General features: G+C 67.8%; 199 protein-coding genes, 4 tRNA genes and 6 pseudogenes (2 of these 209 cut by a window edge). 97 read left to right on the top strand and 112 right to left on the bottom strand.

Features of this window, described 5'->3' with window-relative positions; translation table 11 throughout:
- Positions 1-41: the beginning of a hypothetical protein gene (locus CSEG_RS16290; RefSeq protein WP_013080329.1), read on the bottom strand. The gene continues 526 nt to the left of window position 1, outside the view; the window shows 41 of its 567 coding nt (coding positions 1-41); its start codon is at positions 39-41; the stop codon falls past the left edge of the window.
- Between the two features lie 63 nt (positions 42-104).
- Here CSEG_RS16290 and CSEG_RS16295 point away from each other — a divergent pair, with 63 nt between their 5' ends.
- Both CSEG_RS16295 and CSEG_RS16300 read left to right on the top strand, forming a co-directional pair.
- Positions 105-284 (top strand): hypothetical protein, encoded by a 180-nt coding sequence (locus CSEG_RS16295; RefSeq protein ID WP_013080330.1) that lies wholly within the window; start codon positions 105-107, stop codon positions 282-284.
- Positions 281-901, top strand: a complete 621-nt coding sequence (locus tag CSEG_RS16300) for a glutathione S-transferase family protein (RefSeq protein ID WP_013080331.1) — start codon at positions 281-283, stop codon at positions 899-901. The genes CSEG_RS16295 and CSEG_RS16300 overlap by 4 nt, the downstream gene beginning before the upstream one ends.
- On the opposite strand, the gene CSEG_RS16305 is transcribed toward CSEG_RS16300, so the two are convergent.
- Positions 831-1,886: a M15 family metallopeptidase gene (locus tag CSEG_RS16305; protein WP_013080332.1), complete on the bottom strand. Its 1,056-nt coding sequence runs from the start codon at positions 1,884-1,886 to the stop codon at positions 831-833. The two genes, CSEG_RS16300 and CSEG_RS16305, sit on opposite strands and share 71 nt — an antisense overlap.
- A gap of 77 nt (positions 1,887-1,963) precedes the next feature.
- Here CSEG_RS16305 and CSEG_RS16310 point away from each other — a divergent pair, with 77 nt between their 5' ends.
- The 7 genes and pseudogenes from CSEG_RS16310 (at position 1,964) to CSEG_RS16340 (ending at position 7,358) form a co-directional block, all read left to right on the top strand.
- Positions 1,964-3,043 carry a L,D-transpeptidase family protein gene (locus CSEG_RS16310; RefSeq protein WP_013080333.1) on the top strand — a complete coding sequence of 360 codons (1,080 nt, stop codon included), beginning with the start codon at positions 1,964-1,966 and terminating at the stop codon, positions 3,041-3,043.
- Positions 3,044-3,130: 87 nt separating this feature from the next.
- Positions 3,131-3,718, top strand: coding sequence for a beta/gamma crystallin-related protein (locus CSEG_RS16315; protein WP_013080334.1), 588 nt, complete (start codon positions 3,131-3,133; stop codon positions 3,716-3,718).
- A gap of 90 nt (positions 3,719-3,808) precedes the next feature.
- A pseudogene (locus tag CSEG_RS16320) lies at positions 3,809-3,948 on the top strand (entericidin A/B family lipoprotein).
- 286 nt (positions 3,949-4,234) lie between these two features.
- Positions 4,235-4,627, top strand: coding sequence for a DUF983 domain-containing protein (locus CSEG_RS16325; RefSeq protein ID WP_013080336.1), 393 nt, complete (start codon positions 4,235-4,237; stop codon positions 4,625-4,627).
- A gap of 94 nt (positions 4,628-4,721) precedes the next feature.
- Positions 4,722-4,877, top strand: coding sequence for a DUF3309 family protein (locus tag CSEG_RS16330; protein ID WP_013080337.1), 156 nt, complete (start codon positions 4,722-4,724; stop codon positions 4,875-4,877).
- A gap of 170 nt (positions 4,878-5,047) precedes the next feature.
- A complete protein-coding gene (locus CSEG_RS16335; RefSeq protein ID WP_041538704.1) occupies positions 5,048-6,487 on the top strand; it encodes an MFS transporter in 1,440 nt (479 codons plus the stop codon).
- 115 nt (positions 6,488-6,602) lie between these two features.
- Complete coding sequence (locus CSEG_RS16340) at positions 6,603-7,358, top strand: DUF599 domain-containing protein (RefSeq protein WP_013080339.1); 756 nt, start codon at positions 6,603-6,605, stop codon at positions 7,356-7,358.
- Positions 7,359-7,887: 529 nt separating this feature from the next.
- On the opposite strand, the gene CSEG_RS16345 is transcribed toward CSEG_RS16340, so the two are convergent.
- A complete protein-coding gene (locus CSEG_RS16345; protein WP_013080340.1) occupies positions 7,888-9,423 on the bottom strand; it encodes a class I SAM-dependent methyltransferase in 1,536 nt (511 codons plus the stop codon).
- A 164-nt stretch (positions 9,424-9,587) separates the two neighbouring features.
- Here CSEG_RS16345 and CSEG_RS16350 point away from each other — a divergent pair, with 164 nt between their 5' ends.
- Positions 9,588-10,877: a glycosyltransferase gene (locus CSEG_RS16350; protein WP_013080341.1), complete on the top strand. Its 1,290-nt coding sequence runs from the start codon at positions 9,588-9,590 to the stop codon at positions 10,875-10,877.
- A 62-nt stretch (positions 10,878-10,939) separates the two neighbouring features.
- On the opposite strand, the gene CSEG_RS16355 is transcribed toward CSEG_RS16350, so the two are convergent.
- From CSEG_RS16355 to CSEG_RS16390, 8 genes are all read right to left on the bottom strand, one after another.
- Positions 10,940-12,547 (bottom strand): TolC family outer membrane protein, encoded by a 1,608-nt coding sequence (locus CSEG_RS16355; RefSeq protein ID WP_013080342.1) that lies wholly within the window; start codon positions 12,545-12,547, stop codon positions 10,940-10,942.
- A 57-nt stretch (positions 12,548-12,604) separates the two neighbouring features.
- Positions 12,605-13,642 carry a glycosyltransferase family 4 protein gene (locus tag CSEG_RS16360; RefSeq protein ID WP_013080343.1) on the bottom strand — a complete coding sequence of 346 codons (1,038 nt, stop codon included), beginning with the start codon at positions 13,640-13,642 and terminating at the stop codon, positions 12,605-12,607.
- A gap of 10 nt (positions 13,643-13,652) precedes the next feature.
- Positions 13,653-14,690, bottom strand: a complete 1,038-nt coding sequence (locus CSEG_RS16365) for a glycosyltransferase family 4 protein (protein ID WP_013080344.1) — start codon at positions 14,688-14,690, stop codon at positions 13,653-13,655.
- A 3-nt stretch (positions 14,691-14,693) separates the two neighbouring features.
- Positions 14,694-15,821, bottom strand: coding sequence for a DegT/DnrJ/EryC1/StrS family aminotransferase (locus tag CSEG_RS16370; RefSeq protein ID WP_013080345.1), 1,128 nt, complete (start codon positions 15,819-15,821; stop codon positions 14,694-14,696).
- Positions 15,818-16,450 (bottom strand): acetyltransferase, encoded by a 633-nt coding sequence (locus CSEG_RS16375; RefSeq protein ID WP_013080346.1) that lies wholly within the window; start codon positions 16,448-16,450, stop codon positions 15,818-15,820. The genes CSEG_RS16370 and CSEG_RS16375 overlap by 4 nt, the downstream gene beginning before the upstream one ends.
- A 222-nt stretch (positions 16,451-16,672) precedes the next feature.
- Entirely contained in the window at positions 16,673-17,980 is a 1,308-nt protein-coding gene (locus CSEG_RS16380) for an HlyD family type I secretion periplasmic adaptor subunit (protein ID WP_013080347.1), read from the bottom strand.
- 74 nt (positions 17,981-18,054) lie between these two features.
- A complete protein-coding gene (locus CSEG_RS16385; protein WP_041538705.1) occupies positions 18,055-19,782 on the bottom strand; it encodes a type I secretion system permease/ATPase in 1,728 nt (575 codons plus the stop codon).
- A gap of 309 nt (positions 19,783-20,091) precedes the next feature.
- Complete coding sequence (locus CSEG_RS16390) at positions 20,092-23,802, bottom strand: beta strand repeat-containing protein (protein WP_013080349.1); 3,711 nt, start codon at positions 23,800-23,802, stop codon at positions 20,092-20,094.
- Positions 23,803-24,062: 260 nt separating this feature from the next.
- Here CSEG_RS16390 and CSEG_RS16395 point away from each other — a divergent pair, with 260 nt between their 5' ends.
- The 4 genes from CSEG_RS16395 to CSEG_RS16410 all read left to right on the top strand — a co-directional run bounded on the left by CSEG_RS16395 (position 24,063) and on the right by CSEG_RS16410 (position 28,536).
- Positions 24,063-24,362: a helix-turn-helix domain-containing protein gene (locus CSEG_RS16395; RefSeq protein ID WP_013080350.1), complete on the top strand. Its 300-nt coding sequence runs from the start codon at positions 24,063-24,065 to the stop codon at positions 24,360-24,362.
- Between the two features lie 65 nt (positions 24,363-24,427).
- Positions 24,428-25,939 (top strand): hypothetical protein, encoded by a 1,512-nt coding sequence (locus CSEG_RS16400; RefSeq protein ID WP_013080351.1) that lies wholly within the window; start codon positions 24,428-24,430, stop codon positions 25,937-25,939.
- A gap of 83 nt (positions 25,940-26,022) precedes the next feature.
- Entirely contained in the window at positions 26,023-27,222 is a 1,200-nt protein-coding gene (locus tag CSEG_RS16405) for an FkbM family methyltransferase (protein WP_167535140.1), read from the top strand.
- A gap of 9 nt (positions 27,223-27,231) precedes the next feature.
- Positions 27,232-28,536, top strand: a complete 1,305-nt coding sequence (locus CSEG_RS16410; protein ID WP_013080353.1) for a glycosyltransferase family 4 protein — start codon at positions 27,232-27,234, stop codon at positions 28,534-28,536.
- A 3-nt stretch (positions 28,537-28,539) separates the two neighbouring features.
- Here CSEG_RS16410 and CSEG_RS16415 read toward each other — a convergent pair whose 3' ends face one another.
- The 7 genes from CSEG_RS16415 to CSEG_RS16445 all read right to left on the bottom strand — a co-directional run bounded on the left by CSEG_RS16415 (position 28,540) and on the right by CSEG_RS16445 (position 42,292).
- Complete coding sequence (locus CSEG_RS16415) at positions 28,540-30,039, bottom strand: tryptophan halogenase family protein (protein WP_013080354.1); 1,500 nt, start codon at positions 30,037-30,039, stop codon at positions 28,540-28,542.
- A 19-nt stretch (positions 30,040-30,058) separates the two neighbouring features.
- Entirely contained in the window at positions 30,059-31,165 is a 1,107-nt protein-coding gene (locus tag CSEG_RS16420) for a cupin-like domain-containing protein (protein ID WP_167535162.1), read from the bottom strand.
- Positions 31,090-31,812, bottom strand: coding sequence for a SapC family protein (locus CSEG_RS16425; protein ID WP_013080356.1), 723 nt, complete (start codon positions 31,810-31,812; stop codon positions 31,090-31,092). Before CSEG_RS16425 ends, CSEG_RS16420 begins: the two co-directional genes overlap by 76 nt.
- Positions 31,813-31,911: 99 nt before the next feature.
- Complete coding sequence (locus tag CSEG_RS16430) at positions 31,912-35,016, bottom strand: TonB-dependent receptor (protein WP_013080357.1); 3,105 nt, start codon at positions 35,014-35,016, stop codon at positions 31,912-31,914.
- Between the two features lie 390 nt (positions 35,017-35,406).
- Entirely contained in the window at positions 35,407-37,899 is a 2,493-nt protein-coding gene (gene galA, locus CSEG_RS16435) for a beta-galactosidase GalA (protein WP_013080358.1), read from the bottom strand.
- A gap of 198 nt (positions 37,900-38,097) precedes the next feature.
- Positions 38,098-40,746 carry a TonB-dependent receptor gene (locus CSEG_RS16440; RefSeq protein ID WP_013080359.1) on the bottom strand — a complete coding sequence of 883 codons (2,649 nt, stop codon included), beginning with the start codon at positions 40,744-40,746 and terminating at the stop codon, positions 38,098-38,100.
- A 184-nt stretch (positions 40,747-40,930) separates the two neighbouring features.
- Positions 40,931-42,292 (bottom strand): glycoside hydrolase family 53 protein, encoded by a 1,362-nt coding sequence (locus CSEG_RS16445; protein WP_013080360.1) that lies wholly within the window; start codon positions 42,290-42,292, stop codon positions 40,931-40,933.
- Between the two features lie 342 nt (positions 42,293-42,634).
- Here CSEG_RS16445 and CSEG_RS16450 point away from each other — a divergent pair, with 342 nt between their 5' ends.
- Both CSEG_RS16450 and CSEG_RS16455 read left to right on the top strand, forming a co-directional pair.
- On the top strand, positions 42,635-43,567 hold the full coding sequence (locus CSEG_RS16450) for an iron-containing redox enzyme family protein (RefSeq protein WP_013080361.1): 933 nt from the start codon (positions 42,635-42,637) through the stop codon (positions 43,565-43,567).
- Between the two features lie 38 nt (positions 43,568-43,605).
- A complete protein-coding gene (locus tag CSEG_RS16455; protein WP_013080362.1) occupies positions 43,606-43,815 on the top strand; it encodes a hypothetical protein in 210 nt (69 codons plus the stop codon).
- Between the two features lie 52 nt (positions 43,816-43,867).
- On the opposite strand, the gene CSEG_RS16460 is transcribed toward CSEG_RS16455, so the two are convergent.
- Positions 43,868-44,602 (bottom strand): Crp/Fnr family transcriptional regulator, encoded by a 735-nt coding sequence (locus tag CSEG_RS16460; RefSeq protein ID WP_013080363.1) that lies wholly within the window; start codon positions 44,600-44,602, stop codon positions 43,868-43,870.
- Positions 44,603-44,830: 228 nt separating this feature from the next.
- Between CSEG_RS16460 and CSEG_RS16465 the strand changes: the two genes are divergently transcribed.
- From CSEG_RS16465 to chrR, 5 genes are all read left to right on the top strand, one after another.
- Entirely contained in the window at positions 44,831-45,559 is a 729-nt protein-coding gene (locus tag CSEG_RS16465) for a Crp/Fnr family transcriptional regulator (RefSeq protein WP_013080364.1), read from the top strand.
- Positions 45,560-45,690: 131 nt separating this feature from the next.
- Positions 45,691-47,067: an NAD(P)/FAD-dependent oxidoreductase gene (locus CSEG_RS16470; protein ID WP_013080365.1), complete on the top strand. Its 1,377-nt coding sequence runs from the start codon at positions 45,691-45,693 to the stop codon at positions 47,065-47,067.
- Positions 47,068-47,069: 2 nt separating this feature from the next.
- Entirely contained in the window at positions 47,070-47,858 is a 789-nt protein-coding gene (locus CSEG_RS16475) for a DUF1365 domain-containing protein (protein WP_013080366.1), read from the top strand.
- Between the two features lie 30 nt (positions 47,859-47,888).
- Positions 47,889-48,503 carry a sigma-70 family RNA polymerase sigma factor gene (locus tag CSEG_RS16480; RefSeq protein WP_013080367.1) on the top strand — a complete coding sequence of 205 codons (615 nt, stop codon included), beginning with the start codon at positions 47,889-47,891 and terminating at the stop codon, positions 48,501-48,503.
- Positions 48,500-49,138, top strand: a complete 639-nt coding sequence (gene chrR / locus CSEG_RS16485) for a cadmium/peroxide/UV radiation responsive anti-sigma factor ChrR (protein ID WP_013080368.1) — start codon at positions 48,500-48,502, stop codon at positions 49,136-49,138. The genes CSEG_RS16480 and chrR overlap by 4 nt, the downstream gene beginning before the upstream one ends.
- Positions 49,139-49,156: 18 nt before the next feature.
- Here chrR and CSEG_RS16490 read toward each other — a convergent pair whose 3' ends face one another.
- Complete coding sequence (locus CSEG_RS16490) at positions 49,157-49,927, bottom strand: DeoR/GlpR family DNA-binding transcription regulator (RefSeq protein WP_013080369.1); 771 nt, start codon at positions 49,925-49,927, stop codon at positions 49,157-49,159.
- A 172-nt stretch (positions 49,928-50,099) separates the two neighbouring features.
- On the opposite strand from CSEG_RS16490, the gene CSEG_RS16495 reads away from it, so the two are divergent.
- The 3 genes from CSEG_RS16495 (at position 50,100) to CSEG_RS16505 (ending at position 55,048) form a co-directional block, all read left to right on the top strand.
- Positions 50,100-51,647 carry a glycerol-3-phosphate dehydrogenase gene (locus tag CSEG_RS16495; RefSeq protein WP_013080370.1) on the top strand — a complete coding sequence of 516 codons (1,548 nt, stop codon included), beginning with the start codon at positions 50,100-50,102 and terminating at the stop codon, positions 51,645-51,647.
- 44 nt (positions 51,648-51,691) lie between these two features.
- A complete protein-coding gene (locus CSEG_RS16500; protein ID WP_013080371.1) occupies positions 51,692-54,037 on the top strand; it encodes a TonB-dependent receptor in 2,346 nt (781 codons plus the stop codon).
- Between the two features lie 81 nt (positions 54,038-54,118).
- Positions 54,119-55,048, top strand: a complete 930-nt coding sequence (locus CSEG_RS16505) for an alpha/beta hydrolase (protein ID WP_013080372.1) — start codon at positions 54,119-54,121, stop codon at positions 55,046-55,048.
- A 63-nt stretch (positions 55,049-55,111) separates the two neighbouring features.
- Here the strand turns inward: CSEG_RS16505 and CSEG_RS16510 are convergent, their stop codons facing one another.
- Both CSEG_RS16510 and CSEG_RS16515 read right to left on the bottom strand, forming a co-directional pair.
- Entirely contained in the window at positions 55,112-57,526 is a 2,415-nt protein-coding gene (locus tag CSEG_RS16510; RefSeq protein ID WP_013080373.1) for a glycoside hydrolase family 31 protein, read from the bottom strand.
- A gap of 2 nt (positions 57,527-57,528) precedes the next feature.
- A complete protein-coding gene (locus CSEG_RS16515; protein WP_013080374.1) occupies positions 57,529-58,776 on the bottom strand; it encodes an MFS transporter in 1,248 nt (415 codons plus the stop codon).
- Positions 58,777-59,039: 263 nt separating this feature from the next.
- On the opposite strand from CSEG_RS16515, the gene CSEG_RS16520 reads away from it, so the two are divergent.
- Positions 59,040-60,533 (top strand): putative 2OG-Fe(II) oxygenase, encoded by a 1,494-nt coding sequence (locus tag CSEG_RS16520; protein WP_013080375.1) that lies wholly within the window; start codon positions 59,040-59,042, stop codon positions 60,531-60,533.
- A 126-nt stretch (positions 60,534-60,659) separates the two neighbouring features.
- On the opposite strand, the gene CSEG_RS16525 is transcribed toward CSEG_RS16520, so the two are convergent.
- A complete protein-coding gene (locus CSEG_RS16525; protein WP_083778490.1) occupies positions 60,660-63,587 on the bottom strand; it encodes a TonB-dependent receptor domain-containing protein in 2,928 nt (975 codons plus the stop codon).
- Between the two features lie 83 nt (positions 63,588-63,670).
- Between CSEG_RS16525 and CSEG_RS22675 the strand changes: the two genes are divergently transcribed.
- The 4 genes from CSEG_RS22675 (at position 63,671) to CSEG_RS21685 (ending at position 66,212) form a co-directional block, all read left to right on the top strand.
- The gene (locus CSEG_RS22675) at positions 63,671-63,976 is read left to right on the top strand and encodes a hypothetical protein (protein ID WP_157039002.1); all 306 of its coding nucleotides are present in this window, start codon (positions 63,671-63,673) and stop codon (positions 63,974-63,976) included.
- A 197-nt stretch (positions 63,977-64,173) separates the two neighbouring features.
- Entirely contained in the window at positions 64,174-64,905 is a 732-nt protein-coding gene (locus CSEG_RS16530; RefSeq protein WP_013080377.1) for a 2OG-Fe(II) oxygenase family protein, read from the top strand.
- Complete coding sequence (locus CSEG_RS16535) at positions 64,905-65,450, top strand: hypothetical protein (RefSeq protein WP_013080378.1); 546 nt, start codon at positions 64,905-64,907, stop codon at positions 65,448-65,450. Before CSEG_RS16530 ends, CSEG_RS16535 begins: the two co-directional genes overlap by 1 nt.
- Positions 65,451-65,558: 108 nt before the next feature.
- Positions 65,559-66,212: a Crp/Fnr family transcriptional regulator gene (locus CSEG_RS21685; RefSeq protein ID WP_013080379.1), complete on the top strand. Its 654-nt coding sequence runs from the start codon at positions 65,559-65,561 to the stop codon at positions 66,210-66,212.
- On the opposite strand, the gene CSEG_RS21690 is transcribed toward CSEG_RS21685, so the two are convergent.
- From CSEG_RS21690 to CSEG_RS16555, 3 genes are read right to left on the bottom strand one after another with little or no spacing between them, the layout of a single operon-like run.
- Entirely contained in the window at positions 66,209-67,744 is a 1,536-nt protein-coding gene (locus CSEG_RS21690) for a tetratricopeptide repeat-containing protein (RefSeq protein WP_013080380.1), read from the bottom strand. The two genes, CSEG_RS21685 and CSEG_RS21690, sit on opposite strands and share 4 nt — an antisense overlap.
- Positions 67,745-67,789: 45 nt before the next feature.
- Complete coding sequence (locus CSEG_RS16550; RefSeq protein ID WP_013080381.1) at positions 67,790-68,437, bottom strand: nucleotide synthetase; 648 nt, start codon at positions 68,435-68,437, stop codon at positions 67,790-67,792.
- Positions 68,434-69,873: a hypothetical protein gene (locus tag CSEG_RS16555; RefSeq protein WP_409359795.1), complete on the bottom strand. Its 1,440-nt coding sequence runs from the start codon at positions 69,871-69,873 to the stop codon at positions 68,434-68,436. Before CSEG_RS16555 ends, CSEG_RS16550 begins: the two co-directional genes overlap by 4 nt.
- A 500-nt stretch (positions 69,874-70,373) precedes the next feature.
- Here CSEG_RS16555 and CSEG_RS16560 point away from each other — a divergent pair, with 500 nt between their 5' ends.
- From CSEG_RS16560 to CSEG_RS16575, 4 genes are read left to right on the top strand one after another with little or no spacing between them, the layout of a single operon-like run.
- The gene (locus CSEG_RS16560) at positions 70,374-70,880 is read left to right on the top strand and encodes a hypothetical protein (RefSeq protein WP_013080382.1); all 507 of its coding nucleotides are present in this window, start codon (positions 70,374-70,376) and stop codon (positions 70,878-70,880) included.
- A gap of 46 nt (positions 70,881-70,926) precedes the next feature.
- Positions 70,927-72,669, top strand: a complete 1,743-nt coding sequence (locus CSEG_RS16565; protein WP_013080383.1) for a peroxidase family protein — start codon at positions 70,927-70,929, stop codon at positions 72,667-72,669.
- 29 nt (positions 72,670-72,698) lie between these two features.
- On the top strand, positions 72,699-74,123 hold the full coding sequence (locus CSEG_RS16570) for a hypothetical protein (RefSeq protein WP_013080384.1): 1,425 nt from the start codon (positions 72,699-72,701) through the stop codon (positions 74,121-74,123).
- Between the two features lie 39 nt (positions 74,124-74,162).
- Complete coding sequence (locus tag CSEG_RS16575) at positions 74,163-74,951, top strand: matrixin family metalloprotease (RefSeq protein WP_013080385.1); 789 nt, start codon at positions 74,163-74,165, stop codon at positions 74,949-74,951.
- A 158-nt stretch (positions 74,952-75,109) separates the two neighbouring features.
- Here the strand turns inward: CSEG_RS16575 and CSEG_RS16580 are convergent.
- Positions 75,110-75,199: transfer RNA gene (locus tag CSEG_RS16580), tRNA-Ser, on the bottom strand.
- A gap of 172 nt (positions 75,200-75,371) precedes the next feature.
- On the opposite strand from CSEG_RS16580, the gene msrA reads away from it, so the two are divergent.
- Together msrA and CSEG_RS16590 are read left to right on the top strand one after the other, a co-directional pair.
- Positions 75,372-76,049 carry a peptide-methionine (S)-S-oxide reductase MsrA gene (gene msrA / locus CSEG_RS16585; RefSeq protein WP_013080386.1) on the top strand — a complete coding sequence of 226 codons (678 nt, stop codon included), beginning with the start codon at positions 75,372-75,374 and terminating at the stop codon, positions 76,047-76,049.
- Positions 76,049-76,402, top strand: coding sequence for an MmcQ/YjbR family DNA-binding protein (locus CSEG_RS16590; RefSeq protein ID WP_013080387.1), 354 nt, complete (start codon positions 76,049-76,051; stop codon positions 76,400-76,402). Before msrA ends, CSEG_RS16590 begins: the two co-directional genes overlap by 1 nt.
- Here the strand turns inward: CSEG_RS16590 and CSEG_RS16595 are convergent.
- The gene (locus CSEG_RS16595) at positions 76,399-77,028 is read right to left on the bottom strand and encodes a TetR/AcrR family transcriptional regulator (protein WP_013080388.1); all 630 of its coding nucleotides are present in this window, start codon (positions 77,026-77,028) and stop codon (positions 76,399-76,401) included. The two genes, CSEG_RS16590 and CSEG_RS16595, sit on opposite strands and share 4 nt — an antisense overlap.
- Before the next feature lie 366 nt (positions 77,029-77,394).
- Here CSEG_RS16595 and CSEG_RS16600 point away from each other — a divergent pair, with 366 nt between their 5' ends.
- The 4 genes and pseudogenes from CSEG_RS16600 to CSEG_RS16610 all read left to right on the top strand — a co-directional run bounded on the left by CSEG_RS16600 (position 77,395) and on the right by CSEG_RS16610 (position 83,405).
- Positions 77,395-79,899 carry a TonB-dependent receptor gene (locus tag CSEG_RS16600; RefSeq protein ID WP_013080389.1) on the top strand — a complete coding sequence of 835 codons (2,505 nt, stop codon included), beginning with the start codon at positions 77,395-77,397 and terminating at the stop codon, positions 79,897-79,899.
- 491 nt (positions 79,900-80,390) lie between these two features.
- A pseudogene (locus CSEG_RS23580) lies at positions 80,391-81,161 on the top strand (glycoside hydrolase family 2 protein); the annotation flags it as partial.
- A 113-nt stretch (positions 81,162-81,274) separates the two neighbouring features.
- Complete coding sequence (locus CSEG_RS23585; protein ID WP_279625229.1) at positions 81,275-81,901, top strand: glycoside hydrolase family 2 TIM barrel-domain containing protein; 627 nt, start codon at positions 81,275-81,277, stop codon at positions 81,899-81,901.
- A 193-nt stretch (positions 81,902-82,094) separates the two neighbouring features.
- Complete coding sequence (locus tag CSEG_RS16610) at positions 82,095-83,405, top strand: MFS transporter (protein ID WP_013080390.1); 1,311 nt, start codon at positions 82,095-82,097, stop codon at positions 83,403-83,405.
- 176 nt (positions 83,406-83,581) lie between these two features.
- Here CSEG_RS16610 and CSEG_RS16615 read toward each other — a convergent pair whose 3' ends face one another.
- The 5 genes from CSEG_RS16615 to CSEG_RS16635 form a co-directional block, all read right to left on the bottom strand.
- On the bottom strand, positions 83,582-84,469 hold the full coding sequence (locus CSEG_RS16615) for a TauD/TfdA dioxygenase family protein (protein WP_013080391.1): 888 nt from the start codon (positions 84,467-84,469) through the stop codon (positions 83,582-83,584).
- Positions 84,470-84,546: 77 nt separating this feature from the next.
- Complete coding sequence (locus CSEG_RS16620; protein ID WP_041538348.1) at positions 84,547-86,175, bottom strand: glycoside hydrolase family 43 protein; 1,629 nt, start codon at positions 86,173-86,175, stop codon at positions 84,547-84,549.
- Positions 86,172-87,407: an MFS transporter gene (locus CSEG_RS16625; protein ID WP_085954011.1), complete on the bottom strand. Its 1,236-nt coding sequence runs from the start codon at positions 87,405-87,407 to the stop codon at positions 86,172-86,174. Before CSEG_RS16625 ends, CSEG_RS16620 begins: the two co-directional genes overlap by 4 nt.
- A gap of 167 nt (positions 87,408-87,574) precedes the next feature.
- Positions 87,575-88,072, bottom strand: a complete 498-nt coding sequence (locus CSEG_RS16630) for a low affinity iron permease family protein (RefSeq protein ID WP_013080394.1) — start codon at positions 88,070-88,072, stop codon at positions 87,575-87,577.
- Positions 88,073-88,103: 31 nt separating this feature from the next.
- On the bottom strand, positions 88,104-88,361 hold the full coding sequence (locus tag CSEG_RS16635) for a hypothetical protein (RefSeq protein WP_013080395.1): 258 nt from the start codon (positions 88,359-88,361) through the stop codon (positions 88,104-88,106).
- A gap of 362 nt (positions 88,362-88,723) precedes the next feature.
- On the opposite strand from CSEG_RS16635, the gene CSEG_RS16640 reads away from it, so the two are divergent.
- Positions 88,724-89,113: a VOC family protein gene (locus tag CSEG_RS16640; protein ID WP_013080396.1), complete on the top strand. Its 390-nt coding sequence runs from the start codon at positions 88,724-88,726 to the stop codon at positions 89,111-89,113.
- Between the two features lie 78 nt (positions 89,114-89,191).
- On the opposite strand, the gene manD is transcribed toward CSEG_RS16640, so the two are convergent.
- Positions 89,192-90,403 carry a D-mannonate dehydratase ManD gene (gene manD, locus CSEG_RS16645; RefSeq protein WP_013080397.1) on the bottom strand — a complete coding sequence of 404 codons (1,212 nt, stop codon included), beginning with the start codon at positions 90,401-90,403 and terminating at the stop codon, positions 89,192-89,194.
- A gap of 155 nt (positions 90,404-90,558) precedes the next feature.
- Here manD and CSEG_RS16650 point away from each other — a divergent pair, with 155 nt between their 5' ends.
- Positions 90,559-91,320 (top strand): FadR/GntR family transcriptional regulator, encoded by a 762-nt coding sequence (locus CSEG_RS16650; protein WP_013080398.1) that lies wholly within the window; start codon positions 90,559-90,561, stop codon positions 91,318-91,320.
- A gap of 211 nt (positions 91,321-91,531) precedes the next feature.
- Positions 91,532-94,285 (top strand): M14 family metallopeptidase, encoded by a 2,754-nt coding sequence (locus CSEG_RS16655; protein ID WP_013080399.1) that lies wholly within the window; start codon positions 91,532-91,534, stop codon positions 94,283-94,285.
- Between the two features lie 694 nt (positions 94,286-94,979).
- Here the strand turns inward: CSEG_RS16655 and CSEG_RS16660 are convergent.
- The 4 genes from CSEG_RS16660 to CSEG_RS16675 form a co-directional block, all read right to left on the bottom strand.
- The gene (locus CSEG_RS16660; protein ID WP_013080400.1) at positions 94,980-98,261 is read right to left on the bottom strand and encodes a TonB-dependent receptor; all 3,282 of its coding nucleotides are present in this window, start codon (positions 98,259-98,261) and stop codon (positions 94,980-94,982) included.
- 128 nt (positions 98,262-98,389) lie between these two features.
- The gene (locus CSEG_RS16665) at positions 98,390-99,364 is read right to left on the bottom strand and encodes a FecR family protein (RefSeq protein ID WP_227878856.1); all 975 of its coding nucleotides are present in this window, start codon (positions 99,362-99,364) and stop codon (positions 98,390-98,392) included.
- The gene (locus CSEG_RS16670) at positions 99,361-99,954 is read right to left on the bottom strand and encodes an RNA polymerase sigma factor (protein WP_167535141.1); all 594 of its coding nucleotides are present in this window, start codon (positions 99,952-99,954) and stop codon (positions 99,361-99,363) included. Before CSEG_RS16670 ends, CSEG_RS16665 begins: the two co-directional genes overlap by 4 nt.
- Before the next feature lie 87 nt (positions 99,955-100,041).
- A complete protein-coding gene (locus CSEG_RS16675; protein WP_013080403.1) occupies positions 100,042-101,709 on the bottom strand; it encodes an MFS transporter in 1,668 nt (555 codons plus the stop codon).
- Between the two features lie 199 nt (positions 101,710-101,908).
- Here CSEG_RS16675 and CSEG_RS16680 point away from each other — a divergent pair, with 199 nt between their 5' ends.
- Together CSEG_RS16680 and CSEG_RS16685 are read left to right on the top strand one after the other, a co-directional pair.
- Positions 101,909-102,511, top strand: coding sequence for a peptidylprolyl isomerase (locus CSEG_RS16680; protein WP_013080404.1), 603 nt, complete (start codon positions 101,909-101,911; stop codon positions 102,509-102,511).
- A 95-nt stretch (positions 102,512-102,606) separates the two neighbouring features.
- Entirely contained in the window at positions 102,607-103,530 is a 924-nt protein-coding gene (locus CSEG_RS16685) for a Gfo/Idh/MocA family protein (protein WP_013080405.1), read from the top strand.
- A 141-nt stretch (positions 103,531-103,671) separates the two neighbouring features.
- Here CSEG_RS16685 and CSEG_RS16690 read toward each other — a convergent pair whose 3' ends face one another.
- The 3 genes and pseudogenes from CSEG_RS16690 to CSEG_RS16700 form a co-directional block, all read right to left on the bottom strand.
- Complete coding sequence (locus CSEG_RS16690; protein ID WP_013080406.1) at positions 103,672-105,264, bottom strand: fatty acid--CoA ligase; 1,593 nt, start codon at positions 105,262-105,264, stop codon at positions 103,672-103,674.
- 106 nt (positions 105,265-105,370) lie between these two features.
- Positions 105,371-106,212, bottom strand: a pseudogene (locus CSEG_RS16695) (copper resistance protein B).
- Positions 106,212-107,897, bottom strand: coding sequence for a copper resistance system multicopper oxidase (locus CSEG_RS16700; RefSeq protein ID WP_106907227.1), 1,686 nt, complete (start codon positions 107,895-107,897; stop codon positions 106,212-106,214). The pseudogene CSEG_RS16695 and the gene CSEG_RS16700 overlap by 1 nt, the downstream one beginning before the upstream one ends.
- Positions 107,898-107,942: 45 nt before the next feature.
- Here CSEG_RS16700 and ybaK point away from each other — a divergent pair, with 45 nt between their 5' ends.
- Positions 107,943-108,419 (top strand): Cys-tRNA(Pro) deacylase, encoded by a 477-nt coding sequence (gene ybaK / locus CSEG_RS16705; protein WP_013080408.1) that lies wholly within the window; start codon positions 107,943-107,945, stop codon positions 108,417-108,419.
- 65 nt (positions 108,420-108,484) lie between these two features.
- Positions 108,485-108,561: transfer RNA gene (locus tag CSEG_RS16710), tRNA-Met, on the top strand.
- A gap of 654 nt (positions 108,562-109,215) precedes the next feature.
- Here CSEG_RS16710 and CSEG_RS16715 read toward each other — a convergent pair.
- Positions 109,216-109,488 (bottom strand): hypothetical protein, encoded by a 273-nt coding sequence (locus CSEG_RS16715; RefSeq protein ID WP_013080409.1) that lies wholly within the window; start codon positions 109,486-109,488, stop codon positions 109,216-109,218.
- Positions 109,489-109,730: 242 nt separating this feature from the next.
- On the opposite strand from CSEG_RS16715, the gene CSEG_RS16720 reads away from it, so the two are divergent.
- Positions 109,731-110,144 (top strand): GFA family protein, encoded by a 414-nt coding sequence (locus CSEG_RS16720; RefSeq protein ID WP_013080410.1) that lies wholly within the window; start codon positions 109,731-109,733, stop codon positions 110,142-110,144.
- 10 nt (positions 110,145-110,154) lie between these two features.
- Here the strand turns inward: CSEG_RS16720 and CSEG_RS16725 are convergent, their stop codons facing one another.
- Together CSEG_RS16725 and hutC are read right to left on the bottom strand one after the other, a co-directional pair.
- Positions 110,155-110,706, bottom strand: coding sequence for a DUF1993 domain-containing protein (locus CSEG_RS16725; protein ID WP_227878857.1), 552 nt, complete (start codon positions 110,704-110,706; stop codon positions 110,155-110,157).
- 29 nt (positions 110,707-110,735) lie between these two features.
- Entirely contained in the window at positions 110,736-111,479 is a 744-nt protein-coding gene (gene hutC / locus CSEG_RS16730) for a histidine utilization repressor (protein WP_013080412.1), read from the bottom strand.
- An 80-nt stretch (positions 111,480-111,559) separates the two neighbouring features.
- On the opposite strand from hutC, the gene hutH reads away from it, so the two are divergent.
- Positions 111,560-113,098: a histidine ammonia-lyase gene (gene hutH / locus CSEG_RS16735; protein WP_083778415.1), complete on the top strand. Its 1,539-nt coding sequence runs from the start codon at positions 111,560-111,562 to the stop codon at positions 113,096-113,098.
- A gap of 130 nt (positions 113,099-113,228) precedes the next feature.
- Here hutH and CSEG_RS16740 read toward each other — a convergent pair whose 3' ends face one another.
- A complete protein-coding gene (locus CSEG_RS16740; RefSeq protein ID WP_013080414.1) occupies positions 113,229-114,776 on the bottom strand; it encodes a glycine betaine ABC transporter substrate-binding protein in 1,548 nt (515 codons plus the stop codon).
- Positions 114,769-115,533, bottom strand: a complete 765-nt coding sequence (locus tag CSEG_RS16745) for an ATP-binding cassette domain-containing protein (RefSeq protein ID WP_013080415.1) — start codon at positions 115,531-115,533, stop codon at positions 114,769-114,771. The genes CSEG_RS16740 and CSEG_RS16745 overlap by 8 nt, the downstream gene beginning before the upstream one ends.
- 148 nt (positions 115,534-115,681) lie before the next feature.
- Between CSEG_RS16745 and CSEG_RS23000 the strand changes: the two genes are divergently transcribed.
- On the top strand, positions 115,682-115,834 hold the full coding sequence (locus CSEG_RS23000; RefSeq protein WP_193852707.1) for a hypothetical protein: 153 nt from the start codon (positions 115,682-115,684) through the stop codon (positions 115,832-115,834).
- 77 nt (positions 115,835-115,911) lie between these two features.
- On the opposite strand, the gene CSEG_RS16750 is transcribed toward CSEG_RS23000, so the two are convergent.
- On the bottom strand, positions 115,912-116,784 hold the full coding sequence (locus CSEG_RS16750) for a LysR substrate-binding domain-containing protein (RefSeq protein WP_013080417.1): 873 nt from the start codon (positions 116,782-116,784) through the stop codon (positions 115,912-115,914).
- 118 nt (positions 116,785-116,902) lie between these two features.
- Here CSEG_RS16750 and CSEG_RS16755 point away from each other — a divergent pair, with 118 nt between their 5' ends.
- Positions 116,903-117,886: a sodium-dependent bicarbonate transport family permease gene (locus CSEG_RS16755; RefSeq protein WP_013080418.1), complete on the top strand. Its 984-nt coding sequence runs from the start codon at positions 116,903-116,905 to the stop codon at positions 117,884-117,886.
- Positions 117,887-117,899: 13 nt separating this feature from the next.
- Here CSEG_RS16755 and fliE read toward each other — a convergent pair whose 3' ends face one another.
- The 3 genes from fliE to flgB are packed head-to-tail and all read right to left on the bottom strand — an operon-like array spanning position 117,900 to position 119,096.
- Positions 117,900-118,211, bottom strand: coding sequence for a flagellar hook-basal body complex protein FliE (gene fliE / locus CSEG_RS16760; RefSeq protein WP_013080419.1), 312 nt, complete (start codon positions 118,209-118,211; stop codon positions 117,900-117,902).
- Positions 118,212-118,221: 10 nt separating this feature from the next.
- Positions 118,222-118,641 (bottom strand): flagellar basal body rod protein FlgC, encoded by a 420-nt coding sequence (gene flgC, locus CSEG_RS16765; RefSeq protein WP_013080420.1) that lies wholly within the window; start codon positions 118,639-118,641, stop codon positions 118,222-118,224.
- 11 nt (positions 118,642-118,652) lie between these two features.
- Positions 118,653-119,096: a flagellar basal body rod protein FlgB gene (gene flgB, locus CSEG_RS16770; RefSeq protein WP_041538715.1), complete on the bottom strand. Its 444-nt coding sequence runs from the start codon at positions 119,094-119,096 to the stop codon at positions 118,653-118,655.
- Between the two features lie 105 nt (positions 119,097-119,201).
- On the opposite strand from flgB, the gene CSEG_RS16775 reads away from it, so the two are divergent.
- From CSEG_RS16775 to CSEG_RS16785, 3 genes are read left to right on the top strand one after another with little or no spacing between them, the layout of a single operon-like run.
- Positions 119,202-119,510, top strand: a complete 309-nt coding sequence (locus CSEG_RS16775; RefSeq protein ID WP_013080422.1) for a flagellar biosynthetic protein FliO — start codon at positions 119,202-119,204, stop codon at positions 119,508-119,510.
- Positions 119,507-120,307, top strand: coding sequence for a flagellar type III secretion system pore protein FliP (gene fliP / locus CSEG_RS16780; RefSeq protein WP_041538350.1), 801 nt, complete (start codon positions 119,507-119,509; stop codon positions 120,305-120,307). Before CSEG_RS16775 ends, fliP begins: the two co-directional genes overlap by 4 nt.
- Before the next feature lie 41 nt (positions 120,308-120,348).
- Positions 120,349-121,260 carry a ribokinase gene (locus CSEG_RS16785; RefSeq protein WP_013080424.1) on the top strand — a complete coding sequence of 304 codons (912 nt, stop codon included), beginning with the start codon at positions 120,349-120,351 and terminating at the stop codon, positions 121,258-121,260.
- Between the two features lie 48 nt (positions 121,261-121,308).
- Here CSEG_RS16785 and mopJ read toward each other — a convergent pair whose 3' ends face one another.
- From mopJ to CSEG_RS16810, 5 genes are all read right to left on the bottom strand, one after another.
- Entirely contained in the window at positions 121,309-121,803 is a 495-nt protein-coding gene (mopJ, locus tag CSEG_RS16790) for a motility/cell cycle regulatory protein MopJ (protein ID WP_083778416.1), read from the bottom strand.
- 195 nt (positions 121,804-121,998) lie between these two features.
- Positions 121,999-122,418: a Ros/MucR family transcriptional regulator gene (locus tag CSEG_RS16795; RefSeq protein WP_013080426.1), complete on the bottom strand. Its 420-nt coding sequence runs from the start codon at positions 122,416-122,418 to the stop codon at positions 121,999-122,001.
- Positions 122,419-122,645: 227 nt separating this feature from the next.
- Complete coding sequence (locus tag CSEG_RS16800; RefSeq protein WP_013080427.1) at positions 122,646-123,866, bottom strand: DUF2336 domain-containing protein; 1,221 nt, start codon at positions 123,864-123,866, stop codon at positions 122,646-122,648.
- Between the two features lie 58 nt (positions 123,867-123,924).
- Positions 123,925-124,809 carry a crotonase/enoyl-CoA hydratase family protein gene (locus CSEG_RS16805; protein WP_013080428.1) on the bottom strand — a complete coding sequence of 295 codons (885 nt, stop codon included), beginning with the start codon at positions 124,807-124,809 and terminating at the stop codon, positions 123,925-123,927.
- 235 nt (positions 124,810-125,044) lie between these two features.
- On the bottom strand, positions 125,045-126,379 hold the full coding sequence (locus CSEG_RS16810) for a cytochrome P450 (protein WP_013080429.1): 1,335 nt from the start codon (positions 126,377-126,379) through the stop codon (positions 125,045-125,047).
- Positions 126,380-126,543: 164 nt separating this feature from the next.
- Between CSEG_RS16810 and CSEG_RS16815 the strand changes: the two genes are divergently transcribed.
- From CSEG_RS16815 to CSEG_RS16840, 6 genes are all read left to right on the top strand, one after another.
- Positions 126,544-128,211, top strand: a complete 1,668-nt coding sequence (locus CSEG_RS16815; protein WP_013080430.1) for a GMC family oxidoreductase — start codon at positions 126,544-126,546, stop codon at positions 128,209-128,211.
- A 13-nt stretch (positions 128,212-128,224) separates the two neighbouring features.
- Entirely contained in the window at positions 128,225-129,763 is a 1,539-nt protein-coding gene (locus CSEG_RS16820) for an acyl-CoA synthetase (RefSeq protein WP_013080431.1), read from the top strand.
- A gap of 274 nt (positions 129,764-130,037) precedes the next feature.
- Positions 130,038-131,372 (top strand): Nramp family divalent metal transporter, encoded by a 1,335-nt coding sequence (locus CSEG_RS16825; RefSeq protein WP_013080432.1) that lies wholly within the window; start codon positions 130,038-130,040, stop codon positions 131,370-131,372.
- Positions 131,373-131,427: 55 nt separating this feature from the next.
- Entirely contained in the window at positions 131,428-131,877 is a 450-nt protein-coding gene (locus CSEG_RS16830) for a MaoC family dehydratase (RefSeq protein WP_013080433.1), read from the top strand.
- Between the two features lie 82 nt (positions 131,878-131,959).
- Positions 131,960-132,277: a DUF1272 domain-containing protein gene (locus CSEG_RS16835; RefSeq protein ID WP_013080434.1), complete on the top strand. Its 318-nt coding sequence runs from the start codon at positions 131,960-131,962 to the stop codon at positions 132,275-132,277.
- A 2-nt stretch (positions 132,278-132,279) separates the two neighbouring features.
- Positions 132,280-132,750, top strand: a complete 471-nt coding sequence (locus tag CSEG_RS16840) for an OsmC family protein (protein ID WP_013080435.1) — start codon at positions 132,280-132,282, stop codon at positions 132,748-132,750.
- Positions 132,751-132,812: 62 nt separating this feature from the next.
- Here the strand turns inward: CSEG_RS16840 and CSEG_RS23400 are convergent.
- Positions 132,813-132,997, bottom strand: a pseudogene (locus tag CSEG_RS23400) (CsbD family protein).
- A gap of 64 nt (positions 132,998-133,061) precedes the next feature.
- On the bottom strand, positions 133,062-133,910 hold the full coding sequence (locus CSEG_RS16850; protein WP_013080437.1) for a trypsin-like serine peptidase: 849 nt from the start codon (positions 133,908-133,910) through the stop codon (positions 133,062-133,064).
- 134 nt (positions 133,911-134,044) lie between these two features.
- Between CSEG_RS16850 and CSEG_RS16855 the strand changes: the two genes are divergently transcribed.
- The 3 genes from CSEG_RS16855 to CSEG_RS16865 all read left to right on the top strand — a co-directional run bounded on the left by CSEG_RS16855 (position 134,045) and on the right by CSEG_RS16865 (position 138,666).
- Entirely contained in the window at positions 134,045-136,234 is a 2,190-nt protein-coding gene (locus CSEG_RS16855) for a S9 family peptidase (RefSeq protein ID WP_041538351.1), read from the top strand.
- Positions 136,231-136,788, top strand: coding sequence for a GNAT family N-acetyltransferase (locus tag CSEG_RS16860; RefSeq protein ID WP_013080439.1), 558 nt, complete (start codon positions 136,231-136,233; stop codon positions 136,786-136,788). Before CSEG_RS16855 ends, CSEG_RS16860 begins: the two co-directional genes overlap by 4 nt.
- Positions 136,789-136,857: 69 nt before the next feature.
- Positions 136,858-138,666, top strand: a complete 1,809-nt coding sequence (locus CSEG_RS16865; protein ID WP_013080440.1) for an ATP-binding protein — start codon at positions 136,858-136,860, stop codon at positions 138,664-138,666.
- A gap of 188 nt (positions 138,667-138,854) precedes the next feature.
- Here the strand turns inward: CSEG_RS16865 and CSEG_RS16870 are convergent, their stop codons facing one another.
- Both CSEG_RS16870 and CSEG_RS16875 read right to left on the bottom strand, forming a co-directional pair.
- Positions 138,855-139,283 carry a Ros/MucR family transcriptional regulator gene (locus tag CSEG_RS16870; protein ID WP_013080441.1) on the bottom strand — a complete coding sequence of 143 codons (429 nt, stop codon included), beginning with the start codon at positions 139,281-139,283 and terminating at the stop codon, positions 138,855-138,857.
- Positions 139,284-139,853: 570 nt separating this feature from the next.
- Positions 139,854-139,927, bottom strand: a tRNA-Gln gene (locus tag CSEG_RS16875).
- 165 nt (positions 139,928-140,092) lie between these two features.
- On the opposite strand from CSEG_RS16875, the gene CSEG_RS16880 reads away from it, so the two are divergent.
- The 3 genes from CSEG_RS16880 (at position 140,093) to CSEG_RS16890 (ending at position 143,632) form a co-directional block, all read left to right on the top strand.
- Positions 140,093-140,169: transfer RNA gene (locus CSEG_RS16880), tRNA-Pro, on the top strand.
- 175 nt (positions 140,170-140,344) lie between these two features.
- Positions 140,345-142,129, top strand: a complete 1,785-nt coding sequence (gene sppA / locus CSEG_RS16885) for a signal peptide peptidase SppA (RefSeq protein ID WP_013080442.1) — start codon at positions 140,345-140,347, stop codon at positions 142,127-142,129.
- 192 nt (positions 142,130-142,321) lie between these two features.
- The gene (locus tag CSEG_RS16890) at positions 142,322-143,632 is read left to right on the top strand and encodes a tetratricopeptide repeat-containing sulfotransferase family protein (protein ID WP_013080443.1); all 1,311 of its coding nucleotides are present in this window, start codon (positions 142,322-142,324) and stop codon (positions 143,630-143,632) included.
- 100 nt (positions 143,633-143,732) lie between these two features.
- Here the strand turns inward: CSEG_RS16890 and CSEG_RS16895 are convergent, their stop codons facing one another.
- Complete coding sequence (locus CSEG_RS16895; protein WP_013080444.1) at positions 143,733-146,780, bottom strand: TonB-dependent receptor; 3,048 nt, start codon at positions 146,778-146,780, stop codon at positions 143,733-143,735.
- A 640-nt stretch (positions 146,781-147,420) separates the two neighbouring features.
- Here CSEG_RS16895 and CSEG_RS16900 point away from each other — a divergent pair.
- Complete coding sequence (locus tag CSEG_RS16900; RefSeq protein ID WP_013080445.1) at positions 147,421-147,828, top strand: TIGR01244 family sulfur transferase; 408 nt, start codon at positions 147,421-147,423, stop codon at positions 147,826-147,828.
- Position 147,829: 1 nt separating this feature from the next.
- Here CSEG_RS16900 and CSEG_RS22680 read toward each other — a convergent pair whose 3' ends face one another.
- Entirely contained in the window at positions 147,830-147,976 is a 147-nt protein-coding gene (locus CSEG_RS22680) for a hypothetical protein (RefSeq protein WP_013080446.1), read from the bottom strand.
- Positions 147,977-148,054: 78 nt separating this feature from the next.
- Between CSEG_RS22680 and CSEG_RS16910 the strand changes: the two genes are divergently transcribed.
- Positions 148,055-148,945 (top strand): MBL fold metallo-hydrolase, encoded by an 891-nt coding sequence (locus CSEG_RS16910; protein WP_013080447.1) that lies wholly within the window; start codon positions 148,055-148,057, stop codon positions 148,943-148,945.
- Here CSEG_RS16910 and pdxH read toward each other — a convergent pair.
- Positions 148,942-149,610 carry a pyridoxamine 5'-phosphate oxidase gene (pdxH, locus tag CSEG_RS16915; protein WP_041538717.1) on the bottom strand — a complete coding sequence of 223 codons (669 nt, stop codon included), beginning with the start codon at positions 149,608-149,610 and terminating at the stop codon, positions 148,942-148,944. The genes CSEG_RS16910 and pdxH overlap by 4 nt on opposite strands.
- A gap of 106 nt (positions 149,611-149,716) precedes the next feature.
- On the opposite strand from pdxH, the gene CSEG_RS16920 reads away from it, so the two are divergent.
- The 3 genes from CSEG_RS16920 to CSEG_RS16930 all read left to right on the top strand — a co-directional run bounded on the left by CSEG_RS16920 (position 149,717) and on the right by CSEG_RS16930 (position 151,522).
- Positions 149,717-150,415 carry a DnaJ domain-containing protein gene (locus CSEG_RS16920; RefSeq protein ID WP_013080449.1) on the top strand — a complete coding sequence of 233 codons (699 nt, stop codon included), beginning with the start codon at positions 149,717-149,719 and terminating at the stop codon, positions 150,413-150,415.
- A gap of 233 nt (positions 150,416-150,648) precedes the next feature.
- The gene (locus CSEG_RS16925; RefSeq protein WP_013080450.1) at positions 150,649-151,065 is read left to right on the top strand and encodes an organic hydroperoxide resistance protein; all 417 of its coding nucleotides are present in this window, start codon (positions 150,649-150,651) and stop codon (positions 151,063-151,065) included.
- Between the two features lie 10 nt (positions 151,066-151,075).
- Entirely contained in the window at positions 151,076-151,522 is a 447-nt protein-coding gene (locus CSEG_RS16930) for a MarR family winged helix-turn-helix transcriptional regulator (RefSeq protein ID WP_013080451.1), read from the top strand.
- Between the two features lie 4 nt (positions 151,523-151,526).
- Here CSEG_RS16930 and CSEG_RS16935 read toward each other — a convergent pair whose 3' ends face one another.
- From CSEG_RS16935 to CSEG_RS16945, 3 genes are all read right to left on the bottom strand, one after another.
- Positions 151,527-151,973 carry a DUF4282 domain-containing protein gene (locus CSEG_RS16935; RefSeq protein ID WP_407642775.1) on the bottom strand — a complete coding sequence of 149 codons (447 nt, stop codon included), beginning with the start codon at positions 151,971-151,973 and terminating at the stop codon, positions 151,527-151,529.
- 71 nt (positions 151,974-152,044) lie between these two features.
- Positions 152,045-152,560, bottom strand: coding sequence for a hypothetical protein (locus CSEG_RS16940; protein ID WP_013080453.1), 516 nt, complete (start codon positions 152,558-152,560; stop codon positions 152,045-152,047).
- 81 nt (positions 152,561-152,641) lie between these two features.
- Positions 152,642-153,256: a TetR/AcrR family transcriptional regulator gene (locus CSEG_RS16945; protein WP_013080454.1), complete on the bottom strand. Its 615-nt coding sequence runs from the start codon at positions 153,254-153,256 to the stop codon at positions 152,642-152,644.
- A gap of 117 nt (positions 153,257-153,373) precedes the next feature.
- Here CSEG_RS16945 and CSEG_RS16950 point away from each other — a divergent pair, with 117 nt between their 5' ends.
- Positions 153,374-154,702 (top strand): oxygenase MpaB family protein, encoded by a 1,329-nt coding sequence (locus tag CSEG_RS16950; protein WP_013080455.1) that lies wholly within the window; start codon positions 153,374-153,376, stop codon positions 154,700-154,702.
- 39 nt (positions 154,703-154,741) lie between these two features.
- Here the strand turns inward: CSEG_RS16950 and CSEG_RS16955 are convergent, their stop codons facing one another.
- The 11 genes from CSEG_RS16955 to CSEG_RS23005 form a co-directional block, all read right to left on the bottom strand.
- Positions 154,742-155,785, bottom strand: a complete 1,044-nt coding sequence (locus CSEG_RS16955; RefSeq protein WP_013080456.1) for an NAD(P)-dependent alcohol dehydrogenase — start codon at positions 155,783-155,785, stop codon at positions 154,742-154,744.
- A 138-nt stretch (positions 155,786-155,923) separates the two neighbouring features.
- Positions 155,924-158,026, bottom strand: coding sequence for a flagellar biosynthesis protein FlhA (gene flhA, locus CSEG_RS16960; RefSeq protein WP_013080457.1), 2,103 nt, complete (start codon positions 158,024-158,026; stop codon positions 155,924-155,926).
- A 138-nt stretch (positions 158,027-158,164) separates the two neighbouring features.
- A complete protein-coding gene (gene flbD, locus CSEG_RS16965; RefSeq protein ID WP_013080458.1) occupies positions 158,165-159,532 on the bottom strand; it encodes a sigma-54-dependent transcriptional regulator FlbD in 1,368 nt (455 codons plus the stop codon).
- Positions 159,533-159,599: 67 nt separating this feature from the next.
- A complete protein-coding gene (fliN, locus tag CSEG_RS16970) occupies positions 159,600-159,932 on the bottom strand; it encodes a flagellar motor switch protein FliN (protein WP_013080459.1) in 333 nt (110 codons plus the stop codon).
- Positions 159,933-159,947: 15 nt separating this feature from the next.
- Positions 159,948-160,586 (bottom strand): FliH/SctL family protein, encoded by a 639-nt coding sequence (locus CSEG_RS16975; RefSeq protein ID WP_013080460.1) that lies wholly within the window; start codon positions 160,584-160,586, stop codon positions 159,948-159,950.
- 10 nt (positions 160,587-160,596) lie between these two features.
- Complete coding sequence (gene fliG / locus CSEG_RS16980; RefSeq protein ID WP_013080461.1) at positions 160,597-161,613, bottom strand: flagellar motor switch protein FliG; 1,017 nt, start codon at positions 161,611-161,613, stop codon at positions 160,597-160,599.
- A 5-nt stretch (positions 161,614-161,618) separates the two neighbouring features.
- Positions 161,619-163,271, bottom strand: coding sequence for a flagellar basal-body MS-ring/collar protein FliF (gene fliF, locus CSEG_RS16985; RefSeq protein ID WP_041538353.1), 1,653 nt, complete (start codon positions 163,269-163,271; stop codon positions 161,619-161,621).
- A gap of 265 nt (positions 163,272-163,536) precedes the next feature.
- Positions 163,537-163,818, bottom strand: a complete 282-nt coding sequence (gene sciP, locus CSEG_RS16990) for a CtrA inhibitor SciP (protein ID WP_013080463.1) — start codon at positions 163,816-163,818, stop codon at positions 163,537-163,539.
- 167 nt (positions 163,819-163,985) lie between these two features.
- Positions 163,986-165,749, bottom strand: coding sequence for a flagellar hook protein FlgE (flgE, locus tag CSEG_RS16995; protein WP_013080464.1), 1,764 nt, complete (start codon positions 165,747-165,749; stop codon positions 163,986-163,988).
- Positions 165,750-165,868: 119 nt separating this feature from the next.
- Complete coding sequence (locus CSEG_RS17000; protein ID WP_013080465.1) at positions 165,869-166,597, bottom strand: flagellar hook assembly protein FlgD; 729 nt, start codon at positions 166,595-166,597, stop codon at positions 165,869-165,871.
- A gap of 9 nt (positions 166,598-166,606) precedes the next feature.
- Positions 166,607-168,466, bottom strand: a complete 1,860-nt coding sequence (locus CSEG_RS23005; RefSeq protein ID WP_013080466.1) for a flagellar hook-length control protein FliK — start codon at positions 168,464-168,466, stop codon at positions 166,607-166,609.
- 401 nt (positions 168,467-168,867) lie between these two features.
- On the opposite strand from CSEG_RS23005, the gene flgK reads away from it, so the two are divergent.
- Genes flgK through CSEG_RS22915 form a run of 5 tightly spaced genes read left to right on the top strand, consistent with a single transcriptional unit; the run spans position 168,868 to position 173,816 of the window.
- Positions 168,868-170,979, top strand: coding sequence for a flagellar hook-associated protein FlgK (gene flgK, locus CSEG_RS17010; RefSeq protein ID WP_013080467.1), 2,112 nt, complete (start codon positions 168,868-168,870; stop codon positions 170,977-170,979).
- Between the two features lie 3 nt (positions 170,980-170,982).
- On the top strand, positions 170,983-171,906 hold the full coding sequence (locus CSEG_RS17015; protein ID WP_013080468.1) for a flagellin: 924 nt from the start codon (positions 170,983-170,985) through the stop codon (positions 171,904-171,906).
- 44 nt (positions 171,907-171,950) lie between these two features.
- Entirely contained in the window at positions 171,951-173,171 is a 1,221-nt protein-coding gene (gene mnmA, locus CSEG_RS17020; RefSeq protein ID WP_083778492.1) for a tRNA 2-thiouridine(34) synthase MnmA, read from the top strand.
- Positions 173,172-173,226: 55 nt separating this feature from the next.
- Positions 173,227-173,676, top strand: coding sequence for a membrane protein (locus CSEG_RS17025; protein WP_013080470.1), 450 nt, complete (start codon positions 173,227-173,229; stop codon positions 173,674-173,676).
- Positions 173,673-173,816, top strand: coding sequence for a hypothetical protein (locus CSEG_RS22915; RefSeq protein WP_013080471.1), 144 nt, complete (start codon positions 173,673-173,675; stop codon positions 173,814-173,816). Before CSEG_RS17025 ends, CSEG_RS22915 begins: the two co-directional genes overlap by 4 nt.
- Positions 173,817-173,824: 8 nt before the next feature.
- On the opposite strand, the gene CSEG_RS17030 is transcribed toward CSEG_RS22915, so the two are convergent.
- Positions 173,825-174,325, bottom strand: coding sequence for a winged helix-turn-helix transcriptional regulator (locus tag CSEG_RS17030; RefSeq protein WP_013080472.1), 501 nt, complete (start codon positions 174,323-174,325; stop codon positions 173,825-173,827).
- A gap of 230 nt (positions 174,326-174,555) precedes the next feature.
- On the opposite strand from CSEG_RS17030, the gene CSEG_RS17035 reads away from it, so the two are divergent.
- Both CSEG_RS17035 and CSEG_RS17040 read left to right on the top strand, forming a co-directional pair.
- A complete protein-coding gene (locus tag CSEG_RS17035) occupies positions 174,556-175,743 on the top strand; it encodes an acetyl-CoA C-acyltransferase (protein WP_013080473.1) in 1,188 nt (395 codons plus the stop codon).
- A gap of 53 nt (positions 175,744-175,796) precedes the next feature.
- Complete coding sequence (locus CSEG_RS17040; RefSeq protein WP_013080474.1) at positions 175,797-176,066, top strand: GNAT family N-acetyltransferase; 270 nt, start codon at positions 175,797-175,799, stop codon at positions 176,064-176,066.
- Here the strand turns inward: CSEG_RS17040 and CSEG_RS17045 are convergent.
- Positions 176,063-177,442: a M20/M25/M40 family metallo-hydrolase gene (locus CSEG_RS17045; RefSeq protein WP_013080475.1), complete on the bottom strand. Its 1,380-nt coding sequence runs from the start codon at positions 177,440-177,442 to the stop codon at positions 176,063-176,065. The genes CSEG_RS17040 and CSEG_RS17045 overlap by 4 nt on opposite strands.
- Before the next feature lie 75 nt (positions 177,443-177,517).
- A complete protein-coding gene (locus CSEG_RS17050; protein WP_013080476.1) occupies positions 177,518-178,018 on the bottom strand; it encodes a winged helix-turn-helix transcriptional regulator in 501 nt (166 codons plus the stop codon).
- A gap of 99 nt (positions 178,019-178,117) precedes the next feature.
- Between CSEG_RS17050 and CSEG_RS17055 the strand changes: the two genes are divergently transcribed.
- Positions 178,118-178,927 carry an SDR family NAD(P)-dependent oxidoreductase gene (locus CSEG_RS17055; protein ID WP_013080477.1) on the top strand — a complete coding sequence of 270 codons (810 nt, stop codon included), beginning with the start codon at positions 178,118-178,120 and terminating at the stop codon, positions 178,925-178,927.
- A gap of 108 nt (positions 178,928-179,035) precedes the next feature.
- On the opposite strand, the gene CSEG_RS17060 is transcribed toward CSEG_RS17055, so the two are convergent.
- Positions 179,036-179,605 (bottom strand): OmpA family protein, encoded by a 570-nt coding sequence (locus tag CSEG_RS17060; RefSeq protein WP_013080478.1) that lies wholly within the window; start codon positions 179,603-179,605, stop codon positions 179,036-179,038.
- Between the two features lie 179 nt (positions 179,606-179,784).
- The gene (locus tag CSEG_RS17065; protein WP_013080479.1) at positions 179,785-180,654 is read right to left on the bottom strand and encodes a LysR family transcriptional regulator; all 870 of its coding nucleotides are present in this window, start codon (positions 180,652-180,654) and stop codon (positions 179,785-179,787) included.
- A gap of 96 nt (positions 180,655-180,750) precedes the next feature.
- Here CSEG_RS17065 and bla point away from each other — a divergent pair, with 96 nt between their 5' ends.
- Positions 180,751-181,653 (top strand): class A beta-lactamase, encoded by a 903-nt coding sequence (gene bla / locus CSEG_RS17070; RefSeq protein WP_013080480.1) that lies wholly within the window; start codon positions 180,751-180,753, stop codon positions 181,651-181,653.
- A gap of 45 nt (positions 181,654-181,698) precedes the next feature.
- Here bla and CSEG_RS17075 read toward each other — a convergent pair whose 3' ends face one another.
- Positions 181,699-182,667, bottom strand: coding sequence for an SDR family NAD(P)-dependent oxidoreductase (locus CSEG_RS17075; protein ID WP_013080481.1), 969 nt, complete (start codon positions 182,665-182,667; stop codon positions 181,699-181,701).
- A 105-nt stretch (positions 182,668-182,772) separates the two neighbouring features.
- Here CSEG_RS17075 and CSEG_RS17080 point away from each other — a divergent pair, with 105 nt between their 5' ends.
- On the top strand, positions 182,773-183,351 hold the full coding sequence (locus CSEG_RS17080; protein ID WP_013080482.1) for a TetR/AcrR family transcriptional regulator: 579 nt from the start codon (positions 182,773-182,775) through the stop codon (positions 183,349-183,351).
- Positions 183,352-183,357: 6 nt separating this feature from the next.
- On the opposite strand, the gene CSEG_RS17085 is transcribed toward CSEG_RS17080, so the two are convergent.
- The gene (locus CSEG_RS17085) at positions 183,358-183,690 is read right to left on the bottom strand and encodes a hypothetical protein (RefSeq protein ID WP_013080483.1); all 333 of its coding nucleotides are present in this window, start codon (positions 183,688-183,690) and stop codon (positions 183,358-183,360) included.
- Between the two features lie 45 nt (positions 183,691-183,735).
- Positions 183,736-184,398 (bottom strand): TetR/AcrR family transcriptional regulator, encoded by a 663-nt coding sequence (locus tag CSEG_RS17090; RefSeq protein ID WP_013080484.1) that lies wholly within the window; start codon positions 184,396-184,398, stop codon positions 183,736-183,738.
- Positions 184,399-184,539: 141 nt separating this feature from the next.
- Here CSEG_RS17090 and CSEG_RS17095 point away from each other — a divergent pair, with 141 nt between their 5' ends.
- Positions 184,540-185,820 (top strand): tetratricopeptide repeat protein, encoded by a 1,281-nt coding sequence (locus CSEG_RS17095; RefSeq protein ID WP_013080485.1) that lies wholly within the window; start codon positions 184,540-184,542, stop codon positions 185,818-185,820.
- A gap of 6 nt (positions 185,821-185,826) precedes the next feature.
- On the opposite strand, the gene clpB is transcribed toward CSEG_RS17095, so the two are convergent.
- The 8 genes and pseudogenes from clpB to prmC form a co-directional block, all read right to left on the bottom strand.
- Positions 185,827-188,406: an ATP-dependent chaperone ClpB gene (gene clpB / locus CSEG_RS17100; protein WP_013080486.1), complete on the bottom strand. Its 2,580-nt coding sequence runs from the start codon at positions 188,404-188,406 to the stop codon at positions 185,827-185,829.
- Positions 188,407-188,503: 97 nt separating this feature from the next.
- The gene (locus CSEG_RS17105; protein ID WP_013080487.1) at positions 188,504-189,259 is read right to left on the bottom strand and encodes a M48 family metallopeptidase; all 756 of its coding nucleotides are present in this window, start codon (positions 189,257-189,259) and stop codon (positions 188,504-188,506) included.
- 118 nt (positions 189,260-189,377) lie between these two features.
- On the bottom strand, positions 189,378-189,980 hold the full coding sequence (locus tag CSEG_RS17110) for a DUF4893 domain-containing protein (protein ID WP_013080488.1): 603 nt from the start codon (positions 189,978-189,980) through the stop codon (positions 189,378-189,380).
- A gap of 76 nt (positions 189,981-190,056) precedes the next feature.
- On the bottom strand, positions 190,057-190,392 hold the full coding sequence (locus tag CSEG_RS17115; RefSeq protein WP_083778494.1) for a response regulator: 336 nt from the start codon (positions 190,390-190,392) through the stop codon (positions 190,057-190,059).
- 10 nt (positions 190,393-190,402) lie between these two features.
- Positions 190,403-191,455, bottom strand: a complete 1,053-nt coding sequence (locus tag CSEG_RS17120) for a sensor histidine kinase (protein WP_041538355.1) — start codon at positions 191,453-191,455, stop codon at positions 190,403-190,405.
- 171 nt (positions 191,456-191,626) lie between these two features.
- A complete protein-coding gene (locus tag CSEG_RS17125; protein WP_013080489.1) occupies positions 191,627-192,745 on the bottom strand; it encodes a DUF4167 domain-containing protein in 1,119 nt (372 codons plus the stop codon).
- A pseudogene (locus CSEG_RS23805) lies at positions 192,742-192,953 on the bottom strand (hypothetical protein). Before CSEG_RS23805 ends, CSEG_RS17125 begins: the two are co-directional and overlap by 4 nt.
- A gap of 37 nt (positions 192,954-192,990) precedes the next feature.
- Complete coding sequence (gene prmC, locus CSEG_RS17130) at positions 192,991-193,860, bottom strand: peptide chain release factor N(5)-glutamine methyltransferase (protein ID WP_013080490.1); 870 nt, start codon at positions 193,858-193,860, stop codon at positions 192,991-192,993.
- 88 nt (positions 193,861-193,948) lie between these two features.
- Between prmC and CSEG_RS17135 the strand changes: the two genes are divergently transcribed.
- Positions 193,949-194,200 carry a type II toxin-antitoxin system ParD family antitoxin gene (locus tag CSEG_RS17135; protein WP_013080491.1) on the top strand — a complete coding sequence of 84 codons (252 nt, stop codon included), beginning with the start codon at positions 193,949-193,951 and terminating at the stop codon, positions 194,198-194,200.
- Positions 194,197-194,490 carry a type II toxin-antitoxin system RelE/ParE family toxin gene (locus CSEG_RS17140; protein ID WP_013080492.1) on the top strand — a complete coding sequence of 98 codons (294 nt, stop codon included), beginning with the start codon at positions 194,197-194,199 and terminating at the stop codon, positions 194,488-194,490. Before CSEG_RS17135 ends, CSEG_RS17140 begins: the two co-directional genes overlap by 4 nt.
- Here CSEG_RS17140 and CSEG_RS17145 read toward each other — a convergent pair.
- Positions 194,482-195,243 (bottom strand): MOSC domain-containing protein, encoded by a 762-nt coding sequence (locus CSEG_RS17145; protein WP_013080493.1) that lies wholly within the window; start codon positions 195,241-195,243, stop codon positions 194,482-194,484. The two genes, CSEG_RS17140 and CSEG_RS17145, sit on opposite strands and share 9 nt — an antisense overlap.
- A gap of 103 nt (positions 195,244-195,346) precedes the next feature.
- On the opposite strand from CSEG_RS17145, the gene CSEG_RS17150 reads away from it, so the two are divergent.
- Entirely contained in the window at positions 195,347-196,558 is a 1,212-nt protein-coding gene (locus tag CSEG_RS17150) for a YihY/virulence factor BrkB family protein (RefSeq protein ID WP_013080494.1), read from the top strand.
- Here CSEG_RS17150 and CSEG_RS17155 read toward each other — a convergent pair.
- Positions 196,555-197,085 (bottom strand): methyltransferase domain-containing protein, encoded by a 531-nt coding sequence (locus CSEG_RS17155; RefSeq protein ID WP_013080495.1) that lies wholly within the window; start codon positions 197,083-197,085, stop codon positions 196,555-196,557. The two genes, CSEG_RS17150 and CSEG_RS17155, sit on opposite strands and share 4 nt — an antisense overlap.
- A gap of 83 nt (positions 197,086-197,168) precedes the next feature.
- On the opposite strand from CSEG_RS17155, the gene CSEG_RS17160 reads away from it, so the two are divergent.
- The 3 genes and pseudogenes from CSEG_RS17160 to CSEG_RS22690 all read left to right on the top strand — a co-directional run bounded on the left by CSEG_RS17160 (position 197,169) and on the right by CSEG_RS22690 (position 198,739).
- Positions 197,169-197,696: a GNAT family N-acetyltransferase gene (locus tag CSEG_RS17160; RefSeq protein WP_013080496.1), complete on the top strand. Its 528-nt coding sequence runs from the start codon at positions 197,169-197,171 to the stop codon at positions 197,694-197,696.
- 136 nt (positions 197,697-197,832) lie between these two features.
- Positions 197,833-198,609 (top strand): DUF3108 domain-containing protein, encoded by a 777-nt coding sequence (locus tag CSEG_RS17165; RefSeq protein ID WP_013080497.1) that lies wholly within the window; start codon positions 197,833-197,835, stop codon positions 198,607-198,609.
- 9 nt (positions 198,610-198,618) lie between these two features.
- A pseudogene (locus CSEG_RS22690) lies at positions 198,619-198,739 on the top strand (hypothetical protein).
- Positions 198,740-198,768: 29 nt separating this feature from the next.
- Here CSEG_RS22690 and CSEG_RS17170 read toward each other — a convergent pair.
- Positions 198,769-200,151: an aminotransferase-like domain-containing protein gene (locus tag CSEG_RS17170; RefSeq protein ID WP_013080498.1), complete on the bottom strand. Its 1,383-nt coding sequence runs from the start codon at positions 200,149-200,151 to the stop codon at positions 198,769-198,771.
- Between the two features lie 106 nt (positions 200,152-200,257).
- On the opposite strand from CSEG_RS17170, the gene CSEG_RS17175 reads away from it, so the two are divergent.
- The gene (locus CSEG_RS17175) at positions 200,258-200,932 is read left to right on the top strand and encodes a LysE family translocator (RefSeq protein WP_013080499.1); all 675 of its coding nucleotides are present in this window, start codon (positions 200,258-200,260) and stop codon (positions 200,930-200,932) included.
- Between the two features lie 73 nt (positions 200,933-201,005).
- Here CSEG_RS17175 and CSEG_RS17180 read toward each other — a convergent pair whose 3' ends face one another.
- Entirely contained in the window at positions 201,006-204,011 is a 3,006-nt protein-coding gene (locus tag CSEG_RS17180) for a TonB-dependent receptor plug domain-containing protein (protein ID WP_013080500.1), read from the bottom strand.
- 628 nt (positions 204,012-204,639) lie between these two features.
- On the opposite strand from CSEG_RS17180, the gene nadA reads away from it, so the two are divergent.
- The 3 genes from nadA to nadC all read left to right on the top strand — a co-directional run bounded on the left by nadA (position 204,640) and on the right by nadC (position 208,259).
- The gene (gene nadA / locus CSEG_RS17185; protein ID WP_013080501.1) at positions 204,640-205,743 is read left to right on the top strand and encodes a quinolinate synthase NadA; all 1,104 of its coding nucleotides are present in this window, start codon (positions 204,640-204,642) and stop codon (positions 205,741-205,743) included.
- A 156-nt stretch (positions 205,744-205,899) separates the two neighbouring features.
- Complete coding sequence (locus tag CSEG_RS17190; protein ID WP_013080502.1) at positions 205,900-207,414, top strand: L-aspartate oxidase; 1,515 nt, start codon at positions 205,900-205,902, stop codon at positions 207,412-207,414.
- On the top strand, positions 207,411-208,259 hold the full coding sequence (gene nadC / locus CSEG_RS17195) for a carboxylating nicotinate-nucleotide diphosphorylase (protein WP_013080503.1): 849 nt from the start codon (positions 207,411-207,413) through the stop codon (positions 208,257-208,259). The genes CSEG_RS17190 and nadC overlap by 4 nt, the downstream gene beginning before the upstream one ends.
- 4 nt (positions 208,260-208,263) lie before the next feature.
- Here nadC and CSEG_RS17200 read toward each other — a convergent pair whose 3' ends face one another.
- The 3 genes from CSEG_RS17200 to CSEG_RS17210 all read right to left on the bottom strand — a co-directional run bounded on the left by CSEG_RS17200 (position 208,264) and on the right by CSEG_RS17210 (position 210,354).
- Positions 208,264-208,680 (bottom strand): MAPEG family protein, encoded by a 417-nt coding sequence (locus tag CSEG_RS17200; protein WP_013080504.1) that lies wholly within the window; start codon positions 208,678-208,680, stop codon positions 208,264-208,266.
- Positions 208,681-208,767: 87 nt separating this feature from the next.
- A complete protein-coding gene (locus tag CSEG_RS17205; RefSeq protein ID WP_013080505.1) occupies positions 208,768-209,619 on the bottom strand; it encodes a prephenate dehydratase in 852 nt (283 codons plus the stop codon).
- A gap of 3 nt (positions 209,620-209,622) precedes the next feature.
- On the bottom strand, positions 209,623-210,354 hold the full coding sequence (locus CSEG_RS17210; protein WP_013080506.1) for a 3-deoxy-manno-octulosonate cytidylyltransferase: 732 nt from the start codon (positions 210,352-210,354) through the stop codon (positions 209,623-209,625).
- A 157-nt stretch (positions 210,355-210,511) separates the two neighbouring features.
- On the opposite strand from CSEG_RS17210, the gene CSEG_RS17215 reads away from it, so the two are divergent.
- The 3 genes from CSEG_RS17215 (at position 210,512) to CSEG_RS17225 (ending at position 212,981) form a co-directional block, all read left to right on the top strand.
- Complete coding sequence (locus CSEG_RS17215) at positions 210,512-211,213, top strand: c-type cytochrome (protein WP_013080507.1); 702 nt, start codon at positions 210,512-210,514, stop codon at positions 211,211-211,213.
- Positions 211,214-211,328: 115 nt separating this feature from the next.
- Positions 211,329-211,844, top strand: coding sequence for a thioredoxin family protein (locus CSEG_RS17220; protein ID WP_013080508.1), 516 nt, complete (start codon positions 211,329-211,331; stop codon positions 211,842-211,844).
- 75 nt (positions 211,845-211,919) lie between these two features.
- Complete coding sequence (locus CSEG_RS17225; RefSeq protein WP_013080509.1) at positions 211,920-212,981, top strand: alpha/beta fold hydrolase; 1,062 nt, start codon at positions 211,920-211,922, stop codon at positions 212,979-212,981.
- On the opposite strand, the gene CSEG_RS17230 is transcribed toward CSEG_RS17225, so the two are convergent.
- The 3 genes from CSEG_RS17230 to CSEG_RS17240 are packed head-to-tail and all read right to left on the bottom strand — an operon-like array spanning position 212,978 to position 216,002.
- The gene (locus tag CSEG_RS17230; protein WP_013080510.1) at positions 212,978-213,763 is read right to left on the bottom strand and encodes an alpha/beta hydrolase; all 786 of its coding nucleotides are present in this window, start codon (positions 213,761-213,763) and stop codon (positions 212,978-212,980) included. The genes CSEG_RS17225 and CSEG_RS17230 overlap by 4 nt on opposite strands.
- Complete coding sequence (locus CSEG_RS17235; RefSeq protein WP_013080511.1) at positions 213,760-214,599, bottom strand: C40 family peptidase; 840 nt, start codon at positions 214,597-214,599, stop codon at positions 213,760-213,762. The genes CSEG_RS17230 and CSEG_RS17235 overlap by 4 nt, the downstream gene beginning before the upstream one ends.
- Positions 214,596-216,002 (bottom strand): aminopeptidase, encoded by a 1,407-nt coding sequence (locus CSEG_RS17240; RefSeq protein ID WP_013080512.1) that lies wholly within the window; start codon positions 216,000-216,002, stop codon positions 214,596-214,598. The genes CSEG_RS17235 and CSEG_RS17240 overlap by 4 nt, the downstream gene beginning before the upstream one ends.
- A gap of 87 nt (positions 216,003-216,089) precedes the next feature.
- Between CSEG_RS17240 and CSEG_RS17245 the strand changes: the two genes are divergently transcribed.
- Both CSEG_RS17245 and CSEG_RS17250 read left to right on the top strand, forming a co-directional pair.
- On the top strand, positions 216,090-216,887 hold the full coding sequence (locus tag CSEG_RS17245; RefSeq protein ID WP_013080513.1) for a tetratricopeptide repeat protein: 798 nt from the start codon (positions 216,090-216,092) through the stop codon (positions 216,885-216,887).
- An 87-nt stretch (positions 216,888-216,974) separates the two neighbouring features.
- On the top strand, positions 216,975-217,241 hold the full coding sequence (locus CSEG_RS17250; protein ID WP_013080514.1) for a hypothetical protein: 267 nt from the start codon (positions 216,975-216,977) through the stop codon (positions 217,239-217,241).
- A 9-nt stretch (positions 217,242-217,250) separates the two neighbouring features.
- Here CSEG_RS17250 and CSEG_RS17255 read toward each other — a convergent pair whose 3' ends face one another.
- The 10 genes from CSEG_RS17255 to CSEG_RS17295 form a co-directional block, all read right to left on the bottom strand.
- Positions 217,251-218,234 (bottom strand): type II secretion system F family protein, encoded by a 984-nt coding sequence (locus CSEG_RS17255; RefSeq protein ID WP_013080515.1) that lies wholly within the window; start codon positions 218,232-218,234, stop codon positions 217,251-217,253.
- Between the two features lie 13 nt (positions 218,235-218,247).
- Positions 218,248-219,225: a type II secretion system F family protein gene (locus CSEG_RS17260; RefSeq protein ID WP_013080516.1), complete on the bottom strand. Its 978-nt coding sequence runs from the start codon at positions 219,223-219,225 to the stop codon at positions 218,248-218,250.
- 3 nt (positions 219,226-219,228) lie between these two features.
- Positions 219,229-220,704, bottom strand: coding sequence for a CpaF family protein (locus tag CSEG_RS17265; protein WP_013080517.1), 1,476 nt, complete (start codon positions 220,702-220,704; stop codon positions 219,229-219,231).
- Between the two features lies 1 nt (position 220,705).
- Positions 220,706-222,100 carry an AAA family ATPase gene (locus CSEG_RS17270; protein WP_013080518.1) on the bottom strand — a complete coding sequence of 465 codons (1,395 nt, stop codon included), beginning with the start codon at positions 222,098-222,100 and terminating at the stop codon, positions 220,706-220,708.
- On the bottom strand, positions 222,100-222,789 hold the full coding sequence (locus tag CSEG_RS17275) for a CpaD family pilus assembly lipoprotein (protein ID WP_013080519.1): 690 nt from the start codon (positions 222,787-222,789) through the stop codon (positions 222,100-222,102). The genes CSEG_RS17270 and CSEG_RS17275 overlap by 1 nt, the downstream gene beginning before the upstream one ends.
- Positions 222,790-222,796: 7 nt before the next feature.
- A complete protein-coding gene (locus CSEG_RS17280; protein ID WP_013080520.1) occupies positions 222,797-224,491 on the bottom strand; it encodes a type II and III secretion system protein family protein in 1,695 nt (564 codons plus the stop codon).
- A complete protein-coding gene (cpaB, locus tag CSEG_RS17285; RefSeq protein WP_013080521.1) occupies positions 224,488-225,369 on the bottom strand; it encodes a Flp pilus assembly protein CpaB in 882 nt (293 codons plus the stop codon). The genes CSEG_RS17280 and cpaB overlap by 4 nt, the downstream gene beginning before the upstream one ends.
- A 174-nt stretch (positions 225,370-225,543) precedes the next feature.
- Complete coding sequence (locus tag CSEG_RS17290) at positions 225,544-226,056, bottom strand: A24 family peptidase (RefSeq protein WP_013080522.1); 513 nt, start codon at positions 226,054-226,056, stop codon at positions 225,544-225,546.
- Between the two features lie 130 nt (positions 226,057-226,186).
- A complete protein-coding gene (locus tag CSEG_RS22335) occupies positions 226,187-226,357 on the bottom strand; it encodes a Flp family type IVb pilin (protein WP_013080523.1) in 171 nt (56 codons plus the stop codon).
- Positions 226,358-226,533: 176 nt separating this feature from the next.
- On the bottom strand, position 226,534 holds a 1-nt sliver of the coding sequence (locus CSEG_RS17295) for a Flp family type IVb pilin (RefSeq protein WP_013080524.1). Its footprint extends 179 nt past the window's final position; only 1 of the gene's 180 nt is visible here; the start codon falls outside the window, past its right edge — the gene reads right to left on this strand; the stop codon is cut by the window's right edge — 1 of its three bases falls inside, at position 226,534.

The following is a 226,534-nucleotide window of genomic DNA, read 5'->3' on the forward strand; positions in this document are numbered from 1 at the left end:
GCGCAGAGGACGAGGACGGGGACCAGGCGGCGGCGCGACATCTTTCCAGATTGGCTGGCGAGCGCGGCCTTCTCAAGGCGCCAATCGAGGCCTAAACCGCCTGCATGACCGACAAGACCGACGCTCCCCCGCCCGAGGGCGAAACGCCGATGCAGCGCGCCCTGCGCCTGAAGAAGGCCGCCCAGGGCCGCCATGGCCACGGCCCCAAGGCCTCCAGCGGCAAGGTGGAGCGCGCCAGCGCCGCCGCGCCGACCGGCAAGTCCAAGCCCTGGATGACCCGGTGACGATCCCCAAGGTCCTCGGCCGCACCTCGTCCGTCAACGTCCGCAAGGTCCTCTGGACCCTGGACGAGCTGGACCTGGCCTATGAGCGCGAGGACTGGGGCGCGGGGTTCGCCTCGACGAAGGACCCGAAGTTCCTGGCGATGAACCCCAACGCCCTCGTCCCCGTGCTGATCGACGAGCACGGGACGCTGTGGGAGAGCAACACGATCTGCCGCTATCTCGCGGCCGGGACGCCGCTGCTGCCGGAGGGGCGGCGGGCGCGCGCCGTCGTCGAGCAGTGGATGGACTGGCAGGCCACCGAGCTGAACACCGCCTGGCGCCACGCCTTCGCGGGCCTGGTGCGCAAGACCCCCGGCTTCGACGACCCGGCCCAGATCGCCGCCAGCGTCGAGGCCTGGAACATCGCCATGGGCCTGCTGGACGCGCGCCTGGTCGACACGGGCGCCTATGTGGCGGGGGACGCCTTCACCCTGGCCGACATCGTGCTGGGCCTGTCCGTCCACCGCTGGCTGCACAGCCCGATCCAGCGTGTCGAGTGGCCCGCCCTCACCGCCTACTACGCGCGCCTGAAGCAGCGGCCGGCGTTTGCGGCGTGGAGCCTTCCGCAGGTTCCGTGACCGACCCGGCGCCCGCCTGCGGCAGGCTGGCGATCGGCGTCCCGGGCAGGAGCGGCTCGCCGGTCCACTCCCAGTGCCAGGGTTCGTAGACGTAGTTGACGAAGCCGAAGCGCCCGGCGTTCCAAACCATCCAGCGATAGAGCGGCGAGCGCGCCATCGCCAAGCGGTTGGCGTCGGCGGAGGAGTCCGGGCCAAAACCCGGCGCGGCGTCGATGAAGAGATCGACGGCCAGACCCGTGCGGTGGGCCGAGCAGATGGTGCGGGTCAGGCCCTGGCAGTTCTGGTCGCGCGCGCAGCGCTGGGCGTCGACGTCCGGAGCGCGGAACCCGGAATAGATCTTCAGCGCCTCGGGCCGGCGCAGCACGCCGGCGGCGCGCGCCTCGGCGGTCATCCGGCGATAGGCCTCCAGCGCCGCGGGCCGCAACTGGATCGTCTTGCCGCCGTAGCTTTCGTCCGCGCGCGCGGTCGCCAGGTCCGGACCCGACGGCGCGCCGGGACAGGTCCCCTCGCGGTTCACGCGCACGAAAGGCCGGGCCAGATGCCAGCGCGGCAGCATCACGGCGAAGGCCGCCGCGTCCATCACCCCCGTGGGCGCTAGACGGTTGGCCGCCTGCCAGCGGGCCAGGGCGGCGGCGAAACCGTCCGAGCCCGCCGCGCAGCTCGTGCCGATCTCGGCGGCGATGCGAGGGGCGTAGATCTCCCACCCGATCTCGGCCTTGCCGAAAGGCGACCAGGCCAGGGTCGAGAGCGACGCGGCGTTGGCGGCCGCCGCGCCAGGCGGGCCCGGCTGGCTGCCGACGCAGAGCGCGGGCGCGGCGACCAGGGGCGGCGCCATCTCGGCGGCGGTCGGAAGCTCCGCCCCGCCCCTGGGCCCACGGGGTTCAGCCCGTTGCCCTCCCAGGGGCCAGAAGACCCATAGCCAGAAGGCGCCGATCGCCAGGGCCAGGACGCCCAATCCCCACAGCAGACGACGCAGCGGCCTCAACTCAAGCCTCGCAATTGGTGGAACTTCGCCATGGCTCAAGCCTTGAGACGGTGAAGTCGTTCCCATCTGGAGCCCGCATGACCGGTCTGGTTTCTCGTTTCGCCCTCGTCGCCGTCCTCGCCCTCGCCGCTTGCGACGACAAGCCAACGGCCAAGCCCGCCCCCGCCAGTACGGTCCAGAAGGCCCAGACGCCGATCGTCGCCGCGCCGCCCGTCTCGGCCGCGTCGTCGCCGGTGGGACAAGCGATCAACGCCGCCGCGTTCGATCCCGCCGCCACCGATCCGCGGGCTCGGCGCGACGTCCTGATCCGCGTCCAGACACTGCTGGATCGCGCCCACTTTTCGCCTGGCGTGATCGACGGGCGCGACGGCGGCAACCTGACGCTGGCGATCCGGGCCTTCCAGAAGGCGCATGACATGACCGTGGACGGCGAAGTCAGCCAGGCGCTGCTCGACGCCCTGCTCGCGACCGACGGCGGTCCGGTGCTGGTCGACTACACCATCAGCCAGAGCGACGTGGCGGGCCCCTTCATGCCACCCATCCCCAAGGAAGACTACGAGGCGATGGCCCGCGAACCGGCCATGAACTACCACGACGTCGTCGAGATGCTGGCCGAGCGCTTCCACATGGGCGAGGACCTGCTGCGCGACTTGAACCCGGGCGTGAACTTCAACCAGGTCGGGGCCACGATCATGGTCACGGCCGCCGGCGCCGACCGCCTCGACGCCAAGGTCGACCGCATCGAAATCGACAAGGCCCTGGGCCAGGTCCGCGCCTTCGATGAGAGCGGCGCGCAGCTGGCGGTCTACCCGGCTACGGTGGGCAGCACCGAGCGCCCCGCGCCGTCCGGCGAGTGGGCGGTGCGGACCCTCGCGCCACGTCCGACCTACACCTACGATCCCTCGCGCCTGACCTTCGGCGAGCCCAAGGCCAAGCTGACCATCCAGGCCGGACCGAACAATCCGGTGGGCTCGACCTGGATCGACCTGACCAAGGACACCTACGGCATCCACGGCACGCCGGACCCCAAGCTGGTCAACAAGCGCGCCTCGCACGGCTGCGTGCGCCTGACCAACTGGGACGCCTCCGAGCTGGGTTCGGCGGTCAAGAAGGGCGCCAAGGTGATCTTCATCGGCGTCGAGGCGCGCCCGGCCTAAACACCGCAAGCTTCAGCGTTCAGGCTGCGTTCAGCCACGGATCGGCCTAGTGATCTCACAAGCTTCCACTGCTTGGGGGAAACAACGATGTCCAAGACGCTCAGCCTGACCGCCCTTTCCGCCGCCGCCCTGATGGCCGGCTGGACCAGCGCCGCCAGCGCCCAGGCGCCCGGCTGGGACGGCCGCTACGAAGAACCGCCGCGCGGGTCCTACACGCGCTCGTGCCGCGAGATCACCGCCTTCGACGGCCGCGTCTGGGCGCGTTGCCAGAACGATCGCGGCGGCTGGGAGTGGAGCAGCGCTCGCGCCCGCGACTGTGGCGGGCAGGGCCTGGAAAACCGCAATGGACGCCTGCAATGCGCCGGCTTCGTCGGCCCGGGCCCCCTCCCCGGTCCTGGCCCTGGTCGTCCGCCGGGCGGCGGCTGGCGCGCCGACGCGGTGCTGTTCGAGCACGCCGGCTATGACGGTCGCGCCTACGAAGTGCGCGGCGACATGCCCGACCTGGATCAGGCCGGATTCAACGACAGGGCCTCGTCGATCAAGATCCAGCGCGGCGCCTGGGAGGTCTGCGAGGACGCCTACTACCGCGGCCGCTGCACCGTGATCGATCGCGACCAAGGCGTGCTGCCGCGCGACTGGAACGACCGCATCAGCTCGATCCGCCGCGTCCGCTAGCCCCCGATCACCCGGATGGGTCGCGCCCTCTTGAAGGCTGGCGCGGCCCACGGTTAAGGTCCCGCGCCTCGAGAACAGTGGAGCTCCAATATGCGTAAGATCGTCGTCCTGGCCGCCGCCGCGGCCGCCCTCCTGGTCTCGGCCTGCAACACCATCGAAGGCGCCGGCCGCGACATTTCCGCCGCCGGCCGCGCGCCGTGAGCAACACCGCCAAGGACGCCAAGAACTGACAAGCCTAGGCCGACTCTCCCGCGCGCCTCGCTCAGGGCAGTCGACAGGAAAGACGAAAGCTTCGCCAAATCGAGCACTAGATCTGGGACTTACGGCGAAAAATAAACGACGCGAATATTCCCCGCGTTAACTTCACCGTAAAATTCCGCGCAAACCCGTTGCAAAAGCCGGACCTGTTCTCGAGCTTCGTGGCGAAAATGCGCGGAATACTCTCATTTTTGATCGAGACAAATCGTCGCCGTGCGACCCCCGGTCGCCCTTTTCTTGCCAGGCCAGGAAGCGCATATGGACGCCATGTCCGAGACCCGCACCGCTCCCCCGCTGCTCACCGGCCTGAAGCGCGGCCTGCTGCACCGCTGCCCGAACTGTGGCGACGGTCGGCTGTACATGCGCTATCTGAAGGTCGACCCCGAGTGCGAAGCCTGCGGGCATGAGCTGGCCCGTTACCCGGCCGATGATGGCCCGGCCTATTTCACGATCCTGCTGATCGGGCACCTGTTCGTGGCCCCGCTGCTGTTCTTCCCGTGGATCTGGGAAGCCCCGCCCATGCTGGTCGCGCCTTTGACCCTGATCCCGCTGGCGGTCCTGACCCTGCTGCTTCTGCCCCGCGTGAAAGGGGGCGTCATCGGCGCTCTCTGGGCGATCCGTCTGCGCAAGGCCGAAGACACCCCAAGCTGATCTCCGGAACCGACCTGGGCCGTCAGGTATTCCCAAGACCTGATCCCAGCGTCGCCGTGGTGGCGGACGCGGGAACGGAGGGAAACCACGGACCATGCTCGGCACGATCCTTATCATCATCCTCATCCTGGCCCTGATCGGCGCGCTGCCCACCTGGGGCCACAGCCGTTCCTGGGGCTACTTCCCGTCGGGCGGCCTGGGCCTGATCCTCGTGATCATCATCATCCTGGTGCTGATGGGCCGCATATAGGAGCGTGGCAGCCGAAAGTGTGAGCGGTTTCGGCGCCTGCCACGCTCCAATATTCGAGATAGAGCCTGCTTGTTCGTTTCTGATGTTCCCATCAGAAACGGGCAGGCTCTAGCGCTTGCTCTAGAACAGCGTTCGCCTAATCTCCCCCTCGACAAGAGGGGGAGATGACCATGACGGCGAACGCTGAAGCGCCGGGCGCGCGGCTTACGCCGACCGCCCGCGCCCGGGCCATCCTGGGCGGCTCGGCCGGCAACCTGGTCGAGTGGTACGACTGGTTCGCCTACGCCGCCTTCACCCTCTATTTCGCGCCCGCCTTCTTCCCGAAAGGCGACCAGACCGTCCAGCTGCTCCAGGCGGCGGCGGTCTTTTTCCTGGGCTTCGTCGCGCGCCCGATCGGCGCCTGGCTGATGGGGCTCTACGCGGACCATTCCGGCCGGCGGGCGGCGCTCTCCGTATCCGTGGCCTTGATGTGCGCCGGGGCGCTGATCATCGCCATCACGCCGGGCTACGCCACCATCGGCCTGTGGGCGCCGGCGATCCTGCTGTTCGCCCGCGTGTTGCAGGGCCTCTCGGTCGGCGGCGAGTACGGGGCCAGCGCCACCTATATGAGCGAGATGGCCGGCAAGCAGCGTCGCGGCTTCTGGTCCAGCTTCCACTACGTGACCCTGATCGCCGGCCAGTTGCTGGCGCTGGGCGTGCTGATCGTCCTGCAAAGGGTCTTGCCCGAGGAGGCCTTGAAGGCCTGGGGCTGGCGCGTCCCCTTCGTGATCGGCGCGCTTCTGGCCGTGGTCGTGTTCTGGATCCGCCGGGGTCTCGACGAAAGCATCTCGTTCAAGAGCGCGGGCCCGCGCGAGAACCTGTCGCGTCGCCAGGTCGCCGCCGCCGGGACGCTGCTAGCCCTGACGGTGATCGCCGGCGTCGTGGGCGTGACCAGCGGTCCGCTCGCGCGCCCCGCCCAGATCCTGGGCGCGGTGTTCCTCGTGCTGTTCTTCGTGTCGCTGATCGTGCCGCTGGTGCGCCTGCATCCGCGCGAGAGCCTGCTGATCATGGGCCTGACGGCGGGCGGCTCGCTGACCTTCTATGTCTACACGACCTACATGCAGAAGTTCCTGGTCAACACGGCGGGCTTCACCAAGGGCCAGGCCTCCGAGATCAGCGCCATCAGCCTGATCGGCTTCCTGCTGGCTCAGCCCCTCGCCGGCTGGATGTCGGACAAGGTGGGGCGCAAGCCGATGCTGATCGCGGCGTTTGGCGGCGGGGCCTTGTCGATCTGGCCCATCATGACCGGGATTTCCCAGTCGACCACCGTGATGGGGGCCCTGTCGCTGATCCTGATCGGGGTGGCGATCCAGTCCTGCTACACCTCGATCAGCGCGGTGGTGAAGGCCGAGCTGTTCCCGGCCCACCTGCGGGCGCTGGGGGTGGCCCTGCCCTACGCCCTGGCCAACGTGCTGTTCGGCGGCACAGCCGAGATGGTCGCCCTGGCCTTCAAGCACGAGGGGGTCGAGAGCGCCTTCTACGTCTATGTCGCCGGCGTCATGACCCTGGGCCTGGTCTGCGCGATCATCCTGAAGGACACCGGCCGCCACAGCCTTATCCACGAGGATTGATCCGACACTTTTTGGGCGCGTGGCGGGCGCCCAAACCGCTCGCGCTTTCGGCCGCCACGCTTAGACTCCTCGCCCCCCGTTTTCCGACTCTCCGCGTCCGTCTAGATTGCCGCCCATGCCGTTGCTCGACATCATCGTCCTCGTCGCCTTCTCGCTCTGCTGGCTGCTGTACGAGCCCGCGCTTCGACGCCTGGGCGAGGCGGGCGGCGTGCTCAACACCGACATGACGGTGATCCGCCGCCGGTGGATGCAGGAGATGGCGGTGCGCGAGATCGCGTTGCTGGACGGCCAGTTGCTGGGCCATGCGATCAACTCCGCCAGCTTCTTCGCCTCGTCGAACCTGATCTTGATCGCCGCGGCGGCCGGTGTCCTGTTCGGCGGCGATAGCGCCCTGCGGAGCGTCGAGGGCCTGGCGGTGCTGGCCAAGACCACGCCGATGATGTTCCAGATCAAGCTCGGGCTGGTGTTGGTCGCCCTGGCGCGCGGCCTCCTGGACTTTATCTGGTCGATCCGCCAGATGAACTACTGCCTGGCCGCGATCGGCGCCGCGCCGATGTGGGCGCCGCCCAAGGTGCTGGAGGAATACGCCGAGGCGGCCGGCGGCATCCTCAACCCGGCCCTGTCGGCCTTCAACGCCGGCGTCCGCGCCTACTACTTCGCCCTGGCGGCGGCGTGCTGGCTGCTGGGGCCCCTGCCCTTCATGACGGCGACGCTGGGGGCCATGACCCTGCTGCTCTGGCGCCAGCGCCGCAGCCGCGCCTCGATCGCCGTGCACAAGGTCCGTGAGATCCTGGAGCGCCAGCCGGTCGTGCATGGGCCGCACCTGACCAAGCTGAAAAAGCCGCCGCCGCCGTCCAAGGACCGGGCCTAGCGCCGCCGTAGGAACGCGCCTTTCGACGGCGCGTTCGACATCCCAACAGGACGCCACATACAACAAGCCCCGCCGGCGACATCGGTCTCCGGCGGGGCTGATGGGAAGTCTTGTGGGTAGACCCGATCTTCATACCTTAACCGGTGTCGCTTCGCAACCACTGAGGGGCGGGATTCCGACATTTCGTCGTGATTTCGTATTGCAACTTCCGCTATTACGGCGGCGGCTCCAGATTCTTGCCCGCCGCGTCAAAATATCGACCTTCACCCGAGCGTCTTGAGGCAATAGCGCGAAAGATCATCGCCTGTTCCGGATCTTTGGAAGGTATCTTCACGCTAAAACTGAACCGCAATAGCCTATTTCCGAACGTTCGTTTTCGTTGTTCAGTTCACTGTAAGCAGGAATTTCACTTTCGATGGCCTTATGGGCGGCGCTAGACACCCGGAAATTCGATCATTACTGGCGACGAGCCCGGCGCGGGACGCCCTCGCGACGCCCCAGCGCCTTTTGACTCTCGCTAAGCGCGCGATCAGACGCCCAGGGCGGTCCAGATCGGCAGGATTTTATCGCCCCACTCCTGGGCCTGCCGCTTCAGCTCGATGGGATTGTCTTCCCCCGTCAGCGTGACGCCGTCCTTGATCAGGGACTGGCCCTGCGCCTGAAGAACCGTCCAGGCGTATTGGGCCCAGTCGTCCGACGTCTTCCCCCCGTTCTGCTTGGCCAGCCAGAACATCTGCTGAAAGCGGCTCGCGCCGACCCCGCCGCCGAGCATCGGCGAAGCCAGATGGCCGATATCCGCGGTGGAAAGCGAGCGCTGGGCGATGACCTTGTTCAAGGCCTGCGTGCGGGTCTTGGCCTTGCTCATGTCCTGGCCGGGCGCGGCCGGCTGGATGACGCTCGAGCCCAAGAGGATCGTGATCGCCGAGGCCAGTTGGGCGAAGGTGACATTCTTGCCGGCGACCGCGGCCTCGATGTCCCCGATCGCATGGGGCTTGTAGTCCAGCAGGACCTCGTAGATCGGGTCGTAGATGGCGTCGATCAGCCCCGCCTCGCCCAGCACGCCGCGAACCTTCTTGGGAAGATCCGGTTTCGCCATGGTCAGGATCACCCGCTCCTGCCGAAGCGCCGCGACCTGCTCTTGGCCGGCCAGCGCACGGACGCCACGGATCCAGTAGTCGCGCCGGAACTGCTGGTTGACGCAGTAGTCCCGGAGCGTTTCACGCAGCGAGATGTCGGAGATCGCGGTCAGGAACGCCGCCTGCTGCGGCGTCATGTTCAGTTCGTTGAGATTGTCGGTGGCGTGGGCGGAACCGGAGAATCCGACCTTCGCGTCGCCAAGCCAACGCTCCATGTCGGCGAAGTACATCGGGCTCCAGTCCCGGTTCATGTACTCGTGCGCGAGGTAGCGGCGGTCCTGCGCCTTCACCTGCTTCAGCCGCTCGGCGGCGCCCGGATTGGCCTTGGCGTACAGCGGCTCCAGCGCCAGGAACTGGTCGATGAAGGTCAGGGCGGCGTCGGTCTGCCCCACGACGCCCTGCCCCGGCGCGCCCATGACGTCGGCGTGGCGCTTCATCAGATGCCGGATCGGCGCGGACGCCGACCATCCGGGCAGGGTGTTGTACGAGATGTAGAGCACGCCGCCCGGCCGCAGCTTGCGGCGAATGAAGTCGACCAGAACGCTACGGTTGGCGTCCGAAATCCAGGTCCAGATCCCGTGCAATCCGATGAAGTCGAAATCCGGCAAGTCAGGGCGATGGCAGAATTCGGCGAACGCCTCGTCGTAGAGCTTGGCGTCCGCGCCGGAGAGACGGACCATCTCCGAGGCGAAGGCCGCCTGGGAGGGGTTGAAGTCGGTCCCGTACCAAGCCACGCCCGGCTGGGCGGCGGCATGGATGGACACCGACAGGCCCTGGCCAAATCCCAGCTCGCAGGCGTTTTCGATCCTCGGCGCATGGCGGCCCGCCAGCATCAGCGGCAAGCGCGAGCGAAGCGGGTTCAGCTCGGCGTAGTAGCCGAAGGTGTAGTTCACGTCGGTGACGTAACCGGCAGTCCATTCTGTCGACACGCGCGCTCCAGCCTTCTTAATCCAACCCCGGCGCCGATACCGGCATGATTGAGTGCGCCTGACAAGTTGACGCCGTCGCGGCCGCGAACTTTTGGCGTGGCGCGGGCGCGACCCAAGTCGCTATAGCTCTTGCTCATTTCGCGAGACCGGCTCGGCCAAGACTGATGACCTCACCGCTTCTGGCGCTCTGGCGCCGCCTGCCCGCGCCGATCCGCCAGAGCGCCCACCTGGCCAAGGGCGCGCCGAAAGCGGCGTTTCTGGCGGGACAGGCATGGCTCGACGACTTCGCCAGGACCCAGGCCGCGCGCGCGGCCGAAGCCCGGACGCTCCGCCGCGTGCGTCGGCGGAATCGTCGCCCTAGCCTGCCGATCACGGTCGTGGGCTTCCACGGCGCCGTCCACGGCCTTGGCGAAGGGGCCCGGATGCTGGCGCGAGGCTTCGCCGACGCCGGGCTCCCTGTCCGCGCCGTGGACCTGTCGGCCTTTGTCGGCATGCCGGTCGACCTCCCGACCGCCTATCCTCCGCCGGGACCAAGAGAGCGGGGCGTCGTGATCTCGCACATCAACCCGCCCGAGCTGCTCCGCTGGGCGCGGGAGACGGAAGGCCAGCTTCTCGGTGGGCGGCGCCACATCGGCTACTGGGCCTGGGAGTTGGAGGACGCCCCCGCCGCCTGGGCCCCGGCCTTCGACCTCGTGGACGAAGTCTGGACCCCTTCGGCCTTCGCCGCCGACGCGCTGCGCAAGATCGCGCCGCCCCGGGTCAAGGTCACGCCCCTGCCCTATCCTCTGTACCTCAACCCCCGGCCAGCGCCGGACCGCGCGCGGTTCGGCCTGCCCGCCGAGACGGTCGTCGTGCTGATGGCCTTCGATCTTCGCTCGACCGCCCAGCGCAAGAACCCGTACGGGGCGCTGCGCGCGTTCCGGATGGCGACGCGCGACACCGCGCGCCCCGCCCTTCTGGTCTGCAAGGTCGTCGGCGCCGATCTCTATCCGGACACCTTCGCGGCCCTCGCCGCCGACGTCGCGAGCGACCCGACCATCCGCCTCATGCGTGAGAGCCTGTCGGCGGAGGACATGGCGGCGCTGACCGCCAGCAGCGACATCATCCTGTCGCTGCACCGCTCCGAGGGCTACGGGCTGCTGCTGGCCGAAGCGATCTGGCTGGGCAAGCCGACCCTGGCGACCGGCTGGTCCTCGAACGTGGAGTTCATGGATCCCGCATCCAGCCAGCTGGTCGACTATGACCTGATCCCCGTCGAAGGCGACGGCGCGATCTATCAGTCCGGGCGCTGGGCGGCCGCCGACGAGGACGACGCGGCGCGCAAGCTGGCGCGGATGATCGACGACGACGCCTGGCTCAAGACCCTGGCCGCCGCGACCGCTGCAAACGGGCACGTGTCCTTCGACCGCCCGGCGTGGCTGAACGCCCTGCGACGCCTGCTGCCGCTACGCTGATCGGCCTTTAAAGCCTGTGTGGTTTAGAGCGTTCGAGCGGTTCAACCGCTCACACTTAAAACCTAACGGGCTCTCGGCGCGGTCGCCAGCGGCGCGTCGCTGTCCCTCAGCGTCGGAATGTCGTTGATCGAGGGCGGCGGAGCGACCTTGTCGGCGGCTTCGGGCTTGGCCGGCAGCTCGGAAGACGGCGGTCGGATCGGCGTGGTGTCGCCGGCCTTGGGCTTCTTCGGCTCCATCGGCAGGGCGATCTTGTCCATCGTCTGGATGATCAGGTCCGTCGGCAGCATGCCCTTGTAGCGAACCTTCTTGAAGTTGCGGGTCGGATCGTAAGCCGCCACGCCCGGCGCCAGATTGCCGACTTCCAGGGTGCCGACCTGCGCGAGCAGTTGGACCCGGCCGACATATTCGCTGGCGCGTCCGCGGACGAAGCCGATCTGGGCGTTTTGCAGTTCCTGCTGGGCGTTCAGCACCTCGATCGTGCTGCGAAGCGCGAAGCGTTCCTCCTCGCGGACGCCGTAGAAGGCGATGGTGTTCGCCTTCATTTCCTCTTCCTGGCTGACCAGCGACTTACGCGCGGCGACCAGCTGGTCCCAGTACTGCGAGACGCCCAGCACCATGTTTCGGCGCGCATCGTCGATCAGCAGCTTGTCGCGATTGTTCTCCTCGATCGACTGGCGGACCTGGGAGTTCAGCTGCCCCCCCGCGAACAGGGGCTGGGTGAGCGTGATCGAAGCGTTCACGGTGTTGGAGCGGTTCGACTGCTTGTCGCTGTAGGGCAGATAGGGCGCGTTGCGATAATCCGCCCGCGCCGAAACCGAGAACAGGCGCTGCGCGCGCGCTTCCGCCACGCCCAGGCGCGAGGCCTTTTCGGTGAACAGGGCCGCGTTCAGGGTCGGGTTCGACTCTTCGGCCTGATTGAACGCCTCGTCCAAGGTCGCGGGCAGGCCGTCGATGTCGGGTTCGGGCTCGAGAGTGTCCGGCAGGTGGCCGACCAAGGCGGCGTAGTTGGCGACGGTGACGTTGAGCTGCGCCTCGGCGTTGGCCAACTGGGTGCTGGCCGCCGCGAGACGGGCCTTGGCCTGCTGGACGTCCGTCAGGGTGATCTGGCGAACGCTATACCGGTCCTCGGTGTCCTGCAGTTGCTTGCGCAGGAAGGCCTCGCCCCCCTTGGCGATGCGCAGCACCTCGCGATCCCGGCGAACGGAGACGTAGGCGTTCGTCACGCGGACCAGCAGATCCATTTCGATGCGGCGCAGGTTTTCCCGCGCGGCCTTGATCTGAGCTTCGACACCGCCGAGACGCGCGGCGTAGCGGCCATTGGTGTAGAGCGCCTGACTGACGGACAGCTCGTTCGACTGGCTGGCGGCTTCCTCGGTCTGCCGTCTTCCCAGGATATCCCGCGTCTGGGGTCCTCGGGCGTAGCCGTAGACTTCCGAGACCTGGGCGTTGGCTTGCAGGCCGTAGGCCGCCCGCGCCTGGGTGTAGTTCTCGTCCAGCGCCCGCATCGCGGCGCGTTGGGCCTGGATGTTCGGGTTGCTCTGGTAGGCGGCGGTGATCGCGTCGGCCAGGGTCTCGGCGTGCGCGAGTTCGGCGCGGCCGGACACAGCCATGGCGACCGCCACGGCGATCACCGACGTTCGAACGGACAGGAGTTTCGACAGCACTCGCATTTTCCAGACTTTCACGGCCCCCGCCGAATTGCGGCGGTTCAAGCCAATATTTGTGGCTTAATCAAGAAGGCGACGCACTGTCGCCTCCCATGTAACATTCTTGTTGCGCCAGAGGTCACGCGCCGTAGCGCCCCGCGACATGGCGCGCGCCCTGTCCGACGTTAAAAGGGCCAGCGCCTCGGATAGGGCGGCGGGGGTGGGTTCAGCCACCGCGCCAGTGTCCTCGCTGACGATCTCGAGCAGACCGCCCGAGTCCGTGACCGTCAAAACCGCCTTGCCCGCCGCGAACGCTTCCATGGTCACATAGCCCACGCTGTCCTCGTCGAAGGGCAGATAGGCGCAGGCCAGGGCGTCGTTGGCCCAGCGGGCGATGTCCTCGCGCGGGTGGAAGCCGAACCGCAGATCGACGCGATCCTTCAGGTCCAGATCCTCGACCAGCTTGCGCAGCCGATCGGCGTAGGCTTCGTTCTCCGGCGGGCCGGCGATAACCAGACGCGGCCCGTTCGGCAGCAGCGCCAGGGCCTCGATCAGCAGGTGCTGGCGCTTGCCCGCCGCCACCCGGCCGCCGGCGAAGACATAGTCGCCGTAGTCGCCGCCGGTGAACAGCTCGCCATCGTTCAGTGGCGGATACAGCACTTCCGACGAGACGCCATTGAACTTCATCAGCCGGTTCTGGGTGACCGGCGAGTTGCAGTAGATCCTGCGGCACTCGGCGAAGCAGGCGTTGTCCGCCGCGCGGATGGCGGCCTTCACCGTCCGCCCCGTTTCGTCGAAGTCGAGATGGCTCTGGCCGGCCTCGGAGAGGTCATAGGCCTGCCGGAACTGGTGCAGCAGCCACAGCACCTTGTCGTGGTGCGGGATCAGGTAGGCCGGGAACTTCAGGCCGATGACCCGGTCGACATTGGGCAGGCGCAAGCCCCGGGCGATCAGCATCTCTTCGATCAGCCGCTCGGCCGGCTCCCAGGTGAAGGGCACGCGGATCAATTCGGACTGGACGCCCGGCGTGGCGTTCAGCCGGCGGACCAGGTGGTCGGCCAGTTCCTCGGCGCCGCCGCGCTGGAACGGCGCGGCGTTGTTGACGACAAGCACCTTCATGCGGGCTTCCTCATGAGGTCAGGCGCTCCACGACGGTGCTCCAGTCGATCTTCATCTCCGTGAGGCGGTCCAGCGAAGCCTGTCCCATCGCCGCCACGGCCTGACGATCGGCGTGCAGGCGGTCGAACTGCTGGGCCAGGTCGCGCGGATCAGGCTCGCTGATCAGGCCGTTGCGGCCGTGCTCGACCAGCTCGAGAACCCCGCCGGAGTCGGTGGTGGTCACGATGGCCTTGCGCGCGTGGGCGCCTTCCAGCGACGGATAGCCGTAGCTGTCCTCGTCCTTGGGCAGATAGGCGACGGCCAGGGCCGTCTTCAGCATCTCGGCCTTCTCGTCCTCGCTGATCCAGCGGTCTTCGAGGATGACGCGGTCCTGGACGCCCAGATCGCGGGTCATCTTGACCAGGTGACGACCGTAGTCGGGGCTGGACGCCGTGCCGGCCAGGCGCAGCTTCACGGGCGTCTTTACGTGCTGCATGGCCTCGATCATCAGGGCCTGGCGCTTGTGCGGCTCCAGGCGCGAGATCGCGACGATCTCGTCGCCATAGCCTTCATGGGTGAAGCGCTCGGGCTGATAAATCGGCGGATACAGCGGCGTCGCGTCGAGGCCGTTGAACGCCTTGAGGCGATCGGCCACGACCTGGGAATTGGTGAACACCGCGCGGCTTTCGGCGATCGACCGCGTGTCGAGGGCCCGCAGGTTGTCGCGGATGGCCCGATGATGCGCGTCGTCGGGCATCCCCCGATAGGGCGTGTCCCAGAGGTCGTAGAAGGTGCGGATGTGGTGGATGAACCACAGCACCTTGTTCGGGTGATCGACCACATAGGCCGGCGGCCGGAAGCAGATCACCCGGTCGCACCACTGGGTCAGGTCCATCAGGCGCCAAGCCGCGATCTGGTGCAGGATCTCGTTCGGGTCGTCGGTGAACGGCAGATAGAAGCGTTCGACCTGATGCCCCGCCTCGACGAGCTTCTCCTCCAGCCACTCGACGATGAAGCGCGCGCCGCCGTTGATGAACGGCACGATCGAGGACAGGAGAACAATGCGCATCGGCTAGACCAGCACCCGGTCGAGCGCGGCCACGACGCGGTCGATGTCGGCCTCGGTGAGGCCGGCGTGGGTGGGCAGGTTCAGGCCGTCCGCGCCGCACAGCTCGGCTTGCTTCAGGTCGCCCGTGGCCAGATGTGCGTACGGCGGCATCACGTGCATCGGATAGAACACCGGCCGGCTCTCGATACCGGCGGCGTCCAGGTCCTTGATCACCTGGTCGCGCGAGGTCGACAGGCCCTCGCCCAAACGCACGGTGTACATCCAGAACACATGGCGGCCGGTCGGGGCGACATAGGGCTTTATGACCCGATTGCCGAGCCGCGAGAGCTTCTCGTCATACCAGGCCACCACCTGGGCGCGGGCCGCGAGGTGCTCGTTGACGCGCTCGAGCTGCGCCAAACCGATCGCGGCCTCGATATTGGTCATGCGGTAGTTGAAGCCGACGACCGGGAACCAATAGCGGCGGGAAAGGTCCATGCCCTGCCCGCGCAGCAACCGCATGCGGGCGGCCAGCTCGTCGTCGTCCGTGGTGATCATCCCGCCTTCGCCGGTGGTGATGATCTTGTTGCCGAAGAAGCTGAAGGTCGCGCAGTCGCCCAGCGCGCCCGACATCTTGCCCTTGTAGGTCGCGCCCACGGCCTCGGCGGCGTCCTCGACGACCTTCAGGCCGTGCCTGCGGGCGACGTCGAGAATCGGGTCCATGTCGCAGATCTGGCCGTACAGGTGCACCGGCATGATCGCCTTGGTGCGCGGCGTCACCAGCGCCTCCAGCTTCGCCGGGTCGAGGTTGAAGGTGCGCGGGTCGTTGTCGATCAGGATCGGCGTCGCGCCGCAATAGGTCACCGCGTTGGCCGAGGCGATATAGGTCAGGCTGGGAACGATCACCTCGTCGCCCGGACCGATGCCCAGGGCCACCAAGGCCAGGTGCAGGGCGGTCGTGCCGTTGTTGCAGGCGATGGCGTGCTTGACCCCGCAATAGGCCGCGAAACCCTGCTCGAACTCGGAGATGAAGCGTCCGACCGACGAGATCCACGTCGTGTCCATGCACTCCAGGACGTACTCGCGCTCTCGCCCGTCGAGACGGGGGGCGGCGACGGAAATGCGGGGTAGGCTGTTGGCCGGACTGGTCATGACCGGTCTCCTTTGATTTTAGCGGGCGCGCCGATCGCCAGCACAGCGTCCGGCAGATCCCGAACGACGACGCCGCCGGCGCCCACGATCGTATCGGCGCCGATGGTCACGCCAGGGATAACGCGCACGCCCACGCCGAGGAACGCGCGATCGCCAATGCTCACGCCGCCGGCGAGCGCCGAGGCGGGGCCTACATGGCACGCCACGCCGAGCCGGGCGTCATGGTCGACGACCGCGCCCGTGTTGATGATAGCCAGATCGCCGACGTGGCTGTCGGCGTTGATGACCGCGCCGGCCATCACGGCCACGCCCTCGCCCACCCGCGCGCTGGCCGAGAGGATCGCCGAGGGGTGGATGGCGTTGACCAGGCCAAAGCCCAGCTCGCGCGCCTTGCGGCCTAGCGTCTCCCGCAGGCGGTTGTCGCCCACGGCCACGAAGAGCTTGGAAAGGCCCTGCTCCCGGAGTCCCTGGAGGGCCAGGTCATCGCCCACCACCGGAACGCCCAGGACGTCGCGCGGCGTCGGGTCGGCGTCGACGATCGCCACGACGGTCTCGCCCGCCGCGCGCAGGCTCTCGATGACCACCTTCGCGTGGCCACCGCCGCCGATGATGACGACGCCCGCGGCCATCAGGCCTGGGCCCACCGCGCCGGGCCGGCCGGAGCCGTCGCGGCGCCGCGATCGATACCGGTGATCAGGGTCCTGCTGGTCATGCGCCGCACCGACTCCAGTAACAACGAAAGTGCCTGACTACACTATTGGAGGCGGTTGGAAAGCGGCGCCGTCGAGATTTGGCCTCGCCGCGCCGCCTTGCCGAAAAGCTTGAGAATTCAGCTAATTGAACTCCCGCCCCTACTCCTCGCGCATGGTGGTGCGCAGCGTGTCGCGCAGCGGCGAGATCAGGTAGTCGAGCACGGTCCGCGCGCGGGTCGGGACGATCACCTGGGCCGGCATGCCGGCGCTGACCTTGGCGCGCATCGGCTTCGGCAGCTGCTTGATGTCCACGGTCACGATGCCCAGGAAGTAGGAGGTCTTGCCCTCCGGATCCGTGAGCCGGTCGCGGGAGATCGACTCGATCTTGCCGTTCAGGATCGGGATTTCGCGCGAATGGAACGCCGGCAGGCGCACCTCCGTCGTCATGCCCGCATAGATATTGTCGACATCGGTCGGCGCGAAGTGGGCCTGGATGATGAACGCCTCATCATCGGGCGCGATGTCCACGAGCGGCTCGGCCGGACGCACCACGGCGCCTTCGGTGAAGAAGCGCAGGTTCTGGGCGGTGCCGCTGACGGGCGAGACGACCTTGATCCGGCGCAGGGCGTCCGAGGCGACGAGTTCCTTCTCGGTCACTTCGGCCAGCTTCACGCGGGTCTCGGTGATGCTCTGGCTGACCTGCTCGAAGAACTCCTGGCGGATCTGGCGCGTCTTCAGCTGGGTGTCGGAGATGCCCTGCACGGCCTTGGCGCGGTCGGCGGTCAGACGACCGATCGAGCCCGACAGCGAAGCCTGCTCGCGCTCCAGGGCCAGCAGGCGCGGCCGCGGCACCAGGCCCTTGTCGTAGATCTTGCGCAGGTCGCCCAGTTCGTCCTGGATGAAGCCCAGCTGGTCCTTGAGGCCCTGGGTCTGGCGATCGATGCCCTCGATCTCGCGCTGATACTGCTCGCGCTGGCCGTTCACCAGATCGACCTGCCCCTGGATGGTCTGGCGACGCTCCTGGAACTGGACTTCTTCGTCGGCGATGGCGCGCGCGACCATCGGGTCGGAGCGTTGGCTGAGCAGATCGGCCGGGAAGCTGATCGAGGCGCGCTGGTCGCGCTCGGCCACCAGGCGGGCCTCGAGCGCCTTCAGGGCGACATACTGGTTCTTGGTGATGCCAGCGGCGGCGTTGGCCTGGGTGGGGTCGAGCTCGAACAGCACCTGCCCGGCCTTCACCCGTTCGCCCTCGCGCACCAGGATCTTGCGGAGCATGCCGCCTTCCAGGTGCTGGATCGTCTTGCGATTGCCCTCGGCCGAGACCACGCCGTTGGCGATCACCGAGGCGCTCAAGGGCATGAACGCCGCGACGACCAGGCCCAGCAGCATCACGCCGATGATGGCATAGCCCACGCGGGCCACGCCTTTGTAGTTGTCCGTCGGACGTTGGATCTTCGGGGGCTTCATGCGTCTTTAAGCCTGATAGGCGCGCCCGTGGGCGGCCGTGGAAACGGGGTGCGGAGTCGAGAACCGGGCGCGGATCAATGCGCGCTCTGGATCGGCGCGGGCTTTGGCGGCTGCGGCGGCGGCGCGGCGCCGGTCAGCTTGGCCAGCATGACGTCGCGCTCGCCGAAGTCGGCGATGACTCCCTGGTTGATCACCATGATGTAGTCGGCCTGGGCCAGCAGGTTCACCTTGTGCGTGGCGAACACGACCGTGCGCTTGGCGGCCTTGAGGCGGTTCATCGCCTCCATCAGCGCCAGTTCGCCGACCTGGTCGAGGCTGGCGTTCGGCTCGTCCAGCACCAGCAGCGCCGGCATGCGGAACACCGCCCGGGCGAGCGCGAGGCGTTGACGCTGGCCGCCCGAGAGCGAGGCGCCGCCCTCGCCGATCGCCGTGTCATAGCCCATGGGCAGGCCCTGGATCATGTCATGCACGCCGGCCAGGGTCGCCGCGTCGATGACTTCCTGCGACTCGTATTCGGTAAAGCGCGCGATGTTCTGCGCGACCGTTCCGGAAAACAGCTCGATGTCCTGCGGCAGATAGCCGATGTGGCGGCCCAGACGCTCGGGATCCCATTGCTTGATGTCGTAGCCGTCGAGACGGATCACGCCCGCCGCGCACGGCCAGACGCCGACGATGCCCCGCAGCAGCGAGGACTTGCCCGCCGCGCTGGGCCCCACCAGCGCCACCGAGGTGCCCGCGTCGATGCGGAAGCTGGCTTGGCGCATGGTCGGCTGCTGAGCGCCGGGCGGCAGGATCGAAGCCGCCTCGGCCGACAGCACGCCGCGCGGATCGGGCAGCGGCATGTGATCGTCGGTGTCCTTGCTGTCGCGCAGCATGCCTTGCAGGCGATCCCAGGCGCCGCGGGCGCCGAGGAAGACCTTCCACTGGCCCACCGCGCCTTCGATCGGGGCCAGGGCGCGCCCCACCAGGATCGAGCCGGCGATCATCGCGCCGGGCGAGATCTTGCCCTCGATCGCCAGATAGGCGCCGCCGCCCAGGATCAGGGTCTGGACGATCTGGCGGAACACCTTGATGCCCGACATCACCGCGCCGCCGGAGTCGCTGGCCGCCGCCTGCCAGGCGATCTGCTCGTCGCGGCGTCCGCGCCAGCGCTCCTGCAAGCCGCCCCACATGCCCATGGCCTTCATGACCTCGGCGTTGCGCAGGGTCGAGCCCGCGTCGTTCTGCGCGGCGATCGAGGCCATGGTCGCCATCTGCAGCGGGTTCTTGGTCGCGCGGTCGTTCATCACCGCCAGGCCGAAGATCACGAAGCAGCTGATGATCGCCAGGATCCCAAAATAGGGGTGCAGCATCCAGGAGACGATGATGAACACCGGGGTCCAGGGCGCGTCGCAGAAAGCGATCAGGCCGCCGGTCGCGAACTCCCGCACCTGGTCCATGTCGCGAAACGCTTGGCCCCCGGGGCCGCGCCGCGTGAGGGTCGAGTCGAGCACCGCCTTGAAGATCGGGTCGCGCGCCACGCCGTCGAATTTCAGACCGCCCCGCACCAGCACCTGGGTGCGCAGCGCCTCGAGCATCCCGTAGATCAGGAACAGGAAAACGCAGAGCACCGTCAGCACCACGAGGGTGGACACGCTGCGGCTGGACAGCACGCGATCATAGACCTGCAGCATGTACAGCGGGCTGACCAGGGCCAGGATGTTGATGAAGAAACTGAAGACCATGGCGGTGATCACCGCCGGCTTCATAACCTCGACCGCTTTATCGAGGATGGTGGGCTTCGCGCCGGAGCGGTTGAAGATCATCTGGAGCCTTCGAAACGTCTCGCTGCGAAGCGAGCCGTATACAGTAACAACTTAGGTGGCGTCTCGACCACGAAATTGTGGCGAAAACGAGCAGACCGCCACGTCGCTAGACCATAGAGCCGCGCCGACCGCAAGAATTCTCGGAGGCCTGCGACCGCTCGCCGAACGGCTCATCGTCGCCGAGACCTGCGAACGAGCCGCGCCATCATTCCCCAAAAAAGAACCCCACCCTTCTCGCGAAGGATGGGGTCCGATTTAGGTCAACCTCAGGTCCTCGCCGAAGCGAGGACCTGCTCCCGAAGGAGATTACAGGCTGATCGTGCCGCCCGTCGAGTTGAACGAAGCGGTCGACAGGTCGACGTTCGTACCGACGATCTTCACGATCGAGTCTTGGCCGGCGGTGAAGACGGTCGTGTTCGCGCCCAGGTCGGTGACGATGTAGGTGTCGCCGGCGTAGGTGAACCAACCCGTACCGCCAGCAGCCAGCTGGTTGATGGCTTCGTTGGCGTAGTCTTGGAACACAGCCGTGCCGCCCAGGACGACCTTCGCTTGTTGGAAGGTGGTCGCGCCCGTGATCTTGATCACGTCACCGGCGGTGAAGTCGGTGATGGTGGCGTAGCTGTTGGCGTTCGACGAGGCGCCGATGACGAAGGTGTCGGCGCCCGTGCCACCCGTCAGGGTGTTCAGGCCCGAGTTCGCCGTCAGGGTGTCGTTGCCGGCGCCGCCGATCAGGACGTCAGCCGTCGTGCCGGTGGCAGCCGTCAGGCTGTCGTTGCCAGCGCCGCCGGTGATCGTGGTCGCAGCGGTGGTGTTCAGCGACGTCACCGTGATGTTGCCGGTCGCCGCCGAAGCGTCGATCGCCGTGACCTTCGTGCTGCCCGTCAGGGTCAGCGTCAGGTCTTGAGCGCCAGCCACCGTCACCTTGGTCGCGTCAGCGGCCGTCAGGGTCAGGGTGTCGACGTTCTTGGTCTGCGGAGCCGATTGCGTGTCGACCGTCGAGATGTTGACGGTCTCGACGTTGGCGGCCGTGATCGTGCCGACAGCCAGGTTGCCCGAGCTGCTGAGGACCAGGTTCACCGAGTCGGCGGTGTTGGTCGCCGCGTCGGTGACGTTCAGGGTGATCGAACCAGCGGCGGTCAGGACGACGGTGCCGCCCGTAGCCAGCTTGTCGAGCGTGAACGTGTCGGTGTTCGCGCCGTCGGCGCTAACGCCGGCGGTGGTCACGTAGCTGGTCAGACCCAGGTTATCCAGGTTCAGCGTAACGGCGTCAGCCGTACCGTCGACGTCACCGGCAGCCGAGGTCAGCGTCAGGCGTTCGAAGCCCGAGTAGAACGTCTGCTTGGTGTTATCCAGGGTCTCGGCGTGCGCGACGCTCATCGCCAGCGTGTCGGTGCCGTCGCCGCCCGACAGGGCAGCGGTCGAACCGGTCACGAGAGCGCCGAAGGTCAGGGTGTCGTTGCCGGCGCCCAGATCGATCGCCTTGGTCAGGGCGGTGCCCGTCACCAGGGTCACGCTGTCGGTGCCAGCGCCGCCGGCGTAGGTCGCCTTGGTGCCGTCGATCGACACGGTGGTCGAACCGGTGGTGCCCGTGGTGGTGACCGAGGTCAGCGTGCCCGAAGCGGTGTTGCCCAGGTTCAGGCCAGCCGAACCGGTGACCGTGACGGTCTTCAGAGCGGTGAAGGTGCCGGTCGAGACGTTCGCCGACTTGTCGCCGGAGACAGCCAGGGTTTCCACCGCGGCGGCCGTCAGAGCGAACGTGGAGCTCGCGCCCGTGGCCGTCAGGTTCAGGGTCTTCAGCGCGCTGTCGGCGGCGCCGTCCAGCGACACAGCGCCCTTCACGTTGTTGACCGTCAGGTTCAGCGAGGACACGCCAGCGGCGTCAACCGTCATCGAACCGTTGGTCGCACCGGCGGTGGCGCCGCCGCTGTTGGCCAGCGTCAGGTTGGCCAGCTTCGACAGCGTGGTGGTGCCGCCGATGCTGCTGGTGTCGCCGTAGCCGTCGACCGACACGGTGGTGATGGCGGCCGTGGCGTTGTCGTTGATCGTGACGACGCCGGTGATCACGCCCAGAACGCCAGCCTCGGCGTCAACGGCGGTGACGCCGTTGGTCGTGGTGACGGTCGGAGCGGTGCCGCCGCCAGCGGCCGAGACGGCGATGTCGGCGACCGGACCAGCGGTCGTGCTGCTGAACACAACGGTGTCGCCCGAAGCAACGCCGCTGGTGAAGCCCGTCAGCGCGTTCGTGTAGGTGCCCTTCGTCGCGCCGCCTTGGGTGTCGGCGGCGGTCAGGTTGGCGAAGGCCGCAGCGACTTCAGCGGCGGTCATCGTGGCGCTGGCCGTGAAGGTCAGGCCGCCAACGGTCACCGACTGACCATTGGTCAGGCCGGTGAACTTCAGCGAGCTGGTTTCGGTGACGCCGGTAACGGCGGCAACGGCCACTTCTTCGGTCGTCGAAGCCGCTTGCTTCACGGTGACGCTGGTGGTCGAGGCGCCAGCGGTGATGTTCACCGCGCCCTGGGTCACGGTCGCACCGGTCGTGTCCGAACCAGCAGCCGACGAGTCGGCGGTCTGGGTGACGGAGACGGTCGTGCCGCCCTTCACGGTGATGGCGTTCAGGGTGACGTCGGTAGCGGCGACGCCCTTGTGAGCCGAGGTGACCGAGACAGCGCCGGTCGGCAGGTCAGCGGCGGCGCCGCCATTGCCGACTTCGATGGTGTCAGCGCCACCCGAGGTGCCCGAGATGCTCAGCGTGACGTTCTTGCCGCCATCAACGAAGACCGAGCTGGTCGTGGCGTTGGTCGCCGTGACCGAGATATCGCCGGTGGCGCGCGTGGTGGCGCCAATGGTGATGTCCGAAGCGGCCGACGCGTCGTTGACGGTGACGCTCTTGCCGCCGTCGACCGTGATGGCGCCCGAGACGTTCGAGACGCCGATCGAGGCGCTCGAGCTGGCTTGAACGGTGGCGGTCGTGGCTTGCGTCACGTTCAGGGCGGTGACGTCCGTCCAGCCCGAAACGTTGGCGACCACGGCGGCGGCGCCGCGCAGGGTGACGTTTTCAACGCCCGTGACGGTCACGGCGTCGAGGTTCGTCTGGGCCAGAGCCGTGATCGAGTTGATCACGAGGGTGTCGTTACCCGCGCCGCCAGCGATCGTGTCGAGCGAGGTGAAGGTCGGCGTCGCGCCGGCGGTGGAGTCCACCAGACCGGTGATGGTGTCGTCGCCCGAGGTGCCCGTGATCGAGTCCACGCCGCCCGTCAGGACCAGCGACGTGCCGCCACCATTGGTGGTGCCGTACTTGCCGAGCAGGTCGATGCCGGTGGTGCTGTCGTTCGTCAGCACGTTGTCGAGCGCCAGGTCCTTGACCAGGTTGGTGCTGGCCTGAGCGTACGAACCAATGCCCGCGCCTTGATTGAAGGACGTGGCTTGGAACAGGATTTCGCCGACGACGGCGGCCTTGACGGCCAGAGCCTGGTCAGCAGCCGAGGCGTTCGGGTAGTTCGCCTTCACCAGGGCGGTGTAGTAGGCGACCGACGTAGCGTTCGTCAGGTAGGCGACGGCGGCGTCGACATTGATGTTGTTCGCGGTGGCGGCGGCTTGACCAATGATGATCAGGTAGGCGGCCTTGGCGGCTTCGGTCAGCGACAGCGAGCCGTACGAAGCGGAGAAGCTGGACTTGGCCGCGGCGTTGTCCATCGACAGCGAGATCGACTGCGCGATGAAGCGGTTTTCAGCGTTCATGCCGGACTGGTTGCCGGTGCCGACGTAAGCGCTGTTCAGCGCGGTCAGGCCGGCTTGGCTCGGCGCGTAGCCCAGGAAGAAGTTGTAGGTGCCAACGCTGACAGCGACGGTGCTGTCCGAGGCCAGGTCGACGACCTTAGAGAAGGTCGCGTCGTTGCTGACGCCCGATTGGTTGTCGTTCAGCAGCCCTTGCAGGGCGAGCTTTTGCGCTTCCGTCGGCGCGGTACCAGCGTTGGCGTTCGTGAAGAACTCCGTCAGCTGAGCTAGCGTGTAAGCCATCTGGCTTGTCTCCCAAAGAAAATCCCACACCCCCTGCGACCGAACGGCGCGCATGGGAGCAGCGATGGCTATAGAGCAAACGTCATACGTCGACAATACCCGAAATCACGCGGTACAGCATTTTTCTAACCGGTACAGCATTTTCATATGTCGCGTTCCTTGTACCTTGGCCGCGAAACGGCTATATGTGTAAGGAATTCGACGCCCCAGGGCCGAGCGACAGCGCTCTCCGCCCGCCGGCGATGGCCTGAGAGTCTATAATGTATGGCAACCCTCAACGTCGCAGCGCCCCGGAGGTCCAGGACCTCCGCCGCGAAGGTGGGCGCTGGCTGAAAGAAGCGCGCGAGGCCGCCGGCCTGTCGCAGCGCCAGCTCGCGGCCAAGGTCGGCGCCGACTACTACACGTTCATTTCCCAGCTCGAGACGGGCCGCGGGCGCATCCCGCCGGACCGCTATCGCGAGTGGGCCCGGGCGCTTAACGTTCCTGAAAGGACGTTCGTGCGGGAACTGATGCGGTTCTACGACCCTATTACGTACGACATCCTGTTCAACGAAGAGTAGATCGTCTAGCTTGACCTGCCGGCGGGGAGCCGGCGACTCTTCACGCGTGGGAACACACCGCCAGCATGGCCGCGCAAGTCCTCTCGTTCTTCCAGCGCTCGCCGCGCTACGCGCCTGCTCCGGCGGCGGACTGGACCCAGCAAGAGCTGGCCGAGTTCTACCGCGTCGAGGCCGCCTTGATTCGCGCCGGCATCCGCGTCGGCACCGATCGCGGCCTCAGCGACGAGAAAGAGCCCTGGTTCGTCTTCTACCGCACCGATGACGGCGAGGTGGTGATCCACTTCGCGCGGATCGACGGCGAGTACATGATCGCTGGCCCGGCCTACGAAGAGATCGCCCGCGGCTTCGACTTCTCCTCGATGGTGCGCAATATGGTCGCGCGCCACCCGCTGATCCGTCGCTCGGATCGCGGCGACAACATCTCCATCCACCCGGCCGCCTTGCTGGTGGCCGTGGTCGGCACCGCGTTCTTCAAGAGCGGCGAAGCCCGCGCGGCCGAGAGCGGCGCGTCCAACCCGCCGTCGCACGCGCGTCCGGCGCTGCTGTCGTCCACCTCGAACACCAGCCTGAACGGCGGCGCGGCCGCTCTTCCGCCGGTGGCTGCGGCGAACGCGCAGTCGGCGACCTACGACACCGTTCAGCTGCCGGCCAATCAGGCGATCCTGGTCCTGGCCGCCGCGCTGCTGGCCGCCGACTTCAACATTGGTCAAGCAGGCCTTGCTTCGGACGCCCTCGCGGCGCTGGAGACGGCGCCCGCCGCGCCCGACTTCACGGCCGCGGCCGCGCCGGAACTGTCGCCGGCCGGCGGTGACGCCTCGATCCTGCCCGGTCACGCCGCCGCTGTAGCGAGCACCCCGGCTCAGACCGCTTCGTCGGTGCTGTCGCTGGTGGCGTTGCTGTCCACCATGCCCCAGTCGCCCGCGACGACCGCCTTGCCTGAGGCGTCGCAGACCCTGGCGGTCGAGGAGGCTCCGGCTCGCCACGACGCCGCCGGCTCGCCGCTGCCCGCCCCTGCGCTCCACGAAGGCGCCGACTGGGTCCTGGAAATCCGCCTGGGCGTTGGCGCCCTGCCCAATGTCGAGGCCGTGCAGCTCGTACGCGCTCTGGTCGGGGAAACGGCGCTGGCCCAGAAGATCGCCGTGATCGAGGTCTCCAAGCTGCCCGACGTGCTGGCCGAGATTATCTCGCGCGGTGAGCACGTGCAGGTGGCCCCGATCAGCGTCCAGCCCGAAGGGCATCCGGACGCGGACCTCATCACGCCGGACACGCCCGCCCCCGCTGCTGGCGGCGAGGTCGTTACGCCTTCGACGCCCGCTGAGCCTCTGAAGACCAACGCCCACGTCGACTTCGTCTCGATGGATCTCGTTCGGCAGGTCATCGACTCCTTCATGGCGCACACCGCGAGCGTCGGCTTTGCGATGGATGGGTCTCAGGTGGTCATGTACGACACCCGCGTAACCACCGACCCGGGCGCGATCAGCCACATCACCAGCCTGACGTTCGAATTGCCCGATCACAGCTCGATCAACCTGGTCGGTGATCACAGCGCTTTCCTAGGCTACGGATTTTTGTTCTAGACCGCGCTGGGCCGCCTTCGGCGGTCCTTTTGGCTAGGTTTGGACGAGCGGTCGCTGATCGGCGCCGCTCGGGAAGGATTGACTTGAGGCCCGCACGCCTGGATTTGGCGATCCGTTCCGCCATGCGCGCTCCATCTTCCCAGCCCGCCGGCGCGGCCGAGCCTCCGCCAGGCCCCACGCCGCGCCGACGGTTCGGTTTCGCGCGGCGCTTGCTGGGTCCCGTGCTTTCGCCGATGGCCCACTATGTCCGGCGTTATCTGCAAGCCAGCGTCGAGCATGAGCTGCGCGAGACGCGCGGCCATCTCCACGCCTTGTCGGCCGACCTGCAGGCCGTGCAGCATCGGCTCGACCTGAGCCTGCGCCAGAACGACCGCCTCGCCGCCGCCCTGGCGCGGCTGGAGGCGCGCGCGGAGCGCAGCGGCGAGGCGCTGGACGTCCTGCCCGGCCTGTTCGGCCCGCGCTTCGACGAGCTCGAGATCAAGCTGCGGCCGCTGATCCACTACGACGAGGAGTCGGTGGCCATCCGCATGCGCGAAGGCTACGTGCTGGCGCCGCGCGCCTTGCCGACCTTCGTCACCATGCTGGCCAACGCCACCAGCAAGGGGCTGGAGCCGGGCACGAGCGACGTGCTGCGGCGCCTGGTGCGTCCCGGCATGGCGGTGGCCGACGTCGGCGCCAATATCGGCCTGCTGACCCTGGTCATGGCCTGCGCCGTCGGGTCCGAGGGCAAGGTCATCGCGTTCGAGCCTGAGGCCACGCCTCGGGCGAACCTTGAAAAGATGAAGCATCTCAACGGCCTGGCTTGGGTCGAGGTGCGCGACCAGGCCGTCGGCGCGAAGGCGGGACGCCTGACCTTCCACGTCAGCGAAATCATCGGCCACAGCTCGCTCTACGCCCTGCCCGAGGCGGAGGAAGCCCGCACGATCGAGGTCGAAGTGGTCCGGCTAGACGACGTCGCGCCTGGCAAACGCCTGGACGTGGTCAAGATCGACGTCGAGGGCGCCGAGCTGGACGTCCTAGCCGGGATGAAGGGCGTGATCGCCAAGAACCCGGACCTGGCCATCCTGGCCGAGTTCGGCCCCGAGCACCTGAAGCGCGTGGGCCAGACGCCGGCGCAGTGGTTCAAGGCCTTCGCCGACGCCGGCTTCAAGCCCTACCTGATCGACGAAGCCACCAGCGCCTGCGCGGCGACCGACGCCAAGGCCGCGGCCAAGCTCGTGTCCGCCAACATCGCCTTCGTGCGGCCGGGCGGCGACGCCGAACGCCGCCTGCTGCAGCGCTAGGACGTCACCATGCGGATCTGCTGGGTCACGCCCTTCGTATTGCGCTCGTCGATCGGCCGGGTCAGCGCCGCGGTGACCGCCGCCCTGGCCAGCCAAGGACATCAGGTCGAAATCCTGCGCTGCGAGGATCGCGACGATCCGGCGGAGCCCCTGCATCCGACCGCCCTGCCCGTCCGCCACTGGCGAGAGGTCGACCTGGGGAGCCTGGGCGCCGCGTTCGACGTCGTCATCGTCAATATCGGCGACAACTATCCCTTCCACGCCGGCGCCCTGGCCATCCTGGACGCCGCGCCGTGCCTGGGGATTTTCCACGACTTCTATATCTACAACCTGTTCTCGGGCTGGCTGCACCACAACGGCCTCGACTACCGACGGCACGACGCCGAGATCGTGGCGACCTATGGCCTGGAGGCCGAGCCGGACGCGGTCGCCGTCCGCTCGGGCCAGATGCTGGACATGGGCGAGATCGCGGACAAGCTGCCGATGACCGAGTGGCTGGCGCGCCGTTGCGAAGCCGCCCTCGCCCACGCCGGCTTCTACGCACCGCGTCTGGAGGCGGCCTGCGCGGGACCCGTGGCGGTGACGCCGCTCTGCTGTCCCGACCGGGCGACGCCCCCTGGGGCGCCGACGACCAAGGCTCGGCTGACGATCACCACGGTCGGCGTGATGAACCCCAACAAGCGCGTCGCCGACGTCATCCGCGCGATCGGCGGATCCGACGCCCTGAAGACCTGCGCCTACCGCCTGGTCGGCCCGATCTCGGACGAGGAGCGCGCCCGGCTGGAGGCCGTCGCGGCGGAGGTCGGCTTTGCGAACCTCGTCATCGACGGCGCCGTCGACGACGAGACCCTGGACCAGCGCCTCGCCGAGGCCGACATCATCTGCGCCCTGCGCAAGCCGGTGCTGGAAGGCGCCTCGGGCTCGGCCTGCGAGGGCATGCTCAGCGGCCGCCCGACCGTCGTCGCCCGCGCCGGCTTCTACGGCGAGCTGCCCGACGACCTGGTCTTCAAGGTGGACGGCGAGATCGTGGTCGATGAGATCCGTTCGGTCCTGGAGCGCCTGGCAGGCGACGCGGCGCTACGGCGGAAGACCGGCGCGGCGGCTCGCGCCTGGGCGCTGGAGACGTTGAACGCCGAACGCTACGCCCAGGCCGTGGAGGCGCTCGCCAAGGCCCAGCTCACGAGCCGACCGCTGCTCGCCATCGGCGAGCGGATCGGCCATGAGCTGCGCGGCTTTGGCCTGGCGGAAAGCGATCCTTCAGCCACGCGGATCGGCGCGACGCTGCAGAAGCTGTTCGCGCCGATCGACGGCTAGAGCCTAGGCGCTCTTGCTGACGGGCGGCGCGCAATAGGCGTCTAGGAACGCCTGGTGCTGCGGCAGGCGGCTGACCGTCGCGGCGATGTTCCGCTTCAGATCGTCCAGGGCCTGCTTCAGCTGCTGCGGCGGCATCAAGCGGCCCATGGCGTGGAAGCTCTCGGGCTGGACGCGTTGGCCCAGCAGCACCTGCAGCCACGAGTCGACCTGGAACAGCTCGCCGGGAGCCTGGTAGACCTGGGCGCTTTCCCGGAACAACTCGATCCGTTGGGCCAGGCTGTCGGGGATCTGCATCTCGCGCACGCGATCCCAGAACGGGCTGTCGGTCCGTTCGGTCGCCTTGTAGTGCAGGATGATGAAGTCGCGGATCTTCTCCAGTTCGTCGTCGGCCAGACGGTTGTAGCGATCGACCGCGGCCTGGCTGATCCCGCCGAACGGGAACAGCTGCATCAGCCGCGTGACCCCGACCATAATCAAATGGATCGAGGTCGACTCCAGAGGCTCGACGAAACCGCTGGATAGCCCCAGGGCCACGACGTTCTTGTCCCACGTCTTGCGACGACGACCGGTGCGGTAGCGGATCAGGCGCGGCGGGATCAGGGTCTCGCCCTCGATCTCGCTCTGCAGCAGCGCCAGCGCCTCGTCGTCGGACATGAATTCGTTGCAGTAGACGAGGCCGTTGCCGACGCGGTGCTGCAGCGGGATCTTCCAGCGCCAGCCGGCGTGATGGGCGATGGCGCGGGTGTAGGGCTTGGCCGGTTCGGTCGAGCGGGTCTGGACCGCCAGCGCGCTGTTGGTCGGCAGCCAGTGGTCCCAGTCCTCGTAGCCCGCCTTCAGGGTCTGTTCGATCAGCAGACCGCGGAAACCGGTGCAGTCGATGAAGAGGTCGCCCTCGACGGCCTGCCCCGACTCCATCACCAGCGCCTCGATCGCGCCGTCGGCCGCGCTCTGGCGCACGCTGGCGATCTTGCCTTCGACGCGCTTGGCGCCGTCCGCTTCGGCCATGCGTCGCAGGAACTGGCCATAGAGACCGGCGTCGAGGTGATAGGCGTAGTTCAGGGGGCCGTTCTCGCCGGTGAAGAACCGGTCGCCCTCGGCCGCCTTCAGCTCCAGACAGTAGTCGCCAAGGTCTCCGCCGAACCCCTGCGCCTGGGCTTGCATCCAGAAGTGATGGAAGCCGCCCATCCACGTCGACTTACCGACCTGGCCGAACGAGTGGATATAGCGGTCGCCGATCTCGCCCCAGTTCTCGAACGAAATGCCCAGCTTGAAGGTCGCCTGGGTCGCCCGCATGAACGCGGCTTCGTCGATCCCGAGCAGGGCGTTGAAGGTGCGGGCCGTGGGGATGGTCGACTCCCCCACCCCCACGGTGCCGATGTCCTCGGACTCGACCAGGGTGATGTCCAGCAGCGGGCCAAGCTGGCGGGCCAAGGCCGCCGCGGCGGTCCAGCCAGCGGTGCCGCCTCCCGCGATCACCACCTTGCGGATCGTCTGCTGGGTCATGGCGTCCCTCCCTTGAGTCTTATCGGTTGAGCCGGTCGAGCAGCAGCGCGCGCAGCCGTCGGGCGGTCATCGCGTCCATGGCTCCCAGCGGTCCGCGCGCGCCCTCGGGCAGGTGCGCGCCGGCGCGCTCGGCGGGGCCAAAGACGTAGTAGTCGAACAGGGCCTTCCAGGCCTGCTTCTCGAAGTCCGGCCGATCGCGCAGGCTGAGCAGGCCATGCAGCAAGGTGTTCATCGGCGTGTCGGCATGGGCCGGACCCGCGTTCCACCAGTAGTTCATCAGGACGTTGAAGGGCTCCAGCGCCTCGACCTGGTGCCACCACAACGCCGGATAGACGAGCACGTCCCCAGGCTCCATCTCGGCCACCTGGGCCGTCGCGAGCGCCTCCCGGAAGCCGGGATGGGCGTCGAAGTCGGGGTTCTCGAAGTCCACCATGCTGACCACCTGGCCGCCGGGCGTCGGCTCCAGCGGACCGGGATAGAGGTTGGCGACCTGATCGGGCGGGAACAGGGTGAACCGCCGACGGCCCGCCGCGCAGACCGCGATGTTGTTGGACATGTCCCAGTGGGCCGCGGCCACCGTGCGGTTGCCGATCCAGATGCCGGCCATCGGCGGCTGATCACCGTAGACCTCGGGGCCGAGGCCCAGATCGTTCTCGGCCTTGAGGCTGGGGAAATAGGCGTCGAGATCGGCCGAGCCGACATAGACGGCCGGCGCGTCGTTGAGGTCTTCGACCTCTTCCAGCCGGCTCAGAAAGGTCTCCAGCGGCGCGCGCTCGGCCTTGAAGTTCACGGCCGCGCAGGTCTCGTCGTAGAAGAACCGCCCCCGGATCTCCGGCCCTGCCGAATAGCCGACGACGCGACCGCCCTGGTCGTGGCCGCGGATATAGTCCCGGGCGGCCTGGCTGGATTCGAGGCCTTTCCGAACAATCGGCCAGTCTCGGACCAGACCCTTGAAGAGCATCGGGGTCTGGCCGGCCAGGATGGCGTCGAACGGAATGTCCGCCGGCGTGGCGACGGCGGCCTCGAGCGTGCGGCGGGCCGTCAGAGCGTTCATGCCAGGCTGGCCCGGCGGCGCGCCTTGCGCGCGATCAGGTCCTCGATATTGCCCATCGAGGCGATGATCCAGTGGGCGGCGCGCAGCAGGCCCGACTGGTGCAGCTTCTCAAGCGGCTCGCCCGTGACCGCGGCGAGCCGGTCGGGCGCCAGGGTGAAGACGTCGGGCAGCGCGTAGCTGGTCCCGTCGTCCAGCTTGATCTCGACATCGATCGGCTCGATCAGGCCCAGCTCGTCGAAGAAGGCGAACATCGGCCCGGCGATCTCCAGGCCGTCGTGGATCTGGCCCAGGGCGATGCTGACGCCCTGAAGGTAGGGCGCGTTGCCCCCGGCCGGCAGGAACAGGGGCTCGCCCTCTTCTCGGCTGATGCGCGGGTGGTCGAGATCGACGTGGATCATCGGGCGGGGCTCGGCGCCCAGGGCGTCGCGCTGCAGGGCGATCGAGAAGGGGCCGCGCCGTTGCACCGCAGGAACGTAGCGAGCGTTCCAACCCGTCTCGTCCAGGAAGAGGTTTTCGTCCCGATCCAGGCCCAGCAGCACCACCGCCTGGTAGGCGCCCGCGGCGTCCTTGCGGATCAGGATCGGATATTCGCGCTGCGCCGCCTCGAACTCGGTGGGCAGGATCAGGGTCTGATTGATCGCGTCCCCAAAGGCCGCGCCGTGGCCGGCGATCACCCGCAGGTCGGCGTGATCGACATTGTTCAGAAGCACTCGGTTCATAGCGGGCCGCACTCACGCTGTTAGGCGTACTTCAAAGGAAGAAAGGGGCCGCCGCAAGCGCGGTGGCCCCTCCCTTAGGCTTCCAGGAGACTTCCGGTCCTAGAAGCGGTAGCGAGCGCCGAGCAGGAAGCGACGATCCAGCTCTTGAGCGAACCACAGTTGGTTCGGATCGCGAGCGTAGGTGCGCACGTGCTCCTTGGTCAGGTTGATGCCTTCGAACGAGACCGCCAGCTTCGGCGTGACGTCGTAGCTGATGTTGAAGTCGATCTGCGTGAAGGGCGCGACATAGACCGGGTTCCGCGAACCACCGCGGTTGGTGGCTTGCAGGAACTTGTCACGCCAGTTGTAGGTCAGGCGCGCCGAGATGCCGTTCTTGTCGTAGATCAGCGTGGCGTTGGCCGTGTCCGACAGACCCAGCAGAGCGAACTGGTCTTGCGACGGGCTCGCGCCGTTGTCGAATTCGACGTCGCCGCGCACCATGGTGTAGGCGCCCGAGATGCCGATGCCGGTGTCGCCGAAGAAGTGCTGAGCCGCGATTTCGAAACCGTGGATCTTGCCGGTCCGGTTGTTGATCGGCTTGGACACTTGGAAGTTCATCAGCGGATCGCTGCTGTTCGGCGCGATGTCCACCGCGGCCAGGATCTGGTCGACGAAGGCTTGGTTCAGGTCGCCGCCAGCGATGCGGTTGGCTTGGAACTGAGCCTGAGCCGCCGCCGAGGAGCCGGTGGTCTGCAGCAGGGCGGCCATCGTGAACAGGTTGACGTCGGTCTGGTCGGCGCCGATGGCCGTCAGCAGCGCCTTGGCCGTGCCCGAACGCGTGCCGTCCGCGCCGGAGCTGACGTCACGCAGACCGAACAGGTTCTGCGTGAAGGTGCCGGTGCCGACGAAGTTGTTCACGCGCTTCTCGAAGAAGCCGGCCGAAACGAAGCTGCTGGGCTTGTAGTACCACTCCAGCGAGACGTCGAAGTTGTCCGAGATCAGCGGCTCCAGGTCCGGGTTGCCGCTGGTGCCCAGCGGGATGGCCCCGTTGGCGACCGGACGGTTCGGCGTGCCGACCGTCTGGGCGGCGAACAGGTTGCCGTAGTCCGGGCGGGCGATCGTGCGGCTGAACGAGAAGCGGCCGATCAGGTCGTCCCGGATGTCGACGCTGAAGTCCAGGGCCGGCAGCAGGTTGTTGTACTTGCCCTTGCCCGACAGCGGCGAATAGGTGCTGGCGGTGTCGAGGCGGAAGTCGTTGTCGGCGGTCCAGACGATGGCGCTGGGAGTCCGGATGAGCGAGGTCGACGTCACGTCGGTGCGCTCATAGCGGACGCCGGTGACCAGGGTCGCGGGACGACCGGCCAGTTCCGACTTCCAGGTGACCTGGGCGTAGCCGGCCAGGATGTCTTCGTCGACCTGGTTGCGGGCTTGGCCCGTGATGCCGACCGCGTTGCCGCGAGCGACATACGGCGCCGACATGGCGTTGTAGAGGTCGATCGCGTTGGCGCGGAACGAGACGAGGCCCGCGCCGCTCTGCTGCAGGTCGAACTCGTTGAACTGGCAGGCCATGCAGAAGGCCTTGACCAGGTTGCCGGCGTACTGCTGCACGTCGCGCGGGTTCGAGATACCCCAGCTGCCCAGGTCCTGCTGCGTCGAGCTGGACGCCTGGACCATCTTCGTGGTGCGGTAGTCGAAACCGGCGTCGAAGCGGCTGCCGTTGTCGTCCAGATCCCAGGTCAGGTCGCCCCGGATTTCCTTGACTTCGTGCTTCTGGCTGTTGGTCCAGGTGCGCGCCACCTGGCTGCCCAGGTCGCCCACGTCCATCACGCCATTGCCGTTGCCGCGCGGGGCCGCGTCGTTGATCGTGATCTTCTGGACCGGAACCTTGCCGCTGTAGTCGACCGAGTGCGACGAGACGATCGGCGCGCCGATCGACACGGTGGTCGAGCTGGTGCCGTTCGGCGAGTCCGGACCGGAGTCGGCCTTCGAGATGTGGCCGTCCAGGCGGACGCGGACGCGATCGGACAGGTCCCATTCGGCGTTCAGGCCGTAGGACTTCAGGGTGTCTTCGTTGCTGCGATACTGCTGCTCGAAGCCCATGTCCTTGGTGCCGCTGAGCGTTTCCGACAGCAGAACGGCGGTGGCGACGACCGGATTGTTGTCGAAGGTGACCTTGTCGAACGGACGATTGAACCAGTTGGTGCTGTCGTTGCGGCGCTCGAACGACTTGTTCTGCGCGTACAGCACGTCGGCCGTGATGGTCAGGCTGTCGGTCGGGCGGTACTGCGCCGTCAGCTGGCCGTTGATCCGCTCACGCTCGCCTTGCGAGAAGTGGTAGCGGCTGTCGTTGGGGATCGCCACCAGCGTCGAACCGCTGGCCGGCGCGTTGGTGATCTGGGTCGCGCCGCCGTTACGGACGAAGCCGTTGGCCGGATTGATGAAATCCGAATAGGTGCGGATGTTCCAGTCGTTCGACGTGACGCTGCGGCTGGTGAAGTCGCGCTTCTGGTAGGCGCCGAACAGGGCGACGCCGAACTTCTTGTCGTCGTCGGTCCAGTTCAGCAGGCCCGAGACTTCCGGCGTGATCTTGTGGCCGAAGTCGTCGACCTTCTTGTCCATGCTCTGGTCGTAGACGCCCTTGACGCCGATGCTGCCGCTCAGGCCGCTCTCGCGCGCGTCCAGCGGGTGACGGGTCTTGACGTTGATCGTGGCGCCGATGCCGCCCGACGGAATGGCCGCGCGGCCGGTCTTGTAGACCTCCAGCGTGGTCACGCCTTCCGAGGCGAGGTTCGAGAAGTCGAACGAACGGCTGGTGCCGCCCGCGGTGTCCGACGACTGGTCGCCGCCGACCGTGGCGACGTTGGCCGTCGGCATGGTGCGGCCGTTCAGGGTCACCAGGTTGAAGCCGCCGCCGAAGCCGCGGACCGTGACCTGCGAGCCTTCGCCGTTGGTGCGGTCGATGGACACGCCGGTGATCCGCTGCAGCGATTCAGCCAGGTTGGTGTCCGGGAACTTGCCGATGTCTTCGGCCGAGATGGCGTCGACCACGCCGCTGTTGGTGCGCTTGATCTCGATCGAGCGCTCGAGCGAGGCGCGAATGCCCGTGATGACGATCTCATCGACGGTGGTGGTTGTGGTCTGCTGAGCCAGCGCCGGGCTGGCGAACATGGCCGCCGTGATGGCGACGCAAGAGGCAGACGCGTTCAAGCGACGAAGCCGCTTCATAGCCGTTCCCCCTAATAAATGCCCTCTATGGGGCGATGTTATTGTTACGATCCGGAAGCATTTCCCGGCCGCTCTTCCCGTTCTTGGCGCCCGATAGACAACCAGGGCACGAGAGACGAGTTAGCGGTAACATCGGTCCACGACTGCCGCAACGCCAAAATGACAGCGCTAGCAATCTTTTTTCAAGCAGTTTTTCGGGCCATTCTTATGACAAATGGACAGCCTGGCGGGCGGTCTTCGGCGGCGCCACACAAAGCCGCGCCGCCGGGTTCGCGAGAAGGTTGATTATTTCAGCGTGGTAACCGGTTTCCATGCATACAAACGCATCGAGACGAGCGCCGCTTCCAGCGCTCGTCTCGCAAAGGCTCACAGAATTTTCGCGGTGCGGCGTCAGCCGGCCGTCAGGTCGAGGGCAGCACTCTTCAGGCCAGGCGCGCTGACGACCACCCTGCCCCGCCCCGACTGATTCTGCCGGGTGCGGACGATACCCTGGGCCAGGCCGTTGAACGCCTTGCGCTGAAGCGCGACGTCCGCTTCGTGGCTCGTTGGGTTTCCATTACCGACGCCAATCAGGTCGATCGGGCCCGAAAGCTCGAAGCGGACCAGGTCTTCGGCGCGCGGAACAGGGCGGCCCTTGGCGTCCAGCACCTCGACCTTCAGCACCGCCACGTCCTGGCCGTCGGCGGCGAGGCGGACGCGGTCGGCCGTCAGGCGCAGAGCGGCGGCGGGGCCGGCGGTCTCGCGGCGCTCGCGCAGGATCACCTTGCCGTTCTTGTAGCCATGAGCCTCCAGCACGCCCGGCGCGTAAGGCACGGACCACTCGACGTGATGGTTGGCCTTCACATCGCGGACGCCCTGGCTCTTGCCGTTGAGGAACAGCTCGACCTTGTCGCAGTTGCTGTGCGCCCAGACCGCGATCGGCTGACCCTCGCGGCCTTCCCAGTTCCAGTGCGGCAGCAGGTGCAGCAGCGGCTCGGACCGCCACCAGGCGCGGTAGTAATAGTAGTTGTCCTTCGGGAAGCCGCAGGTGTCGAACGCCCCGAAGTGCGAGCTGATGCTGGGCCAGCGGTTGAACGGCGTCGGCTCGCCGCGATAGTCGAAGCCGGTCCAGATGAAGCCGCCCGCCATCCACGGCCGGTCGGCCGCGTGGCTCCACCACTTCTCGGCGGTCGTCGCCCACCAGGGGTGGTCGGTGTCGTAGGCCGGGACATAGGACTTGGCCTCGTCTCGGACATACTCGCCCCGCGTCGTCACCACGCTGGCGCTCTCGCTGCCGATGATCGGCACGTTCGGGAAGCGGGCGTGGAAGTCGTCCATCTTCTCGTGACGGTAATTGAAGCCCTGCACGTCGATGACGGCGCTGATGCCCTCGCCGAAGCCGTTGTCCATGGCGGCGGTGACCAGGCGGGTCGGGTCGAGCCGATTGACCAGGCGCTTCATCGTCGTGGCGACCTTGACGCCGCGCGCGGTGGCCTGCTGCGGCTCCTCGTTGCCGATCGACCACAGGATCACCGAAGGGTGGTTGCGGTCTCGGCGCACCAGCCGCTCCAGCTCGTCCATCGAGGTCGGATCGCTGGACATCCGGCGGGTCTCGTCGATCACGAGGATCCCCAGGCGGTCGCAGGCCTCCAGCAGCTCCGGCGTCGGCGGATTGTGGGCGGCGCGATAGGCGTTGCTGCCCATCGACTTCAGCTGTTCCAGGCGCCAGACCTGCAGGGCGTCCGGGATCGCCGCGCCGACGCCGGCGTGATCCTGGTGGTTGCAGCTGCCCTTCAGCTTCACCGGCTTGTCGTTCAGGAAGAAGCCCCGCTGGCCGTCGAAGCGGATCGAGCGGACCCCGAAGCGCGTGACGAAGCGGTCCACGACGGCGCCGCCGACCTTGGTCTCGGTGACCAGGGTATAGAGGTGCGGGTTCTCGAGGCTCCACAGCACCGGATCGGCCAGGGTGACGGTCTGGGACAGGCTCTGGCGCTCCCAGGCCGGCAGGCGGCCGGCGGCGGGGGCGACGGCCAGGACGGGCTTGCCGGCGGCGTCCAACACCGCGTGCGAAACCTCGAAGGCCTGGGCCGCGTCGGACTCGTTGATCAGGTCGGTGTCGATCTGGACCGTGCCGTCGACCTTGGCGCGGACGAAGACGCCCCACTGCGGCACGTGCACCGGCGCGGTCTTGACCAGCCAGACGTGGCGGTAGAGCCCCGCCCCTTCATAGAACCAGCCCTCGCCCAGGCTGGCGTCGACGCGGACCGTGACCAGGTTGTCGCCGCCGATGTTGGCGATGTCGGTGATGTCGACGCGGAACGGCGAGTAACCGCTGTCCTCGCGCTCGAGGATGTAGCCGTTGACCATCACCAGGGCGTCGCGGAAGGCGCCGTCGAACTCGATCGACAGGCGCTTGCCGGCGTCGCCTGCCGGCAGGGCGAAGCTCTTGCGGTACCAGCCGACGCTGTTCTCGGGGAACTCGCGGCCCAGCGCCTTGTAGCCGTGGGCGGCGCGCAGGTCCTCGTCGTCCGGCTTGCCCGAGGGCTTGTAGTCGAGGTTGTTGGCGAACGGCAGCTCGACGGCCCAGTCGTGCGGCAGCGTCACCGGCTTCCAGGCGCTGTCGTCGAAGTCGGCCTGCGCGGCGGCCGCCACCCACCAGTTGGGCGCGCTGGCGCCGGCCTTGGCGTAGGTGCGCTGGTTGGCGCCGAAGCCGAAATCCTTGGCCGGGTCAGAGGCGTGCCCCAACGCGAAGCGCCAGCCGAAATCGAGCGACGAACGCTCCCGCGGGCCAAGGTCGACAGCGGGCACGGGCGATGCGACCGCCGCGGCGGCGCGCGAAGCATTGGCCAGAAGGGCGGCGCCCCCGGCGGCGGCCAGAGCCTGGCGTCGGTTGATCTGAGCCATGGGGCGAACCTCTCGATAAGTCAAAAAAATGGGGAGGAGGCATGTGGCCTCCTCCCCAGCGCAGGGAACGTCGGGGAGGATCGACGTTCTCGAGCCTGTCCGTTTCCGATGGAACATCGGAAACGGATAAGCAGCTCGATTTCAAACATTTAGAACGTGGCGGGCGGCGAAACCGCCCTCGCCTTCGGCTGCAACGTTCTAGAACTTCAGCGTCACGTCCATCAGGTAGCGACGGCCATAGGAGTCGTAGCGACCGATGCGGTTCGGGTCGTTGTCGCGGTACATGCGCAGCGTCTCGTTGGTCAGGTTGTTGACCTGCAGGCGGACGCTGACGTTCTCGCTGATCTTGTAGGACGAGCTGAAGTCGAGGGTCTTCTCGCTTTCCAGCGTCTGCAGATCCGAACCGTTCCAGCCATAGATGACCGTCATCGGCGAGTGGTACTTCCAACCCAGGCGCGCCTCGATCGGACCGTCGGCGTACCACAGGTCGACCGTGGCGGTGTTCTTGGCCAGGCCCGTCATCCGCAGCGGATTGTTGGCCGGCGAGAACTCCTTCAGGTTCGATTCCACATAGGCGTAGTTCGAGTAGATCCCGAACTTGCTGAGCGGACCCGGCAGGAAGAAGAACGGCGTCTGGAAGGTCAGCTCGACGCCCTGGATGTGGCCGCTGCCGCCGTTCGCCGGGCTGGCGACCGTGTAGGTCTGGCCGCCGAACACGACCGGGGTCTGCTTCCAGCCGATGTAGGAGTCGACGTCCTTGTAGTAGTAGGACACCGCCACCAGGGCTTCGGGACGGAAGTAGTATTCGGCCGAGGCGTCGAACTGGGTCGCTTCGAACGGCTTCAGGTTCGGGTTGCCGGCGCTGCCGGTCCACGGCGACCAGTTCGACAAGCTGCGGCTGGCGCGCAGTTCGTCCAGCGGCGGACGCGCGATGACCTTGGCCAGGCCCAGGCGCACGATCTTGCCGCCGCCGAAGTCCAGCTTGGCGTTCGCCGAGGGCAGGAAGTCGGTGTAGTCGTTGCCCACCATGGCGGGCACGAAGGCGCTGGCGGTGTCTTGCCGCAGACCTTCGCTATCGGTCTGGGTGTGGACGATACGGGCGCCGATATTGCCGGTGACCCACGCGCCGGCCGGACCGTCGGCGGCGAAGTTCAGCTTGCCGTAGCCTTCGTAGACCTTCTCCTGGACGGTCCAGCGCTCGGCCAGTTCCTCGGTCGCCTTGGAGACGTCGAAGGCGTTCGCGCCGTAGGCGACGGCCGCGATCTTGTCGATGTCCCCGGTCAGCATGGCCGGCACGTTGGCGCCGTCGCCGAGCGTGTAGGCGGTCAGCAGGCTGGTCGGGATCGTCGCGCCGGTGGCGGTCGGGGCGAAGCTGAAGCTGCTGTGGCTCTTGATGCGGTCCGAGGCGCGAACCCCGAACTGCACGCTCTTGAGCGCGCCGCCGCCGAAGTCGCGGGTGAAGTCCAGCGCGGCGGCCTTCAGTTCGTCGTTCAGGTGCTCGGGACCGTCATACGAACCGGCGAGATCGGCCGTCTGGCTGAGCTTGATGCTCTCTTCGCTGGTGCTGATGGTCGGGGTCTTGCCCGCGCGCCAGTCGAAGGTCGTCCAAGCCGGCCAGGCCTCGAAACGGACGGCCTTCCAGCTGTTGGTGCGCTTGGCCTTGGAGTAGGACACGTCGCCGGCGACGGTCCATTGATCACCCGTCCACTTGCCGTTCAGGCCGCCAGCGAACAGATCCTTGTCCTCGCTGTACTTGGCCAGCACGGTCTGGACCGAGCTGAACGGCAGACGACCGGCGACCACGGTGTTGTTGATCAGCGTGTAGGAGGCGCCCGGAGCGTTATACACCCCGTCGTTCCAGCCGATGTTGTCCGTGCCGGTGTTCCAGTTGCCCCAGTTGTTGGCGCCCCAGACGGTCTGGTCCTGGACCTCGGTGATCTTGATCTTCGAATAGAGGGCGTCGGCCTTCAGTTCGAAATTGTCGGTCGGCTTGTACTGCAGGCCGCCCGAGACCCCGGTGCGCTTCTGGTCGATGCGGCTGGCCGACATCTGAGCGCCCCACGGCGTGGCGTCGAGCTTGCCGTCGCGGTTCAGGTCGCTCGAGTAGTCGCTGGCGCCGGCCGGCGGACGAGCGTTGGAGTCGTTGTAGCCCCAGCCCGTGAACGAGCCGTAGCCGTTCTTCTGGCGCTGGGCGGTGACGCCCAGCACGACGGCGAGGTCGTCGTTGATCTTGCGGACCCACGAACCCGAACCGCGATAGCCGGTGGTGCCGTAGTTCGGGATGTCCTTGCCGCCGTCGTAGAAGACGGGGCCGCCGCGCACGACGAACTCCGGACCGCGATAGTCCAGCGGCGCGATCGTGTTGATGTTGATCGTCGCGGCGACGCCGCCGGCGATCAGGTCGGCCGATTGCGACTTGTAGACCTCAACGCCCGAGACGACTTCGGAAGGATAGATTTCCCAGCGAACGTTGCGGTCGGGCTCGGACGAGGCGACTTCGCGGCCGTTGATGGTGCCCAGCACCAGGCGCGCGCCCAGGCCGCGGACGACGGCCTGGCTGTCGTTGCCGCGGTCGCGCGTGGCGTTGACGCCCGGCAGGCGCGCGATGGACTCGGCGATGGTCACGTCGGGCAGGACGCCGATGTCCTTGGCCGAGATGGCTTCGACGACCTTGTCGGAGCCCTGCTTCACGGCCAGGGCGTCGCGCAGGCTCTTGCGAACGCCGGTGACGACGACCTCCTCAACCTGAGCGGCGTCGGTCGACGGAGCGGTTTGGGCGTGGGCGCCGGTGGCCATCAGCATGGCGAAGCCGCTGGCGGCGGCGAAGAGCGTGGAATGACGAGTCATAGTCTCCCCTCGAAGGAATGGCGCCGCGCTTCGTTTCGGCGAGGCTGCCTCGTGGATCCGGTTGGATCCGGCGCTATTTATCATATCAATCGCACAGCACAAGATGACTTGGCTTAACGACAATCAACTCGCGCGGAACTACTGAAAACCAGCGTTCCGCGGTTACAATTCATTAAGTAAATGCCTAGTCGATCGCGATCACGGAGGCGCCCGTTCCGACCTTCGCCGCCTTGGCCGCGGCGTCGCCGACGGCCGTGGCGTCGCTCGCGCTGGCGACCGTCACCGAGGCGCCCGGCATCAGCCGCGTACGGTAGGTCCACGTCCCGCCTTCCAGAGTCATGGGGCGCGGCCCGGCGCCGCCCAGGAAGTCGCCGTCGATGAAGCGCGTCGCCTCGCCGCGCGCCGTCGCGCGGAAGATCACGTCCACGGGCATGACATAGGGCGTCTTCAGCCAGTCGACGCTTTCGAGGGCCTGGCCCTTGAAGTCGAACAGTGCCGCGTTCTCCCAGTTGGAGCCGACGCCCCAGCGGGTCTTGCACTTGGTCGAGAGCCACGCCGGCTCCCAGTAGACGACCCCGACGCCACCGTTGGTGAAGACCAGCTGGGTCAGGTCGGTCAGGTACTTCTTCTGGCCGGCGGGCGTGGCCGGATAGCCGGCGATCAGCGAGTCTTCGCCCAGCAGATTGGGCGAGGCGTCCGCCCCGTCGTTCGTGAACGGATAGGCGGTCTCGACCACCACGACGTCGGCCGAATAGAGATGGCGCAGGCGATTGATGGTCTGGCCCAGCTGGGCCATCGAGCGCTTGGACCACTTGCTGTAGTAGCTGATCCCGATCAGGTCGAAGTCGGTCACGCCCGCCTTGGCGGCCGCCGCGAACCACGGCTCGACGTTCTCGGGCTGGGCGATGTGCAGCATGATCCGGGGCTTCACCGCGGAGGCCGCGCCGGCGTCACGCACGGCCTTGATCCCGGCGTTGAACAGCAGGGCGTTGCGCTCCCAGTTGATCGGGTCCTTGGCCTTTTCCAGGCTGGAGACGATCTCGCCATTGGTCTCGTTGCCGACCTGGACCATGTCCGGCATCAGGCCTTCGCGATCGAGCTCGGCGAGGGTGTCGCGCGTGAAGGCGTAGAGCGCCTTGGCCTGATCCGGCGTCGAGAGCTTGACCCAGGCCTTGGGGGCCAGTTGCTTGTCGCCGTCGGCCCAGTCGTCGGAATAGTGGAAGTCGAGAAGCACCTCGAGCCCGGCCTTCTTGGCCTTGGCGATGCTGCGCTTGACGTCCTTCAGGTTCGAATAGGGCGTCCAGTCCGGATCGTTCCAGATGCGGATGCGGGCGATGTTCGCGCCGGACGCCTTGAAGAACGCATAGGGCTCGACCGTCTTGCCGCCCGCGCGATAGACCGCGCCGCAGTCCTCCATCTCGTTGGCGTAGGAGATGTCGACGCCCAGATAGGTCTTCGGGGCCGCGAAGGCCGCGCCGAACGGCGAAGCCAAGGACAGGGCCAGGGCGGAAGCAAGGGCGGCGCGGCGCAGGTTCGAGACAGACATGTTTCCTCCGTCGCGGCCTCTCGCCGGCCGCTGAAGAGTGGATATTATTTATCGTATAATTTGGATGCAAGACGCATCCTGGGCGAACACGCCCGTCCCGCCATCAAATGAGCAAGGCGCGAGGCCGAGACGGCGCGACCGTCACGCCCGGCCACGCGGGACTTTTTCTCCGGTTCTCCGCGTGCGTTTCGTCGCTTCGCGGACGCCGGTGGAACATTGGCGCGCGCGCCCTCGTTTGTGCTGCTCACCGCCGCGCCGCGGCCCATCCCCTTTCAGGGAGAGGTGATCGTGATCCCGTAGCGATCCGCTCGCCCCTCCCCGCAGATGCTCGGAGCAGTACCCATGTTTGGTGGCGAACGTCTTTCGCGCCTCGGCCATTTCAGCCCTCAATTCCCGGACGCCGAGGCCCTGCACAAGGGCTTGGCGCACTGGAACCATGAGCGCCTGTCGCCGCGCGCGCCCTTCGACGACTGGCGCGAGGACCTTGATCGTGAGCGCCTCATGAAGCGTCTCGAGGGCGAGTTCGTGGAAGCCTTCCGCGCTCACGTCTCGTCCCTGGTCGCCGAAGTCCCCACCGATGCTGAAGGCTTCGTGGCCTGGTTCGAGGCGCTGAAGGATGACGGTCCCGGCCAGTGGGATCCGCTGTTCGACTGGCTCGAGGGCGAGGCCAGCCTCGAGGACCTGAAGTGGTTCCTGACCCAGGAAGCCGCCGGCGAGGCGGGCTTCGACGACCTGGTCGCCATGACCCAGGTGAAGATCCCCGATCGCGCCAAGCTGGAGCTGGCCCGCAACTATTGGGACGAGATGGGCCGCGGCTCCGCGCGCGGCATGCACGGCCCGATGCTGACCCGGACCACCGCCACGCTGGGCCTGACCCCGACGATCGACACCACGCTGTGGCAGTCGCTGTGCCTGGCCAACACCATGACCGCCTTCGCCACCACGCGCCGTTACGTGTGGCACTCGATCGGCGCGCTGGGCGTCGTGGAGCTGACCGCCCCGACCCGCGTGTCGTGCGTCGACGCCGGCCTCAAGCGCGTCGGCGTCTCGCCGGAGACGCGGAAGTACTTCGCACTCCATGCCCAGATCGACATCGAGCACTCCAAGGCCTGGAACGCCGAGGCGTTGATCCCGCTGGTCGCCGAGGATCCCTCGCGGGCCCGCTTCATCGCCGAGGGGGCGGTCATGCGCCTGCTCTGCGGCGAGCAGTGCTTCGACACCTACCGCGCGCACCTGTGGGCCCACACCCACCCGCTGGTCTACGCGGCCGAATGAGACCTGCGCCTTTCGCTATCCAGCCTCGAGGTGGCGTCATGCCTGAAGAGACTTTGCTGCGGTTCTCGATCGCGCCCAGGGGCGAGGGGGCGTGGCTCTGGCGGACGATCGACCGGGACGGTCGCGTCCGCGCCCACGGGATCGCCCCGAGCAAGAAGATCGCGGCGGCGCTGGTCGTGCGGGAGATCGTCGCCGCACGCCTAGGCCGAGCGCGGTTCGCCGCCCTCCCCTCCGCGAAAGCGGCATAGGGCGCGTTCAAGCGTACGCGGTCAAACCGCCCGAACGCGCTCCAAGCGTCTGTCAGACCGCGTCGCTCTGCAGCCGCAGATAGTTCGGGTCGAACTCGGCGAACGTCGCCAGGCGATCCCAATCGGGAATGGTCACCTGCGTCCCCTTCCATTCGATCAGACCTTCGCGACGCAGCTCCATCAGCACCCGGTTCACGTGGATCGGCGTGAGACCCAGCACGTCGCCGAGATCGGTCTGGGTCATCGGGATCTTCAGCTGGCCATCGCTGGCGAGGCCGGCTGCTTCGAGCCGCCGGTACAGTTCGCAGACCAGGTGCGCCAGCCGGCTGGCCGCGCTCTGCTGGCCCATGGTGACCAGCCATTGCCGGTGGATGGCCCCGTCGATCACCGTCTCCAGCCATAGAAGCCGGCCCAGGTGGGGATGCTGCTCGGTCAGCCGCCGCAGGTCCGCGTGCGGCGCGAACGCCACGACACAATCCGCCAGCGCCACCACCCCATGGTCCATCTGCCGCATCAGCAAGCTGTGCAGATCGATGAAGTCCCCCGCGACGTTGATCTCGGTGAGTTGCCGACCGCCGGCCGCCGTCACGCTGAACCGCGCGCAGAACCCGCTGACCAGAAAGGTGCTGAAGCTGGGTCGATCGCCAGGCGCGATCAGCACCGTTCCCGCCGCGACGGCCCGTTCCGGGCCAAGGAGGCCGCTCAGAACCTCGCGTTCGAGGGCCGAGAGCGTGTCACGGCGCGCCATCTTGCGCACCAGCGGAGCGATCTTTTGCAACGACGGCATGGCGGGCGAGGTCCATCCTTTCTGGTCACGCTGGATCGCCGCACGCCATCAAAAGATGGCTGCGGCTAATCTAGGTTAGGGCGCGGTCCCGCGAGGCCGCTTAACCAGAGCGACCTCGCGGAGTATCGGGTTGCTGAGTTCCACCGCTTTCGCCTTCAACGAACGAGACCAGCGTTTCGTTGTCCTGGATGTCATGGCGCGTCATCGCCGCTCGCCGGGAGTCCCGGCGTGAACCGCCTGTTGATCGCTAGCCTCGACCGCTTCGGTCCCCTGCGCGACAGCGTGCGGGACGACCTGATGGCCTGCTCGCAGGAGGCCGAGCGCTTCGAGCCCGGCCAGGTCATCGCTCCTGCCGGGGCCCGATCCCAGCTCCGGCTGCTGGCGCGGGGCCTGGCGGTCAAGCAGGAGATGCTGCCCAGCGGCGGCCGTCAGATCTTCGGGATCGCCACGCCCGGCGACATTGTCGATCTGGGCGGCCTCTATGTCGGCTTGGACTACGAGGTTCGCGCTCTGGGCGTCTGCGAGGTCCGCAAGACCACGACGCACGAGTTACGGACCATGGCGCGCGCTCATCCGAACCTGTTGGCCGCCCTGTGTCGCGCCGCGCTCACCGAGGCTCAGCAGCAGCGCGGCTGGATGGTCGGCCTTGGTCGTCGCACCGCCCTGGGCCGGGCCGCCAATCTATTCTGCGAGATCTATTGGCGGCAGACCGCCTTGCGCCTCGCGGGCGACGGCAAATGCGACTTCCCCGCCGTCCAGGCTGATATCGCCGACGCCCTGGGGCTCTCGGTCGTCCACGTGCATCGCGTGCTCCGGGCGCTGCGCGACGAAGGTCTGGCGACCTTGCGCCATGGCGTTTTGAAGATCGAGGACTGGGACCGGCTGGCCAATCTTGGCGGCTTCGACGCGGAACGCCTGCGGCCCCAGCAGGAAAGCGCTCAGGCCGCCGCGCCTTAGCCTTCGCCGCCGCCTCCTTGGACGCGGGAAGCTCCGCCGAAAAACTTGACGGGACGCATTCGTCCGCTCGCAGGCCTGGATCGTAGCTACGGACGAAGCGCTTGTGCGCCCAGACCTCCAGGAGACGATCGATGAGGCCCATGCACGGAGAATTTCCGGCAAGCCCCGCTCTAGGCGCCCCGATGCGGATCGCCGTGATCGGCGCCGGGGTCTCGGGCCTCTCCAACGCCTGGCTGCTGAGCCAGCGCCACGACGTCACGCTGTTCGAGGCCGCCGACCGGCTGGGTGGCCACGCGCACACGGTCGACGTCGCCACGCCGAAAGGCCCCGTCGCCGTCGACATGGGCTTCATCGTCTACAACGAATTCAACTACCCGAACCTCACGGCCTTGTTCCGACACCTGGGGACGCCGACCAAGCACGCCGACATGTCGCTGGCCATCTCGCTGGACGACGGCGACCTGGAGTATGGCAGCAAAAGCCTGGCGTCGCTGTTCGCCCAGCCCAGCGCGCTGCTCCGGCCCCGCTTCTGGTCGATGCTGCGCGACCTCAACCGCTTCTACCGCACCGCGCCGGGTCACTTGGCGACCCTCGATCCGGTGGTGTCGCTGAGCCAGTATCTGCGCGAGAACGGCTATGGCGCGGCGCTGAGCCAGGACCACCTGCTGCCGATGGCGGCGGCCATCTGGTCGGCCACCATCGAGGGAGCCGGCGAACACCCCGCCGCGGCCTTCATCCGCTTCTTCGAGAACCATGACCTTTTGCGGTTCGTCGGCCGCCGCACCTGGCGGACAGTCGACGGCGGCAGCCGCGCCTATGTCGACGGCTTGGCCGCGGCGTTCAACGGACGCGTCCGCCTGTCGGCCCGCATCAAGGCCGTGACGCGCCTCGACGACGGCGTGAAGATCATCGAGGCCGATGGCCGCGAGACGATCTTCGACCAGGTCGTGTTCGCCACCCACGCCCCCACCGCCCTCTCCCTTCTGGCTGACGCCGACGCGCGCGAGCGGTCGGTGCTGGGCGCGTTCCGCTACACGACCAATGAGGTCGTGCTGCACCAGGATCGCCGCCTGATGCCGCGCCGCCGTCTGGCCTGGGCCAGCTGGAACCACCTGGGCCGGCGCGATGATCCGGCCAGCGGCTGCGTCAGCTATTGGATGAACCATCTGCAGAGCCTGAAGGGCGCTCCGCCCCTGTTTGTCACCCTCAACCCGCACATCGCCCCGCGCGAGGACCTGGTCCACGAGGTGCGCAGCTTCGAACACCCTCACTTCGACGCCGGCGCCTTGACCGCGCAAAGCGATCTGTGGAGCCTGCAAGGCGCACGCCGGACCTGGTTCTGCGGCGCCTATTTCGGCGCGGGGTTCCACGAGGACGGCCTGCAAGCCGGCCTCGCCGTGGCCGAGCAATTGGGCGGCGTGCGTCGTCCCTGGAGCGTGGCCGACGAGAACGGCCGCATTCCCCTGCGAGCGCCTCAGGTCGCCTCGCCGCTTGAACAGGCCGCGTGACGATGGGCGCTTCGGCGATCTACGAGGGGGTGGTGACGCACCGGCGGTTCTCGCCCGCTTCCCATCGCCTGCGCTATCGCATCTTCATGCTGCTGCTCGACCTGGACGAGCTGCCGGCCTTGGCGTCGAGACTGAAGCTGCTGAGGTTTGGCGCCTTCGGCCTGATGTCGTTCCGCGCCGCCGATCACGGCGACCGTTCGGGCGGAGATCTCAAGGCCTATGCCCGCGAGCGCCTGGGCGAAGCTGGCATCGTCGCCGACGGGCCCATCCGCCTGCTCTGCATGCCGCGCATCCTGGGCTACGGCTTTAATCCGCTGAGCCTCTATTTCTGCCACCGCGCCGACGGCGAGCTGGCGGCGATCCTTTACGAGGTCCGCAACACCTTCGGCCAGAGCCACAGCTATCTGGCCGCCGCGCCCGAACCCAGCTTTGGGCCCGGCGTCGCGCCGGTGCGGCAGAGCGCGCCCAAGCGGTTCTTCGTCTCGCCGTTCATGGACATGGATCTCACCTACGACTTCGAGATCCTGCCGCCGGGCGAGGCCGTCGGGGTCAATGTCTCGGCGCGGCGCGGCGACGAGGCCATCCTGACCGCGCGGTTCGGCGGCCAGCACAGGGCGCTCACCGACGCCAACCTGCTGAAGGCCTGGCTGAAGCATCCCCTGCTCAGCTTCAAGGTCATCCTGGGGATCCACTGGGAAGCCGTCCGGATCGTGGCGCGTGGCGTCTGGCTGCGTCCCCGCCCGCCCCTTCCGCCCGAGCCGGTCACCCTGGGCGCCAGCGTTCGGAGCTAGAGTCATCCAAACAGAGCCATTCGGCGTATCATGGACATGCATGCGACTCAGGCCGCCCATCCCAGCTCTCGAAACCGCGCCGTGACGACAACGTCGCGCGACTTCGACGACTGCGTACTGCGGATCGCGGCCGATCGTGACCGTCAGGCCTTCGCGACGCTGTTCGATCACTACGCGCCGCGCGTGAAGGCGCTCCTGATGCGCAGCGGTTCTCCTCCCGCCGCCGCCGAGGAGCTGGCGCAGGAAACCCTGCTGAGCGTCTGGCGCAAGGCGCACCTCTTCAACCCCGAGCGCGCCTCCTCCGCAGCGTGGATCTTCACGATCGCGCGGAACCTGCGCATCGACAGCCTCAGGCGCGGCGACGCCAGCGTCTATGCCGCCGATCTGGCGCTGGCGGCCGATGAGCCCGAACAGCCCGACGCAATCCTCAGCGGCGCCCAAGACGCCGAACTCGTCAGGGCCGCGATGCGGACCCTGAACCCCGACCAAGCCCGAGCTATCGAGATGGCCTTCTTCCACGAGCAAACCCACACCCAGATCTCCCAGGCCCTGGGCGTGCCCCTCGGCACGGTCAAGGCGCGGATCCGCTTTGGCATGATGAAGCTCCGCGCTTTCATCGAACGCGACGGCGGAGGCGCGGCATGAGCCTGCGTCGCCAACCCAGCGAGGAGCGGCTGCTGGCCTATGCGGCCGGCACGCTCAGCGCGCCCGAGGCCGTGGTCGTCGCCACGCATCTGGCGCTGAAACCGCAGACCCGCCCGTGGGCCGATCTCGGCCGCGCCGTCGGCGGCGTGCTGCTGGACGACGCCGAGCCGGTCGCCCTGGACGCCGGCGCGCGCGAGGCCGCCCTGGCGCGCCTCGACGTCCCGGTCGCGTTCGAGGAGCCCGTCCCGGCGAAATCCGCCGACCCGTCCCTGCCAGAACCGCTTCGCGGCCTGCCGCTGGGGCCCTGGCGCTGGGCCGGCCCCGGCGTGCATGTGCGGAATGTGATCGGACCGCGCGACGGCGACTGCCGCGTGATCCTGCTGCGCATCGCCCCGGGACAGTGCGCGCCGCGCCACACCCATGGCGGGGTGGAGCTGACCTGCGTGATCAGCGGCGCCTACGCCACCGAAGACGGCGTCTTCGCCCAGGGCGACTTCGAGGAGGCCGATCCGAAGGTGACGCACCAGCCGCGCGTCGTCTCCGAGGAAGCCTGCCTCTGCGTGGCCGCGCTAGATGGCCAGATCGTGCTGCCCGGCCGCCTGGGCCGCCTGCTGGCGCCGTTCGTTAAACTCTGAGACCAGCCCCGGCCTTGCCTATGCGGGCGAGGTCTCGATCACGCGGACGCCTTCGGCCTCGCACTTGGCCGCCAGCTCCGGGCTGTCCAGCCGGTCGGTGACGAAGACGTGGACGTCGCCGATATGGCCGATGCGCACCGGCGCGGGCCGGCCCAGCTTCTGGCTGTCGGCGACCAGGATCACCCGGCGCGAGCTCTGGATGATGGTCTGCGAGACCTGGACCTCGTTGATGTCGAAGTCCAGCAGCGAGCCATCCTCGTCCATGGCCGAAGCGCCGATGATGGCGAAGTCGACCTTGAAGTTGCGGATGAAGTCGACCGCGAAAGCGCCCACCGAGGCGCGATCGGCGCTGCGCACCCGCCCCCCGACCACGATGACCTCGACTCCGGGCGATGACGCCAGGATGTCGACGACGTTGAGGTTGTTGGTGATCACCAGAAGTCCGGTGCGCCCCTGCAGGGCCTTGGCCACCTCTTCGGTGGTGGTGCCGATATTGATGAACAACGAGGCCTTTTCGGGGATCAAGGCCGCCGCCGCCGCGCCGATGGCCTCCTTGGCCTCGCGGGCCAGGACACGCCGCGCCTCGTATTCCAGGTTGTCGACCCCGCCCGCCGCGATGACGGCGCCGCCGTGCACGCGGTTGAGCAAGCCTTGATCGCACAGGTCGTTGAGGTCCTTGCGGATCGTCTGCCGCGAGACCTGAAGCTGATCGGACAAGGCCTCGACCGTCACCCGCCCGCTCTTGCGGGCGAGCGCGAGGATCGCCTCGTGACGCTGCTCGATAGCCATCAACGCACCTCCACCTCCGGCTTAGCGCGCGGGCGTCGCTCTTGACCAGCGCGGCTTTCGGATCGGTTTCGGTTTCACGCGCGTTTTTCGCAATAAGTTTCGTTTTCGATTTCGTATTTGCGATTTTCAGAGGAATACGCTAGTGATGCGCAATACGGAAGGAACATCGGACATGGAGTTCGACCTGCTGGTGGTCGGCGGCGGCGTCAACGGCGCGGGCATAGCCCGCGACGCGGCGGGACGCGGGCTGTCTGTGCTGCTGGTCGAGCAGAACGATCTGGCCAGCGCAACCTCGTCGGCCAGCACCAAGCTGGTTCACGGCGGGCTGCGCTACCTCGAGTACTATGAGTTCAAGCTGGTGCGCGAAGCGCTCGAGGAGCGCGAGACGCTGCTGGCGATGGCCCCGCACATCATCTGGCCGCTGCGCTTCGTGCTGCCGCACGCCCACGCCACCCGGCCCGCCTGGCTGGTCCGACTGGGCCTGTTCCTCTACGACCACCTGGGCGGCCGCAAGCGGCTGCCGGGCTCGCGCGGCCTGAGCCTGAAAGGCGCGCCCGAGGGCGCGGCGCTGAAGCCGGAATACGGCAAGGCCTTCGCCTATTCGGACTGCTGGGTCGACGACGCCCGCCTTGTGACCCTCAACGCCATGGACGCCCGCGAACGCGGCGCGGTGGTCGAGACGCGCACCAAGCTGGTCTCCGCCAGGCGGGAGGGTTCGTCCTGGGCAGCCCGGCTGAAGCCTGTCGATGGGCCCGCGCGCCAAGTCCGCGCCCGCGTCATCGTCAACGCCGCTGGCCCCTGGGTTTCGGAAGTCCTGACCGACGCGCTGGACGTGACCACCGGCAGCGGCACGCGCCTGATCAAGGGCAGCCACATCATCGTGCCGCGCCTGTTCGAGGGCGAGCACGCCTACATGCTGCAGAACCCCGACCGCCGGATCGTGTTCGCCATCCCCTACGAGGACCGCTTCACCCTGGTGGGCACCACCGACGTCGCCTGGTACGCGCCGCCAGGACCGGCCAAGATTTCGGCCGAAGAAGTCGACTATCTCTGCGAAAGCATCAATCGCTACTTCGCCCGCTCGCTCACGCCGAGCGACGTCGTCTGGAGCTATGCGGGCGTGCGCCCCCTGTTCGACGACCACGCCGACAGCGCCTCGGCGGTGACCCGTGACTATGTGCTGGAGGTCGACGCGCCCGAGGGCGCAGCGCCAGTGCTGTCGGTGTTTGGCGGCAAGATCACCACCTACCGCCACTTGGCCGACCAGGCGATGAACCGGCTGTCGGCCTTCTTCCCACAAGCCGGTCGCTCCTGGACCCGAGGCGCCGTCCTTCCGGGTGGCGACCTGCCCGACCTGGACCGCGAGGCCCTGGCGCGCGCCTTGCGCGCCGAGTTCCCGTTCCTGCCCGCAGAGATGGCCAAGCGCTTCGCCCGATCCTACGGCACGCGGGCCCGGCGGATCCTGGCGGACGCCAAGACCTTGGCCGACCTGGGCGAGGCGTTCGGCGCGGGGCTGCACGCCGCCGAGGTCGATTACCTGATCGCCGAAGAGTGGGCGCGCACCGCCGAGGACATCCTCTATCGCCGCAGCAAGCTGGGCCTGCACCTGTCCCCGGACGGCGCCGCGCGCCTGGATGGGTACGTGAGGGCGCGGCTGAGCCCACCCGATTGTTTGGCCAATTCAGAAAATTGGCTTGACCAGAGGCGAACAACGGTTTAGCCAAAGCTATAACAACTAAAAATCAATAACTTAGGGAGGGTATCATGCGGAAGTTGATCCTGCTTGCGGGCGCGGCGGCGGGCGTCCTGGTCGCGCCGAGCTTGGCGGCGGCGCAAGACAAGAACGAAACCACGGGCCTCGCCGAAATCGTCGTCACCGCGACGAAGCGGTCCGCCAACCTGCAAAGCGTCCCGGTGGCCGTCACGGCCATCACCGGCGAGACGATCCAGAACCAACGCATCAACGAGTTCGGCGACCTGACCCGCGCCGCCGCGTCTCTGACCCTGACGCAGAGCACCGCCTCGCCCAACAACGCCATCATCCTGCGCGGCATCGGCACCTACGCCTTCTCGATCGGGGTCGAGCCGTCGGTGGCCGTCATCATCGACGACGTGCCGGTGGTGCAGCAGGCCCAGGCCTTCGACAACCTGTCCGACGTCGAGCGCATCGAGGTGCTGCGCGGCCCGCAAGGCACGCTGTTCGGCAAGAACGCCAGCGCCGGCGCGATCAACATCGTCACCCGCGATCCGTCGGTGGTCTTCAGCGGCCACGCCTCGGCCACCGTCACCACCGACCGGGGCTACAAGGCCGACGGCTCGATCTCGGGGCCGATCTCGGACGCCACCGGCTATCGCCTGGGCGTCTACTACAACCACTGGGACGGCAACGTCCGCAACCTGGCCAACGGCCACCGCCTGAACGACAACACCTCGTACGGCGTGCGCGGCAAGCTGCGGTCCGAGCTCACCGACAAGCTGGTGCTGTCGCTGAATGGCTCGTACGCCAAGTCCAAGTCGGACGGCACGGCGGCGACGCTGCGCTCGATCGACCTCAACTACATTCCGGCCGGAGCCACCACCGCGGTGATCCCGCGCTACAACGGCGTTTCGATCCTGCCCGCCCTGGCCGGCATCAAGCCGGGCGCGGATAACCGCAAGACCCGGGTCGACAACGACGGCTTCACCGAGAACAAGCAGGCCAGCTTCAGCGGCAAGCTGACCTATGACCTCGGCTTCGCCAGCCTGATCTCGGTCACCTCGTACCAGGACTGGAAGTACAACTTCTCGGCCGATGTCGACGGCACCGACCTGGCGGTCAACGGGACCGCGCCCAACGTGACCAGCCCGATCGCGCCGGGCGTCGGCGTCAGCAACTCGGGCCCGTACCACTCGACGTCGTTCACCCAGGAAGTGCGCCTGACGTCGAAGGGCGAAGGCCCGCTGTCGTACGTGCTGGGCGCGTTCTACGCGGACGCCAAGACCACCCGCGACTTCCAGCGTGGCCCGGCCCTGATCCTGGCCAAGTGGACCGGCTGGCAGAGCACCCGCAGCGTCGCGGCCTTCGCGGGCGTGGACTATAAGTTCCCGACCAACACGACCATCAGCGGCGCGGTGCGCGTCAACAACGAGCGGATCGAGGACAGCTTCGTCAATCTGCTGTCGACCGCCACGGTCTACGTCTCGCCGACCAATATCGGCACCTGCGGCGCGGGCAGCCAGCTGTGCGCCGGCAGCAACGAGGACACGGCCACCACCTGGAAGCTGTCGGTGAACCAGGAACTGGCGCCGCGCATCTCGGTCTACGCCAGCGCGGCCACCGGCTATAAGGGCTACGCCTACGACATCTCGTCCGGCTACACGCCGCTGCGCACCCAGAACCCCGTGCAGCCCGAGAAGTCGAAGTCCTATGAAACCGGCCTGAAGAGCCGCTTCCTCGACAACCGGCTCCAGCTGAACGTCGCGGCCTTCTACACCGACTACGACAACTTCCAGGCCCAGTCGTCGCAGTACATCAACGGCGCGCTGCAGCAGAAGCTGAACAACGTCGGCAAGCTGCGCACCAAGGGCGTCGAGGTCGAGGCCCAGGCGATGCCGGTCGAATGGCTGCGCCTCGACGCCTCGGCCGCCTATACCGACGCCAAGGTCGTCTCGTTCCCGAACGCGGCCTGCTATCCCGGCCAGGCGCAAACGGGCGTGGGCTGCGCGCCCTCGACCAACCCGGTCGGCCTCGGCAACGTCCAGGACCGCTCGAACACCCAGCTGCCCAACAGCCCGAAGATGAAGATCAATCTGGGCGGCACGGTCACGCGCGACCTCACCAGCGACCTGAAGGGCGTCTTCACCGTCAACTACCAGTACCAGAGCAAGGTCAATTTCGACCTCTTGGGCAACCCGCTGGCCGAGCAAAAGGCCTATGGTCTGGTCAACGCCTCGGCCTCGATCGAGCGCGGCGACGTCAAGGCCACGGTGTTCGTCAACAACCTGTTCAACGAGCACTTCGTGACCGGCATCGGCGACGGTTTCGGCTCGTACGGCGTCCACTACGTGACCCAGGTGCTGTCGCGCGACAGCGACCGCTACTTCGGCTTCAAGGTCGACACCAAGTTCTAGGCAGTCCTCCCCGGACGAACCCTCGACGGGGAGCGGGCTTCGGCCTGCTCCCCATTTTTTATTCAAGACCAGGACACCCGCATGCGAAACGCGCTTCCCCGTATGGCCGGCTTCGTGGCCGGCGTTTCAGCCTGCCTGGCCGCGCTGGGCGCTCAGGCCGCGCCCGGCGACTGGGTCAATGGCGTGCTGGCGATTCCCGCGCCGAAGGAGCCGCCCGCCTTCGCCCTGCCGGTGGCGACGCCGCTGGCCAACCCGGCCCGCGAGGCCTGGGCCCAGCAGGATCCCAAGCAGCGGCTCGTCTACAACGTCTCGAAGCCGACCCTGACGCTGATGCCGGGCGGCCCGGCGGCCGACCAGGACGCTCCAGCGGTGATCCTGGTCCCCGGCGGCGGCTTCCAGTTCCTGGCGATGGACAACGAGGGCTACGACGTCGCCAAACGGCTGGCGCCGCTGGGCGTGCGGGTCTTCATCCTGAAGTACCGGACGATCCCCCTCCCCGACAGCTTCGACGGCTTCAAGGGCGCGCTGGCCGGAACGTTCCAGCGCGGCGAAGGCGCCGCAGATCGCGACCGCCAGGCGCCCTACGCCGTCGCCGACGCCCAGGCCGCCGTCCGCGCGGTCCGCGACCACGCGCGCGAATGGCATGTCGACGCCAAGCGCGTGGGTGTCCTCGGCTTCTCGGCCGGCGCCATGACGGTGCTGGGCGTGCTGCAGGCCAACGCCTCCGACGCGCGACCAGATTTCGCGGGGATGATCTACGGCCCCACCCAGTCGAGCGTGGTCCCGCCCAACGCGCCGCCGCTGTTCGCGGCCCTGGCGGCCGACGACCGGTTCTTCCGATCGCAGGACTTCAGCCTGATCCAGAACTGGCGCGCCTCGGGCGCCTCGGTCGAACTGCACCTCTACAGCGCCGGCGGCCATGGCTTCGCCTCGCAGCCCCACGGCACGACCAGCGACGCCTGGTTCGACCAGTACGCCCTGTGGCTGAAGGCGATGAAGCTAACGCCGTAGAAGACCCCCTCACGTGTCATCCCGGAAGCCTCGTAGAGGCTATCCGGGATGACACGAGCGTTATTAGACTCTCCAGGTCGCGAGACGCCGCGAGACGCCGAGCACGGTCTCCACGCGCATCGCGACGGCCTCGCCGTTCAGGGTCACCGCGCGCGTCTCGGCGGCCGGCAGGACGAGCTTGAGGGCCTCGGCCGGAGCCGGGGCGTTCCCCCGCCAGGCGGCGGTGATCGCCAAGGATTTTTCGCTCGCCTCAACAGTCACGCGCCAGCCCTGCAGCGCGGCCGGATCACCCGGCGCGGCGTCCGCCTCGTCGAAGCCGCTCCAGGCCATGGCGCCCGCGACGGGCGGGTACAGCAGCACCGCCGGCTCCGGCGGGGCGGCGGCGAAGCCGGCGGGGGCGAGGTCGACGAACACGCCCGAACCTTCCTTCGCCAGCATTGGCGGCAAGCCGTCCAGCGGCGCGGCCAGGTCGTGCTCCGCGCCGCCCGCATAGACCTTGTCGTCGCGCAGGTCGCGCCAGGTCGCTCCGGCGGGCAGGTAGGCGCGCACGGTCTCGACGCCCTGGTCCAGCGCCGGCGCGACCAGCAGGTCCGGTCCCAGCAGATAGGCGTCACCATCCTGCCAAGCCCGAGGGTCTTCGGGGAAGTCGAGCCACAACGGCCGGGTCACCGGCTCATAGTCGGCGTGATGGCGCCACAGAAGATCGTGCAGCAGCGGCCGCAGAGCGCGGCGCAGCTTCATCATGCCGACGATCGCCGGCGTGACCTCCGGATACATCCAGGGCTCGTTGACCGTGCCGTCGGTGTTCCAGCTGTGGATCGAGAAGCGCGGCATCACGATGCCCGCCTGCACCCAACGCAGCAGCAGCTCGGGCTCGGGCGCCGGACCCGCGAAGCCGCCGATGTCGTGGCCGGTGTTGGAGACGCCCGACAGCGCCATGCCCAGCCCCATCTTCTGATTGAAGCGCAGGGTCTTCCAGGCGGTGTAGTTGTCGCCCGACCAGGTCTGGGCGTAGCGCTGCATGCCGGCCATCCCGCTCCGCGTCACCACATAGGGCCGCTCGTCCGGGCGATGGGCGATCTGGGCCGCGCGGCTGGCGCGCATCATCAAGAGGGTCTGCACGGGACGTTCGGCGGCCGCGGCGCGCGGCGTTCCGAAGCCGGCGATGCGAGCGCGGCTGTCCCAGATCTCGTACTCGTTGTTGTCGTTCCAGGTGGAGCGGATGCCGTAGGCCAGCAGCTGCTCGGTCACCTGCCCGCGCCACCAGGCGGCAGCGTCGGGGTTGGTGAAATCGACATAGCTGCCGACCTCGTCCCAGAACTGGCAGACGATCGGATCGCCGTCGGCGTCGCTGACGAACCAGCCCTTGTCGGCCAGTTCGGCGTAGCGTGGATGGGTGACCAGCAGGGCCGGCTTGATGTTCGGAACCAGCTCGACCCCGGCCTCGGCGTAGCCGCGCACGAAGCCCGCCACGTCGGGGAACTTCTCCCGGTTCCAGTGGAACACGTAGCGGCGGTCCCCGATCGAGGTGTAGCCCGAGGACAGGTGGAAGGACTCGCACGGGATGTCGTGACGGCTGACGCCGGCGATGAACTCGCCCATGCGCGCCTGGGCGTTCGGGGCGTCGGTATAGGTCATGGTCGAGCCGGAATAGCCCACGGCCCAGCGCGGCATCAGAGCGGGCCGCCCCGTCAGCCAGGTGTAGCGGCGGGTGACCTCGCGGGCGTCCGGACCAGCGATCATGTAGTAGTCGAGGTCGCCGCTCGCCGCCCGCATGTAGCGGTAGTGCGGGTGGTAGTTGTCGTGCTCGTGGCCGAAGTCGAACACCGGATCGGCCGTGGTGTCGTAGAAGACCCCATGCGCCGCGCCCTCGGCGTCGACGACCAAGACGTACGGGATCGACTTGTACAGCGGATCGTCGGCCGAGGCGTCGTAGCCCATCGGATCCAGGTTGGTCAGGCGGAACCGGCGGCCCGCCCGGTCCATCGCCCCCGCCCGCTCGCCCAGGCCGTAGTAGCGCTCGCCCGGCCGCCGCTTGACGTAGTGATAGACGCCCTCGTCCCACCAGCCGAAATTATAGGCCTGGGTCGGACGATCCTCGGCGATGAGGCGCCAACCCTCCGGCGTCGCTTGCGACCAGCGGCACAAGAAGCCCGCCAGCGTGATCTCCAGCCGCAGGCGCGCGGTAGCGAGCACCAGCACCTCGCCGCCCGCCTCCAGCGTGAACGCCGGCGCGGCGAAGCCCGAGACGTCCAGGCGGTCGCGGCCGGGCTCGGCGATATCGGTCTGGCCGGGCGCCACGGCCCAGCTGGGCGGCGAGGTCAGCGCGCCGTCGGCCAGCAGCAGGACCCGGACGACGTCCTCTTCCAGCACGAAGAGGTGCGCCACGGCGCCGGTGTCAGCGCGCAGGGTGACACGCGGACCGTCGCGCTCGGCCAGGGCGAAAAGCGGCGGTTGGGCCAGGCTTGCCTTGCGCATGATCACGCCTCCTTCACGACGAGATGGCGGCGCATGGCGAACAGCCAGATGGCGCCGATGAGGTCAAAGACGCCCAGGCAGGCGAACAACGGGGCGAAGCCGATCTTGTCGGCCAGCTGGCCGATCGCCAGCGAGAACAGCAGGCCGCCGGTCCAGCCGGCCATGCCCACGAGGCCATTGGCCTTGGCGATGTCGCCCTTGGGAAAGACGTCCGCCGACAGGGTGTTGATCAGCACCGAGATCACCTGGTGAGCGAAGCCGCCGATGGCCAGCAGGGCGATCGCCGCCACCGGGTGGCCGACGATCCCAACGAAGCCCGGCGCGATCATCAGCACCGCGCCCAGCGCCACGCCGGCGATGCGCGAGCCTTCCAGGGTCATGCCCCGCCACTTCTGCAGGAACGGCGCGAGGTAGCCGCCCAGGATCCCGCCCGCGTCGGCGGCCAGGAAGGGCATCCAGGCGAACAGGGCGATGTGGGTCAGGTCCATGCCCCGCTCCTTGGCGAGGTACAGCGGGATCCAGAACGAAAAGGTCTGCCAGGCCGGCTCGGCCAGGAAGCGCGGCACGGCGATGGCCCAGAACCTGGGCGTGGCGGCGATGGCCTTCAGGGTGGTGGCGCTGGCCGAAACCGGACGCTGGCCCGCCTCGATCTCGGCGCGCTCAACGGGTGAGACGTAGGCCGCCTGAGCCGGTGAGCGGTAATAGCGGTACCAGACGCCGGCGAAGACCACGCCGATCAGACCCGTGACGAAGAACGCCGCCTGCCAGCCCCAGGTCTTGGCGACCAGGGCGACCAGGACCGGCGCGATCACCGCGCCCAGCGAGGTGCCGGCGTTGAACCAGCCGACGGCGACCGAGCGCTCGCGATCGGGAAACCACTCGCCGATCGATTTCATGCCGGCCGGGATCGCGGCGGCCTCGGCCATGCCCAGCAGCCCCCGGAACGCCGCCAGGGAGAGCCAGCCCTTGGCCGCGCCGTGCAGCATATTGGCCAGGCTCCAGGCCAGGGCGAACAGCGCGAAGCCCGCGGTCAGGCCGATCTTGTCGATCAAGAGGCCCGCGATCGGCTGCATGACGGTGTAGGCCAGCTGGAAGGCGCCGACGATGTAGCTGTACTGCTCCGTCGTGATCGCCAGGTCTTGCTTGAGCTGCGGCGCCAGCACGCCCAGCGAATTGCGCGCGATGTAGTTGATGATCGTCCCGACGATCACCAGCAGAAGAATGCGCAGTCGCACTGAGCGCCAGGTCATGGTTCGTCCTACCCTTTTTGTTCTTATGGGCGCGCGAGGCCGGTGACGGTCCTGATCGCTTTTTGGCGGGTTCCATCCATGGCCAATCGAGATTGGCCTGTCAATTTCCAAAGAGTGGTAAGACCAATTTAGCGAGGCGTCGTGAAGCCCGCCGCCGCCAGGCGCGATCATTTTAGCGCTTCGCGGGCGTGGCCGCGCCCTTGCCTGTTGTGGTCCGCCGCGCGGAAAGACAAAGAAGCGAGGGGACCCAAAGCGGCGCTGTCATGATCGATTCGTTGACCAACCAGGCCTGGACGCTCATCGACAACGGACGAGCCGCCGAAGCGCTTCGCATGACCGCCGCCCCCGCGCTTTCGCCCCAGGCGACGTCGGGCCTGCTGATGGCCCACGCCGCCGCGCTGAAGGCCGTCGGCCGGCACGACGAGGCCCTGACCTTCAACCGCCGCGCCGTCACGCGCGCGCCCGCAGACCGCTTCGCCTGGTACAATCTGGCGGCCACCCTGGGCGATCTCAGCCTTCACGCCGAAGCCGAGGAGGCTGCGCGCAAGACCATCGCCTTGGGATTGGACGTCCCCGAGGTGCGGCTGGTGCTGGGCAAGGCGCTTCAAGGCCTGCGCCGCTACGACGAGGCCGAGGGGGCCTTCGAGACCGCGCTGGCCGCGCGCCCAACCGACGCCACCGTCCATCTGGAGCTGGCTCAACTGCGCTGGATGCGCACCGGCCGCACGGACGCCGCCCTCGCGCTTCTGGACGCCGCCATCGCCCGACATCCGACCGTTTCGAACCTGCGCCTGATCCGCAGCACGGTGTTGACCTTCGCGGGGGACCACGCCGGAGCCGACGCCACGCTGGAAGACGCTCTGGCCCGCGCGCCCGACGACCTGCTGGTCCGGATCGCGGCGGCGCGCTCGGCCGGCGCCCAGGGGGACCGCGAACGCATGCTGGGCCACGCCAGAGAGGCCCAACGCCGAGCTCATGGCGCCGGCGAAACGCGCGCCGTCCTCTGCGAAGCGCTACTGGCCAATGGCGAGGCCGACGCCGCCGCGCGGGTGGCCGAGGACATGGTCGCGGCCGCGCCGGACGATCAATACGCGCTGGTGCTGCGCAACACGGCCTGGCGGATCATGGACGACCCGCGCGGCGCGCTCTTTCGCGACTACGCGGCCCTGGTTCGAACGGATCGGCTGGAGACGCCCGAGGGCTGGCCGAACCTGGACGCCTTCCTCGACGCCTTGCGCGAGCGGCTCATGGAAATGCACGACCTGACGACCCATCCCCTGCACCAGTCGCTGCGGGGCGGCACCCAGGTCCCGTCGCTGGACCGCTCGCAAGATCCGCTGGTGCGGGCGTTCTTCGAGTCGGCGCGCAAGTCGGTGGCGCGCTATGTCGAGGCGCTGGGCCCGGGCGATGATCCCATCCGCCGCCGCCGAAGCCAGGACTTCGCCGTCGCCGGCGGCTGGTCGGTTCGCTTGAAGTCGGAAGGCTTCCACGCCGACCACGTCCATCCGCGCGGATGGATCTCCTCGGCCTTCTATCTCGACCTGCCGGGCCGGTTCGACGACGAGGCCACCCGCGCCGGATGGCTGCAGTTCGGACATCCCGGCTGTCTCACGGAGCCCGTCCTCGAGGCCGAGCATTTCATCAAGCCCGAGCGCGGAACCCTGGCCTTGTTTCCATCGTGCCTGTGGCACGGAACGCGGCCGTTCTCCGACACCGGCCACCGACTGACGGTCGCGTTCGACGTGATCCCGCGCTGAAGCGCGACCTCCCTCGCCGATTTCCGCGCTTAAACAAGAAAGCCCGCCCCGGGTTACCGAGGCGGGCTTCCTGGCCAAGCAGACTTCCCCGCCGCAGAAGCGGCGGAGAAGCGCTCAAGCCTGGACTTAGTAGCGCAGGCGGGCGTTCAGGAAGAACGTCCGGCCCAGCACGTCGTACGTCGCGGGATAACCGCTGTTCGACGGCGAGGCGTTGCCGCCCAGGATCGGATAGGCTTCCTGGGTCAGGTTGCGGACACCGGCCGTGAAGGCCAGGCTGTCGGTGACGTTCCAGTCGCCCGACAGGTCGATGTAGTTCTTCGCGCCGATACGCTCGACCGTGTAGACGCTGGCGGGGTTGTCATCCAGCACGTCGTCCAGGTGGTTCCAGACCATGTTCACGCCGAACTGGTTCATGGTCCAGTTCAACGTGGTGCGCAGCTTGTGACGCGGAGTCGGGTTGCCGCAGCGCGTACCGAACTTGTCGGCGCACTTGATCGGCGTCGAGATCTCGTCCGGCGTGTTCGTCCACTCCCACGTGTTGGTGTAGAGCGAACGGAACGCCAGCGAACCCCAATCCGGCAGACCCAGCTTTTCCAGGGTCGTGCGGTAGGTGACGCTCACGTCGAGGCCCGAGGTCTTGATCGAGGCCACGTTCTGCGCGGTCAGCGAGATGTAGTCGATCGAGCCGTTGGCCAGGCGCCGGATCGCCTGGCAGTACGGCGAGTTCGGGTTACCGTTGACCAGCGAGCCGTAGCAGACATTCATCACGTTCGAGGCGCTGCCGCCGAAGCTGGCGATCGCGTCGGTGATCTTGATGTCGAAGTAGTCGGCGGTCATCGAGAAGCCCGACAGCCACGACGGCTGATAGGTGAAGCCGACGGTGAAGGTCTTGGCTTCTTCAGGGCGCAGGTTCGGGTTGCCGCCCGACAGGGTCTGGGTCTGCTGGTTGGCGTTGATCAGGCCCACGACGCTCGACGAAACGCCCGAGTTGATACAGGCCTGACGGACCGCGGCGTTCGGGGCGCCACGGGCCGAGCAGGGGTCGGTCGCGCTCGGGAAGCCGTTGCTTTGCGGCGCGTACAGGTCGCCGATCGCGGGAGCGCGGATCGCCTTGTTGTACGAGGCGCGCAGCATCAGGTCGTCATAGACTTTCCACGAGCCGGCGACCTTGTAGGTCTTAACCGGATGGGGCTGACCCGTGTAGTCCGAGGTACGGCCGGCCAGTTCCAGATCCAGCGACTTGACCAGCGGCAGGTCCTTCAGGATCGGAACCAGAAGTTCGGCGTAGCCTTCATAGACGTCGAAGCGGCCCTTGACCGGCGGGCTGGCGTTGAAGCCGGTCACGTTGCCGGCCGCCAGATCCTGGCTGGGGCTGTAGTCGAACTCTTCGGCGCGGTACTCGCCGCCGAAGGCGAAGCCGATCGGACCCGCGGGCAGCGAGAACCAGTTCTGGCTGTCACCGTTGATGTTGAAGCCGCCGTACTGCTGCTCGTAGTCCTGAGCGGCGGTGATGCGGGTCTTGATGAACTCGGCGGCGGCCTTCGAGATGTTGCCGGTGCCGAACATGTTGATCGGAACGCAGCCGTTCGAGGGGTCGGCGCAGCCGGTGCCGGTGGCGTTCAGCAGCAGGGCCTGCTGGATGCGGGCCAGGCTGGTGTCGCCCAGCAGCGTGTTGGTGCCGTGGGTGTTGCCGTACTGGTAGTACACGTCGAAGCCGCCGTTGATGGCGTCGATGTCACCCTTCAGGCCCAGCTGCATCTGGTAGCCGTAGAAGTTGAACTTCGAGATGCGCGGGCCGACTTCCGTCAGGCGGCGGTTGAAGACGCCGGTGACGGTGTCGTACAGGCCATCGCCGTCGCTATCGACGTCGGTGAACGTACCGGCCGTCCACGAGCTCGAAGCCGGGATGGTGTAGGCCGTCGACGAACCCAGGCTGTTGAGCGAGGTCTTGGCGGCGGCCGTCAGGAACGGGTTGTTGTCCAGCGTGAACCGGAAGGTGCGGCTGCCGACGGGCGTCGGGGCCAGCTGGGTCACCACCTGGCTGTTGACGAAGTTGCCCTTGGCGTAAGCGCGCAGGCCCGGCTTGATTTCGTAGTTGGCCAGCGACGTGACCGAGAAGCGCTCTTGCGGCGTCTGGACGTAGTTGACCGGGGCGAAGTTGTAGGTGTCGGTGGCGCTGCTGTAGAGGCGCACGTTGCCGTCGGTCAGGAACAGGGCCGAGTTGGCGGCGCTGTTGGTGACGCCCGGCAGGGTGACGAACTTGCCCGAAACGAAGGGATCGACGCGGCCCGGCTCGTTGGAGCCCGAACCCGAGGGGACGAAACCGGTCTTGGCGGCGTTGTCGCCCCAGGCCGTGCTCAGCATGCCGCCACGCTCGCCTTGGGTCAGCGCTTCGCGCTTGTTGTAACCCAGGCTCAGGACGACGTTGCCCCTACGATCGGCGAAGTTGGCGCCCATCGTCAGGTCGGCCGAATAGATCGGCGCTTCGCCATTGTCGGTCTTCGAATAGCCGGTCGAGAATTCCAGGCCCTCGAAGTCGTTCTTCAGCGTGAAGTTGACGACGCCCGAGATCGCGTCCGAACCGTAAACGGCCGAGCCGCCGCCCGACACGACGTCGATGCGCTTGATCAGCGCCGGCGGGATCAGGTTCAGGTCGACGGTGCCGCTCTGCGTGGTCGGCGTCTGGCGCTTGCCATCGACCAGCACGAGGGTGCGGTTCGAACCCAGGCCGCGCAGGTTGACCGTGGCCGTACCGTTGCTGCCGTTGTTGACGGTCGAGGTGATGCCCGGAACGGCCTGCGGCAGGGTGTTCAGCAGGTTTTCGGTGTTCACCACCCCCGACTGCTTCAGTTCAGCCGCGCCGACCTGGGCGATCGGGCTCGACGAGGTCAGGTCAGGACGCGCGATACGCGAACCGGTGACGACGATCTCTTCGACCTGCGCGGGTTCCTCCGACGGCGCTTGCTGAGCCCAAGCGCTGACGGCAGGCAGCATGACGCCGCAAAGGATGGAAGACGCCAACAGGCGCTTTCGACGGCTAACAATACCCAAAATCCACCTCCAAAAACTTTGCGCCGCCATCACGGATCCATGGCGAGCGCTCCCCCCCTGTTCCTCAGGAACTGGGCATTGGGCGCATGGAGGCGGTGTCAGCCGCGCCCGGTCAACCGCGCCTCATGGCGATTGAGCAAGAAATTTACGCCAGTGTCTCAAATGCGACACATTATCGCGCGGCCCAGGCAAGGACGGCCATAAAAGACCATCAATTCCAGCAAGATGGCGAGAACCATCCCGTTACCTTCACGAAACATTACACGGCGTTCATATCGGAATTTATTGATATTCGCCAAATTCATTACAGTAACGTCATCTTTCAGATATCGTTATTCGGTCAGTTAAAATTAAAAATTGGCAACGTGGAGCGACGCGATCTCCACAGATAACATGGGTACATGGCTCGCGATAACGGTACCATCTGACAGATGAACACATCGCCGCTCAAAGATTAGGCGAAAGTTGTTCGAGATGCCGAAATTTCGAGCGCAAGAAAGCCGCGACGGTTGCGCTGCGGCAAGAAGCATCGCTTGAATATAACTTCGGCAGATTCATGCCGCCCGCCTGTCGCTTATCCCGAGTTCGAATGGCCCTGCACCCGCCCCTCAGAATCAATTCCGACCTTCCCGCCGACGCTTTCGCGGCGCGGTTCGCACAGGATGGCTATGTGCAGATTCCGGTGTTCCTGGCCCCGGAGGACGCCGAGAGCGTGGCGGGGCTTCTGGAGCCGCTGACCTGGAACATCGTGGCGCCGGACGAGACGGCCGAGACCCTGGTGATCAGCCCCGACGTCATCAAGAAGTTCGGCGAAGCCCAGGTCCGGCAGTTCCTGCAAAGCGCCATCCGCCGCGCGGCGCGGACCTTCTCCTTCGTGCACATGTCCTATGCGTTGCAGGATGAGTATCCGCGCGCGCCGCAGGCGGCGATCCACCGCGCCACCGAGTTCCTGGAAAGCCGCGCCTTTCTCGACTTCGGCGGGCGCGTGATCGGAGCCCCCGAGGTGGCGGGCGTTCGGGTCCAGGCGTCCTACTATCGCCCCGGCGACTTCCTGACGGTGCACGACGATAGCCACCGAAAGGACCATCGCCTGGCCGCCTTCACCCTGGGCTTCACGCGCCGGTGGCGGCCCGACTGGGGCGGCCAGCTGCTGTTCCACGACGCCGAGGGGAACGTCACCCGCGGCCTTGCCCCGGGGTTCAATGTGCTGACCTTGTTCAAGGTGCCGACTCCGCACTCGGTGGCTCAGGTCGCCAGCTACGCCGAAGCCAAGCGCCTGTCCTTGACCGGCTGGCTTCTGGGCGGCCAGGACGCCGCCTGATGGGAAACACGACCATGATCCGCCCCTCCCTCCTCGCGATCGTCTTGGCCTTGACGGCTGGCGCCGCCCTCGCCCAGGCCAGCCCCGAACCCGACGTGATCAAGGCCCTCAAGGCCTGCAGCGCGATCAAGGCCGATGGCGAGCGGCTGGCCTGCTACGACAAGGCCGCCCAATCCGTCGCCAAGGCTCAGGAGACCGGCGAGGTCATCATCATCGACAAGCAATCGGCCCGGGCCGCCCGGCGCCAGGCGTTCGGGCTTGAGCTTCCCACCCTGTCGATCCTGGACCGCGGCGCCGACAAGGCCGAGACCGAAACCCTGCAGGCCGTCATCAAGCTCGCCCGCACCGACGCCGAAGGCCGGCTGGTCATGACCCTTGAGGACGGCGCGGTCTGGCGGCAGATCGACGACCAGACCCTGGGCAAGCCGCCCAAGCCCGGCGTCACCGTCGAGATCCGCAAGGCGGCGATGGGCAGCTACCGGATGAAGATCGGTTCGCAGCCGCCCATCCGGGTGCGCCGCAGCGAGGCCCCGCCGGCGCGCTGAGCCGGATCGGGGGCTCGCTCCCTAGGCGCCGCGTCGCGAAGGTTGTGCTTAACGTGGCCATTGTGCCACCTTGAAAGCGCAGCGCGAGCGTCGGGGGTCGTTCGGGATATGTCGGGATTAACCGCCTTCGTGCGCGAGACCTTCCAGTGTCAGGAGGATGTCGCCCGGTGCATCGCCAACGCAGCGACCGAGCGCGGCTATCCGTCCGGGGCGACGATCGTCCGGCAGGGCGACGAGTGCGACGAGACCTTCCTGTTGACCCTGGGACGAGCCAGGGCGTCCGCCGTTAGTCGCGACGGGGCGTCGGTCCTGCTGCATGACTTCGCGCCCGGCGATCTGTTCGGCGCCACCGTCCGCCCCGCTGCGCCGAGCGACGTCGAGGTGACCGCGCTGGGCCTGGCGCGCGCAGCGGTGTTCGTCGCCATGGATTTCCTACGCCTGATGGAGCGTCACAACTGCATCGGCATTGTCCTTTCGCGACTGCTGCTGGCTCGCCTGAAGAACGCCAACAAACGACTGATCGACCGCAACACCCTGAGCGCCGTCGGCCGAATACACGCCGAGCTTCTGCGGCGGGCAGAGCCCAACGGCTGGGCGATCAGCCCCCCGCCAGTCCTCGCGGCCCTCGCGCTCGACCTGCAGACCACGCGGGAAACGGTGTCGCGCACGGTCAGCGCGCTGGAGCGACGGGGCTTGGTGCGCAGGACGGCGGAGGCGCTGATCATCGTCGCGCCCCGACGCCTCGAGAGCCTGATCGACTAGGCGCCCGGCGCCAGAGCGTAGGGGCCGACAGTGTCGCCCGTCAGGTTCGTAATTCGCCGAGCCTTGTCGTTCGACACATCCAACGCCAGGGTCGCCGCGAAGCACGGCTCCAGATAGAACCCGCCGGGCGGCGTCACCCTGAGCAGGTCGGCGACCGTCTCGGGCGTCGAGCCGATGGCCAGCCGCCCCGCGCCAAACGGGTTGGCGACGGTTTCGACGGGGCCGTAGGCGGCCGCCATCCTCAGCCGGGCGCCGAACGCGTCGCGCAACCTGATCGCCACGGCCTCTGCCGCCAACGGCGTCGCATAGGTCAGCAGAAGGTTGTGGCCCGACCAACTGGGCGCGGATAGGGGCTCGGGCTCCGCGGCGATCAGGCGCGCGAGCGCGGCCAGCGCGGCTTCACTTTCACCGTCTGGCGTCAAATCCAGGACACAGCCCAAGGCTGCGGCCGAGGTCAGGCGGGAGGGCGGCATGGGGCCGGTCGGCGCGGCCCCGACCGGGGCGGTGGGACGGAGCATGCATTGACAACGATCCGTGTCGCGCCAGCGCGCGGTCGCGAAGGCGTCGGCCGCGTCGCGCGTCGAGACGGCCAGCTGGATCGCGTCGCCCGCCAGGCCCGCCGCCCTGAGCACCGCCATGCCCATGGCGGTCTCGTCGCCCAGGGCCAGAGCGCCGGAGCTGACCTGGTCGAGGCCTGGACCGGTGACGCAGACGCTTTGGGCGGTCGCGAGCAAGCGATCATAGCGCGCCTCCCAGGCTCCACCCCAGGGGCTGACGGACCGCGCGCGGAACGCCTTCTGATCGAGGGGCAGGATGACGTGCAGCTCCGCGCCCGCGGCGACCAGCGCTTCGGCGACCAGGAGATCGGCCCCCGCCGCCAGGGCGCCGTAGCCGAACGCGACCCGCTCACGCTCGAGAAAGCCCGCAATGACGTCCAGGAGGGCGTCCTCGTCGGCGGACAAGGTCATCTGACCCGTGAAATGGAGGGCGCGGGGCGGGGCGAGGATCGACAGCCAATCGTCGGGCTGGCCAAGACTGGAGAGGATCAGCCGGAACTGACGCAGGGTGACGGCGTGATCCTCCCACGCCCTGGGGCCCCGCGCGACCGCCTGTTGCAGCGCGGCCTTGGCCTCGTCCATGCGCCGCAGCAGCAGCAACGCCTCGGCGCGCGTCGCGGCTTCGTAGAATGGGGTGTCGTCGCCGGGCGCGGCCAGGGCGGCCAGGGCGTGCCGCCTCCCGCCCTCCTCGTCCCCGGCCAGCAGAGACAGGCTGGCGGCGTTGATCAGGGCGTAGGCGCCCTCCCCCCGCGCCGCGGCTTCCCGATAGGCGCCGGCGGCTTGGCCGAAGAGGTCGCGGCGCGCGTCGCCACGGGCGGCGCGCGCGCGCTCCTTGAGAAGACGCCCTTTCAGGATCAGCGCCGCCGGGTCCTCGGACGCGGTCAATCCGGCCTGGGCGAACAGGGCCCAGGCCTGGTCGACGGCGCCGGCCCGGATCAGGACTCCGATATCGACAAACGGGGGTGAAGCGGGCACGGCGGTCTCGTCATGGGAAAGCGGACATGGCGACGGTTGGACGCGTCAGCCTCCTTCCGGAGGGATGGGGTTGGTGTCGCTGTCGTTCTTGACGTCGGGGTCGACGATCGTCTGTGTCCTCCCGGTCGGCTGGATGAATTCGATGTGGAAGTTGAAACCGTCCGAGCCAGGATTATCCGAGTTCGTAGAGTTCTTTAGCCCTCTCTTCCGCACACCGAAGTAAAGCACCCTGCAGCCATCTTCCCGGACAACGCCACCGACGTCTCCGAGGGGATCGTCCTCGTCCTTGTAGACGTGGACGAGGCCTACGTTCCGGTCACTTGGATCAGCCTTCGTCGTACATCCATACTCATCGACCGTGAATTGCCAGTTGTTAAAGGAGGACCCAAGCTCCACGACAACCCAACATTGTTGGGTCACGGCAATGTCGAGCGGTGAACCCAGAGCCATACTCTTGGCGGACGGCCCATTCAAAGCGACATCCGCCGCATATTTTTTTATCGTACTACCATCCACGATCGGGGGTGGAGGGTTCTTGGGCCTGTCCAGAAAGTAGTTCTTCGCTCCTCCCGATTTGTCCTCCTGGATGATGACGTGGATGATCTCCTTCGGCTTGAATCCCTTGTTTGTTTTCTTCGGAATGACTCCGAATTTGTTGCCCCCTGGAGCAACAGCGGCCTGAGCATCGGTCATTTCTGTGTTCCTTTGGCTTGAGCTAGGTACGCGATACTCCTGTCGACTTGGTCGAGCAGACGCTTGGCGCGGGTATACTCTGGGTCCTCGCGCAGCAGGCGGTCGGACTCCTGGCGGGCCTCGGCCAGCCGGGCCAAGGCCCCAGCGCGGTCGTCAGCGGCATAGGCAAGGCTTGCGTACGCCAGCTGCAACGCCACCCAATCCGCCCGGATATTGCGGTCTCCGGGACGTTCGGCGAGTTGGGCGGAGATGATCTTCGCTGACTCGTCGCGCTCGACGCGGGCGCGCTTGAGGTCACCCGCGCGCTGATAGGCGTCGGCCATCCAGGCGTGGCGATTGACCATGTCGGAGGCCACGGCGCGCCGGCCGTCGTCCATGCGGCTAGCGACCTCGCGCATGGCGTCCAGCGAGCGATCGCAGCGCTCCAGCGCGGCCCGGGTGTCGCGCATCTTCAGCGCCACCGCGCAGAGGTTGCCCTGCGCATAGGCCACCTCCTTGCGGTACTCGAGGCTGCCGGGCTTCAGCCAGACCAGACTGTCGGCCAGTTGGGCGTAGCGTTCGTAGCCAGCCTTGGCCTTCGCCCAGTCCTGCCGGCGGTAGGCGATCTGGGCGACGCCGAACTCGTTCTGGGCGTGTTCGAAGATGCTCTGCGGATTGCCGGGGTCGGACATCTTGAGCCGACGCGTCGTGCGATAGGCCTCGTCGAACGCGCCGAGCGCGGCGACGAGGTCGCCGCGTCGCTCGAAATCCTGGCCCACGGCGGTCATCACCCTGGCCCGGCGCGCGGCCGAGGACGGCGACAGGCGATCCGACCGGCCCGCGTAGTAGCCAAAGGCGCGTTGGCTCACGGCGCTCTGCACCGCGAGCTTCTCGCTTCCCTCCAGCTTGCCGCGCAGTTCGGTCGACATGAATTCCACCATGGCTTCGGCTTCCTGCCGCTGGTCCTCCGCCTCGCTCCGCGCCAGCACGGCCGCGATGCGCTGCCGCTCCGCCTCGTCCCGCGCCCGGACGGCCTGGGTCCTCTGGCGTTGCGCCTCGTCGCGCGCGGACAGGGCCATCGCCCTCTGGCGCCGGGCCTCTCCCAAGGCGTCGAGGGCCAGCCCTTTCTGCCTTTGCGCTTCGTGGCTGGAACTGACGGCGAAGGCCGTGAGCAGCCCCATGGTTAGCGCGGCGATCACGGAGACCACCGTGACGGCCGTCACGGACCTCAAACGTCGTTGCGCGTCCCGCTGGACCAGTTCGTCCAGGCCCACGCCGGCCATTCCGGCCACGAGCTTCAAGAGCGCCAGACGATGCCCATCGCGCTTGGGCCTGAAATCGGCCGCCAGAGGCTCTACGCCGACGCAGAGCGGGGCGGGAAAGGCCGTATCAGGCTCCCCCGCGATCAAGGCGGCCAGGATGGGACGATCGGGGTGCAGGGCGCGGAACAGCTCCACCTCACGCGCCACCCATGGCGAGGCCGCGGCATTGGGAGAGCAGATCACCAACAGCACCTTGGAGACGCTGAGCGCCGCGCGGACCTCTCGACGCTCAGGTCATGGGCGGCCGGAAACTCCTCGCGATCGCGGAATATTGGCGTCAGCCGGCGCGGCGTCACGCCCCTTGCCGTTTCGCGGCCGACGAGCCGTCTGGGCAGGACGTATCGCTCCAACTGCCCATGGAGCCTGCGGCCCTGGACCGAGTCCCTGTGGCTGTAGCTGACAAACCCCCAATAGCGCGCGCCCGCCGGCCAATCCCCGTCCATGGCCCCCCCGCCAATAGCCGTGATCCACCGCGTAGACTGGCAGAAGCACGAGGGTTTCACAACGCAATCGTGCGCTTGGAGAACGTTCGCGCTTACCGCGTGACGGCCGTCACGCGGCGGCGTCTCGTCGCACGCCTAGCCTCACGTCAATCGCGGCCTTCCCGGCTTGCCGATCAGAACGGAGGACTAGCCATGAGCCTGAACAGCCTCGCCACTCGGCACGCGGTTCGGCCCGCCAACATCGCCGCCCGCGCGGACGGCCAGCCCGCGGAACAGAAGGACGCCTTCGAGCCCCTGACCCGCTACCTGCCCACCGAGACGATCACCGTCTTCGTCGCCGCCATCGCCGCCAGCGTTGATACGCCCGCGCTCACGCTGGCCGGCACGCCGCTACACGTTCCGTGGCTGCTGTACGGCCTCTTCGCCGTGCTCACGCCGGCGACCTACCTGGCCCTGGCCTACGCCAAGCAGCGGGAGGCCGAGCGGCAGGCGGGCGCGTCCAAGGCTCCGTTCGCGCCCCATCTGTGGCCGCCGATCGCCGCCACGATCGCCTTCCTGATCTGGGCGCTCTCGATCAGGGGCGTCTTGCCCGACGGCGCCCTGAAGACGTGGGGCGGCCTGATCGCCGTGGCCGCCATCCTCGTCTCCAGCCTGCTGTCGCTGGCCGACCGCGTCCTGATCCCGAAGACAGCCGGCTAACCGGCCCGACCGTAACCCCCTCCCCCCCTCACCTCGGAGAATCGTGATGCTGCTCTCTCTCGGACACGGCGACCGCATCGTGCTGGTCGACGCCGCCTCGCCTGCTGACATCCAACTCGCCAGGGCCGCTCGGGCCGAGCCCGATCGCAAGGCCATCACCGGAGCGGAAGCCGCCCTGGCGCCCCGCGCCCGGCGCGGGGCCACGGCCACCGGCGACGGCGATCGCTTCGGCTATCTCTTTCCAGGCGCGGCGACCCAGCCGCCGGTGGCCGGCGCGAAGCTGGACGCCTTGGCCGACGCCATGGTCGACCCTGCCGGCGGATCGGCGCGTTCCAGGCTTCCGGCCGTGATGACCTACTACGGACAATTCATCGACCACGACATCACCGCCAACACCGACCGGGAGAACGGCAAGACCTTCACCATCGTCGGCGAGACGATCACGCCGCTGGCGCGCGACCTGGTCGTGTCGGGGATCACCAACCTGCGCCGGGCCAAGCTGGATCTCGATAGCCTCTATGGCGACGGTCCGCTGGACCATCCCCTGGAGGCGGTCATGCGTGACGGCGCCGCCATGCGGGTGGGCGGCGAAACGGACGTCACCGGCCAGTTTCCCGCCATGGAGCGTCCGCCTTTGCCCGCCGACACGGCGTGCGACCTCCCGCGCGTCGGACCGCTGGTCGCGGCGGGCTTGCTGGATCCCACCGCCGTGCCGCCCGAACTGCTGACGCCGGGCCAGCCCGCGGACCAGAGCCGCAAGGCCCTGATCGGGGATGGTCGAAACGACGAGAACCTGGTCGTGGCGCAACTGCACACCGCCATGCTGAGGTTCCACAACGCGGTCGTGGTCGCGCTGGCGCCGAGGAACCTGCCCGCCCGCGAGCTCTTCCTCGAAGCCCAGCGCTTCGTCCGCCACGTCCACCAATGGCTGGTGATCAACGACTACCTGCCTACGATCTGCGATCGCGAGACGCTCGACGCCGTGCTGGAGGCGCGAGCGCCGCTCTACCGGCGCTTCCACGAGGCGCGGCAAGGCCAGCTCCCCAGCGGCGCGCTGCCGATGCCGCTTGAGTTCTCGGTCGCGGGATTCCGGTTCGGCCACTCGATGATCCGCAACGGCTACGACTACAATCGTAACTTTGGCGCCGAGGCGAAGATCCTCCCCTTCGCCAGCCTCGACCAGTTGTTCCAGTTCACCGGCAAGTCGCCCAACCCCTTCCTCGGGGCGCCGACCCTGCCGAACAACTGGATCGTGGAGTGGAGCCGGCTCACCGCCGACATCGACGCCGTCCACGACGCGCGTCCGATCGATACCCGGCTAGCGCCGACTCTGCTGGCGCTGCCCAACGAGAACGGCGAGCCCGAGGACCTGATGAAGCATCTGGCCCGCCGCAACCTGCGCCGTGGCTGGCTTCTGAACCTTCCCAGCGCGCAGACCCTGATCGGCGAACTCGCCGCCGCGGGCCTGCCCGTCAGCCGCGTCCTGACCCAGGACGAGCTGTTGTCGGGCGCCACGGGTCCCGCCCTGACCGACGGCGGCTTCGTCGAGGCCACGCCCCTGTGGTTCTACGTCCTCAAGGAGGCCGAGATCATCCACGGCGGCGAACGGCTTGGACCGCTGGGTTCACGCATCGTCGCCGAAACCCTGGCCGGTCTCGTGATCGCCGACCCCGACAGCTACTGGAGCCGCGCGCCGAACGGAACGTGGCGGCCCGTCGACGATCTGCGTCCCGGCGGCCTGGAGATCACCCGGCTGACCGACCTGCTGCGCGCGGCCGGGGTGCTCTGACCCTGAACACCTTCATAGGAGACAGTCCCATGACGAGAACCGACTTTATCGCCAGGCGCGGCCTCGCGGCCGTCCTGCTGTCCACGAGCCTGCTGTCGGCCGGCTGCGCCACCGTGCAGTCCTTGCCGAAGGATGCCACCCGGGGGCTCGACCGCGACGCCGAAGGGCTCACCTACTTCCTGCCCAAGAAGCTCGCGAAACTGACCATCACGCGCGAGCCCGTCGATCCGGAGGAGCTGGCGGAGGCGCTCAAGGACGCCACCGTGGCCCTGAAGGCCGCGAAGGCGGACCAGGCCTCCAAGAAGTCCGCGGCGGAAGGCGAGCAGGCCTTGCTAGACCAGCTGGCTTCAGACGCCAGCGCGCGATCGAGCCAGACCGAAACGGCCGAACTCGCCAAGGCCGCGCGGGACCTGAGCGATATCCGCGTGACCAAGGCCAAGGCCGCCGTCGACGCCGCCGATAAGGCTTATCGGGCGGCGCTTCAGGGGGCGAGGTGCGCCTATGCCAGCAAGCTCGAACTGCTGCCCGCCCAGGCCGATGTCTCGCACCGCTACGTGGCCCAGCTTCGCCATAACTGGCTGCGCGACGACACGGTCAAGCTGGCCGTGACGCCCGCCGGCCTGCTGTCGTCCTCGAACGTCGTCGCGGCCGACCGGACCGGCGACATCCTCGTCGAGATCGCCGGCGCGGTGGCGGGGTGGGGTGGAGGTGGCGGCAGGTCCTCGCTATGGAGTTCAAGGACTCATATCCCGCAGGCCCTACAGCCCGACTGCGGGGAGCCCCGGACCATCGTCCAGATCTTCGATCCGGCGGACGCAAGCGCGAGGGCGAAAGTCGCCGCCGCGCTTAAGAAGGCCGACTACCCCTTCCGCGTTGGTCCAATTTCCGCAAAGGACAAGGCGGCGGTCGCCGCCGACCCGTCCCCGCCCGACGAGCCCAGCACCAGCCTGGACGCTCATAGCCCGGACAAGACGGTCGCTGAAGATATCTTCAAGGCCGACCGCGGGGCGATCTTCTACCGCTCCCCGCTTCCCGTGACGCTCACTCTCGAGCAGCGGGCGAACGGAGATGACTGGCAAGTCGTCGACGCGGTGCTGGCCCAACTGCCCCAGGCCGGTCCGATCAGCTACATCCCGGCGAACTCGTCCGCCTTCGTCAAAACGGTGGACGACGTGGTCTTCACCGACGGCGTCATCGCCAGCTGGTCGCCCGAGCGGCCTAGCGAGGTGCTTGAGGTCGTGCGCCTGCCGATCAAGATCGCCACCGCGATCATCTCGGTTCCGGCCCAGATCCTGTCGCTGCGCGTCGACTACAGCAGCAAGGGCAAGGCTCTCGCCGACCAGCAAGCCGCCGAGATCGCTTCCGCCAAGACTCTGTCCAAGCTTCAGAAATGCCTGAAGGACGCCGAAGCCGCCGGAGCAGACGGCCTGGCCTGCCTGCCACCGGCGCCCTGACGCCACACGCTGTTCCCTCATAGGAAAGGAGAAACCCCAATGACCCGGGAGTCCGCCACCAACGCCAAGCCCCTCGCGCTCGCCAAGCGCAAGGACAAGTCGCGGCACATCCATCACTTGCGGAACGGCTTCCGCTGCGACACCGATAGACGCGGCTACGCGACGCCCGACAACAAGAGCCCCGAAAAGCTCGTCGTCGACGCGTCCGAGGGCTTTATCCCGCTATGGGACAAGAACGTGATCCTCCGCTGGCGCTTCGCGGAAGGAACGCTTGATCACTTTCAGGACCCCGCCGCCGCCGAACGCGCCATAGAGACGCTGTTTGGCAAGGCCGTCCTGGCGTGGGGCGACGCCGTTCCCATCAAGTTCGCCAAGCGCACCGATGCTTGGGACTTCCAGATCGTCGTCCGGCAAGCCGACGATTGCGACGACAGCGGCTGCGTACTGGCCAGCGCGTTCTTCCCGGACGCCGGCCGCCATCGGCTCGATATCTATCCCAAGATGTTCGAGCAGAGCGATCAGGAGCAACTCGAGACCCTGGCGCACGAGCTCGGTCACGTGTTCGGCCTGCGCCACTTCTTCGCCCTGCTCTCGGAGAAAAGCTTCCCCGCCGAGATCTTCGGCGTCCACCGACGGTTCTCGATCATGAACTACGGCGAGGACAGCTTCCTGACCCAGGAGGACAAGTCGGACCTGGCCAAGCTTTACGCGGCCGCCTGGAGCCGCCAGCTGACGGACATCAACGGGACGCCCATCCACCTCGTCCGCCCGTTCCACGAAGGGGCGGCGCCGAGCGGCGCGCTGGCCGTCGCGGCTGTCAGGGCTTAGCGACCGCTATCGGGTTCGGATGATTCGACCCCAGCGAAAGGGCCGGCCAAGCCAGCCCCTGGCCTCGGAACCGCCGGCGGGTGGCGGTCCCAAAGCTCGCAGGCTTTCCGAGCCTTACGGCCGCGTCGATGCTTAATTGCGGGGAAGCAGAGATTGCGTGGCGGTGAGAGAGGGATTCGAACCCTCGATAGAGTTTCCCCTATACACGCGTTCCAGGCGTGCGCCTTCAACCACTCGGCCACCTCACCAGCGCATGCGAGTCGGGGGTGGTTGAGACCCCCGGCGCGGGAAGGCGCGCAATATACTCAGGGACCGCCGCAGGGCAAGCGAACAAAGCGCGCCTCTTCATCGCGGGGTGAAACCGGGCGCGCGAACGCCTATATCGGGGCTCGAGACATTCCCGCCTTCGAGAGGCCCGCCATGCTGTCGCTGAAGAAAACCCTCGAGATGCCCACCGTCGACACGGCCCTGCCCGGTCGCGCCGAGCCGATCCCCACGGCGGAGACTCACTTCGTCAACGGCCATGCCCTGAAGGGTCCTTATCCGGACGGCCTGGAGACGGCGATCTTCGCCATGGGCTGCTTCTGGGGCGTCGAGCGCATCTTCTGGAAGATCCCGGGCGTCTATGTGACCGCCGCCGGCTACGCGGGCGGGATCACGCCGAACCCGACCTATGAAGAGACCTGCACGGGCCGCACCGGGCACACCGAGGTCGTGCTGGTGGTGTTCGACCCCAAGGTCGTCACCTACGAGGCGCTGCTGAAGACCTTCTGGGAGAATCACGACCCGACCCAGGGCATGCGCCAGGGCGGCGACATCGGCACCCAGTACCGCTCGGGCATCTACGTGACGAATGACGCCCAGGCGGCCGCCGCCGTGGAGTCGAAGGAAGCCTACCAGCAGGCGCTGTCGGCCAAGGGTCTGGGCGACATCACCACCGAGATCGCGGCCGCCGGCCCGTTCTACTTCGCCGAAGACTACCACCAGCAGTACCTGGCCAAGAACCCGAACGGTTATTGCGGCATCGGCGGCACGGGCGTGGTCTGCCCGATCGGCTTGGGCGTCCCCGGGGGCGTCCCCGGGGGCGTCGAGGCCTGATGTCTCCTGACGCTTTCGACCGGGCGTGCCTGGCCCTGCCGGGCGCGACCCTGTCGATCCAGTGGGGCGACGACCACGTCTTCAAGGTCGGCGGCAAGATGTTCGCCGTCCGCGGCTCGGGCGTGACCCTGGGCGGCGGCGTCTCGTTCAAGGCCTCGGATGTGGCGTTCGAGGTCCTGACCGAGTCTGGCCGGGCCGCCCCCGCGCCTTACTTGGCGCGCGCCAAGTGGGTGCATTTCCCCGACCTCGCCGCGCTCGATGACGCCGAAGTCGCCGACTGGGTGAAGACCGCGCACGGCCTGATCGCCGCCAAGCTGACCCGCAAGGCGCGCGCCGAACTCGGGCTGGCCTAGACGCGCGCCAGCCCGCGCAGGGCCGTGGCCTCGATCGCTTCCAGCAACCGCTCATTGGTCAGGCCGGGGGTCTGCGGCGTCCATTTGACCAGCCAGATCAGCATGCCGACCAATAGCTGCACCACCAGCGGCGGCTCGCAGGGCGCGATCGTGCCGTCGGCCACGCCCTCCTCCAGGAACCGCTCCAGCGTCTTGCGAAGCTCGGCGGTGCGGGTTTCGATCGCCTCGCGCTGAGTTGCGTCGAGATAGGAATTGTCGCCGAAATAGAGCTGCGGTCCGTTGTCGACGCCGTCGTCCAGCACCGCGCGCAAGATGCGCCGAAGCTTGCACAGCCCCGTCCCGCCCGCGGCGTCCACGGCCAGCAGGATGGCCTCGAACCGGTCCAGCGACTGGTGATGGCCCGCGAAGGCCAGAGCCTGCTTGTTCGGGAAATAGTAGTAGAGCGCGGCGTCGCGCAGATCGAGCGCGGCGGCGATGTCGGTCATCGTGGCCGCCGCGAAGCCCTTGGCGTTGATGATCTCGATGGCGGCGCGCAGGATCGCCTCGCGCTTCTTCAAGGACTTCTGACTCTGCGCTAACGGTCGAATCTCGTCCGTCGGCGTCAGGGGTTCCCCCGCCCTCGACAATGGTCGCTCCTCCGCCCGGCGCGCGCGATTCTGCGTCGAGCGATCACCGGTCTGCCAAGCTCTCCCCGAACGCTCGCCCGATCAATCGGATAATTTCTAACTTGCACTAGAATATCGAGAGCATGTTAGATTTCTCCTTAGCTCGGCACGGGATGCAAGACCGTGCAGGCTTGGGGCGAAAAATGACGGACAACGTCCGCATCCAAGGTCCGGCTTTTCCGACCGCCACGCGCGGTACGGCCGGCCGGCCGAGGCAGCCCTTCCCCAACGTCAAGAAAACCGCCCTTCCCTCCAGGAACTTCGGCCAAGCTCGAGCCGAAGCGGGACGACGCGCGGATAAAAATAAAACACATCAGGGAGTTACCAATGAGAAACGTCCAGATGCTGGGGGTTTCGGCCCTGGCGCTCGCCATCGCCGCCCCCGCCTTCGCTCAACAAACCAGACCCGCTGACACCAACGCCATCGAAGAGATCGTCGTCACCGCCACCAAGCGGGAGCAGACCCTCCAGGACGTGCCGATCTCGGTCGCCGTCACCGGCCAGCAGACGATCGAGCGGGCCCAGGTCCGCGACCTGATCGACCTGCAATCGGTCGTTCCGTCGCTAAAGGTCTCGCAATTCAACGCCACCGGTCAGACGAACTTCATCATCCGGGGCTTCGGCAACGGCAACGGCAATGACGGCATCGAAAGCTCGGTCGGCGTCTTTATCGACGGCGTATACCGCAGCCGCTCGGCCGCCGCGCTGGATGACCTGCCCGAGGTCGAGCGTATCGAAGTGCTGCGCGGTCCGCAGTCGACCCTGTTCGGCAAGAACGTGTCGGCCGGCGCGATCAGCATCGTCACCAAGCGCCCGCAGTTCGAGGCCGGCGGCAAGATCGAAGCCACGATCGGCAACTACGACACCCGCCAGATCAAGGGCACCTTCACAGGGCCGCTCAGCGACACCTTGGCGGTCCGTCTGTCGGGCAGCCTGAACAAGCGCGACGGCTTCTTCACCAACCTGACCACCGGCAGCGACGTCAACGACCGCGACCGCTGGTCGATCCGCGGCGACGTGCTGTGGGAGCCGACCGACAAGACCTCGGTTCGCTTCATCGCCGACTACAACAAGATCAACGAGACCTGCTGCGCGGTCAGCTCGATCCTGAACGGCCCGGCCACCCTGGCGATCGGCGCCGTGCTGAAGAAGCCGATCAGCGACACGACCAAGGTCTTCGACCGCAACGTCATCTTCAACACCGACCCGGCCAACAACCTGTCGGGCAAGGGCGTCTCGGCCCAGGTCGATCATGACCTGACCTTCGCCAAGCTGACGGCGATCACCGCCTACCGGAACCAGAAGAACGCGTCGTTCCAGGACATCGACTTCACCGGCGCGGACATCTCCAACAACCGCACCTCGAACGCGATCAAGACCTTCACCCAGGAAGTCCGCCTGGCCTCCAGCGGCGACGGCCCGATCAACTGGCTGATCGGCGGCTTCTATCAGAACGAAAAGCTCGATACCGGCCGCACGATCACCTACGGCTCGGACATCCGCGCCTTCGCCGACGCCCTCTCGGGCCCGGTGCCGGCCACGCTGCTGGGCGCCCTGCCCGCGACCCTGCGCCCGGCGCTGACCGGCCGCTCGAATCTCTATGCGCTGGAGTTCCTGCAGAGCCTGGCGACGCCGACCCTGGTGCGACCGGGCCTGACCTACTTCCAGCCCGGCCAGGGGATCGACGACTACTACAACATGAAGCAGACGTCGTACTCGCTGTTCGGCCAGGTCGATTACCGCGTCACCGACAAGCTGACCCTGACGGGCGGCCTCGCCTATCTGAACGACGAGAAGAAGGCCCGCTCGAACGTGGTCATGAACGATCCGTTCTCGGCGCTGAATCTGGGCGCTGTGCCGCAGTTCCCGGCCCTGGGCCTGCCGGGAAACCTGTATAGCGCTCTCGGCGCCCTGCAGTTCTTCTATGGCAACACCACCAACCACGGGCCGGTCAACTTCCCGAACGCCAGCGAGTCCGGCGTGCTCAAGGCCGACAAGGTCACCTACGCGGTGCGGGCGGCCTACGACTTCGGTGCCATCAACGCCTATGTCAGCTACTCCACGGGCTGGAAGGCCGGCGCCTACAACCTGTCGTCCGACAGCCGTCCGCCGAACGCCAACGGCGTGGGCCGCACGGCCAATCCGGAAAACGTCGACGTCTACGAACTGGGCGTGAAGGCCAACTTCCCGGGCGGCTACGCCAACGTCGCGGTGTTCAAGCAGTCGATCAAGGGCTTCCAGTCCAACGCCTTCACCGGCCTCGGCTACAGCCTGGTCAACGCGGGCGAGGAGTCGGTCAAGGGCTTCGAGGTCGACAGCGCCTGGCGTCCGGTGAGCTGGCTGAACCTGGCCGCGGCGGTCACCTATCTCGACCCGGTCTACGACAGCTTCACCGGCGCGGCCTGCGTGAACTACGACACGGCCCGCTGCCCGGTTGATCCGGCCACCGGCCGCCGTCCGAACTTCCGCGACCTCACGGGCGATCGCCCGGCGGGTATCCCGAAGTGGTCGTTCTCGACCTCGGCCACGGTCAACCACGACTTCGGCGGCGACTACCAGGGCTACGCCCGGGTGGAGTATGACTACACCAGCAAGACCCAGCTGACCGAAACGACCCCGCCGGAGCTGTCGACCTGGGGCCAGAAGGTGGTCAACGCCAGCGTGGGCGTCACCAACACGGCCAAGCAGATCGAGGTCATGGTCTGGGCGCGTAACCTGACCAAGGACGATAGCCTGATCTCGACCTTCCCGACCGTGGCTCAGGACGGCAGCTACAGCGGCTATCCGAACGCCCCGCGCACCTACGGCGTGACGGTCCGCAAGTCGTTCTAGTCTCGGATCACCACCGCCAGGAAGGGCGGCCTCGCTTAGCGGGGCCGCCCTTTCTATTTTCCAGAGTGGCCTGACCGCTATCCGAGGGCGTCAGACCATGCTTCAACCTTCCGGCAGGCCAAAGGCCGCGGGAGGACCTGATGGGAATGGGACTGAAGACCCTGATTGGCGCGGCGTGCGCCCTGGTGATCGCGACGCCCTTGGCGGCCTTTGCGTCTTCGCCGACCCTGACTCGCGCGGACCTCCGCGATGGCGTGGACCTCTCGGGAACCTGGCGCTACTCGGTCGATCCCTATCGCGACGGTCTGGCCGGCTTCCATCGCGGCGCGCCGGGCCCAGGCCACCGCCGCTACGACGACGTCGATGTCGACGCCCTGACGCGGACCAAGCCGACCGCGCTCTATGAATACGACATGGACAGGAGCTCGACGGCGACCCTGCCCCAGGGCTGGATCGGCCACGACCCGACCCTGCGCCACTACCAGGGCCTGATGTGGTACCAGCGCCGCTTCGACGCGCCGGCGCTCAAGCCTGGCCAGCGCGCCTTCCTGCGCTTCGAGGCGGTCAACTACACCGCCAAGGTCTACCTGAACGGCAAGCCCGTCGGCGAACACGAAGGCGGCTTCACGCCGTTCTCGATGGAGGTCACCGACGCCCTTCGCGCCAGCAACAACCAGGTGACCGTGGGCGTCGACTCCACGCCCCAGGCCGATGGCGTGCCGCCGCCGGTCACCGACTGGGAGAACTATGGCGGCGTCACCCGTCCGATGCGCCTGGTCATCACGCCCGGCACATTCATCGACGACGCCTGGGTGCGCCTGTCCAAGGACGGCAAGATCGCCGCGACGGTGAAGCTGGACGGCGCGCAAGCCGCGAACCAGGAGGTCCACGTCCGCGTCGCCGAACTGGGCCTCGACATCGCCGGCAGGACCGACGCGCAAGGCGTGCTGAACGTCTCGGCGCCCGCGCCCAAGCGTCTCGCCCGCTGGTCGCCAGAAAGCCCCAAGCTGTACGATGTCGTCGTCCAGGCCGGCGACGACCGGATGACCGACCGCGTCGGCTTCCGCACCATCGAGACCAAGGGCTCGGAGATCCTGCTGAACGGCAAGCCGATCTTCCTGCGCGGCATCTCGATCCACGAGGAGGAGCTGGGCGACACCCCCGCCCGCACGATCACCGAGGCCGGAGCTCGCGCCCTGCTCAGCGAGGTGAAGGAGGGCCTGCACGGCAACTTCGTGCGACTGGCCCACTATCCCCACAGCGAGATCACCACGCGCCTGGCCGACGAAATGGGCCTGCTGGTCTGGAGCGAGATCCCGGTCTACTGGCTGGTCGACTTCGCCAATCCCCGCACCCTCTCCCTGGCGCGCGGCACATGCTGGCCGACAACATCCGCCGCGACCGCAACCGCGCCTCGATCATCCTATGGAGCGTCGCCAACGAGACGCCGATCACCGAAGCCCGGAACAGCTTCCTCTACCAGCTGGTCGACGACGTCCGCGCCCTCGACGACAGCCGGCTGGTCACGGCGGCCCTGCTGACCGACCGCAAGACCGTCGACGGCCGCCCGCTGATGGGCCTCAATGATCCCCTGGCCGACAAGCTCGATGTGCTGTCCGCCAACACCTACAACGGCTGGTACAGCGACGACGCGCTCGACACCCTGCCCGACATGGCCTGGAAGGCCACGGACAAGCCGCTGGTGTTCTCGGAGTTCGGCGCCGACGCCCTGGCCGGCTTCAGCGACCCGGTGCTGATGCGCAAGTTCTCCGAGGACTTCCAGAAGCGCTACTACGAGAAGACCCTGGCCATGGCCCGCAAGATCCCGACTTTGCGCGGCATGTCGCCCTGGATCCTCAAGGACTTCCGCAGCCCCCGGCGCCAGCACCCGGTCTACCAGCAGGGCTGGAACCGCAAGGGCCTGATCTCGCCGACGGGGCGCCGCAAGCCGGCGTTCTTCGTGCTGCGCGGCTTCTATGACGAGAAGGCGGCGAGCCAGTGAGGCCGCGCCGTATCCGACCAAAGTCGGATAGATCGCTCCAGGCCTTTGGGATAGCGCTAGCGCATGTCAGCGTTATCCCGACCGTCGGCGCTCGCCCAACGACACGATCAGGCGGGGACGGCATGACGACGCGGCCCAACGCGAGAGCGGCGGCCTTAAGGCCCGCTCTCCTCCTCATCCCGGTGACCATCGCATGAGCCTGGAAGTCTCCACCGTCCGCCGGGTCACCGCGCGGCTGATGCCGCTGTTCTGCGTGATGTACCTGATCGCGTACATCGATCGGCAGAACGTCTCCTACGCCAAGCTGGAGATGGTCCAGGCCCTGGGCCTCAGCGAGGCCGCCTACGGCCTCGGCGCCAGCCTGTTCTTCATCGGCTACTTCCTGTTCGAGGCGCCCTCGAACCTGATCCTGGCCAAGGTCGGCGCGCGGGTCTGGTTCGCCCGGATCATGTTCACCTGGGGCCTCGTGACCCTGGCCCTCGGCTTCACCCAGAACGCGACGATGTTCTACATCCTGCGCTTCCTGCTGGGGGTGACCGAGGCTGGCTTCTTCCCGGGGGTGCTGTACGTCCTGACCCTGTGGTTCCCGCACGCCCACCGCGCCCGCATGGTGGGCCTGTTCATGATCGCCTCGGCCCTGGCCAACGCCGTCGGCGCGATGATCGGCGGCGCCTTGCTTGATCTGCATGGCCTGATGGGTCTGGCGGGCTGGCAGTGGGTGTTCCTGGCCACCGGGGCCCCCGCCATCCTGATGACGCCCTACGTGCTCTGGAAGCTGCCCAACGGGCCGGACAAGGCCCCCTGGCTGGCGCCCGAGCAGAAGGCCTGGCTGGCCAAGACGCTCGCCGACGAGGACGTGGGCCAGGACACCAGCCACGCCGGGGCCTGGAAGGCCATGCTGGACCCGCGCGTGCTGCTGCTGGCGGGCCTCTATATCGGCATGCCGCTGGGGGCCTATGGCCTCAGCTACTGGCTGCCCACGATCGTCAAGGCCTTCGGCGTCTCCAACACCGTCAACGGCCTGATCAACATCATCCCCTGGATCCTGGTGGCCGCCGCGCTGTGGTGGGTGCCCCAGCACGCCGCCAAGCGCGGCTTCACCGTGTGGCACGTGGCCGGCCCGCCGCTGCTGGCCGCCGTCGCCCTGGTGGCCAGCGTCGTCGTGCCAGGAACCTGGGCCAAGTTCGCCCTGCTCTGCATCGCCGCCCCGGCCATCTTCGCCGGCCAACCGGGCTTCTGGAGCCTGCCGCCCAGCTTCCTGCGCGGCCCGCGCGCCGCCGCCGGCATCGCGGCGATCAACGCGGTCGGCAACCTCGGCGGCTTCATCGCTCAGAACGTGGTGCCGATCATCCGCGACTCAACCGGCAGCAATCTGGCCCCGATGTTGTTCCTCGCCGCCTGCCTGACGCTGACCGGCGGCCTCGTCTTCGTGGCCTTCCGCGTATTGGGGACGGGAGTCAGGCCCGTACAACCTCCGGAAATGCCTAAATCCCAGGCAAAATAAGGGTTCCGCGCCCGATTGTCGCAGTCGCGCAACCACAAGGAGCGTTGCCATTCCGGCAGGATTCGTTAATTGATCTTGCACTCGGCGCACCCCACCGCGCCGACACCTTTTTGTTTCGGCCGGCCGGCTCGTCTTCTGGACGTGTCGGCCGGTTTTTTTCTTTCCCGTCAAAAATCTCAGAAGGGCTTGTCGCCCTTGATCGTCACGCGCTCGACGACGCGCTCCTGGGGCCAATAGTCCAGCACCGCGTAATGCTGGGTCGCCCGGTTATCCCAGAAGACGATGGCGTTAGGGGTCCAGCGGAAGCGGACCTGGTATTCGGGGGCCTTCACCCGGTCGAGCAGCTCGTTCAGCAGCGCCTTGGCCTCGTCCTCCGGCAGGCCCAGGATGCGGGTCGTGAAGACCTTGTTGACGAACAGGTGCTTCTCGCCGGTTTCCGGATGGGTGCGGACCACCGGATGGACCATCGGAGGATAGGCGGCGCGCAGCTCCTGGCGCTTGGCCTCGTCGACCCGATAGCCATAGCTCTGGATGATGTCGTGCTCGGCCGTCAGGTCGGCGATCTGGTCTTTCAGCTTCGGCGGCAGGTCGCGGTAGATCGCGGCCGTATCGGCGAACAGGGTGTCCCCGCCCAGCGGCGGCATCTGGCGCATGCGCAGCACCCCGCCCATGGACGGCGCTTCGCGGAAGGTGACGTCGGTGTGCCACTTGTTGGCGGCGCGGACGATCGGGACGATGTCCTCGCGCAGCTTCATGCCGTCGGCCGCCTCAATGTGCAGGATCTCCGGAAAGCCCGGCACGTGCGACGTCACCGGATGCCCCTCGAGGTCCCCGAAGTAGCGACCAAAGCGGACGTGGTCCTCGTAGCTGATGTCCTGGTCGCGGAAGAACACGACCTTGTAGCGCAGCAGCGCCGCCCGGATCGCGGCGACGATCTCAGGCTTCAGGGGCGCGCGGAGGTCGATGCCGGAGATCTCCGCGCCAAGGACCGTCCCCGCGGGGGTCACGGTCAGTCCGGCGTAGAGGGCGGCGTCCTGTTCGGAAATGGAGACGGGGGCGTTCATGGCGTTCTCCCAAGGCCGTCTTCGGCGGCGCATGGGAGAACACTACGAGTGAACGACGTTCACTCAATTCACAAATTCTAGGGTCGGTATTCCCGTTCCTCGTAGTCGAACCAGTCGAAGTCCGCCGCCGCGCCCTGCCCCGACATGTCCTGGCAGGCCATGCCGACGAAGGCGCCGGTGAAGTTCGGCGCGCCCGGCGCGGTGGCCTCGTCCGACAGGATCGAAGCGTCGAACACCTCGGGCAACCAGGTCCACGCGCCGCCACCCTGGCGGAAGGCGAAGCGCAGGCGCTCGAAATCGACCTCGACACGCAGCTCGACCGGGCCTGAGGCCAGCGGGAGGGGCGTGGTGAAGCTGTCGGCCTGAGGGCTGTCGGGCGTGCAGGTCATGACCCGCAGATGCTTGCCGATGTCCTCGTCGTGCGTGACGTGCAGATAGTGCAGCTTCGAGCCGTTGTAGTAGCAGATCAGGCCCGCCGCCTGCTGGAAGTGCTCGGGCTCGAACGCGACCACGGTGGCGGCCGAGTAGCAGTGCGCCTGCTGGCGGCGAGCGACCAGCGCCTGGCGGAACAGGCTGCCGAGCGTCTCCCGGCCATAGAGGCGCAGCGAACCCGGCTTGGCGGTCAGGCTGAAGATCTCCTCCGGATAGGGCGTCCGCAGCCACTGGAAGTCGATCAGCAGGCTCGCCGCGTCGAAGTCCTCGCGGACGGGCGCGGCCGGCCAGGCATGCTCGGGCAGGTTCGGCGCGGGCGTCTCCAGCGTCGGGTCGCCGGAGCCGTCCAGGGTGCGCGGCCAGCCGTCCTCGCCCCAGACGACCTTCTGGATCGCGGTCTCGCGGCCCAGGGTGCAACGGCCGCGGTTCGGGATCGGTCGGCCGACCAGATAGACCGCGTAGGTCTCGCCCTCGGCGGTCTCGACGAGGTCGGCGTGGCCGGCGCGCTGCAGCGGCGCATGCGGACGATCCCGCGCGGTCACCAGATAGGTGTCCGGGTGCAGCTCATAGGGGCCGTCGATCGTGCGCGAACGGGCCATGGTCACCGCGTGGCCCCAGCCCGTGCCGCCCTCGGCCGTGATCAGGTAATACCAGCCGTCGCGCTTGTAGAGGTGGGGCGCCTCGGTCAGGCCGATCGGCGTCCCCTCGAAGATCACCTTGCGCTGGCCGACCAGGCGGCTTTCGGCGGGTGAGAACTCCTGCAGCACGATGCCAGCGAAGCGGTTCTTGCCCGGGCGGTGATCCCACAGCTGGTTGACCAGCCACTTGCGGCCGTCGTCGTCATGAAACAGCGAGGGGTCGAAGCCGGAGCTGTTCAGATAGACCGGCTCGGACCATTCGCCGTCGATCGTCTCGCAGGTGACCAGGTAATTGTGGAAGTCCCGCAGAGACGCGCCCGAGGCGCCGCCCACGGTCGTGCGGCCATAGCGCTTGACGTCGGTGTAGATCAGCCAGAACCGGCCGTCGGCGTAGGACAGGCATGGCGCCCAGACCCCGCACCCATCCGGGTCGCCCAGCATGTTCACCTGGCTGGCGCGCTGCAGCGGCCGGCTCAGCAGACGCCAGTTCTTCAGGTCGCGCGAGTGGTGGATCTGTACGCCCGGGAACCACTCGAAGGTCGAGACGGCGATGTAGTAGTCGTCCCCCACCCGCACGATCGACGGATCGGGGTTGAAGCCGCGCAGAATGGGGTTGCGGATCACGGGTACGCTCACGGATTGGGAATCTGGCTGACCGGCTCGGCCTTGGGCTCGATGCGGTCGCGGATAAAGGTCCACAGGATGATGGCGCCGAGAATGTCGAGCACGCCCAGGGCGACGAAGAACGGATCATAGCCGATCGTGGCGACCAGTCCGCCGATCAGAAGCGAGAACAGCAGGACGCCCAGGTTGCCCATCATGCCGGCGAGGCCTGCGACCGTGGCGACCTCGTCGCGGCGGAAGAGGTCCGAGGCCATGGTGATCACCGTCACCGACAGCGTCTGGTGCGCGAATCCGCCCAGGCACAGCAGGGCGATGGCCGCGTAGGGGCTCTCGACGCGACCGACGAAGATCATGCCGGTCATCATCGCCGCGCCCAGGGTCACCGCCCAGCGGCGGGCGTTGATCAGCGACACGCCTCGCGACTGCAGGAAGCCGGCGACCGTCGGGCCAAACAGGCAGCCGAGGTCGGCGGCGACGAACGGCAGCCAGGCGAACATGGCGATCTGCTTCAGGTCGAAGCCGCGCGTCTGGGACAGATAGAGCGGCACCCAGAACGACAGCGTCCCCCAGGTCGGATCGGCCAGGAAGCGCGGCAGGGCGATGCCCCAGAACTTGCGCTGCTTGAGGATGGAGATCACCGACGGCTTGGCGCCGGCCGCCGCCAGGTGCGTTTCCTGGCCCGCGGCGATCCGCTCGCGCTCGGCTTGGGTCATCGACGGGTGCTGATCGGGTGAGCGGTAGAAGAACAGCCAGAGCGCCAGCCAGACCAGGCCCAGCGCGCCGGTCATGACGAAGGCCGCGCGCCAGTTCCAGGTCAGCACCGCCCAGACCACCAGCGGCGGCGCCAGCATCGAGCCGACCGACGCGCCGATGTTGAACACCCCGCCCGCGAATCCGCGCTCCTTGGCCGGGAACCAGGTGGCCACCGTCTTCATGCCGGCCGGCTGGGCCGAGCCTTCGGCAAAACCCAGGAGGCCCCGCAGGACCGCGAAACCTTGCCAGTTCGACGCCAGGCCATGAGCCATGGCCGCCATCGACCAGGCCGCGGCGAAGACCGCGAAGCCGGTGCGCAGGCCCAGGGTGTCGAGCACATAGCCGCAGACCGGCTGCAGCATGATCCCCAGCTGGAAGGCGCCGGTGATCCAGGAATACTCCGTCACCGTAATGCCGAGGTCCTTCAACACCGTCGGCGCGGCCACGCCCATGGTCGAGCGCGTCAGGTAGTTGATGATCGCGCCCAGCATGACCAGGCCGATGATCCACCAGCGCAGGGCCCGAAGTTTCGGAAAGGACAGCTTGGGCAAGGCGGCGTTTCCCCATGGGGCGCGTTCGACGGGCCCGTTCTTTTGGTACCGCTACCGTCTAAGACACCCCGCGTCCAGCCTATCTAGGTCGTATGCCGCTCGCCCGGTTATTCGCTGGCGCGGCCGGCCTTTAGCGCCTTGGCGCGGCTCGCGGCGCGGGCTTTGGCCGACGGCGCCCGCGCGCCCTGGCGGCTTTTGGACTTGGCCATGCGCGCGTCTTTCTCCGCCGCGGCCTGCCGCAAGGCGCGCATCGAACGATCCGCCCGCGCCTTGCACCGGGCGTGCATCACCTCGAGCTCTTTGTCGGTGAGCTTCTCGATCCCGATGAATTCGTTCTCCGCGTCGGTCGTCGCGCGGATCAACTCGTCGAGCTTGGTCTGAAGCGCGACGCCATCGCGGTTCTGGGTGTTCTGGATCAGGAAAACCATCAGGAAGGTGACGATGGTGGTGCCGGTGTTGATCACCAACTGCCAGGTCTCTGAAAAGCCAAAGAGCGGGCCACTGACGGCCCAGAGCAACACCACCGCCACGCAGACCAGAAAAGCGGGCGGGCTGCCGGTGATCCGGGCGGTGACGTTGGCGAACTTGGCGAACAGCTTGTCCAAGGAAGACCTCCTGATGGTCTTCCGCTAACGCTTAGGCCGAGGCGGAGGCTCCCTGCACGCCCGTCATGCCCGTGCGCGCCTCTTCACTGACGCTACCGACCTCGCCGACGAAGCGATCCTTGCCGTCCGCGGTCGAGGCGGGCTCCCAGACAAAGACACCGACGCAGTCATGGTCCGCCGCGATCTCCGCGGCCAGCGCCATCGCTTCGGCGTCGTTCTTGGCGGCCTCGGCGATAAAGGTCAGCGAAACGCCGTTCGCCCGGCGCGGATAGAAAAGATAAGCAGGCATCAATAGCTCCAGCCGTTCGAGCGGGAGCGGAGGCTTTGGACCTCGTCTCTCAGCCACCAGCGCTCGAAGAGATCGTTCTGGCGATAAGTCAAACCTATCAGCTCCACCGGCATTTCGCGAGTTAATAATTCCACTTACACGGGAATTATAAGTCGTAAACCCGACATTGCAATAATTCAGCCGCTATAGTTTCAATGATTACATGACTTTTTGGCCACTCATCGATCGAAGGCGTTCGTCCAGCCACGGAGTATTTAACGCTTAAGCTTTCGGTCCCTTGCTCAGTGAAAGCGTGATTTTCCGCTGGCCCCGCCCGGCGCCCTCCGCCAACTTCAAGGTGAAGCTCATCGGGGAGATTTTTGATGATCGGGTACACGTTAGTCGGCAGCAACGACCTGGACAAAGCCAAGGGCTTCTACGACGCGCTGTTCGGCGAGATCGGCGTCAAACGCCTGATGGAGTTCCCGACCGGCGGCTGCGCCTGGGGCTCGGATTGGAGCAAGCCGATGTTCGGCGTCGGCAGGCCCTATGACGGCCAGGCCGCCACGTTCGGCAACGGCACGATGATCGCGCTCGTGCTCGATGAACGCGCCAAGGTCGACGCCCTGCACAAAAAGGCCGTGGCGCTGGGCGGAGCGTGCGAGGGTGAGCCGGGCGTGCGTGGCGAGGACGGCCCGCAAGCCTTCTACGCGGCCTATTTCCGGGACCTGGACGGCAACAAGCTGTGCGCGTTCCGCGTGGGCCCAGCCTAGAGCCCTTCTTGCATCGCCAAAACAAAGACGGCCGCTGGAGAGCTCTCCAGCGGCCGTATTCGTCTAGGCGCTAAAGGCCTACCAGTTGAACATCGTGCCGTCCTGCAGGCGGTTCACCGGCAGGTAGGCGCGCTTGTACTCGTACTTGGCCGCCAGCTCTTCGTCGATGTCGACGCCCAGGCCCGGCTTGTCGCCCGGATGCAGCATGCCGTCGTTGAAGGTGTAGGCGTGCGGGAAGACGGCGTCCGTCTCCGGCGTATGGCGCATGTATTCCTGCAGGCCGAAGTTCGGGATCGACATGTCGAAGTGCAGCGCCGCGGCCATGGTCACCGGCGACAGGTCCGTGGCGCCGTGGCAGCCCGTCTTGACGTGGTGCAGGTCGGCGAAGGCGGCGATCTTCTTCAGGTTGGTGATGCCGCCAGCGTGCAGCACCGTGGCGCGCAGGTAGTCGATCAACTGCTCTTCGATCAGTTGCTTGGCGTCCCAGACGTGGGCGAAGATCTCGCCGACGGCCAGCGGCGTCGTCGTGTGCTGGCGGATCAGGCGGAAGCCGCTCTGATTCTCGGCGGGGACCGAGTCCTCCATCCAGAACAGGCGATACGGCTCGAGGTCCTTGCCCAGGCGCGCGGCTTCGATCGGGGTCAGGCGGTGGTGGACGTCGTGCAGCAGGTGGACGTCCCAGCCCAGCACCTCACGCGCCTTCTCGAACAGCTTCGGCACATGCTTCAGATAGGCGGCGGTCGACCAGACGTTCTCGGTCGGCAGGTTCCCGTCGGCCGGCTCGTAGAACATCTTGTCGCCGGAGACGCCGTAGGTGCTGGCCAGGCCCGGAACGCCCGTCTGGAGACGGATGGCCTTGTAGCCCATGGCCTTGTACTTCACGGCCTCGGCGATGGTGTCTTCGATGGTTTCGCCGTTGGCGTGGCCATAAACCGTGACGCCCGTGCGGCAGGCGCCGCCCAGGAGCTGGTAGACCGGCAGGCCCGCGACCTTGCCCTTGATGTCCCACAGCGCCATGTCGACGGCGGCCAGGGCGGTCATGGCCACCGGGCCGCCACGCCAGTACGAGCCGCGATAGAAGAACTGCCAGATGTCTTCGATCTGGTGGGCGTCGCGGCCGATCAGGCTGGGGACCATGTGGTCCTGAAGGAAGCTGACCACCGACAGCTCGCGGCCGTTCAGCGTGGCGTCGCCGACCCCGGTGATCCCGTCCTCGGTGGTGATCTTCAGGGTGACAAAGTTGCGGCCGGGGCAGGTGACGATGACCTTGGCGTCGATAATCTTCAGCATGGACCTAGTCGTTGAGCGTGAGAGAGAATTGGCCTGACCAGTTTTAGCGACTTATCAGACGAGATGCTAGGCCCGTCGACGAAGGTCGGGTAGCGCGGGCCTTCTCCTTGCAATAGTCTGCAACGTCCGGCGTGTATGGACGGGATTGAAGAGACATGACCACTTCGACGACGGAAACCCGCAAGCTCTACCAACAGGTGGCCAGCGCGATCGCCGAGTCGATTCGTGAGGGCGTCCACAAGCCTGGCCAGCGGCTTCCATCCGAGCGCGACCTGGCGGAGGACTACAAGGTCAGCCGGCCCACCGTGCGCGAAGCCATGATCGCGCTCGAGATCCAGGGCCTCGTCGAGGCCCGGCACGGCTCGGGCGTCTACGTCACCGACGCGCCGCGAGCCCAGGGCTCGGCGCCCGAACTGGACATCGGCGCCTTCGAACTCACCGAAGCCCGCCGGCTGATCGAAGGCGAGGTCGCCGCCCTGGCGGCCGCGACGATCACCGACGAGGAACTGGTCGAGCTGGCGACGATCATGGACGACATGGTCGTGGAGAACGACAAGGACGTGCGCGGCGAAGGCGCCGATCGCCGCTTCCACGTGACGATCGCCCGCGCCAGCCGCAACAGCGCGCTCGTGAGCGTCGTCGAGACCTTGTGGGACCAGCGCTACAAGTCGCCGCTGTGCCGGGCGATGCTGGAACGCGCGCGTCAGGTCGGCGTGCGCCCGCGGATCGACGACCACCAGGAGATCCTGCTGGCCCTGAAGGCGCGCGATCCGGCCGCCGCGCGTAACGCCATGCGCGAGCACCTGGGCCGGGTCATCGACAACCTGCTGACCGCCACCGAGATCGACGCCCTGGAACGGGCGCGCAGCGAAGTCGCCGCCCGCCGCGTGGAACTCGCTCGTCGCTCGGCGATCTGAAGCTTCTCCTCATCAAGTCTCGCGTACGGGCCGATGGTATGGCTCGATGAGAGGAAGGGTCGTCCGCGAGGGCGGCCCTTTTTTCATGCGCCGTCGCCTACGAAAAAATGGGCTGCCCAGCCGGTTGCTCCGCGTGCGGAAATCCGATCCAGCTTCGTCATGAGATGGAGAGCGACCTCGGATGTGAGGTGCGCGGGTTAGGGGTGATGCGATGACGCGTAGCGGAGCGATGGCCGGTGCGGCCCTCGGCGTGATTCTGGCTTTCGGGGCTCTGGGCGGCGCGATCGCCGCGGACATCACCCCGCCCGACAAGGCCTTCGCCCAGCCGATCGGCAGCGACTACTTCCTGGCCGACTACACCGCTTACGAGGCCTATCTGAAGACCCTGGCCGGCCAGTCGGACCGGATGAAGCTGGTCGACATCGGCAAGACCGAGGAAGGGCGCACCCAGTGGATGGCGGTCGTCTCCTCGCCCGCCAACCTGGCCAAGCTGGATCGCCTGAAGGAGATCTCGCGCAAGCTGGCCAAGGCCGAAGGCGTCTCCAAGGAAGAGGCCGAAAAACTCGCGGCGGAGGGCAAGGCGGTCGTCTGGATCGACGCGGGCCTGCACGCCACCGAAACCATCACCTCGCAGGGCCAGATCCAGGTGCTCCACCGGATGCTGACGGCGAAGGATCCCGAGACCCTGCGCCTGCTGGACGACTGCGTGATCCTGTTCGCGCACGACAATCCCGACGGCATGGAGCTGGTCAGCGACTGGTACATGCGCAACCAGGATCCGAAGACGCGCGAGTTCAACTCCCTGCCGCGCCTGTACCAGAAGTACGTCGGCCACGATAACAACCGCGACAGCTTCATGTCGGCCATGGCCGAGACCACCAACGTGAACAAGCAGCTGTTCCGCGAGTGGTATCCGCAGATCATCTTCAACCAGCACCAGACCGGCCCCAACGGCATGGTGGTGTTCGTTCCGCCGTTCCGCGACCCGTTCAACTTCAACTACGACCCGCTGGTCATGACCCAGCTGCAGGAAGTCGGCATGGCCATGCACAGCCGGCTGGTCGCCGAGGACAAGCCGGGTTCGGGCGCCCGCAGCGCCGCGCCCTACTCCACCTGGCACAACGGCATGGTGCGGTCGGTCTCCTACTTCCACAACGCCATCGGCCTTCTGACCGAGATCATCGGCGGACCGACCCCGACGACGGTCAATCTGGTTCCCGACCTGCAACTGCCCAACAACGACCGCCCGGCCCCGATCGCCCCGCGCGTCTGGCGCCTGCAGGACTCGCTGGACTACCAGATGACCATGAACCTGGCGGTCATCGACTACGCCGCCCGCAATCGCGAGCGCCTGCTCTTCAACATCTGGAAGATGGGCGACAACAGCATCAAGCGCGGCTCGAGCGACAGCTGGACCATCACCCCCACCCGCGTCGAGACCCTGGCCGCCGCCGGCAAGGGCAAGCCCGGCCCCTACGGCGCGGCGATCGATCCCAGCCTCTACAAGACGGTGTTGCAGACGCCGGAAGCCCGCGACCCACGCGGCTATGTGATCCCAGCCGACCAGGCCGACATGCCCACGGTCGTGGCCTTCCTCAACGCGCTGATCAAGACCGGCGTCGACGTCGACAAGGCCGACAAGGCCTTCACAATCGCGGGCAAGACCTATCCCGCCGGCTCCTACGTCGTGCGCACGGCCCAGGCCTATCGCCCGCACGTGCTCGACATGTTCGAGCCGCAGGATCACCCGCACGACCTGGAGTATCCGGGCGGTCCCCCCAAGGCGCCCTACGATGTCACCGGCTACACCCTGGCCTACCAGATGGGGATCAAGTTCGACCGCATCCTCGACGGCTTCGAGGCCCCGACCTCGCGCGTGCCCGACGTGATCAAGGTGGCGCCGGGCGCGGTGAAGGGCTCGGGAAGCGCCGGCTGGCTGATCAGCCACGAGACCAACGCCAGCTTCACCCTGACCAACCGCCTGCTGAAGGCCGGCGCCAAGGTCCAGTGGGTCAAGGACGGCGCCAAGGCCGGGTCGACCGACTTCGGCCCCGGCGCGATCTGGGTCCCCGCCTCGCCCGCCGCCAAGGCGGTGATCGAGAAGGGCGTGAAGGACCTGGGCATTGACGCCTACGCGGTCGGCGGCAAGCCGTCCGGCGCCACGATCGCCCTCAAGCCCATTCGCATCGGCCTCGTCGACGTCTATGGCGGCTCGATGCCGTCCGGCTGGAACCGCTGGATGTTCGAGCAGTTCGAGGCGCCGTTCCAGGTCGTCTATCCCCAGCGGCTGGACGCCGGGAACATCAAGAAGGACTTCGACGTCCTGGTCTTCCCCGATGGCGTCGTGCCGGCGCCGCAAGGCGGGCCCTTCCGAGCCGGCCGCGCGGGCGCGCAGCCCAAGCCCGAGGAGATTCCGGCGGAATATCGCGCCTGGCTTGGCCGCATCACCGACGAGAAGACGCTGCCGAAGATCGCCGAGTTCGTGAAGGGCGGCGGCTCGGTCGTGGCCATCGGCGCCTCGACGCGGCTGGCCACGGCCTTGGGCGCGCCGGTCGAGATCGCCAACGCCAAGATCGAGAACGGCCAGCTCAAGGCCCTCTCCAACCGCGAGCTCTACATCCCCGGTTCGGTCCTGCGGGCCAAGGTCGATCCCAAGCAGCCGCTGGCCTACGGCGCCGGCGAGCAGGTGGACGTGTTCTTCGACCGCAGCCCGACCTTCACGATCAAGAGCGACGCCAAGGGGATCTCGCGGGTGTCGTGGTTCGACACCGACAAGCCGCTGCGCAGCGGCTGGGCCGTCGGTCAGGAGAAGCTGAAGGACTCCACGACGATGCTCGACATCGACCTGGGCAAGGGCAAGATCTTCGCCTTCGGGCCCGAGATCACCCAGCGCGCCCAGTCGTGGGGCACGTTCAAGTTCCTGTTCAACGGGCTGCTGTACGGGCCGGCGGTGAGCGGAAACTAGGCTTCGATGCAGACCTCCCTTCCCCCTCGATGGGGGAAGGGTCGGGATGGGGGTGACCTGCTGAGGTTGGCCCTGGCGCGGCCTCCACCGCCGCATCACCCCCACCCTACCCTCCCCCATCGAAGGGGAGGGGCTTAGTTCGGTCTTCGACCCGTTGGGTACGGTTGGAAAATCCTCCCCCGCTGGGGGAGGAGGCCGAAGGCCGGAGGGGGAAGTCCTGCCGAGCCGGCTTCTTCCCCCTCCGTCGGCTTCGCCGACACCTCCCCCGTTGGGGGGAGGATTTGGTCCGCCTCCCACCCCGAACAGCCCTACGGGATGTCTGCTTTTGGCGCTCGCGCGTAGCGCCCCGTCCCAAAAACAAGATCGGCGCCGGATGCTATTCCGGCGCCGATTTAGCTTCGGAGCACCTAGGGGGCACGGCCCCGAAGCGCCGCCGCCCGACGTCGAACTGGCGATGACGTCGACCGGCGATAGGCTCCTGTCTGGACCGCAAACAGAAGAGCCTGAGAGAACGTTGCGCTCGCCCAGGCGCCCCGACCTTGATCCGCCTCAAATCCACGAACGAATTCGGCGCCGGAGGGGCAGCTCCGGCGCCGATCGTCACGTCATCGAGGACTTTTCAAGGGGGTAGGACGGCCCCCGAAGGCGCGACGCCTGCGCGCGAGGCGAGCCGTAGCCCGCCTCGACGCCAGCTCTAGAACCGCTTGGAGACGTTCATGTACCAGTAGCGGCCGGTCGCGTTGTACAGCGAGCCGTAGTAGCCGAAGTTGGTCGACGAGACCGGCGGTGCCTTGTCGCCGATGTTGCGCACGCCCACGCGGACCGTGGAGCCGTCGAAACGGCCTTCCTTGAACGCGTACTGACCGTACAGGCTGACCGTGGTCCAGGACGGCATCTGGTAGTATTCGCCGCCGGTCAGGGTCGAGCCGGTGTCGTACACCTCGCTGACATAGTTGACGAACGCGCCGGCGCCCCAGCCGCCGTTGCGCCAGGTCATGCTGGCGCTGCCCCTGAATTCCGGGAATCCGCCCATGCCGATCTGGTTGCCGGCGGAGGTCACCGTCACGCCCGGCAGCTTCCCGGCGGCGACGGCCTGCTGAAGCAGGGCCTCGGTCGCGCCCGGCGCCTGATCATACTGCAGCAGCTTCGCCACGTTGATCTTCAGACCAAAGTCGCCCCAGGGGGTGTCGTCCAGGTCGTAGTCCAGCGAGAAGTCGACGCCCTTCACCACGCGCGGCTGCAGGTTGGTGTAGGTGTCGCTGATATAGTCGATGGCGCCCACCGTGTTCGTACCGACCGGCGCCAGGCGAACGACGTCTGGGTTGGACGACCCTTGCTGACGCAGCAGCCAGTCCAGAGCGATCTGGTTGCCGCCGCCCAGGATGCCGATAACGCCCTTCTCGCGGATCGACCAGAAGTCGGTGGTCAGGGTCAGCTTGCCGTATTCGACCGGGATGAAGCGCGGCTGGTAGACGAAGCCGACGCTGGCGTTGTCGGCCTCTTCCGGCTTCAGGTTTTCGTTGCCGCTGCGGACCTCGATGGTGCTGGCGCTGGAGCAGGTGGTGGCCGTCGGCGTGTTGATCCGGCAGGCCGCCCAGTCGGTGCGCGTGTTCGAGACCGAAGTCCCCTCGCTGTAGAACTGAGGCAGGTTCGGCGCGCGGAAGCTCTGCGAGACCGAGCCGCGCAGCGACAGGCCATGACCGACCTTCCACAGGATCGCGCCCTTCGGCTTCAGGACGTTGCCGAAGTCCGAATAGTGCTCGTCGCGGGCGGCGATCTGCAGGCTGACTTCCTCGACGAAGGGGATGTTCATCTCGGGCGAGATGACCGGCACGGCCAGTTCGAAGAACGCCGAGGCGATCGAGCGATGAGCCGACACGTCCGGCGAGCCCGAGGCCCCCATGACGTCGGTGCCGTAGGTCACGCCGGTGACGGTGTTGGTGTACGTGATCGTGCCGTCCAGGCGGTCGTCACGGTCGTCCTTGTAGGTCTCGCGGCGCAGCTCGACCCCGGCCGCGAAACCGACGTCGCCGCCGGGCAGACGGAAGAGGTCCTTCTTGGACACCTTGAAGTCGGCGAGGGCCAGCGAGGTCTTGCTGATCCGGTAGACGTTGATCAGGAACGAGTTGATCGTGTCCTGGCTATTCGGCGTGGCGTCCTCGCCCGAATAGTTGGTCAGCGAGCCGCCATTGAACGGATTGTAGGCCGACGCGTCCGTGCGGTTCAGCGCCGCCTGGAAGAGCGTGTTGCTGATGGCGTTGTGGGTCATGTCCTTGGTGCGGGCTTCCGAGTAGAGCAGCGCGCTGTCCCACTTCCAGCCGTTCCAGTCGCCCTTCAGGCCGCCCAGCAGGCGGAAGCTGTCGTCGGTCACCGTATAGGTGCGGCCGCCGGCGTCGACCGGGCGGTAGTTCAGGATGTTCATCGCCACGCCCGAGGCGCCCACGCCGGTGAGGCCCGAAAGGCGGTTCGGGTTGACCGCGCCGTTGGCCAGGGTGGTCGGACCGAAGGGGTTCCAGTAGGCGTTGGCCGCGATGCTGATCTGGGCCGAGCTGAGCGGCGCGGACTGCTCGCGGTTGCCGGTGAACAGGGCGTGGTAGTAGCCGCCCTCGCCATAGGCGGTGACGCCGCCGAAGTCGTGCTCGACCGTGGAGAAGAGGTTGGTGCGCTCCAGACCGCCCTTCAGCGACCGCTGCGAGTTCTCGTCGTAACGAAGCACGCGGTCATTCGCGCCCGTGATCGTGCCGGCCCGAATGCAGATGTCACCCGTCAGGGTCGCCGACGAGCAGCCGGCGGCGGTGTTGGACACCGGCTCGATGTGGAACACCCCCGTCGTCGTGAGGGCTGCGCCGTTCTGACGCGGCGCGGTCGAGGCGGGGATCAGCGTGAACGCCCCCCAGGGGCTCGAGGTCGAGCGGTTGTCGAACGCGGTGTCGCTGGCCCAGGCGGTGCCGGCCATGGCGGCGCGGTGATCCTCGCTGGCCGAGTAGTCGCGCTCGCTGGCCATCAGGCGGCTGCGGGCGGTGTAGGACCCGAAGAAGGTCAGCCGCGTGCCGTCGTCCAGACGCGTGCCGGCCTTCACGTTGAAGCTGCCTTCGCGGTAGCTCGTGCCCTCCGAGCCGCCGACCTGCCCCTCGACCCGCAGGCCTTGGAACTTGGTGTCGAGCACGGTGTTCACCACGCCCGCCACGGCGTCCGCGCCGTAGATGGCGGCCGCGCCGTCCAGCAGGACCTCCACGCGCTTGACGCCCGAGACGGGGAACGCGTTGGTGTTGACGGTCTGCACCGGGACCAGGTTCTCGGTCTGGGTGCCCGGCGCCAGCACGGCGCGGCGGCCGTTCAGCAGGGCCAGCGTGTTGCCGGTGCCCAGGCTGCGCAGGTTCAGGGACGAGACGTCGCCGCGCGCGTCGTTCAGGTTGCCGGTCGTGCGGGCTTCCTGGAACTGGACGTCGCCGGCCTGCGGGATCGAGCGGAACAACTCGTCGCCCGAGACGGCGCCCGTGGCGATGATGTCCTGCTCGCCGACCACCGTCACCGGCAGCGCGCCCGTCGTCCGCGCGCCCTCGATCTGCGAGCCGACGACCACGATGGCTTCGACGACCTGGGCCTCGTCAGTCGCCGCGCCGGCCCCCACGCTCGCGGACTGGGGGAGTTCGGCCGGCGCCGGGCGCAGCGTGATGGTCTTGCCGTCGTCCGACTGGACGACCAGGCCGGCGGCCTTGGCCAGACGCGCCAGCGCCTCGGCGTCGGCGATATCGCCCGCAACGGCCGGCGTGCGCTTGCCGCTGGCCGCCTCGAACGGGAACAGGACCTGCTTGCCCGACTGCTGGGCGAACGCCTGCAGCGCGGTCACCGCGTCGCCGGCCGGAATATTGAAGCTGTGGCGGGCCTCTTGGGCCAGGGCCGGACCGGCCAACACCAGCACGGCGGCGGACGCCATCAGGAAGCCGCGAACCGTGCGGCGCGTGTCGTTAGACATTGTTTTTGTAACCCCTCTCGACGCCTCCAGCCCCGACGGGAGGCGTCTTCGAAGGAACGACGCTATAGCCCCGACTTTCCGCTAGTCGCGACGGGAACTTTTTTGAACGCCAGCCCCGCCGGGAGGCTTCAGCTGCGCCGCGACAGCCGGATCGCGCCGTCGGCGCCTTCCGAAGCGCTCACCGGGAAGGCGCTGGTCACCGCATTGACGAAGCTGGTCGGCTCGGTGGTCTGGAAGTAACCGGCCAGACGCAGGTGGGCGATCGACGGATCGGCGATGCGGATCTGGCGATGATTGTAGCGATTGAACTCCGCCGCCGCCTGCGCCAGCGACTGGCCGTTCAGGGCGATCGCCCCTTGCCGCCAGGCCAGGCTCCGGTCGATCTCTGCGTTCGACACCACGCGCGAACGGGCGCCGCGCGAGTCGTAGATCGCCGCCACCCCGGCGGTCAGGCGCATGTCGTCCTTGGCGTCGGCGCGGACAGGATCGACATCGACGGCGCCCTTCTTGACCGTCACCGCCGCGCCGTCCGAGCGCAGGCGGACCGCCACCTCCGCCGAGCCGTCAGCCGCGATCACCGCATCGGCGGCCTTGACCACGAAAGGTCGGGCGTCGGGCGCGGCGTCGAACAGCGCCTCGCCCTTGATCAGCTTGACCTCGCGCACGCCGCGCTTGAAGCGGACAACGACCTTGCTGTCGGTGTTCAGCTCGATCCGGCTGTTGTCGCCCAGCACCACGACCCGGCGCTCGCCGATCGCGGTGGCGTAGGCGGTCGAGGTCCCGAACGACAGGCTTCCCGCCACCAGCAGCGCCATGGCGGCCGAGGCGGCCAGCCCGCGAGCCCACGGCGACCGCGACAGGGCCGACAGACGCGGCTGCGGTTGAGGCTGCGGCGTCGCCGCCAGAAGGTCGGCGTCCGGCCGCTGCAGCCCCGGCCGCAGCGCGCGCACGCGATCGATCCGCGCCCAGGCGACGGCTTCGCGCTCGTAGGTGGCCTCATGCTCGAAGCTCTCGCCGCGCCAGGCCTCGAAGGCGGCGCGGTCGGCGTCAGAGCACGAAGGATCGTCAAGCCGGACCACCCAGAGGGCGGCCGCCTGCCTCACCGCTTCGCGTCGTGATCCCGTATCCCGCTCCATGAGCGCCTTTCGTCGGCCTTGCTTTTCCGTTCGTTACGCCGTCCCAGCTTCTCGGAACAGTAGCGCAGCCCCTTCACCAGATGCTTCTCAACAGTAGAGACGGACAGGCCCAGCCGAACCGCTATCTCGTCTGGCGAGAGGCTATAGACTTTTCTCAACGTGAAGACGCGTCGACATTGCGTCGGAAGTTCGGCGATCGCGTCGGCCAGCGCCTGCAGCTCTTCGCGCGATTCGATGATGGATTGCGCGCCGGGCGCTTCGTCGATCGGCTCGATGCGTTCGAAATCGGCGACCGCGGTGATCGTCAGGACCTTGCGGCGGCGCAACGCGTCGAGGGCGCAGTTGCGCAGAACCCGCGTGGCGAAGGCGGCGGGGTTGCCGATCTCGCGCCAGGTCTTGCAGGCGATCGCTCGCGCGAAGGTCTCGTGGACCAGGTCTTCCGGATCGGTCTGCCCATCGCGGCAGAACCGCCGCGCATAGGCCAGCAGGTCCGGCTCCAGCGGCAGGATCTCCCGCCGAAACCAGGCGCGCCTGTCTTCGTCGTCTTGCGCCATCAACGCCCCTCTCGGCGGAAAGGAAGCCGATCGGGTGCGGAATAGCAACCCGGCGGCGGGACCGCCGCCGGGTCGTTTCGGGCGCGGCGCCTAATCCTCGATCGGATTGTGCCGCGTATCCTTCAGGAACAGACCCCCGATAACGGCGGTCACCGTCGCGATGATCACCGGATACCAGAGGCCCGAATAGATATCGCCGGTCGCCGCCACGATCGCGAAGGCCGTGGTCGGCAGGAAGCCGCCGAACCAGCCGTTGCCGATATGGTAGGGCAGCGACATCGCCGTGTAGCGGATGCGGGTCGGGAACAGCTCGACCAGCATGGCCGCGATCGGGCCGTAGACCATGGTCACGTAGATCACCAGGATCGCCAGCAGGCCGATGACCTTGGGCTTGTCGACCAGCGCCGGGTCGGCCTTGGCCGGATAGCCGGCGGCCTTCAGCTGGGCGCCGAGGTCGGCCTCCCAGGCCTTGCGCGCGTCGGCGAAGGCCTTGCCGGTCGCGCCCTTGGGATCAAAGCCCTCGAGCGTCACGCCGCCGACCTTGACCGTCGTCGGCGCCCCCGCCGGGGCGTCGTGGTTGCTGTAGGTGACACCGGCCTTGGCGAGATAGGCCTTGGCCACATCGCAAGGCGTATTGAACTTGGCCTTGCCGACGGGGTCGAACTGGAAGGCGCAGGTGGCCGGATCGGCGTTGACCACGACCGGGGCCGAGGACTCGGCGTGGGCCAGCACGGGATTGGCGTAGGCTGTGATCGCCTTGAAGATCGGGAAATAGGTCGCCGCCGCCAGCACGCAGCCGACGATGATGATCCACTTGCGGCCGATCTTGTCCGACAGCCAGCCGAAGAACACGAAGAACGGCGTGCCGATCAGCAGGCTGGTGGCGATCAGCAGGTTGGCCAAGGCGCCGTCCAGCTTCAGCGTCTTCTCAAGGAAGAACTGGGCGTAGAACTGGCCGGTGTACCAGACCACCGCCTGGCCCATGGTCAGGCCGAACAGCGCCAGAAGCACGACCTTCAGGTTCGGCCATTGGCCGAAGGCCTCGGCCAGCGGCTTCTTGGTTCCCTTCCCTTCCGAGATCATGCGTTGGAAGGTCGGGCTCTCGTGCAGCTTCAGGCGGATCCACAGCGACACGCCCAGCAGCAGCAGCGAGACCAGGAACGGGATGCGCCAGCCCCAGGCCTTGAACGCCTCCTCGCCCATCCACGTGCGGGTCGCAAGAATGACCAGCAGCGACAGGAAAAGACCGACGGTGGCCGTGGTCTGGATCCAGCTGGTGTAGAAGCCGCGACGCCCCTCGGGCGCGTGCTCGGCGACGTAGGTCGCGGCTCCGCCGTACTCGCCGCCCAGGGCCAGGCCCTGCACCAGGCGCATCAGGATCAGGGCGATGGGCGCGGCCACGCCGATCTGCTCGTACGAGGGCAGGAGGCCGACCACGAAGGTCGACACGCCCATCAGCAGCATGGTGATCAGGAAGGTGTTCTTGCGGCCCCAGATGTCGCCAAGACGCCCGAAGATCAAAGCGCCCAGCGGCCGGATCGCAAAGCCGGCGGCGAAGGCCAGCAAGGCCAGGATGAAGCCGGTGGTCTCGTTGACGCCGGAGAAGAAGTGGCCGGTGATGATCACCGCCAGCGAGCCGTAGAGATAGAAATCGTACCACTCGAACACGGTGCCGAGCGAGGACGCCCCGATCACCAGCGCGTCGCGGCCCTTCCCAGTCTTACCCTGAGCGGGCGCGGCTTGGCTGTCAGCCCCCATCGATGAATTCCCTTCCCTGATCGCCGCGTTTCCCCGCGGTCAAGCGGGACCCTAACTCAGCGAACGTGACTCTAGCGATGCAGGAAATCTGGGGAGCGTCACTTTTTTTGGGACCGGTTTCCACATTGCGGAGCGCGATGCACGGGAATGACGTCGCGGCCATGATGTGCGATCACCCCGACGAGGAAGAGGAGCCGCCATGACCGTCTCGAAGATCGCCCGCCGCGCCCTGGTCGGCGCCCTGGCCATGCTGGCCGCTTCGCCCGCCCTCGCCGCGGGCAAGCCGCGCGTGGCGATCGAGACCGACAAGGGGACCATCGTCGTCGAGCTGGAGGACCAGAAGGCGCCGATCACGGCCAAGAACTTCCTCTACTATGTCGACAAGCACCGCTTCGACGGCGGTCAGTTCTTCCGCGCCAACCGGGCCAAGGGCGCGCCCGGCGCCGGCTCGATCCAGGGCCAGCCCAAGCCCTATTCCCGCCGCGCCCCGCCGATCGCCCACGAAAGCACGCTGAAGACCGGGCTCAAGCACAAGGCCGGCGCGATCTCGATGGGCCGCGACGCGCCGGGTTCGGCCACCGCCGACTTCTTCATCTGCGCCAGCGCCCAGCCCTATCTGGACGCCAAGCCGGGCAAGTCGGACGCCGCCCAGGGCTACGCGGTGTTCGGCTATGTCGTGCAGGGCATGGACGTCGTGAAGAAGATCCTGGCCGGCCGCACCGACGGCCAGACCAACGTGCCGTCGATGAAAGGCCAGATCCTGAATCCGCCGGTGAAGATCCTCAGCATGAAGCGGGTCTAGAAACCCGCCGCGCGGCTTTTTTTGTCGGCCGCCTTGCGTCGCTCCATTTATACTATAAACGCCAGCGAAGAACATCCGCGCGGGAGGAGACTAGAGTGATCCGCATCGGCCTCGTCGGCGTGGGCAAGATCGCCCATGACCAGCATATCCCCGCGATCGCCGCGGATCCGCGCTTCGACCTCGTCGCGGCCGCCAGCCGCAGCCAGCCGGACCTGGGCGGCCTGCCCGTCTTCCACGACATCGCGCAGATGCTGGCCGAAGGCCCGGAACTCGACGCCGTCGCGCTCTGCACCCCGCCCCAGGCGCGCCGCGAGACGGCCCTGGCCGCCCTGCGCGCCGGCAAGCACGTCTTCTTGGAAAAGCCTCCCGGCGCCACGGTCAGCGAAGTGGCCGAGCTGGCCGCCGTCGCCCGCGAGCAGGGCGTCGTCCTGTTCACAAGCTGGCACTCGCGCTTCGCCACCGGCGTGCCCCAGGCCAAGGCCTGGCTGGCGGCCAACCCCGTCCGCACGCTGTCCATCGAGTGGCGCGAGGACGTGCGCCGCTGGCACCCCGGCCAGACCTGGATCTGGCAGGCCGGAGGCATGGGCGTCTTCGACCCGGCCATCAATGCTCTGTCGATCCTGACCGAGATCATGCCCGACGAGGTCTTCGTCACGGACGCCAAGCTTCAGGTGCCCGAGAACGTCCAGTCGCCGATCGCCGGCCACGTCGACATGACCACGCTGAAGGGCGCGGCCATCACCGCCGATCTCGACTTCCTGCAGACCGGCCCGCAGACCTGGGACATCACCGCCTGGAGCGACGCCGGCGAGCTGAAGCTGTCGATGGGCGGCGCCAAGCTCACGATCGACGGAAAGGTCGTGGTCGACGGCGAGAACCGCGAATATCCGGGCCTCTACGACCGCTTCGCGACCCTGGTGGCCGAGGGCCGCTCGGAAGTGGACGTGCGCCCGCTGACCCTGGTGGCCGACGCGTTCATGGTCGGGACGCGGGAGAGCGTCGAGGCGTTCATCGAGTAGGGGCGCGGATAAGATGCTCCCCCGCGATGCGGGGGAGCTGTCGCGGAGCGACTGAGGGGGCTAACGCGGCGCGCGTCCAGCTTGCCCCCTCCGGCCCTCCAGGCCACCTCCCCCGCATCGCGGGGGAGGATCCCACCCCGTTCAGTTCACCTGCCGCTCGCGCCCTTCCCAGTACGGCGCGCGCAGCTCCCGCCGCAGGATCTTGCCCGAGGCGTTCCTGGGCAGAGCGGCCACGAAGTCCACGCTCTTGGGCGCCTTGAAGTGGGCGATCCGCGTCCGGGCGAAGGCGATGATGTCGTCGGCGTCCGGCGTGACGCCCGGCTTGGGCGCGACCACCGCCTTGACGGCCTCGCCCCATTTCTCGTCGGGCACCCCGATCACCGCCACCTCGGCCACGTGCGGGTGACCGTAGACGGCGCTCTCGACCTCGGCCGGATAGATGTTCTCGCCGCCCGAGATGATCATGTCCTTCACCCGGTCGTGGATGAACAGATAGCCGTCCTCGTCCAGGTAGCCGGCGTCGCCGGTTCGCAGCCAGCCGTCGGCGTCGATGGTCTTGGCGGTCGCCTCGTCCAGCTTCCAGTAGCCCTTCATGGTCGAGGCCGAGCGGACGGCGACCTCGCCGACCGTGTTGGGCGGCAGGCTGTTCCCGGCCTCGTCGATGACCTTGAGCTCCACGCCCGGCATCGGCAGGCCCGCCGCGCGCATGCGTTTGTTGCCGGCCGGGTCGTGGTCCTCGGGCGGCAGATAGACCACCGTGCCAGTGGTCTCGGTCATGCCGTACTGCTGGACGAAGCCGCAGCCGAACACCTCCATGCACTCGCGCAGCAGGTCCAGCGGGATCGGCGCGGCGCCGTACAGGATGTGTGACAGGCGCGAGTAGTCGACCTCGCGCGCCCTGGGCAGCCGCACGACGATCTGCAGCGCCGCGGGCACCATGAACATCTTCGAGATGCGGTCCTTCTCGATGTAGTCGAGCACCTTGGTCGGGTCGAACTCGCGCGCCACCACGCCCTTGGCGCCGTTCAGCAGGCCGACCAGCCCCCAGCCGGTGCCGCCGATATGGGCGACGGGCATGGCGACCAGGCTGACGTCGTGCGGTCCCCACTGGTTCCAGGCCAGCGGCGTCTTGCCCGCCTCGCGCCGCATGGCCAGCAGGTTGTCATGGGTCAGCATCGCCCCCTTGGGCCGTCCGGTGGTGCCCGAAGTGTAGAGCTGGATGGCGATGTCGGACGTCGCGATCGGCTTGTTCGGATCGGTGTCGGGCCGCGCGTCGCGCCAGGCCTCGAAGGTCGCGTTCTCGCCCGCGCCCCGAGGCTCCATCGCGATGACGACAGGACGGTGGGTCAGCTCGGCGGCGACGTCCTCGACGTGGCCGATCAGCTCGGGCCCGACGAAGACCAGCTTGGCGTCGCTGTCGGCGACGATGTAGGCGATCTCGGGCGCGGCCAGCCGCCAGCCGATCGGCGTGGTGACGACCCCGGCCTTGGCGGCGCCGATCAGGAGCTCGAAATACCAGTCGCTGTTCTTGCCGACATAGGCGACACGGTCGCCGGTCGAGAGCCCAGCCGCGATCAGGGCGTTGGCGACCCGGTTCGTGTGGCGGTCGAAGTCGGCGAAGGTGGTCTCGCGTCCCTCGAAGCTGAACGCGACAGCGTCCGGCCGCGCCTCGGCGTGATAGCGGGCGACATCGCCCAAGGTCCGCATCCGCTCGAAGTCGATCGCGTCCGACATCCGTCCTGGCTCCCTCGTTGTCCGGCTCTGCGGCCGGTCAAACGAATGTTGGGCCAGGCTTCCGCGCACGGCAAGCTATCCGTAACGATAGGTAGAGCGCGAGCCCTTAGCGCCAGGCGCGCACCCCGATCACCACCGCCGTGCTTCCCGCCCGCTCGCCGGCGATGACCGCCGGACCGAAGGCCCGTTCGCGGATGAGACCGACATAGGGCGCGAACTCCTTGGTGATCTCGTAGCGCAGGCGCACGCCGCCCTCGAGCCGCGCGGCGCCGGCTTCGGCGAGGTCGCCTTCCAGCCGGGGCTGCAGGATCAGCTTCTGGGTCAGGCGCAGATCGTAGGACGCTTCGGCGCGAGCCGACACGTCGCCCTGGTCCGACAGATAGGCCGCGCCCTGAACCTCGAACCAGTACGGCGCGAGACCTTCGAAGCCGATGGTCGCGTAGCTCCGCCCTTTCGGCGCCAGGTCGTAACGAACGCCCGCCTGCAGGTCGAAGTAAGGACCCACCGGCCAAGCCTTCAGCAGCTCGGCCTCCCCGTGTTCCCAGCCCTCGCCGTCCACACGCTCGCCGCGCGCCTTGACCACCCAGCGCGAGGCGTCGCCGCCCCACCAGGCCTCGCCCTCGAAGGCCTGCGCGTCGGCGCCCTTGCGCGAGCGATATTCCAGCACGTCGGCGCGGACGGTCCAGGCGGTCCCGCCGCCATGCTCCTTGACCAGCTGAGCGCGGGCGGCGGCCATGGCCGCGGGGCTGTAGAAGCGCTCGGCGGCGTGGTCGGTCGGGATCGGCGGCGGCTTGGTCTCGCTCGCGGGCGCGGCGGGCGCCGGCATGTGGTGGCCGGCGTGCGGGTCGGCCGGCGTCGGCACGGCATGGCCGGCGTGCGGATCGGCGGGCCGGCCGGCGCGGCCTGGTGGTGCTCGTGCTGAACGGCGGGCGGAAGATCGACCAGCATCACGCCGCCTCCCCGTCCAGCGGACGCACGGTGACCACCGCGAACATGCCCGCGTGCATGTGCAGCAGCATGTGGCAGTGGAAGGCCCAATCGCCCGGCTCGTCGGCGGTGAGGTCGAAGGCGGTTCGGCTCCCCGGCGCGACATTGACCGTGTGTTTCAGGGGCTGCCGCTCCTGGCCGTTCACCAGCTCGAAGAAGTGGCCGTGCAGGTGGATCGGATGGGCCATCATGGTGTCGTTGATCAACACCACCCGCGCCCGCTCGCCGCGCGCGAAGGCGTAGGGCTTGCGATCGGGACCGTAGGGCTGGCCGTCGAACGCCCACATGAAGCGCTCCATGTTGCCGGTCAGGTGGATCTCCACCGTCCGTCCCGGCGGGCGCTTGTCCGTCGGCTCATTCAGGTTGGCGAGATCGGCATAGGTCAGCACCTTGTGGCCGACGTCTTCCAGGCCCTGGGGCGGCTCGGCCATGCGGTCCATCGGCATCGGCGAGATGCTCTGGACGCCTGGGGTCAGGGGCACGTTCGGCGCGTTGGCCTGGGACCGCATGGACATGTCCATGCCGGGCATGTCCATGCCGTGGGCCATGTTCCCCATGCCCATGTCCTTCATCGTCGCCAGCGGCCGCTTGCGCAGCGGCGGAACGGGGGCGGACATGCCCAGGCGCGGCGCCAGGGTCGCCCGGGCCAGGCCCGAGCGGTCCGAGGCCTCGGCGACCAGGGTGAAGGCCTTGTCCTCGCTGGGCCGGACGATGACGTCATAGGTCTCGGCCGGCGCGGTCTGGAACTCGTCGACGCTGACCGGCGACACCGGCTGGCCGTCGACCGCGACAACCTCCAGGGCCAGGCCCGGGATGCGAACGTTGAAGGTAGTCATGGCGGCGGAATTGATGATCCGCAGCCGCACCCGCTCGCCCGGCGAAAACAGGCCCGTCCAGTTGTCGGCGGGGCCGTGGCCGTTGACGAGGTAGGTGTAGGTCGAGCCGGTGACGTCCAGGATGTCCGTCGGGTCCATCCGCATCTTGGACCACTCGATCCTGTCCTTCAGCGACTGGTCCTCGCCGCGCAGCAGGCCCGCCACCGTCTGCTTCTGCTGATTGAAATAGCCGGCCTGCGCCTTCAGCTTGCGGAACAGCTCGTGCGGATGCCGGAAGCTCCAGTCCGACAGCACGACCACATGCTCGCGGTCGAAAGGGATCGGGTCCTCGCCCGCCGGATCGATGATCATCGGCGCGTAGTGGCCCGACAGTTCCTGCAGCCCCGAATGGCTGTGCCACCAGTAGGTGCCCGACTGCCGGACCGGGAACTCATAGGTGAAGGTCTCGCCGGGCTTGATCCCCGGGAAGCTTACGCCCGGCACGCCGTCCATCTGGAACGGCACCAGCAAGCCATGCCAGTGGATCGAAGTGTCCTCGTCGAGGTTGTTGGTCACCGCGATGCGGACGTTCTGGCCTTCCTTCAGCCGGATCAGCGGGCCAGGGATCGTGCCGTTGATCGCCACGCCGTGGCCGGTGCGCCCGTCGATGCGCGGCATGACATGGCCGATCGAGAGCTTGATCTCCTCGCCGCTCAGCGCCGCCGGCGATCGCGTCCCCTCGCTCGCCCGCGCCCAGGCTGGCAGCAGGCCCAAGGCGCCCAAGCCCAGGGCGCCGCGCAGCAAGCTTCTTCGATCAAAAGCCGTCATCACCGTTCCGTATTCCAACGCCCCGAGCACTTGGGTATCACCAAGGCCATGTCCAAGAGCACTCCCGCCACGATCGCACTCACAAAGGCCGGCGTCGCGTTCGACCTTTATACGTACGAATACGATCCTGGATCGGAGCGCGTGGGCCTTCAGGCCGCCGAGGCTCTGGGCGAGGACCCGCGCCGGGTGCTCAAGACCCTGGTGGTGATGCTGGACGGCAAGCCCGCCTGCGCCATCCTGCCCTCCGATAAGGAGGTCAGCATGAAGAAGCTGGCCGCCGCCCTGAAGGGCAAGTCGGCGGCCATGGCGCCCGTGTCCGACGCCGAACGGATCACAGGCTACAAGGTCGGCGGGGTCAGCCCTTTTGGACAGAAGAAGCGCCTGCCGACCGTGATGGAAGAAGCCGCCCTCGCCGAGTCCTATGTCTTCATCAATGGCGGACAGCGGGGCTTGCAGGTCAAGCTCGCGCCCGCCGATGCGGTGAAGGCCCTGGGCGCGACGGCGGCGGCGATCGTGGCGGACTGACATGGCGAACGGGGCGGGCTTGAAATCCCGCGCGGTTCTCGCCTATAAGCCGCGCCTCCTGGTCCGGCTGGGTAGCTCAGATGGTTAGAGCGGTGGATTCATAACCCACAGGTCGGCGGTTCGATCCCGCCCCCCGCCACCAGGATGGATGCACAGGCAGATGCCTAGTGGACCAAGATGGCGTTTATCGCCGCGCTTGTCTGTTATGAGAACCGCATTCCAGTCAGCCTGCACCTTCCGAAATAGAAAGACCCGCTAGCGCATCCGCCAGCGGGCCAGAAAAATCTAGCTTCTCGTTGCGACCTCAGGCGTTGAGCAGTCTCGACACCAGGCAGCTACGGGTTTTATCTAGTCCATGGCGGCCGGCTCCAATCGAACCGCCAAGGGCTGTCTCTTGAAAGTCCTAGGCCTTGATGGCCGCGATCAACTGGGTCGCGGCCATCAAGAGCAGCGTAAGGCTAATCAGGGCCTGGCTGGCGCGTTCCGTCATCATTGTCTCCTTTCCACGAGCCGCTTACGCAGAATCGCCGGCTAGGCTCGTGCTTTCAAAATACGAGCGGCACATGTTCGGGGGAAAGGGTCGGAAGCCTCTGCATTCAATGCAAAATGGGATTATCCCACAACTTACCCACAGGGGATGTGAGTGGATTTGCGCGGAGCCGTCCTTAAACGGCCACACGGATCAGACGGGGAACGGAAGTGGGTTCCGATTTGCATCCGCCCCCGCCACCAGGACGAACTCCGGTTTCAGAAAACGACTGGCGCTGAAACCGCTCACACTTTCGGCTGCCGCGCCTTAAGCTGAAATCGGCGGACGCTCTTCGTCCAGCCCGCCCACCACCAGCTTCAGCAATGGCCGCTTCGCCGTCGTTTCCGCGCCGCGCAGCTCATCGCCCAGCATGTGGAAGTAGTTCGCGATGCGCGTGTCCTGTTCGTGGCGCGCCAAGACGTCCATCGCCTCGGCGAATTCCTGACGCGACGCCGCGCCCTTGGCTGACAGGACGCCGACGAGGGCCGCGAACAGACCTGTTTGGATCTGCAACAGCGAGGGTTGGTCGGGCATATCCATTTCGACGCTCCTAGTCGTAACGGCCATGCGAATATATTGCGCCGCGTCGCCATGAGCACCCAATGAAAACGGACATTCAGGCCCGAGACGAATTGCCACAGTTCGACACAATGGAGTAAATTTTGCCGTCATTATTTACGGATACTACTGCGACAACTTGTCCAAAGCCCGCACTGGACACGCCGAAACAGCTTTTCCCGCAAGGGTTTGACCATGCAGCGCGCCATGGCTCTATTAGCCTCATGATGACCAACAGCTTCAAAGGCGGATGCCTGTGCGGGGCCCTGCGTTGGGAGGCCGATCGCGCGCCCGACTACATGGGGTTGTGCTGTTGCGGCGACTGCCGCAAGGCCTCGGGCTCCGGCTTCATCCCCTTCATGGGTTTCCCGGCCTCGGCGCTGACGATCATGGGGCCTACGCGGCAATATCGCTGCCAGGCCTTCCGGGGCGGCGTGTCGACGCGCAACTCTTGCCCCACCTGCGGCGGTCTGGTGTTCGGCGGCGAGCACGGCCTGAGCGACAGCCATACGATCTATGCCGGCAGCCTGGACGACCCCAGCCTGTTTGAGCCGACCATGCTGCTGTTCGACCGCGAGCGTCCGGCGTGGGTGGTCCCGCCCGAGGGCCTGACGCGCTACCCGGCGATGCCGGAGTAGCGCCTATAGGCTAGCCGCCCGGAAACGTGCCCGGTCGGATGTAGGCGAACATGTGGCTGACCCAATCGGGCTTGCCCAGCGGAACGCCCTTGTGGCGCAGGATCGCGTAGGCCGTGGTGGCGTGGAAATAGAACTGGGCGAACGCCCAGTCGCGCACGAACTGCTCGCCGGTCATGTCGAACACCACGCCGTTGGGCAGCTTCAGCTCGACTTTCCGCTGGGCCGCGCCGTCGAAAGCGGACGCGGGCGTCGCCTCCAACCGCGCCACAGCGTCGGCCAGCTGAGCCCGCAGCCCCTCGAAGTCGGCCGCGTCCTCCGCCGGCGCAAACGAGTCCGCGCCGGTCAGGTGGCGCAACAGATCGCTGGCCTGGGTGCAGACGAACCGCACCTGGGTCGACAGCGGGAACATGTCCGGCGCCAGACGGGCGGTCAGCAGATCGTCCGTCGAAAGGCCGTTGTCGGCGGCGAAGGCTTCACCCTTGCTCAGTTGGGCGCTTAGCCCCCTGAGCATCTGGACGTAGGTCGGGATGGCGAGCGTATACGGATCCATCGGGCGTTCCATCAAAGCGGCGCCTTGCGCGCCCCGAAGACTTAGGCGCTCGGCCCGAACCTCGCCACCAGATCGTAGGCGTCTCCGGGGAAGATCTGGCGCACGCGGGTGACGCCGCGCCCTTCCCGCCAGGTGCGGCGATCGACCATCAGACACGCCGCGCCTTCGTCCAGGGCCAGCAGACGGGCGACCTCGGCGTTGGCGTTGACCGCGCTGATCCGGCTCTCGGCCTCGGTCCAAGCGACGTGCTCCAGCAGCCACGCGCCGGGCGTGATCTCGGCGAAGTCTTCAGCGTCCATCTGTGGCGAGGCCGCGAGTGCGACCAGGCGGCGCTCCAGTGCGAAAGGGCGACCGCCGGCGTCGTGGACGCCGTCCAGCGCCAGCAGCTTGCCGCCGGAGGCCAGTTCGACCTCGCCCGGCGCCTCGCGATCCGCATCGCGCACGACGCGCGCCAGCAGGCGGAAGGCGTAGGCCTCGCCCCGCGCCTCGATCTCGGCCTGGATGTCGGGGATGTTCAGGACGGGCGCGTGAACCTTGGGCCGCGCCACGAACGAGCCGGCCCGCTTGCGGCGGACGATCAGCCCGGCCTCGACCAGGGCGGTCATGGCCTTGCTCACCGTCATGCGAGCGCAGCCGTACTGGCCCATCAGCTCGGTCTCGAACGGCACGCGGTGGCCCGGCGGCCAGGCGCCGGAGCGGATGCGGCGCTCGATGTCCTCGCGGATCCGCAGGTGAAGCGGCGCGCCGCTCGGCCCAGGAGTCTCTTGAACGCGCGCGTCGGTCACTGGACAAGCCTCATCATTCGCAAATATGACTATACATATTAGCGGGCCGCAAGAGCCCGCCGCCTGTCGTCGACCGCCATCTGGAGACCCGAGTGACCGAGCTTGTTCTGACCCCCGGCGACGTGCCTCTGGCCGACTGGAAGGCGATCTATCGCGGCGCCGGCGCGCGGCTTGCCGACGGCGCCTGGCCGGTGATCGCCGCCAGCGCCGAGGCGGTCGAGCGCATCCTGGCCAAGGGCGAGCCGATCTACGGGATCAACACGGGCTTTGGGAAACTGGCCAGCGTTCGCATCGGCGACGAGGACCTGGCGACCCTGCAGCGCAACATCGTCCTCTCGCACGCCGCCGGCGTCGGCGAGCCGTCGCCCATTCCGGTCGTGCGCCTGATGATGGCCCTGAAGCTGGCCAGCTTGGCGCAAGGGGCCTCGGGCGTGCGGGTCGAGACTGTGCGCCTCCTGGAAGCCATGCTGGTCCAGGGCCTGACGCCGGTGATCCCGTGCCAGGGCTCGGTCGGCGCCTCGGGGGACCTGGCGCCGCTGGCGCACATGGCCGCGACCATGATCGGGGTCGGCGAGATCTTCGTCGGCGGGGCGCGCGTCCCGGCCGACCAGGCGCTGAGTGACGCGGGCCTTTCGCCGCTGACGCTGGGCCCCAAGGAGGGTCTCGCCCTGCTGAACGGCACCCAGTTCTCGACCGCCAACGCCCTGGCCGGCCTGTTCGAGGCCGAGCGCCTATTCCAAACGGCTCTGGTCACCGGCGCCCTGTCGACCGAGGCCGCCAAGGGCTCGGACACCCCCTTCGATCCGCGAATCCACGCCCTGCGCCGCCACGCCGGCCAGATCGAGACCGCCGCCGCCCTCCGCGAACTGATGGCGGGTTCGGCCATCCGCGCCTCGCACCTGAAGGAGGACGAGCGGGTTCAGGACCCCTACTGCCTGCGCTGCCAGCCCCAGGTGATGGGCGCGGCGCTGGACGTGCTGCGCCAGGCCGCGACCACCCTGGCGACCGAGGCCAATGGCGTCTCGGACAATCCGCTTATCTTCCCGGAGGCCGACGAGGCCCTTTCGGGCGGCAACTTCCACGCGGAGCCGGTGGCCTTCGCCGCCGACATGATCGCCCTGGCGGTCTGCGAGATCGGCTCGATCGCCGAGCGCCGCATCGCCATGCTGGTCGACCCGGCGCTGTCCGGCCTGCCCGCGTTCCTGACGCCGAAGCCCGGCCTGAACTCGGGCTTCATGATCCCGCAGGTCACGGCCGCGGCCCTGGTCTCGGAGAACAAGCAGAAGGCCTATCCGGCCAGCGTCGACTCCATCCCGACCTCGGCCAATCAGGAGGACCACGTCTCGATGGCCGCCCACGGCGCGCGACGCCTGCTGGCCATGGTCGAGAACGCCGACGCCGTGCTGGGGATCGAGTTGCTGGCGGCCGCGCAGGGCTGCGACTTCCACGCGCCGCTGCGCTCCAGCGCCGTTCTGGAGGCGGTCCGCGCCTTGACGCGGGAGAAGGTCGCGCACCTCACCGACGACCGCCACTTCCATCCGGACCTCAAGGCCGCCAACGCCCTCGTGCGCTCGGGCGCGGTGATCGCAGCGGCGGGGGAACTGCCGGGCGTAAACTGAGACGCGCAAACGCCCCCTCCGTCTCGCCGCCGATGGCGACGATCCACCTCCCCCGCACGCGGGGGAGGATGGGCGTTTTCGTCCTCACCCGTGGCGCGATGCGGATACGCATCGTGACGGAGGGGGCGCTTCAGCGCGCCAGCATCGCCGCCGCCTCGGCCGGACTCTTCTTGCCGGCGTCGCGGTCGACGGCGTAGTTGGCCGCCTGCATCGCCCTGACGTCGATGGATCCGCCGAGCGGCTTCAGGGCCTCGATCAGGCGCCGATCTCCCGCCCGCTTCGGCGAGACCAGGATCACCGCGTCGTAGGGCGGCAGCGCGCCTCTGGGGTCGGTCAGCAGGACGAGGTCGTCTGCCGCGATCCGCCCGTCGGACGAGAAGGCCGAGATCACGTCCGCCTCGCGGCTCTCCAGGGCCCGGTACATGAAGGTCGGCTGGAACTGCCGCTCAGCCTTGAAGCGCAGGCCGTACGCCGTCACCACCGCCGCCCATTCCGGCCGCGAGAAGAACTCAAGATCGCCGCCCATCGTCAGGTCCGGCGCACGGGCGGCCAGGTCGGCCAAGGACTTGATCCCCAGGGCCTCCGCGCGATCGCGGCGCATGGCCAGGGCGTAGGCGTTCTCGAAGCCCAGCGGCGCCAGCAGCACCACCCCGTCGCGGGCCTCCAGTTCAGTCCGCAGGCCCTCCAGCACCGCCTGGCGGCCGGGGTTGTCCTTCCGGTTCAGGACGTTCGCCCAGAGCGTGCCGGAGTAATCGACATAGGCGTCGATCTCCCCGGCCGCGAGCGCGCGGTAGGCCACCGCTGAGCCGAGGTTCACACGCCGCTGGACGCTCGCGCCTTCGCGCTCGAGCCGCCCCGCCATCAGCTCGGCCAGGATGTACTGCTCGGAGAAGTTCTTGGCGCCGATCACATAGGCCGGACGGCCTTGGGCGAGCGCGCCAACGGCCAGGGGGGCCAGCGCGGCCAGCAGGCCGATCGCCAGGCCCGCGCCGCCCGCCAGGAAGCGCTTGCCGTCCCGCCGCGCCACGCCGGCCTCGATCAGGCCCAGCAGCGCATCGACGACGATCGCCAGGCCCGCCGAGGCCGCGCAACCAACCAGCACCGCCACCCAGTCCTCGGTCTGGAGCCCCGAGAAGATGTAGTCGCCCAGCGAGGTCTGGCCAACGGGCGTCGAGAGGGTCGCCGCGCCGATGGTCCAGACCGCCGCCGTGCGCACGCCGGCCATGATCACGGGCGCGGCCAGGGGCAGCTCGACCCGCCATAGGCGCTGACGGTCGGTCATGCCGACGCCCCGCGCCGCCTCGACCACCGCCGGATCGATACCCGAGACGCCCGCCGCCGCGTTCCGCAGGATCGGCAGCATCGAATACAGCGTCAGGGCCAGCAGCGACGGCAGGAAGCCCAAGGCCGAGAAGCCCTGGCCGAACACCCGCTCAGCCAGGCCCGAGAGCAGCAGCAGCACCGGATAGAACAGCGCCAGCAGGGCCAGGCTGGGGATGGTCTGCACGAGGCCGGCGCCGCCCAGGGCGACCCACTTTAGGCGCGGGCTGCGCGCGGCGGCGATCCCGAGCGGCAGGGCAATGGCGAGGCCCAGGACAAGCGCGCTGGCCGAGAGGGCCACATGCCAGCCCAGGCGCTCGGGCAGCACGGCGAGGGCCGCGTCGAAACGGTCAGCCACGCGCCAGCTCCGCGAGGCGTTGCGCCTGGCGTTTCGGCGCGGCGATCAGGTCGGCGACGACAGGATCCGGATGCCCGGCGAGGAGCGATCTCGGCGACGCCTGGGCCAGCACCTTGCCATCGGCCATCACAACCACCTCGTCGGCCAGCAGCAGCGCCTCGCCGACATCGTGGGTGACCATCACCGTGGTCAGGCCCAGCGCCTCGTGCAGACGCCGGACGTCATCGGCCAGGGCGACGCGAACCACGGGGTCCAAGGCGCCAAAGGGCTCGTCCATCAGCAGGATCGAGGGCCGCGCGGCCAGCGCTCGAGCCACGCCGACGCGCTGCCGCTGACCGCCTGACAATTGCGCCGGCGCGCGGTCGGCGATGTCGCGCGGCAGGGCCACGAGGTCCAGAAGCTCGTCGGTCCGCGCGGCGATCACCTCGCCAGGCCAGCCCAGCAGAGTGGGCGTGATCCCAATGTTCTGGGCGATGCTCATGTGCGGAAAGAGGCCCGTCTCCTGGAAGGCGTAGCCGATCCCCCGGCGCAGCGCGTGCCCCGGCCGTCCGGCGATGTCCGCGCCGTCGATCAGCACGCGGCCGGAGGTCGGCGCGATCAGCCCGTTGATTAGCTTCAGCAGCGTCGTCTTGCCCGCGCCCGATCCGCCGACCAGGGCCACGAAGCGGCCCTTGGCGATGCGCAGGTCGGTCTCGCGCAGGACAGCTTGGCCGTCGTAGGCCTTGCTCACCCGGTCAAGGACGATGGCGTCGGTCATGCAAGCTCCCGGCGGCGCGATAATCGACCTTCGCCGGTTCCGAGCCGGAAATCAAAGCCAGGGTGCGACAAGGCGGCGCGCGACAGGTCGTCCGGTTCGCGAAGGCCGAGTCAATCTCGACCATGGGCGCATGGTTAAGGAGCGCCTGATGCCCTTCGCGTCGCAGACCCGCCCGTTCGATCCCCGCGCCCGCCGGCCCCGTCAGTGGCCGTTGGGCGTCGCGGTGTTCGTCGCGGCCGTGTTGAACGCGATCGTCTGGGGCGGCCTCTTGTCGGTCGCCCGCGCGTTCCTGGGTCTGTGAGCTTAGCGGTTTTGCATTTTCTCCCCCGAGCGACTTGAAGGCCGCGTCCGACCTGGGCGCGGCCCTTTTTTCTTCTCTCAACCCCTTTGCGCGACCGCGCGGTCCAGCGCCGCCAGCACGTGCTCGGCCAATCGATCGGCGGCGGGCCCGGCCTCGCGGTTGCGGATCAGCGCGATCTCGCCGTCGGCCAGGGGCGGCGCGTCCTCGCCGATGATCGCGAGGTCGTCGGGCACCATGGCGCGCGGCAGCACCGAAACGCCAAGCCCCGCCCTCAACGCCGCCAGCTGTCCCGCCACCGAGGGGCTCGTATAGGCGATGCGCCAAGCTCGTCCGGCTTCGTCCAGAGCCGTGGTCGCCCGGCGACGATAGACGCAGGGCGACGGCGCGGCGATCAGCGACACGACCTTGGTCGAGGCCAGGTCCTCGCCGTCGCGCCCGACCCAGACCAGCGGCTCGCGCCAGACCCGCACGCCCAGCTCCCCGCCCAGGGGCTCGCGCTTGACCAGGGCCAGGTCCAACTCGCCGGCGCTCATCCGGTCGAGCAGCCGAAGGGTCAGGTCGCAGGTGACCGACAAGGCGATGCGTGGGTGGCTGCGAGCGAAGGCGCCCAGCACCGCCGGCAGGTGAGCGGTGGCGAAGTCTTCCGGCGCGCCCAGCCGCACCTCGCCCTCGACCTCGTCGGCCGCCAGCGCCGCGATGATGTCGTCATTGACCCGCAGCAGCCGCCGCGCCTGGGCCAGGAACACCTCGCCCTTGTCGGTCAGGCTGACCCGGCGCGCGTCGCGCTGGAACAGCGGCTCGCCGATCAGGTCCTCCAAACGCCGCACCTGCAGGCTGACCGCCGACTGAGACCGACCCAGGCGCTCGCCCGCGCGGGTGAAGCTGCGGCTTTCGCTGACCATGACGAAGGCGCGGATCAGATCGAGGTCGAGATTCGTCGCGTTGGGCATGGCCGAGCTATTTCATTTTCTCATGATAACGATGCAATCAATGATCTTATCGAATTGATCAAGCGTGGCTAGAGCACCGCCGCGCCTCGATTGGAGGCGGGACAAGGAGCTCATTCAAATGGATCTGGCCCAGGGTCTGGCGCAGGCCGGCGGCAACCTCACCCAGCCGGCGGTGCTGTTCTTCGTGCTGGGGGCGGGCGCGGCCCTGGCCGGCTCGCCGCTTCGGCTGCCCAAGGGGGCCATGAGCCTTCTGTCTATCTATCTGATGCTGTGCATCGGGTTCAAAGGCGGCGCCGAAGCCCGAGCCCACGGCCTGGATCCGACCTTCGTCAGCGCCGGTCTGGCGGGGCTGGGCCTGGCCCTGCTGCTGCCGGTCCTGGCGTTCGCGGCCCTCCGCCGCGTCGGCCTGACGACGGTCAACAGCGCGGCGGTGGCGGCGCACTACGGCTCGGTCTCGGTGGTCACCTTCGCAGCGGCGCAGAGCTATCTCGCCTCGATCGGCCACGCCCCCGCCGGCTACATGTCCGCCGTCCTGGCGCTGATGGAAACGCCCGGCGTCCTGGTCGCGGTGACCTTGGCCAAGCTGATGTCCCCGGACGAGGCGCGCTCGGCCTCGACGGGCAAGCTGCTGCACGAGGCGCTGCTGAACCCCGCCGCCGTCGTGTTGCTGGGCAGCTTCGCGGTCGGCCTGATCGCGCCGGCTCCGAGCGCGGCGAAGCTGAATGTCTTCGTCGGCCCGATGTTCCAGGGGGTGCTGTGCCTGTTCCTGCTGGAGCTGGGCGTGACGGCGGCCGAGCGGCTGCGGGCCTGGCGCGAAGTACGGCCGGCTGTGGTGGCGATGGGCGTGGCGCTGCCTCTGGGCGGCGCGGTCCTGGCGCTGGGCCTGGGTTGGCTGGTGGGCCTGAGGAACGGCGAGCTGGCGGTGCTGACGGCCCTGGCGGGATCGGCGTCCTACATCGCCGCGCCGGCGGCCATCCGGCTGACCCTGCCCAAGGCGGACGCGGGCCTTTGCCTGACGCTGTCGATGGGCGTGACCTTCCCGTTCAACATCCTGCTGGGCGTTCCGCTCTACGCCCAGCTGGCTCTAGCGCTCAGTCGCTAGGGCGAGATGCCGACTAGATCGGCATCCGCATGATTTCCTGGTAGGCCGAGATCACCTGGTCGCGGACGGACATCACCGTCTCCAGGCTGGCCTCGGCCGAGCTGATGGCCGTGACCACGTCGACCAGTTCGGCCTTGCCGGCCACCTGGTCGGCGATCTTGTGTTCGGCGACCTTCGAGGCCTTGGCGGCGTCGGTCATGGCGGACTTCAGGATGTCGCCGAAGTCGAGACCATTCTTCTGGCCCCCGCCGATCGAACCGACGGAGCCGACGCCCATGGCGCCGGAGGTGGCGTAGGCCTTGGCGGCGGCGAGCGCGGTGATCATGGCCTAGCCCCTACTTCTTGAGGATGTCGAGGGTGCGCGATTCCATGACGCGCGCCGTCTCGATGACATTGAGGTTGGCTTCGTAGGCGCGCTGCGCCTCCTTCATGTCCAGCGCCTCGACCAGCGAGTTGACGTTGGGCAGCTTGACGTAGCCATTGGCGTCGGCGGCCGGATTGCCGGGGTCGTACTCGGTCTTGAAGTCACTCTGGTCGGGATCGACGCGGACCATCTGGACGCCCTCGGCGCCCTGGACCTTGGTCGGCCGGAAGATCGGCAGTTGCCGGCGATAAGGGTCGCCGCCGGCCGTCGTCGCCGTCGAGTTGGCGTTGGCGATGTTCTCGGCGATGACCCGCATGCGGCCCTGCTGGGCGCGAAGCGCGGACGCCGCCACGGCCATGGCCGCCATCGATTGCGATTTGATCTCCGGCATCGCCTAGCTCCTCAGCCGTTCGGCTTGCGCGCCGCCATGCGCAGCATGGTCATGGACTTCTGGTAGAAGCTGATCGCCGCGTCGTAGTTCATGCGCGCGTTGGTCATCTTGATCATCTGGTCCTCGAGCGACACGGCGTTGCCGTCGAGCGTGGTTTCCGAATCGGCGCCGGCCGTCGCCCGCCAGGCGCTCGGCGCGTTTGACGGCGCCAGGTGCGAGGCCGAGGTTGCGATCATCCGCACCCCGTTGGTCGGCGCGGCGACGCCGCCGCGATAGACCGCGCCCGACGTCTGGTTCATCAGCGAAGCCTGGAAACTGAACTGCTTGAGGTCCTGCGGGCGATAGCCGGCGGTGTCGGCGTTGGCCACGTTCTGGGCGACAAGCCTCTGGCGCTCGGTCAGATAACCGAGGCGGCTCTTGAGCATGCCGAAGAGAGGGATGTCATCCGGACCCATGACGAACATGGTGAAGAAACAGGGTTAATTCGACATTAAGAACCGTAGGGCACACCAGGGGTGTCGGGGGCCTTTCCCTGCGCCATCTTGTCTCGCTTGGCCGTCATGCCCGTCATCGAATTCATCCGCGCCCTGGCCGCGCTGGCGATCACCCTGGGGCTGATCGGCCTAGCCGCCTGGGCCCTGCGCAAGTTCGGTCCCGACGCCGTCGGCCGGATGATCGCCGCGCGTCAGGATCGCCGCCTGAAGATCGTCGAGAGCCTGGCGCTGGATCCTACCCGCCGCCTGCTGGTGGTCAGCCTGGACGGCGAGGAGCGCCTCGTCCTGTTGGGCGACGGCAAGCTGCTGGACTGGACGCCCGCCGCCTGCCCGACCGATTCCATGTCCGTTTCCGCTCCGGAGCCCGTGGCCTGATGCGCGACCTGATCAAATCCCTGACGGGCGCCAAGCCGGAAGACCTGCGGCGCGCCGCGATCATCTCGGTGCTGGCCGCCATCGCGTGCGCGGTCATGCCGGCCGCGGCCATGGCCCAGTCGGCGGTGAACATCAATCTGGGCACCGGCGCCGGTCTCACCGACCGGGTCGTGCAGCTGGTCGCCCTGATGACAGTGCTGTCCCTGGCGCCGTCGATCGTGATCATGACCACCTCGTTCGTCCGGATCGTGGTGGTGCTGGGCCTGCTGCGCACCGCCATCGGCGTGCAGTCGAGCCCGCCTAACCCGGTGATCATCAGCCTGGCGCTGTTCCTGACCGCCATCGTCATGGGCCCGACCTTCGAGCGCTCATACGACGCCGGCATCAAGCCGCTGCTGGACAAGCAGATCGAGCTGCCGGAGGCCTTCGACGCCGCCAGCGGTCCGGTGAAGCAGTTCATGCTGAGCCAGGTCGATCGCGACGATCTCGCCCTGTTCGTCCGCCTGTCCAAGATCCCGCAGCCGAAGACCGCCGAGGACACGCCGATCAAGGTCGTCACGCCCGCCTTCATGATCTCGGAGCTGAAGCGCGCCTTCGAGATCGGCTTCCTGCTTTTCATCCCCTTCCTGGTCATCGACCTGGTCGTCGCCAGCGTGCTGATGAGCATGGGCATGATGATGCTGCCCCCAGCGACGATCAGTCTTCCGTTCAAGCTGATATTCTTCGTGCTAGTGGACGGCTGGCGACTCGTCGCCGGCAGCCTCGTCGAGAGCTTCCAGCGCGGCGGGGCGGGTTAGCGTCACCCCAATAGATCCACAAGACGACCCAGAAGACGACCATGACGGTATTTGTTCTCGGCTCCATCAATCTAGACGCGGTCGCGCGGGTCGATGACCTGCCGCGCCCAGGCGAGACCGTGGCCGGTCGCTCGCTGGAGCTGTTCCTGGGCGGCAAGGGCGCCAACCAGGCGGTGGCCGCGGCCCGGATGGGCGCACCCACCCGCCTGATGGGCGCGGTCGGCCAGGACGACAGCGGCGCCAGCCTGAAGACCAAGCTCATGGGCTACGGCGTCCAGGTCAGCGACGTGCTCGAGCTGGCCGACGCGCCCACGGGCCAGGCTCACGTCTGGGTCAGCGCCAGCGGCGAGAACATGATCGTCGTCACCGCCGGCGCCAACGCCCTGGTGACGCCCCAGCAGGTGGCGGGCGCGACGCTGGAGGGGCAACGGATCCTGCTCTGCCAACTGGAGACCCCGCCGACCGCGATCGAGGCGCTCTTCCGCGCGGGCGCGGCCAAGGGCGCGTTGCGCATTCTGAACGCCGCTCCGGCCTTGCCGCAGGGCGCGGCGCTGTTCCCGCTGACCGACATCCTGATCCTGAACCAGACCGAACTGGCGACTTACGCCAAGCTGGACCACGAGCCGGTGCGCCTGGAGGAAGTCTCCCTCGCCGCGCGCAAGCTGATGAGCCGCCCGGACCAGACCATCATCGTCACCCTCGGCGCGACGGGCGTCGCGGGCGTCCGACGCGACGAGGCCTTCCTGGTCGAGGGCCGAAAGGTCAAGGCGATCGACACGGTGGGCGCGGGCGACTGCTTCTGCGGCGCGCTGGCCGCGGCCCTGGCCGCCAACATGGACCTGCGCGACGCGGTCGAGATGGCGAACGCGGCGGCGGCCTTGTCGGTGCAGAAGTCGGGCGCGGCGCCGTCCATGCCGAACCGGCGCGAGGTCGAGGCTTTTCTGGAGCGCTAGCCTGAGGCTAGCGCGTCGCCCCGCCGCGGCGATGATCAAGTGCGGCGGCTAAGCGGCGCGGATGCCGGAGCTGCTCTCGGCCTGGGCGCCGACGATCGCGTCGTAGCCGAGGATCATGTCGACGTCCTTGCCGTTGCTGGCCAGCGGCAGGCGCAGCCACAGGATCGACATGTGCGGCGCGCCGCGCCAGGCCAGGCTGTGGACACCGACGCCCGGACGGCGGTCGTCGACCACCTTGTCCAGTTCCTTGCGCCAGTAGTCGGCCGCGGCGGTGTTGTAGACCTCCGACAGGCTCTTGCCCGTGATCTCCCGACCATAGACGCCGTAAAGACCGGTGCCGGCCAGCCGCAGGCGGTAGTCGCGCGGCTCGCGCACGACATCGATCAGGCTGACGGTCGGCAGCAGGCGCTTCATGCTGGACGGGTGCAGGTCCACGCGTCCCGGGAGACCAGCCCCCCGGCGGAGGGACGCCCAATAGGCGAACATCTCCTGGTGAGCGCGCGCCGCGGTAGCGGATGCGCTCAATTGCGCGGACATCTTCAGAGTCCCCTACAAGCCTTTGGAATCACTTCGATTCACTATCGCTTAAGGAACGAATCGCGGGCAAGCGAAAAACGGGCTCCGCGACAAGATTTCCTCAAAGAGTCAACAAACAGAAACGCCCGCCTTCCGGGTCCGGACGACGGGCGTTTCGATGCTGCAAACCCGGCTCACGGCCAAGCTTTTGTTCGGACTCGACTATTTGCCCTTGCGCGCCGGCTTGCGGCCGCCTTGGCCCAGGCCCATCTGCTTGGCCAGGTTCGAACGCGCCTCGGCGTAGTTCGGGGCGACCATCGGGTAATCCTTGGGCAGACCCCACTTGGCCCGATAGTCTTCGGGGGTCATGTCGTACTTGGTGCGCAGGTGGCGCTTCAGCGACTTGAACTTGCGACCGTCTTCCAGACAGATCAGATAGTCCGGCGTGATCGAGCGCTTGATCGGAACCGCGGGCTCCTTGGGGGGCGCGGGCGGTTCGGCGGCCGGCGAGCCCACGGTGGCCAGAGCTTGGTGCACTTGCTTGATCAGAGCAGGCAAGTCAGCGGTCGCGACCACGTTGTTGCCGACATAGGCGGAGACAATACCCGCCGTCATCTCAATCAGATCGGATTGATCTTCCATATGGCCTCGCCCGTCGACAATCTTTTTGCTGATACGGACTGATTCACACACCAGTCGAGGCGTGCATACAAAGATTGGCTGCTCCGGGCAATACGGGCAACTCAAGATAACAGTTGTAAAAAGCCAGTGTTCAAAATCGCAGCTTGACCCATAAAAGGATGTGCAAGGGTGGCTGAGTTCCTAAACGCTATAAACCGGCGGCATCGGAAACCAATGATATCCGGCCGTTAACGCCCGAAATCGCGAGACAGCGCTAACAACGCGGGCCGATGAGGCTTCGAGTATTCGTCTATCGCGCTTTCATCGTCTTGTCGGAGGGCTTTTAACAACGCTGGCGAGAGACCAGAGGTCATCGACCAGTTCCAGTAGCGCAGCACCGTCTGGGCGCGATCCACCGACAGCGCGTCGTATACGATCAGCGCTCGCTCCAAGGCGTGATCGGTCGCGCCGCTGCGATCAACGTCTTGCCGCCGCAGGCCCCGCCACAGGGCGCGCAACGCCGTCCTCGGCAGACCGGCGGCCTTGCACAGCATGGCGAGCGGCTCCCCGCCCGGGTCGGTGAAGATCTTGGCCCCCGTGACGGGTTTCAGCCCCGCCAGGTAGGAGATCTCCTCGCCGATCTCCGGCGTCAGCTCCGCCTCGGCCGCGGCGACCGCGGCCTCCAGGCTACCGAACGGGCTCTTGCGCGCGGCCTCAGGGTTGCGCTGGCGGCGGCCGATGAAGTCGAGCGCCTTGCCCGACAGGGCGTCGTCCGGCCCGGGCGCCGCGGCGTCGAGCAGGTCTTCGACCGCTTCCTCCAGAATGTCCCGGGCGATGGCGAAACGCTGCAGGATGCTGAGGCGCGTCTCGGCGTCGGCCCACCAGAAGAGGACATAGGCGTGGCTGGGCCGCAGCTCCGCCCGCCGCAGCAATAGCGGGGCCAGATGCGGCGCGTCGCGGCTGGTCGCGACCAGGTGCTCGACGCCATGGTGGCTGAGCCGCGCCAGGTCGTTGCGCAGCAACGCTTCGGCCACGGGCTCCTCGTCCATGTCGATCAGGGCGTCCGTGACGATCTCACTGACGCCGCGTCGCAGGGCGATCAGGCGGCGATGCTCCGGACCGGCCTGGTAGAGACAGGCGATCAGGTCGGCGTCGCTGAGTTGCGCGGCCTCCTCAAGCAGCGGTCGCGCCACCGACAGCGTGTCCCGCAGCAGCACGCGCGCCAAAGGCCCGGGCGGATCGCCCATCAGCGCCAGGCGCTGGGCCACGCGCTCACGCTCGACCAGGCTGGCGTCGCGCAGCAGCTCCACCAAAAGGTCGCTGGTCATGGCCCGCTCGAAGGCGTTGATCCGGCTGGCGGGCAGGCAGACCACGTCGGCGAGGCGCTTGAGCAAAGTCGCGCGGGCGCGCAACGCGGACGCCTCTGTCCGCGACTCTTCCGGCAGCGGAATCGGCGCCCGTTCGCTCATCGGCCCAAGCAGACCATTTCAGGCTTAACGCGCGATGAGCGGCCGCGCGCCCTGGGGCCTAGCGGAACTCCGGGTCGACCCACTCGGGCCAGATGTCGGGCAGGTCCGCCGAGACCTTGTTCGGATAGACCGGCGCGCGCTTCTCGAGGAACGAGGTCACGCCCTCCTTGGCGTCGCCCGAGGCCCCGCGCGACTGGATCGCCCGGCTGTCGGCCTTGTGCGCTTCCATGGGGTGCGAGGCCCCGGCCATCCGCCAGAGCAACTGACGGGTGATGGCCACCGAGACCGGGGCGGTGTTGTCGACGATCTCGCGGGCCAGAGCGCGAGCGGCGGGCAGCAACTCGTCGGGCGCGTGCAGCGAACGGACGAGGCCCCGCTCAAGGGCCTCCTGGGCCAGGAAGACGCGGCCGGTGTAGCACCACTCCAGCGCTGTCTGCAGGCCGACCAGGCGTGGCAGGAACCACGAGGAAGCCGCTTCCGGATTGATCCCCCGGCGCGCGAAGACGAAGCCGAACTTGGCTTCGGTCGAGGCCATGCGGATATCCATCGGCAGCTGCATGGTGACGCCCACCCCCACCGCCGCGCCGTTGATCGCGCCGATGATGGGCTTGAGACTGTCGTACATGCGCAGGGTCACCCGTCCGCCGCCGTCGCGGTAGACGTCGCCGACCTTGCCCTCTTCACGCTCCACCGCCTGAGGCGAGCTGCGGTCGAAGGTGGCGCCGCCGCCGCCGAGGTCCGCGCCCGCGCAGAAGGCCCGGCCCGCGCCGGTCACGATCACGGCCTTGACCGCGTCGTCGGCGTCGGTGACGTCGAACACCTCGATCAGGTCCTTCATCATCCGCGCGGTGAAGGCGTTCATCCGGTCAGGACGGTTCAGGGTGATCGTCGCGATCCCATCCTCGACGTCGTACAGCAGGGTCTCGAAAGTCGGCTTCGACATGGCGCTGGCCTCCCGGCGGTTTCTTTTTCAAACGATCGTATGACCCAGCTACGGGCGAGCACAAGGTTTTCGTCCGAACGCGTCCCTACGCGATATGGGTCGAGTGCGGCGGCTGGTCGCAACGCCAATCGGCCCAAGCTTAGCCATGCTCGCCTGGTCTGGTTCCCCCCAATCAGGCGGTCTCCAAGCGTCGGCGGCGAAGCCCCCCTTCGTCGCCGACGCCCCTTCTCCTCTGTCAGCCCCGCTTCACGCCCAGCTTGCTGATCGCGTGCACGAAGTTGTTCGGGGCGATCTCGATGTCCCCGGTCCAGTTCAAATCTGGGAACCGCGCCAGGATCTGGCGGTAGGCCTCCTCCAGCTGGATCTGCGCCACGCGCTTGCCGACGCAGGTGTGCGGGCCGTAGCCGAAGGCGATGTGCTTGCCGGCGTTGGCGCGGGTGACGTCCAACTGGTCGGGGTTCTCGAACATCGCCGGATCGCGGTTGGCCGCGCCGTAGTACATGATGACCTTCTCGCCCTCGCGGATCCGTTGACCGTTGACCTCGACATCGCGGGTCGCGGTGCGGCGCATGTAGATCACGGGGCTGACCATGCGGATGAACTCGTCGACCGCGCCGGGCAGCAGCGAGGGATCGGCGATCAGCTGCTGCTTCTGCTCGGGGAACTCGGTCAGCAGCTTCATCGCGCCGGACAGGGTGTTGCGCGTGGTGTCGTTGCCGGCGAAGACGATCAGCAGCCACGAGCCGTCCAGATATTCGTCCGACAGAACCTCGCCATCGACCTGGGCCCGCGCGATGGCGGTCATCAGGTCTTCCTTCGGATCCTGCCGCCGCTTGTGCAGCATGGTCCGGCCGTACTCGAACATCTCCTCGACGTTGTTGTTGAAGTCCATGACGAACTGCATGAGCTCCAGCGTCGGCTGCAGCGGCGCGTTGGCCTGCTGGACCGCCAGGTCCTGGGCGCGCTCCAGGTAGTGCATCCAGGTCAGGAACTTGGGGCGGTCCTCGGGCGGCACGCCCAGGATCTCGCACAGCGTGAACAGCGGCAGCACCGACGAGAAGTGCTCGACCATGTCGATCGCCGCGCCGCCCGCCAGCTTGGGCTCCATCTCGTCCAGCAGCCGCGTGACCTCGCCCTTCACCCGCTCGGTCAGGCCCCGCAGATAGGCCGGCGTGAAGTAGGGCATGTGCTCGCGGCGCAGCTGCAGGTGATGCGGCGCGTCCATGTTGATCATGGTGTCCATCGAAGCGCGGAACAGCAGCGCGTGGCGTTTTTCCGGCGCGCCCATCGACATCAGGATACCACCGCGCTGGGACGAGAAGGCCTCGGGATCGCCGTTGACCCGGTGCACGTCCTCGTAGCGCGTGAGGGCCCAGAAGCCCGGCCCGTCGAACGGCTCCCGGTGCCACATGACCGGGGCCTCACGCCTCATCCGGGCGAAGTCGGCCCAGGGCTGGCCCTTGGTGAAGCGGAAGATGTCGGCTAGGTCGACGCCCTCTAGCGTCGGGTAGGTCGGGGGCGTCCCGGGTCCGGCCACGCCATCCACCACCGTCTGGCTGATCAGGTCCATCACGCGTCTCCCTGGAACATTGTTATGCGCCGACGATAGCGCGGAAAGGCGACACGGGAACGGCGCCGCGACGGCAACTTGCGCGATCAGCGAACCTGGGCGCATCCTCCCAACTGAACACTGATCACGCGGGTCACACGCGGGGGAGTGAAGGGAGAGAGACGATGACCGGGATCATCGAGGCCGACTACGTGATCGTGGGCGCGGGATCGGCGGGCTGCGTGCTGGCCGCCCGTCTGTCCGAGGGCGGCAAGTTCAAGGTCGTGCTGCTGGAGGCCGGCGGCGACGACCGCCCGACCAAGAACCTCTCGCAGTTCGCCTCGAACCTGATGATCCACATCCCGGTCGGCTACTCGTCGACGCTGAAGGATCCCAAGGTCAACTGGCTTTACACCACCGAACCCGACCCCGGCACTGGCGGCCGCAGCCACGTCTGGCCGCGCGGCAAGGTGCTGGGCGGCTCGTCCTCGATCAACGGCCTGCTCTACATCCGCGGCCAGCACGCCGACTACGACGGCTGGCGGCAGTTGGGCTGCGCGGGCTGGGGTTGGGACGATGTCGCGCCGTACTTCCGCCGGGCCGAGCACCAGGAGCGCGGGGCCTGCGACTGGCACGCCACCGGCGGGCCGCTGAACGTCTCGGACGTGACGACCAAGCATCCGGTGTCGGACGCCGTCATCAAGGCCTGCGAACAGGCCGGCATCCCGCGCAACGACGACGTCAACGCCGGCAGCCAGGAAGGCGCGACCTACTACCAGCTGACGGTCAAGAACGGCCAGCGCTGCTCGGCGGCGGTGGCCTATCTGCACCCGGCGATGAACCGGCCAAACCTCCAGGTCGAGACCAACGCCCTGGCCGGCCGCATCCTGTTCGAGGGCAAGCGGGCGGTCGGCGTCGAGTTCCGCCAGAACGGTCAGAAGCGCGTCGCCATGGCCAAGGCCGAAGTGATCCTGGCCGGCGGCGCGATCAACTCGCCCCAGCTGCTGCAGCTGTCGGGCGTCGGGCCCGGCGAGCTGCTGAACCGTCACGGGATCGAGGTCGTCGCCGACCTGCCCGGCGTCGGGGAGAACCTGCAGGACCACTACGTGATGAGCGTGCGCTACCGTCTCAAGGCGGGCGTGGTCTCGGTCAACGAGCAGAGCAAGGGCGGCCGCCTGGCGGGCGAGGCGCTGAAGTATCTCTTCCAGCGCAAGGGCCTGCTGACCCTGTCGGCCGCCCACATCGCCGCCTTCTGCAAGTCGCGTCCCGACCTCTCGGGACCGGACATCCAGTTCCACATCCTGCCGGCGACCATGGACCTCGATAAGCTGGTCAACGAGCAGAAGATGGAGCTGGAGGCCGCGCCGGGCCTGACCATCGCGCCCTGTCAGCTGCGTCCGGAAAGCCGCGGCCACATCCGCATCAAGTCGCCCGACCCCAGCGTCTATCCCGCCATCTTCGCCAACTACCTGGCCGATCCGCTGGACCAGGAGGTCGCGGTCGCGGGCCTGAAGTGGGCGCGCAAGATCGGCGAGGCGCCGGCGCTTTCGCCTTTTGTCGACCACGAGATGGACCCCGGCGCGGCCGTCGCCAGCGACGTCCAGTTGCTGGAGTACGCGCGGCTGGCGGGCTCGACCATCTACCACCCGGTCGGCACCTGCCAGATGGGCCACGGACCGATGGCGGTCGTCGACGATCAGCTGCGCGTGCGAGGCCTGGAAGGCCTGCGCGTGGTCGACGCCTCGGTCATGCCGCGCCTGGTTTCCGGCAACACCAACGCCCCCACCATCATGATCGCGGAGAAGGCCTCGGACATGATCCTGGGTCGCGCCGCCCTTTCCGCCGCCGCCTGATCGGGAGACGACGATGCACCCCTTCCACCACGCCCAGAACCAGGCCGACAAGGCCGCCTACATCATGGCCGGCTCCGGCGAAACGGTGACCTACGGCCAGCTGGACGCCAGCTCGAACCAGGGCGCGCACCTCTTCCGGTCGCTCGGTTTGCAGCGGGGCGATGTCATCGCCCTGATGATGGAGAACAACGCCCGCTACTTCGAGATCGCCTGGGCGGCGCAGCGGGCGGGGCTCTACTTCGTCTGCGTCTCGACCAAGCTGACGGCGGCCGAGGCGGAGTACATTCTCGAGGACTGCGGCGCGAAGGTGTTCATCACCTCGCCGGCCATGGGCCCGGTCATCGACGAGATCGCCAAGGCCCTGCCGGGATTGACGCTTTACGCCGTCGGCGGGGCGCACAGTCCCTGCGCCGACTTCGAGGCCGCCCGCGCGCCGATGCCGACGACGCCGATCGCCGACGAGAGCGCGGGCTCGGACATGCTCTACTCGTCGGGCACCACGGGCCGCCCCAAGGGCGTGAAGCCGGCGCTCAGCGACCTGCCGATCGACGCGCCGCACGCGCTGCAGATGATGGCCCAGGGCCTGTTCGGCTTCACCGGCGACAGCGTTTATCTCTCGCCCGCGCCGCTGTACCACGCCGCGCCGCTGCGCTGGTGCATGGTCGTCCACAAGCTGGGCGGCACGGTGATCGTCATGGAGAAGTACGAGCCGGAGGCGGCGCTGGCTCTAATCGAGAAATACAAGGTCACCTGCGGCCAGTTCGTGCCCACCCACTTCGTGCGTATGCTGAAGCTGCCCGAGGATGTCCGGACCAAGTACGACGTCTCGTCGATGAGGTCGGCGATCCACGCCGCCGCCCCCTGCCCCGTGCCGGTCAAGGAGCAGATGATCGCCTGGTGGGGCCCGGTGATCTACGAGTACTACGCGGGCACCGAGGGCAACGGCTTTTGCTGGATCAACGCCGAGAACTGGCTGACCCACAAGGGCAGCGTCGGCCAGGCGGTGCTGGGCGAGCTGCGCATCTGCGACGAAAACGGCGACCCGCTGCCGCCTCGCACGGAAGGTACGGTCTACTTCGCCAACGGCCCCGCCGTGAACTATCACAACGCCCCGGAGAAGACGGCCGAGAGCTACAACAAGCACGGCTGGACCACGCTGGGCGACGTGGGCTGGGTCGACGAGGAGGGCTACCTCTACCTGACCGACCGCAAGAGCTTCATGATCATCTCGGGCGGGGTGAACATCTATCCGCAAGAAATCGAAAACTTGCTGATCACCCATCCCAAGGTCGCTGACGCCGCCGTGGTCGGCGCGCCGTGCGAGGAGATGGGCGAGAAGGTCGTGGCGGTCATCCAGCCGATGAACTTCGGCGACGACCAGGTCGCCCTGGCCGAGGAGCTGATGACCTTCGCCCGCGCCAACCTCAGCCACGTGAAGTCCCCGCGCCGCATCGACTTCATGGCCGAACTGCCCCGGCACCCGACCGGCAAGCTCTACAAGCGGCTGATCCGCGACGCCTATTGGGGCAAGGGCGAGAGCCGGATCGTGTGACGGCTCGTGGATGGCGCCTGAAGGGTCGGGCGCGCTAGCCCCGGCGCATTCGTCCGCCGGGGCCGCCGCTGGGATACGCGCGGACTCGCCGGGGACCGGGGAGACGCGGGGCGAGCTTGAATGGAAGGTTCCAGCGCCGCCGCCGTTCCGGCCGGTTCCCTGGTCGGCGCTGCAAATCGGCGGGCGCGCTAAATTCGCCTCCTAGGCGAGCAGCTTCGCCTAAGTTCCGGGCGACGGGCTGACAAGCCCGGCGACGCGCCCCTAACTAGGCCGCATGTTCGCCGCCCTGCTCGACCGCCTCCCCAAGACCGCCACCGCCCCGTTCTGCCCCTCGGAGGTGCGCGGGGCCGTCGCCGTGCCCAATGGCCTCCCGACCTGGAAGCGGATGCTGCGGGTGGCGGGCCCCGGCTTGCTGGTCAGCGTCGGCTACATGGACCCCGGAAACTGGGCCACCGACATCGAGGCCGGCGCCCGCTACGGGACGTCCCTGCTATTCGTCGTGGTGCTGTCGAGCCTGGCCGCCATCGTGCTGCAGACCCTGTCGATGCGTCTGGGCCTGGTCACCGGCAAGGACCTGGCCCGCATGTCGCGCGACCAGTTCGGGCCGCGCGCGGTCAAGGTTCAGTGGCTGCTGGCGGAGCTGGCCATCATCGCCTGCGACATCGCCGAGGTGCTGGGCACCGCCCTGGCCTTCAAGCTCTTGCTGGGCGTGCCGCTGTGGGGCGGGGTGCTGCTGACGGCGCTGGATACGATCATCATCCTCGGCCTGAAGGGCAAGGGATTCCGGCAGCTGGAGGCCATCATCCTGGGACTGATCTCGACGGTCGGGATCTGCTTCCTGGTCCAGCTGATCCTGGCGCCGCCGGACGCCGGCGAGGTCGCCCGCGGCCTGGTCCCGTCGCTCGACGCGCTGCAGCAGGGCAACGCCCTCTACCTAGCGATCGGCATCCTGGGCGCGACGATCATGCCGCATAACCTCTACCTGCATTCCTCGATCGTGCAGACGCGGCTGACGCCCGCCGACGAGCCGGGCAAGCGGGCGGCCATCCGGCTCTCGACCATAGACACCGTCGTCTCCCTGCTGCTGGCGCTGTTCATCAACGCCGCCATCCTGATCCTGGCCGCCTCGGCCTTCCACGGCTCGGGCCTGACGCAGGTCGCCGGCATCGAGGAGGCCCACCAGCTGCTGGCGCCGGTCACCGGCGGCGCGTTGGCCGGCGTGCTGTTCGCCATCGCCCTGTTCGCCTCGGGTCAGAGCTCGACCTTCACCGGCACCATCGCCGGCCAGGTGATCCTGGAGGGCTTCCTGAACCTGAAGATCCCCTGCTGGCAGCGGCGGCTGATCACCCGGGGGCTGGCCATCGTCCCGGCCCTGATCGGCGTCCTGACCTTGGGCGAGCACTCGGTCGGCAAGCTGCTGGTTTTGACCCAGGTGGTGCTGTCGGCCCAGCTGCCCTTCGCCATCTGGCCGCTGCTGCGCTTTACTGACGACAAGGCTTTGATGGGCGCGTTCGCGAATGGCTGGGTCACCAAGGCGGTGGCCTGGTTCCTGTTCGTGGTGATCTCGGCGGCCAATGTCTGGCTGGTCGTGAGCACCTTCTCCGGTTGACCTGGGCGGCGCAGGCTGGTCTCTATCCAAACAAATGTTTGGGAGAGAAATCGCCATGAAGGAAGTCGCCTACGCCGACCTCGCCGGCCTGGTGGGCCAGGAGCTTGGGGTGTCCGACTGGGTGGAGGTCACCCAGGAGCGCGTGAACCTATTCGCCGAGGCCACGGGCGACCACCAGTGGATCCACGTCGACGTCGAACGCGCCACGAAAGAGATCGGCGGCCCGATCGCCCACGGCTTTCTCACCCTGTCGCTGATCCCGATGCTGGGCGCGGGCATCCTGCGCGTCACCGGCGTCACGCGCGGCATCAACTACGGCTGCGACAAGGTCCGCTTCACCGGCATGGTGCGAGTCGGCAAGCGGGTGCGCATGCGCCAGAAGCTGGTCAGCGTCGAGCCCAAGGCGGGCGGCCTGCAGATGAAGAACGAGTGCACGATCGAGATCGAGGGCGAGGAGCGTCCGGCCTGCGTCGCCGAGACCATCTCGGTCATCTACGGGGCCTGAGGCTCGTCCGAAATCGAGGGATCGCCGTCATTTCTCCCGGCGACCGTTCGCGCTAGCGAGCGACCACCGCCGGGAGATTGGCATGCTGGAACTCCGTCCCAACTGCGAGCTCTGCGATCGCGACCTGCCGCCGAACGCGATCGACGCTCGCATCTGCAGCTACGAGTGCACCTACTGCGCCGCGTGCGCCGACGATGTTCTGAAGAACGTCTGCCCGACCTGCGGGGGCGGCCTGTCGCCACGACCCATCAGGCCCGAAAAGGCCTATCGGCATCCAGAGATTTCGCTTGGCCTGCTCTTCCATCCGGCCGGCCGAACGCGCAAACACAGCCGCTGGGACCGCGAGGCGATCGCCGCCATGACCGCGCGGCTTGCGAGCGTCCCGCCAGAGGAGCGCTGACCATGGCCAAGCAGCACGACTACACCAGCCTGATCGAATGGACGGGGGATCGCGGCGAGGGCACGCGGAGCTACAAGGGCTACGACCGCACCTGGCAGGTGCGCACGCCGGGCAAGCCGCCGATCGCCTGCTCCAACGATCCGCTGCTGGGCGGCGACCCGACCCTGCACAATCCCGAGGACCTGCTGCTGTCCTCGCTGAGCGCCTGCCACATGCTCTGGTACCTGCACCTGGCCTCGAACGCGGGGATCGTAGTGCGCGGCTATCGCGACCAGCCGCTTGGCGTGGGCGAAAGCACGCCGGACGGCGCGGGCCGCTTCCTGCGCGCGACGCTTCGCCCGCACATCGTCGTCGAGCATGGCGCGGACCTGGCCAAGGCCGACGCCATCCATCACGAGATCCGCAAGGTCTGCTTCATCGCCCGGTCGGTGAACTTCCCGGTCGACTACGCGGCGACCTACGAGGAGGTCTGAGCGGACAACAAAACGGCCGCCGGATTGCTCCGGCGGCCGCTTGTTCAGTCGTAAGCGGGCAGTCAGCGCGCTTGATCGCGTCGCCGATTTTGTCCTGGGCCTTGCCGACCTTGTTCTGAATGTCGCCCTTCACCTTCTGGGCGGCGCCTTCGGCTTCGAGGCGTTCGTTGTCGGTCATCTTGCCTACGGATTCCTTGACGGCGCCCACGCCCTTATCGACGGCGCCTTCGACACGATTGGTGCTCATGGCTCGCTCCTGCAATTGTGTTGTGGTTGCAGAAGAAACGGCCGGCGCGCAGGTCTGTTCCGAACTAGTGGGACGCGCCCATCGCCATAGCCGACACCGCGACAGCCGGCGTCGCGCCCGGCATGGCGGGTTCGGGCTTGGGCGCCCGCGCCTGGGTCACCGTCGCGCCAGGGACCTTGTCCAGCAAGGCCAGGGTCTCGCGGATGAACTTGGCGTGGGTGACGATGCCGATCTCCAGTCGCTCGCCCGACAGCTCGACCTGCTGGGTCAGAAGGCCGGCGACGAACTGGACCTCCTGGCTTTCGCTGGCGCCGGGCCGACGACGCGCGCCCTCGGCCATGAACACCGGCCCGCCCGAATTGCCGGGGAACACCGAGAAGTCCATCAGGAAGGTCGGGAAGTTGGCGGCCGGCGCCAACGGATACGAGGCGACGCGCCCCGAGCGCAGGATGGGGAAACCGGCGGGATTGGCCGACAGACCGCGCGGGAAGCCCAGCGCCATCATCTCGTCGCCCGGACCCAGGTTGTACTTATTGAAGGTGTCGTCCTGCGCCAAGTAGTTCAGCGGGATCGCCGCCTTGGCGAACTCGGGCGGAGCCTCGACCACCATGGCCGCGACGTCGCGGGTCGGATGCTTGGTCCAGAGGGGATGATCGCCGTCGCGGATCTTCAGGGACTCCGGATCGTAGCGCCAGACGCCCTCGGAGCCCTGGATGCGATAGCCGATCCGGGCCGACATGGACGGCATCTTCTCGAACACGTGGGCGGCGGTCACCAGGATGATGCGCGGCTTGCCGTCCGGCGTCGGGTCGGACACCAGGAAGCCCGTGCCAACCGTGCGGGAGCCATCCCCCAGGGGCTGCTCCAGTTGCACCGTCGCCTTGATCAGGTCGACGGACAGATCCCACGCCATGTCGCCCCCTTCGTTACGCTTACAAAAACCACTGCGCCCGACCGCTTTGCGAGTTTGACCACAGGTTTTTCGCACCGCAAGCTGTCGTTCTGCCGCAGTCACGCGTTGTGCAGGGTTACGGGGAATTTTCTCGCATGAATCGTCGCCAGATGATGACGAGCGCCGCAGCGGCGCTTACCTCGTCGTCCACAGTCCTTCCTGGAATAGCTTTCGGATCTCCCATGCCCTCATCGCCCGCGCGCCCCGCCCCTCCGGTCGCCAAGAAGACTCCCAAGACGATCGAGCAGCTGGGCCGCAAGCGGACCGACGACTATGCCTGGATGAAGGACGACAACTGGCAGAAGGTCCTGCGCGACCCGACGCTGATCAAGGCCGACGTCAAGGAACACCTGACCGCCGAGAACGCCTACACCAAGGCCATGCTGGCCTCGACCGAAGCTCTTCAACAAAAAATGTTCGAGGAGATGAAGGGGCGGATCAAGGAGGACGACGCCAGCGTCCCGGCCAAGGACGGCCCCTTCGAGTACTACACCCGCTACGACAAGGGCGCGCAGCACCCGATTCACGCCCGCAAGCCGGTGGCCGGCGGCGCCGAGGAGATCCTGCTCGACGAGGAGAAGGAGTCCAAGGGCAAGGCCTTCTACCAGGTCGGCGCGGCCACCCATTCGCCGGACCACAAGCTCTACGCCTTCGCCGTCGACGAGCAGGGCTCGGAGGTCTACCGCATCCAGGTCAAGGACCTGGCGACCGGCAAGGTCCTGGAGAGCCCGGTCGATAGCACGACGGGCGACTTCTGCTTCTCACCCGACAGCCAGTGGCTGTTCTGGACGTTCCGCGACGACAACGGCCGCCCGGCCAAGATCTATCGCCGTCCGGCGCGCGGGACGGCCAAGGACGACGTGCTGATCTATGACGAGCCCGACGAGGGCTTCTTCATCGGCGTCGGCGCGACCAGCTCCGACAAGTACGTCGTCATCTCGTGCGGCAACCAGGAGACCAGCGAGGCGCTGATCATCCCGGCCGCCGATCCGACCGCCAAGCCGGTGATCTTCCACCCGCGCGAGGTCGGAGTCCGCTACGAGGTCGAACACTGGAACGACCATTGGGTGATCCGCACCAACGCTGACGGCGCGGTCGACTGGAAGCTGGTCACCGCCCCCGAGGCCGCGACCGGCAAGGCGAACTGGAAGGACTGGATCCCGCACCAGCCGGGCCGCCTGATCTCCGGGACCATGGCCTTCAAGCGCTGGTTCGTGCGCCTGGAGAAGGTCGACGCCCTCAACCGCGTCACCGTCACGGCCGAGGATGGCGCCGAGCACGTCATCGGCTTCGACGAGGCGGCCTACGCCCTCAGCCTGGAGGGCGGGTACGAGTACGACACCGACAACGTCCGCTTCGTCTACAACTCGATGACCACGCCCCGGCAGTGGTTCGACTACGACATGAAGAGCCGCCAGCGGACCCTGCGCAAGACGCAGGAGATTCCGTCCGGCCATGATCCGTCGCAGTACGAGACCCGCCGTCTGAACGCCAAGGCCGCCGACGGCGTCGAGGTGCCGATCTTCGTGCTGATGAAGAAGGGGACCAAGCTCGACGGCTCGGCGCCGCTGCTCCTGTACGGCTACGGCAGCTACGGCATCGCCATGGAGCCCAGCTTCTCGATCCGTAATTTCAGCCTGGTCGATCGCGGCTGGATCTGGGCCACGGCCTGCCCGCGCGGCGGCTCGGAAAAGGGCTGGGGCTGGTTCCTGGACGGCAAGAAGTTCAAGAAGAAGAACACCTTCACCGACTTCATCGCCTGCGCCGAACACCTGCACGCGGCCGGCTACGGCAAGCCGGAGAAGACGGTGGCCTACGGCGGCTCGGCCGGCGGCATGCTGATGGGCGCGATCAGCAACATGCGCCCCGACCTGTTCGCCGGGATCATCGCGGCGGTGCCGTTCGTCGACGTGCTCAACACGATGAGCGACACCTCCCTGCCGCTGACCCCGCCGGAGTGGCCCGAGTGGGGCAACCCGCTGGAGGACAAAGAGGCCTACGACTACATCGCCAGCTACAGCCCCTATGACAACGTCGGCAAGAAGCCCTATCCGGCGGTTCTGGCCACCGGCGGCCTGTCCGATCCTCGGGTCACCTACTGGGAGCCCGAAAAATGGACAGCCAAGCTGCGCGAGCACACCACCAGCGGCCGGCCTGTCCTTCTGAAGATCAACATGGACGCGGGCCACGGCGGCGCGTCCGGACGCTTTGACTTCCTCAAGGAGATCGCCCTGGACTACGCCTTCGCCGTCTGGGCGGCGGAAAAGGGGTGGGAAAAGGCGTGAGTTCGACTGTCGTTATCCGTCCGTCGGTAGACGCGGACGTTCCGGCGATCACAGAGATCTACGGCTGGAATGTGCTGAACGGTTTCGGCACCTTCGAGGAAGTCCCGCCGGACGAGGCGGAGATGGCGCGGCGGCGCGAGGGGTTTCTCTCGCGCGGCCTGCCCTATCTGGTCGCCGAGTTGGACGGAAAGGTCGTGGGCTACGCCTATGCCGGCCCGTTCAGGCTGCGGGCGGCCTATCGCTATACAGTCGAGGACAGCATCTATGTTTCGCCGGACGCGGTCGGTAGCGGCGTCGGACGCGCCCTTCTCAAAACGCTGATCGAAGCCTGCGAAGCCCTTGGCCTGCGACAAATGTGCGCAGTCATCGGCGACAGCGGAAACCAGGCGTCGATCGCCCTGCATGCGGCGCTGGGCTTTGAAAAGAAGGGCGTTTTCCCGGACATGGGCCACAAGTTCGGCCGCTGGCTCGACCTGGTGTGGATGCAGCGCCCGCTCAACGGCGGGGGCGCCACGCCTCCCGACACGCCCGGGATGTCGCTCAACGGCGTTTGAAGTCATTTTCGAAGTAAAGCTTAACCTCCCACTCGTATATCGTCGTATCGACGACAGTGAGGGCTGGGATTGCAGGTCAAGGATACCGGTTCGGATCGGAGGGCGGAAGTCGCGCTTACGCGCGCCTATGTTCCGATCGTGCGCGGCTACCTGATCGCCAGCTCTGTTTACTATGCGCTGATCAGTCTTTCCCACCCCTTCTATGAAAAGGGTTTTGCTCTCCTGCTTCTGGAGAGCCTCGCCGTCGCAGCGTGCCTTTATGGCTTCGGCGCCTGGCGCGCGCTGAGAGAAGGACGGATCGTCGGCCCTGGTCTCGAGGGCGTGGCCCTGGGCATGAACGCCCTGTTCCTGTCCAACGTTCTCGCCTACCAGATCCTGCACTTCGAGCCGATGAAGCTCGTCTACTTCGTGCTGATGGGGCTGGTCTTCGCCACCTCCGCGCCCTCTCGCCGCGTAGCCCTGGGCAGCGTCAGCGCCGCCGTCATCGGGCTGGTGTGGATGGCGCAAAAGGCGCCGGGCGATACGATCAACAATTACGCCTTCATCGGCCTGGCCGGCGCGTTCGCCGCCATCGGCATGTCCACCCTCATGCGCGGCGTCGTCCGGCGCGAGGTCCGCGCGCGCCTGGCCAGCGAAGCCCTCAACGTCGAACTGCAGCGCGAGCTGACCGAGAACCGCCGCCTGAAGACAGAAGCCCAGGCGCTGGCGCTCACGGCCGAGACGGCCAACCGCGCCAAGACCGAATTCCTGGCCACCATGAGCCACGAGATCCGCACGCCGCTGAACGGCGTTCTGGGCATGGCGCAGATCATGGCGGCCGGCGAGCTGAGCCCGGACCAGCGCCGGCGCCTCGACACCGTCACCGCCTCGGGTCAGTCCCTGCTCAGCGTGATCAACGCCATTCTCGACATCTCGAAGATCGAGGCGGGCAAGATGGAGATCAATCCCGCGCCGTTCGATCTCTCCGCCCATCTGGACGCTCTGCGCCAACTCTACGGCGGCCTGGCGCGCGACAAGGAGCTCGACTTCAGCCTGGAGATCGCCGAGGGCGCGCAGGGCTGGCGGATGGGCGACGCCGACCGCCTGCGGCAGGTGATGTCGAACCTGATCTCGAACGCGATCAAGTTCACCGACGTCGGCACGGTTCGGGTGTTCGTCGAGGGCGACGACAAGACGATCGTCGCACGGGTGACCGACAGCGGCGCCGGCATTCCCGAGGCGGAGCGCGGCCGCCTGTTCACGAAGTTCGCCCAGCTCGACAGCTCCAGCACCCGGCGCGCCGGCGGTTCGGGACTGGGTCTGGCGATCTGCAAGACGCTCAGCGAGCTGATGGGCGGCTCCATCAGCTATTCGACCGCCGAAGGCGGCGGCGCCTGCTTCACCGTCACTTTGCCGATGCCGCGCGTGAAGCCGGCGGACGGACTGGACTCCCCCGCCATCGCCGGACCGGATACGGCCGCGGACGCGCCCAGGATCCTCGTCGTCGATGACAACCAGACCAACCGCGCCGTGCTGCTGACCTTGCTGAGCCACCTGGGCGTCGCGGCTCATTTCGCCGTGGATGGGCGGGACGCCTTGGCCATGTGGGAGCGCGCCCGCTGGGACGCGATCCTGATGGACATCCACATGCCGATCATGGACGGCGTGCAGGCCAGCCAGACGATCCGCGCGCGCGAAAAGGCTACGGGCCGCCCCCGCACGCCGATCATCGCGGTCACCGCCAGCGTGCTCACCCACGAGCGGACGCTGTACGCCGAAGCGGGCATGGATGGGATCGTCGCCAAGCCGGTCGAGATCCCTCGCCTGGTGGAGGCCCTGGGCAAGGCCCTGTCGATCGACCCGGTGGTCGACCACGCCGATACGCGCGGCGTCGCCTAGAGCTCATTCGGAAGCTCAGAGCCGCTTTCGAGCCGATCGCCGGTTCACGCCTATTGGAAATAGCGAGCGGGCCGGGTCGAGATTCGCCCCCTCCGCGCCACAAGACATAAAAAAGGGGACGTCGAGACGCCCCCTCTTCAATCCCCCCCGGGGAAATCTTGACGACGCCGAAACGCCGCCCCGATCATTCAGCCCTTGCGCGAACGCGGCGCCTTGCCCTTGCGGCCGCCCTGTCCAAGGCCAAGGGCCTTGGCCATCTTCGAGCGCGCTTCGCTATAGGCGGGAGCGGTCGTCGGATAGTCGTTGGGCAGGCCCCACTTGGCCTTGTACTCGGCCACGGTCATGCCGTGGGTCGTGAGGTGGCGCTTCAGCGTCTTGTAAGGCTTGCCGTCCTCGAAGCTGATCAGCGCTTCGGGCGTGATGCTCTTACGGATTTGAGCCGGCGTCGCCTTGGTCACGGTCTCCACCGTGGGAGCAGGCGGCGCGCCAATACCAGCCAACGCGTCGTGCGTCGCACGGATCAACGCCGGAAGCTCCGAAACGGGCGTCGAATTATTAGCCACATAATTGGCGACGATTTCAGCCGTAAGCTCGATCAGGGTCGCTTTGTCTTCCACGATCACAACTCCATTCCCCTATTGACCCGGAATTACACCTTCTCTTGAGAAAAACAAGTAGTTCGAAGCGAGAAACCTGATTGATCCGCTTTAAAGCTTAGCAATCGTTTGTGAATGAGCGCGTTCAGCGAGGAGAATTTTCGCTAACTATAGCGCCGACCACCTCGCTTTAAGGCCGCGACGCCGTTCGAAAACAGCGTAAACGCATGTCAATCTCGCAACCGCGAACAGGATGCGTGTATGTGAACGTCGGCCACATCGCGAATATCATGATCACGGCGCCGAGAGACAAATAAACACGTGAACGTTGAAATAGCTCTGGGCAGCTCGCGCTTTCGTCGATTGAGACTTTGCTCATCTGGATTTGGCCTGGGAACGGCCGGCCCTCGACGGCGGGTTCAAAGGCGATTCGTCGCGCCGACGAAGCCATTTGCGGTGACGTCTTCCCCAAAGCGGATTTCCAGTTGGATGGATCTGCTCCAGCTCAACAACGCGCGCCGAGAGCCAGAGAAGAGCGACGCCGCGCGCGGTGGGCGCGGCTCTATCCAACGACTGATCAGAAGGAAGAAGTGGCTGGGGAACTAGGACTCGAACCTAGAATGACGGTACCAAAAACCGCAGTGTTACCATTACACCATTCCCCAGCAGGAACGGCGAGACCCGTCAGGGCCCGGCGAGGCGGTGGAGATAGCTCACGACTCGGATGGATGCAACAGGCCATTTTCGAACTTTTTTGGGGCCGCCGCACGAACGTCGAAAAAGGCGCTTGCGCCCTCCGGAACACCCTCCTATAAGGCCGGCCTCCAAGTCGGAGTGTGGCTCAGTCTGGTAGAGCACTGCGTTCGGGACGCAGGGGTCGCAGGTTCAAATCCTGCCACTCCGACCATTTCCTCCCCGCTAGCCAGAAGCGGGAAACCTGCCGAAAAAACAGGATTTTAGAGTGCGGCGCCAGGGCGCTGCCCTCAGCGTCGCGCGATGCGGCGCCGCGTTGCGCGCTCTTCATTTGGAACCGCTCGCGACACCGGGTAGCTTGTGCCTGACATCTCCCAACGGGACTTCCGATGAAGCAGTTCTTCCTGACCGTCGCCGGCGTCTTTGTCGGCCTTCTGTTGTTCGTGGTCGGAGTTCCCTTTCTCCTCATCGTGATCGCCGCCGGGGCGGCTCGCCCCGCGCCCACGCCCACCCAAGCCGTCCTGCAGCTGGACCTGCGCCAGGGCCTGACCGACCAGGCGCCCAGGACCCCCTTCGCCTCCCTGGGGGGCGGCGGCGACTCGGTGATGTCGATCATCGAAACGCTGCGCAGGGCCGAGAAGGACGACAAGGTCCGCGCGATCCTGGTGCGCCTGCCCGAGGGCGGCGTCGCGCCGGCGGCCGCCGACGAGCTGCGCCTGGCCTTCAAGCATTTCCGCGAGGTGGGCGGCAAGCCGATCTACGCCCACAGCCAAGGCCTATACCCCTCGGGCATGGTCACCTCGACCTACATGCTGGGCGCTTCGGCCAGCGAGTTCTGGATGCAGCCTGACAGCAGCTTTCAGGCGGTCGGGATCTCCAGCGAGTCGATGTTCTTCAAGCGCTTCTTCGACAAGTACGGCGTCAAGGCCGACTACGAGCAGCGCTACGAATACAAGAACGCGGTCAATCCTTACCTCTACAGCGACTACACGCCGGCCCATCGGGAATCGACGCTGTCGTGGATGGGCTCGGTATATCGCACCGCCCTGGTCAGCGCCGCCGTGGACCGCAAGCGCGACCCGCTTCAGCTGACCCGCACCCTCGAGGACGGTCCCTACAGCGCTCAGGAAGCGCAGGCCAAGGGCCTGATCGACAAGGTGGGTCAGGTCAGCGACATCCAGGCCCTCGCCCTGGACAAGGCCGGCAAGGGCTCGAAGCTGATCGACTTCGACGACTACGCCTCGCGCAACAAGCCCACGCCCATAAAGACCGGCCCGGCGATCGCGGTGATCGGCGCCGAGGGCGCGATCGTCACCGGGACCAGCGGCGGCGGCTCGCCGTTCAGCGGCGAAAGCAACGTCTATTCCGACGACGTGGCCCAGGCCTTCCGCAACGCGACCGAGGACAAGGACGTGAAGGCCATCGTCTTCCGCGTCTCCTCGCCCGGCGGCTCGGACACGGCCTCCGAGCAGATCCTGGCGGCCATGAAGGCGGCCAAGGCCGCGGGCAAGCCCGTCGTGGTCAGCATGGGGACCTATGCGGCGTCAGGCGGCTACTGGATCTCCAGCCAGGCGGACGCGATCGTCGCCCAGCCCTCGACCCTGACCGGCTCGATCGGCGTCTACGGCGGCAAGTTCGCGATCGGCGACGCCCTGGCCCGCTTCGGCGTCGACACCAAGCAGCTGCATGTCGGCGGCGACTACGCCCAGGCGTTCGGCTCGGGCGACGGCTTCACGCCCGAGCAGCGCGCCAAGTTCGCCGGCTGGATGGACCGCATCTACGCGGGCTTCATCATCCGCGTGGCCGAGGGCCGCAAGCTGCCCGCCGACCGCGTGCGCGAGATCGCCAAGGGCCGCGTCTGGACCGGCGAGCAGGCCAAGCAACTGGGCCTCGTCGACGAACTGGGCGGCTTCTACCAGGCGGTCGACAAGGCCAAGGCCCTGGCCAAGCTGAACGGCGACGTGCGCCTCAAGCGCATGGACGGCGGCCAATCGCCGTTCGAGGCGCTGGAGAAGCTGCTGGGCGTCAGCGAGACCTCGATGAAGACCCTGGCGGCCGCCGCCTGGGTCCTGGGCGACCCCCGCTCGCAGGCCATCCTGGACGAAATGGCCCACGCCCGCCTGCGCGCCGCGCCGGGCGGGGCTTCGGTGCTGGCGGATACGCCGGTGCGATAGGGGCCCAAACGCATCGTGACCTCTCCGACGCCCCCACTCAGCGGCCAAGCACCGCGTGGACGCGATCTCCTGCCCGCCGCGCTCAAGGCGTTCGAGGCTCGAAACCGCCCGCTGGCGGCCCGATATCTGGCCGCTCTCGACCTGGAGGCCCCGCCCCTCGGCGATACCTGGCGATCGGTCTCGGGACTCGCCATGACCATGGGTGAGATCGACCTGGCCTTGAACGCGATGCGGAGATTCGTCGCCCTGGCCCCAGAAGATGGAGGGCGTCTTCTGCAGTTGGGAAGTCTTCTGGCGCAAGCGGGACAGACCCAAGCGGCCGTTGTGGAAGCGGAACGCCTCCTACGGAAACACCCGTCCCACCCTTCGGTCCTGCATTTCCTGGGCACCTGCTACGCCCAGCTTGGGCGCTCCGTCGACGCCGAGCGCGCTCTGCGCGGCGCGATCGCCGCGCTTGCGCCAGCAGCCTCGGCCTGGCCGTGGCTCACCCTGGTCGACCTCAAGAAGTTCAAGGTCGGCGATTCCGATATCGACGCCTTGCGCGCCGCCGTGGCGCGAACGGACGCGGACAACGAGGCCAAAAGCACCCTTCTCTACGCTCTGGGCAAGGCGCTCATGGACGCGGGTCAGACGGAGGAAGGATTTAGAGCTTATCTGCACGGGGCTAGTCTGGTCGCGCCTTCGCGCGCTTACGACCCTCGCCCAGCGCGGCGCCTGGTGGACGAAGTCGTCGGAGGGATGACCGAGCGCTTCTTCGACAGTCTTCCGGCGAGCGCAGCCTCCGGAGCGCGCGCCATCTTCGTTCTGGGCCTTCCCCGCTCCGGCACCACCCTGGTGGAACAGATTCTCGCGAGCCACGGCCAAGTCGCCGGCGGCGCGGAGCTCAATCTGTTTCGGACCGCGGCCATGGCTCTTCCAGGCTTTGGTCCACGCGAGACGGCCGGCGTCTCGGCCGATGACTGGACCTCCATCGGAGAGGACTACCTACACCTTGTGGAGCAACGTTTCGGTCCGAGCGGCAAGGTCGTCGATAAAACGCTCAATCACAGCCGTCTGCTCGGCCTGATCCGACACGTCCTGCCAGGCGCGCGTTTCGTGTGGCTCCGGCGGGACCCGGGCGATGCGGCTTGGTCAATCTTCCGCACGCGCTTCGCGCAGGGCATGGACTGGAGTTGGTCGCTTGAGACGATCGGGTCCTATGTCGCTGACGAGGATCGGCTGCACGCGCATTGGACTGCGCTCTATCCGGAGGACATACTGACCCTCCGATACGAGGACCTCGTCGCCGATCCAGAGACTTGGATACGCCGCCTGCTGGACCATTGCCGGCTGCCATTCGACGCTCGGGTGATGGATTTCCACAAAACCGAACGGACCGTGCAGACCGCGAGCGTCGGGCAGGTGCGGCAGCCGCTCTATAGCTCGTCCATCGGGGGCTCCCGGCGTTACGCCGAATACCTCGCTCCCTTCTTCAAGGCCTACGAGGCCGCAGACCCGTCCTGAGTCCGCTTGAGCGCCGGCCGCCGCCGCGGCGCGGAGCTCGACGCATGAAAAAGGCGGCGACCCGGAAGGGTCGCCGCCGATCTCAAGGACTAGGCCAGGCCTAGAATTCCAGATCGAAACCGAAACGGATCGACCGGGGCGCTTGATAGCCCGTCGGCGACTTGTAGTTCGGATCCGTGTCGCCGACACCGCCGACTTCACCGAACTCCCAGGTGTCCGTGACAGCCTTGCTGTTGAACACGTTGAACACGTCGGCGCGCAGCACGAGGTTCCCGCCGACCGACCACTTCGCCGGCACCGTGTAGCGCAGCGAGAGGTCGAGGTTCGAGTTCCAGTCGCCCTGATAAACCGAGCCACGCGGGGTTTGCTTGCCATCGCAGTAGAACGCCGCCGCGCCATAGACCTGCGCGAAGGCGTCGGTCGGGTGGAAGCCGAAGCAGGCGAACTTCTTGGGCGACAGCAGGCTGTAGTTGGCGCCAACCAGCAGGCTGTCAGTGACCGCGTAGGAGCCGAACAGCTTGAACTGATGACCACGGTGGTTCGGCAGGTAGCCGTAGCTGCCTTCCGTCAGGCCGGGTTGGTCGAAGTCCTGGGTGATGCCGGCGTCGTCCTGACCCACGTCGGACTTCACGAAGCCTTCGTAGTTGCCCTTCGACTCCGACAGCACGTACGAACCTTGCAGGCCCCACTTGCCGTCGAAGGCGCGCTCGAACGAAACTTCCAGGCCGAGATATTCGCGCTTGGCCTTGGGATAGTTCAGGTCGGCGGCCGTGAAGTTGATTTCACGCAGGGTGCCAGCGGCGTCGTTCCCGATGGTGTCACGCAGCACGATGGTCTGATCGAAGCCAGGGTTGACGATCACGTACTGGTGGAAGCCGGTCCAGATGTCTTCGCAACCCGAGATGCCTTGGGCGGCGCAATACTTCAGAACGGCGGCGTCGATGGCGACGTCTTCCGAAACGCGGCCCATGTTCTTGTAGGAAAGAACGACGCGACCGGTCCACAGGCTGTTGAAGCGACGCTCATAGCCGAGGATGTATTCGTCCTCGAAGGTCGACTTCAGGTTCCGCGAGATGGCGGCGATCGTCGGCAGCACCGAACCGTCGCTGGTGACCGAGCAGGCGTCCAGACCCGCCGGCCCGCGACCGCCGGCCGGGCAAGGCGCGGCGGAGACGAAGCCAGGGTTGGTCGCCTGGGTGATCTGCGAGCCGATAGCCGCGGGCAGACCCGTCACCGGGTCGATCACGAAGCCGCCGGCCGGCGCATTGTAGAATTCCCGGAAGAAGAGTTCCGAGGCGCCTTGGCGATAGGCGGTGTTGGAGGCGACGGGCAGATAGTAGCGCCCGAAGTTACCAAAGACCTTGTTCATGCCGTCGCCGGTCGGGTCGTAAGTGAACCCGATACGCGGACCGATTTCCTTATCGAACTCGACGAAGTTCTCGCCGGCGGCGTTCGCCGAAGCGAACTTGTCGAGGCGGACGCCGAGATTCAGGGTCAGGCCGGTGTCAGCCACGTCCCAAGAGTCTTGGATGTAGTACGCCCGGTTCTTGCCGCTGAATTCGCCGCCGGTCCGGAAGTACTGCAGCTCGAGATAGTCCTGGCCCGCCGCGACGCCTTGGGCGTTGCTCGCCGAACCCCGGCGATACTGGTAGCGGACACCACCGGTGCGCTCCGTGAAGTGCTCCAGCGTCAGCTTCTCCTCGTCGAAGCCGCCACGGATGTGGTGCTTGCCGAACAGATTGAAGTAGAGGTCGGCGTCAACGCGATAGAACTCGCGCTTGGTGTTCAGCGGGAAGTCGTTGTTGCCGTTCGACTGTTGGCTGATGCGGCTCGTGGTCCCCGATCGCAGGTCGTTGACGAGCGGATCTGCGGAGTTGCCCGGGATCGTGTTGTCGCGGTCCTTGGAGATACCGTAAGCGGCCGAAAGGGTGAACCAGTCGGTGAACGAACCGGTGTACTTACCGACCCAGCTCGGCGCGCCCGCCTGGAAAGCGGTCGTGCTTTGAAGTTGGGACCCGACCACATCGGTGTCGCCGTCATAGCCATAGGTGCGGCGATCCGTCTGGCGGGTGGTGTCCAGCCAGGTGAATTCCAGGTGCTGCTTGTCGGTGATGTAACCGTCCAGCTTCACGCCCCAGAAGGGATCGTTGCGCGTGTCGATGTTGTAGCTGTTGGTGGTCTTCGAAGCGAACTTGCTGACCACCTTCTGCTGCTGGTTCATCACGTAGAAGAACAGGCGATCCTCAATGATCGGACCACTGGCTTCGAAGGTGAGGCTCTCGCTGCGATCGTAGTCGCGGTGATTGGCGTTCTGGAAGGTGTCCTTGGACTGTTCGGTCAACGACGACGGCGACCAGTTGCCGCGAACGGCGAAGTGGAAGTCGTTGCCGCCCGACTTGGTGACCGCGTTCAGCACGCCGCCGGTCGAGCGACCGAATTCGGCGGGATAGCCACCGGTCTTGACTTCAATCGTCTTGTAGAAGTCGAACGGCACCGTGGCGCCGCCGATGTACGTGTTGAAGTTCGTGATATTCAGGCCGTTCACGTAGTAGGCGTTTTCGGCGATCGACGAACCGCCGATCGACGGCTGGTTCGCGAACGTCGCGTCGCTGGACGAGCCGCCGCGGACGACGGTCGGCGCCAGCAGCGCCACCGCGGTCACGCTCCGCGCGATGGGAACGCGCTTGGTCAGCGTCTCAAGATCAACGACCAGGCCGGTCGTGGTGCCGGCGAAATCCAGTTGCGGGTTGGCGGTCGCCGTGATCACCACTTCCGAGACGGCCTCGGCGTCGCTGGCCAGGGTGAAGGTGTAGGCGGACGAGCCCAGAGCGACGGACACGTTGCCGTCCGCGGTGGAGCGATAGCCTTCCTTGGAGATCGCAACCGAATAGCCGCCAGTGGGGATCAGCGGAACCCGGAACTGACCGTTGGAATCGGTGGTGACGTTGCGCTCGAAGCCCTGCGTCAGAGACTTCACAACAACGGCCGCGCCTGGAACGGCGGCGCCCGAAGTGTCCTTCACCGTCCCCGACAGAGTACCGCTCGTGTAGTCCTGAGCGAGAGCCGTCGCGGGCGCGAGGCCGGCGGCGACAAACACGGTCGCCGGCGCGGCGATCGCGGCCAGGCCGGCCAGCAACGTCGTCGTCATCAGACGCGCGCGTGCGCTACCTTTGATAGAATTCATTTTGATCAAGTTCCCCTCTGCAGGTGGCGCGGGCGGCAAGCTGGACAAGCCCCTCTAGAAACTTCGTCCAGCCTGGAGCGGAAAACCGCCTAAGTGCGCCACCAGATCACTGGTGTCCCGGAAACTATTTCCCCGGTTAAGCAGACGTTAGGGGGCGGCCCAACCAGGGGTCAATTGCGATTACAAATTTGCAATCCACATCGCTCAGGCCTGTCGCAAAATCGCCACAGGCTGGACACTTTTCGAAAGATCGCCGCTCATCTTGCCGCGCGCGGCTCCGACGCAATGCTGGCGCCCCTCACTATTAGATTGATTGAATTGAGCTATTTCCAGGAGCAGTAACAACGTTTTCCAGATGGGCGCTGAAGCGAAAAATCGGCGATAAAATTTCACGAGAGTGTTGACCTGGATCAGAACACGTCCTCAAACGCCGGATTGTGGTGAAATAATTTTAATAATCGGCGCTCTGATCGACGAACTCTCCTGGCGATGGCGCCACTCCAACGAGCAAACAGGCGACGCCATGACCATTGCTTAGGCGCTCCGCCGTCGCGAAAATGCCGGCGCGACGGAACGCGTCGCAAGCAGTCAATTCGGCGGAGCCATGAGCGATTTTCGACGCGTCAACGACTCTCTTTCGGTCAGCCCCCAGGTCTCGGAGGCCGATATGGCCCGCGCCGCCGCGGAGGGATTCGTCCTGGTGATCAACAATCGCCCTGACGGCGAGGATCCCAGCCAGCCTTCCAGCGCGACGATCGAGGCGGCGGCGCGCGCGGCGGGGATGGACTATCTTTATGCGCCGGTGCGTGGCGGGCCGACGCCGGATCAGGTGGAGGCGGTTCGGGCGGCTGTCGAGGCCGCCGGCGGGCCAGTGCTGGCCTTCTGCCGGTCGGGTACGCGCTCGATCGTCACGTGGTCAATCGGCCAGGCCATGACAGGGGCCGATCGCCAGACCTTGGTCGACCAGGGCTTGCAGGCCGGCTACGACCTTTCCGGCGTGCTGCCGGCCTAGGCTAGAAGGCGGCGGCTTCCCGCGCGGCCATCGGCGTGGGTTCGGCCTCGCAGCTGGCCAGGACGAACTGCGCCAGCATGATACAAAGGACGGCGACAGCTGCGCGCTGAAGCCGTTTTGAAACAAAAATCGCCGCGTCCGCCGTCATGATCCGAGCCCCCGAGGATACTTGGGGGCGTCCAGCGCAAGACCGGCGCCGGCAGGCAGGCCTGAACGGAGCGACCGCATGATCCCCTTCGTCCGCGAGCTGGCGTTCGAATATGGCCGCTGCGATCAGGTCTCGCCCTTGATCCGCCGGGTGATCGCCCGCAATCCGGGGCCGTTCACCTATACCGGCACCGGCGTCTACATCGTCGGCCGCGGCGAGGTGGCGGTCATCGACCCCGGCCCCGACCTGCCAGAGCACTTCGAGGCGCTGAAGGCGGCTCTGGCCGGCGAGCGCGTCACCCACGTGCTGGTCACGCACCACCACCTGGATCACAGCCCCCTCGCCCACCCGCTGGCCGACCTGTTCGGCGCCAAGGTTCATGGCCGCCCCGCGCCGACGGATCACGGCGAGGCGGCCGCGCCGGGTCTTGAGGAAGGCGCCGATGATCGCTTCCGACCCGACGTTGAGCTCGCCGATGGCGATGTGATCAGCGGTCCGGACTGGACGCTGGAGGCGGTGACGACGCCGGGCCACACCTCCAATCACGTCTGTTTCGCGCTGAAGGAAGAGAACGCCCTGTTCTCCGGTGACCACATCATGGGCTGGTCGACGACGGTGATCACGCCGCCCGATGGCGACATGGCCGACTATTTCGAAAGCCTGGCCAAGGTGCGGGCTCGGACCTTCGACACCCTATGGCCGACGCACGGCGCGCCGGTGCGCGAGGTGACGCCCTTCATCGACGCCTATATCGCCCACCGCCGCGCCCGCGAGGCGCAGATCCTGGAGGCGCTGGGCGCGGGCTTTACGTCGATCCCCGCCATGGTGCCCAGCCTCTATGCCGCCGTCGATCCGCGCCTGCATCCGGCCGCGGCGCTGTCGGTCCTGGCCCACATGAACCAGCTGGTGAAGGAGGGCCGCGTCCTGGCCGAGGGCGAAGGCCTGGCGGGGCTGTATCGCCTAGCCTAGGGGAACAGCCGCTTCGTCGTCCAACCGTCAGCGACGCGGTCGAAGACCAGCCGTTCGTGCAGGCGGAACGGGCGGTCGCGCCAGAACTCCAGGGTGATCGGGACGATCCGGTAGCCCGACCAGTGCGGCGGGCGCGGCACCTTGCCCAGGCCGAACTTCAGGCCCATCTCGGCCACCCGCTTCTCCAGCGCGTGACGCTCGGGCAGCGGCTGGGACTGATCGCTGGCCCAGGCGCCGATCTGGCTGTGACGCGCGCGGCTGGCGAAATAGGCGTCGGCCTCGGCCTCGGTGACCGGCTCGACCAGACCCCGGATCCGCACCTGGCGGCGCAGGGATTTCCAGTGGAACAGGATCGCGGCCTTCGGATTGGCCGCCAGCTCCCGCCCCTTGGCGCTGTGGGTGTTGGTGTAGAAGACGAAGCCCCGCGCATCGAAATCCTTCAGCAGCACCATCCGCGAGTCGGGCATGCCGTCGGCGTCGACCGTCGAGACGGTCATGGCGTTGGGATCGTTGAGCTCCTTCTTGCCCGCGTCCTCCAGCCACTCGGCGAACAGGGCGAAGGGATCCTCCTCCGACAGCAGCGGCGGCGGCGTGGCCTCCGTGACCTGGCGGACATAGTCGTCCTCGCTGGGCGAGGCGGGGATCAGGGGCTGGTCGGCGCTCATGCGCTTCATATAGGCCCGCCCGTGGCGAGGGGCCACAGCCCCGACTCCGTAAGCGAAAGTCTTAACTTAACGCCCCGTTGACCATCCGGGCGGCAGGGTCGCCGCCATGACCGCCAAAGGCCCCGTCCTGACGCTTTTCGCGGCCCGCGCCCTGCTCGGCGTCGGGCCGGGCGTCGACGAGCGCGCGCTGCGCAAGGCCTATCGCGAGGCCGCCAAGCGCGCCCATCCGGATCGTCCGACGGGGGACGCGGCGCTGTTCCGCGACGTCCAGGCCGCCTACCGCGTGCTTCAGGACGCCTTGGCGCGTCCGACAACGTTCGCGCCCGCCGTGACCGCATCGGCGGTCGCCGACCGCGCCTTTCTCGATATCGACATCGCCACCGCCGTCTCGGGCGGCTCGGAAGAGCTGTCGATCGACGGCCGCCGCCTGCGCCTGAAGCTGCCGGCCGGGCTGCGCGCCGGCGACAAGGTGCGGCTGCTGGATGTGCTGTTCGAGGTCCGCCACCGGCCGCTGGACGGCGTCCTGGTGCGCGGGGACGACCTCTGGCTGACCGGCAAGGTCGCCCCGCGCGTCCTGGCCGAGGGCGGCCGGGTCGACGCCGACACGCCGCTGGGCCCGCGCCAGGCCTGGATCTCGACCAAGGCCGCCGACCGCGGCCTCGTGCGCTTGCCGGGCCAAGGCCTGCCCGCCCGCGCCAACCACCGCGCCGGCGACCTCTTCCTGCGCCTGGAAGCCAGCGAGAGCGAGAAGGACAGCCTGGCCCGCTCGCTGCTGCGCCGCTTCGCGGCCGCCTGGGCGGCTTAGGAAGCGACACCCCCAAAATCCTCCCCCCCTAGCGGGGGAGGTGTCGGCTCGAAGAGACGAGGGAGGGTGAAGAGGCAAGATCGGCCGGACTTCCCCCTCCGGCGCTTCGCGCCACCTCCCCCGCTGGGGGAGGATTAAAACGATCGCGCGCGATCTTTTCTACGGCGCCGCTCTTGAAGTTATATCGTGCACGATTAAATCGTTCACATCATTCGAGAGCGAGGAGTTTCGCCATGACCACCCTCTACACCACCCGCGCCACCGTCGTCGGCGGCCGCGAAGGCCACGCCCGCAGCGAAGACGGCCTGCTGGACGTGCAACTGTCGATGCCCAAGTCGCTGGGCGGCAAGGAGACCGGCACGAACCCCGAGCAGCTGTTCGCGGCCGGCTACGCCGCCTGCTTCCAGAGCGCCATGGGCCATGTCGCCCGTACGCAGAAGATCCCGCTGACCGGCTCGACCGTGACCGGCCAAGTCAGCCTCGCCAGCGCCGGCGCGGGCTTCGCGCTGGAAGTCGCCCTCGAAGTCGAGACCCAAGGCCTCAGCCAGGCCGACGCCGAAGCCCTGGTCGCCACGGCTCACCAGGTCTGCCCCTACTCCAACGCCACGCGCGGCAATGTCGACGTGGCCATCAGCGTCAAGGCGGCGTAAGCCAGTCGACATGACAGAGAAATCCGCGTCATCCGAAAGCCCTGTCGAGGTCCTGCGCCTCGACAACCAGCTGTGCTTCGCCCTCTACGGCGCGGCCAACCGGATGACGCGGCTCTATCGGCCGATCCTGGACGCCCTGGGCCTGACCTATCCGCAGTATCTGGCGATGCTGGTGCTGTGGGAGCGGAGCCCGCGCACGGTCGGGGCTTTGGGCGATGCGCTGGACCTTGATTCCAGCACCCTGACCCCGCTGCTCAAGCGGCTGGAGGCCGGCGGCCTTGTTGAGCGCCATCGCGATCCGGACGATGAGCGGCGGGTGATCGTCGCGCTCACCGACAAGGGGCAGGCGCTGCGCGAGCAGGCCGCGAGCGTTCCGGAAAAGCTCTTCTGCGCGCTGAACCTGCCGCTGGAGACGCTGACGACCCTGCGCGAGCGACTGAAGACCTTGGCCCGCTGACGGGTCAGTCCTGAGAGGCGGGCGCTTCGGCCGGCTGGGCCTGACGACGCGCCAGGAAGGCCGCGTGGTCGGCGTCGCTGGTCTGGCGCAGGGCCCGCAGGTCCTCGCTGATGCGGAAGATGGCGACGTAGAACTCGCAGAACGCCCGCCACAGCAGAACGAGCGCGCCGGCGACCAGCAGGCCGGCGATCAGAACGGGGAAGGCCAGCAGCAGAGAGCCGACGCCGGGCTCCTTCAGCGCCAGACCCACGGCGGCGCCGACAACGGAAAAGCCGAACAGGGCCACGACGCCGAGGCCCGCCCAATAGATGAAGTGAATCACCGGCCCGGTGACCAGGCGATCGAACGTCAGAAGATCCCAAAGCAGCGAGTTGGACCCACGCTTGGTCTTATTGGCCGGAGGCATACTGGAACCCCAAGTCGGCGGAGAACCGCCCCTTTGCAAGGCCATCGCTAGCAGCGAGAAGCCCGCTCGGCAATGCCGAGCGGGCCCACGTCATCATCGTCGTGAAGGACGATGCGCTACTGCGGCTTGGCGCCGGCGACGGTGGCGTCGATCTGAGCCTTGGTGGCCGTGGTCGAGACGCTGCCGTCCGCGCCCGCGCTCAGGCTGTTGCCCGGCAGGGCGAACTTCACGCCACCGTTGGTGACGATCACGTTGGTCGAACCGTCGGCGCCGGTGCTGGTGCCGCTGATCTGGCCGACCGGCACGCCCTGGGCGTCCTTCACGGCCGAACCGACCTTGAAGCTGGCGACATTGGCCGAGCTTGGGGTCGCGGCGCTATCGGCGGTGCTCGCCGAAGGCGAGGTCATCGAGGAACCCGGCGCGGCCGAGGTCGCCCCCGGGGTCGTCGTGGTCTGGTCCGGCGTGGTCGTCTGGCCGGGAGGCGTCTGACCCGGCGCGGTCGGCGCGGTGGCCGCGCCCGTCGTGGGCGAGCCCATCGGGGTCGAGCCGGTCGAAGTGGTGCTCTGGGCATAGGCGGCGCCGGCGAACGTCAGGGACGCGGCGGCGGCGAGCAAGGCGATCTTGTTGGTCATGTTCACTCTCCGTCGGGGCCCCTCCGGCGGAAACAACGTGACCTTGTCGCCCCCGGTTCCGTCGAAGAGTCGACGCAAACTCTACCGAGACGCGCTTTTTGTGACGGCCAGCGCGGAAATGTAGCTTTCCATCAACCGCACCAGCTCGTCCTCCAGCCGCTGGGGATCGAGCGCCAGGTCCAGCTCGACCGTCGCAGCGCGCAGCAGGCCGACGACGGCGTGGGTCAACACGAACCCGGCCTCCGGCGACAGGTCGAAGCCCAACACCGCCTTGCCGGCGATGGCCGCGAAGAAGGATTGGTGATGGCGCGCCATCACCGCTTCGCCCTCGTCCAGCAGCAGGGCGTCCAGAAGCGCGCGCCGCGTGCCGGGGGAGCCTTCGAAAGCCGTCGCTAGCGTTCGCACGATCAGCCGCACCGCGCCCAGCTCCGGACGGTCGATGACAAGCTGAGCGATCCGCTCGCGGGCGGCCTCGGCGCGACGGTGCGCCAGCGCCGCCAGGATCGCCTGCTTGCCACCGAAGTACTGGTAAAGCGTGCCGACGCTGACCCCCGCCCGCTCGGCGATGTGGTTGGTGGTCAAGGCCTCGGCGCCGTCGCGCTCCAGAAGTTGAAAGGTCGCTTCGAGAATGGCTTCGACCGTGGCCTCGGAACGCGACTGCCTTGGCGTTCGCCTTGTTTTTTCAGGGACTTGCATCCGCGTCGCACCGCCTTTCCGTATCAGGGCCAAGGCGAGTAGCCTGGGCCCACGGGAGGCTTAACCTATGATGCGAAAGCGGGATCCGTCACGGGTCCGCAACGTCACGAGGATCAGATGAACACGCCGCTGGACCAGGTCCTGGCCAAGGTCGCCTCGCAGAAGACCGCCCTGCCCGAGCTCTATGGCGACATCGACTTCGACGTCACCCCCGAGCGGTTCACGACCGACCCCAGGGCCAGCGTCGCGCCAAGGCTGGCGAGGGCCAAGCTCGATCCGGACAAGATCGCCCTGATCAAGGCTTACACGATGCTGGGCGACGTCGTGGCCGACGCCTACGCCGCCCTGATGCCGCGCTACGGGTTCCGGCCGCTGGTCGCCATGCTGACGAAGGCCTGCGACGAGGGGGTCGCGGCCGTGCCTGACGCCCCGCCGGAACTGGCCGCCTTCATCGCCGACATGGAGCGCGTCCCCGAGTGGCTGGACATGGACCTGGTCCGCGAGGGCCAGCGCCTGGACCGCAACGCCGCGGCCAACCTCGGCCCCTTTGCGATCCGCGGCGCGTTCATCGCCACCTTCATGAACAAGTACGCCGCCCTGCCGATGGCGCTCACGGGGACACTGTCAAATGACACCGCCGCGCGCCGGGTCAACGAGACGGCGACCTTCTTCACCTCCACCCTGCTGCCGGGCTCGCTGGAACGACATGGCGCAGGCTTCCGGGCGGCGGCCATGGTGCGGCTGATGCACTCGATGGTGCGGTTCAACGCGCTGAAGCGCTCCAACCGCTGGGACGTCGGCGTCTACGGGATCCCGATCCCGCAGGTCGACCAGATGCCGGCCGGCCTGATCCCGATCTTCCTGATGAGCTACAAGATCGTCGGCGAAGGCCGAAAGACCTTCACCGCCGAGGAGCGCGCGCGGGTCGAGCTGGCTCGCTATCGCTGCTTCCTGCTGGGTCTGCCGGAAGACCTGCTGGCCGACACGCCGCAGGGGGTGGTTGACACCATGAACGCCCGCAGCGCCACCCTGCGCGCCGGCTTCGACGACGCCACTTGCGGGGAGCTGGTCCGCGCGACGCTCAGCGCCTACCTGCCGCCCGACGAGCGGCCCGAGAACCGCCTGTTCGACCAGGTCGAACGCGGCTTCTCCAAGGTCTTCTTCCTGCGCAACTTCATGAACGGAGACGTGGCGGCCGCGCGGCGCATGGGGGTCGAGATCGGCCCGCGCGACTTCATGCTGTTTGGCCTGGTGGCGCTGCTGGTGACCAGCCAGCTGACCGCCTATCGCCTGGCGAGGCGCGTGCCCGGGCTTTCCGAAATCGCCGACGCACGGCTCGTGGGACGGCTGAAGCGACAGCTGAAGCGCTACGGCCACGCCGAGTTCACCTCGGACGCCGAGAAATACCGGCCGACCACCGGGGCCAAGCCGGCGGCGGCGGCCTAGGGGACGGGCCCGCGTTGAGCGGGCCCGTCCACCAAGCGCTTACAGCGTCGCCATGTCGATCACGAAGCGATAGCGCACGTCGCTCTTGTGCATGCGCTTGTAGGCCTCGTTGATCTGGTCGATCGAGATGGTCTCGATGTCGGCGACGATGTTGTTCTCGCCGCAGAAGTCGAGCATCTCCTGGGTCTCCTTGATCGAGCCGATCATCGAGCCGGCCAGAGTGCGGCGACCAGGGATCAGGGCGAAGGCGTTCAGCGGCACCGGCTCTTCGGGCGCGCCGACGATCACCATGGTCCCGTCGACCTTCAGCAGGGCCAGGTACGCGCCCCAGTCCAGCGGCGAGGAGACCGTGCAGATCAGCAGGTCGAACGTGTCGGCCAGGGTCTCGAACGTCTTCGGGTCGTTGGTGGCGTAATAGTGATCCGCGCCCAGGCGCAGGCCGTCGGCCTGCTTGGACAGGGTCTGGCTCAGCACCGTGACCTCGGCGCCCATGGCGTGGGCCAGCTTCACCCCCATGTGGCCCAGGCCGCCCATGCCGAGGATCGCGACCTTCTTGCCGGGACCCGCGTTCCAGTGGCGCAACGGCGAGTAGAGCGTGATGCCCGCGCACAGCAGCGGCGCGGCGGCGTCCAGCGGCAGGTTCTCCGGGATCGACAGGACGTAGTCTTCCTTGACCACGATGTGGTCGGAATAGCCGCCGTAGGTCGGGGTGTCCGAACCCGGCTCGAAGGCGCTGTAGGTCAGCACCAAGCCCGGTTGATACTGCTCGCGGTCGAGGTCGCGGGCGGCCTTGCAAGTCACGCAGCTGTCGACGAAGCAGCCGACGCCGACAGGGTCGCCTTCCTTGAACTTGGTGACATTGGCGCCGACGGCGGTGACCACGCCGGCGATCTCATGGCCGGGCACGATCGGATAGACGCTCTGGCCCCAGCCGTTGTCGACCATGTGGATGTCGGAATGGCAGACGCCGCAGTACTTGATCGAGATGACGACGTCGTCGGGATTGGGGTCGCGGCGCTCGAACGTGAACGGCGCCAGGGGCGCGCCGGCGGCGGGCGCCGCGTAGCCTTTAGCGGTGGCCATGGGGATATTCCTTGGATGTGGAGATCGCGGTCGGGGAGGATCGCGTGCGGAATGTTTGCCATATGGGGCCGCGACAGCGGTAGACCAATCTGCCGGCCCGATTGCACGATCCTACAGAGATCGTGGGCGGCTTCAGACCTACACCATCCCCACCGTGCGCAGGCGCGCGCGAGGGTGGATCTCGTTCTGGCTCATCACCACGGTCTGGCCGCGGAAGCGCTCGATGATCGAGCGGACGTAAGGCCGCACGCCGGGGCTGGTCAGCAGGACGGGAGCCTCACCGGCCAGGGCCGCGCGCTCGAAGGCGTCGCGGACGCCGCGGATGAAGTCCTGCAGGCGCGAGGGCGGCAGGGCCAGCTGCTTGTCGTCGCCGGGGCCGATCAGGCTTTCGGCGAAGGCCTGCTCCCAGTCGGCCGACAGGGTGATGATCGGCAAGGCGCCGTCGTCGCCGCGATTGGCCCAGCACAGTTGGCGGGCCAGGCGGGCGCGGACCTGCTCGACCAACTGGGTGACCGAGGCGGTGTGCGGGGCGGCCTCGCCGATGCCTTCCAGGATCTGCGGCAGGTCACGGATCGACACCCGCTCGCGCAGCAGCGACTGAAGCACGCGCTGGACGGTGGTGGCCGTGGCCGTGCCCGGGATCAGGTCGTCGACGAGCTTCCTCTGAGTCTCGGGAAGCTCTTTCAGCAGCTTCTGGACCTCGGAATAGGACAGCAGGTCGGCCATATTCTCCTTGAGGATCTCGGTCAGGTGCGTGGTCAGCACCGTGGCCGGATCCACGACCGTGTAGCCGCGGAAGGTGGCTTCCTCGCGCAGGTCGTCGGCGATCCAGGTGGCCGGCAGGCCGAAGGCCGGCTCGCGCACGTGCTCGCCTGGCAGCTCGACCTGGCCGCCGCGCGGGTCCATGCACATCAGCATGCCCAGCCGCACCTCGCCGGCGCCGGCCTCCATCTCCTTGATCCGGATGGCGTAGCCCTGGTTCGCCAGGCGCATGTTGTCCAGGATGCGGACCGGCGGCATGACGAAGCCGAACTCGCTGGCCAGGGTCTTGCGCAGGGCGCGGATCTGGTCGGTCAGCTTGCGGCCGTCCAGGTCGTTGATCAGGGTCAGCAGGCCGTAGCCCAGCTCGATCTTGACGTCGTCGATGGCCAGGGAGGCGCTGATCGGCTCCTCTTCGGCCTCGGTCGGCGCGGCCGCCTCGAGGGCCGCGGGATCTACGGCCTTGGGCGCCTTGGCGTCCTGGATGCGCTTGTAGGCCAGAGCGCCGGCGCCGATCGCCACGGCCGCGAACGGGAGGATCGGCATGCCCGGGATCAAGGCCATCACGCCCGACGAGGCCGAGACCATGCCCAGCCCGACCGGGTTCATGGCCAGCTGGGTGGTCAGGGCCTTGTCGGCCGAGCCTTCGACCCCGGCCTTGGAGACGACCATGCCGGCGGCGATCGAGATGACCAGGGCCGGGATCTGGCTGACCAGGCCGTCGCCGATGGTCATGATGGTGTAGGTCGAAGCCGCCTCGCCGATCGGCAGCTTGTGCTGCGCGACGCCGATGATGATGCCGCCGACGATGTTGATCGCCGTGATGATCAGGCCGGCGATCGCGTCGCCCTTCACGAACTTGCTGGCGCCGTCCATGGCCCCGAAGAACGTGCTTTCCTGCTCCAGCTCCTTGCGGCGAAGCTTGGCGCCTTCCTGGTCGATCAGACCCGTCGACAGGTCGGCGTCGATCGCCATCTGCTTGCCGGGCATGGCGTCCAGGGTGAAGCGGGCCGCCACTTCGGCGATCCGGCCCGAACCCTTGGTCACGACCATGAAGTTCACGACGATCAGGATGACGAAGACAATCACCCCGATGACGAAGTTGCCCTGCATCATCAGGTGACCGAAGGCCTCGATGACCGCGCCGGCCCCGCCGGTGCCTTCCTGGCCGTGGCCCAGGATCAGGCGGGTCGAGGCGATGTTCAGGCCAAGCCTGTACAGCGTCGCGACCAGCAGGACGGTCGGGAACGAGGTGAACTCCAGCGGCCGCTTGATCAGGATCGCCGTCATCAGGATCAGCACCGATCCCGTCAGCGAAATGGCCAGCAACAGGTCCAGCAAGAAGGCCGGAACCGGCAGGATCAGCAGGACGATGATGCCGACGACGCCCAGCGCCAGGCCCATCTCGCCGCGCAGCAGGCCGTCGACCAGCGACTTGGCGCTGGGCATCGAGCTTGCGGTCGGGGCGGCGGCGTCGGCCATTCGGAACCTTGGAACGGTGAAGGTCTAGCGGACCAGCGATTGAAGCGATTTGCGGTCCGTCGCCATATCCTTAGTAAAAATTAGCCATGTTCGGCGCCGGACCGATGGTCGCGGCGCCGCGACATGTCGCCACCTGACCTAAGCGGCGGCGCCGATCCCGCCCTGGGGCGGCGGCACCGGAACGCCGGCGTCGGAATATTCCTTCAGCTTGTTGCGCAGCGTGCGGATCGAGATGCCCAGGATGTTGGCCGCATGGGTACGGTTGCCCAGGCAGTGCTCCAGGGTGTCGATGATCAGCTTCTGCTCGACCTCGGCCACGGTGGAGCCGACGAAGGCGCGCGAGGCGGCGTCGGCCGCCATCTGGGCGCCTCGAGCGACCGCGACGTCCGGGGCCGGCGCCATCGGCTGGCCGTCGGGCAGGCGGATGGCGAACTCCTCGATCTCCGGACCGGTCGACAGCAGCACGGCGCGGTGCATGGCGTTTTCCAGCTCGCGGACGTTGCCCGGCCAGCGGTGGGCGATCAGGCGGCGCTTGGCCTCGGCCGAGATCGGCTTTTCCTGGATGCCGTTGGCGGCCGAATACTTCTTCACGAAGAACTCGCACAGGCTCAGCACGTCGGCCGGACGCTCGCGCAGCGGCGGCAGGCGCAGGTTCACGACGTTCAGGCGATAGAGCAGGTCCTCGCGGAACGTGCCGTCCTTCACGGCCTGGGCCAGGTCGCGGTTGGAGGTGGCGAGGATGCGGATGTCGACCTTCACCGGCTTGGCGCCGCCGACGCGGTCGATCTCGCGCTCCTGGATGGCGCGCAGCAGCTTGGCCTGCAGGCGGGCGTCCATCTCGCTGATTTCGTCCAGCAGCAGCGTGCCGCCGTTGGCTTCCTCGAACTTGCCGATGCGGCGGGCCATGGCGCCGGTGAAGGCGCCCTTCTCGTGGCCGAACAGTTCGCTTTCCAGCAGGTTCTCGGGGATGGCCGCGCAGTTGACCGAGATGAACGGCGCCTTGGCCCGGCGGGACTTGCCGTGGACGTAGCGGGCCATGACCTCTTTACCCGAACCGCTTTCGCCGGTGATCAGGATCGAAGCGTCTGAGGGGGCGACCTGGTCGGCCAGCTTGATGACCTGCTCCATGGCCGGATCGCGGACGATCATCGGCCGCTCGTCGTCGGTCACGGCGGCCAGCACCGCGGCGATCAGCTCGGCGTCTGGCGGAAGCGGGATGAACTCCTTGGCGCCAGCCTTGATGGCCGCCGCGGCGCGCATCGGATCGGCGTCGACCCCGCAGGCCACCACCGGCACCCGGATCCGCTCGGCCTCGTTGGCGGCGATCAGGCCGGCGATGTCGAGCGCGTAGTCGACCATCAGGAGGTCGGCGCCCTGCCCCGCGCGCAGCGCGTTGGTCGCCTGCTCCGTCGTTTCGACGTGCGAGACCTTGGCCCCCGCGTTCATCGCCATCTTCACGGCGACCGAGAGCTGCCCGTTCAGTTTTCCGACGACCAGAAGCCGCATCTCTTACTCTCCCGAAGCCCTTCCGAGGGAAGAACCCAAATCCCTGAATTCGCTGGCGTTCAGAACCTTAGTTCTGGTCGCCGTCCTTGATGATTTCCGTCATGGTCACGCCCAGGCGTTCGTCGACGACGACGACCTCGCCCCGGGCGACCAAGCGGTTGTTGACGTAGATGTCGATCGCCTCGCCGACCTTGCGGTCCAGCTCCAGGATCGAGCCCTGGCCCAGCTGCAGCAGCTGAGCCACCGACATGTGGGCGCGGCCCAGCACGGCCGAGATGTTGACCGGGACGTCGAAGACCGGCGCCAGGTCGGAGGCGGTCTTGTCGGCGATCTCGACCGGCATTTCGGAGGCCAGCATCGAGCCGCCGAATTCGTCGAGCGTGAGATTGTCTTCGGCCATCGGGGTCAGCCTCGCTTATGAAAACATGGGTTCGGCGTGGAGGCCTTCGGCGGCGATCGCCGCCTCCAGCGTTTCGGCGACGCGCAGGGCGGCGCCGTCTGGATCAAAGGCCGCGCGGCCCTCGCCCCAGTCGAAGGTGAAGGCGGCTCGCGCCATCGCGCCGTCGGCGCGGGCGACGATCTGGCCCTGGTAGCCGATCTGGGCGGCGACGGCCTCCAGCGCCTGCTGGGTGCGCTCTTCCATCTCGGGCGCGACGCGGACGAAGATGCGAGGCTGGGCCTCGACCTCGCGGGCCAGGGCTTCGAGGGCGGCGACGACCGGCGCCTCGGGGAAATGGGTGAGGGCCGCGTCGGCGATCTTGCGCCCACAGGCCAGGGCCAGCATGGCGGCGCCCTCGCGGTGCTCGTGGGCGACCTGGGCCAAGGCGCCGAACGCTTCGCGCACGGCGTCGGCGATGTCGGCCAGGGCGTGGGCGGCTTCCTGCTCGGCGCGCGCCACGGCCGAGCGTTCGCCCTCGGCATAGGCCTGGGCCTTGGCCGCCTCGACCTCTTCCAGGGTGAAGTTCTTCTTCACCCTCGGCGGTTCGTAGGCGACGCCGCCACGGTCGTCGAAGACCGTGTCGAAGGCGAATTTGCGAGGGGGGGTGTCGATCATGCCATCCGCCTCAGTAGATCAGCTCGTCTTCGCTGCCCGAGCCGGCCAGCATGATCTCGCCCTTGGCGGCGAGGTCCTTGGCGACCTGGACCATGCCCACCTGGGCGCCGTCGACGTCCTTCAGGCGCACGGGGCCCATGCTCTCCATGTCCTCGCGCATGATCTTGGCCGCGCGCTCGGACATGTTCGAGAAGAACATGTCGCGCAGCTTGTCCGAGGCGCCCTTCAGCGCCAGGGCCAGTTGCTCCTTCGGCGTGCTGCGCAGCAGGGTCTGAACGCCGCCGGGGTCCAGTTTCGACAGGTCCTCGAACACGAACATCAGGGCCCGGATGCGCTCGGCGGCCTCGCGGTTGCGCTCTTCCAGGGCGGCGATGAAGCGCGCCTCGGTCTGACGGTCGAAGTTGTTGAAGATCTCCGCCATCATCTCGTGGCTGTCGCGCTTGGAGGTGCGCGCCAGGTTCGACATGAACTCGGTCCGCAGGGTCATCTCGATCTTGTCGAGGATTTCCCGCTGCACCGGCTCCATGCGGAGCATCCGCGTCACGCATTCCAGGGCGAAGTCTTCAGGCAGGCAGGCCAGCACGCGGGCGGCGTGGTCGCTCTTCACCTTCGAGAGCACGACGGCGACGGTCTGCGGGTACTCGTTCTTCAGATAGTTGGCGAGCACGGCCTCGTTCACGTTGCCGAGCTTGTCCCACATGGTTCGACCCGCGGGACCGCGGATTTCCTCCATCAGGGCGTCGACCTTGTCGGCCGGCATGAACGACGCCAGCAGGCGCTGGGTCTGTTCGTACGAACCCATGATCGCGCCGGTGGAGCTCATGCCCGACACGAACTCGACCAGCAGGTCTTCGACCACCGAGGCCGAGACCGTGCCCAGGCCCGCCATGGCCTGCGAGACTTCCTTGATTTCCTCGTCGTCGAGGGCTTCCCAGATGCGCGTGTGATCCTCGCCCAGAGCCAGCAGCACGATGGCCGCCTTTTCAGGACCCGAGAGCTTCTTGACGTCGTTGACCGCGACTTTCATGGCCGTCAGCTCGACTCATGGAGCCAGTTGCGCAGGATCGCGACCGACTCTTCGGGGTGTTTTTCGACGAACTCAGACACGCGCTTGATCGACGACGCCTTCACCTGGCCTTCGATCTTGGCGATGTCGATCCGCTGGTCGATGTCGCTGACGGGGCCGGCGATGGCGAGGGGCTCGCCGCTCTCGTCGACCACGACCTGCTGCTGGGTGCCGTCCGACAGGGTGATCATCCGGGTCACCGGCTGGCCCGAGCCGCTGGGCAGGGCGGCCACGACGTTCGGCTCCGACAGGTTCTTGATGAACGGCCGGACCGCGAACAGCAGGATCAGGATGGCCACGATCCCCAAGACGCCCAGCTCGGCGGCGCGCATGATGTCGTTCTTGTCGAAGCCCGACAGAAGGCCCTGCTTCTCGAGGCCTTGATCCTCAGCCTGCGGGAACTTGATGTTCGTGACCTTGACCTGGTCGCCCCGGGCGGCGTCGAAGCCGACGGCTGTCTTCACCAACTCTTCGATCTGCTGGATCTCCTGGGCCGAGCGCGGCGTATAGGCGCCGGGCTTGCCGTCCTTGCCGGGAGGCGCCGTGACGCCGTCGATGGCGACCGCGACGGCGACCTTCTTGATCGTGCCCGGCTCCTGGACGGTGGTCTTCACCGACTTGGAGATCTCGTAGTTGGTGACGCTTTCATTGGCGCCGGCGCGCGAGCCCAGTTGCTGGAAGCCGCCTGCGCCCTGGCCCGGCACGTTGGCGGTCGCCGTCGCGCCCGAATTGTCCTCGTTCTTGTTTTCCTGGCTGTTCGACTCGTTGGTGCTTTCCGAACGGACGACCTGGCCGTCGGGATCGAACCGCTCTTCCTGGGTCGTGACGCGGTTCAGGTCGAGCTCGGCGGTGACGTTGACGCGAGCCTTGCCCGGGCCGAGCACGCCTTCGATCATGTCCTTGACGGTCTTGGCGATGCGCGCCTCGGCCTCGACCTTGCGGTCCTGGGCTTCCTTGCCCGCCAGGCTCTCGTCGCTGGGCGCCGACAGGGTCTTGCCGTGCTGGTCGATGACCGCGACCTTCTCGGCCTTCATGTTCGGGACCGCCGACGAGACCAGGTTCTGGATGGCGTGGACCATGTCGGTCGACGGCTCGCGCGAGCCGACCCCGATGGTGACGGCGGCCGAGGGCTGCTCGGAATCCTCCTCGAACAGCTGGCGCTTGGGCAGGACCAGGTGGACGCGGACGCTGTTGACGCCTTGCATCGCCTTGATCGTGCGCTCCAGCTCGCCCTGCAGGGCGCGCTGGCGGTTCAGTTGCTGGACGAAATCGGTCTGGCCCAGGGCGTTGCCGCCGTCGAAAATCTCGTAGCCGATGGAGCCGGAGCTCACGAGGCCCTTGCCGGCCACCATCAGGCGGGCGCTGGCGACCTTGTCGCGCGGCACCATGATGGTCGAGCCGTCGCCCTTGGTCTCGAACTTAATGCCGGCCTGGCTCAGGGCCTGGGTGACCTCCGAGGCCTCTTTCAGGTCGAGGTTTGAATAGAGCAGCTCATTGGGCTCCTTGCCCATGAACATGATGAGGGCCACCAGCACGGCCACCACGCCGGCGCCGACGCCCAGCATCGCGGCCAACCGACCGACGCCGAACCTCTGAATTGAACCCAGAAAGCTTTCCACGAAGCCCCATCCCCTGATCAACGACCCCGAAGGGGACGCCCGGCGAACGCGAACGAAGCGCGCGTCGGTAGGCAGGATTTACCCAGTACAAGGTAAACGAGGCGTTTATATTTGGCGGTGGAAGCGACGCCATGGGGCGCCAAAACGTCGCGGCCGCGCCCCGGGGGGCGCGGCCGCTGAACGTCGTCAAACCCTTTTGGCGCAAGGCCTTCGAGGTTCTCGATGTGGGCAGGGACGGTCAAGACGACGCACCCCCTGCTCCTTATTAACGGTACTGCTGGATCCGCGTGGTGCGCAGACCCGCCATACCGTGACGATCAATCGACTGCTGCCAAGCGAGGAACTCCTCGTTGGTCAGCTTGTAGCGATCACAAGCCTCGTCCAGCGAGAGCAGGCCACCGCGAACGGCGGCCACGACCTCGGCCTTGCGACGGATGACCCAACGTTGGGTCTCCGGCGGCGGCAAATCGGACAGGGTGAGCGGCGCGCCGGTGGGCCCGATCACATACTTCTCACCCCGGCTGTTCGTGCGCTGCTGCTGCAACATGGCTTTACGCCTTTCCCACAACCATCACTGTTGGAGGCCACTATAGGCGCCGCCTAATAACAGCGGCTTAATCCCAATAGTAAAGAAAGGCCTAAACAAGACGGCTCTTAGCACTCCGTCGTGTCTCAACGTGAGACACGAGTATTAAAGAAGGTTAAATTCCCGGATTAGCGCTTAATATTCAGAAGCTCCTCGAGCATCTGATCTGCCGTCGTGATGATCTTCGACGATGCGGAGTAAGCACGTTGCGTGGTGATCAGGCCCGTGAACTCAGTGGAAAGGTCCACGGTCGAGGCTTCCAAAGTAGAAGGCGCCAGCGAACCGGCGCCGCCCTGGCCTGGAGGCTTCAAGCTGTAGGTGCCGCTCTCGTTGGTGACGCGGTAAGCGTTGCCGTTAACCCCCTTCAGGCCGTTGGGGTTGGAGAAGGTGGCGACCGCGACCTGGGCGATGCGACGGGTGACGCCGTTGTCGAAGATCGCCGAGACGTAACCGTCCTCGTCGACCTCGATGTTGGTCAGGTTGCCGAAGGCCGTGCCGTTGGTGTTGACCGACTGGACGACCGACTGGCTGTTGTACTGGGTCAGGCCGCCGGCCGCGCTGGCCAGGTCGATCTGGACTTCCTGGGTGTCGATACCCAGGGCGTCCGCCCAGGTCGGTTGCTGCACCGCGGGCGGAACCGCCAGGGCCGTGCCCGAGGCCAGCACCGTGATCGAGGTCGGGTTGGTCGTGCCGAACAGGCCGCCGGTGCTCTTGAGCTTGCCGTCGGTGGTGAACTCGATGATGCCGGTGCTGATGAGGCCATTGCCGTTATTGGCCAGGTCGCCCGGCTTGGCGCGCAGTTCGGCGTACCATTGGTTCGGCCCCGGCGCCTTCAGCAGCGACACGGTGACGGTGCGTTGGCCGCCCTTGGAGTCCGAAAGCGGGATCTGGATTTCGAAGTCCGGCTTGACGCCCTTGGTGTTGTCCTTGGCGTAGTCCGACATCGACCAGGTCGACGGATCGTACAGCTTGCCGAGCTTGGCGTCGGCGTCGGTGTCGATGCCCAAGTCGGCCAGCGTGACCGTGGTGGCCGGCGCGCCGGTGTCGATGTCGACCGTGAGGAGAGGCGTGCCCGACGGGCCGGCGGCGGCCTTGGGCTTGATGTTCGAGCTGTTGAGGGCCCCCGTGGCCACGTCGTAGCCGACGATGCCCGTGGCGACGACGACGCCATTTTCCTTGATGTCGACTTGATATTCGTTGTCGCCCGACGCAGCGGGGTTGGCCAAGCCCGTCGAGCTGTAGACCACGTCATAGCTGTGGGTGACGGCGGGCGTGGCGCTGTCCACCACCCCGGTGAAGGAAGGGCTGCCGGCGGTGCCGACCTTGTATGACACGGCGGCGGCGACCGGCTGCTCGGAGCGCAGGTTGGCGTTGATGCCGACGCGGGTCGTCTTCTCGGCCGTGCCGCCGACGGTGCCGACGTTGATCGAAGACAGTTGCATCAGGTCCGACGGGTCGGGCGTGATCGTGCCGGTGACCGGGTCGGCGAGCCAGCCTTGGAGATAGAGGCCGGCGTCGTTGCGCAGGTAGCCCAGGCTGTCCAGCTGGAACGAGCCGGCGCGGGTGAACGAGCGGGTGTCGGCGGCGGTCAGGTTCTCGGGCTTCTCGGTGGCGACGAAGAAACCCGACCCCGAGATCGACAGGTCGAGGTTCGAGGTCGTCGACTGGGTCAGACCCTGCTGGCTGATGAACTGGTGCGTCTGGGCTTTGACGCCGCCGGCGCTGTAGGTCTGGTTCTTGCTGCCCGAGGTCACCAGCGTCGAGAAGTTCGAGCTGGAGCGCTTGTAGCCGACCGTGTTGACGTTGGCGATGTTGTCCGAGATCGCCGCGAGGGCCGAGGAATTGGCGACCAGACCGGAGACGCCGGCGAGCATGGCGCTGTTGATGCTCATAACGGTAATCCTGCGTTGAAGGGGTTCGAGGGTTCAGCGCGGTTTGCGTTTGGATCCTGGGGAAGACCGTCTTCCGAGGATCGCGTCGGCGTCGTTCTGACGCCCGGTCGAAGGGGTGATCAGGCGGCCTTGGAGGTCGTCTGATCGCTGTCGGTGGTCGTAGTGGTGGCGGGGGCGGCGGTGATGCCGATGACGTTGTCGATGGGGATCGCCTGACCGTCGACGATGACCTTGGGCTGGCCGGTGAAGTTGTCGACGGCGGTGACGACGCCTTCGGTGCGGCCCTTGACGTTCGTGACCTTGATGTCCTTGTTGTCGGCGCCGACGGCCTTGACCGAGGCGGTATAGACCCCCCCGTTGGGCAGCTGCGCGCCGGTGTCGTCCTTGCCATCCCAGGTGAGGGTGTGGTCGCCGCTCTTCTGGTCGTCCGGCTTGAGCGTCCGCACGACCTTGCCCGCCGCGTTCTTGATCTCGACGGTCAGCGAGGTCGAGCCGCCCGCCTGGGTCCAGGAGAAGGCCGCCTTGCCGCCTTTCAGGGTGGAGCTGTCGGTGGTCGCGGTGACCTGCTTGCCGATCATCGAGACCCCTTCCGTCAGGCCCGTGCCGGTGTTCATGCCGACCAGGGCCGCCAGCAGGTCGTTGGTGACCAGCTGCTGCTCGACGCCGGTCATCTGGGTGATCTGCTGGGTCATCTGGGTCGTGTCGGTCGGCGACAGCGGATCCTGGTTCTTCAGCTGCGTGGTCAGCAGCTTCAGAAAGGTCTCGGTGTTGCTCGCCATCGACGTCCGGCCGTTGTTGATCCGGTCGAGGACGGAGGTGGTGTTCTGCGAGGAGACAGCGGTGGCCATGGGCGTTTCCTAGATCCGGATGTCCAGGCCGCTGTCGGCGGCCGTCTTCAGGCCGGGCAGCAGGTCGGAGGGGGTGACGACGATCTCTTCCTCGGCGTTCATGGCGGCCTGGAAGGCGCGGCCCGAGAAGGCGCGCTGCCCCTGGTCGTTCCACCCGTCGAAGGCGAAGAAGGCGTTAGGGTTCTGGCCGTTGTTCTGGCTGGAGACGTCGAAGGACAGGGCGTTGTCGGCGACGTTGAAGCCGGCGTCGGCCAGGGCCTGGCGCAGTTCACCCGCCTTGTTGCGCAGTTCATGCGCCGCATGGACGGTGTCGAAGCGCATCGAGGCGGTCAGGGCGCCGTCGCGGGCGATCTCGATCCGCACATCCACCTTGCCCAGGCCGTCCGGCGTCAGGGCGACGTCGAAGCGGGTGGTCTTGGCGTCGGCCCTCTTGACGATCTCGGCCGAAAGGGCGGCGACGGTCTCGGGCGAGCCGCGCACCGGGGCGGCGGCCGCGGCGGGCGCCGACGCGCTGGCGAGCGGTGCGGGCGCCGCCGGCGGAGGCGCCGCGACGGGGGCCGAGGCGCTGGCCGGCGCCGAGGCCTCGATCGCGGCGACATTGGCCGTGTTCGCGGCCTTGGCCTCGCCGCCCACGTCGCCGGTGCTGGCGGCGTCCGCGGCGGCGGCGGCCGTCACGGCCTGGGCGGTCTCGACCGGGACGGCGTCGGCGGCCTTGGCCTGGACCTGATGCGGCGCGGGCGCCTTGGCGGAGTCGACGGACTTGGCGGCCGGAGCCGTTTCGAGCGTCTCAGCGGCGTCGGCCACGACCTCGGCGGCGACGGCTTCGACGGCGACCGGCGCGGCTTCGCTCTCCGAAGCGGCGACAACCGACGCGGCGATCACCGAAGGCGCGACGGACGCGACGGGCGGGGCGACCTGGACCGTCGGCTGGGCGACGGCGGCCTTGGACGCCTCGCTCGCCGTCTTGGCGACCTCGGCGGGCTTGGCCTGAGCCGGGGCCAGCGGATCGAGGGTCGTGTCGACGCCGGCCGGGTCAGCCTGCTCGACGACCGGCGTCGGCGCGACCTCGGCGCCGGCAAGCTTGGAAAGGGCTTCCAGGGCCGCGGCGTCCACGGCGGCGCCCTCCGCGGGCGCTGCCGTGGCGGCGGTCGCCTGGGCGGTCTGGGGCTTGGCCGCCGGGGCCTGGGCGGTCGTCGGCGCGGCTTGGTCGGCGACCTTGGCGAGGGTCGGGACTTCCGCCAGGGCCTCGACCAGCGCCGTAAAGGCGGGCGCGGCTTCGGCCTGGGCGACGGGAGCCTCGACCGCCAGATCGGCGTCCGCCGCCGGCGGTTCGGCCTGGACCGATGCTTGCGCCGGCGCGGCCATCGCCGCGATCAGGGCCGCGGCGGCGGCGGTCTGGGCGGCGGCGTCGATCTGGACCACGTCCTGAGCGACGGCGGCGTCGACGACCTGGTCACCCTTGGCGTCGGCCTTGTCGGGGTTGGCCTCGGCGTCGTCGCCGGCCTCCGTCTTGGTGTCCGCCTTGTCGGCCGTCTTGTCGGATTTAGCGGCTTGGTCCGCCCTGTCGGCGCGGGCGTCCTGGGCCGCGTCGGCCCGGTCTTCGGCGCGGTCGGCCGCGCGATCCGCGGCGCTGGCGTCGGCCTTGGCGGGACGGTCGGCGGGGGCGGGACGGTCGGCGGGCTTGGAGGAACGGACGTCGTCGTCGCGGGAGTCGCTCTTGGACTCGGCGCGCGACGGGGCGCGGGGCGCGTCGTCCTTGCGGCCGGCGATGGCCATCAGGGCGTCGAAGCCGTCATTGGCCGACTTCGCGCCGACGGCCGGGGTCGGCGCGGCGGGAAGAGCGGCGGTGGGTGCGGCGATCGCGGTCATTCGCAGTCGAAGCTCGGTTGGGCGGCGGTTCATGACGAACGCGCCTTTGCTTCCCTTCCCCAGCAATGGTCGGGCCAACTCGGTAAACGACCATCAAGTCATTGTTTTTATTGAGATTAACTCGTCGTTTACGATCTCCAAACCGCTGTCGAGCGGCGCTTTTTGCCGAGTTCGCAGGGCTTGCGAGGACGGGAGTTGCCGCGTCGCCGGGTCGCGCCCCGACTTGGCGCCCTCCTTGCGCATGACATTTCGTCGAATGTCCGACCCACGGAACTCTTCGCCATGAAATTCAATGGCTTGGCACATATCGGGATCCTGATCCCCACCCCGCCCCGGCAAGTTTCGCCGGGCAAGGACGCGTCGTGCGTTGCGCGGATTGCCGAGCGGAAAGGATCGTTCGCATGTCGCTGAACTCGATCATGAGCACGGCGACGTCCGGCATGACGGCGGCCCAGACAGGCCTGCGCGTCACCTCGGACAACATCGCCAACGTCAACACCAATGGCTACGTCCGCAAGACGATCTCGCAGTCGAACATGCTGTCCAACGGCATGGGCATCGGCGTCAGCATCGACGCCATCAAGCGGGCGACCGATCGCTTCCTGACCACGGCCAGCCTGAACGCCGCCTCGGACAGCAGCCGCGCGACCGTGATCGCCCAGTCGCTGAACAACGTGCAGCAGCTGTTCGGCGACCCGACGGGTTCGACCAGCTTCTTCACGCGACTGGACGACGTCTTCACCGCCTTCTCGGCGGCGCAGGACGACCCCTCCTCGGCCCTGCTTCGCACCCAGGCCCTCACGCGGGTGGATCAGTTCCTCAGCGAGTCCAGCCGCATCACCTCGTCGATCTCCAAGCTGGGCAAGGATGTCGACACCCGGATCTCGGGCGATGTCGACCGGGTCAACGACCTGCTCAGCCAGATCGACGCCCTCAACACCGACATCACCCGGGCCAAGGTGGCCGGCACGGACGCCACGGGCGCCGAGAACGTGCAGAGCGGTCTGGTCGACGAGCTGTCCAAGCTCATGAACGTCCAGGTCACGCCGCGCACCATGGGCGGCGTAGTGGTCCGCTCGACCGAGGGCCTGCCGCTGGCGGGCGACGGCGCGGCCAAGGTCACCTACCAGACCTCGCCCACGGCGACCGGTTACCTGACGGTGCAACTGGCCAACGGCTCGCCGGTGCCGACCCCGCTCAATGTCTCGAGCGGCGAGATCCGTGGCCTGATGGAAGTGCGCAACAACGAACTGGTCAACATGTCCGACCAGCTGGGCGAGTTCACCTCGCGCGCGGCCGAGGAGATCAACCGGGCCGCCAACGGCGCCTCCGCCGTCCCCGCGCCGAGCACATTGTCCGGCCGCGACACGGGCCTGGACGACCAGGCCGCCCTCACCGGCTTCACCGGCAAGACGACGATCGCCTTGACCGACAGCAGCGGCGTGATCCAGCGCCGGATCGACATCGACTTTGACGCCGGGACCATGTCGATCAACGGCGCGGCCGGCCCCGCCTTCACCCCCGCCAACTTCATGACTCAGCTGAACACCGCCATGGGGGGCATGGGCGGCGCCGGGTTCACGGGCGGCGCCTTGACCCTGACGGGCTCCGGGGGGCTGGGCGTCGCCGTCGCCGACGACGCGACCACGCCGTCCAACAAGGCCGGCAAGGGCTTCAGCCACTATTTCGGCCTCAACGACATCGTCCGCACCAATGGCTACTCGCCGTACGAGACCGGCCTGACCGCGACGGACGCTCACGGCTTCACCTCGGGCACCATGACCATCCGCCTGACCGACGTCGAAGGCGGACGGATCCGGGACGTCATCGTCGACGCTCCCGTGGGCGGCACGATGCAGGACTTGCTCGACGCGCTGAACTCGCGCGCCTCGGGCGTTGGCCTCTACGGTCAGTTCTCGCTGAACACCAAAGGTCAGATGACCTTCGCCTCGAACACCACCACGCCGGTGACCATGTCGGTGGTGGGCGACACCACTGAACGCGGTGTCGGCGGGCCTTCGGTCAGTCAGCTGTTCGGCGTCGGCCCGGCCGAGCGCAGCACGCGCGGCGAGAAGTTCTTCGTCAACACGGCGATGGACCAGAACCCCACGCTGCTGCCTTTCGCCCAGCTGGACCTGACCCAGGCCGTCGGCGGCCTTGCGGCCCTGGCCATCGGCGACGGCCGCGGGGCCCTGGCCCTGGCCAAGTCCGGCGACACCGTCACCAGCTTCTCGGCGGCGGGCGACGCCTCGCCCGCGACCATGAGCGTCTCTCGCTACGCGGCCGACTTCAGCGGCTCCATCGCCCGCAAGGCCAATACCGCCGAAAGCCGCAAGGACTCCGCCGAGGCGGTGTCCGCCGAGGTCGACAGCCAGCGCCAGTCGGAAGAGGGCGTGAACCTCGACGAGGAGCTGATCAACCTGACCACCTACCAGCAGGCGTTCAACGCCTCGGCCCGTCTGATCCAGGCGGCCAAGGACATGTACGACGTGCTGACCGACCTTGTGAGGTAAGCCATGACCCGGGTCTCCACCGTCCAGAACTACAACGTCATGACGTCGAACCTGATGCGGGCCCAGATCCGCCAGAGCGACGTCGGCAACCAGGTCTCCAGCCAGAAGGTCGCCACCGACCTGAAGGGCTACGCCAAGAACGCCGAGATGCTGACGGCGATGCGCAGCACCCAGGCTCGGCTGGAAGGCCTGATCAGTCAGTCCAAGCTGGTCACCAATCGGCTGCAGATGCAGGACACGGGCCTCGGCAAGGTCGCGGACTCGACCAAGTCCGCCCGTGAGGCCATCGCCAACGCCCTGGCCTCGGGCAGCGCCCAGACCATGATGCAGCAGCTGCAGGCCGCGTTCGGCGATGTCGTGCAAGGCCTGAACACCAAGTCGAACGGCCTCTACGTGTTCTCGGGGGCCAAGACCGACACGGCCACGACATCGGCGGCCGCCATGACCGATCTGACCCTGGCGCCGACCACCGCCTCTCTGTTCAACAACGACCAGTACATCACCACCAACCGGATCGACGAACAGACCAGCGCCAAGACCGGCGTGCTCGGTGACGCCTTCGGCGTGTCGGTGTTCGACGCGTTCAAGCAGGTGCAGGCCTATGTCGAGGCCAACGGGCCGTTCACCGGCAAGCTGAACGACGTGCAGGTGACCTTCCTGAAGGGCCTGCTGCCGACGTTCGACGCCGCCTACAAGGGCGCGGTCGACGCCCAGGGTAAGAACGGCGTCACCCAGAAGCGCTTCGAAAGCGCCGAGACCGACCTGCAGAACCAGGCCGACACCCTAACCAGCATGGTCGGCGACATCGTCGACGTCGACATGGCCGACGCGGTGACACGCCTGGAATCGGCCAAACTGGCGGTGCAGGCCTCGGCTCAGGTGTTCAGCAGCCTGCAGCAGTCGTCGCTGCTAAACGTGCTGAAGTAGGTCCAAACCTCGCAAACCGGGCCTTCTGGCGTTATATGGCGGCGATGACCGCCGACCTGCTGACCAAGACCGACACGCCCGACGCCGACTCCCTGATCGCCCGCGCCGTCGAGCAGGCGCGCGCCGCCGTCGGCCTGCCCGAGGGAACGCGGATCGTCGCGGCCATGTCCGGCGGCGTGGACTCGACCGTCACCGCCGCCCTGCTGGCCCGCGCCGGCTACGACGTGGTCGGCGTCACCCTGCAGCTTTACGACCACGGCGCGGCGATCTCGCGCAAGGGCGCCTGCTGCGCCGGTCAGGACATCCTGGACGCCCGCATGGCGGCCGAGCGCATCGGCATCCCGCACTACGTGCTCGACTACGAAAGCCGCTTCCGCGAGCAGGTCATCGAGGACTTCGCCGACGCCTATCTGCGCGGCGAGACGCCGATCCCGTGCGTGCGCTGCAACCAGACCGTCAAGTTCCGCGACCTGCTGGACGTCGCCCGCGACCTGGGCGCCGAGGCCATGGCCACTGGCCACTACGTCCAGCGCGGCATGCCCGCCGGGACCAACCGCCCGCAGCTGCGCCGCGCCGCCGATCCGGCCAAGGACCAGAGCTACTTCCTGTTCGCCACGACGCGCGAGCAGCTGGACTTCCTGCGCTTCCCGCTGGGCGGCATGGACAAGCCGACCGTGCGCGCGGTCGCCGCCGGTCTTGGCCTCTCGATCGCCGACAAGCCCGACAGCCAGGACATCTGCTTCGTACCCGAGGGCAAGTACACGACCGTCATCGACCGCATCCGCCCGCAAGGCGCGGAGGCTGGCGACATCGTGCACCTGGACGGCCGCGTGCTGGGCCGCCACGAGGGCGTGACGCGCTACACGATCGGCCAGCGCCGGGGCCTCAATGTCGCCGTCGGCGACCCGCTGTTCGTGGTCCGCATCGACGCCGACAAGCGCCAGGTGATCGTCGGCCCGCGCGAGGCCCTGCTGACCGCCGCCCTCACCTTGAAGGAAACCAACTGGCTGGGCGGCCAGGACGACCTGGCGGCGGCCGCCGACGAGGGGCAGCCCGTGTTGGCCCGCGTGCGTTCCACCCGCGAGCCGGTCGCCGGCCGCCTGAGCCTGCTGGACGGCGAGGTCGCCGTGACCTTCGACGGGTCCGAGGAAGGCGTCGCGCCCGGCCAGGCCTGCGTGCTCTACGACCCCGCCGATCCCGAGCGCGTGCTGGGCGGCGGCTTCATCGCGCGGGCGGTGCGGGCGATGGACCTCGCGCCGGTCTGACCGGATCAAAAGGCGGCCTCCAGGGTTCTCCAAGGGACATCCCTGGAGATTCCGCATGCTTCGATCCTTGCTCATCGGCCTTTCGGCCGGCTCCCGCGCCCTGACGCCGCTGGCTACGGTCAGCGAGGCCGCGCGGGGCGGTCATCTCGCCGACAACAACCCGGCGGTTCGCCTTCTGGCCCATCCGCTGTTCTCGGCCGGTTCCAAGGCGTTGGCGGCGGGCGAGCTGTGGGGTGACAAGATGAAGTCCGCGCCGGACCGCATCGTCCCGGCCGGCATCGCCGCGCGCTTGTTGGCCGGCGGCCTGTCGGGCGCGGCCCTGGCGCCGCGCAAGCAACTGCTGTTGGGCGCGGCCCTGGGCGCCGGCGCGGCTGTCGCCGCCGCCTATGTGACCTTCGACGTTCGGATGCGAGCTCTCCGCCGCTGGGGCCAGACGCCGACCGGCCTCGTCGAGGACGCCCTGACCGTGGGCGCGGCGCAATGGGTGGTGCGAGGCGCCAAGTGAGCAAGCCTCGGACGCCCAAGCCCAAGCTGCCGCCGCCGCCCAAGCCGGCCAAGGTCACGGCCGAAGGCGTCCGCCGCCAGCGCCAGCACATCAAGGAATTGACCGGAGAAGATCCGCTGCGCGGCGGCGTGGCGGACTAGGGCGGGCCCTATTCCGCCGCCATGTTCGCCGCTTCCAGCGCCTCGCCGACGGTCAGGCTGTCCGGGTTGCGCGGCGCGCGTTCCAGGTCGCGGCGATCAACCACCTCGCCGCAGGCCTCGCAGGCCAGCACCGGGTGGAAGGCGCAGCCGCAGGCCTTGTGCGTGAACAGCACCGGCGAGTTGTCGCGGCCATAGACGTGGCGATCGCCCCACTCGGCCATGGTCAGCAGCACCGGCGCCAGGGCCAGGCCCTTCTGGGTCAGCCAGTATTCGTGGCGCGGCGGGCGTTCGGAGTATCTGCGGGTCTCCATGACGCCATGGCCGACCAGGCTCTTCAGCCGCGCGGCCAGGACGTTGCGTGCGACGCCCAGCCGCTCCTGCCATTGCTCGAAGCGTTTCACTCCGGCGAAGGCGTCGCGGAGGATCAGCAAGGTCCACGGGTCGCCCACGACCTCGAGGGTGGCGGCGACCGAGCAGCGCTCGTTGGTGTAGTCAGCGGTACGGCCCATGACGCGAGGGTGCGGCGTTCCGCGACGGAAAGCAAGCGCGTTGCGTTTGAAGATGAACCAATGTAGGTTTTTATTCGCAATCGACTCTCTCGGTTATTGCGAACTGGCGAGCGGCCCGTGGAGTCCACAAGGGCCGCTCGCCCCTTTCTCATCACGATCTCGCAAGCCTCTTGCGCGGGATGCGGCGATGAGGGCCTATCCCGCCTCAAAAGCTTTGTAGGGAGCAAGTCATGTCCGCCGCCGATCCCGTCGTCATCGTCTCTTACGCCCGCACGCCGATGGGCGGCTTCCAGGGCGCGCTGGGCGGCGTGAAGGCCACCGAACTCGGCGCGACGGCGGTGAAGGCCGCCATCGAGCGCGCAGGCGTCTCCGGCGACAAGGTCGAGCAGATCATCATGGGCTGCGTGCTGCCGGCCGGGCTTGGCCAGGCGCCGGCTCGCCAGGCGGCGCTGGGCGCGGGACTTCCCCTGTCGGTCGAGGCGACCACGGTCAACAAGATGTGCGGCAGCGGCATGCAGGCGGCGATCATGGCGCACGACGCCCTGGCGGCCGGCTCGGTCGACCTCGTCGTGGCCGGCGGCATGGAGAGCATGACGGGCGCGCCGTACCTGATGGCCAAGCACCGCGGCGGCGCCCGCATCGGCCACGACCAGATCTGGGACTCGATGTACCTGGACGGCCTGGAGGACGCCTACACCCCCGGCAAGCTGATGGGCGCCTTCGCCGAGGACACCGCCGCCCAGTACCAGTTCACCCGCGAGGCGATGGACGCCTACGCCACCAAGGGCCTCGCCAAGGCCAAGAGCGCCATCGAGAGCGGCGCCTTCAAGGGCGAGATCGCCCCGGTGACGGTCCAGACCCGCAAGGGGACCGAGGTCGTCGACACCGACGAACAACCGCTGAAGGCCGATCCGGCCAAGATCCCGACCTTGCGCCCGGCCTTCGCCCGCGACGGCGGCATCACGGCGGCCAACAGCTCGTCGACCAGCGACGGCGCCGCGGCCCTGGTCATGACCCGCGAGAGCGTCGCCAAGGCCCTGGGCCTGCCGATCGTCGCCCGCGTCGCCGGCCACGCCGCCCACGCCCACGAGCCCGGCCTCTTCACCACCGCCCCGGTCCCGGCCATGAAGAAAGCGCTGAAGAAGGCGGGCTGGAGCGTCGAGGACGTCGACCTGTTCGAGGTCAACGAGGCCTTCGCCGTCGTCGCCATGATCGCCCAGCAGGAACTCGGCATCCCCGAGGACAAGCTGAACGTCAACGGCGGCGCCTGCGCCCTGGGCCACCCGATCGGCGCGTCCGGCGCGCGCATCCTCTGCACCCTGATCGCGGCCCTGCAGGCGCGCGGCGGCAAGAAGGGCTTGGCGTCGCTCTGCATCGGCGGCGGCGAGGCCACGGCGATGGCGGTGGAGCTGGTCTGAGGCCATATGATCCTCACCCGCAACGCGGGAGAGCATCAAGCGTTGGAAAGTTCATGACCGACACCTTCCGCCATAACCCCGAACTCAGCCGCTACGAGCTGGAAGTCGACGGCCTGCTGGCCGTGGCCGACTACCAGCGCTCGGGGCATCGGCTGGTGATCCCGCACGTCGAGGCCGACCCCGCCCTGCGCGGCACGGGCGCCGCCGGACGGCTGATGACCAAGGTCGCCGAGACCGCTCGCGCCGAGGGCATGCGGATCACCCCGCTTTGCTCCTATGCGGCGGCCTGGCTGAAGCGGAACGATCCGGACCTGATCGCCTAGGGTTGCTTGGGCGCGGGCGGCGGGCTTTCGAAGCTGCCGGCCGGCCCGGGGAAAACGATCGGGCTCTCCCAGCCGTCGGGGCTGATCGACGAGACGCCGAAGAAGTAGTCGTCGATGACCACGTCCTTCAGGGTCGCGGTTGCGGCGGGACCGGGAACCCAGCGGTTCAGGCGCCAGGTCGGATCGGTCGTCACGCGCCACCAGACGCGGTGGCCGGCCGCGCCGGGCGTCGGGGCCCAGGAGACCTTGGTGTCCGGGCTGACCGCGCCCTCGATCTTCACGCCCGACGGCGGCGGCGGGGCGGAGGCGAGGCTCGCCATCGCCACAACGTTCAGCCGCGTGACCTGCGCCAGATAGGCGAAATCCACGCCCTCGATCGTGTCGCCATAGACCTTGCCGTTCTCGGTCCGCAGGTCCTGGTGCTGGCGGTCGTAGTTCTCGACGGCCTCGGTCACGCGCACGGCCGGATAACCGGCCTCCAGCAGCGGCACCTGGTCGCCGCCCCGGCCGTAGCGGTCGGTGCGATAGACCATCACGACGTCGAAGTTCGTCAGGTACCTGTCGGCCAGGCCGTCCAGGTAGCGGGCCAGGTTGCGCGAGGGGCTGTCGACCTCGCCGCCGTTGTAGCGCCGGCCGTTGGCCTGCTCCGGCGTCTCGACCGCCTTGGTGCCTTCCGAGAAGACCCGGACGTGGGTGTTGTCCATCACCCCGCTCTGGCCGCGGCTGTTGCCGACGATGTCGTTGTTGAGGTCGGCCTCGACCTTCCAGCCGTTGGCCTTGGCGTAGTCGGCCAGCACCTTGCCGCCCAAGAGGCCCTGCTCCTCGCCCGACAGCACCGCGAACACCAGGGTGGCGGGGAACTTGTGCTTGGACAGCACCCGCGCGGCCTCGATCACCGCCGCCACGCCAGAGCCGTCGTCATTGGCGCCCGGCGCGTCGCTGGTGAAATTCATGACGTCGGTGACGCGGCTGTCGATATGGCCGGCGATGATGATCACCCGGTTGGGGTCGCTCGTCCCCTTCTGGATCGCCAGGACGTCCATCACCTCGGTCGGGTTGGGCACGCGGCGGCCGGTGAAGACCTGGGACGGCGTCTCGACGGTCAGGCAGCCGCCGCAGTCCTTGGAGATCGCCTCGAACCGCGCCTTGGTCCAGCGTCGCGCGGCCCCGATGCCGCGCTTGTCCGACTTGGTGTCCGACAGGGTGTGGCGCGTGCCGAAGCCGACCAGCGAGCGGATCGTGCTCTCCAGCGCCTTCGGATCGACGTCGGCGGCGACGGTCCGCAACAGAGGTTGGTCCGTCGAAGGGGCGGGCGTTTGGGCGTGGGCGACGCCAGCCGCCATCAGGCTGGCGGCGAGGACGAGGGACAGGCGCATGGCGACTCCGCAAAAGGCGCGCGAACGTTGCCGATACCAGCGATCGCCGACAACACATTTTCCGGATGCTGAGAGCTAGGCCTGCGAGGCCCGCGCGGCCATGAACGCTACTCGGTCCAGCACCTCGGCCCCCGCCGCCGGCCCGGCCGCGTAGGTGAAGTGCTCCGGCGTGATCGGCTTGCCGCTGACCCGGTCGACCAGGACCGGTTCGGCCGCCCGGCCTGTCTCGCGGTCGACCAGCTGCCCTGCGATCCCCTCGACCGCGAAGTGCCGGTTGCCGAAGGCCAGCATCGCCGTCAGCACCCCGCCGAAGTCCCGCCCGAGGTCCGTCAGAACATATTCGTAGCGCGGCGGTCGGGCGCTATAGGCGCGCTTTTCCAACAGGCCGTTCTCGACCAGGGCGGCCAGGCGCTTGGTCAGAATGTTCGGCGCCACGCCTAGGCTTTTCTCGAACTGGTCGAAACGTCCAAGACCGTGACTGGCGTCGCGGAGGATCAAGAAGGTCCAGACATCGCCCACCCGCTCCAGCGTGCGAGCGACCGGACATTGGGTGGGCGGGCGTTCAGATTTGCTCATGACGAAATATTTGGCGAGTAACTTGCGAAATGCAAGTTACTCCATAGCTAGGATGACGAGCCGGACCGATGGGGCCACGGCGAGGGACTTTAGAGAACGATGAGCGACAGCAACACCCAAGGCGTCCCTGGGGGCGCGGCCCTGATCACCGGCGCTTCCACCGGCATCGGCGCAACCTATGCCGACCGCCTGGCCAAGCGCGGCCAAGACCTGATCCTGGTCGCCCGCGACGAGGCGCGCCTCAACGCCCTGGCCGAGCGCCTGCGCGCCGAGACCGGCGTGAAGGTCGAGGTCATCAAGGCCGACCTGACCAACAAGGCCGACCTCCTGAAGCTGGAAGAGCGCCTGGCCTCCGATCCGGCCATCTCCACCCTGATCAACAACGCTGGCGTCGCGGGCGCGGGCGACTTCGTCGGGTCCGATCCGGACGCGTTCGAGAAGATGATCCAGCTGAACGTGACGGCCGTGACGCGGCTGGCGGCGGCGGCGGCCCGCAACTTCGTCCCGCGCAACGCCGGCACGATCATCAACCTAGCGTCCGTAGTCGGGCTGATGCCGGAGCTGAACATGCCGGTCGACGGCGCGACCAAGGCCTTCGTAACGTATCTGACCCAGGGGCTGCGCGTGCAGTTCGCCGACTCCGCCGTGCGGCTCCAAGCGGTGCTGCCGGGCGCCACGCGCACTGAAATCTGGGAGCGCTCGGGCTCGGACGTCGACGCGCTGGATCCGAACATGGTCATGGGCGTCGACGACATGGTCAACGCGGCGCTGGCGGGCTTCGATCAGGGCGAGCTGGTCACGATCCCGTCCCTGCCCGACGCGGCGGACTGGAACAACGCCCTCGCCGCCAAGGCCAAGCTCTATCCCAACCTGTCGCGCAGCCAGCCGGCGGATCGCTTCAAAGCCTAGGACGGAATCCTCGCCGGCGCGGCGCTCACTCCCGCGCCGGCGAGTCCGCCCAGGACCAGCTCTCCGGCTTGATGCCGACCGGAGAGCCGATCCGGAACGCGGGAGAAACTAGCTGAGCACCATCACGACGACGCGGCGGTTCTGGGCTCGGCCTTCGCGCGTTTCGTTCGGGGCGACCGGAGCTTCCTGGCCGTAGGAGATCGTCGCCATCCGGTTCAGGGCGACGCCGTGCTGGCTCAGGAACTTGCGCACCGTTTCCGCGCGCTTTTCACCCAGCTCGTCGTTGTATTCCTTCGAGCCCGAGTTGTCGGTGTGACCCTGGATCTCGAGGTAGACGTTCTTGTTGTCGGCCTTGAGCTTCTCGGTGAACTCCGACAGACGTTGCTCGGCCTCGGGCGACAGGGTCGCGGCGTTGACCGGGAACTTCACGGAGTCGTCGGACAGCACCAGGGCGTACTGGAACTTGCCCTCCGCCAGCTTGCCGGCGGCGATGGCGCGGTCCAGGGCCTCCTTGGAGGTCTTGTCCAGTTCGCCGATCTGGGTGTCGTGAGCGCTGACCCGCTCATTGACGGCGCCAACCTGGGTGTTGACGTACTTCTTGGTCGCGCAGCCGCTGACCGTAAGGCCGCCCATCACCAGGGCGGCGGCGACCATCATGGTCTTGGTGCTTGCTATCATCTGTTTCTCGTCCGTATTGACGCGGCGTCCTGCAACGCTCGCATCCTCAAAACGGACAGCCGAACTTGGCCAAAGATAGGCGCGATTCCGGCGCTTCCGGGCCAAGCTTAAGCATTGAAATATAGGTACATTATAACCCGCGCACGAACCCGCTTCGCGCGCTTTGGTTCCCGCAAAAATTATTCCGTTTCCGACGCCGAAATCCACGCCAGGAAGGCCTTCAAGGCGGGACTCGGCGCCTTCGACTTCAGCCAGGTCAGCCAGTAGCGGCCCGCCCCGACCTCGATTTCGAAGGGCCGGACCAGCCGTCCTTGGGCGAGGTCTCGCATGAACATATCGGGCGGCGCCAGCGCCACGCCAAGCCCCTGGATCGCCGCCTCGACCATCACCCAGGAGCTGTCGAACACCGGCCCGCGGATCGGCGGCGGCGAGAGGCCGGCGGCCGCGAACCAGTCGGGCCAGTCGGCGGCGCGGTAGCTGCGCAGCAGGGTCTCGCGGAATAGGTCCTGAGGGCCCGAGAGGCGCTCGGCCACCGCTGGGGCGCACAGCGGGCTCATGGGCGCGGCGAATAGCGGCGCGGCCTCGGTCCCGTGCCAGGCCCCGTCGCCGAAGCGGATGGCGCAGTCCAGCCCCTCACCCGCGAGGTCGGCGCGGTTGTTGTTGGTGAAGAGTCGCAGGTCGACGAACGGATGGGCTTCGCGGAAGGCCGGCAGGCGCGGCAGCAGCCAGCCGACCGCGAAGGTGCCGACCACCCCGACGCTGAGCACCTCTGTGACCCGGCCGCCCTCGAAGCGCGCCAGGGTGTCGTCGAGGCGGTCGAACGACTCCCGCACCGACGGCAGCAGGGCCAAGCCCTCGTCGGTCAGGGCCAGACCCCGGGGCAGCCGGCGGAACAGCGTCGCGCCCAGCCGGGCCTCCAAGCCCTTCACCTGATGGCTGATCGCCGCCTGGGTCACGCACAGCTCGATCGCGGCCTTGGTGAAGGACAGGTGGCGCGCCGAGGCCTCGAAAGCGCGCAGGGCGTTGAGGGGCAATTGGGCGCGGCTCAAGCGTCAGACCCTAATCCAGCTAATGGGTGCGCCAAGCTATCGTCGTTTGCGCGGAAAGCCAGGCCTGGGCAGTTTCCGCGTCGAGGAGAACCCCACATGCTGCATCGTAGAACCCTGATCACGGCCCTGGCGGCCGCGCCCGCCCTGCTGTCCGTCGCCGGCCCATCCCTGGCCCGCGACCGCGCCATGGCGACGAAAGACCTTAGCTCACGTATTAACGAATTGGAGAAGGCCAGCGGCGGCCGGATCGGCCTGGCCGTACTGGACACCCACGACGGCCGCCGTTTCGCCTGGCGCGGCGACCAGCGCTTCCGCATGTGCAGCACGATCAAGGCCCCGCTTAGCGCCGCCATCCTGCGCCGTGTCGACCAGGGCCGTGAGCGGCTGGACCGGCGGGTGACCTTCGGGCCCGAGGTGCTGATGGACAACTCGCCGATCGTCGAGAAGCATGTCCAGGACGGCATGACGATCGGCCAGCTGTGCGAGGCGACGATCACGCTCAGCGACAACGCCGCGGCCAACCTGCTGTTCGAGGCCCTGGGCGGCGCGAGCGGCGGCCCGGCGGCCCTGACCCGCTTCCTGCGGGCCATCGGCGATCAGACCACCCGCAGCGACCGGCTGGAGCCGGAACTGAACCGCGGCCCGCCCGACGATCCGCGCGACACCACCACCCCCGCGGCCATGCTGGCGACGTGGAAGACCCTGCTGCTGGACGACGCCCTCTCCCCCGCCTCGCGCCAGCAGTTCCGCGACTGGCTGATCGCCAACAAGACCGGCGACCGGCGGCTGCGCGCGGGCCTGCCGCCCGGCTGGCGCGTCGGCGACAAGACCGGCAACAACGGCCGCGACATCACCAACGACGTCGCCATCGCCTGGCCGCCGGGACGAGGTCCCATCCTGATCGCCGCCTTCCACGACCGCGGCGGCGACGAGGCGGCCCGCAACGCCGTCCACGCGAATGTGGCGCGGGCGGTCGTCGCGGCGGGCTTCGGCGCCTAGCGCGCCCAGCCTTGAGGACCGGGCGCGCGCCGTGGCGGTCGGTGGCTAGAACGCTTCGCCGACCATCTTCTCGCTCAACGCCCACAAGGCCTGGGCGCGCGCCGGGTCGACGGCGTAGGGACGGACGCCAGCACGGAGCAGCGAGTCGCTCTCGACCCGTTCGGCCACGTGACAGTCCTCGCAATAGCGTCCGCCGACGGCCTCGGCCGGCGCTACGACCCCGGCCCACACGCTGGTCGCCGCGCCTTGCGGAATGGTCTTCATCTGGATCGGAGGCTGCCCCTGGGCGGCGGCCTCCGCGTTCAGCTGGTCCAGCCACTGCTGGATGAAGACCGGGTCCAGGTGTCGGCTCAGCTCGGTATGGATGCCGCCCGGATGCACGGCGGCGGCTCGGACGCCGCGCGCCTTGTGCCGCCGGTCGAACTCGACGGCGAACAGGACGTTGGCGGTCTTGGAGCGGCCATAGGCGCCAAACGGCGTGTACTCGGTGGTCTCGAAGTTCGGGTCCTCGAGATCGACGTCCGAGAAGCGATGTCCGGCCGAAGCCAGGGACACCACGCGCGAACCCGCCTTCAGCAGGTCGGCGATGCGGTTGACGAACAGGAAGTGGCCGAGGTGATTGGTCCCAAACTGGGTCTCGAAGCCATCGGCCGTCTTGCCGAACGGCGTCGCCATCACGCCGGCGTTGGCGATGACCAGGTCGAACGAACGGCCATCCTCGACCAAGGCGTCGGCGGCGGCGCGAACGCTCTTCAGGTCGGCCAGGTCCAATTGGATCAGTTGCAGCGAACCGCCGCCGGTCGCGGCCGCTTCGCGCACGGCGGCGGTCGCCGCCTCGGCCTTGCCCAGGTCGCGGGCCGCTCCGACAACGTCGGCCCCGTGCGCCGCCAGGGCTCGGGCGGTCTCGACGCCCAGGCCGGCCGAGACGCCGGTGACCAGCACCCGCTTGCCGCTCAAGTCCACGCCCGCCAGGACGTCGTCAGTGGTGGATTTGGCTCCGAATTGCTCGGTCATGGCTCTCTCGTCCTTGAGGGAATGTTGTCCAAGCTCGCCCAACCGGGTTAAATGGAGGGCAGCTCCGGATACATATTCGGAGGCCTCCTCCGTTTTTCAAGGTCGATGCCCGAAGAATCCGAAACCAAGGCGCGTAAACCCCGCGCCGACAGCCTGCGCAACCGCGAGCTTCTGCTGACCGCGGCCAAGGCGGCCTTCACCGAGACCAGCGCCGAGGCGCCGCTGGAGGACATCGCCCGGCGAGCCGGCGTCGGCATCGGCACGCTCTATCGCCACTTTCCTACGCGCGAGGCCCTGATCGCGGCGGTCTATGCGCGCGAAATCCAGCAACTTGCGGCCTCGGCCGACAGCCTTCTGGCCCAGCGCTCGGCGGGCGAGGCGCTCGGCGCCTGGCTGGATCTGCTGATCGACTACATGGCCACCAAGCGCGTCGTGGCCCCGGCCCTGCGCGCCGATCCGGGCGAGGGCTCGAAGCTCTACGCCGACTCGGGCGCGACGATCCTCTCGACGCTCCAACGGCTGACCGACGCCGCCCACGCGGCCGGCGACATCCGCGAGGACATCGGCTTCGAGGACATTCTGCGGATGATGAGTGGCCTCAGCGTCGGCTACGACCAGCCCGGCTGGGACACCGGCGCGCGGCGGTTGCTGAGCGTGATGATGGCGGGGCTTGGGGCGCGGTGAAGCGCGTCACGCCCCCTCTTCGTCCACGTAGATCACCACCGGCTTGCCGCGCGACAGCGGCTCCCAGCCGGCCTCGATGGCCGAGGCGATGGCCTTGGCGACGATGCGGACTGGGATCTGCGAGGGCTTCAGCGGCGGGGCGCTGAACTTGGGCTTGGGACCGGGCGGGAACTCGATCAGCGCCTCGCGCTGGCCCTCCTTGTGGCGCACGGCGATCACCTTGCCGTGCCGCTCCGACGGGTCGTAGGACCACTGCGGCAGGCGATGCAGGCGCCAGACATACGGGTCTCCATCGACCTCGATGTCGAACTCGACGATCAGCTTGTTGGGTTTAGCCATGAGGGGAGATAGCGCGAAGGGCGCGAGGGGGAAAGTGGCGGGACGCTACGCCCCCAGGAAGTGCAGCCGGATCGTCTCGCGGAACATCAGGACCTGCCGGCTGATCGCCGTGGGGTCGCCCAACGCCTTGGTCAGGGTCAGACCGCCGTAGGTGAAGGCCAGAAGAGCCTCGGCCAGGTCGGCCGCGCTGGCCTTGCCCTTGGGAGGATAAGCGGCGGCGATCTCGTCCAGCCAGTCGATCAGCCGCCCGCGCCACGCCGCGACGCTGTCGAGGGTGGTCTGGCGCAGCGAACGGTCCCAGGCGCGGTCCTGGAAGGTGACCGTGGCTACCATGCAGCCCGGATGGGCGTCGGCGACCTCCGCCATGGCCTCGGCGTAGAGCTTCAGGAACACCAGGAAGGCGTGCAGCGGGTCGTCGCTCAGCTCGCGCGCTCGCAGCATCAGCGCATCGAACGCGCGATTGCTCTCGGCATTGTAGCGTTCGATCAATTGCCGGGCGAGATCGGCCTTGTCGCGGAAATGGTAGAAGAAGCCGCTCTTGGTCAGGCCGGCCGCCTCGACCAGCTCCTCGATCGAGGTCGCGGCGAACCCCTTGCGGATCACCGCCTCGAAGGTCAGGTCGAGTATGCGTTCGCGGGTCCGCTCGCCCTTGCTTTGAGGTTGGAACTCCACCGACGGTGCGGTTTTTTCCGGCGGCTGCGCCGACATTGCTGCTCTCCTCCATCGACCGGCCGCCAAGTCGCTCTGATCATTGCGGAAAATCGGACTTCTCGAAACCGACCGCGTGACCGCTAGTGTCGAGACCGGCTCACCGCGTACTCCATGGCTTCGAGAACAAGGATACGACAGATGGCTGTGAAGGATCAGTACGGGCTCCCGTTGTCGGGCGCCAGCGCCCCGGCGGCGGAACTCTATCAGCAGGCCCTGGACGCCTACCATTGCTATGCCGGCGAGCCAGGTCCTCTGTTGCAACGCGCCCTGGAAGACAGCCCGGGCTTTGTCATGGCCTATGTCCTGCTGGCCTATATGACGCTGATCGGCTCGGATCCGCCGACCGCCCAGGCGGGGGTCGAGGCCTACGAGGCCGCCAAGGCCTTGCCGGCCGACGATCGCGAGGCGGGGCACCTGGCGGCGGTCGCCGCGCTCCTGGGCGGCGAAATGCGCGCCGCCGGCCGCATTCTCGAGGATGTGGCCCTCGCCTGGCCGCGCGACGTGCTGGCGCTGCAGGTCGGCCAGCTGATGGACTTCTCGTACGGTGACAGCCGCATGCTGCGCGATCGCATCGCGCGGGCCTTGCCGGCCTGGTCACCGGGCATGCCCGGACATCACGCGGTTCTGGGCATGCACGCCTTCGGGCTGGAGGAGACCGGCTTCTACACCCGCGCCGAGGCGGTCGGGCGGCGGGCCGTGGAGCTGGAGCCTCGCAACAACTGGGCGCTGCACGCCGTGGCCCACGTGCTGGAGATGCAGGACCGCCGCGAGGAAGGCGTCGCCTGGCTGACGACGAGCAGCGACGTCTGGAGCCGCCAGAGCTTCTTCCAGATCCACAACTGGTGGCACCTGGCGCTGTTCCACATGGGGCTGGGGCGGATCGACGAGGTCCTAGCCCTGTATGACGGGCCGATAGAGGGCGGCCGCTCGACCATGGCCGTCAACCTGGTCGACGCCGCCGCCCTGCTGTGGCGGCTGACGCTGCTGAACGTGGATGTCGGCGAGCGCTGGGCGCGGCTGGCGGACCTGTATGCCCAGCAACCGCGCGGCCTCTACGCCTTCGACGACGCCCACGCGATGATGGCCTTCGTCGGCGCGGGCCGCGAGGCCGAGGCGGAGGCGGCCCTGGCCGCCATGTCCGCCGCGGCGGCGGGCGTCGGCGATAACGCCGGCTTCACCCGGGAGGTCGGGCTGCCCGTGGCGCGAGCCCTGATCGCCTACGGGCGCGGCGAGGACGGCGCGGCGTGCGACCTGCTGCGGCGGGTGCGCAACCACGCCGCCCGCTTCGGCGGCAGCCACGCCCAGCGCGACCTCCTGGACCAGACCCTGATCGCCGCGGCCCGACGGGCCGGCGAGACGAGCCTGGAGCGCGCTCTGCTGGCCGAACGGGCGGCGGCGCTGGAGGCGGCCGCCGCCTAGGGAGGCTTACTGCAGCACCGCCTTGCCGAAGGACAGCTGCCCATCGGCGACCCCGACGGCGATGACGCCGCCGTCCTCGATCTCGCCGGCCAGCAGCTTCTTGGCGATCGGGTCGACCAGCTCCTTCTGGATCACGCGCTTCAAGGGGCGCGCGCCGTAGACCGGGTCGTAGCCCTTGTCGGCCAGCCAGTTCAGGGCCTCGGCGTCCAGCGCCAGGCTCATGCGGCGGTCGGCCAGCAGCTTCTCGACCCGCTGCAGCTGGATGCGGACGATGTCGCCCATGTTGTGGCGCGACAGGCGCTTGAACAGGATGATCTCGTCGATACGGTTCAAGAACTCGGGGCGGAAGTGGCCGCGCACCGTGTTCATCACCATCGGCCGAACGGCCTCGACGTCCTCGCCTTCCTCCTGGTTGGCCAAGTACTCGGCGCCCAGGTTGCTGGTCATGATGATCAGCGTGTTGCGGAAGTCGACCGTGCGGCCCTGACCGTCGGTCAGGCGACCGTCGTCCAGCACTTGCAGCAGCACGTTGAAGACGTCGGGGTGAGCCTTCTCGATCTCGTCGAACAGCACGACCTGGTACGGACGGCGACGGACGGCCTCGGTCAGCGCCCCGCCCTCGTCGTAGCCGACATAGCCGGGAGGCGCGCCGATCAAGCGGCTGACCGAGTGCTTTTCCATGTACTCGGACATGTCCATCCGGGTGATGGCCGCCTCGTCGGCGAACAGGAACTCGGCCAGGCTCTTGGTCAGCTCGGTCTTGCCCACGCCCGTCGGGCCCAGGAACAGGAAAGAGCCGATCGGCTTGGACGGATCCTGCAGGCCGGCGCGGGCGCGGCGGACGGCGTCGGAGACGGCCTCCAGGGCCTCGTCCTGACCGACCACGCGACCGCGCAGCTGGTCTTCCATCTTCAAGAGCTTGTCGCGCTCGCCTTCGAGCATCTTCTCGACGGGCACGCCGGTCCAGCGGCTGACGACGGCGGCGATCTGCTCGGCGTCGACGACCTCGGGCGTCAGAGCCTGGGTGTCGCCCTCCTCGGCTTCCGCCAGGCGCTTTTCCAGGGCTGGGATCTCGCCGTACTGGATCTGGCCGGCGCGGGCGAAGTCGCCGGCGCGCTGGGCGTTGGCGAGGTCGGCGCGCAGGCGGTCGAGGGCTTCACGGGCTTGCGCCGCGCCGCCGACCTTCTCCTTCTCGGCTTTCCACTTGGCGGTCATCTCGTCCGACCGGAACTGCAGATCGTCGATCTCCGTCTCGAGGTTCTCCAGGCGCTGGCGCGAGGCCGCGTCGGTTTCCTTCGAGAGGGCTTCACGCTCGATCTTCAGCTGCACCAGGCGCCGGTCGATCTCGTCCAGCTCCTCGGGCTTGCTATCGATCTGCATGCGCACGCGGCTGGAGGCCTCGTCCACGAGGTCGATCGCCTTGTCGGGCAGGAAGCGGTCGGCGATGTAGCGGTTGCTCAGGGTCGCGGCGGCGACGATGGCGCTGTCGCTGATCCGCACCCCGTGGTGGACCTCGTACTTCTCCTTCAGGCCGCGCAGGATCGAGATGGTGTCCTCGACCGTCGGCTCGCTGACGAACACCGGCTGGAAGCGACGAGCCAAGGCCGCGTCCTTCTCGACGTGCTTGCGGTACTCATCCAGCGTCGTGGCGCCGACGCAGTGCAGCTCGCCGCGCGCCAGGGCCGGCTTGAGCAGGTTGGAGGCGTCCATAGCGCCGTCGGTCTTCCCGGCGCCGACCAGGGTGTGCATCTCGTCGATGAACAGGATGATCGAGCCCTCGGCCGCCGTGGTCTCGGCCAGCACGGCCTTCAGGCGCTCCTCGAACTCGCCGCGATATTTCGCGCCGGCGATCAGGCTGCCCATGTCGAGGGAGAGCAGCTTCTTGTCCTTCAGGCTTTCGGGCACGTCGCCATTGACGATGCGCAGGGCCAGGCCCTCGACGATGGCGGTCTTGCCGACGCCGGGCTCGCCGATCAGGACGGGGTTGTTCTTGGTGCGGCGCGACAGGACCTGGATCGTGCGGCGGATCTCCTCGTCGCGGCCGATCACGGGGTCGAGCTTGCCGTCGCGGGCGGCCTGGGTCAGGTCGCGAGCGTAGCGCTTCAGCGCGTCATAGCCTTCCTCGGCGTTGGCGCTGTCGGCGGTGCGGCCCTTGCGGACGGCGTTGGCGGCGGTCTCCAGGCTCTGGGCCGAGACGCCGGCTTCCTTGAAGAGCTTGGCCGCCTCGCCGCCTTCCTTGGCGATGGCGATCAGCAGGCGCTCGGTGGTGACGAAGGCGTCCCCCGACGTCTTGGCGGCCTTCTCGGCCTCGGCGAAGACTCGGGCGGTGTCGGGCTTCATGTAGAGCTGGCCGCCGGCGCCGTCGACGCGCGGGGTCTTGGCCAGCAGGGTCTCGACGCCGCCGTCCAGCTGGTCGGGGCGGCCGCCGGCGCTCTGGATCAGGGCGCGGGAAAGCCCGTCCTTCTCCTCGAGCAGGACCTTCAGAATGTGTTCGGGCGCGAACTGCTGGTGGCCCCGCGCGAGGGCCAGGCTCTGGGCAGACTGAACGGCCTGCTTGGCGCGATCAGAGTAGAGATCGATGTTCATAATGTCCCCTTCCTAGGCGGATCAGGACACGTCGCCTTGATCAAGCACAACGCATCCTGAGGGGCATTTAGGTGTGGCCGTTCAGCCACACAAGGCCCTACCAGCCCTTGCTGGCCAGATATCGTTCCAGCGCCTGAATCCGCACCGTGTCCGAAGGGTGGGTCGAGCCCAGATCCCCGCCGCCCTGGCCCTTGGCCTGGTCCATCGCCTGCATGTTCTGCCACAGCTTCACCGCCTCGCGGGGGCGGTAGCCGGCGCGCTGCATGAAGTCGACGCCCATGCGGTCGGCCTCCAGCTCCTGCTTGCGCGAGAACGGCAGCAGCACGCCGTACTTGGCCGCGTCGTCGCCGTGGTCCTTCAGCAGCTTGCCAAACTCGGTGCCGCCCGTCGCCGCGCCGGCGATGCCGAGCAGCACCTTGGCCGTGGTCTGCTGAGAGGCGCGCTCGGCGGCGTGGCGGGCGACGACGTGGCCGGCCTCGTGGCCGATCACGGCGGCCAGCTGGTCGTCGTTCTGCACCATGGCCAAGAGACCCACCGTCACCCCGACATGGCCGCCCGGCAGCACGAAGGCGTTCGGCGCCTCGTCCAGGAACACCGCGTAGTCCCAAGGCCGGTCGGAAAGGCCCGCGGCGTTGATCACCCGCTGGCCGACGGCGCGGACCCGGTCGTTCTTGCGCGGTTCCTTGGAGATGTAGGCCGTACGCAGGGTGTCGGCCCAGGCCTTCTCGCCGTCGCGGGCCAGGTTGTCGTCGTTGACGATCAGCAGCTGATCGCGCCCCAGGTCGGCGTTGTAGGCGCAGCCGCCCAGAGCCGTCGCGGCGGCGAGATAGAGCGGCAAGGTCAGGCGGCGCATGGCGATCAGTATGTTTCCAACTCGACACAAGCTTATCGGCGACCCCGGCGTCGAGGCAACGGCCTCGGATCAGACTTACCGAATTGTCATGCCCGCCGAACGCTGTCCCTGGTCCTGATCAGCGCCGCAATTCCAGCAGGTCCAGCTTCGACTCCTGCTTGGGCCACGGCAGGGCCAAGCGATAGCGGCCGGCGCCGATGCGCTCGAACACGCCGACCTGGTCGCGCTCGGAATCGCGGCCGTAGCGCGCGCGGCCTTCGTCGACGCCCCAGGCCACCGCGCCCAGGAACACGAGGCGACGCGGGGCCTCGGGATAGAGATTGCCGGACTGGCGTTGCGAGCCGGTGACCTTTTCCAGCACTAGGTCGCCGCCCGGCGTCAGCGCCACCCGGCAGCGGAACCAGCCGTAGGCGACGAACGGCAGGCCGTTGTTGGGCGAGCCCAGCTTGATCGTGCGGCAGCGGTAGCTTCCCGGAGTCGGCTGCGGACGGGACAACGAGACACGAGGATCGGTCACGGCGCCCAGGGCCTTCACCTGCCGCCCGTAGCCGCCGGCGCGCGCCTGGGCCAGCGCTTCGCTCCAGGCCTGATCCAGACGCTCCAAGCGACGGACGTCTCCGGGCTTGGCGTCAGCGCGCCAGTCGCCCGACGCGGCCGCAAAAGCAGCCGAGGCCGATCCGGCGGCGAAGATGGACAGGGCAAGGGCGGCGGCGAGGCGCATGGGCGGCTCCTGAGCTTGACGACCAGGGCCTAACGCCAGGCGGCGGCGGAAGTTCGACTCGGGCTGGACGCGGCGCCTAGTTCAGAGTCTCGAGGATCCGCGCCAGTTGGCGAGGATCGATCGGCTTGGAAAGGATGGGGACGTCGCGCAGATCCGATCGCACGCCCTGCGCGCCATAGCCGGTGACGAAGGCGAAGGGCACGCCGCGCGAGCGCAGCATCTCGGCGGTCTCGAACGAGGTCTCTCCGTCGCCCAGGTTTACGTCCAGCAGCGCGAAGTCGAACTCTTCGTCCTCCACGGCCCGCATCGCCGCCCGCGCCGAGGCGGCCGGACCGACGACCCTATAGCCCAGGTCACCCAGCAGATCCTCGACCAGCATCGCGACGAAGATCTCGTCCTCGACGACGAGAATCCGGATCGGATCAGGCCGCGCCGCTGATGAAACGGTTCGACTGGCCGGTGCGGGCGAGTTCCGCGTCGATCTCGCAGATGACACCCGCCGGTCGGTAGTCGAGAGCGACGGAGCCGCCAAGCTCCCGCGCCAACCCGCCGGTGATGAGACGGGTGCCAAAACCCTGACGCGTCGGCTCGGTGACAGGCGGCCCATCGGTTTCCTCCCAGCGCAGTTGCAGCCGCTCGCCGGGCGCGTCCTCGGTCCGCCTCCAGGTCAGGCGCACCTGCCCATCGGGGTGGGAGAGCGCGCCATACTTGGCGGCATTGGTCATCAGTTCATGCAGCGCCATGGATAGGGCCAAGGTCGCCTTTGGCGCCAAGCGGACCGGCGGCCCGTCGACGCAAAACCTTTCCGCCTCGCCATGGGCGGCCACCACGGCGTCGACGATGTCGGCGAGATCCGCGCCGTCCCAGCTCTCGCGGGTCAGGATGTCGTGCCCTTGCGCCAGCGCCAGAAGACGACGGGTCAGGCTCTCCCGAGCCCCCTCCAGGTCGTCGGCGTTGCGCAGCGTCTGTCCGGCGACGGACTGAACCGTGGCCAGGGTGTTCTTCACCCGGTGGTTCAGCTCGTTGATCATCAGCCGCTGCAGCTCTTCGGCGCGGCGGCGATCCGTCACGTCGCGCATGACCCCCGTGAAGAACCGGCGATCATCGTCGCGCCATGCGGCGATCGACAGCTCCAACGGAAATGTCGTCCCGTCGCTGCGCCGGCCGCTGACTTCCCGTCCTATGCCGATGATCCGGCGCTCGCCCGTGCTGTGGTAGCGCTCCAGATAGCCGTCGTGTTCGCCGTGATAGGGCTCAGGCATCAGCCGGTTGACGTTCTGGCCGATCATGTCGGCGGCCGAATAGCCAAACAGGCGCTCGGCGGCTGGATTGAACGCCTCGATCCGTCCGCGTTCGTCGATGACCACGATGGCGTCGACCGCCGTGTCGACGATAGCGCGATAGCGCGCGTCGTCCGCAGCGGCCGCGCGCCGCTGGGCTGAAGGTTCAGGGGTAAGCTTACGCGCTCCGGCCATTGTCGGCTCCGCCCTGTTGTCGATTCAGACCCTATCGTGGAAGTTGGCGCCCCACTAGAGCCTCACGGGCGACGGGAGGGCCGATCCCCCGAGACGGATCGACGCATACGAACGCCCAACGAAAAAGGGAGCCGCTTTCACGGCTCCCTTTCGCATTCAGTCCCGAAGGGATCAGCCTTCGTCGGAGCCAGTGTCGGCCGGAGCCGCCTCGCTGGCCTCGAAGCTGCGCGGGGCGCGGCGGCGGCGGGGCTTCTTGACCTCTTCGCCGTCGGCCGAGGCTTCGGGCGCGGGCGCCGCCTCGGGGGCGGCGCGTTCGGTCTTGCGGCCGAGGAACGCCGGGGCGTGGCTGACGGCGCCGTCCTGGCCGCGCAGCAGGGGCGAGCCCTCGCTGGCCGGGGCCTCGGCGGTCAGGGGCGAGGCTTCCGGCTCGATCACGGCCAGCGGATCGCGCTCGCCGCGCGGCTGCCAGTCGCGATCGCGGTTGCGGTCGCGGCGGCGGCGGCCCTCACGGAATTCGCCCTGCCCCTCGCCTTGCGGCTGCTCGCCCTCGGCGGCGGGACGGTCGTCGCGGGGGCGCTCGTCCCGGGGACGGTCGTCACGGTCGCGGAAGCGGTCTTCGCGCGGCCGGTCGTCACGCGGACGATCGTCGCGAGGACGGTCATCACGCGGACGATCGTCGCGAGGACGGTCATCACGCGGACGGTCGTCACGGGGCCGATCATCACGGGGACGGTCGTCTCGATTGCGGTCACGGTCGCGGTCGTCGCGGTCGCGCCAGCGGTCGCGGCGGCCTTCGCCTTCGCGGGGGCGGTCGTCGCGGTTGCGGTCACGATCCCGGTTGCGATCGCGGTCGCGGCTTTCGAAGCGGTCGCGCCGCTGCTCGCCGGTCTCGCCGTCGGCGCCTTCGCCCTGGGCCTGCTCGGCCGGAGCCTCGCTGACTTCCGGCTCTTCCGGCGGCTCGGCCTCGAAGTCGATCTCGTAGGCGGCGTAGACGTCCTTGCCGACGATGTCGGACACCGGACGATTCGGCTGGATGGCCCGCAGGACGCGGAAGTAGTGCTCGGCGTGCTGGAGATAGTTTTCCGCGAGCACCCGGTCGCCGGACGACGAGGCGTCACGGGCCAACTGCTGGTACTTCTCGTAGACGCTCTGGGCCGCGCCGCGCACCTTCACGCCTTCCGGACCGTTCGAATCGAACGCGCGGTTGGCGTTGTGCTGCTGAGGCTTGCCACCGTTGCCGCCACGATTGTTGCGGCCGCGCTGGCGCTTCATGCCCTTGAAATCTCTCATGTTCTCTTCTGGACCTGTCCGGAGGGTCAGTCTTGAGGCTGGCGCATCCGGCCTTGTTGGTCTCTGGGCGGGTCGAACCCTGTTCGTTTCAGAGACACTGGTTTCCGTAGAGCCCCCGCCCTGCTCTTTGCGGCGCGGCGACCGGCGGACCGGGCGCGCCTGCCGAGGGGGTGTCGCGAGCGCTCGAAGCGCTAACTTTTCCCGTCACCCGGCGATCTGGAAGGAGACATGACTCGTCTAGCGGTTCACGCCCCGGTTTCCAAGGGATTTTTCACCCCGGTCACCACACGGTCGTGCGTGGACAGGTCCTTGGTCGTCCGCACCTGCTGGGCGCCCGCCGCGTTGAACAGGCTTTCGACCGCCTTAGACTGGTCGTAGCCAATCTCGACGGCGAACATGCCGCCGGGCTTCAGCACCCGCAGAATCTCCGGCGCCAGCAGGCGATATGCGTCCAGGCCGTCGGCGCCGCCGTCCAGCGCCAGGCGGGGTTCGTGGTCGCGCACCTCGGGCTCCAGAGTCTCGATCACCGCCGACGGGATATAGGGCGGATTGGAGGCGACGAGGTCGAAGCTGGCGTCGGCCAGGCCCGCCGTCCAGTCGCCGTGCAGGAAGGTCGCGCGGTTGTTGAGATCCAGATTGGCGGCGTTGTCGCGCGCCACGGCCAGGGCCTCGCTGGAGGCGTCCACGCCCAGACCCTTGGCCGCCGGCCGCTCGGCCAGAACCGCCAGCAGGATCGTGCCCGAGCCGACGCCCAGGTCCAGCATCGAGAACGGCATGGCCTCGGGGAACGCCTTCAGCACCTCGTCTACGATGACCTCGGTCTCGGGACGCGGGGTGAGGACGTTCTTGTTCACCTGCAGCAGGATCTTCCAGAAGCCCTTGCGGCCGATGATGTGGCTGACCGGCTCGCGGCGGGCGCGGCGCGTCAGGAACTCGTCCAGCATCGCCGCCTGTTCGGCGGTGAGTTCGCGATAGGGATCGGTGACGATCTCGGTGCGGGTGACGCCGGCGGCGACTTCCAGCATCAGGCGCGCGTCGATCGACGGCTGATCGATGCCGGCGTCCTTCAGACGATCCTTGGCGGCAGTCCAGGCTTTGACGAGGGTCTGGGTCATGGGCCGGGATTTAGCGCGTCGGCGGCCGGGTGGCGAGATTGAATGCGGTACCAAGTTTTGGTATTTTCCGCTTAACCTGGAGGTCGCCATGAGCAAGAACACCTCGATCGTCCTTAGTGAGCATTTTCAGTCCTTCATCACGGAGAAGGTCGAAGAGGGACGATATGGCTCGGCGAGCGAGGTCGTTCGCGCCGGACTACGCCTGCTGGAGGATCACGAAGCCAAGCTCACGGCGCTCCGGACCGCCGTGAGGGAAGGCTTTGAGAGCGGCAAGCCCGAGCCGTTCGATGTCGACACCTTCCTCGCGGAGGTCAACACGGACTACGACGCCCAGTCGTGAGCCACTATGAGCTGACGCCGCTAGCGCGCTTCGATATGCGCGAAATCTGGACCTACACCGTTCGTCAATGGGGCCGAAGGGTCGCCGACGGCTACATTCGCGACCTGTCCACCACGCTCGAAAAGATCGCCCGTGAACCTTACGTCGGCGTCGCTGCGGAATGGATCGAAGAGGACTGCCGAAAGTACGTCTTTCGGTCCCACGTCATCTTCTATACGCCGATGAAGGAAGGTGTGGTCGTCGCCCGTATACTCCATCAACAGATGGATGCACCAAGCCGCCTAGGTTAGAGCCACCCCATCCCCCTCGCCCACCGCGCCGGCGGCCGTCACGGTCAGATAGATCCCGCAGAACATGTGGCCGTAGTGGTCGAACAGCGCCTTGACGAGGTCGGCGTCGCGCTCGCCCGTTTCCGGATCAACGTGCGTGGCGGCGCAACGGACGATGGGCTTGAGAACCTGGGCGGTCGCGCCGCCGATCGTCAGCGTCCGGCCCGTCCAGCCATTTTCGGCCCAGGCCGGCCAGCCCTCGACATAGAGGTTGGCGCGGAAACGCAAGGGGTCCAGGTCGCGGCCGAGGCGTTGGGAAAGATCGCGCACGCTGGCCAGGTTCACGATCGAGACGAAGCCGGACTTGCTATCCATGAACCGGTGCGCGCCGGGGCCTTCGAGAACCCGCAAGGGACCGCGGGCTTCCTCGCCGAGGAAGGCGGTTAGCCAAGCCTCGAAGTCCGCGCGGCCATCCGCGCCACGCAGGTCTCCAGCGAAATCGGGATGGCCGTCGGCCTTGGCGCTCAGCACCCCGGTCGCCTCGTCATAGGCGGTGCGAACCCGGGCGACGGCCGGAATCTTGGCCAGCACCGTGAACTTCATCTTCGACACGTGGTCGGGCGCAGCTGGATCAAAGCCGCTGGGCCCGTCCTCGACCGCATAAAGCCGGTCGCAGGGGAAGCAGGCTTCGCGCTCCAGCGTGACCGAGGCCAGGCGCTCGGGCGTGAAGCCCTTGACGGGGTGGCGGTAAAGCGAGGCGATGCGGGCGTCCATGGGCGCAACATCCGGCTCGACTCGCCGCATGGCAAGGCTTGGTTGGCCTCGCGCGGAACGTCGGGAGCCCGTCGGGGTTCTGGTAGGTCCGGAGGCGCACCCTATGCCCGACGCTAGCCTGCGTCCCATCCTGTCCTGGCTGAAGTCGCGGCCCTATCATCTGGCGCCGTGGATCGTACTGCTGGCCGCCGCGCCGTTCGCCCTGCCCCGCAAGCGAGCGGAGACCCAGCTGGTCGATCCGCCCGGCCTGTCGGAAGACCGCGCCATGCCGCCGCACGAGTTCGACGCGGCCGAGCCGCGGCGGGGCCGCGCGGCGCGTCATCCCGTCCACATTCCGCTGCTCGGCTGGCGAGACATCGTCTGGCGCACCTGGCGCGAGATCACCGTCGACCGGCTGCCCGCCGTGGCCGGGGGCGTGACCTTCTACACCCTTCTGGCCCTGATCCCGGCGATCGGCGCCTTCGTCTCGCTCTATGGCCTGTTCGCCGATGTGCGGACGGTCGAGCAGCAGCTGCGCGACATGGCCGGCGTCTTCCCGCCCAGCGTCGTCCAGATCGTCGGCGAGCAGATGCTGCGTCTGGCCAGCCAGGGCGAGGCCAAGCTGGGCCTGGCGTTCGCGTTCAGCCTGCTGCTGTCGGTGTGGAGCGCCAACGCCAGCATGCGCACGCTCTTCGACGGCCTGAACATCGCCTATGACGAGGAAGAGAAGCGCCACATCGTCCGGCGCACCCTGCTCAGTTACGCCTTCACCTTCTGCGCCCTGGTCTATGCGGTCGCGGTGTCGGCGGTCTTGATCGTGACCCCCCTGTTGCTGAAGGCCGCCCGGCTGTCGGCGCTGGACAGCTACTGGGCGCCGATCCGCTGGTTGATGGTGATGGCCATGACCGCCGTCGCCTTCGCCGTGCTCTATCGCTTCGCTCCCAGCCGGGCGCAGGCGCGATGGCGCTGGGTGTGGATCGGAGCGGCGACGGCGTCGGGAGGCTGGCTGATCGGCTCGCTGGGCTTTTCGACCTACGTCAATCGCGTGGCCCATTTCGACGCCGCCTACGGCCCGCTCGGCGCGATCATCGCCTTCATGGTCTGGGTCTGGTTCTCGATCATGGCCATCCTGGTCGGGGCCGAGCTGAACGCCGAGATCGAACACCAGACCGCCATCGACTCCACCACCGGCCCCGAGCAGCCGATGGGCGCGCGCGGAGCGGCCATGGCCGACACGGTGGGCCTGGCCTTCCATCCCTGGGAGCTGATCAAGCGGGAAGCCGGCGCCGTGCGGCGCATGACCGGCGGCGCCTGGAAACGCGTACGCCGGCGTTAAGCCTTCGGCTGGATCCGCGAGGGCTTGATGGCGCGCAGGGCGAACTTGAAGCCCTCGCCGTTGTCCTCGCTGAAGGCCAGATCGAAGTCGGCCTGGTAGAAGGCGCGATAGTCGGTCATCGCCGTCCGCCCCACCTGCTCGTAACGGGGCTGCTGCAGGAAGACGAGCGTTTCGGGCTGGATCACCCGCGTATGCCCCGGATCCCCCCAGGCCCAGCGCGACGTCACCGACGGGCAGGTGGCGCACAGCAGGCCGCCATGCTTCAGGATGCGCCAGAACTCGCTGAACTGCGCCAGGAAGAACCGCCAGTCGCCCTGCTGCCCCGTGTGCTCCAGCACCTCGTAGGCGTGGATCTCGTCGAAGTGGTCGTCGGCGAACGGATAGGGAAGATTATTCAGGTCGTGGATGACGTCCGCGCCGGAGTGCGGATCGATGTCCAGCGTGGTGAGGTCCTTCCACCCGGGATTGGAAGCGTCGCCGACACGTTTGTCGCGGCTGTTGCCGCAACCGATCAGAAGTTCCGGCATGTCCCCCCCCCTTGGATAGGCCCTGGAGTTTGGGCCTAGCTTCACGCTAAGCGATTCGAGCTCACCCGCTGAACGGAAACTCCATGGCCCTGCTGACGCCCTACCAAGACCACGAGCTGGCCGACATCGTCGCCCTGGTGAACTCGGCCTATCGGGGAGAGCTGGCGGCCCAGGGCTGGACCAGCGAGAGCTATCTGCTGGGCGGCCAGCGGACGGACGAAGCGAGCCTGCGCGACGACCTCGCCGCCAAGCCGGGGTCAACCATCCTGACCTTCCGCGACGCCCCCGAAGACAAGCCCCATGCCTGCGCCTGGCTGGAACCGACCGATGGCGGGGCCTGGTACGTCGGCATGATCACCGTCTCGCCCCTGCGCCAGGACGGCGGCCTGGGCCGCGCCATGCTGGAGGCCTGCGAGGCGCATGCGAAGGCCCACGGCGGAACGCGCATGAAGATGACCGTCATCTCGGTCCGCGACACCCTGATCGCCTGGTACCAGCGCCGCGGCTACAGCCTGACGGGCGAAACCCAGCCCTTCCCCTACGGCGACGAGCGCTTCGGCCAGCCCCAGCGCGACGACCTGGCGTTCGTCGTGCTGGAGAAAGGGCTCTGAGCATCTTCCGATAAGTGTGAAACGGTTATCGGATAAAAAATGCGCTTCGAAATAGCGGCCGGCATTACCGAACCTTAAGTAGCTCCTCGCCCCACGGCGCCGTCACATGCCGGCGCTTTCCGCTGAGGGGTCTTCCATGTCGTTCCTGTACCGCGCGGCCGCTGGCGCCGCGCTCGCCCTCGCGCTCGTCGCGTCGACCGCCGCCTCGGCCGCTCCGACGCCCGTGCCGCTGGGCCAGACCCTGGCGCGGTTCGACAAGCTCAAGCCCGCCACGCACCGCTATCTGCGCTATCGCCAGAAGGGCGACACCATCACGCCGCTGGACGTCTGGACGCGCGAGATCCGCATCGAGCCCGACGCGGCTGGCGTCAAGCGCCTGCACATCGTCCAGCACTGGGACGGGTCGACGCCCGGGACGGTCAAGACGATCGACTCCTGGTTCGAGCTCGGGACCTTCCGCCCGTTCACCCACCAGCGCAGCACCACGGGCAAGGACGGCCAGACCAAGATCGAGGGCTTCGACTTCAAGCCCGACCGGATCGTCGGCCTCAAGGACCTGCCCGGCAACGCCCAGGCCGCCTACGACATGGCCTCGCCTCAACCGGCCTTCAATTTCGAGACCGACATGGAGACGCTGCAGGCCCTGCCGCTGACGACGGGCTATGAGGCGCAGATCGTCTTCCACCATCCGGGCGGCGAGGCGCCGGCGCCGTACCACTTCAAGGTGACAGGCTCGGAGACCCTGACCAGCTCGGCGGGCGGCAAGGTCGACTGCTGGGTGATGACCACCGACTACAACCACCCCGAATGGGCGCCGGCCCGCTTCTGGCTGGCCAAGGACAGCCAGGTGGTGGTCAAGGTGCTCTCGCCCGCGCCGGACGGGTCGATCTGGGTGAAGACGCTGCTCTGGTGAGCGCGATGGTTGCGCCCCCTCCGTCACGATGCGTATCCGCATCGCGCCACCTCCCCCGCTTCGCGAGGGAGGAGGAAGCTCCTCCTCACCCGTAGCGCAGCGTGCGGGGGAGGTGGCGCGGCGCCGATAGGCGACGTGACGGAGGGGGCGCTCCCCGCCTCAGATCACCGCCCGCGACCGCTCGCCGACCTCGCTCGATAGCGCGCCGGCGACGATCTCCAGGCCCTGGCGCAGGGTCTGGCGGTCCGGCGCCGCGCCCAGGCAGACGCGCACGCCGGTGACGAGGCCGGGCGTGACGATCGGCGCGTCGGGCGGGGTCACCTCGGCGCCGCCGCGCAGGGCGCGACCGGCCAGGCGCTCGGCCTCCAGTTCGCTCATCGGCAGCCAGACATGCGGCGCACAGTCCGAGCGCGGCGGCTCGATCGCGGAGCCCAGGATGTCCCGCGCCAGGGAAAGCCGCGCGGCGGCCTCCTCGCGCACCTCGGCGACGATCTGGTCCGCCGCGCCGTCCTCGATCCACTGGGTGGCGACCAGGCCGCCGAAGCCCGAGGGCGCGTAGGTCAGGGCCCGCACGGCGTCCAGCACCCGCTCGAACGCGGCCTCGGTCGGCGCGACCAGGAAGCCGGCGCGCAGGCCCGGCCCCAATGTCTTGGAGACGCCCGAGACATGGAAGGTCCGCTCCGGCGCCAGCAAGGCCAGGGGTGGCGGCGCGTTCGGGGCGTAGGCGCCGTAGATGTCGTCCTCGATGATCGTCAGGTCGAGACGCCGCGCGAGCGCCGCGATCGCCTCGCGCCGCGAGACGCTCATGATCCGGCCGGTGGGATTCTGCAGCGTGGGGATGACCGACAGCACCCGTGCGCCGGTGGCCTTCACGGCCGCTTCCAGCGCATCCGCCGCCAGGCCTTCCTCATCCAGCGCCACGCCCTGCGGCCGCAAGCCCATGTGTGCGGCCAGCGCCTTGACGCCGTTATAGGTCGAGGCCTCGCACAGCACGGCGTCTCCGGCGCGCGCGACCGCGCCCATGGCCAGCGCCAGGCCCTGCTGGGCGCCGCCGCAGCAGACCAGCCGCGACACATCGGCGCCGTCAAAGCCGCCGAAACGCTGGAGCCACTGCGCCCCGGCCCGCCGTTGCGCCTCGTGTCCCGCCGCCGGGGCGTAGGCCAGGTGCTCGAGCAAGTCCGGCCGGCGGCGAAGGCGCGCCATGGCCTCGGCGATGCGGCTGGCGGCGGGTCCGGCGGGGGCGATGTTCTGGGCCAGGTTGACCGGCCCCTCGCGGACCGGCGCGCGGTGATCGGCCGGCGCGTTGACGAAGCTGCCCCGGCCGACATGGGCGCTGACCAGCCCGGCCTTCTCGGCCTCGACATAGGCGCGGGTGACGGTCCCGAGGCCTATCCCGAGACGATAGGCCAGGTCCCGCTGCGGCGGCAGACGCGCGCCGGCCGCCAGCGCGCCCGAGGCGATGTCGGACCGCAACGCCGCGACCAGCCGCTCGTAAAGTGGGCCCTCGCCGGCGGGAAGGTCGGGCGTCCAGGGGGCGGCCAAGGCGATCTCCTTATTGTCATTATGACAATATGCAATTTGACTCGCGATACAATGGAAATCATCACAGTGACATTATGCCCTCTCCTACCGAGACAAAGAGGCCGCGATGACTTCGGAACTGCTGCTCGCCTACGTCCTGTTCTGCTTCGCCACGGCGGGAACGCCGGGCCCGAACAACATGATGCTGCTGGCCTCGGGCGCGAATTTCGGCTTCCGACGCACGGTGCTGCACATCCTGGGCATCAGTTGCGGCCTGGGCTTCATGGTGCTGTGCATGGGTCTCGGCCTTGGAAGCGTGTTCAAGGCCTTCCCCGTGCTGCACGAGATCCTGCGCTGGGTCGGGGCGGCCTACATGCTTTGGCTGGCCTGGAAGATCGGGACTTCGGACAAGGTCAGCGACCGCCAGGCCGCCAGCCGGCCGATGACCTTCGCGCAGGCGGCGGCGTTCCAGTGGGTCAATCCCAAGGCCTGGGCCATGGCGCTTGGCGCGGTGACGACCTATGCGCCGGAGGGCGGATCGTGGACGGCCGTTCCGCTGCTGGCCGGGACCTTCATGCTGGTGGGCGCGCCCTGCAGCGCCGCGTGGGCGGGCTTCGGCCAGGGCTTGAGGCCGTTCCTGGACCGTCCCGCGGTCCTGCGGACCTTCAACGTGACCATGGCCGTGCTGCTGGTGATCTCGCTGGCGCCGATGGTCTTCGAGCATGGCAAGCCGCCGGCGTTCCCGGCGCGAGACCTGGCGATCAGCGCGCCGCCGATCGTCGTCACGCCCTGGCGGGGCTAGGCCTTCGCCCAAAGAAAAAGGCCGGCCCCTTTCGGAGCCGGCCCCTGACTGACAACCCGAAGGTTGGCGGTCCTTAGTACTCGAAACGCACGCCCACCTTGAACGTCCGGCCGATCAGGCCGGCGTAGTGCCAGGTGGTCAGGAAGTTCGGAGCCGACGAATAGGCGCCCGGCGCGATCGGAGCCTTCTTGTCGAACACGTTGCCCACGTTGGCGTACAGCTGCACGCCGTCCTTGACCTGGGCCGTCGCGTTCATGTCGACGTTTATGAAGCTCTTGATCTTGCAGAACTTGTTGGCGACGGCCGGGCTGCCCGAACCACCGTACGGGTTGCCCGGAACGCATTCCGTGCTGCCGTTGGTGTCCGCGGCGACCGACTTGATGCTGCCGACGTAGTAGGCCGTGGCCGACAGGGTGTACCGCTCGCCGAAGGCCAGGGTGTTCTGCCAGTTGCCCTTCCACTCGGGCGTACCGTTGCCCGACGAAAGGTCGTACGGGCCGAGGGTCCCGGCGTACTTCTCGACTTCGCCGTCCGAGGTGTGCAGGTCGTACTTCAGGACGTGCGTCACTTCCAGGCGGCTGGTCCACTTGATGTCGGCCGGCAGGTTGAAGCGGCCCGTGGCCGAGAAGTCGACGCCCGAGGTCTTCGAGTAGTCGGCGTTCACGTACGGGACGTTGATGATCAGCACGCGCGGCAGAGCGGTCGGGAACAGCGGATCGACGGCGTCGGTCACGTTGCACGAATAGCCCGCGCCCACGGCCGCGACAGCGGCGCAAGCGTCGGCCAAGTTCGTCTTGCTGTAGTAGGCGTTGACCGCGTCGCTGATCTTCGGACCGGAAACGATCAGGTCCGACTTTTTGACGTCGTAGTAGTCGACCGTCAGGCTCAGCCAGCGGGTCGGCTCATAGATCGTGCCGAGGGTGAAGCTGCGCGACTTTTCCGGCTTCAGGTCCGGGTTGCCGACGACGCCGCGGCCCAGGCTGTAGGACTGCGAGTACGGGTTGCTGGTGCCGCCATGCAGGGCCTGGAAGGCGGCCGGCGGCGTCGTGGACACGAAACCGGCGTACTGCGAGCGCGGGCCCGATTCAGCGAAGGTCGGCGCGCGGAAGCCCTTAGAATAGGTGCCGCGGAAGGCCAGTTGCTTGATCGGCGTGAACTTCGCGCCGAACTTCGGCGAGAAGTTGTTGAAGCCTTCCGAGTAGTCGTCGTAGCGGCCCGACACGTTCAGTTCGAGGGTGTCGTGGACCGGCGCGGCGATTTCGAAGAAGGCGGCCTTGACCGTGTGCTTGCCGAACGCCGAGGCGGTCGACAGGCCGTAGGTGTCCAGGCGGGCGTTCTGGTTGTTGTTTTCCAGAACTTCCTTACGCGCTTGGGCGCCAACGGCCAGCATCATGTCGCCGCCCGGCAGGGCCCACAGACGCTTGGTGATCGAGGCGTCGATCGACATCAGCGACGAGTGCGACGGGGTCACCTTGTCCGGCGAGATCGCGTTGCGGACGGCCGCGGAGTTCTGCGACGGATCGACGAAGTTGTACGAGCCCGTGTTGATCGCGTTGGTCAGGGCCGCGATGTTCAGCAGGCCGTGTTGCGTCAGACGCAGGTTGTCGCGAGCGCCGACGGCTTCGACACGCCAATGCCAGTCGTCGCCGAACGAGCCGTTGAAGCCCATCGTGCCACGGATGACTTCGTTGTCGCGTTCGCTGCCGGCCGGCAGGTCGCCGAATAGGTAGTAGAGGCGCGCGGCGCCGTTGGCCGGGTCGGCGGCGAAGGCGGCCGCGTACGGGTTGTTCGGGTTCAGACGACGGTCGACGGCGGTCGAGCAGTTCACGCCGGTCGAGCAGACGTAGACCGGCAGGACGATGCCCGGGTTCGACGAGGCCAGCGACGGCGCGCCGCCGAAGGGCTGGGTCGCCCGGACAGCCGACGGCGTGCCCTTGATGCTGACATAGCTCTTGGAATAGCTGCCGGTCGCGTAGCCTTCGACGTTCTCGTTCAGGCGGAAGCTCAGGCGGCCGTTGAAGGCGTAGCGCTTCTGCTTCGGCGCGATCTGGCGATAGGTGTCGACCAGGTCCCACTTACAGCCGACGCCACGGTTCGTGAGGTTGGTCGACGTGTAGGAGCCGTTGGCGCAGTTCGAGTTCAGCGTGGTGTAGTTGTAGTAGTTCTGCGTCTTGCCCGCGCTGTCGATATAGGTGCCGCTCGGGATCAGCGCCGTGCCGCCCGCAAGCGGATTGTTCAGGTCGCTCTGGGTCGTGCGGACCACGACGGCGTTCGGCGTCGCGGTGGTCAGCGAGCTGTCGGCGGTGTTGTTGTCCAGGCCGCCGATCGAGCTCAGGTCCTGAGTGTTGTACGGGAAGCCGCGGCTGTGGTTGGTGACCCGGCCGTTCGTCTGGTACTCGGCGTTGACATAGACGTTCCAGCCGGTCTCGGCGTAGTCGCCATAACCCAGGGTGATGTCAGCGCGGCGGTGTTCGGCGTCGCCACGGTCGCTCTCGCCGGCTTCCATGCTGCCCTTCACGCCGACGAATTGCTTCTTCAGCTTCAGGTTCACCACGCCGCCGATGGCGTCGGCGCCGTACGACGACGAGGCGCCGTCCTTCAGCACTTCGATCCGGTCGATCAGGCTGAACGGAATGGAGTTCAGGTCGACATAGGCGTTGTGACCGTCATCGTTCAGCGGGAAGTTGGTCGAGCGCAGGCCGTCGACCAGCACCAGGGTCGACGAAACGCCCAGGCCACGCAGCGACACGGCCGAACCGCCGGCCGAGAAGCCGCTCTGGAAACCGGTGCCGATCGAGCCGGCGCCGTCGGCCGAGATCGAGCGGATGGCGTCGGCGGCGGTGGCGATGCCCGCGCGCTCGAGGGTTTCGGAGGTCAGCACGGTGACCGGCGACGGGGTCTCGGTGTCGGTGCGGCGGAACAGCGAACCGGTGACGACGATCTCTTCGACTTCGGTCTGGTCGCTAGCTTGACCGGCGGGCGCGGTCTGGGCGGCGGCCTGGCCGGCGAACACCATCGCGGCGGCCGTGCAGATCATCGAGGACGCCAGCAAGCGCCCCCTCACGGAACTCATTCTCATTTTTAGGACTCCCCTAATATAACGGTGTGCGCCGAAAAGAAGCGCACTCCGAACCCCTCTCGAGTTCGAAATCAGGGAGCTACGGAGCCAACCCGTCCACGGTCAACGAACATTGATGTAATGAAATAAACTCTAATCTGACTGTCGCATTATGGCCACATCATTACATTCGCGTAACCTCGTTACATTAGATGTCATCTTCAATATTTATTGTCGAGCCGAAAGAATAGCTTCAGGACTGGATATGCTGATTTTTTCGGCAATCGATAAGGCCCGAGGGGAACGACATTTGTACATTTAAAACTGTATATGAATTTTAGAAAATGAGCTTTCGAACATCCGCAAATGTGACAATTTTTTACTGCACATTACCGATATGTAAGGATCAGATCTGGCTCGCACTCGGTCAAATCGAGCAATCTTCGTGCGAAGAACAAACTGACCTTAAAGCGTTGATCTTGGGCTCGCGCCGTCCGGTGCGACCGTTTGCATTTTCCGCGTGAAGCGCTATATCTGTCTCGTCAGTTATGCTCAGTTTCAGCATAACTCCGGCGTCGGAGGCCTGGAAAAGGTCCCGGCGTTTTTTGAGGCCCTGGAAATGCTCACTTTGAGCATAACGGAGGATCAGATGGCCGACGGGTTCGCAGTCCAGCCAGGAAATGGCGCGCTTGAGTTCACCGCCGAGATCGAGGCGCGGACCGCGCCCATCTGGGACAAGGTCAAGCACCATGTCACGCCGCTGGAGTGGCGGACGCAGGCGCCGCTGATCGCCGAGATCAACCGGCTGAAGCGCGAGAAGAACGCCGCGATCCTGGCCCACAACTACATGACGCCGGACATCTTCCACGGCGTGGGCGACTTCGTGGGCGACAGCCTGGCCCTGGCCAAGGAGGCCGCCAAGAGCGACGCCCAGATCATCGTCCAGGCCGGCGTGCACTTCATGGCCGAGACCAGCAAGGTCCTGTCGCCGCAGAAGAAGATCCTGATCCCTGACCTGAAGGCCGGCTGCTCGCTCGCCTCGTCGATCACGGGCGCCGACGTGCGGCTGATCAAGCAGCGCTATCCGGGGATCCCGGTCGTCACCTACGTCAACACCACCGCCGACGTGAAGGCCGAGACCGACATCTGCTGCACCAGCGCCAACGCCGTGCAGGTGGTCGAGTGGGCCGCCAAGGAATGGGGGACCGACAAGGTCATCTTGATCCCCGACGAGTTCCTGGCCCGCAATGTCGCCCGCCAGACGGACGTCAAGATCATCGCCTGGGCCGGACACTGCGAAGTCCACAAGCGCTTCACCGCCCAGGACATCGCCGACATGCGCGCGGCCTGGCCCGGCGCGGAAGTCCTGGCCCACCCCGAGTGTCCGGCCGAGATCCTGGAAGCCGCCGACTTCGCCGGCTCCACGGCGGCGATGAACGACTATGTGGCCGCCCGCAAGCCGGCCCAGGTGGTGCTGATCACCGAGTGCTCGATGGCCAGCAACGTGCAGGCCGAGAGCCCGGCGACCCAGTTCATCGGCCCCTGCAACATGTGCCCGCACATGAAGCGGATCACCCTGCAGAACATCTACGACGCGCTCGTTTACGAGCAGTTCGAGGTGACGGTCGACGCCGACGTCATCGACCGGGCGCGCCTGGCCGTTCAGCGGATGATCGACCTGCCGCCGCCGGTGACGCCGGCCCGTTACGACCTGGTCAAGGCCCGGCATCACGTGGATGTCGAGCTGATCTAAAGCCCCCTTCCCCCTCGATGGGGGGAGGGTTGGGGATGGGGGTGACGCGGCCGGTCCGCTTCACCGCCCTCTCCGGACTTTCTCGATGAGGCTGAACCGTCGTGTTCACCCCATCCCCGGCCCTTCCCCATCAAGGGCAAGGGAGTGGAGTGTAGAATGACCAAGCGTGTGAACTTCGACGGCCCCGTCATCCTCGGCGCGGGTCTGGCCGGTCTCACCGCCGCCCTCGCGGCGAAGACGGCCCTCGTCCTGTCGCCGACGCCGCTGGCGACCGGCTGCTCCAGCGCTTGGGCGCAGGGCGGCATGGCCGCGGCGCTGTCGGGTGAGGACACCCCGGAGCTCCACGCCGTCGACACCCTCGCCGCCGGCGCCGGGCTCTGCGATCCGGACGCCGTCGCCCTGCTGACCCGCGAAGGTCCGCAAGCCGTCCGCGATCTGGCCGCCTTGGGCGCGCCGTTCGACCGCAAGGCCGATGACGGTTTCGTTCTCAGCCTCGAGGCGGCCCACTCCAAGGCCCGCGTCGCCCGCGTCGGCGGCGACGGCGCCGGCGCGGCGATCATGGCCGCGGTGATCGCCACGGTTCGCGCCACGCCCTCGATCGAGATCCGCGAGAACGCTCGCGCCCGGCGACTGCTTCAGGACGCGACGGGCCGTGTGGTCGGCGTGCTCGCCGAGATCGACGGCGCCCTGGTCGAGATCCGCAGCCCGGCGGTGATCCTGGCGACCGGCGGCGTCGGCGGCCTCTACGCCGTCACCACCACCCCGGCGGAGGTGCGCGGCGAAGGCCTGGGCCTGGCCGCCCTGGCCGGCGCGACGATCGCCGACCCGGAGTTCGTGCAGTTCCACCCCACGGCCATCGACATCGGCCGCGACCCCGCGCCGCTGGCCACCGAGGCGCTGCGCGGCGAAGGCTCGATCCTGCGCGACAAGGACGGCCGCGCCTTCATGGCGGACTACCACCCGGCCAAGGAGCTGGCGCCGCGCGACGTCGTGGCCCGCGCCATCCACGCCGAACGCATCGCCGGGCGCGGGGCGTTCCTGGACGCCACGGAGGCGGTGGGCGACCACTTCCCGCACGAGTTCCCGGCCGTGTTCGAGGCCTGCCAAAGCGCGGGGATCGACCCGCGCCGCGAGATGATCCCGGTCGTCCCGGCGGTGCACTACCACATGGGCGGGGTCGCGACGGACCTCGACGGCCGCGCCAGCCTGCCGGGCCTCTACGCCGCCGGCGAGTGCGCCTCGACCGGGGTGCAGGGCGCCAACCGCCTGGCCTCCAACAGCCTGCTGGAGGCGGCCGTGTTCGGCGCCCGCGCCGGCCGCGTGGCGGCGGCGGAAGGAAAGCACGGCGGCGAACCGCTCAGCCTGGAGCCCCTGCCCGACCTGCCCGACGCCGCGCTGCAAATCCTGCGCAAGGCCATGAGCCGCGACGCCGGGGTGATCCGTGACGCCGCGGGCCTCGCGCGCCTGCTGGAACAGGTCGAGGCGCTGGAGCCCGCCTATGGACCCTGTCCCACGGTCGTCGCCGCGCGCCTGATCGTCGAGGCGGCCCTGGCCCGCCAGGAAAGCCGGGGCGGCCACTATCGCGCCGACTTCCCCGCGACCGCCGAACCCGTCCGCACCTTCGTGACCTTGGAGAACGCGGACGCCGCCGTCCGCTACGCCGCCGAATGAGCATCGTTCCTCTGGACGACATCCTCGTCCGCCCGATCGTCGACCACGCCCTGGCTGAGGACCTGGGTCGGGCCGGCGACATCACCGGCCAGGCCTGCATCGCCCCGGACGCCCGGCTGTCGGTGGTCTGGGCCAGCCGGCAGGATGGGAGGGTTTCCGGTCTTTCCTGCGCGCGCCTGTCCCTGGCCGCCCTCGATCCCACCACGACCTTCGAGGTCGTGACGCCCGACGGCGCCGACGCCGCCCCGGGCGCGATCCTGGCCCGCGCCGAGGGGAACGCCCGCGCCGTGCTGGCGGCCGAGCGCACGGGGCTAAACCTGCTGGGTCGGCTTTCCGGCATCGCCACCCTGACGCGCTCTTACGTCCGCCTGGTCGAGGGCACGGGCGCAACCATCGTCGACACCCGCAAGACCACGCCGGGCCTGCGGGCGCTGGAAAAGTACGCCGTCCGCTGCGGCGGCGGGGTCAACCACCGCTTCGGCCTGGATGACGCCATCCTGATCAAGGACAACCACGTCGCCGCTTGCGGGAGCGTGGGCGAGGCCGTCAGGCGCGCTCGCGCCCACGCCGGGCACTTGGTCAAGGTCGAGGTCGAGGTCGACGGTCTGGACCAGCTGGAAGAAGCCCTGAAGCACGGCCCGGACGTCGTCATGCTGGACAATTTCAGCCTCGACGACCTGAAGACCGCCGTGCGCCTGGCCAAGGGCCGCGCGGTGCTGGAGGCCTCGGGCGGCGTGAACCTGACCACCGTCCGCGCGATCGCCGAGACCGGCGTCGACGTGATCAGCGTCGGAGCGCTGACACACTCGGCGCCGGTGTTGGACATCGGGCTGGACGCGGTCTAAGCGCCTAGAACAACCTCATCAGCTCCCGCACCACCATCCCCGCCAGCACGCCGGTCGAGACCGCGAACAGCAGGAAGCGGATCGCCACCAGGTTGATGCTGACCTGCACCAGGCTGTGCAGCACGCGCAGGCTGACATAGACCCAGGCTAGATGGGCGGACATGCCGTCGGCGTGGCCCGCCACCTCGATCGCCAGCGCCGCCGCGTAGAAGATCGTCGGCTGCTCCATCAGGTGATTGTAGTTGTCGGCCGCCTGCCGCGCCGTGTCGGGCAGCTTGTCCAGCGAACCCGGAAACCGCGCGTCCTGCGGCTTGATCCCGGCCTTCTGCATCGCCGGAATCCTCTGGACGTACATCCAGACCCAGATCACCAGCGTCCAGGCCACCAGCGCCATCACCGGCGCGATCATCGAATTCTGCATGGGCTCCCTCCCCGGGATGTTTGTTATGTCCGGGGAAGAAGATCAGATAACGGCGTTATGGGGAATGGTGCCGTTTGGGGAAGCCCGTTACGCGCCCCGGTCCCTGAACGGATCGGCCGGATACACGCCCAGGATCTCGAACTTCTCGGAGAAGAACTTCAGCTCGTCCAGCGCCAGGGCCAGGGAGCGATCCTCCGGTCGGCCGTCGACCTCGGCGTAGAAGAAGGTGGCCGTGAAGGCGCCGCCTTCCATGTAGCTTTCCAGCTTGGTCATGTTGACGCCGTTGGTCGCGAAGCCGCCCAGCGCCTTGTAGAGCGCCGCCGGCAGGTTGCGGACGCGGAACACGAAGCTGGTCACGCAGCGATGCGTGAACTCGGGCGCCGGCGGGGTCTTGTCGGCCGTCATCACCAGGAAGCGGGTGGTGTTGTGGCGCTCGTCCTCGATGTCGCGGGCCAGGATGTCCAGGCCATAGATCTCGGCCGCCAGGGCCGGGGCGACCGCGCCGCGCGTCGGGTCAGGCTTGGCCGCCAGGTCCTTGGCCGCGCCGGCCGTGTCGCCGGCCGCCTCGGTGGCGACACCCAGCTTCTTGAGGCTGTTGCGGCACTGGGAAAGCGCGATCGGCATCGAGGCCACGGTCTTGATGTCCGCCAGCTTGACGCCCTTGTTGGCCATGAGCTGGAAGCGGATCGGCTTGAAGCGCTCGCCGATGATCTTTAGCCCCGAGGCTGGCAGCAGGTGGTGGACGTCGGCCACGCGGCCGGCGATCGAGTTCTCGATCGGGATCATGCCCAGGGCGGCGGTCCCGGTCTTGATCGCCTCGAACGCCTCCTCGAACGTCTTGCAGGGATAGGCCTCGTACTCGGGGAAGTAGGTCCGGCACGCCTCGTGGCTGTTGGCGCCGGGCTCGCCCTGGAAGGCGATTTTCTTGAGGATGCTCATGAGCTACTTTCCGGCGGCCGCGCGGGCCGCCTCGAGGTCGGAAGGGTTGTCGACGGAGATCGGAGCGGTCTTGGCCACGGCGGCGCGAATGGTCAGGCCCAACTCTATGGCGCGCAGTTGCTCCAGCTTCTCGCGCTTTTCCAGCGGCGAGGGCGAGGCGGCGTTGAACGCCTCCAGGGCCTCGCGGCGATAGCCGTAGATGCCGATGTGGCGCCAGACCGGCCCGTCGCCATAGAGGGTCGAGCGGGTGAAGTAGAGCGCGCGGCCGCTGGCCCCGTCGTCCTCCATGGTCAGGATCGCCTTGACCACGTCCGGATTGCTCCGGTCGGCGGGCGAGGATTCCGGGGCCACGACGGTGGCGATATCGGCGTCGCCAAAATCCTTAAGTATTCGCGCGCAATCCGACAGCACGGCCGGATCGACGAACGGCATGTCGCCCTGCAGATTGATCACCACGTCGTGCTCGAACCCCGGATCGAGTTCGGCCAGCGCGGCCAAAATGCGGTCCGAGCCGGACGGCAGGTCGGGATCGGTCAGAACCGCCGTCCCGCCAGCCTTTTGAACCGCCTCGACGATTTCGGGATCGCCCGCCGCAACGGCCACGGGACCAATCGCCGCATCACGGGCCTGGTTCAGCACCCGGACGATCATCGGGACGCCGCCGATGTCGGCCAGAGGCTTGCCCGGAAGACGGGTCGCCGCCATCCGCGCGGGGATCAGAACGATGGGGTTCATGGCCTCAAATCTTTGCTGCCCGGTTGCGCGAGGGGCGGTAGCGTGTAAGAGACGCGAGCGCAACATGACGCGCGTCGGGGACTCGCTTGCGGCCTCTCGCGCGTCGGGGAATCCGAGCCCGCCATCAGCGGGCTGGCAAGAGGCTGACAAGGCTGAGATGAGCGACCTGACGTTCAACAAGATCGCTGGCGGCGTGCTGCTGACCGGCCTCGTTATTTTTGGTCTCCGGGAAGCTTCGGACATCGTCTTCAAGAAGACCGAGGTCGAGAAGGCCGGCTACGAGATCGCCGTCCAGGAAGAAAGCGCCGAAGGCGGCGCGGCCGCCGCGGACACGCCGCCGGATTGGAACGCCGTGCTGACGCCGGCCAACGTGGCCGCCGGCCAGGCCGTTTCGGCCAAGTGCGCCGCCTGCCACAAGCTGGACGCGTCGAACGCCAACTCCACCGGCCCTGGTCTGTGGGACGTGGTGGGCCGCAAGCCGGCCGGGCACCCGGGCTTCAACTATTCGGGCGCGATGAAGGACTTCGCGGGCAAGCAGCCCATCTGGGACTACGACGCGCTGTACACCTTCCTGAAGGCGCCCGGTAAGGACGTCCCCGGCACCAACATGACCTTCGTGGGTCTGAAGAAGCCGGAAGACCGCATCGCGCTGATCGCCTACCTGCACAGCCTGGGCTCGACGCTGCCGGTTCCGCCGCCGCGTCCCGCCGCCGCCGCGGCTCCGGCCGCCGAGGGCGCGCCCGCCGCTGACGCCGCCGCGCCTGGCGCTCCGGGCGGTACGACCGCTCCGGCCGCCGGCGCCGCCGCGGCCCCCGCCGCTCCGGCGGCTGGCGGCAATACGGCTCCGCCGAAGGCCTGATCGCTTCTTAGGCGGATCATCTAATCTGTAAGGGCCGCGAAGTTTTCTTCGCGGTCCTTTTCCTATTGTGGAGCTAGGAATTTCGGACCCATCGTCCGTTGAAAGCTCCAGTCCGATGAAGCTCCGCGCCCTGGCCGTCGCTGGCCTGATCGCCTTTTCCGCCGCGCCGGGCGTCACGCTCGCCGCCACCAAGGCTCCGGCCGTCGCCTTGCAGTCGATCGACGGCCTGCCGACGCCCCTGCCCTATCCTTACAACGAGACCGCCGACGCCGAGGCCGACCTCGCCGCCGCGATCAAGAAGGCCAAGGCCCACAAGAAGCTCGTCCTGATCGACCTGGGCGGCAACTGGTGCGGCGATTGCCGCGTCTTCGCCGGGGTGATCGAGCAGCCCGACGTCAAGCGCTGGGTCGACAAGCACTACGAGATCGTGGCGATCGACGTCGGCCGCTACAGCAAGAACATGCAGATCCCGGCCCGCTACGGCGTCGACAAACTGAAGGGCGTGCCAAGCTTCCTGGTGGTCGACACCAAGGGCAAGCTGATCAACGACGGCGCCTTCTTCGCCCTGACCGACGCTCGCCACATGACGCCCCAGTCGATCGTCGACTGGCTGGCGCAATGGCCGAAGTAGCGGCGTCCAACGTCCGGCGGGTATCCAGAATTTCCGACTCGCCCGCAGATCGGCGGATCGGGTGGGAGAGCAAGGATGAAGCGTTTCTGGGTGATCGCGGCGGCCATGGCGCTGGCGGCGGGACCAAGCCTGGCCAAGGCCGCCGAGCTCAATCCCGCCTGCCGCGCGGCGGGCCGACCGGTGTCCGAGGCCGGGTTCGTCGACATCGGCGGCATCCGCCAGTGGCTGACGATCGACGGCCAGGACTGCGCCAATCCGGTGGTGCTGATCGTCCACGGCGGCCCGGGCAATCCCAACACGCCCTTCGCGCACAACCTGTTCGGCGATTGGTCGAAGCGCTTCACGGTGGTCCAGTGGGACCAGCGCGGATCGGGCAAGACGTACGGCGCCAGCAAGCCCCCGGAGGACGAGCTGCTGACCATGGACCGTCTGACCCAGGACGGCGTCGAGGCGGCGCGCTACGTCGCCCAGCGCCTGGGCAAGCGCAAGGTGATTATCATGGGCGGCTCGTGGGGTTCGGCCCTGGCGGTCAACATCGCCCAGGCCGCGCCCGAGCTCTTCAGCGCCTATGTCGGGACGGCCCAGCTGGTGAACTACCAGCTGGACATGAAGACCAGCTATGACCTTACCCTAGCCAAGGCCCAGGCGGCGGGCGACGCGGATGCGATCACCAAGCTGACCGCGCTGGGGCCGCCGCCCTGGACCGATCCGCGCGCGTTCGGGATCCTGCGCCGCATCACCCGCAAGTACGAGGCCCTGGCGACCGAGGCCCCGCCCAAGGGCTGGTTCGCGTTTGGCCCCGGCTATGACACCCCGGCCTACGAGGCCGACTACACGGCGGGCGAGGACTATTCGTTCTTGAACTTCGTCGGCCCCAAGGGCGACGGCATGGGCCCCAAGATCGATCTGCGCAAGCTGGGAACGACCTTCGCCATGCCGGTCTACATGCTGCAGGGCGAGGCCGACCTGGTCACGCCGCCGGCGGTGTCGAAGGCCTATTTCGACGAGATCCGCGCGCCCAAGAAGGAATTCGTCGTCCTGCCGCGCACCGGCCACGACCCCAACCGCATCATGATCGACGCCCAGTTCGCGGCGCTGACGAAGGCGCGGACCTCGACCGACGCCGGCCGGCGCTAGGAGCTCGCCTTCCGCGCCAGCCAGTCCGCCGCCAGCCCGGGCCAGGCGGCCTGGGTCCCGTCCAGCTGGCGCAGGCTGAAGCCGTGGGGCGCGGTTCCGAAGACGTGGGCGTCCAGATCGAGGCCGGCGTCGCGGGCCGTCCGGATCAGGTTCAGAGCGTGCTCGACGGGCACGGCCTGATCCATCAGGGCGTAGGCCAGGAACACCGGACAACGCGGCAGGCCATGCGGCTCCTCGGCGATCCCGATCGGCCAGGCGTCGTAGAAGGCCTGCTTCTCCGCCGGCGGATAGTCGGGCTTGCCCGCCGGCGCCTTGTAGGCCCGGTGATTGGCGTTGATCGGCGCATAGGCGATCAGCACGCCCGCCAGCTCCGCATCCGGCTGGCAGGCCAGCGCGCCGGCCAGATGGCCGCCCGACGACAGGCCCAGCACGAACCGGGGCAGGTCGCGGGGAATACGCTCCAGCGCCGCCAGGCCGTCCGTCAGGGCGATGTCGAAGGGCCAGACGCCTTTCCCGCCCGGCGCGCCGGGCAGGCGGTGCGCCAGCACATAGGCGTCATAGCCAAGGTCGTTCAGCCAGGCGGCGATCTGCGTCCCCTCGCTGTCAATCATCAGCCGCAGATAGCCGCCGCCGGGACAGACCAGAACTCGCCCCTTGGGCGCGGCGACGCGATAGGCCAGCAGCTCGCCGCGCGAGACGGTCTCGATCACGCGATCAGGCGCCGCCCCCTCCAGGACATTGACGGGGCCAGCGCTAAGCGCGAACACTTCGGGCTGGATCATGCGACGCGCCTGTAGCCCAGCGGCGCGCCGACGCCGGCGGCCTCGATCCGCGCGATCGCCTCGCCCAGAGGCTCGATCGCCACGGCCATGTGGTGGGCGTTGGCGTGCAGGATGGTGTGGGGATCCAGCAGGATCGCCACATGGCCCTTCCAGAAGATGAGATCGCCGCGCCGACGGTCTGCCTCGGCGATCTCCGGGAAGAAGCCGCGCTGCAGGTCGGTGTCGCGCGGGCAGGCCCGGCCGCAGGCGTAGAGCGCCTGCTGAACCAGGGCCGAGCAATCCAGTCCCAGGCTCTCGCGCCCGCCCCACTGGTAGGGCGCGCCCAGGAACCGCTCGGCGATCGCGACATAGTCGGTCTCGAACCGACCGATCGGCGCCAGGTGATGCTCGACGAGCCACCCGGTTCGGGCGCCGCGCACGAACAGACCCTCGCGCGCCTCGATCGTGACCAGGGCGTTGAGGCTGTAGAGGCCGACGATGGCCGACTTGATGTCCGGCTCGGCGAAGGCGTAGGTCCGCAGCGCGCTGACGCGATGCTCGGGCGGCGCGACGGGGGCCGACAGGGCTTCGATCGGGACATAGCCGACATAGCGGTCGCGGCGGGCCTGGCCGAAGGCGAACTCGCCGGTCTCGAATAGGACGTCGAACAGCTCGCCGAACAGCAGCTGATCCTCCTGCTCGGCGTCGGGCGCGGGGGCCTTGCGCAGGCTGGCGACCGGGGCGCTCACCTGCATCGGCGTCACGTCGGCGAAGCGGTCGGCGGCGACAAGGCCCTCCAGGCGGCGATCGGCGAGGCCGTCGCGCACCAGCGTCAGGCGGCGATCCGGAGCGCTCATCGGGCGAACCGCGCGCGCAGCATCGCGAAGACGGCGCGGATGGCCTGGACCTCGGCCCCGACCGGATAGCCGGGTCGCCCCTTCGGGTTCCAGGCGAAGACGTCGAAGTGCGCCCACGGGCCGACGTCATCGCCGGAAGGCGCGAAGCGTTGCAGGAACAGGGCGGCGGTCGTCGCGCCCGCCTGGGCCCAGCCGTCGGGATCGTTCTTCAGGTCGGCGATGTCGCTGTCCAGCGCCTCGCGATAGGCGTCGGTCAGGGGCAGACGCCACAGCGGGTCGGCCACGGCCTTGGACGCCGTCTCGATCTGGCCGGCCAGCTTGTCGTCGCTCGTCCAGAACGGGATCACGAACGGACCCATGGCGATCCGCGCCGCGCCCGTGAGCGTGGCGAAGTCCAGGGTCAGGGCCGGCTTCAGCTCGGCCGCGCGGGTCAGGGCGTCGGCCAGGATCAGGCGGCCTTCGGCGTCAGTGTTGCCCACCTCGACCGAAAGGCCCGCGCGGGTGGCCAACACGTCGCCGGGCCGCATGGCGTCGCCGGCGATGGCGTTCTCGACCACCGGCGTCAGGATGACGAGGCGCACCGGCAAGCCGGCCTCCATGACCATCCGCCCCAGGGCCAGGGCGTGGGCGGCGCCGCCCATGTCCTTCTTCATCAGCCGCATGCCGGACGAGGGCTTGATGTCGAGGCCGCCGGTGTCGAACACCACGCCCTTGCCCACCAGCGCCAGCACGGGGTGCGAGGGATCGCCCCAGGTCACCTCGATCATACGGGGCGCGCGCGAGGCCACGGCGGCGCGTCCCACCGCGTGAACGGCCGGGTAGTTCTCCTTCAGCAGGTCGTCGCCGCGCACGACCGACAGGGTCGCGCCGTACTTCTGGGCGATCTCGCCGGCGATCGTCTCGATCTGCAGCGGCCCCATGTCGTTGGCCGGGGTGTTGACCATGTCGCGGGCCAGGGCGCAGGCGTGGGCCATGGCGGTGACCGCGGCGGCGTCCACGCCCTTGGGCGCGACCAGGCGGGCGATCGGCTCGCCGTGCTTCTTGTAGCGGTCGAAGCGATAGGTCCCGAGCGCGAAGGCCAGGGCCGCCTGTTCGGCGTCGATCCCCTTGGGCAGCTTCGACAGCGCGTAGTCGCCGGCGGGCAGCTTGCCGGCCAAGGTCCGCAGCAGCGACGGATCGACGCGGCCGCTCCCCAGACCTAGCAGCACCTGCTCGACCGCGCCGCTGGCGCCGGGGACGGCCAGGACCTGCCCGAGCTTGCCCGAGAACTTGTTGGCCGTCGCGAACGTCCTGACGGGCCCGCGTTTGCGGGCCAGGAAGGCCTCGACCTCGCCCTCGGCCACGGGGTGGACCGGAACGGCCCCTTCAGCTTGGCTGAGGATCGGATGCGTCGCGTCGGACATCGGCGGGCCCTCTCGAAAATTATGCTTAACGCTTCCTTTAAGGGCCTGACCGATCATGGCCGGGCTCTTTTCGGAGACTCGTCTTCCATGTGTCGCAAGCGCGCGCGCCTCGCAACCGTTCTCGCCCCCGCCGCCCTGGCGCTGGCGGCGCTTTGCGCGAGCGACGGTGCCCTGGCCGCCGATGCGCCGGTCAAGGCCTCGCCGCAGCAGCGGGGCGAAGCCCGTCGATTGGACCCGCTGGCGCGCGCCGCCTTCTGGGGCTCGGAATTCCAGGCCGACGCGGCCGACGCCGAGGCCGGCGCGGGCCTGGCCCAGGCCCTGCGCGGCCTTGGCCGCAACGACGACGCGGCCGAGGTGGCGACCCAGGCTCTCGTGGCCCATCCTGACGACGAGGCGCTGCTGCTGGAGCTGGCCCGCGCCCACATCGCCCGCGGCCAGGGCTTCTACGCGATCGACCCGGCCCGCAAGGCCGCCAGCCTGGCGCCCAAGGATTGGCGGCCGCTGACCCTGCTGGCCGTGGCCTACGAGCAGGCCGAGCGCGGCGACGAGGCCGAGGCCGCTCACCGCCAGGCCCTGGCGCTGGCGCCCAGCGAGGCCACGCCGCTGACCAACTACGCCATGCACCTGGCCGCCAAGGGCGATCTCGCCGGCGCCGAGGCGCAGCTGCGCCGCGCGGTCGCCCTGCCCTCGGCCGGCATCCAGGTCCGCCAGAACCTGGCCTTGGTAGTCGGCCTGCAGGGCCGCCTGCCCGAAGCCGAAAAGCTGGCCCGCGCCGACCTGCCCCCCGAACAGGTCGCCAACAACCTCGCCTATCTCCGGGCGGCCCTCGGACAAGCCGGCGGCGGCCGAACCTGGGACGCGCTGAGGGCCGGCGGCGGGCAGTAGGGGCCAAGCGCGACCTGCGGCAAATGGCGGGACTCTCGGGGGCCCGGATGGCGTGTATCAAGCGCGCTCTTCGCCCCAAGGACCGCCATGCGAAAGCTGCTCGCCCTGGTCGTCGCGCCGCTCGCGGCGGCGCCGACGCTCTATCTCGCCTTCATTACCGGCACGGTCATTGATCGCGGCTACGCGTGGGGCGTCATGGACTGGAACAGCAACGGGCGCACCGAGCTGCACGAGGTGATCGCCGCCACCGACATCATCCCGCACAAGACGATCCGCGGCGGCCAGCGGTGCACCAGCTATTTCCACTATAGTCGGGCGACCCTGCTGCGAACCGACTGCGAGGCCAGGGCCTGACCACGGCCCTCAGTGCTTGGCGAAGACGTCCTGCACCTTGATGATCGCCGGGCCCAGGATGACGATGAACAGCACCGGCAGGAAGAACAGGATCATCGGCACGGTCAGCTTGGCCGGCAGGGCGGTGGCCTTCTTCTCGGCGGACGACAGGCGCAGCTCGCGGTTTTCCTTGGCCATCACGCGGAGCGCGGCGCCCAGCGGCGTGCCGTAGCGCTCGGCCTGGATCATGGCCGTGGCCACCGACTTGACGCCCGGATGATTGGTGCGGCGGGCCAGGTTCTCATAGGCCTGGCGGCGCTCGGGCAGGTACGAGAGCTCGGCGGTCAGCAGGCTGAGCTCCTCGGCCAGCTCCATGGACTGGGCGCCGATCTCGGAGCTGACCTTCTGGATCGCCGCCTCGACCGACATGCCGCTCTCGACGCAGATCAGCAGCAAGTCCAGGGAGTCGGGGAAGGCCGCCACGATCGACTCGCGGCGCTTTTGGGCGATGTTGGTGATGTAGACGTTGGGCGCGTAGTAGCCGAACGCCAGGGCCGCCACGCAGGCGCACAGCTTCTGGATCGGCAGCAGGCCGAAGTCGTTGACCCCGTAGAGGTAGGCCGCGACCACCGCGGCGAACACGAACGGCGCCACGAAGCGGAAGAAGTAGAAGGTCGTCACCGGCCGGGGGCCGCGGAAGCCGGCCTGGGCCAGCTTGTCGACGACCTTGGGGTCCTCCAGCAGGCGCGACAGCTGCAGACGTTCGACCACCTTCTTGTAGAGCCCTTCGTCCTGATGGCGCAGGGTCCCGGGCGCCCCATGCCGCTGGGCCAGGGCCTCGCGCGAGCGGCGGCGCAGCTCCTCGCGGCGGTTGGCGACCGACTTCAGCCGGCCTTCCAGGCCGTTGTCGCGCATCAGCGGCGAAGCCAGGGTGATGATGGTGGCGAACACCACCACCGCGATGAAGGCGGTCAGGAGGTTCGAGGGATCGGTCAGGGTCTCGACGAGCGTCATGCGGCGGGTCCCCTCAGAACTTGAAGTTGATCATCTTGCGCATCACCAAGACGCCGATCCCCATCCAGATCGCGGCCGCCAGCAGCATCAGGTGGCCGCGCGGATCGGTGAACAGAGGCTGCATGTAGGCGGGCGAGGTGACGCTGATCAGCACGATCACGCCTGGCGGCAGGGCGCCGATGATCAGGGCCGAGGCGACCGCCTCGGCCGACAGCGCCTTGATCTTCTCCTTCATCATCTTGCGCGATCGCAGCACGGTCGAGAGGTTGCCCAGGGCCTCGGCCAGGTTGCCGCCGGTCTTCTGCTGGATCGCCAGGACGATGGCGAAGAAGCGCAGCTCGTTGGTCGGCATGCGCTCGTGCATCTTGTCCAGCGCCGCGTCCAGCGGCACGCCCATGGCGACGTTCTCGGTCAGCATGCGGAACTCGCCGGCCAGAGGCTCGGGGCTTTCCTGGCCGATGATCCGCAGGCAGTCGTGCAGCGGCAGGCCCGACTTGATCCCCCGCACGATGATGTCGATGGCGTCGGAGAAGGCCTCGGTAAACTTGCGGATGCGGCCCTGGGCCAGGATCGACAGCAGCCAGCGCGGTAGGCCCAGCCCCGCCGCGAACCCCGCCCCCAGCGCGATCCACACGGTCTGGCCCAGCGCCAGGACGATCAGGATGACGCCGACCGCCAGGCCCAGGCTGACCATCCAGAACAGCCGCACGTTCGGCCCCAGCCCCGCCGCCTGCATTCGCGCGGCGATGCTCAAGGTGGCCTTCTTCTGCTTGCGCTCCTGCTCCTTCAGCGCCTTCAGGATGGTCTGGCGGCGGACCTCGTTCGGGTTGGCCGCGGGCTTGTTCTTGGCGGCCTGACGGTCGACGCCGCCGGCCCCGATCACCTGCGCGCGCTTGGCGGCCTTGGACGCCTGGCTGTCGTCGCCCACGAACGCAAAGCCCAGGCCGGCGATGGTGATGAAGCCCAGGACGCCGGCGAGGATGAACAGCATCGCCTACTCCGCCGCGTCGAGGGCTTCGGCCAGCTCGCGCTCCAGGCCGTAATAGCGGGCGCGGTCCCAGAACTTGGGGCGGGCGATGCCGGTCGAGCGGTGACGGCCCAGCACCTTGCCGTGCTCGTCCTCGCCGGTGATGTCGTAGACGAACAGGTCCTGGGTCACGACCACGTCGCCCTCCAGCCCGACCACCTCGGTGATGTGGGTGATGCGGCGGCTGCCGTCGCGCAGGCGGGCGGCCTGGATGATCACGTCGACCGAGCCGACGATCATCTCCTTGATGGTCTTGGAGGGCAGGCCGTAACCGCCCATGGTGATCATGCTCTCGACCCGGCTCAGCGCCTCGCGCGGGCTGTTGGCGTGCAGCGTGCCCATCGAGCCGTCGTGGCCGGTGTTCATCGCCTGCAGCAGGTCGAAGGCCTCGGGACCGCGCACTTCGCCGACGATGATCCGCTCGGGCCGCATGCGCAGGCAGTTGCGCACGAGGTCGCGCATGGTGACCGCCCCCTGCCCTTCCAGGTTCGGCGGCCGGGTTTCCAGGCGCACCACGTGCGGCTGCTGCAGCTGCAGTTCGGCCGCGTCCTCGCAAGTGACGACCCGCTCGGTGGGGTCGATGAAGGCGGTCATGGTGTTGAGCAAGGTGGTCTTGCCCGAGCCGGTGCCGCCCGAGATGATCACGTTGCAGCGGCAGGCGCCGATCACGCCCAGCACCCGCGCCCCCTCGGGGCTGATGGAGGCGTACTCCACCAGGTTCTTCATCGTCAGCTTGTCGCGCCGGAACTTGCGGATGGTCAGGGTCGGGCCGTCCAGCGCCAGCGGCGGGGCGATGACGTTGACGCGGCTGCCGTCGGGCAGGCGGGCGTCGCAGATCGGACTGCTCTCGTCGACGCGGCGGCCGACCTGGCTGACGATCCGCTGGCAGATGTTCATCAGCTGCTGGTTGTCGCGGAAGCGGACATTGGTCAGCTGAACCTTGCCGCCGACTTCGATGAACACCCGGTGCGCGCCGTTGACCATGATGTCGGCGATGTCGTCGCGGGCCAGCAAGGGCTCCAGCGGGCCATAGCCGAGGACGTCGTTGGTGATGTCCTGGACCAGGGCCTCCTGCTCGGAGACCGACATCGAGACGTTCTTGATCGCCACCAGCTCGGCGACGATGTCGCGGATCTCCTCGGCCGCCTGGCGCTGGTCCAGCTGGGCCAGCTGCGACAGGTCGATCGTGTTCAGCAGGGCGTTGAAGATCGTCGTCTTGGTGACGTGGTAGTAGTCGCTCTGCTCACGGACGATCGGGGCGGCCAGCGGCGCCGCCTGGTGGGCCAGGGCGCGCGGCGGCGGACCGGTCACCTTGGGCGACGGCGCGACCGGCTCGGCGGGCGGCGTCTCGATCCGCCGCGCGCGCGTGGCGACCGGCGCGCCCTCCGCCGGAGCGGGCGACGGGGCCTTCTGTTCAGCGGACGGGGCGCGCTTGCCGAACATCTCAGCTCTTCTTGAACAGCGCCGACAGCAGCGAGGCTTTTGGCGGGCTCGGCGGCTCGCGGCGGCTGATCAGCCGCGCCAGCTGCTCGATCCCCTCGGCGGCCTTGGAGCGCGGCGCGATCTCGGCCAGCATCTGGCCGTTGTTGGCCGCCAGGCCGTAGGGCTTGGGATCGAAGAGCAGCACCAGCGAGGGCTCAACGCCCAGGGCCTCGCCGAAGTCCTTGACCGGGATCTCCGGCCGGCCGGGCACGCCGACTTGGTTCAAGACGAGGCGCGGCGGGGCGTCGTTGGGACGGGCCGCGCGCACCAGGTCGATGATGTTCTTGGCGTTGCGCAGGGACGCCAGATCGGGCGTGGCCACCACCACCAGCTCGTCCGAGCCCAGCAGCACACGGCGGGTCCAGGCGCTCCAGATGTGCGGCAGGTCCAGCACCACATAGGGCGCAGCGGCACGGATGCGGTGGGTGACCTCGTCAAACGCGTCGGCGCCGATCTCGTAGTCGTCGTCCAAGGTCGCGGGCGCGGCGAACAGCGACAGGCGGTCGCCGCAGCGGACCATCATCCGGTCCATCAGCACCGGGTCCAGCCGGTCGGGCTGGCTGAGGGCGTCGAACACCCCCTGCACGGGGTCCTGGTTGAAATCGAGGCCGGCGGTGCCGAAGGCCAGATCGAGGTCCGCCAGCACGGTCGCCGTCTGCAGGCGCTCGGACATCGTCCAGGCGAAGTTGTGCGCCAGCGTCGAGGCGCCGACCCCGCCCTTGGCCCCGACGAACGCCACCTGGCGGCCGACGAACGGCGCGGAAGGGTCGGCGTAGAGGTCGGCGATCGCGCGGATCACCGACAGGGCCGACAGCGGCGGCGTCAGGTACTCGCTGACGCCGCGCCGCATCAGCTCGCGATAGAGGGCGATGTCGTTGGCCTGGCCGATCACCACGACCTTGGTCCCCGCGTCACAGACCTCCGCCAGGGCGTCCAGGTGGTGCAGCAGGCGCTGGGCGTCATCCAGGCTTTCGACCATCACCAGGGAGGGGGTCGGCTGATCCTGATAGAGGTCAACGGCCGCGGCGAGGCCGCCCATCCGGACGACCGTGGTCGCCCGCGCCATGCGCCGATCCTTGGCGGCCTGTTCCAGAACGGCGGCGGTCTCGGTCCGGGCGCAGAAGGCGTGGAGGGTGACGCGCGGGATCACCGCCTCGCTCCCCCGGCTGTCGGGGACCGACGATGGGGCGCTTTCGGCCTGCGCCGGCGCGCGCGGCGCCAGCGGATCCTCGAACCCGCCCAGCGTCGGCTCCAAGGCCGGCGGCGCCGAGGCGCGCCAGGGATCGACCGCGCCGACCGTGAAGCTCTCGGCGTCCTCCAGACCCAGGTTGAAGGGATCGTTGTCGGCCGGCGCCATCAGGGGATCGCCTTGGAGATCGCGCCGCTGGCCTGGTCGTCGCGGGCCGAGCTGGTGATCTCGCCGCGCCGATACTTGCCCATCACCGTGTCGCGGCGACCGGCGTCGGCGGGCGTCATGTCGCGCGGCCGGACCAGGTCCTCGGGGTTGGCCACCTGGGCGGCCATGTTGGCGGCGACGGCGCAGCCGAAGTTCTCATAGGCCTTGTTGTCGCGCGTGGCGGTGAGGCTCTCCCAGGCCTGGCCGCACTTGGGAACTTCGGCCTCGTAGCGGACGAAGCCGACGCGCAGCACGGGCTCGGGCGGGAGGGACGGGTCGGCGCCGACGATGCGGACGTGGGCGGCGGGCGCGCCGAGGAAGATCAGGCGCTCGCGCACCTGGACGGCCATGGCGCCGGCGCCGCTGGGCGCGGTCACGACCAGCTCGCGCCCCTCGGCTTGCAGCCAGCGACCGACCAGGGCCTGCAGCGCCACGCGCTGATTGTCCGACAGGCCGGTGGCGTGGACCATCAGCAGGATCTCGTCAGGCGCCGGGGTCACCTTGACCCGCTCGGCCCAGACCTGGGTCTCGGTCGCCGCCTGGGGCGCGGGCGCGGGGGCCGGCGTCGAGGCGCAGGCGCAGAGGCTGGCCACGGCGGCGAGCCAGAGGCCGGTCTTTAGGACGGTCTTGACGGGGGTGTTGCGCGTCATGGCGGCCCTACTCGATCACATAGCCCACGGGGCCCTGGTACGCGCGCCCCGCATTCGCGCCCGGCGGCGCCTTGACCACCTGGTTCAGCCGACCCAGCAGCACCGTGCTCATGTCCCCGGCCATCCGCAGCCCGTCGGCCGGCGTCTGCAGGTCCCGCGGCTTGGCCGGATCGACAATGTAGGGCGTGACGATGATGACGAGCTCGGTCTCGCCGTTGAGGAAGTCGCGCGAGCGGAACAGCGAGCCCAGGATCGGCATGTTGGTCATGCCCGGCAGGGCGTCGATCGCCTGCTTGGTGGTCTGCTGCAGCAGGCCCGCGATCATGAAAGAGCCGCCCGAGGGCAGCTCGACCGTGGTCTCGGCCCGGCGGACCGACAGGCCGGGGACCGTGAGGGGCGCGCTGGTCGTGGTCGTATTGCCGCTGGTCGTGCTGTTGCTGATCGTGAAGGCGCCCAGGCTGGAAAGCTCCGAGACCTCGGTCGAGATTTTCAGCGAGATCCGGCCGCCCGACATCACCACCGGGGTGTAGCCGAGGCCCACGCCATAGGGCTTGAACTCGATCGCGATCTTGCCGGTCGCGTCGCTGCCGGTGGGGACCGGGAACTCGCCGCCGACCAGGAAATGCCCGGCCTCGCCCGAGACGGCCGTCAGGTTGGGCTCGGCGAGCGTGCGCACCAGGCCCACGCGCTCGAACGCCTGGATCATGCCCTTGGCCTGGTTGACGCCGGTGCTGCCCGCCGTGTCGCTGATGGTGGCGGTGTCGCCGTTACCGACCACGATCTCCCGACCCGTCGTCGGGTCGATGACGCCGGTGTGGTAGACCTTGCCGTGCACCACGGCCAGGCACTTGGCGTCGCCAACGCCGTTCCCGCAGGGAATCTGCAAGGTAGGCTGCTTGGTGGTGTCCAGCTTGTAGCCGCCGGTCACCCCGCCCAGCAGGTTCCCGTTGACGCTGTAGGTCGGCGACAGGCCGAACGAATACTGGCTCTGCCCCAGCTGGCCGAGCACCGCGTTCAGATCCACGCCCAGCTGCTTGATGACGTTGCGGCGCACCTCGACGATGCGGACCTGCAGCATCACCTGGTCCTTGCCCGCGATGCTGAGCATGTTCAGCACCTTGTCCGGGCCGCCGACATACTGGGCGGCGATGCGGGCGGCGGCGTCGGACTGGGCGGGCGAGCGGACGGTCCCGCTCAGCACCACGCTGTCGCGGATCGGCCGGACCTCGATCTTCGCGTCGGGCAGCACCCGGCTCAGGGTGTCGGCCAACTGGTCGACCGGCTGGGAGACCTTGATCGACAGCGACAGGATCCGGCGGCCGGCGTCGTCGAAGAAGGCCGCGTCCGTGACGCCCTCGGCCAGGCCGACGATGTAGACGCGGCGACGGTCGCGCAGCACCGCGTCGGCCACGGTCGGGCTGGTGACCAGCAGATCGCGAACGTCCGCGGGCAGCTCGACGATCGCCGACTTGCCCTTGGCCAGCTCGAGGGTGGCGGCGGTCTGGTCGGCGGTCAGCACGACGCGCGCGACCTGGCCGTTGAGCGAGACCGGCGCGGCGGCGGGCGCCATCGGACGCGGCGTCGCGCGCGGCGCGGCCGGGTAGACGTGTGAGCCGCGCACCGGGCCGTCAGCGAAAACGGGGCTCGCCGTGCTCAGACCCATCAGGGCGGCGAGATGGACGGTCAGCAGGCGGCGGCTCATGGGCGCACCACGACGCTGGAGGTCTGGCCGCCGCGATTGATCCGCACGGCGGCGGGATCCGACGGGCCGGCGAACCCGCCGGAAGGCGCGCCGGCGTCGGTATAGGCGCGCAGGGCCAGGGTGACCGGGCCGCCGGCCTTGGCGGCCGCCAGCGCCTCGGCCTCGGCCGCGCCGACCTCCAGCGTGGCCGAGGTGGCGATCTGGCTTTTGGCGTCCTTGTCGGCGACCGTCTTCTGATCGAGGGCCAGCACGCGGACATTGCGCAGCACGGTCTCGCCGATGATCACGCGGCCTCCCACGCCCCCGGGAAGCGGGGCGTCGCGGGTCGACAGCACGTCGACGCGGTCGCCGGGCAGGATGAAACCGCCGGCCGTGGTGTCGGCCGAGACCGGCACGGCCACGGCGCGCTTGCCGGGCGTCAGGACCACCGAGAGATAGCCGCCCTCGCCGCCGCGCACGATCTTGCGGGCGGTGATCGGCTCGCCGGCCAGGATGGGATCGCGGACGATGGCGCCGTCCAGCGCCTTGGCCGGATCGCCGCCGATCATCTGGCCGGTGACGGCGGCCTTGGCCAGGGCGACCGCGCCCGACGTGGTCTCGCCCTCGGCCGGCGCGGCGCCGTTGGTGATGAAGGCGGCGTTGACGGAGTCGGAGGGCCAAGCCTGCCAGTCGATGTCGGCCTGGGTCAGGCGCGCGCCGATCGCCAGGTCGCGCTTGGCCACCAGCACCTGGGTCATCGGCTTGGCCGGCGCGGCGGCGGGCGCGGCCGCGGCGACGGGCTTGTCCGCCTTAACCCCCAGGGCGCGTTGCAGCACCACGGCCATGCCGATGGCCGACACGGCGGCGATCAGGACGATGAGGAGACGGACGGGGCTCATGCGCGGGCGGAACTCGTGCGGTCACTCAGGAAAACCGGGGCCGCCTCCGGGCGAGCACGCGCGATTCAACACCGGCCTTTCTGGCCGAAGCGCATGGTCGTCCGCTTATGGTTAACGAGGGCTAAAATTCCGGTTAACGACACGCCGCGCCGCATGCGGCGCGCTGTCGCGGCCTCAGCCCAGAACGCCTTGAGCCAAAAGCGCTTTTGGGAAAGCGATCAGAGCGCCCGCGGCGATCGCCACGCCATAGGGCAGGTCCCCGCCCGACTGGCCCAGCCGGCGCACCCAGGCCGGGCCGCCGGCCACCATCGGCGCGACCCAGCCCGAGCGCAGGGCCAAGATCGCGAAGGTCAGCGCGCCGCCCGCCAGGCCGGTGTAGAGCAGGAACGGCAGCACCGCCGGCCAGCCCATCCACAGAGCACAGGCCGCCAAGAGCTTGCCGTCGCCCCCGCCGATCCAGCCGGCCGCGAACATGCCCATGCCCAGCACCAAGGCTCCAAGGCCGACGGCCAGGCAAACTCCGATCTGGGGGAGGCTCACGCCGCTGATCAGGGCGGCCGGAACGAAGGCGGCGATCAGGGCCAGGGAGACCCAGTTGGGGATCGTGTAGCTGGTCAGGTCCTTCAGCGCCCCGACGATGGCCAGGGCCGGAAAGACCATCAGCAGAGAAATCTGGAGAGCCTGCATCGCGTCGCGCGCCTGATTGGGAACCGCCGCATCCTGCGACGCGACCCGTGAAGCAATGGTTTCCCCAAAAGACAAAGAGGCCGCGACGCCCCCACGTCGCGGCCTCTCCACGCCCCGGTCGACCTTGTTGTTATTCGCCGCCGAGGCCCACGCCCGTGACGCGCGCGCCGGGGCTGAAGACCACGCCCAGACCCGTGACGCAGACGGTGGTGATGACCGCGATCACGGCGACGAACAGGCCATACTGGATGCCCGCGACGCCGGACTCGTCCTTGGCGAAGGCCTTGATCAGGTGCGTCATGGCGCGGTCCTAAAGGGTTGATCCGATGACAAGGACCCTAGGCCAAACAGATAAAATCGAGGTTATTCATCGACGTTAATTAGAAGTTACCGCGAAGTTCCTCGAGAATATTCAAGACAAAAAAGAAGGGCCGGAGTGACCCGGCCCTTCTCGTCTTCGAATTCGAAAGTAACGGCT

The organism is Caulobacter segnis ATCC 21756, from assembly GCF_000092285.1.
Taxonomy (GTDB): Bacteria; Pseudomonadota; Alphaproteobacteria; order Caulobacterales; family Caulobacteraceae; genus Caulobacter; species Caulobacter segnis.

Bases quoted from the DNA above. Each gene is read 5' to 3' on its own strand.
- galA (WP_013080358.1), bottom strand. From the start codon at position 37,899: ATGGCTCAGATCAACCGACGCCAGGCTCTGGCCGCCGCCGGGGGCGCC.
- fliG (WP_013080461.1), bottom strand. From the start codon at position 161,613: ATGAAAGTCGCGGTCAACGACGTCAAGAAGCTCTCGGGTCCTGAAAAG.
- CSEG_RS16975 (WP_013080460.1), bottom strand. From the start codon at position 160,586: ATGATCGACACCCCCCCTCGCAAATTCGCCTTCGACACGGTCTTCGAC.
- CSEG_RS16690 (WP_013080406.1), bottom strand. From the start codon at position 105,264: ATGTCGGACGCGATCGACTTCGAGCGGATGCGGACCTTGGGCGATGTC.
- CSEG_RS16840 (WP_013080435.1), top strand. From the start codon at position 132,280: ATGGCCAAGCAGCACGACTACACCAGCCTGATCGAATGGACGGGGGAT.
- CSEG_RS16800 (WP_013080427.1), bottom strand. From the start codon at position 123,866: ATGAGCGAACGGGCGCCGATTCCGCTGCCGGAAGAGTCGCGGACAGAG.
- prmC (WP_013080490.1), bottom strand. From the start codon at position 193,860: ATGACCCAGACCCTCGTCAAAGCCTGGACTGCCGCCAAGGATCGTCTG.
- CSEG_RS16480 (WP_013080367.1), top strand. From the start codon at position 47,889: ATGGACATGCATGCGACTCAGGCCGCCCATCCCAGCTCTCGAAACCGC.
- CSEG_RS17220 (WP_013080508.1), top strand. From the start codon at position 211,329: ATGAAGCTCCGCGCCCTGGCCGTCGCTGGCCTGATCGCCTTTTCCGCC.
- CSEG_RS17290 (WP_013080522.1), bottom strand. From the start codon at position 226,056: ATGCAGGCTCTCCAGATTTCTCTGCTGATGGTCTTTCCGGCCCTGGCC.
- CSEG_RS16830 (WP_013080433.1), top strand. From the start codon at position 131,428: ATGAAGGAAGTCGCCTACGCCGACCTCGCCGGCCTGGTGGGCCAGGAG.
- CSEG_RS16445 (WP_013080360.1), bottom strand. From the start codon at position 42,292: ATGTCTGTCTCGAACCTGCGCCGCGCCGCCCTTGCTTCCGCCCTGGCC.
- CSEG_RS16550 (WP_013080381.1), bottom strand. From the start codon at position 68,437: ATGACCGATGCTCAGGCCGCTGTTGCTCCAGGGGGCAACAAATTCGGA.
- CSEG_RS17025 (WP_013080470.1), top strand. From the start codon at position 173,227: ATGCTTCGATCCTTGCTCATCGGCCTTTCGGCCGGCTCCCGCGCCCTG.
- CSEG_RS16325 (WP_013080336.1), top strand. From the start codon at position 4,235: ATGGACGCCATGTCCGAGACCCGCACCGCTCCCCCGCTGCTCACCGGC.
- CSEG_RS16455 (WP_013080362.1), top strand. From the start codon at position 43,606: ATGCCTGAAGAGACTTTGCTGCGGTTCTCGATCGCGCCCAGGGGCGAG.
- CSEG_RS17230 (WP_013080510.1), bottom strand. From the start codon at position 213,763: ATGATCCAGCCCGAAGTGTTCGCGCTTAGCGCTGGCCCCGTCAATGTC.
- cpaB (WP_013080521.1), bottom strand. From the start codon at position 225,369: ATGAGCCCCGTCCGTCTCCTCATCGTCCTGATCGCCGCCGTGTCGGCC.
- CSEG_RS16375 (WP_013080346.1), bottom strand. From the start codon at position 16,450: ATGGCCGCGGGCGTCGTCATCATCGGCGGCGGTGGCCACGCGAAGGTG.
- CSEG_RS17050 (WP_013080476.1), bottom strand. From the start codon at position 178,018: ATGAGCAAATCTGAACGCCCGCCCACCCAATGTCCGGTCGCTCGCACG.
- CSEG_RS16575 (WP_013080385.1), top strand. From the start codon at position 74,163: ATGACCCGGGAGTCCGCCACCAACGCCAAGCCCCTCGCGCTCGCCAAG.
- CSEG_RS16910 (WP_013080447.1), top strand. From the start codon at position 148,055: ATGATCCCCTTCGTCCGCGAGCTGGCGTTCGAATATGGCCGCTGCGAT.
- CSEG_RS16470 (WP_013080365.1), top strand. From the start codon at position 45,691: ATGAGGCCCATGCACGGAGAATTTCCGGCAAGCCCCGCTCTAGGCGCC.
- flgE (WP_013080464.1), bottom strand. From the start codon at position 165,749: ATGAGCATCAACAGCGCCATGCTCGCCGGCGTCTCCGGTCTGGTCGCC.
- CSEG_RS17270 (WP_013080518.1), bottom strand. From the start codon at position 222,100: ATGGCGCCGGCCGACAACGATCCCTTCAACCTGGGTCTGGAGGACGCC.
- CSEG_RS17105 (WP_013080487.1), bottom strand. From the start codon at position 189,259: ATGCGCCGCCTGACCTTGCCGCTCTATCTCGCCGCCGCGACGGCTCTG.
- CSEG_RS16350 (WP_013080341.1), top strand. From the start codon at position 9,588: ATGACCTCACCGCTTCTGGCGCTCTGGCGCCGCCTGCCCGCGCCGATC.
- CSEG_RS16785 (WP_013080424.1), top strand. From the start codon at position 120,349: ATGACGGTATTTGTTCTCGGCTCCATCAATCTAGACGCGGTCGCGCGG.
- CSEG_RS16615 (WP_013080391.1), bottom strand. From the start codon at position 84,469: ATGAACGCCCCCGTCTCCATTTCCGAACAGGACGCCGCCCTCTACGCC.
- CSEG_RS16610 (WP_013080390.1), top strand. From the start codon at position 82,095: ATGAGCCTGGAAGTCTCCACCGTCCGCCGGGTCACCGCGCGGCTGATG.
- CSEG_RS16750 (WP_013080417.1), bottom strand. From the start codon at position 116,784: ATGCCCAACGCGACGAATCTCGACCTCGATCTGATCCGCGCCTTCGTC.
- CSEG_RS16430 (WP_013080357.1), bottom strand. From the start codon at position 35,016: ATGAAGCGGCTTCGTCGCTTGAACGCGTCTGCCTCTTGCGTCGCCATC.
- CSEG_RS17035 (WP_013080473.1), top strand. From the start codon at position 174,556: ATGTCCGCCGCCGATCCCGTCGTCATCGTCTCTTACGCCCGCACGCCG.
- CSEG_RS16475 (WP_013080366.1), top strand. From the start codon at position 47,070: ATGGGCGCTTCGGCGATCTACGAGGGGGTGGTGACGCACCGGCGGTTC.
- CSEG_RS16570 (WP_013080384.1), top strand. From the start codon at position 72,699: ATGACGAGAACCGACTTTATCGCCAGGCGCGGCCTCGCGGCCGTCCTG.
- CSEG_RS17045 (WP_013080475.1), bottom strand. From the start codon at position 177,442: ATGCGCCTGTCCCTCGTCCTCGCCGCCAGCCTGATGGCGGCTGGCGTC.
- CSEG_RS16440 (WP_013080359.1), bottom strand. From the start codon at position 40,746: ATGACTCGTCATTCCACGCTCTTCGCCGCCGCCAGCGGCTTCGCCATG.
- manD (WP_013080397.1), bottom strand. From the start codon at position 90,403: ATGCTGAAGATTATCGACGCCAAGGTCATCGTCACCTGCCCCGGCCGC.
- CSEG_RS17260 (WP_013080516.1), bottom strand. From the start codon at position 219,225: ATGCTGTTCATCCTCGCCGGCGTCCTGGGCTTCATCACCATCGCCGGC.
- CSEG_RS16400 (WP_013080351.1), top strand. From the start codon at position 24,428: ATGGCCGCGCAAGTCCTCTCGTTCTTCCAGCGCTCGCCGCGCTACGCG.
- CSEG_RS16515 (WP_013080374.1), bottom strand. From the start codon at position 58,776: ATGACCTGGCGCTCAGTGCGACTGCGCATTCTTCTGCTGGTGATCGTC.
- CSEG_RS17225 (WP_013080509.1), top strand. From the start codon at position 211,920: ATGAAGCGTTTCTGGGTGATCGCGGCGGCCATGGCGCTGGCGGCGGGA.
- CSEG_RS16295 (WP_013080330.1), top strand. From the start codon at position 105: ATGACCGACAAGACCGACGCTCCCCCGCCCGAGGGCGAAACGCCGATG.
- CSEG_RS17030 (WP_013080472.1), bottom strand. From the start codon at position 174,325: ATGGGCCGTACCGCTGACTACACCAACGAGCGCTGCTCGGTCGCCGCC.
- CSEG_RS16930 (WP_013080451.1), top strand. From the start codon at position 151,076: ATGACAGAGAAATCCGCGTCATCCGAAAGCCCTGTCGAGGTCCTGCGC.
- CSEG_RS16745 (WP_013080415.1), bottom strand. From the start codon at position 115,533: ATGACCGACGCCATCGTCCTTGACCGGGTGAGCAAGGCCTACGACGGC.
- CSEG_RS16640 (WP_013080396.1), top strand. From the start codon at position 88,724: ATGATCGGGTACACGTTAGTCGGCAGCAACGACCTGGACAAAGCCAAG.
- CSEG_RS16530 (WP_013080377.1), top strand. From the start codon at position 64,174: ATGGCCCTGCACCCGCCCCTCAGAATCAATTCCGACCTTCCCGCCGAC.
- CSEG_RS16460 (WP_013080363.1), bottom strand. From the start codon at position 44,602: ATGCCGTCGTTGCAAAAGATCGCTCCGCTGGTGCGCAAGATGGCGCGC.
- CSEG_RS16935 (WP_407642775.1), bottom strand. From the start codon at position 151,973: ATGGCCTTGCAAAGGGGCGGTTCTCCGCCGACTTGGGGTTCCAGTATG.
- CSEG_RS16850 (WP_013080437.1), bottom strand. From the start codon at position 133,910: ATGGCGTGGGATCTGTCCGTCGACCTGATCAAGGCGACGGTGCAACTG.
- mnmA (WP_083778492.1), top strand. From the start codon at position 171,951: ATGACCGCCGACCTGCTGACCAAGACCGACACGCCCGACGCCGACTCC.
- CSEG_RS17150 (WP_013080494.1), top strand. From the start codon at position 195,347: ATGCCCGACGCTAGCCTGCGTCCCATCCTGTCCTGGCTGAAGTCGCGG.
- CSEG_RS16315 (WP_013080334.1), top strand. From the start codon at position 3,131: ATGTCCAAGACGCTCAGCCTGACCGCCCTTTCCGCCGCCGCCCTGATG.
- CSEG_RS16565 (WP_013080383.1), top strand. From the start codon at position 70,927: ATGCTGCTCTCTCTCGGACACGGCGACCGCATCGTGCTGGTCGACGCC.
- CSEG_RS17235 (WP_013080511.1), bottom strand. From the start codon at position 214,599: ATGAGCGCTCCGGATCGCCGCCTGACGCTGGTGCGCGACGGCCTCGCC.
- CSEG_RS16635 (WP_013080395.1), bottom strand. From the start codon at position 88,361: ATGCCTGCTTATCTTTTCTATCCGCGCCGGGCGAACGGCGTTTCGCTG.
- CSEG_RS16330 (WP_013080337.1), top strand. From the start codon at position 4,722: ATGCTCGGCACGATCCTTATCATCATCCTCATCCTGGCCCTGATCGGC.
- CSEG_RS22335 (WP_013080523.1), bottom strand. From the start codon at position 226,357: ATGACGCACCTGATCAAGGCCTTCGCCAAGGACGAGTCCGGCGTCGCG.
- CSEG_RS16660 (WP_013080400.1), bottom strand. From the start codon at position 98,261: ATGTCTAACGACACGCGCCGCACGGTTCGCGGCTTCCTGATGGCGTCC.
- flgB (WP_041538715.1), bottom strand. From the start codon at position 119,096: ATGGGTCCGGATGACATCCCTCTCTTCGGCATGCTCAAGAGCCGCCTC.
- CSEG_RS23005 (WP_013080466.1), bottom strand. From the start codon at position 168,466: ATGACCGCGATCGCCGCACCCACCGCCGCTCTTCCCGCCGCGCCGACC.
- flbD (WP_013080458.1), bottom strand. From the start codon at position 159,532: ATGCGGCTTCTGGTCGTCGGAAAACTGAACGGGCAGCTCTCGGTCGCC.
- CSEG_RS16650 (WP_013080398.1), top strand. From the start codon at position 90,559: ATGACCACTTCGACGACGGAAACCCGCAAGCTCTACCAACAGGTGGCC.
- pdxH (WP_041538717.1), bottom strand. From the start codon at position 149,610: ATGAGCGCCGACCAGCCCCTGATCCCCGCCTCGCCCAGCGAGGACGAC.
- CSEG_RS16755 (WP_013080418.1), top strand. From the start codon at position 116,903: ATGGATCTGGCCCAGGGTCTGGCGCAGGCCGGCGGCAACCTCACCCAG.
- CSEG_RS17110 (WP_013080488.1), bottom strand. From the start codon at position 189,980: ATGCGCCTCGCCGCCGCCCTTGCCCTGTCCATCTTCGCCGCCGGATCG.
- CSEG_RS23585 (WP_279625229.1), top strand. From the start codon at position 81,275: ATGCTGGCCGACAACATCCGCCGCGACCGCAACCGCGCCTCGATCATC.
- CSEG_RS16425 (WP_013080356.1), bottom strand. From the start codon at position 31,812: ATGAACCGAGTGCTTCTGAACAATGTCGATCACGCCGACCTGCGGGTG.
- CSEG_RS17040 (WP_013080474.1), top strand. From the start codon at position 175,797: ATGACCGACACCTTCCGCCATAACCCCGAACTCAGCCGCTACGAGCTG.
- CSEG_RS16500 (WP_013080371.1), top strand. From the start codon at position 51,692: ATGCGGAAGTTGATCCTGCTTGCGGGCGCGGCGGCGGGCGTCCTGGTC.
- CSEG_RS16855 (WP_041538351.1), top strand. From the start codon at position 134,045: ATGAATCGTCGCCAGATGATGACGAGCGCCGCAGCGGCGCTTACCTCG.
- CSEG_RS16355 (WP_013080342.1), bottom strand. From the start codon at position 12,547: ATGCGAGTGCTGTCGAAACTCCTGTCCGTTCGAACGTCGGTGATCGCC.
- clpB (WP_013080486.1), bottom strand. From the start codon at position 188,406: ATGAACATCGATCTCTACTCTGATCGCGCCAAGCAGGCCGTTCAGTCT.
- CSEG_RS16835 (WP_013080434.1), top strand. From the start codon at position 131,960: ATGCTGGAACTCCGTCCCAACTGCGAGCTCTGCGATCGCGACCTGCCG.
- nadC (WP_013080503.1), top strand. From the start codon at position 207,411: ATGAGCATCGTTCCTCTGGACGACATCCTCGTCCGCCCGATCGTCGAC.
- CSEG_RS17255 (WP_013080515.1), bottom strand. From the start codon at position 218,234: ATGACGCTCGTCGAGACCCTGACCGATCCCTCGAACCTCCTGACCGCC.
- CSEG_RS23000 (WP_193852707.1), top strand. From the start codon at position 115,682: ATGCCCTTCGCGTCGCAGACCCGCCCGTTCGATCCCCGCGCCCGCCGG.
- CSEG_RS17085 (WP_013080483.1), bottom strand. From the start codon at position 183,690: ATGGCTAAACCCAACAAGCTGATCGTCGAGTTCGACATCGAGGTCGAT.
- fliE (WP_013080419.1), bottom strand. From the start codon at position 118,211: ATGATCACCGCGCTCGCCGCCGCCAAGGCCTACGCCACCTCCGGCGCC.
- CSEG_RS16360 (WP_013080343.1), bottom strand. From the start codon at position 13,642: ATGAAGGTGCTTGTCGTCAACAACGCCGCGCCGTTCCAGCGCGGCGGC.
- CSEG_RS17190 (WP_013080502.1), top strand. From the start codon at position 205,900: ATGACCAAGCGTGTGAACTTCGACGGCCCCGTCATCCTCGGCGCGGGT.
- CSEG_RS16815 (WP_013080430.1), top strand. From the start codon at position 126,544: ATGACCGGGATCATCGAGGCCGACTACGTGATCGTGGGCGCGGGATCG.
- CSEG_RS17245 (WP_013080513.1), top strand. From the start codon at position 216,090: ATGTGTCGCAAGCGCGCGCGCCTCGCAACCGTTCTCGCCCCCGCCGCC.
- CSEG_RS16810 (WP_013080429.1), bottom strand. From the start codon at position 126,379: ATGGACCTGATCAGCCAGACGGTGGTGGATGGCGTGGCCGGACCCGGG.
- CSEG_RS16370 (WP_013080345.1), bottom strand. From the start codon at position 15,821: ATGACCAGTCCGGCCAACAGCCTACCCCGCATTTCCGTCGCCGCCCCC.
- CSEG_RS16715 (WP_013080409.1), bottom strand. From the start codon at position 109,488: ATGGATATGCCCGACCAACCCTCGCTGTTGCAGATCCAAACAGGTCTG.
- CSEG_RS17165 (WP_013080497.1), top strand. From the start codon at position 197,833: ATGTCGTTCCTGTACCGCGCGGCCGCTGGCGCCGCGCTCGCCCTCGCG.
- CSEG_RS17120 (WP_041538355.1), bottom strand. From the start codon at position 191,455: ATGGCCGGAGCGCGTAAGCTTACCCCTGAACCTTCAGCCCAGCGGCGC.
- flgC (WP_013080420.1), bottom strand. From the start codon at position 118,641: ATGCCGGAGATCAAATCGCAATCGATGGCGGCCATGGCCGTGGCGGCG.
- CSEG_RS16775 (WP_013080422.1), top strand. From the start codon at position 119,202: ATGCCCGTCATCGAATTCATCCGCGCCCTGGCCGCGCTGGCGATCACC.
- sppA (WP_013080442.1), top strand. From the start codon at position 140,345: ATGAAGCAGTTCTTCCTGACCGTCGCCGGCGTCTTTGTCGGCCTTCTG.
- CSEG_RS17055 (WP_013080477.1), top strand. From the start codon at position 178,118: ATGAGCGACAGCAACACCCAAGGCGTCCCTGGGGGCGCGGCCCTGATC.
- CSEG_RS16510 (WP_013080373.1), bottom strand. From the start codon at position 57,526: ATGCGCAAGGCAAGCCTGGCCCAACCGCCGCTTTTCGCCCTGGCCGAG.
- ybaK (WP_013080408.1), top strand. From the start codon at position 107,943: ATGTCCAAGAGCACTCCCGCCACGATCGCACTCACAAAGGCCGGCGTC.
- fliN (WP_013080459.1), bottom strand. From the start codon at position 159,932: ATGGCCGAAGACAATCTCACGCTCGACGAATTCGGCGGCTCGATGCTG.
- CSEG_RS16600 (WP_013080389.1), top strand. From the start codon at position 77,395: ATGAGAAACGTCCAGATGCTGGGGGTTTCGGCCCTGGCGCTCGCCATC.
- CSEG_RS17135 (WP_013080491.1), top strand. From the start codon at position 193,949: ATGAGCAAGAACACCTCGATCGTCCTTAGTGAGCATTTTCAGTCCTTC.
- CSEG_RS17240 (WP_013080512.1), bottom strand. From the start codon at position 216,002: ATGTCCGACGCGACGCATCCGATCCTCAGCCAAGCTGAAGGGGCCGTT.
- chrR (WP_013080368.1), top strand. From the start codon at position 48,500: ATGAGCCTGCGTCGCCAACCCAGCGAGGAGCGGCTGCTGGCCTATGCG.
- CSEG_RS16505 (WP_013080372.1), top strand. From the start codon at position 54,119: ATGCGAAACGCGCTTCCCCGTATGGCCGGCTTCGTGGCCGGCGTTTCA.
- bla (WP_013080480.1), top strand. From the start codon at position 180,751: ATGCTGCATCGTAGAACCCTGATCACGGCCCTGGCGGCCGCGCCCGCC.
- CSEG_RS17155 (WP_013080495.1), bottom strand. From the start codon at position 197,085: ATGCCGGAACTTCTGATCGGTTGCGGCAACAGCCGCGACAAACGTGTC.
- CSEG_RS17060 (WP_013080478.1), bottom strand. From the start codon at position 179,605: ATGATAGCAAGCACCAAGACCATGATGGTCGCCGCCGCCCTGGTGATG.
- CSEG_RS16535 (WP_013080378.1), top strand. From the start codon at position 64,905: ATGGGAAACACGACCATGATCCGCCCCTCCCTCCTCGCGATCGTCTTG.
- CSEG_RS16655 (WP_013080399.1), top strand. From the start codon at position 91,532: ATGACGCGTAGCGGAGCGATGGCCGGTGCGGCCCTCGGCGTGATTCTG.
- CSEG_RS16895 (WP_013080444.1), bottom strand. From the start codon at position 146,780: ATGACGACGACGTTGCTGGCCGGCCTGGCCGCGATCGCCGCGCCGGCG.
- CSEG_RS16520 (WP_013080375.1), top strand. From the start codon at position 59,040: ATGATCGATTCGTTGACCAACCAGGCCTGGACGCTCATCGACAACGGA.
- CSEG_RS16490 (WP_013080369.1), bottom strand. From the start codon at position 49,927: ATGGCTATCGAGCAGCGTCACGAGGCGATCCTCGCGCTCGCCCGCAAG.
- CSEG_RS17280 (WP_013080520.1), bottom strand. From the start codon at position 224,491: ATGAGCCGCCGCCTGCTGACCGTCCATCTCGCCGCCCTGATGGGTCTG.
- flhA (WP_013080457.1), bottom strand. From the start codon at position 158,026: ATGGCCGACGCCGCCGCCCCGACCGCAAGCTCGATGCCCAGCGCCAAG.
- CSEG_RS16390 (WP_013080349.1), bottom strand. From the start codon at position 23,802: ATGGCTTACACGCTAGCTCAGCTGACGGAGTTCTTCACGAACGCCAAC.
- CSEG_RS16945 (WP_013080454.1), bottom strand. From the start codon at position 153,256: ATGCAAGTCCCTGAAAAAACAAGGCGAACGCCAAGGCAGTCGCGTTCC.
- CSEG_RS17125 (WP_013080489.1), bottom strand. From the start codon at position 192,745: ATGAGAGATTTCAAGGGCATGAAGCGCCAGCGCGGCCGCAACAATCGT.
- CSEG_RS16795 (WP_013080426.1), bottom strand. From the start codon at position 122,418: ATGGAAGATCAATCCGATCTGATTGAGATGACGGCGGGTATTGTCTCC.
- CSEG_RS16890 (WP_013080443.1), top strand. From the start codon at position 142,322: ATGACCATGGGTGAGATCGACCTGGCCTTGAACGCGATGCGGAGATTC.
- CSEG_RS16925 (WP_013080450.1), top strand. From the start codon at position 150,649: ATGACCACCCTCTACACCACCCGCGCCACCGTCGTCGGCGGCCGCGAA.
- msrA (WP_013080386.1), top strand. From the start codon at position 75,372: ATGCTGTCGCTGAAGAAAACCCTCGAGATGCCCACCGTCGACACGGCC.
- CSEG_RS17265 (WP_013080517.1), bottom strand. From the start codon at position 220,704: ATGTTCGGCAAGCGCGCCCCGTCCGCTGAACAGAAGGCCCCGTCGCCC.
- CSEG_RS16410 (WP_013080353.1), top strand. From the start codon at position 27,232: ATGCGGATCTGCTGGGTCACGCCCTTCGTATTGCGCTCGTCGATCGGC.
- CSEG_RS17205 (WP_013080505.1), bottom strand. From the start codon at position 209,619: ATGAGCATCCTCAAGAAAATCGCCTTCCAGGGCGAGCCCGGCGCCAAC.
- CSEG_RS16450 (WP_013080361.1), top strand. From the start codon at position 42,635: ATGTTTGGTGGCGAACGTCTTTCGCGCCTCGGCCATTTCAGCCCTCAA.
- CSEG_RS16955 (WP_013080456.1), bottom strand. From the start codon at position 155,785: ATGGCCACCGCTAAAGGCTACGCGGCGCCCGCCGCCGGCGCGCCCCTG.
- CSEG_RS16920 (WP_013080449.1), top strand. From the start codon at position 149,717: ATGACCGCCAAAGGCCCCGTCCTGACGCTTTTCGCGGCCCGCGCCCTG.
- CSEG_RS17090 (WP_013080484.1), bottom strand. From the start codon at position 184,398: ATGTCGGCGCAGCCGCCGGAAAAAACCGCACCGTCGGTGGAGTTCCAA.
- CSEG_RS16680 (WP_013080404.1), top strand. From the start codon at position 101,909: ATGACCGTCTCGAAGATCGCCCGCCGCGCCCTGGTCGGCGCCCTGGCC.
- flgK (WP_013080467.1), top strand. From the start codon at position 168,868: ATGTCGCTGAACTCGATCATGAGCACGGCGACGTCCGGCATGACGGCG.
- sciP (WP_013080463.1), bottom strand. From the start codon at position 163,818: ATGTTGCAGCAGCAGCGCACGAACAGCCGGGGTGAGAAGTATGTGATC.
- CSEG_RS16820 (WP_013080431.1), top strand. From the start codon at position 128,225: ATGCACCCCTTCCACCACGCCCAGAACCAGGCCGACAAGGCCGCCTAC.
- CSEG_RS16495 (WP_013080370.1), top strand. From the start codon at position 50,100: ATGGAGTTCGACCTGCTGGTGGTCGGCGGCGGCGTCAACGGCGCGGGC.
- CSEG_RS17080 (WP_013080482.1), top strand. From the start codon at position 182,773: ATGCCCGAAGAATCCGAAACCAAGGCGCGTAAACCCCGCGCCGACAGC.
- CSEG_RS17075 (WP_013080481.1), bottom strand. From the start codon at position 182,667: ATGACCGAGCAATTCGGAGCCAAATCCACCACTGACGACGTCCTGGCG.
- CSEG_RS16900 (WP_013080445.1), top strand. From the start codon at position 147,421: ATGAGCGATTTTCGACGCGTCAACGACTCTCTTTCGGTCAGCCCCCAG.
- CSEG_RS16340 (WP_013080339.1), top strand. From the start codon at position 6,603: ATGCCGTTGCTCGACATCATCGTCCTCGTCGCCTTCTCGCTCTGCTGG.
- CSEG_RS16805 (WP_013080428.1), bottom strand. From the start codon at position 124,809: ATGTCGAAGCCGACTTTCGAGACCCTGCTGTACGACGTCGAGGATGGG.
- CSEG_RS16560 (WP_013080382.1), top strand. From the start codon at position 70,374: ATGAGCCTGAACAGCCTCGCCACTCGGCACGCGGTTCGGCCCGCCAAC.
- CSEG_RS16940 (WP_013080453.1), bottom strand. From the start codon at position 152,560: ATGACCAACAAGATCGCCTTGCTCGCCGCCGCCGCGTCCCTGACGTTC.
- CSEG_RS16950 (WP_013080455.1), top strand. From the start codon at position 153,374: ATGAACACGCCGCTGGACCAGGTCCTGGCCAAGGTCGCCTCGCAGAAG.
- CSEG_RS17200 (WP_013080504.1), bottom strand. From the start codon at position 208,680: ATGCAGAATTCGATGATCGCGCCGGTGATGGCGCTGGTGGCCTGGACG.
- CSEG_RS21685 (WP_013080379.1), top strand. From the start codon at position 65,559: ATGTCGGGATTAACCGCCTTCGTGCGCGAGACCTTCCAGTGTCAGGAG.
- CSEG_RS16725 (WP_227878857.1), bottom strand. From the start codon at position 110,706: ATGGAACGCCCGATGGATCCGTATACGCTCGCCATCCCGACCTACGTC.
- CSEG_RS17180 (WP_013080500.1), bottom strand. From the start codon at position 204,011: ATGAGAATGAGTTCCGTGAGGGGGCGCTTGCTGGCGTCCTCGATGATC.
- CSEG_RS22675 (WP_157039002.1), top strand. From the start codon at position 63,671: ATGGAGGCGGTGTCAGCCGCGCCCGGTCAACCGCGCCTCATGGCGATT.
- CSEG_RS16415 (WP_013080354.1), bottom strand. From the start codon at position 30,039: ATGACCCAGCAGACGATCCGCAAGGTGGTGATCGCGGGAGGCGGCACC.
- CSEG_RS17145 (WP_013080493.1), bottom strand. From the start codon at position 195,243: ATGGACGCCCGCATCGCCTCGCTTTACCGCCACCCCGTCAAGGGCTTC.
- CSEG_RS16380 (WP_013080347.1), bottom strand. From the start codon at position 17,980: ATGAAGCCCCCGAAGATCCAACGTCCGACGGACAACTACAAAGGCGTG.
- CSEG_RS17160 (WP_013080496.1), top strand. From the start codon at position 197,169: ATGGCCCTGCTGACGCCCTACCAAGACCACGAGCTGGCCGACATCGTC.
- CSEG_RS16365 (WP_013080344.1), bottom strand. From the start codon at position 14,690: ATGCGCATTGTTCTCCTGTCCTCGATCGTGCCGTTCATCAACGGCGGC.
- CSEG_RS17210 (WP_013080506.1), bottom strand. From the start codon at position 210,354: ATGAACCCCATCGTTCTGATCCCCGCGCGGATGGCGGCGACCCGTCTT.
- CSEG_RS16825 (WP_013080432.1), top strand. From the start codon at position 130,038: ATGTTCGCCGCCCTGCTCGACCGCCTCCCCAAGACCGCCACCGCCCCG.
- CSEG_RS16310 (WP_013080333.1), top strand. From the start codon at position 1,964: ATGACCGGTCTGGTTTCTCGTTTCGCCCTCGTCGCCGTCCTCGCCCTC.
- CSEG_RS16675 (WP_013080403.1), bottom strand. From the start codon at position 101,709: ATGGGGGCTGACAGCCAAGCCGCGCCCGCTCAGGGTAAGACTGGGAAG.
- CSEG_RS16720 (WP_013080410.1), top strand. From the start codon at position 109,731: ATGATGACCAACAGCTTCAAAGGCGGATGCCTGTGCGGGGCCCTGCGT.
- CSEG_RS16395 (WP_013080350.1), top strand. From the start codon at position 24,063: ATGTATGGCAACCCTCAACGTCGCAGCGCCCCGGAGGTCCAGGACCTC.
- CSEG_RS17015 (WP_013080468.1), top strand. From the start codon at position 170,983: ATGACCCGGGTCTCCACCGTCCAGAACTACAACGTCATGACGTCGAAC.
- CSEG_RS17000 (WP_013080465.1), bottom strand. From the start codon at position 166,597: ATGGCCACCGCTGTCTCCTCGCAGAACACCACCTCCGTCCTCGACCGG.
- CSEG_RS17275 (WP_013080519.1), bottom strand. From the start codon at position 222,789: ATGACGCGCAACACCCCCGTCAAGACCGTCCTAAAGACCGGCCTCTGG.
- CSEG_RS16625 (WP_085954011.1), bottom strand. From the start codon at position 87,407: ATGCTGGGCGCGATCATCAACTACCTGACGCGCTCGACCATGGGCGTG.
- CSEG_RS16590 (WP_013080387.1), top strand. From the start codon at position 76,049: ATGTCTCCTGACGCTTTCGACCGGGCGTGCCTGGCCCTGCCGGGCGCG.
- CSEG_RS17095 (WP_013080485.1), top strand. From the start codon at position 184,540: ATGGCTGTGAAGGATCAGTACGGGCTCCCGTTGTCGGGCGCCAGCGCC.
- CSEG_RS17250 (WP_013080514.1), top strand. From the start codon at position 216,975: ATGCGAAAGCTGCTCGCCCTGGTCGTCGCGCCGCTCGCGGCGGCGCCG.
- CSEG_RS17175 (WP_013080499.1), top strand. From the start codon at position 200,258: ATGACTTCGGAACTGCTGCTCGCCTACGTCCTGTTCTGCTTCGCCACG.
- CSEG_RS16335 (WP_041538704.1), top strand. From the start codon at position 5,048: ATGACGGCGAACGCTGAAGCGCCGGGCGCGCGGCTTACGCCGACCGCC.
- CSEG_RS22680 (WP_013080446.1), bottom strand. From the start codon at position 147,976: ATGACGGCGGACGCGGCGATTTTTGTTTCAAAACGGCTTCAGCGCGCA.
- CSEG_RS17215 (WP_013080507.1), top strand. From the start codon at position 210,512: ATGAGCGACCTGACGTTCAACAAGATCGCTGGCGGCGTGCTGCTGACC.
- nadA (WP_013080501.1), top strand. From the start codon at position 204,640: ATGGCCGACGGGTTCGCAGTCCAGCCAGGAAATGGCGCGCTTGAGTTC.